This window comes from Gordonia sp. PS3, from assembly GCF_041950545.1.
In the GTDB taxonomy this organism is placed as follows: Bacteria; Actinomycetota; Actinomycetes; order Mycobacteriales; family Mycobacteriaceae; genus Gordonia; species Gordonia sihwensis.
Map to the genome: position 1 here is coordinate 1599706 of NZ_CP169524.1, position 228844 is coordinate 1828549.

General features: G+C 67.4%; 212 protein-coding genes, 1 tRNA gene, 3 rRNA genes, 3 pseudogenes, 1 riboswitch and 1 other annotated feature (2 of these 221 running past the window's edge). Of the genes and pseudogenes, 133 read left to right on the top strand and 86 right to left on the bottom strand.

Annotated features, from left to right (window positions below):
* The 5 genes from polA to ACE11G_RS07410 form a co-directional block, all read left to right on the top strand.
* On the top strand, window positions 1-397 hold the 3' end of the coding sequence (gene polA / locus ACE11G_RS07390) for a DNA polymerase I (protein ID WP_375004110.1). The gene continues 2297 nt to the left of window position 1, outside the view; only the last 397 of its 2694 coding nucleotides appear in the window; its start codon lies beyond the left edge, outside the window; its stop codon occupies window positions 395-397.
* A gap of 154 nt (window positions 398-551) precedes the next feature.
* Window positions 552-1616, top strand: a complete 1065-nt coding sequence (locus tag ACE11G_RS07395; protein ID WP_062367738.1) for an isocitrate/isopropylmalate dehydrogenase family protein — start codon at window positions 552-554, stop codon at window positions 1614-1616.
* 95 nt (window positions 1617-1711) lie between these two features.
* Window positions 1712-2614, top strand: coding sequence for an ABC transporter substrate-binding protein (locus tag ACE11G_RS07400; protein WP_045536784.1), 903 nt, complete (start codon window positions 1712-1714; stop codon window positions 2612-2614).
* Window positions 2615-2618: 4 nt separating this feature from the next.
* Complete coding sequence (locus ACE11G_RS07405; RefSeq protein WP_006895408.1) at window positions 2619-3563, top strand: amino acid ABC transporter permease; 945 nt, start codon at window positions 2619-2621, stop codon at window positions 3561-3563.
* Window positions 3564-3598: 35 nt separating this feature from the next.
* On the top strand, window positions 3599-4351 hold the full coding sequence (locus tag ACE11G_RS07410; RefSeq protein WP_006895409.1) for an amino acid ABC transporter ATP-binding protein: 753 nt from the start codon (window positions 3599-3601) through the stop codon (window positions 4349-4351).
* 9 nt (window positions 4352-4360) lie between these two features.
* On the opposite strand, the gene ACE11G_RS07415 is transcribed toward ACE11G_RS07410, so the two are convergent.
* Entirely contained in the window at window positions 4361-5269 is a 909-nt protein-coding gene (locus ACE11G_RS07415) for a VOC family protein (protein ID WP_375003988.1), read from the bottom strand.
* A gap of 128 nt (window positions 5270-5397) precedes the next feature.
* On the opposite strand from ACE11G_RS07415, the gene ACE11G_RS07420 reads away from it, so the two are divergent.
* Window positions 5398-5850, top strand: coding sequence for a MarR family winged helix-turn-helix transcriptional regulator (locus ACE11G_RS07420; RefSeq protein ID WP_375003989.1), 453 nt, complete (start codon window positions 5398-5400; stop codon window positions 5848-5850).
* Here the strand turns inward: ACE11G_RS07420 and ACE11G_RS07425 are convergent.
* The 4 genes from ACE11G_RS07425 to ACE11G_RS07440 form a co-directional block, all read right to left on the bottom strand.
* Complete coding sequence (locus ACE11G_RS07425; RefSeq protein WP_006895412.1) at window positions 5838-6131, bottom strand: DUF2277 domain-containing protein; 294 nt, start codon at window positions 6129-6131, stop codon at window positions 5838-5840. The two genes, ACE11G_RS07420 and ACE11G_RS07425, sit on opposite strands and share 13 nt — an antisense overlap.
* 9 nt (window positions 6132-6140) lie before the next feature.
* A complete protein-coding gene (locus ACE11G_RS07430; protein WP_062367741.1) occupies window positions 6141-6602 on the bottom strand; it encodes a DUF1992 domain-containing protein in 462 nt (153 codons plus the stop codon).
* Window positions 6603-6767: 165 nt separating this feature from the next.
* Window positions 6768-7583, bottom strand: a complete 816-nt coding sequence (locus ACE11G_RS07435) for a class I SAM-dependent methyltransferase (protein ID WP_006895414.1) — start codon at window positions 7581-7583, stop codon at window positions 6768-6770.
* An 83-nt stretch (window positions 7584-7666) separates the two neighbouring features.
* Window positions 7667-8197 carry a 2'-5' RNA ligase family protein gene (locus tag ACE11G_RS07440; RefSeq protein WP_006895415.1) on the bottom strand — a complete coding sequence of 177 codons (531 nt, stop codon included), beginning with the start codon at window positions 8195-8197 and terminating at the stop codon, window positions 7667-7669.
* Between the two features lie 216 nt (window positions 8198-8413).
* On the opposite strand from ACE11G_RS07440, the gene rpsA reads away from it, so the two are divergent.
* Window positions 8414-9883, top strand: coding sequence for a 30S ribosomal protein S1 (gene rpsA / locus ACE11G_RS07445; protein ID WP_006895416.1), 1470 nt, complete (start codon window positions 8414-8416; stop codon window positions 9881-9883).
* Window positions 9884-10007: 124 nt separating this feature from the next.
* A complete protein-coding gene (locus tag ACE11G_RS07450) occupies window positions 10008-10682 on the top strand; it encodes a DUF1361 domain-containing protein (protein WP_375003990.1) in 675 nt (224 codons plus the stop codon).
* A 35-nt stretch (window positions 10683-10717) separates the two neighbouring features.
* Here ACE11G_RS07450 and ACE11G_RS07455 read toward each other — a convergent pair whose 3' ends face one another.
* From ACE11G_RS07455 to ACE11G_RS07465, 3 genes are read right to left on the bottom strand one after another with little or no spacing between them, the layout of a single operon-like run.
* Window positions 10718-11665, bottom strand: coding sequence for a LysR substrate-binding domain-containing protein (locus ACE11G_RS07455; RefSeq protein ID WP_006895418.1), 948 nt, complete (start codon window positions 11663-11665; stop codon window positions 10718-10720).
* Window positions 11662-15057 (bottom strand): pyruvate carboxylase, encoded by a 3396-nt coding sequence (locus tag ACE11G_RS07460; RefSeq protein ID WP_006895419.1) that lies wholly within the window; start codon window positions 15055-15057, stop codon window positions 11662-11664. Before ACE11G_RS07460 ends, ACE11G_RS07455 begins: the two co-directional genes overlap by 4 nt.
* 11 nt (window positions 15058-15068) lie before the next feature.
* Window positions 15069-15983: an alpha/beta hydrolase gene (locus ACE11G_RS07465; RefSeq protein WP_231649987.1), complete on the bottom strand. Its 915-nt coding sequence runs from the start codon at window positions 15981-15983 to the stop codon at window positions 15069-15071.
* 168 nt (window positions 15984-16151) lie between these two features.
* On the opposite strand from ACE11G_RS07465, the gene ACE11G_RS07470 reads away from it, so the two are divergent.
* The 6 genes from ACE11G_RS07470 (at window position 16152) to ACE11G_RS07495 (ending at window position 21985) form a co-directional block, all read left to right on the top strand.
* Window positions 16152-17627 (top strand): 2-hydroxymuconic semialdehyde dehydrogenase, encoded by a 1476-nt coding sequence (locus ACE11G_RS07470; RefSeq protein WP_006895421.1) that lies wholly within the window; start codon window positions 16152-16154, stop codon window positions 17625-17627.
* 35 nt (window positions 17628-17662) lie between these two features.
* Window positions 17663-18475: a 2-keto-4-pentenoate hydratase gene (locus tag ACE11G_RS07475; protein ID WP_375003991.1), complete on the top strand. Its 813-nt coding sequence runs from the start codon at window positions 17663-17665 to the stop codon at window positions 18473-18475.
* Window positions 18472-18900 carry a RidA family protein gene (locus tag ACE11G_RS07480; RefSeq protein ID WP_006895424.1) on the top strand — a complete coding sequence of 143 codons (429 nt, stop codon included), beginning with the start codon at window positions 18472-18474 and terminating at the stop codon, window positions 18898-18900. The genes ACE11G_RS07475 and ACE11G_RS07480 overlap by 4 nt, the downstream gene beginning before the upstream one ends.
* Window positions 18901-18933: 33 nt before the next feature.
* Entirely contained in the window at window positions 18934-19455 is a 522-nt protein-coding gene (locus tag ACE11G_RS07485; RefSeq protein ID WP_006895426.1) for a 3-hydroxyanthranilate 3,4-dioxygenase, read from the top strand.
* Between the two features lies 1 nt (window position 19456).
* Window positions 19457-20449 (top strand): amidohydrolase family protein, encoded by a 993-nt coding sequence (locus ACE11G_RS07490; RefSeq protein WP_006895427.1) that lies wholly within the window; start codon window positions 19457-19459, stop codon window positions 20447-20449.
* Window positions 20450-20650: 201 nt separating this feature from the next.
* The gene (locus ACE11G_RS07495; RefSeq protein WP_006895429.1) at window positions 20651-21985 is read left to right on the top strand and encodes an MFS transporter; all 1335 of its coding nucleotides are present in this window, start codon (window positions 20651-20653) and stop codon (window positions 21983-21985) included.
* Between the two features lie 60 nt (window positions 21986-22045).
* Here ACE11G_RS07495 and ACE11G_RS07500 read toward each other — a convergent pair whose 3' ends face one another.
* Window positions 22046-22852, bottom strand: a complete 807-nt coding sequence (locus ACE11G_RS07500) for an IclR family transcriptional regulator (protein ID WP_045536798.1) — start codon at window positions 22850-22852, stop codon at window positions 22046-22048.
* Window positions 22853-22924: 72 nt separating this feature from the next.
* Here ACE11G_RS07500 and ACE11G_RS07505 point away from each other — a divergent pair, with 72 nt between their 5' ends.
* Genes ACE11G_RS07505 through dmpG form a run of 3 tightly spaced genes read left to right on the top strand, consistent with a single transcriptional unit; the run spans window position 22925 to window position 25744 of the window.
* Entirely contained in the window at window positions 22925-23764 is an 840-nt protein-coding gene (locus tag ACE11G_RS07505) for a 2-keto-4-pentenoate hydratase (protein ID WP_375003992.1), read from the top strand.
* Window positions 23757-24722 carry an acetaldehyde dehydrogenase (acetylating) gene (locus tag ACE11G_RS07510; RefSeq protein ID WP_006895433.1) on the top strand — a complete coding sequence of 322 codons (966 nt, stop codon included), beginning with the start codon at window positions 23757-23759 and terminating at the stop codon, window positions 24720-24722. Before ACE11G_RS07505 ends, ACE11G_RS07510 begins: the two co-directional genes overlap by 8 nt.
* The gene (gene dmpG / locus ACE11G_RS07515; RefSeq protein ID WP_006895434.1) at window positions 24719-25744 is read left to right on the top strand and encodes a 4-hydroxy-2-oxovalerate aldolase; all 1026 of its coding nucleotides are present in this window, start codon (window positions 24719-24721) and stop codon (window positions 25742-25744) included. Before ACE11G_RS07510 ends, dmpG begins: the two co-directional genes overlap by 4 nt.
* Before the next feature lie 139 nt (window positions 25745-25883).
* Here the strand turns inward: dmpG and coaE are convergent, their stop codons facing one another.
* Window positions 25884-26831 carry a dephospho-CoA kinase gene (gene coaE, locus ACE11G_RS07520; protein ID WP_197462943.1) on the bottom strand — a complete coding sequence of 316 codons (948 nt, stop codon included), beginning with the start codon at window positions 26829-26831 and terminating at the stop codon, window positions 25884-25886.
* A 62-nt stretch (window positions 26832-26893) separates the two neighbouring features.
* Between coaE and ACE11G_RS07525 the strand changes: the two genes are divergently transcribed.
* The gene (locus tag ACE11G_RS07525) at window positions 26894-28408 is read left to right on the top strand and encodes a PQQ-binding-like beta-propeller repeat protein (RefSeq protein WP_062367748.1); all 1515 of its coding nucleotides are present in this window, start codon (window positions 26894-26896) and stop codon (window positions 28406-28408) included.
* 53 nt (window positions 28409-28461) lie between these two features.
* On the opposite strand, the gene ACE11G_RS07530 is transcribed toward ACE11G_RS07525, so the two are convergent.
* Both ACE11G_RS07530 and ACE11G_RS07535 read right to left on the bottom strand, forming a co-directional pair.
* Entirely contained in the window at window positions 28462-29007 is a 546-nt protein-coding gene (locus ACE11G_RS07530; protein WP_006895437.1) for an SWIM zinc finger family protein, read from the bottom strand.
* The gene (locus ACE11G_RS07535; RefSeq protein ID WP_006895438.1) at window positions 29004-30695 is read right to left on the bottom strand and encodes a DEAD/DEAH box helicase; all 1692 of its coding nucleotides are present in this window, start codon (window positions 30693-30695) and stop codon (window positions 29004-29006) included. Before ACE11G_RS07535 ends, ACE11G_RS07530 begins: the two co-directional genes overlap by 4 nt.
* Window positions 30696-30852: 157 nt before the next feature.
* On the opposite strand from ACE11G_RS07535, the gene ACE11G_RS07540 reads away from it, so the two are divergent.
* Window positions 30853-31611 (top strand): TetR/AcrR family transcriptional regulator C-terminal domain-containing protein, encoded by a 759-nt coding sequence (locus tag ACE11G_RS07540; RefSeq protein ID WP_006895439.1) that lies wholly within the window; start codon window positions 30853-30855, stop codon window positions 31609-31611.
* 44 nt (window positions 31612-31655) lie between these two features.
* On the opposite strand, the gene ACE11G_RS07545 is transcribed toward ACE11G_RS07540, so the two are convergent.
* The 8 genes from ACE11G_RS07545 to ACE11G_RS07580 all read right to left on the bottom strand — a co-directional run bounded on the left by ACE11G_RS07545 (window position 31656) and on the right by ACE11G_RS07580 (window position 39797).
* Window positions 31656-32414, bottom strand: coding sequence for a hypothetical protein (locus ACE11G_RS07545; protein ID WP_006895440.1), 759 nt, complete (start codon window positions 32412-32414; stop codon window positions 31656-31658).
* A 72-nt stretch (window positions 32415-32486) separates the two neighbouring features.
* Window positions 32487-33008, bottom strand: coding sequence for a DUF402 domain-containing protein (locus ACE11G_RS07550; protein ID WP_006895441.1), 522 nt, complete (start codon window positions 33006-33008; stop codon window positions 32487-32489).
* Window positions 33009-33055: 47 nt separating this feature from the next.
* Complete coding sequence (locus ACE11G_RS07555; protein WP_375003993.1) at window positions 33056-34000, bottom strand: PucR family transcriptional regulator; 945 nt, start codon at window positions 33998-34000, stop codon at window positions 33056-33058.
* 295 nt (window positions 34001-34295) lie between these two features.
* Complete coding sequence (locus ACE11G_RS07560) at window positions 34296-35732, bottom strand: NAD(P)/FAD-dependent oxidoreductase (RefSeq protein ID WP_006895443.1); 1437 nt, start codon at window positions 35730-35732, stop codon at window positions 34296-34298.
* On the bottom strand, window positions 35732-37153 hold the full coding sequence (locus tag ACE11G_RS07565) for a DUF3556 domain-containing protein (protein WP_222111410.1): 1422 nt from the start codon (window positions 37151-37153) through the stop codon (window positions 35732-35734). Before ACE11G_RS07565 ends, ACE11G_RS07560 begins: the two co-directional genes overlap by 1 nt.
* Before the next feature lie 109 nt (window positions 37154-37262).
* Complete coding sequence (locus ACE11G_RS07570) at window positions 37263-38717, bottom strand: class I adenylate-forming enzyme family protein (RefSeq protein ID WP_278123912.1); 1455 nt, start codon at window positions 38715-38717, stop codon at window positions 37263-37265.
* Window positions 38718-38838: 121 nt separating this feature from the next.
* On the bottom strand, window positions 38839-39285 hold the full coding sequence (locus ACE11G_RS07575; protein WP_006895449.1) for a ubiquinol-cytochrome c reductase iron-sulfur subunit: 447 nt from the start codon (window positions 39283-39285) through the stop codon (window positions 38839-38841).
* A gap of 68 nt (window positions 39286-39353) precedes the next feature.
* Window positions 39354-39797 (bottom strand): VOC family protein, encoded by a 444-nt coding sequence (locus tag ACE11G_RS07580; protein WP_006895451.1) that lies wholly within the window; start codon window positions 39795-39797, stop codon window positions 39354-39356.
* A gap of 124 nt (window positions 39798-39921) precedes the next feature.
* Here ACE11G_RS07580 and uvrB point away from each other — a divergent pair, with 124 nt between their 5' ends.
* A complete protein-coding gene (gene uvrB / locus ACE11G_RS07585) occupies window positions 39922-42075 on the top strand; it encodes an excinuclease ABC subunit UvrB (RefSeq protein ID WP_039867008.1) in 2154 nt (717 codons plus the stop codon).
* A 112-nt stretch (window positions 42076-42187) separates the two neighbouring features.
* Window positions 42188-42631, top strand: a complete 444-nt coding sequence (locus ACE11G_RS07590; protein ID WP_006895453.1) for a universal stress protein — start codon at window positions 42188-42190, stop codon at window positions 42629-42631.
* A gap of 93 nt (window positions 42632-42724) precedes the next feature.
* Here the strand turns inward: ACE11G_RS07590 and ACE11G_RS07595 are convergent, their stop codons facing one another.
* The 3 genes from ACE11G_RS07595 to ACE11G_RS07605 all read right to left on the bottom strand — a co-directional run bounded on the left by ACE11G_RS07595 (window position 42725) and on the right by ACE11G_RS07605 (window position 46676).
* Window positions 42725-45049 (bottom strand): ATP-binding domain-containing protein, encoded by a 2325-nt coding sequence (locus ACE11G_RS07595; protein WP_045536807.1) that lies wholly within the window; start codon window positions 45047-45049, stop codon window positions 42725-42727.
* 67 nt (window positions 45050-45116) lie between these two features.
* The gene (locus ACE11G_RS07600) at window positions 45117-45863 is read right to left on the bottom strand and encodes a DoxX family protein (protein WP_006895455.1); all 747 of its coding nucleotides are present in this window, start codon (window positions 45861-45863) and stop codon (window positions 45117-45119) included.
* Between the two features lie 114 nt (window positions 45864-45977).
* Window positions 45978-46676 carry an MBL fold metallo-hydrolase gene (locus tag ACE11G_RS07605; protein WP_006895456.1) on the bottom strand — a complete coding sequence of 233 codons (699 nt, stop codon included), beginning with the start codon at window positions 46674-46676 and terminating at the stop codon, window positions 45978-45980.
* 106 nt (window positions 46677-46782) lie between these two features.
* Between ACE11G_RS07605 and uvrA the strand changes: the two genes are divergently transcribed.
* Together uvrA and ACE11G_RS07615 are read left to right on the top strand one after the other, a co-directional pair.
* Window positions 46783-49641 carry an excinuclease ABC subunit UvrA gene (gene uvrA / locus ACE11G_RS07610; RefSeq protein WP_006895457.1) on the top strand — a complete coding sequence of 953 codons (2859 nt, stop codon included), beginning with the start codon at window positions 46783-46785 and terminating at the stop codon, window positions 49639-49641.
* Window positions 49638-50426: a hypothetical protein gene (locus tag ACE11G_RS07615; protein ID WP_006895458.1), complete on the top strand. Its 789-nt coding sequence runs from the start codon at window positions 49638-49640 to the stop codon at window positions 50424-50426. Before uvrA ends, ACE11G_RS07615 begins: the two co-directional genes overlap by 4 nt.
* On the opposite strand, the gene ACE11G_RS07620 is transcribed toward ACE11G_RS07615, so the two are convergent.
* A complete protein-coding gene (locus ACE11G_RS07620; RefSeq protein ID WP_006895459.1) occupies window positions 50423-50713 on the bottom strand; it encodes a hypothetical protein in 291 nt (96 codons plus the stop codon). The genes ACE11G_RS07615 and ACE11G_RS07620 overlap by 4 nt on opposite strands.
* Before the next feature lie 88 nt (window positions 50714-50801).
* On the bottom strand, window positions 50802-51218 hold the full coding sequence (locus ACE11G_RS07625; protein WP_006895460.1) for a DUF1844 domain-containing protein: 417 nt from the start codon (window positions 51216-51218) through the stop codon (window positions 50802-50804).
* Between the two features lie 218 nt (window positions 51219-51436).
* On the opposite strand from ACE11G_RS07625, the gene infC reads away from it, so the two are divergent.
* The 6 genes from infC to ACE11G_RS07655 all read left to right on the top strand — a co-directional run bounded on the left by infC (window position 51437) and on the right by ACE11G_RS07655 (window position 54886).
* Complete coding sequence (gene infC, locus ACE11G_RS07630; protein WP_006895461.1) at window positions 51437-52009, top strand: translation initiation factor IF-3; 573 nt, start codon at window positions 51437-51439, stop codon at window positions 52007-52009.
* 84 nt (window positions 52010-52093) lie between these two features.
* Window positions 52094-52288 (top strand): 50S ribosomal protein L35, encoded by a 195-nt coding sequence (gene rpmI / locus ACE11G_RS07635; RefSeq protein ID WP_006895462.1) that lies wholly within the window; start codon window positions 52094-52096, stop codon window positions 52286-52288.
* 34 nt (window positions 52289-52322) lie between these two features.
* Window positions 52323-52703 (top strand): 50S ribosomal protein L20, encoded by a 381-nt coding sequence (gene rplT / locus ACE11G_RS07640; protein ID WP_006895463.1) that lies wholly within the window; start codon window positions 52323-52325, stop codon window positions 52701-52703.
* Window positions 52704-52714: 11 nt separating this feature from the next.
* On the top strand, window positions 52715-53542 hold the full coding sequence (locus tag ACE11G_RS07645; protein ID WP_039867011.1) for an RNA methyltransferase: 828 nt from the start codon (window positions 52715-52717) through the stop codon (window positions 53540-53542).
* Window positions 53543-53604: 62 nt separating this feature from the next.
* Window positions 53605-53958 (top strand): gamma-glutamylcyclotransferase family protein, encoded by a 354-nt coding sequence (locus ACE11G_RS07650; protein WP_006895465.1) that lies wholly within the window; start codon window positions 53605-53607, stop codon window positions 53956-53958.
* Window positions 53959-54031: 73 nt separating this feature from the next.
* Window positions 54032-54886, top strand: coding sequence for an ABC transporter ATP-binding protein (locus ACE11G_RS07655; RefSeq protein WP_006895466.1), 855 nt, complete (start codon window positions 54032-54034; stop codon window positions 54884-54886).
* On the opposite strand, the gene ACE11G_RS07660 is transcribed toward ACE11G_RS07655, so the two are convergent.
* Window positions 54887-57247, bottom strand: coding sequence for a protein kinase (locus ACE11G_RS07660; protein WP_375003994.1), 2361 nt, complete (start codon window positions 57245-57247; stop codon window positions 54887-54889).
* 241 nt (window positions 57248-57488) lie between these two features.
* Between ACE11G_RS07660 and pheS the strand changes: the two genes are divergently transcribed.
* The 25 genes from pheS (at window position 57489) to xerD (ending at window position 91454) form a co-directional block, all read left to right on the top strand.
* Window positions 57489-58541, top strand: a complete 1053-nt coding sequence (pheS, locus tag ACE11G_RS07665) for a phenylalanine--tRNA ligase subunit alpha (protein WP_006895468.1) — start codon at window positions 57489-57491, stop codon at window positions 58539-58541.
* 42 nt (window positions 58542-58583) lie between these two features.
* Window positions 58584-61061 carry a phenylalanine--tRNA ligase subunit beta gene (gene pheT / locus ACE11G_RS07670; RefSeq protein WP_006895469.1) on the top strand — a complete coding sequence of 826 codons (2478 nt, stop codon included), beginning with the start codon at window positions 58584-58586 and terminating at the stop codon, window positions 61059-61061.
* Window positions 61062-61112: 51 nt separating this feature from the next.
* Entirely contained in the window at window positions 61113-62150 is a 1038-nt protein-coding gene (gene argC, locus ACE11G_RS07675; protein ID WP_006895470.1) for an N-acetyl-gamma-glutamyl-phosphate reductase, read from the top strand.
* A gap of 98 nt (window positions 62151-62248) precedes the next feature.
* A complete protein-coding gene (gene argJ, locus ACE11G_RS07680; protein ID WP_231650268.1) occupies window positions 62249-63436 on the top strand; it encodes a bifunctional glutamate N-acetyltransferase/amino-acid acetyltransferase ArgJ in 1188 nt (395 codons plus the stop codon).
* A complete protein-coding gene (gene argB, locus ACE11G_RS07685; RefSeq protein WP_006895472.1) occupies window positions 63433-64353 on the top strand; it encodes an acetylglutamate kinase in 921 nt (306 codons plus the stop codon). Before argJ ends, argB begins: the two co-directional genes overlap by 4 nt.
* Window positions 64350-65540, top strand: a complete 1191-nt coding sequence (locus ACE11G_RS07690; protein ID WP_082781331.1) for an acetylornithine transaminase — start codon at window positions 64350-64352, stop codon at window positions 65538-65540. The genes argB and ACE11G_RS07690 overlap by 4 nt, the downstream gene beginning before the upstream one ends.
* Window position 65541: 1 nt before the next feature.
* Window positions 65542-66471: an ornithine carbamoyltransferase gene (gene argF, locus ACE11G_RS07695; RefSeq protein ID WP_045539029.1), complete on the top strand. Its 930-nt coding sequence runs from the start codon at window positions 65542-65544 to the stop codon at window positions 66469-66471.
* A complete protein-coding gene (locus ACE11G_RS07700; protein WP_006895475.1) occupies window positions 66471-67007 on the top strand; it encodes an arginine repressor in 537 nt (178 codons plus the stop codon). The genes argF and ACE11G_RS07700 overlap by 1 nt, the downstream gene beginning before the upstream one ends.
* A gap of 63 nt (window positions 67008-67070) precedes the next feature.
* Window positions 67071-68519: an argininosuccinate lyase gene (argH, locus tag ACE11G_RS07705; RefSeq protein ID WP_006895476.1), complete on the top strand. Its 1449-nt coding sequence runs from the start codon at window positions 67071-67073 to the stop codon at window positions 68517-68519.
* A 174-nt stretch (window positions 68520-68693) separates the two neighbouring features.
* Window positions 68694-71684, top strand: coding sequence for an AMP-binding protein (locus ACE11G_RS07710; protein ID WP_006895477.1), 2991 nt, complete (start codon window positions 68694-68696; stop codon window positions 71682-71684).
* A 69-nt stretch (window positions 71685-71753) separates the two neighbouring features.
* Window positions 71754-71972, top strand: a complete 219-nt coding sequence (locus ACE11G_RS07715; protein ID WP_039867034.1) for a Trm112 family protein — start codon at window positions 71754-71756, stop codon at window positions 71970-71972.
* Window positions 71935-73251, top strand: coding sequence for a tyrosine--tRNA ligase (gene tyrS / locus ACE11G_RS07720; RefSeq protein WP_045539027.1), 1317 nt, complete (start codon window positions 71935-71937; stop codon window positions 73249-73251). Before ACE11G_RS07715 ends, tyrS begins: the two co-directional genes overlap by 38 nt.
* A gap of 533 nt (window positions 73252-73784) precedes the next feature.
* Window positions 73785-75306, top strand: a 16S ribosomal RNA gene (locus ACE11G_RS07725).
* A gap of 458 nt (window positions 75307-75764) precedes the next feature.
* Window positions 75765-78907, top strand: a 23S ribosomal RNA gene (locus tag ACE11G_RS07730).
* 180 nt (window positions 78908-79087) lie between these two features.
* Window positions 79088-79204, top strand: a 5S ribosomal RNA gene (rrf, locus tag ACE11G_RS07735).
* Together the 16S, 23S and 5S rRNA genes form the textbook arrangement of a ribosomal RNA operon.
* A gap of 792 nt (window positions 79205-79996) precedes the next feature.
* Window positions 79997-81793 carry an HAD-IIA family hydrolase gene (locus ACE11G_RS07740; RefSeq protein ID WP_346077715.1) on the top strand — a complete coding sequence of 599 codons (1797 nt, stop codon included), beginning with the start codon at window positions 79997-79999 and terminating at the stop codon, window positions 81791-81793.
* A 12-nt stretch (window positions 81794-81805) separates the two neighbouring features.
* Window positions 81806-82066: a hypothetical protein gene (locus ACE11G_RS07745; RefSeq protein ID WP_045537983.1), complete on the top strand. Its 261-nt coding sequence runs from the start codon at window positions 81806-81808 to the stop codon at window positions 82064-82066.
* A gap of 57 nt (window positions 82067-82123) precedes the next feature.
* Window positions 82124-83041 carry a TlyA family RNA methyltransferase gene (locus ACE11G_RS07750; protein WP_346077717.1) on the top strand — a complete coding sequence of 306 codons (918 nt, stop codon included), beginning with the start codon at window positions 82124-82126 and terminating at the stop codon, window positions 83039-83041.
* Between the two features lie 14 nt (window positions 83042-83055).
* Window positions 83056-84024, top strand: coding sequence for an NAD kinase (locus ACE11G_RS07755; protein WP_006898318.1), 969 nt, complete (start codon window positions 83056-83058; stop codon window positions 84022-84024).
* A 6-nt stretch (window positions 84025-84030) separates the two neighbouring features.
* A complete protein-coding gene (gene recN, locus ACE11G_RS07760; RefSeq protein WP_045537986.1) occupies window positions 84031-85773 on the top strand; it encodes a DNA repair protein RecN in 1743 nt (580 codons plus the stop codon).
* A gap of 115 nt (window positions 85774-85888) precedes the next feature.
* Window positions 85889-87082, top strand: a complete 1194-nt coding sequence (gene steA, locus ACE11G_RS07765; protein WP_039868216.1) for a putative cytokinetic ring protein SteA — start codon at window positions 85889-85891, stop codon at window positions 87080-87082.
* Window positions 87079-88008, top strand: a complete 930-nt coding sequence (locus ACE11G_RS07770; RefSeq protein WP_006898315.1) for a copper transporter — start codon at window positions 87079-87081, stop codon at window positions 88006-88008. Before steA ends, ACE11G_RS07770 begins: the two co-directional genes overlap by 4 nt.
* A 132-nt stretch (window positions 88009-88140) precedes the next feature.
* Window positions 88141-89877, top strand: a complete 1737-nt coding sequence (locus tag ACE11G_RS07775) for a CTP synthase (RefSeq protein ID WP_006898314.1) — start codon at window positions 88141-88143, stop codon at window positions 89875-89877.
* A gap of 12 nt (window positions 89878-89889) precedes the next feature.
* Window positions 89890-90516, top strand: a complete 627-nt coding sequence (locus ACE11G_RS07780; RefSeq protein ID WP_006898313.1) for an NUDIX hydrolase — start codon at window positions 89890-89892, stop codon at window positions 90514-90516.
* Between the two features lie 11 nt (window positions 90517-90527).
* The gene (xerD, locus tag ACE11G_RS07785; RefSeq protein WP_045537988.1) at window positions 90528-91454 is read left to right on the top strand and encodes a site-specific tyrosine recombinase XerD; all 927 of its coding nucleotides are present in this window, start codon (window positions 90528-90530) and stop codon (window positions 91452-91454) included.
* 19 nt (window positions 91455-91473) lie between these two features.
* Here the strand turns inward: xerD and ACE11G_RS07790 are convergent, their stop codons facing one another.
* Window positions 91474-92373 carry an LLM class flavin-dependent oxidoreductase gene (locus tag ACE11G_RS07790; protein ID WP_375003995.1) on the bottom strand — a complete coding sequence of 300 codons (900 nt, stop codon included), beginning with the start codon at window positions 92371-92373 and terminating at the stop codon, window positions 91474-91476.
* Between the two features lie 139 nt (window positions 92374-92512).
* Here ACE11G_RS07790 and ACE11G_RS07795 point away from each other — a divergent pair, with 139 nt between their 5' ends.
* From ACE11G_RS07795 to ACE11G_RS07850, 12 genes and pseudogenes are all read left to right on the top strand, one after another.
* The gene (locus ACE11G_RS07795; RefSeq protein WP_375003996.1) at window positions 92513-93634 is read left to right on the top strand and encodes a DUF222 domain-containing protein; all 1122 of its coding nucleotides are present in this window, start codon (window positions 92513-92515) and stop codon (window positions 93632-93634) included.
* Window positions 93603-94825, top strand: a protein-coding gene (locus ACE11G_RS07800; protein WP_085948520.1) for an IS3 family transposase whose coding sequence is annotated in 2 segments (ribosomal slippage) — window positions 93603-93882 and window positions 93882-94825 — 1224 coding nt in all. Because the reading frame shifts where the segments join, the coding sequence is not laid out codon by codon here. Before ACE11G_RS07795 ends, ACE11G_RS07800 begins: the two co-directional genes overlap by 32 nt.
* Window positions 93872-94005, top strand: a sequence feature (AL1L pseudoknot). It overlaps the preceding gene by 134 nt.
* Window positions 94826-94854: 29 nt before the next feature.
* Window positions 94855-95244, top strand: a pseudogene (locus ACE11G_RS07805) (HNH endonuclease signature motif containing protein); the annotation flags it as partial.
* A 247-nt stretch (window positions 95245-95491) separates the two neighbouring features.
* On the top strand, window positions 95492-96394 hold the full coding sequence (locus ACE11G_RS07810) for a ParA family protein (protein WP_006898309.1): 903 nt from the start codon (window positions 95492-95494) through the stop codon (window positions 96392-96394).
* Entirely contained in the window at window positions 96391-97266 is an 876-nt protein-coding gene (locus tag ACE11G_RS07815; RefSeq protein ID WP_278123854.1) for a ScpA family protein, read from the top strand. The genes ACE11G_RS07810 and ACE11G_RS07815 overlap by 4 nt, the downstream gene beginning before the upstream one ends.
* Before the next feature lie 50 nt (window positions 97267-97316).
* Window positions 97317-97991, top strand: a complete 675-nt coding sequence (scpB, locus tag ACE11G_RS07820) for an SMC-Scp complex subunit ScpB (RefSeq protein WP_231650132.1) — start codon at window positions 97317-97319, stop codon at window positions 97989-97991.
* 53 nt (window positions 97992-98044) lie between these two features.
* A complete protein-coding gene (locus ACE11G_RS07825; protein ID WP_045537995.1) occupies window positions 98045-99079 on the top strand; it encodes a pseudouridine synthase in 1035 nt (344 codons plus the stop codon).
* Window positions 99080-99111: 32 nt separating this feature from the next.
* Window positions 99112-99792, top strand: coding sequence for a (d)CMP kinase (gene cmk, locus ACE11G_RS07830; protein WP_278127438.1), 681 nt, complete (start codon window positions 99112-99114; stop codon window positions 99790-99792).
* Window positions 99789-101228, top strand: a complete 1440-nt coding sequence (der, locus tag ACE11G_RS07835) for a ribosome biogenesis GTPase Der (RefSeq protein WP_006898304.1) — start codon at window positions 99789-99791, stop codon at window positions 101226-101228. Before cmk ends, der begins: the two co-directional genes overlap by 4 nt.
* A 59-nt stretch (window positions 101229-101287) precedes the next feature.
* Window positions 101288-101551: a hypothetical protein gene (locus ACE11G_RS07840; RefSeq protein ID WP_045537997.1), complete on the top strand. Its 264-nt coding sequence runs from the start codon at window positions 101288-101290 to the stop codon at window positions 101549-101551.
* A gap of 71 nt (window positions 101552-101622) precedes the next feature.
* A tRNA-Pro gene (locus ACE11G_RS07845) sits at window positions 101623-101696 on the top strand.
* A gap of 102 nt (window positions 101697-101798) precedes the next feature.
* A complete protein-coding gene (locus ACE11G_RS07850; RefSeq protein ID WP_375003997.1) occupies window positions 101799-103151 on the top strand; it encodes a HEPN domain-containing protein in 1353 nt (450 codons plus the stop codon).
* Window positions 103152-103194: 43 nt separating this feature from the next.
* Here ACE11G_RS07850 and ACE11G_RS07855 read toward each other — a convergent pair whose 3' ends face one another.
* Window positions 103195-103731 (bottom strand): hypothetical protein, encoded by a 537-nt coding sequence (locus ACE11G_RS07855; RefSeq protein ID WP_006895126.1) that lies wholly within the window; start codon window positions 103729-103731, stop codon window positions 103195-103197.
* A gap of 91 nt (window positions 103732-103822) precedes the next feature.
* Window positions 103823-104374, bottom strand: a complete 552-nt coding sequence (locus ACE11G_RS07860) for a phage major capsid protein (RefSeq protein ID WP_081598069.1) — start codon at window positions 104372-104374, stop codon at window positions 103823-103825.
* Between the two features lies 1 nt (window position 104375).
* Between ACE11G_RS07860 and ACE11G_RS07865 the strand changes: the two genes are divergently transcribed.
* The 3 genes and pseudogenes from ACE11G_RS07865 (at window position 104376) to ACE11G_RS07875 (ending at window position 106717) form a co-directional block, all read left to right on the top strand.
* A complete protein-coding gene (locus ACE11G_RS07865) occupies window positions 104376-105260 on the top strand; it encodes an AMP-binding protein (RefSeq protein ID WP_231650261.1) in 885 nt (294 codons plus the stop codon).
* Window positions 105261-105352: 92 nt separating this feature from the next.
* A complete protein-coding gene (locus ACE11G_RS07870; protein WP_045538900.1) occupies window positions 105353-106195 on the top strand; it encodes a 3-hydroxyacyl-CoA dehydrogenase family protein in 843 nt (280 codons plus the stop codon).
* A 65-nt stretch (window positions 106196-106260) separates the two neighbouring features.
* A pseudogene (locus ACE11G_RS07875) lies at window positions 106261-106717 on the top strand (nitroreductase/quinone reductase family protein).
* A 17-nt stretch (window positions 106718-106734) separates the two neighbouring features.
* Here ACE11G_RS07875 and ACE11G_RS07880 read toward each other — a convergent pair.
* The 3 genes from ACE11G_RS07880 to ACE11G_RS07890 form a co-directional block, all read right to left on the bottom strand.
* On the bottom strand, window positions 106735-107034 hold the full coding sequence (locus ACE11G_RS07880) for a hypothetical protein (RefSeq protein ID WP_375003998.1): 300 nt from the start codon (window positions 107032-107034) through the stop codon (window positions 106735-106737).
* Window positions 107031-107633, bottom strand: a complete 603-nt coding sequence (locus tag ACE11G_RS07885) for a recombinase family protein (RefSeq protein WP_006895120.1) — start codon at window positions 107631-107633, stop codon at window positions 107031-107033. The genes ACE11G_RS07880 and ACE11G_RS07885 overlap by 4 nt, the downstream gene beginning before the upstream one ends.
* A gap of 390 nt (window positions 107634-108023) precedes the next feature.
* Window positions 108024-109058, bottom strand: a complete 1035-nt coding sequence (locus ACE11G_RS07890; RefSeq protein WP_006895119.1) for an NAD-dependent epimerase/dehydratase family protein — start codon at window positions 109056-109058, stop codon at window positions 108024-108026.
* Between the two features lie 209 nt (window positions 109059-109267).
* On the opposite strand from ACE11G_RS07890, the gene ACE11G_RS07895 reads away from it, so the two are divergent.
* On the top strand, window positions 109268-111178 hold the full coding sequence (locus tag ACE11G_RS07895) for a potassium transporter Kup (protein WP_039866859.1): 1911 nt from the start codon (window positions 109268-109270) through the stop codon (window positions 111176-111178).
* Between the two features lie 19 nt (window positions 111179-111197).
* On the opposite strand, the gene ACE11G_RS07900 is transcribed toward ACE11G_RS07895, so the two are convergent.
* Entirely contained in the window at window positions 111198-111791 is a 594-nt protein-coding gene (locus ACE11G_RS07900; protein ID WP_039866858.1) for a hypothetical protein, read from the bottom strand.
* A 179-nt stretch (window positions 111792-111970) separates the two neighbouring features.
* On the opposite strand from ACE11G_RS07900, the gene ACE11G_RS07905 reads away from it, so the two are divergent.
* Window positions 111971-112408: a hypothetical protein gene (locus ACE11G_RS07905; RefSeq protein ID WP_101841566.1), complete on the top strand. Its 438-nt coding sequence runs from the start codon at window positions 111971-111973 to the stop codon at window positions 112406-112408.
* A 5-nt stretch (window positions 112409-112413) separates the two neighbouring features.
* On the opposite strand, the gene ACE11G_RS07910 is transcribed toward ACE11G_RS07905, so the two are convergent.
* A complete protein-coding gene (locus ACE11G_RS07910; RefSeq protein ID WP_278123837.1) occupies window positions 112414-113271 on the bottom strand; it encodes a DMT family transporter in 858 nt (285 codons plus the stop codon).
* Window positions 113272-113314: 43 nt separating this feature from the next.
* Between ACE11G_RS07910 and fdhD the strand changes: the two genes are divergently transcribed.
* Complete coding sequence (gene fdhD / locus ACE11G_RS07915) at window positions 113315-114151, top strand: formate dehydrogenase accessory sulfurtransferase FdhD (protein ID WP_278123836.1); 837 nt, start codon at window positions 113315-113317, stop codon at window positions 114149-114151.
* A gap of 12 nt (window positions 114152-114163) precedes the next feature.
* Here the strand turns inward: fdhD and ACE11G_RS07920 are convergent, their stop codons facing one another.
* Genes ACE11G_RS07920 through ACE11G_RS07930 form a run of 3 tightly spaced genes read right to left on the bottom strand, consistent with a single transcriptional unit; the run spans window position 114164 to window position 116653 of the window.
* Window positions 114164-114916 (bottom strand): amino acid ABC transporter ATP-binding protein, encoded by a 753-nt coding sequence (locus ACE11G_RS07920; RefSeq protein WP_375003999.1) that lies wholly within the window; start codon window positions 114914-114916, stop codon window positions 114164-114166.
* Window positions 114913-116202, bottom strand: coding sequence for an ABC transporter permease subunit (locus ACE11G_RS07925; RefSeq protein ID WP_375004000.1), 1290 nt, complete (start codon window positions 116200-116202; stop codon window positions 114913-114915). Before ACE11G_RS07925 ends, ACE11G_RS07920 begins: the two co-directional genes overlap by 4 nt.
* Before the next feature lie 25 nt (window positions 116203-116227).
* Window positions 116228-116653, bottom strand: coding sequence for an NUDIX hydrolase (locus ACE11G_RS07930; RefSeq protein WP_062367723.1), 426 nt, complete (start codon window positions 116651-116653; stop codon window positions 116228-116230).
* A 135-nt stretch (window positions 116654-116788) separates the two neighbouring features.
* Between ACE11G_RS07930 and ACE11G_RS07935 the strand changes: the two genes are divergently transcribed.
* Window positions 116789-118363 carry an ATP-dependent DNA ligase gene (locus tag ACE11G_RS07935; RefSeq protein ID WP_062367689.1) on the top strand — a complete coding sequence of 525 codons (1575 nt, stop codon included), beginning with the start codon at window positions 116789-116791 and terminating at the stop codon, window positions 118361-118363.
* A gap of 3 nt (window positions 118364-118366) precedes the next feature.
* Here ACE11G_RS07935 and ACE11G_RS07940 read toward each other — a convergent pair whose 3' ends face one another.
* Window positions 118367-118678 (bottom strand): hypothetical protein, encoded by a 312-nt coding sequence (locus tag ACE11G_RS07940; protein WP_039866854.1) that lies wholly within the window; start codon window positions 118676-118678, stop codon window positions 118367-118369.
* Window positions 118675-119448 carry a uracil-DNA glycosylase gene (locus ACE11G_RS07945; RefSeq protein WP_062367690.1) on the bottom strand — a complete coding sequence of 258 codons (774 nt, stop codon included), beginning with the start codon at window positions 119446-119448 and terminating at the stop codon, window positions 118675-118677. The genes ACE11G_RS07940 and ACE11G_RS07945 overlap by 4 nt, the downstream gene beginning before the upstream one ends.
* 44 nt (window positions 119449-119492) lie before the next feature.
* On the opposite strand from ACE11G_RS07945, the gene ACE11G_RS07950 reads away from it, so the two are divergent.
* Window positions 119493-120623, top strand: a complete 1131-nt coding sequence (locus ACE11G_RS07950; protein WP_375004001.1) for an alkaline phosphatase family protein — start codon at window positions 119493-119495, stop codon at window positions 120621-120623.
* Between the two features lie 2 nt (window positions 120624-120625).
* On the opposite strand, the gene ACE11G_RS07955 is transcribed toward ACE11G_RS07950, so the two are convergent.
* A complete protein-coding gene (locus ACE11G_RS07955) occupies window positions 120626-121159 on the bottom strand; it encodes a hypothetical protein (RefSeq protein WP_062367692.1) in 534 nt (177 codons plus the stop codon).
* Window positions 121160-121286: 127 nt separating this feature from the next.
* On the opposite strand from ACE11G_RS07955, the gene ACE11G_RS07960 reads away from it, so the two are divergent.
* The 3 genes from ACE11G_RS07960 (at window position 121287) to ACE11G_RS07970 (ending at window position 123630) form a co-directional block, all read left to right on the top strand.
* Entirely contained in the window at window positions 121287-121793 is a 507-nt protein-coding gene (locus ACE11G_RS07960) for a M15 family metallopeptidase (RefSeq protein ID WP_082781327.1), read from the top strand.
* Window positions 121794-121873: 80 nt separating this feature from the next.
* Entirely contained in the window at window positions 121874-122608 is a 735-nt protein-coding gene (locus ACE11G_RS07965) for a hypothetical protein (RefSeq protein ID WP_006895104.1), read from the top strand.
* Between the two features lie 26 nt (window positions 122609-122634).
* Window positions 122635-123630, top strand: a complete 996-nt coding sequence (locus tag ACE11G_RS07970; protein WP_006895103.1) for a glutathione S-transferase family protein — start codon at window positions 122635-122637, stop codon at window positions 123628-123630.
* Window positions 123631-123670: 40 nt separating this feature from the next.
* Here the strand turns inward: ACE11G_RS07970 and ACE11G_RS07975 are convergent, their stop codons facing one another.
* Window positions 123671-125173: an MFS transporter gene (locus tag ACE11G_RS07975; protein ID WP_375004002.1), complete on the bottom strand. Its 1503-nt coding sequence runs from the start codon at window positions 125171-125173 to the stop codon at window positions 123671-123673.
* A gap of 55 nt (window positions 125174-125228) precedes the next feature.
* Here ACE11G_RS07975 and ACE11G_RS07980 point away from each other — a divergent pair, with 55 nt between their 5' ends.
* Window positions 125229-125744, top strand: a complete 516-nt coding sequence (locus ACE11G_RS07980; RefSeq protein WP_082084014.1) for a MarR family winged helix-turn-helix transcriptional regulator — start codon at window positions 125229-125231, stop codon at window positions 125742-125744.
* Window positions 125745-125755: 11 nt separating this feature from the next.
* On the opposite strand, the gene ACE11G_RS07985 is transcribed toward ACE11G_RS07980, so the two are convergent.
* Window positions 125756-127300: a 2-isopropylmalate synthase gene (locus ACE11G_RS07985; RefSeq protein ID WP_222111441.1), complete on the bottom strand. Its 1545-nt coding sequence runs from the start codon at window positions 127298-127300 to the stop codon at window positions 125756-125758.
* 285 nt (window positions 127301-127585) lie between these two features.
* On the opposite strand from ACE11G_RS07985, the gene ACE11G_RS07990 reads away from it, so the two are divergent.
* Window positions 127586-128257 (top strand): FadR/GntR family transcriptional regulator, encoded by a 672-nt coding sequence (locus tag ACE11G_RS07990; protein WP_375004003.1) that lies wholly within the window; start codon window positions 127586-127588, stop codon window positions 128255-128257.
* Window positions 128254-129051 (top strand): ABC transporter ATP-binding protein, encoded by a 798-nt coding sequence (locus tag ACE11G_RS07995; protein ID WP_006895095.1) that lies wholly within the window; start codon window positions 128254-128256, stop codon window positions 129049-129051. Before ACE11G_RS07990 ends, ACE11G_RS07995 begins: the two co-directional genes overlap by 4 nt.
* A 9-nt stretch (window positions 129052-129060) precedes the next feature.
* Here ACE11G_RS07995 and ACE11G_RS08000 read toward each other — a convergent pair whose 3' ends face one another.
* Entirely contained in the window at window positions 129061-130080 is a 1020-nt protein-coding gene (locus ACE11G_RS08000; RefSeq protein WP_039866894.1) for a zinc-dependent alcohol dehydrogenase family protein, read from the bottom strand.
* 92 nt (window positions 130081-130172) lie between these two features.
* On the opposite strand from ACE11G_RS08000, the gene ACE11G_RS08005 reads away from it, so the two are divergent.
* Window positions 130173-131486 (top strand): MFS transporter, encoded by a 1314-nt coding sequence (locus ACE11G_RS08005; RefSeq protein ID WP_062367696.1) that lies wholly within the window; start codon window positions 130173-130175, stop codon window positions 131484-131486.
* Between the two features lie 7 nt (window positions 131487-131493).
* Here the strand turns inward: ACE11G_RS08005 and ACE11G_RS08010 are convergent, their stop codons facing one another.
* Entirely contained in the window at window positions 131494-131829 is a 336-nt protein-coding gene (locus ACE11G_RS08010) for a hypothetical protein (RefSeq protein WP_006895089.1), read from the bottom strand.
* A gap of 55 nt (window positions 131830-131884) precedes the next feature.
* Between ACE11G_RS08010 and ACE11G_RS08015 the strand changes: the two genes are divergently transcribed.
* Both ACE11G_RS08015 and ACE11G_RS08020 read left to right on the top strand, forming a co-directional pair.
* Complete coding sequence (locus ACE11G_RS08015) at window positions 131885-134290, top strand: Tex family protein (protein ID WP_375004112.1); 2406 nt, start codon at window positions 131885-131887, stop codon at window positions 134288-134290.
* A 6-nt stretch (window positions 134291-134296) separates the two neighbouring features.
* Window positions 134297-134581, top strand: a pseudogene (locus tag ACE11G_RS08020) (VOC family protein); the annotation flags it as partial.
* 43 nt (window positions 134582-134624) lie between these two features.
* Here the strand turns inward: ACE11G_RS08020 and ACE11G_RS08025 are convergent.
* Genes ACE11G_RS08025 through ACE11G_RS08040 form a run of 4 tightly spaced genes read right to left on the bottom strand, consistent with a single transcriptional unit; the run spans window position 134625 to window position 137828 of the window.
* Window positions 134625-134921 (bottom strand): DUF503 domain-containing protein, encoded by a 297-nt coding sequence (locus tag ACE11G_RS08025; protein WP_045537865.1) that lies wholly within the window; start codon window positions 134919-134921, stop codon window positions 134625-134627.
* 29 nt (window positions 134922-134950) lie between these two features.
* On the bottom strand, window positions 134951-136138 hold the full coding sequence (locus ACE11G_RS08030; protein ID WP_375004004.1) for a polysaccharide pyruvyl transferase family protein: 1188 nt from the start codon (window positions 136136-136138) through the stop codon (window positions 134951-134953).
* A gap of 7 nt (window positions 136139-136145) precedes the next feature.
* Window positions 136146-136976 carry a polyphosphate kinase 2 gene (gene ppk2, locus ACE11G_RS08035; protein WP_006895084.1) on the bottom strand — a complete coding sequence of 277 codons (831 nt, stop codon included), beginning with the start codon at window positions 136974-136976 and terminating at the stop codon, window positions 136146-136148.
* A 45-nt stretch (window positions 136977-137021) separates the two neighbouring features.
* Complete coding sequence (locus ACE11G_RS08040; RefSeq protein WP_375004005.1) at window positions 137022-137828, bottom strand: META domain-containing protein; 807 nt, start codon at window positions 137826-137828, stop codon at window positions 137022-137024.
* Between the two features lie 106 nt (window positions 137829-137934).
* On the opposite strand from ACE11G_RS08040, the gene secA2 reads away from it, so the two are divergent.
* The 9 genes from secA2 (at window position 137935) to ACE11G_RS08085 (ending at window position 148253) form a co-directional block, all read left to right on the top strand.
* Window positions 137935-140229 (top strand): accessory Sec system translocase SecA2, encoded by a 2295-nt coding sequence (gene secA2 / locus ACE11G_RS08045; protein ID WP_006895082.1) that lies wholly within the window; start codon window positions 137935-137937, stop codon window positions 140227-140229.
* Complete coding sequence (locus ACE11G_RS08050; protein WP_375004006.1) at window positions 140226-140852, top strand: CDP-alcohol phosphatidyltransferase family protein; 627 nt, start codon at window positions 140226-140228, stop codon at window positions 140850-140852. The genes secA2 and ACE11G_RS08050 overlap by 4 nt, the downstream gene beginning before the upstream one ends.
* 142 nt (window positions 140853-140994) lie before the next feature.
* Complete coding sequence (gcvH, locus tag ACE11G_RS08055) at window positions 140995-141399, top strand: glycine cleavage system protein GcvH (RefSeq protein ID WP_006895080.1); 405 nt, start codon at window positions 140995-140997, stop codon at window positions 141397-141399.
* Window positions 141400-141726: 327 nt separating this feature from the next.
* Window positions 141727-142188, top strand: coding sequence for a glycogen accumulation regulator GarA (gene garA / locus ACE11G_RS08060; RefSeq protein WP_006895079.1), 462 nt, complete (start codon window positions 141727-141729; stop codon window positions 142186-142188).
* 41 nt (window positions 142189-142229) lie between these two features.
* Window positions 142230-142907, top strand: coding sequence for a MerR family transcriptional regulator (locus ACE11G_RS08065; RefSeq protein ID WP_039866887.1), 678 nt, complete (start codon window positions 142230-142232; stop codon window positions 142905-142907).
* A gap of 46 nt (window positions 142908-142953) precedes the next feature.
* Window positions 142954-143469 (top strand): bifunctional nuclease family protein, encoded by a 516-nt coding sequence (locus tag ACE11G_RS08070; protein WP_006895077.1) that lies wholly within the window; start codon window positions 142954-142956, stop codon window positions 143467-143469.
* A 274-nt stretch (window positions 143470-143743) separates the two neighbouring features.
* Window positions 143744-144376: a MerR family transcriptional regulator gene (locus ACE11G_RS08075; protein ID WP_006895076.1), complete on the top strand. Its 633-nt coding sequence runs from the start codon at window positions 143744-143746 to the stop codon at window positions 144374-144376.
* Between the two features lie 79 nt (window positions 144377-144455).
* A riboswitch (glycine riboswitch) is annotated at window positions 144456-144556 on the top strand.
* Window positions 144557-144715: 159 nt separating this feature from the next.
* A complete protein-coding gene (gene gcvP / locus ACE11G_RS08080; RefSeq protein ID WP_375004007.1) occupies window positions 144716-147589 on the top strand; it encodes an aminomethyl-transferring glycine dehydrogenase in 2874 nt (957 codons plus the stop codon).
* Window positions 147590-147617: 28 nt separating this feature from the next.
* Complete coding sequence (locus ACE11G_RS08085) at window positions 147618-148253, top strand: dihydrofolate reductase family protein (protein WP_375004008.1); 636 nt, start codon at window positions 147618-147620, stop codon at window positions 148251-148253.
* A 22-nt stretch (window positions 148254-148275) separates the two neighbouring features.
* On the opposite strand, the gene ACE11G_RS08090 is transcribed toward ACE11G_RS08085, so the two are convergent.
* From ACE11G_RS08090 to ACE11G_RS08125, 8 genes are all read right to left on the bottom strand, one after another.
* The gene (locus tag ACE11G_RS08090; RefSeq protein WP_278127391.1) at window positions 148276-149454 is read right to left on the bottom strand and encodes a substrate-binding domain-containing protein; all 1179 of its coding nucleotides are present in this window, start codon (window positions 149452-149454) and stop codon (window positions 148276-148278) included.
* A gap of 120 nt (window positions 149455-149574) precedes the next feature.
* Window positions 149575-151740, bottom strand: coding sequence for a malate synthase G (locus ACE11G_RS08095; RefSeq protein ID WP_006895072.1), 2166 nt, complete (start codon window positions 151738-151740; stop codon window positions 149575-149577).
* A 112-nt stretch (window positions 151741-151852) separates the two neighbouring features.
* On the bottom strand, window positions 151853-152725 hold the full coding sequence (locus ACE11G_RS08100) for a hypothetical protein (protein ID WP_006895071.1): 873 nt from the start codon (window positions 152723-152725) through the stop codon (window positions 151853-151855).
* Window positions 152725-153801: a hemolysin family protein gene (locus ACE11G_RS08105; RefSeq protein WP_006895070.1), complete on the bottom strand. Its 1077-nt coding sequence runs from the start codon at window positions 153799-153801 to the stop codon at window positions 152725-152727. The genes ACE11G_RS08100 and ACE11G_RS08105 overlap by 1 nt, the downstream gene beginning before the upstream one ends.
* A complete protein-coding gene (locus ACE11G_RS08110; RefSeq protein ID WP_006895069.1) occupies window positions 153794-155182 on the bottom strand; it encodes a hemolysin family protein in 1389 nt (462 codons plus the stop codon). Before ACE11G_RS08110 ends, ACE11G_RS08105 begins: the two co-directional genes overlap by 8 nt.
* Window positions 155183-155191: 9 nt before the next feature.
* On the bottom strand, window positions 155192-156628 hold the full coding sequence (locus tag ACE11G_RS08115; RefSeq protein ID WP_006895068.1) for a GuaB1 family IMP dehydrogenase-related protein: 1437 nt from the start codon (window positions 156626-156628) through the stop codon (window positions 155192-155194).
* 35 nt (window positions 156629-156663) lie between these two features.
* The gene (locus ACE11G_RS08120) at window positions 156664-157602 is read right to left on the bottom strand and encodes a M48 family metalloprotease (RefSeq protein WP_375004009.1); all 939 of its coding nucleotides are present in this window, start codon (window positions 157600-157602) and stop codon (window positions 156664-156666) included.
* A gap of 45 nt (window positions 157603-157647) precedes the next feature.
* Window positions 157648-158040, bottom strand: coding sequence for a BlaI/MecI/CopY family transcriptional regulator (locus ACE11G_RS08125; protein WP_375004010.1), 393 nt, complete (start codon window positions 158038-158040; stop codon window positions 157648-157650).
* 288 nt (window positions 158041-158328) lie between these two features.
* Between ACE11G_RS08125 and ACE11G_RS08130 the strand changes: the two genes are divergently transcribed.
* Window positions 158329-158751: a PaaI family thioesterase gene (locus tag ACE11G_RS08130; RefSeq protein ID WP_045537875.1), complete on the top strand. Its 423-nt coding sequence runs from the start codon at window positions 158329-158331 to the stop codon at window positions 158749-158751.
* A gap of 57 nt (window positions 158752-158808) precedes the next feature.
* On the opposite strand, the gene ACE11G_RS08135 is transcribed toward ACE11G_RS08130, so the two are convergent.
* On the bottom strand, window positions 158809-160239 hold the full coding sequence (locus ACE11G_RS08135; protein WP_006895064.1) for an NAD(P)/FAD-dependent oxidoreductase: 1431 nt from the start codon (window positions 160237-160239) through the stop codon (window positions 158809-158811).
* 92 nt (window positions 160240-160331) lie between these two features.
* Window positions 160332-160952, bottom strand: a complete 621-nt coding sequence (locus ACE11G_RS08140; protein ID WP_006895062.1) for a GNAT family N-acetyltransferase — start codon at window positions 160950-160952, stop codon at window positions 160332-160334.
* A gap of 119 nt (window positions 160953-161071) precedes the next feature.
* Here ACE11G_RS08140 and ACE11G_RS08145 point away from each other — a divergent pair, with 119 nt between their 5' ends.
* Genes ACE11G_RS08145 through recD form a run of 4 tightly spaced genes read left to right on the top strand, consistent with a single transcriptional unit; the run spans window position 161072 to window position 170201 of the window.
* Window positions 161072-161503 carry a thioesterase family protein gene (locus ACE11G_RS08145; RefSeq protein ID WP_062367703.1) on the top strand — a complete coding sequence of 144 codons (432 nt, stop codon included), beginning with the start codon at window positions 161072-161074 and terminating at the stop codon, window positions 161501-161503.
* A gap of 60 nt (window positions 161504-161563) precedes the next feature.
* On the top strand, window positions 161564-164944 hold the full coding sequence (gene recC / locus ACE11G_RS08150; protein WP_375004011.1) for an exodeoxyribonuclease V subunit gamma: 3381 nt from the start codon (window positions 161564-161566) through the stop codon (window positions 164942-164944).
* On the top strand, window positions 164941-168309 hold the full coding sequence (locus ACE11G_RS08155) for a UvrD-helicase domain-containing protein (protein ID WP_375004012.1): 3369 nt from the start codon (window positions 164941-164943) through the stop codon (window positions 168307-168309). The genes recC and ACE11G_RS08155 overlap by 4 nt, the downstream gene beginning before the upstream one ends.
* Window positions 168306-170201: an exodeoxyribonuclease V subunit alpha gene (gene recD / locus ACE11G_RS08160; RefSeq protein WP_278127386.1), complete on the top strand. Its 1896-nt coding sequence runs from the start codon at window positions 168306-168308 to the stop codon at window positions 170199-170201. The genes ACE11G_RS08155 and recD overlap by 4 nt, the downstream gene beginning before the upstream one ends.
* Before the next feature lie 8 nt (window positions 170202-170209).
* Here the strand turns inward: recD and ACE11G_RS08165 are convergent, their stop codons facing one another.
* Window positions 170210-170974, bottom strand: coding sequence for a PIG-L family deacetylase (locus ACE11G_RS08165; protein ID WP_006895056.1), 765 nt, complete (start codon window positions 170972-170974; stop codon window positions 170210-170212).
* Between the two features lie 50 nt (window positions 170975-171024).
* Here ACE11G_RS08165 and htpG point away from each other — a divergent pair, with 50 nt between their 5' ends.
* Both htpG and ACE11G_RS08175 read left to right on the top strand, forming a co-directional pair.
* On the top strand, window positions 171025-172965 hold the full coding sequence (htpG, locus tag ACE11G_RS08170) for a molecular chaperone HtpG (protein WP_375004013.1): 1941 nt from the start codon (window positions 171025-171027) through the stop codon (window positions 172963-172965).
* 4 nt (window positions 172966-172969) lie between these two features.
* Window positions 172970-173440, top strand: a complete 471-nt coding sequence (locus ACE11G_RS08175) for a nitroreductase family deazaflavin-dependent oxidoreductase (RefSeq protein ID WP_006895053.1) — start codon at window positions 172970-172972, stop codon at window positions 173438-173440.
* A 127-nt stretch (window positions 173441-173567) separates the two neighbouring features.
* On the opposite strand, the gene ACE11G_RS08180 is transcribed toward ACE11G_RS08175, so the two are convergent.
* The 5 genes from ACE11G_RS08180 to ACE11G_RS08200 form a co-directional block, all read right to left on the bottom strand.
* Entirely contained in the window at window positions 173568-173711 is a 144-nt protein-coding gene (locus ACE11G_RS08180) for a hypothetical protein (RefSeq protein ID WP_156150511.1), read from the bottom strand.
* A 121-nt stretch (window positions 173712-173832) separates the two neighbouring features.
* Complete coding sequence (locus tag ACE11G_RS08185; protein ID WP_375004014.1) at window positions 173833-174867, bottom strand: LLM class F420-dependent oxidoreductase; 1035 nt, start codon at window positions 174865-174867, stop codon at window positions 173833-173835.
* 137 nt (window positions 174868-175004) lie between these two features.
* Window positions 175005-177206, bottom strand: a complete 2202-nt coding sequence (gene katG, locus ACE11G_RS08190; RefSeq protein ID WP_375004015.1) for a catalase/peroxidase HPI — start codon at window positions 177204-177206, stop codon at window positions 175005-175007.
* 38 nt (window positions 177207-177244) lie between these two features.
* Complete coding sequence (locus ACE11G_RS08195; RefSeq protein ID WP_006895049.1) at window positions 177245-177706, bottom strand: Fur family transcriptional regulator; 462 nt, start codon at window positions 177704-177706, stop codon at window positions 177245-177247.
* A 9-nt stretch (window positions 177707-177715) separates the two neighbouring features.
* Window positions 177716-178759 (bottom strand): phosphotriesterase, encoded by a 1044-nt coding sequence (locus tag ACE11G_RS08200; RefSeq protein WP_375004016.1) that lies wholly within the window; start codon window positions 178757-178759, stop codon window positions 177716-177718.
* A gap of 186 nt (window positions 178760-178945) precedes the next feature.
* On the opposite strand from ACE11G_RS08200, the gene ACE11G_RS08205 reads away from it, so the two are divergent.
* Window positions 178946-179590 (top strand): phosphatase PAP2 family protein, encoded by a 645-nt coding sequence (locus tag ACE11G_RS08205; RefSeq protein WP_375004017.1) that lies wholly within the window; start codon window positions 178946-178948, stop codon window positions 179588-179590.
* Between the two features lie 14 nt (window positions 179591-179604).
* Complete coding sequence (locus ACE11G_RS08210; RefSeq protein ID WP_375004018.1) at window positions 179605-181551, top strand: protein kinase; 1947 nt, start codon at window positions 179605-179607, stop codon at window positions 181549-181551.
* Window positions 181552-181561: 10 nt separating this feature from the next.
* On the opposite strand, the gene ACE11G_RS08215 is transcribed toward ACE11G_RS08210, so the two are convergent.
* The gene (locus tag ACE11G_RS08215) at window positions 181562-182272 is read right to left on the bottom strand and encodes a CPBP family intramembrane glutamic endopeptidase (RefSeq protein ID WP_006895045.1); all 711 of its coding nucleotides are present in this window, start codon (window positions 182270-182272) and stop codon (window positions 181562-181564) included.
* Window positions 182273-182420: 148 nt separating this feature from the next.
* Between ACE11G_RS08215 and ACE11G_RS08220 the strand changes: the two genes are divergently transcribed.
* Window positions 182421-184808 carry an excinuclease ABC subunit UvrA gene (locus ACE11G_RS08220; RefSeq protein ID WP_006895044.1) on the top strand — a complete coding sequence of 796 codons (2388 nt, stop codon included), beginning with the start codon at window positions 182421-182423 and terminating at the stop codon, window positions 184806-184808.
* A 23-nt stretch (window positions 184809-184831) separates the two neighbouring features.
* Here ACE11G_RS08220 and ACE11G_RS08225 read toward each other — a convergent pair whose 3' ends face one another.
* A complete protein-coding gene (locus ACE11G_RS08225) occupies window positions 184832-185317 on the bottom strand; it encodes a nuclear transport factor 2 family protein (protein ID WP_375004019.1) in 486 nt (161 codons plus the stop codon).
* Between the two features lie 55 nt (window positions 185318-185372).
* The gene (locus ACE11G_RS08230; RefSeq protein ID WP_375004020.1) at window positions 185373-186158 is read right to left on the bottom strand and encodes an SDR family oxidoreductase; all 786 of its coding nucleotides are present in this window, start codon (window positions 186156-186158) and stop codon (window positions 185373-185375) included.
* Window positions 186159-186271: 113 nt separating this feature from the next.
* Between ACE11G_RS08230 and ACE11G_RS08235 the strand changes: the two genes are divergently transcribed.
* On the top strand, window positions 186272-187126 hold the full coding sequence (locus tag ACE11G_RS08235; protein WP_375004021.1) for a MarR family transcriptional regulator: 855 nt from the start codon (window positions 186272-186274) through the stop codon (window positions 187124-187126).
* Window positions 187127-187138: 12 nt separating this feature from the next.
* Here ACE11G_RS08235 and ACE11G_RS08240 read toward each other — a convergent pair whose 3' ends face one another.
* Window positions 187139-187579 (bottom strand): MarR family winged helix-turn-helix transcriptional regulator, encoded by a 441-nt coding sequence (locus tag ACE11G_RS08240; protein WP_045538462.1) that lies wholly within the window; start codon window positions 187577-187579, stop codon window positions 187139-187141.
* 247 nt (window positions 187580-187826) lie between these two features.
* On the opposite strand from ACE11G_RS08240, the gene ACE11G_RS08245 reads away from it, so the two are divergent.
* Genes ACE11G_RS08245 through ACE11G_RS08265 form a run of 5 tightly spaced genes read left to right on the top strand, consistent with a single transcriptional unit; the run spans window position 187827 to window position 192266 of the window.
* Entirely contained in the window at window positions 187827-188474 is a 648-nt protein-coding gene (locus tag ACE11G_RS08245; protein WP_174302276.1) for an ABC transporter permease, read from the top strand.
* Complete coding sequence (locus tag ACE11G_RS08250) at window positions 188471-189703, top strand: ABC transporter ATP-binding protein (protein WP_375004022.1); 1233 nt, start codon at window positions 188471-188473, stop codon at window positions 189701-189703. Before ACE11G_RS08245 ends, ACE11G_RS08250 begins: the two co-directional genes overlap by 4 nt.
* Window positions 189703-190473, top strand: a complete 771-nt coding sequence (locus ACE11G_RS08255; RefSeq protein WP_006895037.1) for an ABC transporter permease — start codon at window positions 189703-189705, stop codon at window positions 190471-190473. Before ACE11G_RS08250 ends, ACE11G_RS08255 begins: the two co-directional genes overlap by 1 nt.
* Complete coding sequence (locus ACE11G_RS08260; protein WP_231650211.1) at window positions 190470-191474, top strand: glycine betaine ABC transporter substrate-binding protein; 1005 nt, start codon at window positions 190470-190472, stop codon at window positions 191472-191474. The genes ACE11G_RS08255 and ACE11G_RS08260 overlap by 4 nt, the downstream gene beginning before the upstream one ends.
* A 54-nt stretch (window positions 191475-191528) precedes the next feature.
* The gene (locus ACE11G_RS08265; RefSeq protein ID WP_375004023.1) at window positions 191529-192266 is read left to right on the top strand and encodes a 1-acyl-sn-glycerol-3-phosphate acyltransferase; all 738 of its coding nucleotides are present in this window, start codon (window positions 191529-191531) and stop codon (window positions 192264-192266) included.
* A gap of 10 nt (window positions 192267-192276) precedes the next feature.
* Here the strand turns inward: ACE11G_RS08265 and ACE11G_RS08270 are convergent, their stop codons facing one another.
* The 5 genes from ACE11G_RS08270 to ACE11G_RS08290 all read right to left on the bottom strand — a co-directional run bounded on the left by ACE11G_RS08270 (window position 192277) and on the right by ACE11G_RS08290 (window position 195910).
* Window positions 192277-192840 carry a peroxidase-related enzyme gene (locus ACE11G_RS08270; RefSeq protein WP_006895034.1) on the bottom strand — a complete coding sequence of 188 codons (564 nt, stop codon included), beginning with the start codon at window positions 192838-192840 and terminating at the stop codon, window positions 192277-192279.
* Window positions 192841-192934: 94 nt separating this feature from the next.
* Complete coding sequence (gene bluB, locus ACE11G_RS08275; protein ID WP_006895033.1) at window positions 192935-193588, bottom strand: 5,6-dimethylbenzimidazole synthase; 654 nt, start codon at window positions 193586-193588, stop codon at window positions 192935-192937.
* Window positions 193589-193668: 80 nt separating this feature from the next.
* Entirely contained in the window at window positions 193669-194178 is a 510-nt protein-coding gene (locus ACE11G_RS08280; RefSeq protein ID WP_375004024.1) for a GNAT family N-acetyltransferase, read from the bottom strand.
* On the bottom strand, window positions 194175-194921 hold the full coding sequence (locus tag ACE11G_RS08285) for a methyltransferase (RefSeq protein WP_375004025.1): 747 nt from the start codon (window positions 194919-194921) through the stop codon (window positions 194175-194177). Before ACE11G_RS08285 ends, ACE11G_RS08280 begins: the two co-directional genes overlap by 4 nt.
* Complete coding sequence (locus ACE11G_RS08290; protein WP_375004114.1) at window positions 194918-195910, bottom strand: iron-containing redox enzyme family protein; 993 nt, start codon at window positions 195908-195910, stop codon at window positions 194918-194920. The genes ACE11G_RS08285 and ACE11G_RS08290 overlap by 4 nt, the downstream gene beginning before the upstream one ends.
* A 90-nt stretch (window positions 195911-196000) precedes the next feature.
* Between ACE11G_RS08290 and ACE11G_RS08295 the strand changes: the two genes are divergently transcribed.
* A complete protein-coding gene (locus ACE11G_RS08295; protein WP_375004026.1) occupies window positions 196001-196225 on the top strand; it encodes a CDGSH iron-sulfur domain-containing protein in 225 nt (74 codons plus the stop codon).
* A gap of 22 nt (window positions 196226-196247) precedes the next feature.
* Here the strand turns inward: ACE11G_RS08295 and ACE11G_RS08300 are convergent, their stop codons facing one another.
* A complete protein-coding gene (locus ACE11G_RS08300) occupies window positions 196248-198044 on the bottom strand; it encodes an acyl-CoA dehydrogenase (protein ID WP_375004027.1) in 1797 nt (598 codons plus the stop codon).
* Window positions 198045-198202: 158 nt separating this feature from the next.
* Here ACE11G_RS08300 and ACE11G_RS08305 point away from each other — a divergent pair, with 158 nt between their 5' ends.
* Window positions 198203-198820 (top strand): TetR/AcrR family transcriptional regulator, encoded by a 618-nt coding sequence (locus tag ACE11G_RS08305; RefSeq protein WP_222111429.1) that lies wholly within the window; start codon window positions 198203-198205, stop codon window positions 198818-198820.
* 13 nt (window positions 198821-198833) lie between these two features.
* Here the strand turns inward: ACE11G_RS08305 and ACE11G_RS08310 are convergent, their stop codons facing one another.
* From ACE11G_RS08310 to speB, 3 genes are all read right to left on the bottom strand, one after another.
* Window positions 198834-199286 (bottom strand): MarR family winged helix-turn-helix transcriptional regulator, encoded by a 453-nt coding sequence (locus tag ACE11G_RS08310; protein WP_006895027.1) that lies wholly within the window; start codon window positions 199284-199286, stop codon window positions 198834-198836.
* A gap of 51 nt (window positions 199287-199337) precedes the next feature.
* The gene (locus ACE11G_RS08315; protein ID WP_199502569.1) at window positions 199338-200096 is read right to left on the bottom strand and encodes a sulfite exporter TauE/SafE family protein; all 759 of its coding nucleotides are present in this window, start codon (window positions 200094-200096) and stop codon (window positions 199338-199340) included.
* An 87-nt stretch (window positions 200097-200183) separates the two neighbouring features.
* A complete protein-coding gene (gene speB / locus ACE11G_RS08320) occupies window positions 200184-201179 on the bottom strand; it encodes an agmatinase (RefSeq protein WP_006895025.1) in 996 nt (331 codons plus the stop codon).
* A gap of 179 nt (window positions 201180-201358) precedes the next feature.
* Here speB and ACE11G_RS08325 point away from each other — a divergent pair, with 179 nt between their 5' ends.
* The 5 genes from ACE11G_RS08325 (at window position 201359) to ACE11G_RS08345 (ending at window position 206162) form a co-directional block, all read left to right on the top strand.
* Entirely contained in the window at window positions 201359-201859 is a 501-nt protein-coding gene (locus tag ACE11G_RS08325) for a hypothetical protein (RefSeq protein ID WP_006895024.1), read from the top strand.
* A gap of 65 nt (window positions 201860-201924) precedes the next feature.
* Window positions 201925-202809, top strand: coding sequence for a nitrilase-related carbon-nitrogen hydrolase (locus tag ACE11G_RS08330; protein WP_006895023.1), 885 nt, complete (start codon window positions 201925-201927; stop codon window positions 202807-202809).
* Complete coding sequence (locus ACE11G_RS08335; protein ID WP_006895022.1) at window positions 202806-204509, top strand: NAD(P)/FAD-dependent oxidoreductase; 1704 nt, start codon at window positions 202806-202808, stop codon at window positions 204507-204509. Before ACE11G_RS08330 ends, ACE11G_RS08335 begins: the two co-directional genes overlap by 4 nt.
* A 37-nt stretch (window positions 204510-204546) precedes the next feature.
* A complete protein-coding gene (locus ACE11G_RS08340; protein WP_006895021.1) occupies window positions 204547-205377 on the top strand; it encodes a class I SAM-dependent methyltransferase in 831 nt (276 codons plus the stop codon).
* A gap of 320 nt (window positions 205378-205697) precedes the next feature.
* The gene (locus ACE11G_RS08345; RefSeq protein ID WP_006895020.1) at window positions 205698-206162 is read left to right on the top strand and encodes a universal stress protein; all 465 of its coding nucleotides are present in this window, start codon (window positions 205698-205700) and stop codon (window positions 206160-206162) included.
* Here the strand turns inward: ACE11G_RS08345 and ACE11G_RS08350 are convergent.
* Complete coding sequence (locus ACE11G_RS08350) at window positions 206129-207001, bottom strand: helix-turn-helix transcriptional regulator (RefSeq protein ID WP_006895019.1); 873 nt, start codon at window positions 206999-207001, stop codon at window positions 206129-206131. The two genes, ACE11G_RS08345 and ACE11G_RS08350, sit on opposite strands and share 34 nt — an antisense overlap.
* Before the next feature lie 131 nt (window positions 207002-207132).
* Between ACE11G_RS08350 and ACE11G_RS08355 the strand changes: the two genes are divergently transcribed.
* A complete protein-coding gene (locus ACE11G_RS08355; protein ID WP_006895018.1) occupies window positions 207133-208068 on the top strand; it encodes an SDR family oxidoreductase in 936 nt (311 codons plus the stop codon).
* Window positions 208069-208633: 565 nt separating this feature from the next.
* On the top strand, window positions 208634-208999 hold the full coding sequence (locus ACE11G_RS08360; RefSeq protein WP_039866843.1) for a hypothetical protein: 366 nt from the start codon (window positions 208634-208636) through the stop codon (window positions 208997-208999).
* A gap of 589 nt (window positions 209000-209588) precedes the next feature.
* Here the strand turns inward: ACE11G_RS08360 and ACE11G_RS08365 are convergent.
* Together ACE11G_RS08365 and ACE11G_RS08370 are read right to left on the bottom strand one after the other, a co-directional pair.
* A complete protein-coding gene (locus ACE11G_RS08365) occupies window positions 209589-209885 on the bottom strand; it encodes a helix-turn-helix transcriptional regulator (protein WP_006895015.1) in 297 nt (98 codons plus the stop codon).
* Window positions 209882-210235, bottom strand: coding sequence for a type II toxin-antitoxin system RelE/ParE family toxin (locus ACE11G_RS08370; RefSeq protein WP_006895014.1), 354 nt, complete (start codon window positions 210233-210235; stop codon window positions 209882-209884). Before ACE11G_RS08370 ends, ACE11G_RS08365 begins: the two co-directional genes overlap by 4 nt.
* 815 nt (window positions 210236-211050) lie before the next feature.
* Between ACE11G_RS08370 and ACE11G_RS08375 the strand changes: the two genes are divergently transcribed.
* The 3 genes from ACE11G_RS08375 to ACE11G_RS08385 all read left to right on the top strand — a co-directional run bounded on the left by ACE11G_RS08375 (window position 211051) and on the right by ACE11G_RS08385 (window position 213996).
* Window positions 211051-212157 (top strand): tyrosine-type recombinase/integrase, encoded by a 1107-nt coding sequence (locus ACE11G_RS08375; RefSeq protein ID WP_375004115.1) that lies wholly within the window; start codon window positions 211051-211053, stop codon window positions 212155-212157.
* Entirely contained in the window at window positions 212154-212486 is a 333-nt protein-coding gene (locus tag ACE11G_RS08380; RefSeq protein WP_005203177.1) for a helix-turn-helix transcriptional regulator, read from the top strand. Before ACE11G_RS08375 ends, ACE11G_RS08380 begins: the two co-directional genes overlap by 4 nt.
* 382 nt (window positions 212487-212868) lie before the next feature.
* Complete coding sequence (locus ACE11G_RS08385) at window positions 212869-213996, top strand: hypothetical protein (RefSeq protein WP_040517705.1); 1128 nt, start codon at window positions 212869-212871, stop codon at window positions 213994-213996.
* A 48-nt stretch (window positions 213997-214044) separates the two neighbouring features.
* Here ACE11G_RS08385 and lspA read toward each other — a convergent pair whose 3' ends face one another.
* From lspA to ACE11G_RS08400, 3 genes are read right to left on the bottom strand one after another with little or no spacing between them, the layout of a single operon-like run.
* Entirely contained in the window at window positions 214045-214575 is a 531-nt protein-coding gene (lspA, locus tag ACE11G_RS08390) for a signal peptidase II (protein WP_040517706.1), read from the bottom strand.
* Window positions 214572-216572, bottom strand: coding sequence for a cation-translocating P-type ATPase (locus ACE11G_RS08395; protein ID WP_040517713.1), 2001 nt, complete (start codon window positions 216570-216572; stop codon window positions 214572-214574). The genes lspA and ACE11G_RS08395 overlap by 4 nt, the downstream gene beginning before the upstream one ends.
* Entirely contained in the window at window positions 216569-216991 is a 423-nt protein-coding gene (locus ACE11G_RS08400; protein ID WP_039855988.1) for a helix-turn-helix transcriptional regulator, read from the bottom strand. The genes ACE11G_RS08395 and ACE11G_RS08400 overlap by 4 nt, the downstream gene beginning before the upstream one ends.
* Before the next feature lie 74 nt (window positions 216992-217065).
* Between ACE11G_RS08400 and ACE11G_RS08405 the strand changes: the two genes are divergently transcribed.
* The gene (locus ACE11G_RS08405; protein ID WP_009678412.1) at window positions 217066-217668 is read left to right on the top strand and encodes a class I SAM-dependent methyltransferase; all 603 of its coding nucleotides are present in this window, start codon (window positions 217066-217068) and stop codon (window positions 217666-217668) included.
* A 337-nt stretch (window positions 217669-218005) separates the two neighbouring features.
* On the top strand, window positions 218006-218320 hold the full coding sequence (locus tag ACE11G_RS08410) for a hypothetical protein (RefSeq protein WP_008376388.1): 315 nt from the start codon (window positions 218006-218008) through the stop codon (window positions 218318-218320).
* On the opposite strand, the gene ACE11G_RS08415 is transcribed toward ACE11G_RS08410, so the two are convergent.
* On the bottom strand, window positions 218317-218670 hold the full coding sequence (locus tag ACE11G_RS08415) for an Rv2640c family ArsR-like transcriptional regulator (protein ID WP_005206748.1): 354 nt from the start codon (window positions 218668-218670) through the stop codon (window positions 218317-218319). The genes ACE11G_RS08410 and ACE11G_RS08415 overlap by 4 nt on opposite strands.
* Before the next feature lie 95 nt (window positions 218671-218765).
* On the opposite strand from ACE11G_RS08415, the gene ACE11G_RS08420 reads away from it, so the two are divergent.
* From ACE11G_RS08420 to ACE11G_RS08455, 8 genes are all read left to right on the top strand, one after another.
* Window positions 218766-219221 carry an ArsI/CadI family heavy metal resistance metalloenzyme gene (locus tag ACE11G_RS08420; RefSeq protein WP_005206749.1) on the top strand — a complete coding sequence of 152 codons (456 nt, stop codon included), beginning with the start codon at window positions 218766-218768 and terminating at the stop codon, window positions 219219-219221.
* Between the two features lie 125 nt (window positions 219222-219346).
* Window positions 219347-219721, top strand: a complete 375-nt coding sequence (locus ACE11G_RS08425; RefSeq protein ID WP_085941944.1) for a metalloregulator ArsR/SmtB family transcription factor — start codon at window positions 219347-219349, stop codon at window positions 219719-219721.
* Complete coding sequence (gene arsB / locus ACE11G_RS08430) at window positions 219718-220833, top strand: ACR3 family arsenite efflux transporter (protein ID WP_005206751.1); 1116 nt, start codon at window positions 219718-219720, stop codon at window positions 220831-220833. The genes ACE11G_RS08425 and arsB (ACE11G_RS08430) overlap by 4 nt, the downstream gene beginning before the upstream one ends.
* Entirely contained in the window at window positions 220833-221273 is a 441-nt protein-coding gene (locus ACE11G_RS08435) for a low molecular weight phosphatase family protein (RefSeq protein WP_005206752.1), read from the top strand. Before arsB (ACE11G_RS08430) ends, ACE11G_RS08435 begins: the two co-directional genes overlap by 1 nt.
* Window positions 221274-221315: 42 nt before the next feature.
* Window positions 221316-221981, top strand: coding sequence for a three-helix bundle dimerization domain-containing protein (locus ACE11G_RS08440; RefSeq protein ID WP_375004028.1), 666 nt, complete (start codon window positions 221316-221318; stop codon window positions 221979-221981).
* Window positions 221982-222085: 104 nt separating this feature from the next.
* On the top strand, window positions 222086-223507 hold the full coding sequence (locus ACE11G_RS08445; protein WP_278127361.1) for an FAD-dependent oxidoreductase: 1422 nt from the start codon (window positions 222086-222088) through the stop codon (window positions 223505-223507).
* 53 nt (window positions 223508-223560) lie between these two features.
* A complete protein-coding gene (locus ACE11G_RS08450; protein WP_375004030.1) occupies window positions 223561-224028 on the top strand; it encodes a GNAT family N-acetyltransferase in 468 nt (155 codons plus the stop codon).
* A 258-nt stretch (window positions 224029-224286) separates the two neighbouring features.
* On the top strand, window positions 224287-224871 hold the full coding sequence (locus ACE11G_RS08455) for a hypothetical protein (RefSeq protein WP_006895013.1): 585 nt from the start codon (window positions 224287-224289) through the stop codon (window positions 224869-224871).
* 30 nt (window positions 224872-224901) lie between these two features.
* Here the strand turns inward: ACE11G_RS08455 and ACE11G_RS08460 are convergent, their stop codons facing one another.
* Together ACE11G_RS08460 and ACE11G_RS08465 are read right to left on the bottom strand one after the other, a co-directional pair.
* Window positions 224902-225837 (bottom strand): FUSC family protein, encoded by a 936-nt coding sequence (locus tag ACE11G_RS08460; protein ID WP_006895011.1) that lies wholly within the window; start codon window positions 225835-225837, stop codon window positions 224902-224904.
* Window positions 225838-226151: 314 nt separating this feature from the next.
* Window positions 226152-226751, bottom strand: coding sequence for an FUSC family membrane protein (locus tag ACE11G_RS08465; protein ID WP_375004032.1), 600 nt, complete (start codon window positions 226749-226751; stop codon window positions 226152-226154).
* 242 nt (window positions 226752-226993) lie between these two features.
* On the opposite strand from ACE11G_RS08465, the gene ACE11G_RS08470 reads away from it, so the two are divergent.
* The 3 genes from ACE11G_RS08470 to arsB (ACE11G_RS08480) form a co-directional block, all read left to right on the top strand.
* A complete protein-coding gene (locus tag ACE11G_RS08470) occupies window positions 226994-227512 on the top strand; it encodes an AAA family ATPase (RefSeq protein ID WP_375004116.1) in 519 nt (172 codons plus the stop codon).
* A gap of 77 nt (window positions 227513-227589) precedes the next feature.
* On the top strand, window positions 227590-227973 hold the full coding sequence (locus tag ACE11G_RS08475) for an ArsR/SmtB family transcription factor (protein WP_375004034.1): 384 nt from the start codon (window positions 227590-227592) through the stop codon (window positions 227971-227973).
* A protein-coding gene (arsB, locus tag ACE11G_RS08480; protein WP_375004036.1) for an ACR3 family arsenite efflux transporter crosses the window boundary here: on the top strand, window positions 227970-228844 show its 5' portion. It continues 217 nt past the right edge of the window; the window shows 875 of its 1092 coding nt (coding positions 1-875); the start codon lies at window positions 227970-227972; its stop codon lies beyond the right edge, outside the window. The genes ACE11G_RS08475 and arsB (ACE11G_RS08480) overlap by 4 nt, the downstream gene beginning before the upstream one ends.

Genomic DNA, 228844 nt, shown 5'->3' on the forward strand with positions numbered 1-228844 from the left:
CCGCGACTATCTTCACCGCGTCGTCGAGGAGGCGCGCCGGAACGAGTACACGGCCACCCTGTTCGGCCGGCGCCGGTATCTGCCCGACCTCAACTCCGACAACTTCCAGCGTCGTCAGGCCGCCGAGCGGATGGCGCTCAACGCCCCCATTCAGGGCACCGCCGCCGACATCATCAAGGTGGCGATGATCAACGTGCAGAACCGGTTGCGGGCCGAGAAGCTGTCGTCGCGGATGCTGCTGCAGGTGCACGACGAACTGGTGATCGAGGTAGCCCGGGGCGAGCGGGAGACGGTGGAGGCGGTGGTCCGCGCCGAGATGGGCGGAGCGATCGAGCTCTCGGTTCCACTGGAGGTCTCGGTCGGCTACGGCCGGAGTTGGGACGACGCCGCGCACTGACCCGAACAGGGTTGTCGAGTAAGCGCAGGAGCGAAGCGACGGAGCGCATCGAGACGAACACCAGCCGCGGTGACTCCGCGACAACGTGGCGACGGTCAGCCGAAGTATGGGACCTTCTCTTACAGAGACAGTCCCGATGAACAGGAACCCGCGAATGACAGACACGCTCCGCCTCGCAGTCCTCGAGGGCGACGGAATCGGACCCGAGGTGGTGCCGGTTGCCGTGGACGTCGCGACCCGGGCCCTCGCGGCGCAGGGGCTGACGGTGGAGACCACCGCGCTGCCGTTCGGTGCCGCCGCCGTCGAGTCCGACGGCGCGCCCGTGCCCGCGAGCACGCTCGACGCGCTGGAGAAGTTCGATCTCTGGGTGGTCGGACCGCATGACAGCGCCTCGTACCCGGCCGAAGTGCGGTATCCGCCGCCGGGCGCGGTGTTGCGCAAGCAGTTCGGTCTGTACGCGAATCTACGGCCCGCCCGGGCTGTCTCCGGCGTGACGGCGACCGCGCCCGACATCGATGTCCTGGTGGTCCGGGAGAACAGCGAGGGACTGTACGCGGACCGGAACATGACGATCGGCAGCGGCGAGTTCATGCCGACGCCGGACGTCGCGCTCGCGGTGGGCGTGGTCACCCGCGCGGCGTCCGAACGCATCGCGGTCGAGGCCTTCGAAGCGGCACGGCGGCGGCGCGGGCACGTCACCGTGGTGCACAAGGCCAACGTGCTGCGACTGACGACGGGACTGTTCCGGGACGAATGCCTCGCGGTCGCCGAGCGTTACCCGGACGTCCGGGTGGACGAGCAGCACGTCGACGCGATGGCGGCGCTGCTGGTGCGTCGCCCGGCTGACTTCGATGTGATCGTCACCGAGAACCTGTTCGGCGACATCCTGTCGGACCTGGCGGCTGAACTATCCGGTTCCCTCGGCCTGGCCCCGTCGATCAACGCCTCGGACACGCGCGCCATGGCGCAGGCGGTGCACGGCGCCGCACCGGACATCGCCGGCCGCGGCATCGCCGATCCGGTCGCCATGATCGGTTCGGGCGCCATGCTGCTGCGCTGGCATGCTGCGCGTTCGGGCGACAGCCGACTGTCGGCAGCGGCCGATGCGATCGACGGCGCGGTGGCCCATGTGCTCGGTGAGGGGATCGCCACGGCCGACCTGGGCGGCGGTGCGTCGACCTCGGAGTTCGGGGCGGCGGTCGCGGCGCAGGTCGGCTGAATCTCGCCCCGGTCGGCCGCGGCGGCCGGCGAACCCGTCATACTCATAGACTCCGGGGGATCACACCGATCCCCGGTCACGACGGAGAGGTGCCGATGCGAGTGCGATCGCTGCGCGTGCGGGTGCTGGCCGGTGTGGCGGCCGCGGCGCTCGCAGTTCCCGTGCTGTCGGGCTGCGTGGTCGACGAGTCGGCGCTCGACACCAAGCCGATCACGGTGAAGGTGGAGAAGCAGCCCGAGATCGCCGCGATGCTGCCCGCGAGCATTCGAGAATCCGGAGTGCTGCGTGTGGGTACCAACCCGCCGTACCAGCCGAACGAGTTCAAGGACCGAGAAGGTCACATCATCGGATTCGACGTCGACCTGATGAACGCCGTGGCCGGCGTCCTCGGGCTGCGGGCCGAGTACAGCGAGTCCGACTTCGACAAGATCATCCCCGCGATGCAGGGCGGCACGTTCGATCTGGGGATGTCGTCGTTCACCGACTCGCTGGAGAGGCAGAAGGAGGTCGACTTCGTCGACTACTTCAGCGCCGGAATCAAATGGGCGCAGAAGGTGGGCAGGGGGATCGACCCGGACAACGCCTGCGGCCTCCGCGTCGGAGTGCAGAGCACCACGGTCGAAGACACCGATGAGGTCCCCGCCAAGAGCGCCGCATGCGAGAAGGCGGGCAAGGACCCGATCATCAAAGTCAAGTTCGAAACCCAGGATCAGGTGGTGAACGCCTTGCTCCTGGGCCAGATCGACGCGTTCTCGGCCGATTCTCCGGTGACCGCGTACGCGATCAAGAAGACCGACGGTCAGCTCGAGGAAGTGGGGCCGCTGTACGACGCGGCGCCGTACGGGTGGCCGATCGTCAAGGGCTCTGCGCTCGGACCCGCTTTGCAGGCAGCCCTGCAGTACCTCATCGACAACGGTCAGTACGAGAAGATCGCCACACATTGGGGAGTGGAAGCAGGAATGATTCAGCGATCCGAGATCAACGGAGCGAAGGGCTGAACCGATGACGGCAAGTGACATCCGGGCCGGCGACACGGCGGAGACCCCCGCACCGATCAAGGCCGTCCCCCTCCGGCATCCCGGACAGTGGATCGCCGCTGTGATCATTCTCGGGCTGGTCGGGCTCTTCGTGTACGGCGCGGCCACCAATCCCGCCTACCACTGGTCCACCTACGGCAAGTACCTGTTCGAAGAACGCATCCTGTCGGGTGTCGGATACACGCTGGCGCTGACCGTCCTCGCGATGATCATCGGGGTGATCCTCGGCGTGATCCTGGCGGTGATGCGGATGTCGCAGAACAAGGTGCTCAGTTCCGCGGCCTGGGTGTACCTGTGGGTGTTCCGTGGCACTCCGATCTTCGTTCAGCTGGTCCTGTGGGGGCTCGTCGGTTCGCTCTACAAGACCGTCCGGGTCGGCATACCCTTCGGCCCGACCGCGTTCGAAATCGACATCCAGGCCTTCAGCCTCAAGTACGTCTTCCTGATCGCCGTGATCGGGCTCGCCCTCAATGAGGCCGCGTATATGGCGGAGATCGTCCGCGCCGGCATCTCCTCCGTGGGCGAAGGACAGATGGAGGCGTCGGTGGCGCTGGGCATGTCGTGGTGGCAGACGATGCGGCGAATCGTGCTGCCACAGGCGATGCGGGTGATCATCCCGCCCACCGGCAACGAGGTCATCAGCATGCTCAAGACCACCAGCCTCGTGGCCGCGGTGCCTTTCAGCCTCGAACTGTACGGCCGCCAACGGGATATCTCGGGCGTCAACTTCCAGCCGATCCCGATGCTGCTCGTGGCGTCGACGTGGTATCTGGTCGTCACCTCGGTGCTGATGATCGGGCAGCACTTCGTTGAGAAGCACTACGAGAAGGGTGCCTCGCGCGAGCTGTCGGAGGGCCAGCTGCAGGCGCTCGCCGCCGCCAACAAGACGGTCGTGGAGGAGGGCAAGTGACGGACACCGGTGTTTCGTCCGACGGCGGCCGGCCGATGGTGCTGGCCGACCGCGTATGCAAGAACTTCGGTGCCCTTCAGGTGCTGAAGGGTGTGTCCATCGAGGTGCAACCCGGCGAGGTCGCATGTCTGATCGGCCCCTCGGGCTCGGGGAAGTCCACCTTTCTGCGGTGCGTCAATCACCTCGAGAAGGTCAACGCCGGACGTCTGGAGGTGGACGGCGAACTGATCGGTTATCGAGAGCGCGGCGGCCGACTCTACGAGCTCAGCCCGCGCGAGGCGGCCAGGCAGCGCCGCGACATCGGGATGGTGTTTCAGCATTTCAACTTGTTTCCGCACCGGACCGCGCTGGAGAACATCATCGAGGCTCCGGTCCTGGTCGGCGGGAAGTCCAAGAGCGAGGCCACCGAGCGCGCTCTGGACCTGCTGAGCCAGGTGGGCCTGCGGGCCAAAGCCGACGCCTACCCGGCCCAGCTCTCGGGCGGACAGCAGCAGCGCGTCGCCATCGCCCGCGCGCTCGCCATGGATCCGAAGCTGATGCTCTTCGACGAGCCGACTTCGGCTCTCGACCCGGAACTCGTCGGCGACGTGCTGGCGGTCATGCGGACCCTCGCCGCGGAGGGGATGACGATGGTGGTGGTCACCCACGAAATGGGCTTCGCCCGCGAGGTGGCCGACCAGTTGGTCTTCATGGACGGTGGAGTGGTGGTCGAACGCGGGGATCCCCGTGAGCTGCTGTCGAACCCGCAGCAGGCGCGAACCCAGGAGTTCCTCTCCAAGCTGCTGTAGCGGGCCCGCTCACACGGTGGCGATCGGCGTGAGGATCTCGGGCGGATCGGTCCGGGCCGCCTCGGTGAAGCGGTGGCCCCAGAAGCTCGGCTTGCGGTAGGTGCGGGCGATCCAGCTCAGGTCGTCGACCACCAGACCCCCGTAGCCGAGCTCCAGCTGAAACCCCGACGGCGTCCCGACATAGGTCGACGTCATGAGGTCGTTCGAGTGCCGGCCGAGCGTCTGCATCACCGGAACGCGATGCTTCTCGACCAGGTCGATCGCGCGGCCGAGATCGTCCATGTGCTGGTATTCCAGCATCAGGTGGTTCACGCCGATGTGGCCGGGCGCCTCCGCGAGCGCCAGCGAGTGGTGGCGGCCGTTGACGTGGTAGAACCGCACGTCGAAGTGATCCGACACTATTCGGTCGGAGAGCCGGAATCCGAGTACCCCGGAATAGAACTCGTCGGCTTCCGCGAGGTCCGGTACCTGGTAGACGATGTGTCCCAGCCCCTGATCGCCCGTCACGAACCCGCCGCGCATGGTCCGTCCCGCGCGGAACGAGTTGGGGGTGGCGCCCTTGCCCCAGGACAGTTCGTGGCGAAGTCCCCACGGGTCGGTGAACCAGGCCAGTTCGGCGACGCCGCGGTCGCGCACGACCGGTGCGTCGGCCCACTCCAGGCTCAATCCGCGGCGCGCGAGATGCTCGGCGAACGCGTGCAGATCGGTCTCGTTGGCCAAGCCCCAGCCGGTGTATCGGAGTTCGTCGGTCGCGCCGGGGTGGATGCAGATGCGGAAGTCGACGTCGTCGACAGCGAGCCGGACCGTACCGTCGGACGTTCGGCTGTGAATCATCGCGCCGACGATCTCGGGTCCGTAGGTCGCCCAGTCCGACGAGCGCGGTGAGCCGAAGCCGACGTACGAGAGTTCTTGAATCATTCGAGAGTCCTTCGCTTGGGGAACGTGTTCTCGCGTCTGAAGGTAGACCGCAATAATGAATGGGTCAACCAACAATTATGATCCATAACGAAATCGGTGAGAGTTGCCGCACTCGATAGGCTGACGGGATGACAGGTAAGGCGCCGCCAGAAGACCTTCTCGGCGATTCGCTGAGCGCACGGCTCGGCTTCCAGTTGGTGAAGGCGGCGATCGGGGTGCGCCGGGCGTATGCGGCGGAGCTGAGACGGCACGGGCTCCTGCCGCATCAACACGCGATCCTCGCGGTGCTCGTCGACGGCGAGGGGCTCTATCAGCGGCAGCTCGCCGAGGCGGTGCGCGTCGATCCGCCCGATCTCGTTCCGTACATCGACGGCTTGGTGAAGGAGGGGCTGGCCGCGCGTTCCCCGGACCCGAAGGATCGGCGTCGGCAGATCGTCACGATCACCCCTGCCGGCACCGAGCGGTTCGGTGAGGCCGACAGGGGCCTGGACGTGGTCGAGTCGGCGTTGTTCCGTCGGCTCTCGTCCTCCGATCGGAGTCGATTGCGCAAGGTATTGGCGGAGATCGATCAGGAGGACTGAATCGGTCGGCGCGCCTCGCGCGCCGCGATTCGTGCTCGTACTTCGGGACGCCGCAGCGGCGGGACGGTTCGCGGAGGCTGCCTGCGGGCCGGAAGTGCGTCGAGGAGTTCAACGGTCGCCGCGGTCACGGCGTCTACCGCCGTCTCGATCGCGTCGTGGTTGGCGTCGGTGACTTTGCGGATTCCGGAGACCTTCCGCACGTACTGCAGCGCGGCTGCCCGGATCTCTTCGTCAGTCGCTGCCGGCTCAAGGCCGCGCAGTTCGGTGATGTTGCGGCACATGAGCCCAGGCTACGCCGCGCCGCCACGTCTCGTGCCCGGAGCGGAGTCGGTCGCGATCTCAGCGTGCGTGCGAGCCTGCTCGGCTCGAGCCGCCCGGCGGGCGGCCCACGCGCCGATGGTCGCCTCGACGTCGCGCGGCATCGTGATCAGTGGCGGCCCTTCCGGGGTCTGATACCGGGCGTTGACCGCCCGGGTGTTGAAATCCTCCACCTCGCGGCGCGCGGCCCGCTCGCTGGACATCGCATCGAGTTCGGCGTCGAGTTCGGCGTCGTCCTTCCGCAATTGGAGGGACGGCGGCAGTGAGACGAGCCGCTCTCGCTTCAAGTAGCGCTTGATCCACCAATCCGGGTCGTCGTGGTCTGACAGATCGAGAGGTTCGCCGGCTCCGGGCAGATCGTCGAAGTCGCCGCGTCGAGCTTGACGCTGGGTGACCGTCAGCGGGTTGCGTGCGCGCAGTGAGTCGAAATCCATTGGTGCACGCGGGAGGGTGGTCTGGGTGGTTTCGACTCGCTCCGCTCGCTCAACCAGCGGGAGGGCCGGGTTCGCTCGTCGGCGGGAGGGTTGGGTTCGCTCGGTCGGCGGGAGACCCGAGACGGCGGACGGTCGCGCCGTCGAGACTCGACGGCTCTGCGCGCCTCATTCGGGCTTGCGGCAGACGAAGATGGCGGTGCCCGGGAAGTAGGAGCCCCGCAGCGGCGACCACTGGCCCCACTCGTCCTCGAGGTCGTCGGGCCACTCCGGCTCGACGATGTCCTCCAGCAGTAAACCCGCGGCGACGATCTCGCGAACGCGATCACCGATCGTCCGGTGGTGTTCGACGTACGTGACTTCGCCGTCGTCGCCGGTCTCCGAGTATGGGGTTCGCGAGAAGTACGACATACGAACCACGAGACCTTCGGGTCCGGGGTCGTCGAGGAACATCCAGCGAATCGGATGGTTGGTGGCGAACACCCATCGGCCGCCGGGGCGCAGCACCCGCGCGACCTCGCGCATCATGCGGGCCGAGTCGGCGACGAACGGGACGGCGCCGAACGACGAGCAGGCTTTGTCGAACGACTCGTCGGCGAAGGGGAGGTGCTCGGCGCCGGCCTGGACGAGGGGAACCGGTGCGTCGTCGCGCTGCATCGACTCCAGGCCGTGCCGCAGCATGCCGATCGACACGTCGAGACCGATCACGTTGGCGCCCTGGGTTTTCAGCCATCTCGCGCACGGCGCCGAGCCGCATCCGACCTCGAGCACGTCGCGGCCGGCGACGTCGCCGAGAAGCCGGGCCTCCGACTCCCGGTAGCGCTCGGGGCCCCAGACGAACTCGCCTCCCGGTGTGTCGCCGCCGATGAAGTGGCCGTGCTCCTCGTGGTACTCGTCGGCCTCGCCGTCCCACCATGTCCGGTTCGCTCGTTCGCTGACGGCCGAGTCGATCTCACCGAGGACGCGAGGCGGTCGGGAAGTCATGGAGATGGTCCTCTCGTGGCATGGCGTTGGCTCCGAGCCTAGTGACCGCATGCCGGTCACTGAACGCGGAGCACACGTCGACCTCAGCAGCCTCGGCCGGGAATCACCACGTCGACCTTCGCGTCGCCGTCCCACCTGCGGATGGCCGACGCCCGTCCTACGACGGTCGGCCACGACAGCAGTTGCAGCGCGGCCGCGAGCTCGTCGGCAGTCAGTCGCAGCCCGAGCGTCACGTGCGGCGTCCACTGTCCGGGCAGGCTGTGCTGCGCGAGCTCGGTGACCCGTTCGCGGGTGAGCCGGACGATCGTCGCATGGACGGTGAGCAGTTCCGACGACGGCACCACCGCGCGGGCCAGTGTGTACTTGCGGCCGGCGGCGAACACGACCGCGCCGCCGACTCGGAACTCGAAGGGCAGTCGCTGGGCCGTGGAGGCCAGGGCGGAATCGGCGGCGGGCGAGATCGCAGTGCCGGCGAGCAGGGTGCAGTGCGGCCGATTGGTCCGGGCCCGCACCCGGCCCGCGCTCGGCAATCCGGCGGCTTCGAGCGCGTCCCACTGCGCACGAACGGCGGCCTCGGTCTCGGGATCGGGCAGGATCTCGATCGAATGTGCCATCCTCGGCTCCTTCTGTGCGTGCGTCCCGGAGACAGTATTTGTGCAGGTAGGCCCGCAGTAGTACGCTTGCACACGTGTATGCGCGAAGCATGCACTCTGCGCCGACCGGAACGTCACGTCGAGGCGGTGCGCACAATCGAAGGAAACCGGGCGCAGCCTGCGAAGACTGTCCCGTTTACCGTACCTACTAGATACCTGTCCGGAGCAACTCAACATATGTCGTCCCCCACGATTTCCTCGCCGCAAGTAGCCGTCAACGACATCGGCTCGGCCGAGGACTTCCTCGCCGCTGTCGACTCGACGATCAAGTACTTCAATGACGGCGACATCGTCGAAGGCACCATTGTCAAGGTCGATCGCGACGAGGTCCTGCTCGACATCGGCTACAAGACCGAGGGCGTCATTCCCTCGCGCGAGCTGTCGATCAAGCACGACGTCGACCCCAACGAAGTCGTCACCGTCGGCGACGAGGTCGAGGCCCTCGTTCTCACCAAGGAGGACAAGGAAGGCCGCCTGATCCTGTCGAAGAAGCGTGCGCAGTACGAGCGCGCTTGGGGCACGATCGAGGAGCTCAAGGAGAAGGACGAGGCCGTCAAGGGCACCGTCATCGAGGTCGTCAAGGGCGGCCTGATCCTCGACATCGGCCTGCGCGGCTTCCTCCCGGCTTCGCTGGTGGAGATGCGTCGCGTCCGCGACCTGCAGCCGTACATCGGCAAGGAGGTCGAGGCCAAGATCATCGAGCTCGACAAGAACCGCAACAACGTCGTTCTGTCGCGCCGCGCTTGGCTGGAGCAGACCCAGTCGGAGGTCCGCAGCGAGTTCCTCAACCAGCTGCAGAAGGGCCAGGTCCGCAAGGGCGTCGTGTCCTCGATCGTCAACTTCGGTGCGTTCGTCGACCTCGGCGGCGTCGACGGTCTGGTTCACGTCTCCGAACTGTCGTGGAAGCACATCGATCACCCGTCCGAGGTCGTCACCGTCGGCGACGAGGTCACCGTCGAGGTCCTCGACGTCGACATGGACCGCGAGCGCGTGTCGCTGTCGCTGAAGGCCACCCAGGAAGACCCGTGGCGCCAGTTCGCCCGTACCCACGCGATCGGTCAGATCGTTCCGGGCAAGGTCACCAAGCTCGTGCCGTTCGGCGCCTTCGTGCGCGTCGAAGAGGGCATCGAGGGTCTGGTCCACATCTCCGAGCTGGCGGAGCGCCACGTCGAGGTTCCGGACCAGGTCGTCTCCGTCGGCGACGACGCGATGGTCAAGGTCATCGACATCGACCTGGATCGCCGCCGCATCTCGCTGTCGCTGAAGCAGGCCAACGAGGACTACACCGAGGAGTTCGACCCCTCGAAGTACGGTATGGCCGACAGCTACGACGACCAGGGGAACTACATCTTCCCCGAGGGCTTCGACGCCGAGACCAACGAGTGGCTCGAGGGCTACGACAAGCAGCGTGAGGAGTGGGAGGCCCGCTACGCGGAGGCCGAGCGCCGTCACAAGCTGCACACCGCTCAGATCGAGAAGTTCGCCGCGGCTGCCGCCGAGGCGGAGAACGCTCCGAGCGACTACTCGTCGTCGAGCTCGGCTTCGCAGTCGACCTCGTCGAGCAGCGGCCCGGCCCAGACCGGCGGATCGCTCGCCAGCGACGAGCAGCTCGCCGCACTGCGCGAGAAGCTGTCGGGCAACGCCTGATTCACGCGCGGTCGGTCGGAGTGACTGACTGAACAACACCCCGGAACCTCGGTTCCGGGGTGTTGTCGTCTGTCCGGACGAGTCGGGGCGAGCTCGGGCTCGGCCGCTCGCGTACCGTGTGGCCATGCGAGAAGAGCCGACTTCGGACACGATGTCTTTCACCTGGCGCCGGCTCGCCCTGATCGGCGCCCTGGCCGCGACGACGGCGTTGACGATCGTCGTCGGTGTGACCGATCCCCATGCGCCGCTGGTGTATCCGACCCGTTTCCTGATCTGGAACCTATTCCTCGCCTGGCTTCCGCTGCTGATCGCGTGCGCCTTCGTCATCGTGCAAAACAAGCTTGCGCTGATTCCGCTCGGACTCGCGTGGCTGGCCTTCCTGCCCAACGCGCCCTACCTGATCACCGACCTCGTGCATCTGGGCGAAGGCTACGAACTCTGGCGGCACATTCTCCAGTACGGATTCGCGGCATGGACCGGCGTGATGCTCGGCGTGGTCTCGATGCGGCTGGTGCACCGACGCATCGAAGCGGACTGGGGACGGGCCGCGGGCTGGGCCGCCGTCGCCGCATCGGTGATCCTCTGCGCCGTAGGAGTGGTCATCGGCCGATTCCAGCGCTGGAACTCCTGGGATCTCGTGACCCGGCCGGACGCCGTCGTCGCCCAGACGATGGGATGGGTGAGATCACCCTTCGCGCACGTGCAGTCGTCCGGCGTCGCCGTCGCGGTCGCTGTCTTCCTGGCCGCCGCATACCTGACGATGTGGGCCTACGAGTCGATCGGCGCCGCCGGCCACTGACGGCGGCGCCGCCGACCTGTCCGTCTCCTGCAGTCTCAACCGAGCCGTACTTCGGCGACCGTCCGCAGGTGCGCGACGAGAGCCTGGCCCGACGGGCTGAGCGGACGGTCGGCGGCGACGGTGAGTCCGACGCTGTGCCCGATGGATCCGAGGTCCACGTCGAGCGGGGTGAGGCGGGCGTCGCCGCGTCCGATGAGGCTGGGCAGCACAGCGAGCGTCTCCGTATGGTGCAGCAGCTCCCGTACCGTGAGGAAGCTCGTCGCTTCCACACGGTTCTCCGGCAACGCGGTTCCGCTGCGGGCGAACACCGCTTCGAGTTCCCCGCGCAGGGCGGTCTCGACGCCGGGGAGTACCCACGGGTAACCGCGGGTGTCGGCGAGAGAGAAGGGTCCGGCCCCCGCGAGGGGGTGGGTGGAGCCGGCGAAGACCTCCACCGACTCCTCGTACAACGGGAGACGCGTGATGGTCGATGTGCTCGGCGATGTCAGACGACCGACGATCATGTCGATGCGACCCGCCTCGAGCTCGGCGAGCAGCGCTTCCGGCGAGCCCTCTCGTACCACGACGGTGAGTCGCGGATGCTTCGCTTTCAACTGCACAATCGCCTGCGGCAGAAGCACATTCGATCCCGCGAGATGCGTCCCGACGATCACGGTTCCGCGATCGGCGTCCGCCAGCTCCACCACATGGCGACCCGCCTGGTTCAGTTGTGCGAGGATCGCCCGCGCGTGCTCGGTGAACGCCGCCCCGAAGATCGTGGGCGTGATTCCCCGCGGGCCGCGCTCATACAGCTCCACTCCCACGATCGCCTCGATGTCGCGCAGGCTTCGCGTGGCGACCGGCTGAGTGACGTGGAGTTCCGCGGCTGCGCCGATCACGCTGCCCTGCCGCGACAGCGCGTCGATCAAGACCAGGTGCCGGATCTTCAGCCGGCCGTCGAGCAGTTTCGGCAGATCGATCGACGGCCGGTCCGCCGCACTCATACCCCGGAGGTGATCGTGATCAGCAGGTCGCCGTTCTCCACCTGCGCCACCCCCGGCACCGCGATCCTGCCGACCACGCCGCCCACCGGCGTGGTGATCGCCGCCTCCATCTTCATCGCCTCGATATGGGCGATCGTGTCGCCCGCGGCCACCTCGTCGCCTTCGGACACCTCCAGGGTGACCACGCCGGCGAACGGGGCGGGCACCTGACCGGGAACCGACGGATCGGCCTTCTCGGCCCGCGGCCGTGCGTCTTCGATCGAGCGGTCGCGCACCTGGACCGGCCGCAGCTGGCCGTTGATCCAGCACATCACCGTGCGCATCCCGCGTTCGTCGGCTTCGGAGATCGACTCGAGGCCGAGAAGGAGCGTGACACCGGGTCCGAGTTCCACGACGTGTTCGGTGCCGGGAACCAGACCGTAGAAGAACTCGCGGGTGCCGATCACCGAGGTGTCGCCGAAGGTCTCGCGGTGCTCGATGAATTCCCTGGACGGACCGGGGAACAGCAGCCGTGACAGTGTGGTCCGGCGCGTCTGCGAGTCGGCTGCGAGCCCGGCGCGGTCGTCGTCGGTCAGTTCGGCGAGCGGCGGTGCCACGGCCGGCGTGTTGCCGAGCGCCCGGGTGCGGAGCGGTTCGGGCCAACCCGCGGCCGGAGTGCCCAGCTCGCCGCGGAAGAACCCGGTGACCGACTCGGGGAGGTCGACCACCGTCGGATCGGCGGCGAACTGTTCGGCACTGACGCCCGAACCGACGAGAGCGAGGGCGAGGTCGCCGACGACCTTCGACGACGGCGTCACCTTGATGAGGCGGCCGAAGGCCCGGTCGACACCGGCGTAGGCGCGTTCGATCTCCTCGAACCGGTCCGCGAGCCCCAGAGCGGTGGCCTGCGCACGCAGATTCGACAGCTGACCGCCCGGGATCTCATGGGTGTACACACGGCCGGTCGGAGCGGGGATGCCGGCCTCGAACGGGTGGTAGAGCCCGCGCATCGACTCCCAGTAGGGCTCGAGCTCGCAGACCGCGTCGAGGTCGATGCCGGTGTCGCGGTCGGTGTGGGCGGTCGCCGCGACCACCGCCGACATCGACGGTTGGCTGGTACCGCCCGACATCGGGGCCGCGGCCACATCGACCGCGTCCGCGCCGGCGTTCCACGCCGCGAGGTACGTCGCCAGCTGGCCGCCCGCGGTGTCGTGCGTGTGGACGTGAACGGGAAGGTCGAAACGCGACCGGAGGGCCGTCACGAGCGTGGTGGCGGCCGGGGCGCGCAGCAGCCCGGCCATGTCCTTGACGGCGATGATGTGCGCGCCGGCGTCGACGACGCGCTCGGCCAGCCGGAGATAGTAGTCGAGAGTGTAGAGATCCTCCGCCGGGTCCGTCAGGTCACCGGTGTAACAGAGGGCCACCTCCGCGACCGCAGTGCCGGTCGCGCGCACGGCGTCGATCGCCGGACGCATCTGGTCGACGTCGTTCAGCGCGTCGAAGATGCGGAAGATGTCGACGCCGGTGGCGGCGGCCTCGGCCACGAAGGCATCGGTCACCTCGGTGGGATAAGGGGTGTAGCCGACGGTGTTGCGTCCCCGCAACAGCATCTGCAGGCAGATGTTCGGCACCGCCTCGCGCAGTCGTGCCAGGCGGTCCCACGGATCCTCGTGCAGGAAACGCAGGGCGACGTCGTAGGTCGCACCGCCCCAGGCCTCGATCGACAGCAGTTCCGGGATACTCGAGGAGACGTGGCCGGCGACCGCGGTCAGGTCCTTGGTGCGGACGCGTGTGGCGAGCAGCGACTGGTGCGCGTCGCGGAAGGTGGTGTCGGTGATCGCCAGCGCCTTCTGCGCACGGAGATCGGCGGCGAAGCGTTCGGGGCCGAGGGTGGCGAGCCGCTGGCGGGAGCCCTCCGGCACGGATCGCTCGGATGCCGGCCGCGGCAGCTTGGAGGCCGGGTCCACGCCCGCCGGAGCCTTGCCGTTGGGGGAGTTGACCGTGATGTCGGCCAGGTAGTTCAGCATGCGTGTGCCGCGGTCGGCCGGAGCGTTGCCGTGCAGCAGCTCCGGATGCGCGGCGATGAAGCCGGTGTCGACGGCGCCGGACTGGAACGTCGGATCGTCGAGCACTGCGCGGAGGAACGGGATGTTCGTCGTCACCCCTCGGATCCGGAACTCCATCAGCGCGCGGCGGGCGCGGGCGAGCGCGATGTCGCGAGTGGACCCGCGGCAGGTGAGCTTGACCAGCATGGAGTCGAAGTAGGCGCCGACCTCCGCGCCGACCGTGGTCCCGCCGTCCAGGCGGACGCCGGCGCCGCCGGGCGACCGGTACGCCGTGATGCGTCCGGTGTCGGGCCGGAATTCGTTCGCGGGGTCCTCGGTGGTGATCCGGTACTGCATGGCGGCACCGTGCAGCGCGATCGTGTCCTGCGACAGTCCGAGACCGGCGAGGGTGGCTCCGGCGGCGAGCTGCAACTGGGTCTGGACGAGATCGACGTCGGTCACCTCTTCGGTGACGGTGTGCTCCACCTGGATGCGGGGATTCATCTCGATGAACACGTAGTCGCCGCTGGTGTCCAGGAGGAACTCGACCGTCCCGGCACAGGTGTAGCCGATGTGGCGTGCGTAGCGCACGGCGTCGGCGCACATGCGCTCGCGCAGGTCCGCGGGCAGGTCCGGAGCGGGTGCCTGCTCGATGACCTTCTGATGGCGACGCTGGACGGAGCAGTCGCGCTCATAGAGATGGACGACATCGCCGGTGGCGTCGCCGAGGACCTGGACCTCGATGTGCCGCGGCCCGCTCACCGCCTGCTCGATGTACACCGCACCGTCGCCGAACGCCGACTCCGCTTCGCGGGAGGCCTCTTCGAGCGCCGCGCGCAGGAGCGCGGGATCGTCGACGAGGCGCATGCCGCGACCACCGCCGCCCGAGACGGCCTTGACGAAGACCGGGAAGGTCATCGACTCGCCGGCGTCCAGTAGCGTCTGCACATCGGTGGAGGGTTCGGTCGACGCCAGGACCGGGAGCCCGGCGGCGCGGGCTTCGGCGATCGCTCGAGACTTGTTGCCCGTCAGCTGAAGGACTTCGGCAGTCGGACCCACGAAGGTGATCCCGGCCGCGGCGCACGCCCGTGCGAGTTCGGGGTTCTCGGAGAGGAATCCGTATCCGGGGTAGACGGCGTCGGCACCGGATTCCTTCGCGACACGGATGATCTCGTCCACATCGAGGTAGGCCCGAACGGGATGCCCGGGCTCGCCGATCCGGTACGCCTCGTCTGCCTTGAACCGGTGGGGAGAGTTCCGGTCCTCGTGCGGGTACACCGCGACGGTGGTGATGCCCAGCTCGACGGCCGCGCGGAGGGCGCGGATCGCGATCTCGCCTCGGTTGGCGACAAGGATCTTGCGGAACATGACGGGGGTCCTCATTTCGGGGTGTGGGTCGGTGCGGTCAGGGCGAAGAGACGATGCACGGCCGACGACAGTTCGGTGTCGCGATCGGCCAGGTCGACGAAGACGTCGAAGTGGTTCCGTCCGGGAACGGTCAGGAGCGGGCCGGCACTTCCGCGGGCCCAGTGCCGGTGGAAGTCCCGACTCTGCCGGCGGAAGCCGTCGGCCTCGTGCTCGGCCATGGCGATCACCGCCGGAGCGGGATCGTCGGGCAGCGGTGCGAGGGCCGGGCTGAGGTCGGCAGCGGACTGCTCGGTCAGGAAGAGCCACTCGTTCGCCTCGGCGTGGATCAGCGGCCGCAGATCATAGAGTCCGCTGATCAGCAGGCCGGCGTGCACTGCGCGATCGGGCAGCCCGAGGTCAGCCTGCCAACCGCCGATCATGGTGGTCGCGGCGAGGTGAGCACCCGCCGAACTGCCGCAGACCACGATCCTGTTGCGATCGAGGCCGTGCGCGGGTCCGTCGCGATGCACCCATGCGACGGCCGCCCTGACTTGACGGACCATTTCGGGCAGGGAGGTCGCCGGAGCCAGTCCGTAGTCGACAGCGACAGTGGCGATACCGTGGTCGGCCAGCGTGCGCGCCATGAACGCGGTGTCCAGGCGTGACAGCGAGCGCCAGTATCCGCCGTGGATCACCAGGAATACCGGACGGGGAGCGTCGGCGATCCCCCACACGTCGAGCACCTCGTCGCTGTGCTCGTCGTAGGCGACGCCGCGGGCGCCGGGCAGATCCCGGACTGCGCGCTCGGACCGCGTTCGGTAATCGTCCATCACCCTGGCGAAGGTTTCCGGGGACACGGTTCCGCGGGCGCTGTATGCGGCGGCGATCTCGGGGTCGAACAACGGGGCTCCTTCGAACGGCAACGAATCGTCTTCAGGGTCTGGCACGCAACTCATACCCGTCTAATACCGAACACGTACCCGACTATGCCATTTTTGCTATGACGACCGGCACTCCGGTCGGCGGTTGTGACCATCTCCGTTATGACTATTTCGGTATGTGAGTGATTCCGCTAGGTATTTGAACCACATGGCGATGCGGATCACAGTGGATTCATGACCGCACCCCACCCCGAATGGATTCGCAACTACGTCGACGGCGCATTCCTCGACCCCGATCCGGCGTCGGCGTTCGACGCGGTCGACCCCGCCACCGGCACCGCGTACGCCAGGGTTCACGAGGCCGGAGCCGAGATCGTCGACCGTGCCGTCGGTTCGGCGCGACGTGCGCTGGCCGCCGGCTGGGCCGACCGGCCGGTCGCAGATCGGGCCCGGATCCTCCGTCGTGCCGCCGACCTGATCGAACAGCGCTTCGACGACTTCGTCGCCGCAGAGCTCGCCGACACCGGCAAGCCGGTGACACAGGCGCGTGCCCTCGACGTCGCCCGCGCTCCGATGAACTTCCGCGCGTACGCCGACCTGGTGTCGAGCGCCGGCGAGCAGTCGTACCTGACCGACACCGCCGACGGTCGCCGAGCCCTGAACTACACGGTCCGCAAACCGCTCGGCGTGATCGCGATCATCGTCCCCTGGAACCTCCCGCTCCTGCTCCTCACCTGGAAAGTCGCACCGGCGCTCGCCTGCGGGAACGCGGTGGTGGTGAAGCCGAGCGAGGACACTCCCGCCACCGCCTCGCTGCTGGCCGAAGTGCTCGCGGAAGCCGGTCTGCCGCGCGGTGTGTACAACGTGGTCCACGGTTTCGGCGCCGATTCGGCCGGGGCGTTCCTGACCGAGCATCCCGGAATCGACGGTGTCACCTTCACCGGATCGTCGGCCACCGGCAGTCACGTCATGCGGACGGTGGCGCCGCGGGTGCGGCCGGTCTCGCTGGAGCTCGGCGGCAAGAACGCGGCGATCGTCTTCGATGACGCGGACGTCGACGAGGCGGTCAAGGGACTGAGCCGGTCGATCTTCACCAACACCGGCCAGGTGTGTCTGTGCACCGAGCGCGTATACGTTCAGCGGCGGATCTTCGACGAGGTGGTCGCCGGCCTGGCGACCGAGGCCGCCTCGCTGCGGCTGGGAGATCCGTTCGACGAGGCGACGACGACCGGCCCGCTCATCTCAGAGAAGCACCGGAGGAAGGTCCTGAGCTACTTCGACCTCGCCCGCGCGGAAGGCGCCGATGTGGTGTGCGGGGGCCGGGTCCCGGACGTGGGAGAGCACCTCGACGGGGGTTCGTGGATCGCGCCGACGCTGTGGACGGGCGTCGACAACAGCAGTCGCGTGATGCGCGAGGAGATCTTCGGCCCGGTGGCCGGTCTGGTCCCGTTCGACACCGAGGAGGAGGCGATCGCACTCGCCAACGACACCGAGTACGGGCTCGCGTCGGTTGTCTGGACCGACGATCTGCGTCGCGGTCACCGCGTCGCCGCGCGGATGAACGTCGGGCTCTCGTGGGTCAACACCTGGTACCTGCGTGATCTGCGAGCCCCGTTCGGCGGCGTCGGGCTCTCCGGCATCGGCCGCGAGGGCGGAGAATCCTCGCTGCACTTCTACACCGAACCGACCAACGTCTGCCTGCAACTGTGACCACCACACCTCCGTCCGAAGCGAAAGGACCGCATATGCACACCACCGACGACGAGGCGGCCGCGCTGGCCGGCCGTCTCGACCACGCCCAGACCGGATGTCGAGAGACCCCGAGCATCGAACGTGATCCCGCGATCGGTATCGCCTTCGACGTCGACCTCGCATATCGGGTGCAGGAAGAACTGATCGGGCTGCGAACGGCGCGCGGCGAGAGCGTGGTCGGAGTGAAACTCGGGTTCACCAGCAAGGCCAAGATGGCGCAGATGGGCGTCTCCGACGTCATCGTGGGCCGGCTCACCGACGCGATGACCGTCGCGAACGGCGGCACGGTGGACCTCGGGAAGTTCATCCACCCGAAGGCGGAGCCGGAGGTGGCGTATCTGCTCTCGCGCGATGTGCGCCTCGACGACCCGAACGAGGACATCCTCGACGCGGTCTCGGCGATCGCTCCGGCGGTGGAGGTCATCGACTCGCGTTATCTGGACTTCGCCTTCACCTACGCCGACGTGGTGGCCGACAACACCTCGGCGGCCGGATATGCGATCGGGGAGTGGTCGCCGCTGTGCGACGCGGCGGACCTCGACGTGACCCTGCGCGTCGGCGCCGACTCGGTGCACGGTTCCACCGCCGCGATCCTCGGCGATCCGGCTCAGGCCCTGCTCGCGCTCCTCGACATGTGCCGGCGGCGGCGCATTCCGCTCGAGGCCGGCCACGTGATACTCGCCGGCGCGGCGACCGCCGCGCTGCCGCTCACCGCCTCCACGCCCGACGGCACGGACGTGCAGTGCACCGTCGAAGGACTCGGAACGGTCTCCTTCACGGCAGTCGGAGAGGCGGCCCGCCGATGAGCGCCGCCGGCGCCGAGGCGCTCGTCGTCAGCGGAAAAGCCACCCCTCGAGGACGATTCCCGCACGTGAAGACGGTCGGCGATCTGATCTTCGTCTCCGGCACCAGCTCGCGCCGTCCGGACAACACGTTCGTCGGCGTCGAGGTCGACGAGATGGGCACCGCCTCCCTCGACATCGAGGCGCAGACGCGAGCGGTGATCGAGAACATCCGCGACATCCTCGCCGAGGTCGGCGCCGGACTCGACGACCTCTGTCAGGTCACGGCCTACCTCGTGTCGATGAACGATTTCGGCGCCTACAACCGCGTCTACGGCGAGTACTTCGACGAGAACGGTCCCACGCGGACCACCGTCGCGGTGCACCAGCTCCCGCATCCGCACCTGCTCATCGAGATCCAGGCGATCGCACATCGCCGGCGGCCGTGACTCGGCCACCCACTCACAACCCCAGGAGTTCCCATGACGACCATTCCGCCCGTCATCGATTTCCAGCGCTGGATCGACGACAACCGCCATCTGCTCAAGCCGCCGGTGAACAACCAGATGATGGCGCTCGGAGACGACTTCATCATTCAGGTGGTCGGCGGCCCCAACGAGCGCTACGACTACCACTACGAGCCGTACGAGGAGTGGTTCTACCAGCTCCGCGGCGACATCCACGTCAACCTGATGACCGAGGACGGGCCGCGACGGGTCGATGTCCGGGAAGGGGAGACGTGGCTGATGCCTGCGAACATTCCGCATTCGCCGCAGCGGCCCGACCCCGATTCGATCGGTCTGGTGATCGAGCGGGTCCGCAAGGAGGGCACGCTGGAGAAGTTCCAGTGGTATTGCCTGGAATGCCACACCAAGCTGCACGAGGTGGAGTTGCAGGTGCGCGACCTCGTCGAGGACATGCCTCCGGTCTTCGACTCCTTCGGTTCCGATGAGCAGGCCAGGACCTGCCGTGAATGCGGCGCCCTCCATCCGGGGAAGGGCTGAAGTGAGCGACATCATCGACGTCCACACCCACTATGTGCCGAAGGGATGGCCCGACCTGCGCGACGTCGCCGGTCCCGAAGCGCCGTGGCTGCGTGTGGAGTCCGAACGCGAGGCGATGATGATGACCGGCGACGTCGAGTTCCGCCGGATCCAGTCCGACGCGTGGGATCCGGAGGTGCGCCTGCGCGATATGGACGCGGACGGGGTGGCGACCCAGGTGGTCTCGCCGACGCCGGTGTTCTTCAATTACGCGAGGACCGGTGAACAGGCCGCGCGGATCTCCGCGGTGTTCAACGATCTCGCACTCGAGATCGTCGACGCGGCCGGCGAACGGATGATCCCGTTCTGTCAGGTGCCGCTGCAGGATCCCGATCTCGCATGCGAGGAACTCGACCGGTGCCTCGCCAACGGGCACCGCGGCGTCGAGATCGGCAACCACGTCGGCGATCGTGATCTGGACGACGAAGGCGTCGTCACCTTTCTGCAGCACTGCGCCGACCGCGACGTCCCCGTCTTCGTTCACCCCTGGGACATGGCGGGATCGCCGCGACTGGACCGCTGGATGGCGCGATGGCTGGTGGGGATGCCCGCCGAGTCGCATCTGTCGATTCTGGCGATGATCCTCGGCGGCACCTTCGACCGAGTGGACGAGCGGCTCAAGATCGCCTTCGCGCACGGCGGCGGCTCGTTCGCCTTCTGGCTCGGTCGGATGGAGAACGCCTGGCATCGGCGCCACGATGTCATCGGCACCTCCGAATATCCACCGTCGCACTATCTCGGACGGTTCTACGTCGATTCGGTGGTCTTCGACGAACGCGCGTTGCGGCTGCTGGTCGACACGATCGGGCGCGACCGGGTGCTGGTGGGCAGCGACTACCCCTATCCGCTCGGAGAGCGGCCGGTCGGCGAAGTGGTGCGAAAGAGCGAATTCCTGGATTCGACCACCCGATCGCTGATCACACACGGGAACGCCGAGCGTTTCCTGGGACTCTGAGTCTCCCCGCACCGGAGCCGGGCGGTGTCCGGCCGCCAGGTGGTGCGCCGACGGCCCGCTCCATCCCTATGCCCGCCGGGGCATCGGTACCGCGGGGAAAGGCATTTCTCACGCGCCGCCGTATGCCGTCTTCTGAATGTGACCCCGATTACTGATCGTTCGTCGGCGTCGTCACCTCACACCCATGAAAGGCCGATATCGATGTTCACCCGATCCTCCGACAAGGCACTGAGCGATCAGCAGGCGCGACGCCGGGTCGCCTCGGCGATGCTCGTCGGCACCACTCTCGAGTGGTACGACTTCTTCCTCTACGGCACAGCTGCCGCATTGATCTTCAACAAACAGTTCTTCCCGTCGTTGAGTCCCGCCGCAGGCACGCTCGCGGCCTTCAGCACGTTCGCCGTCGGCTTCGTCGCGCGTCCGCTCGGTGGCCTCGTCTTCGGTCACTTCGGCGACCGGGTCGGACGGCGGAACACGCTCATCGTCTCGCTCCTGATGATGGGTGCGGCCTCGACGCTGATCGGCGTGGTGCCCAACTACGGGTCCATCGGAGTGTGGGCGCCGGTACTGCTGGTGCTGCTTCGCGTGGTCCAGGGACTCGGTCTCGGCGGCGAGGGTGCCGGCGCCACGCTGATGTCGATGGAGCACGCGCCCGCAGGCAAGCGGAACCTCTACGCGGGTTTCCCGCAGATGGGCACTCCCGCCGGACTGGTCCTGGCGAACGTCGTCTTCCTGACCACCAATGCGGTGATGCCGTCCGGAGCCTTCGACGCGTGGGGCTGGCGGATCCCGTTCCTGCTCAGCGCGGTGCTTGTGGTGATCGGTCTGGTGATCCGCCTGCACGTCGAGGAGTCGCCCTCGTTCAGCCGGGTCGTCAGTCACCGGGCCGTCGAGCGGTTCCCGCTGCGAGAGGCGATGCGCGTGGGTGTCGGGCGGATGGCACTGACGCTCGGCGTGATGATCGCGAACTCGGCGGTGGCCTACGTGTTCATGGTCTTCACCCTCTCGTACGGCACCGAGCACCTCGATTACAGCCGTTCCTTCCTCATCGTCTGCGTCTCGGTCGCGGCCGTGATCTGGTTCGCGACCATCCCGTTCTGGACTCGGATCGCCGACCGCAGCGGCCGGCGCTCCATGTTCGTCGGAGGGTCGGTCGCGCTGCTGATCTGGTGTCTGGTCTTCCTGCCGATGCTCGGCACGGGCAGTGCGGTGATCACCGCCGCGGCGTTCCTCGGGATGGGCGTCATCGTGCCGATCACGCACAGCGTCCAGGGCGCGATCATCGCCGACACCTTCCCGGCCGCCGTCCGCTACTCGGGAACTTCGCTGATCCTGCAGGTCGGCGCGATTCTGGGCGGGGGACTGGCACCGATCATCTCTTCGGCGCTGGTCGGGGAGTCCGGTGGCGCCGCCGGCGTCACCGCGTATCTCGCCGTTGTCTGCCTGCTCAGCCTGGTGTGCGCGGTGGTTCTGTTCGCTCGGGTGCCGGAGCCGGAACCCGCTGCGGCGGCCGCCGCCGAAGGTGCGACCGTGTGACGACTCGCGACACTCCGGCGACGAGGCGGGGCGGCCGATTCGATCGGCCGCCCCGCCTCGTCAACGCAGCGTGCGTCGACGGTCGAGGGTGGACGCGATCCCGGTCGCTGCGGCGCGGACCGCGTCGGTGTGCGCCTCGGGCCGGTACCGCGTGAGCGGGCCGGTCACGCTGACCGCGGCCACCACGGTGTTGTTCGCGACGTCCAGGATCGGCGCCGCAACGCACGCAATTCCGGGAGCCGACTCCTCGTACTCGAAGGCCGCTCCGGATTCGCGGATGGCATCGAGTTGGCGCGCCAGGATGCCCGGCGCGACGATCGTTCGCGGGGTGCGGCGGGGGAGCGGTCCGGCGAGGACGCTCTGCTGCAGAGCGGGATCCGAGTGCGCCAAGAGTGCCTTGCCGATCCCCGTGCAGTGCAACGGCATCCGGCCGCCTGTGCGCGAGGGCGCGCTGGCCTGACGGTGACCGCCGATCTTCGCCACGTAGACCACCTCGTGGCCGTCGAGGACACCCAGGTGCACGGTCTCCCGGGTTCGCCCGTAGAGGTCCTGGAGGAAGGGCATCGCGATCTCCAGCAGACTGCGTTCCACCGACGCGAGCATCCCGAGTTCGAACAGGCCGCCGGACAGTCGGTACCCGTCGTCGGTCCGGTCGAGGAGCCGGACCCCGACGAGTTCACCGGCCAGCCGATGCACCGTCGCCTTGTGCAGACCGGTGCGGCGCACCAGTTCGGCGAGGCTCAGTTCGTTGTCGTCGACAGTGAAGGCCCGGAGGATGGTCACCACTTTGCCGACGACGGTGGCGCGGTCCACGGCGTGCTCGCCGTCGCCCGGATCCGACGGTTTCGAGGGCGTCGTTCTGGCCATGCGGACGACACTACCGCCTCCGTCTCGCTCAGCGAGACGACGCTCTTCTCTTCGGGCGGCACAGCGGTGAGCATGGTCACCATGACCGAGACCACCGAACGCGAGCCGGCGCAGAATCCGGTCGCCGAAGACCAGGCCGCGCAGCGGCTGCTCACCGCCCTCCAGACCAGACAGGCGTGCACTCCGGTGCGCGACCTGATCGGACCCACGGATCTGGCCGCGGCCTACCGCGTCCAGGAACGGCTGACCGCGGGCCGGGTGTCCGGCGGTGCGACGATCGTCGGCCGCAAGATCGGCCTCACCTCTGCGGCCGTTCAAGACCAGATGGGCGTCGACCAGCCCGACTTCGGCGTCCTCTTCGACGACATGGCGTACGGCGACGGCGAGGTGGTTCCGATCGACCGGCTGCTGCAGCCCAAGGCCGAGGCGGAGGTCGCTTTCGTCTTGAAGAAGGATCTCGCCGACGGTCCGCTCGACATCGAACAGATCCGCGATGCGATCGACTACGGCGTCGCCGCACTGGAGGTCTGCGACAGCCGCATCGACGGCTGGGACATCGCATTCGCCGACACGGTCGCCGACAACGCCTCCTCGGGGGTCTACGTCCTCGGCACCGACCGCAGGACGCTCGACGAGTTCCGTCCCGTCGACGTCGGCATGTCGATGCTCGTCAACGGCGAGGAGGTCTCGACCGGTGAGGGCGCGGCCTGCCTCGGAGACCCGCTCAACGCCGTCGCCTGGTTGGCCCGGGCCGCCCGCGACTTCGGCGAACCCCTGCGCGCGGGTCAGGTGATCCTGTCCGGAGCGCTCGGCCCCATGCGCCCGATTCAACCCGGAGACGAGGTGACCGTCGTGATCGACGGCCTCGGATCGGTGAAAGCCCGTTTCAGTGAAGGGAACTCCCATGAGTAAGACGTCAGGCGGCAAGACGAAGGTCGCCATCATCGGCTCCGGCAACATCGGGACCGATCTGATGATCAAGGTGCTGCGGACCGCCAAGCACCTCGAGATGGGTGCGATGGTCGGCATCGATCCCGACTCCGACGGCCTGGCCCGCGCCCAGCGCCTCGGCGTGCCCACCACGCACGAAGGCGTCGAGGGTCTCGTCGCGATGCCGAACTTCGACGAGATCGAGATCGTCTTCGACGCCACCTCGGCCAAAGCCCACGAGCACAATGCGTCGATCCTGCAGCCGCTGGGCAAGCGGTTGATCGACCTGACGCCGGCGGCCATCGGACCGTACGTGGTGCCGGCGGTGAACATCGGCGACCATCTCGATGCGCAGAACGTCAACATGGTGACCTGCGGCGGGCAGGCGACCATCCCGATCGTCGCCGCGGTGTCCCGCGTGGCGCCGGTCGCCTACGCCGAGATCGTCGCGTCCATCGCGTCCAAGTCGGCCGGACCCGGCACCCGCGCCAACATCGACGAGTTCACCGAGACCACGTCGGCGGCCATCGAGCAGGTCGGCGGGGCCCGCAACGGCAAGGCCATCATCATCCTGAACCCGGCCGAGCCGCCGCTGATCATGCGCGACACCGTGTATGCGCTGGTCGATGCGCCGGACCTGGACACTCAGGAGCGGATCCGCAATTCTGTCGAGAAGATGGTCGCGGACGTCTCCGCATACGTCCCGGGGTACCGACTGAAGCAGAAGGTGCAGATCAACCCGATCGCCGAGGGGTCGCCGGTTCAGACGCTGATGACCCAGGAGCCGGAGTCGGCTCCCACCCACCAGGTGTCGGTCTTCCTCGAAGTCGAGGGTGCCGCGCACTATCTGCCGGCCTATGCCGGGAACCTCGACATCATGACGTCCGCGGGCCTGCAGTACGCGGAGCGGATCGCAGCGCTGAAGGAGTCCAACGCATGAGCACCCCCATCTTCGTCCAGGACGTCACGCTGCGTGACGGCATGCATGCCATCCGCCATCAGATCAGCACCGACGACGTCAAGCGCATCGTCTCTGCGCTCGACGAGGCCGGCGTCGACGCCATCGAGGTGGCGCACGGCGACGGTCTGGCGGGCGGCTCGGTGAACTACGGGCCCGGTTCCAACACCGACTGGGAGTGGATCGAGGCCGCGGCGAGTGTTCTGAAGAACGCACGGCTCACCACTCTGCTGCTGCCGGGCGTGGGCACTGTCGAGGAACTGAAGCACGCATGGGATCTCGGCGTCCGGTCGGTCCGCATCGCGACGCACTGCACCGAGGCCGACGTCTCCGCACAGCACATCGCCGCGGCGCGGGAGATCGGCATGGACGTCTCGGGCTTCCTGATGCTCTCGCACATGTCGACCCCCGAGAAGCTGGCGGAGCAGGCCAAGCTGATGGAGAGCTACGGCGCGCACTGCGTGTACATCACCGATTCGGGCGGACGCCTGACGATGAACGACGTGGTCGCGCGAGTGAAGGCCTACCGGGCCGTGCTGAATCCGGAGACCGAGATCGGCATCCACGCTCACGAGAACCTCTCGCTGTCGGTCGCCAACTCGGTGGTCGCGGTCGAGAACGGCGTCTACCGCGTCGACGCCTCGCTGGCCGGCCACGGTGCCGGAGCGGGCAACTGCCCGATCGAGCCCTTCGTCGCCGTCGCGAATCTGTCGGGCTTCGAGCACCGCTGCGACCTGAACAAGCTGGAGGACGCGGCCGACGACATCGTCCGGCCACTGCAGGACCGCCCGGTCCGCGTCGACCGCGAGACGCTGACGCTCGGTTACGCCGGCGTGTACTCGTCGTTCCTGCGTCACGCCGAGGCCGCGGCCAAACGGTACGACCTCGACGTGCGCGACATCCTCACCGTGTGCGGTGAACGGCGTCTGGTCGGTGGCCAGGAGGACATGATCGTCGACATCGCCCTCACTCTGGTGGCGGAGCGCGACGGCGAGGTCGCCTAGCATCTCGCTCAATTCGACGAAGCCCGCGCGGTCACCGACTGCGCGGGCTTCGTCGTGCCGAGCGGATACCGGCCCCTGTCTGGCGTCGTCGGCGCTGATTCGACGGGCGATCGGAGTCTGACGTCCGCCACGCGAACCGCTACGCCGACGGCGCTACCGGACACACGTGCACGCGGACCGGACGCGCCGGATCGGCGCTGGCGTGCAGGCGTTCGTCCTCGGACGACGACAGCCGCGGGAACCCGCCGTCGGCGAGTGCGTCCGCGAGCGAATCCGCGGATCCGAGGTCGGCGACCGTCACCCGGATATCGATCACCGGTGGCGCCGACTGCCCGACGACGGCGGTCGGGCCGACGTGCTCGACCGCCGTCGCTCCGGCCCCGACCAGCGCCCATACGCGGTTCACGACGCGGCGTCCCAATACGGCCCACCAAGGGTCGTACTCCTGTGGCCGTGTCGGCAGCTCGGCACAGACGCGGCCGGCAACGTTGTCGCGCAACGGAATCAATCGCTCGTTCCAGACGCGCAGAGCCTGAGCCGCGAGCTCGTCCGGGGTCCCCGAGTTATCGAGCCAGATGTCGGCGACGTCTCGACGCTGGTCGTCCGTCGCCTGCGCCGCGATTCGGGACCGCGCGTCTTCGGGATCCATGCCGCGCAGGTTCACCAGGCGGTCCAGCCGGACGTCCGCATCCGCGTGCACCACGGCGACCACGTGATAGAACGGCGCCATGTTCCCTTCGACGAGGAGCGGGACGTCGTGAAGGATGATCGCGTCGGCGGGCGCCGCGTCGGTGAGCTCCTGGGTCCGCGCGCCGATCAATGGATGCGTGATCGAGTTCAGGAGCTTGCGACTGTCGTCGTCGACGAATGCACGCGCCGCGAGGGCCGGACGGTCGAGAGCGCCGTCGGCGTCGAGGATCTCCGGTCCGAAGGCGTCGACGAGCTGAGCCAGACCCGGCGTGCCGGGCTCCACCACCTCGCGGGCGATGCGGTCGGCGTCGACGTGATACGCGCCGTGTTCGATGAAGGTCTTGGCAACCGTCGATTTGCCGGCGCCGATGCCGCCGGTGAGTCCCACTCTGATCACGAGTCCCAGTGTGTCAGACCATCGGTCACCGCAACGTACGGCGTGATGGTTGAATCGGCGATATGCCGCCACTGTCGCATCGGAGTGTTCTGCCCGTCGTCGTAGTTCTCCTGATGATCGTCGAGGTGGTCGTGGTCGGCGTCGTGTTGTGGCCGCGCGGAGACGACGATCTCGAGTACGGGCCGGGACCGATTGCGCTGCAGTCCATGCCGTCGGCGCCGGGTGAACGGTGGAAGCTGACTGCGGAAGACGTCCTGGGAGCTGACGAACCCGCCGATGAACGTGCGTCGATCTCGATCAAGGCGCAGTCGGATGATGTGGTGGTGGTCGTCGGCGCTGCCGAGCCGCACGCGCGTACGACGACGTTGGCGGCGGTCGACGTGCAGTCGGGGAAGGTGCTGTGGAGTCGACGCGAGGCGGGTCACTGGGCCGACTGCGCCGTCGGAGACGGCCCGACGCTGGCATGTACGAAGAACGTCCGATTGAGCGGCGACGTCGTGGCTCGCGTCTCCTTCTTCGACCTGGCCTCGGGTGCCGAGCGCGTCGTGCAGACCGTCCGCGTCCACGGGACGCCCAGCATCGTGTCGGTCGATGACGGATTCGTCGTTGCGGTGCCCAGGGATTCAGGCGTCGGACTCCGCGAGGAGGGCCCGGTCCCCGACAGGGGTGCTGCCACCGTGGACCGGAGACCGTTGATCACGCGATTCGAGCCGACGGGGCAGCGTTCGTGGTCGGTCAACGGGTCGACCGGAGAGCGCACCGTGCGGTCGGTGATCGGCTCCAGGGTGATCGTGATGGAGTCCGACGACGGTGCCGTCTCCTTCTACCGGGCCGACACCGGCACCCTGGTCCACCGTGAACCGACGTCGATGGCCCCGAGCTGTGGCGCGCCGGACGAGGTCACCGGAATGATGGTGTGCACGTCGATCGTCGGGCAGCCGTCGAGACCGAACTACTTGCTCTATGAAGGTGGATTCGCGGTCGACCCGGCGGGCGGGAGTCCGGTGACCGTGACGTACGACGAGACCGGGCGGCGGACCGGTCGATTAATCGGGTGGCGGCTGGCCGAGGGCGCAGATTTTCCGCGCGAGCGACCGCTCGTCGACCCCGAGTCGATCCCCGTCGTCTCCGGGCGCAAGGTCGGCGTCGTCACCGCTGACACTGGCGCGCTGCGCTGGACCCGAGCGGTCACAGGCGACGGCATCGCAAAGGTCCGCGCCCTCGACGAACGACACGTGGCGGTCGGAACGAGCGAGTTCGGGCCCGGCGATGCGTACTCGGAGACCTGGCGGCTCATCGATGCCGCCACCGGCGAGTCCGGTGGAACCGTCACGTCGAACTTCGGGGCATGGCTGTTCGGGTTCGACGGTCGGCGACTGCTGTTCGCCGGCGACCCGGCTGAGCACCAGCGGCCCAATGCTCCACGACTGACGGCGTTCGACGGCGAGAACGGAAGCAGGCGGTGGACCATCGACCCGGCAGACCGGGATGCCGGTTGGCAGCAAGTCGGGCGCGTTCTCTACTCGGTCGGCTCGACCGGCTACGGACCCGGCTGGATCGCCCGCTACGCCTCCTGACCGGTGTCGCGCAATCGTGAACCGATCCGCCACGCGACCGGCGGGGCCGCGCCTCACCCGTAGAACGTCGCCGGATCCAGTGCGGACAGCGGCGTCCACGGGCCGATGCGGTCGTCCGCAGGCACCTCGCCGTCGAGAGCGTCGCCGAAGCCTCGCAGCGACAACGCCAGCCGGGGATCCTCGTCGACCAGGCGAATCGTCTCGTAGAGCAGCGCGAGGACGTGCACGCAGCGCGGTGACCGCGCGCGACACGAGCAGTCGACCACTGCGAGTTCCGGCGGTCGCGGGCCGAGTGCGGCGTGGACCTCGTCGGTCAACGCGGATGGGCCGGGTGTGGCACCGACCAGGTCAGCGACCGCACGCGCCGCGTCCCGTCCCATCGGAGCGAACTCGAGATACGCGACGGACGCCGCATCGCCTGCGACGACGGTGCCGCGGATCAGACGTCCCTCCACGTGCACGTCGTTCATCGCATTGCGCGCCATGCGCCTCGCTCTCGGCAGGGCGGGCTCCGGCCTGGTGACGTGGGTCGGCTCCGCGATCCGGAGGAAGTCCCGGCCCCAGACGGTGAATCCGAACTCTGTGCTACTGGTACTCATGCGGTCTCCTCTCGGTTCCGGCGCAGGACTTCGATCAGCCGTTCGTCGGAGAGCTCGGTGAGAACCGCGAGCGCGCCGGCGTCGGCGTCGAGGTCCAGCGCGGCCTTCTTCCGGTGCATCGTGGCGATGTGCTCCTCCAGCGTTCCGGCCGTGGTCAGCGTGGTGACGGTGACGATGCGATCCTGGCCGATCCGGTGCACCCGGTCGGTCGCCTGAGCTTCGACCGCGGGGTTCCACCATCGATCGAAGTGAACGACGTCGGCCGCGCGGGTGAGGGTGAGACCGGTGCCGGCGGCCTTGAGGCTCGCGACGAGAACGCCGCAACCCGCGCCCGACTGATACTCGTCGACGATCCGGTCGCGTTCAGTCCGCGTGAGCCCGCCGTGCAGGAAGGGAACCCGCGTTCCGAGGAGGTCGCCGAAATGAGCGGCGAGCAGTTCACCGGTCTGGCGGTACTGCGTGAACACGACGGTGGGCGAACCGTTCTCGACGTTGGTACCGACGATCTCCGCGGCGACGTCGAGCTTTCCCGAACGACCCTCCACACGACCGGTGACCGGTCCGGAAGCGATCAGACCCGGATGATTGCAGACCTGCTTGAGCCGGGTCAGGGCCGCCAGGATCGCGCCGCGTCGCGCCATCCCGGCTCCGAATCCCTCTGCCTCGGCGCGGTCGAGGATCGCGTCGTAGATCCTGCCCTGTTCCTCGGTGAGGTCGCACTGCACGTCCGTCTCGATCTTGGGTCCGAGGTTAGCGGCGACCTCGCTCTTGGTGCGTCGCAGAATGTGTCCCGAGATCGCATCGTGCAGACGGTGCTTGGCCGTGGCCGAGGCGTTCTGGATCGGCAGCGTGTAGCGGCGGCGGAAGAGCGCGCGGTTGCCGAAGGCGCTGGGCGCGACGAGGTTCAGCACCGACCAGAGTTCGTCGAGATTGTTCTCGATCGGCGTCCCGGTGAGCGCGATCCGTGCGTCGGCGGTGATCGCCCGCGCGGCGCGCGAGACCTGGGTCCGGCTGTTCTTGAGCGCCTGCGCTTCGTCGAATACGGCGGTGGCCCATCTCACTGCGGCGAGTGCGCCGGTGTGACGGCGAAGGGTGGGATACCCGGTCACGACAACGGTGCGGTCGCCGGGCGGTGGCAGTTCGCCACCGCGGAAGTCGGTGGCCTCCAGACCGGGAGTCCAGCGGCGTATCTCGCGAATCCAGTTCGTCACGAGGCCGGTGGGACACACCACCAGCGCCGGCCCGTGGCCGGCGCGGGCCAGGTGAGCGATGGTCTGCAACGTCTTGCCCAGCCCCATCTCGTCGGCGAGGATGCCGCCGCCCTCCGCGCATACCTCGGCGAGCCAGGTGACGCCCCGCAGCTGGTAGGCGCGCAGGTCCGCGGTGAGCAGGGGCCGGAGCGACTCGGCCGCGGCGAGGGTGTCGACGAAGACCGCACGAGCGTAGGCGGCCGAGGTCGCGGCGTCACCGGTCGCGTTCAGGACCGCGTGCGCGGCGGGAGGCAACTCGACGTCCGCGTCCGGGTCGGCAGCGATGCGCGACCAGGCCTGCGCCGACGGGGTCTGGCAGGCGGGCAGGTGGTCGGCGTCGACGATCCGGCAGGCGACGTTCGAGGGGACGAGGCCTGCCGTGGGCCCGTGCCCGGAGGGCAGCGGAATGCGAAGGGTATGCGTTCGCCCTGCGGACACCGAAGGCGCCCACAGGGCGAACGCATGCCGGTCGGTCAGATAGGTGGCGTGCAGGGGTACGTTCTGCCTGGTCAGAATGTCTCCTCCGAGAAACTGTGGGGATGACGTACGATGTACGGAACTGATACCGTACGCCTTACGGAGAGGATTGTCGAGGATGGCGGACGAGACCGAGAACGTGCGGCGCACCGTCGAACTGCTGTGGCGGGCACCGAGTGATGTTCAGGTCCGGCCGGGACCGCGGCAGCGCACCACCGTCGAGGCGGTGGTGCGGGCGGCGGTGGCGATCGCCGATGCGAACGGGCTGGCGCAGCTGTCGATGCGGGTGCTCGCCGCGGACGTCGGACTCAAGCCGATGGGGCTCTACACGTATGTGCCGAACCGGGAGATTCTGCTGGCTCTGATGATCGACGCGGTGGCGGTCGAAGACACCGCGATCGACACGAGCGCGACTATCGACGCAGTGCTGCGGGCGGTTGCCGATCAGTACCGTGACGAGATCCTCCGGCATCCGTGGCTGCTCGACGTCCCTGCGTGGCGCCCGGTCCCGGGACCGGGCTCCTCGCATAGATACGAGGTCCAGCTTTCCGCCGTCGCGGCGGCCGGGGCCAGGTCGGGGAAGCACTTCGGCGATGTGGAGCTGGACGCGGTGATTGCTTCGCTGCGAGCCTTCGCCATCGGCAATGCCCGCTCGCGGATCGACCAGATGGTGACGTACGCGAACTCGGGAATGACCGACGAACAGTGGTGGGAGACGGCCGGGCCATTGCTCGCCGATGCGATGCCCGAGGGGCGGTATCCGATCTCGTCCCAGGTCGGCACCGCCGTGGGCGAGGAGTTCGCCGGCCCGGGAAACGCCGACCACGCGTACGAGTTCGGCCTCACCCGACTGATCGCCGGCATCATCCGCGGATGAGTGCGGGTGCGCGATCGGTCGGATGAGGCCGGTGCCGGGACGGGCTACTTCCAGCCGTACCCGTCGCCCTGAATCTCGGCGCAGAAGCCGATCCGGCGCGCCGGATCGGTCTGCACCTCGTAGGTGAACGCCTTCTGCTTCTCGGAATCGGTGCAGTTCGGCACGTTCGCGGACTCGGCGCGCTCGGTGATCTTGTATCGGGCGGTCAGGCTCGACGAGGGCGTCGAACAGGCGACGGTCTTGAGGTCGGCGCCGATCGAGATGGTCGATTCCTCGTAGCACGTGCCCACCCGGTAGTTCGGGATCAGGCACATCACCTTGTCTGCTGCGCCGGTGCCGTATTCGTACACGTAGTAGTTGTAGTGGCCGGCTTCGCATGCCGCCTGGGAGTCCAGTTTGGCGCCGACGATGTACGAGACCGAGCTCGTGTCGGCGCAGTCGATGGCGGCGGTCGTCACATCGGTGGTCGATCCGTCCACGGTGATGCACGAACCGATGGGGCTCGAGTCGACGCTCGTCCCGCTGTCCTTGTCCTTCAGGATCGTCGCAGCTACGGCTCCGGCGATCACCACTGCGAGGAGGATGACGGCGACGATGACGACGCGTCGGATCCCGTTCTTCTTCGGCGGCGGCGGATAGCCCGGCGTGCCGGGGACGGGAGCGAACCCGCCGACGGGCGCTTGCGGCTGCGGGTAAGGCTGTCCGTACTGAGGATACGGTTGAGGCTGGGGTCCGGGCTGCGGATACGGCGCAGGTTGTCGGCCGGCCGGCTCGGGCTGGTGGGGCGGGGTCGGAGGCGTCATCGACGGCGGACTTCCTGTGAGGCAGATGAGAACCGTAGGGGAGTCTGTCACACGTTCGTCCGATACCGGCGATCAGGCTCGATCGAGCCATTCGAGTGGTGTACCCGCCTGCGCGTCGAGCCACGACTGCACATCTCCCGAGGTCGTCGCGCCGATCAGCGCCGTCGTCGCGATCCGCACGGCGTCTTCGGCCTGTGCGGTGGTCAGGAACCCGGCGGCATGCGCGTCGAACAATTCGTCCACGTCGATCAGCGCGAGCGGTTCGCCCGGAACGTCTACGAGATCCAGATACCAGTCGACCGCGTGCCAGCGGCCCGCCTCGTCGGGACCGGAGAACTCGCCGATATCGAGATACAGGCGTTGTCCCGGGCGGTGGCCGGCCACGAAGTGGAAGATGTTGGCGCGCAGTCCGAGAGACGGCAGCAGCCAGCTCTCCAGATGAGTGAAGCGCGGATGGTCGGCGGTGCGCGACATGTACAGCCCGAAGTCGGTGACGCGGTAGTCGAGCACCTCGCGCACGACGCCCTTGTTATCGGTGTTCGTCATCGCGGGGACGTCGAAGACCTCGCGCTTGGGCGGATGCAGATCGGCCATGCGCCCAGCTTGTCACAGCGACGGACGGCCGGCGGTGCGGAACGGCGTCATCGTGCGATGAGCACCATCGGGCCGAGGAACTCGCACGCGGTCAGCGCCAACCCCACGTCTAGCCGGTCGTGGTCCGGCCCGACGGTCGCCAGCGCCTTGTCGATGCGGTACTTGACGCTGTTCCGGTGGAGGCTGAGCCGTTCGGCGGTCCGCACGTGACTGTCGCCCGTCGCGAGAAAGACGGCCGGGGTTTCCCGCAGCGACGCGGCCGACGGGCTGTCTTCCGCGAGGTCGCCGAGGACTTCGCGGACCCACGGCCGGGTGTGCTCGATGTCGCGTTCCAGCATCGCCGCCAGCGCGATCCCGCGATCCCCGAAGCCGGTCACCTGGCCGGTCGGGCTGTCCGGCAGATGCGCGACGGTGAATGCGGCGCGCGACTGCTCGTGACTCCGGCAGAATCCGGCGGTCCCCGGCGCAGCGTCGCCGAACGCCATCCGCACACCCTCCGGCAGTGAGGCGGTCCGCAGGGCGGCGACGGCGTCCGTGCCGCGCGCACGGTCCGCCAGGGGCACCCACGCCCAGAGGGTGGAGGCGTCGACCGGAGCGATGAGCGCCGGTCCCGCCGACCCGATTCCGGCGAAGACTCGGCGCGCCACCCGATCGAGGTCCGCCAGTTCCAGGGACGCGCGTTCGGTGAGCCACAGGATGATCGCGCGATGCACCCGATCGAGGCGGTAGCCGGTCTCGCGTTCGAATGTGGCCGCGCCGGCTTCGGGAGCCGCGAGGAGATTGTGCACCGTCGAGGACAGAACGGTGCCCTGCGTCCCGATCCACCTGCGCCGTTCGTCCTCGTACACTTCGAACACCGCGGCGGTGATCCAGTCGATGTAGCGATACAGCACGGTCGAGACGTACTCGGTGAGCTCGACGGTCTCGGCCGCACCCAGGTGCTGGTCGGCGATGAGTCGGTAGCAGCGCTGCTGAACCAGGTTCTGGCCCATGTGGTAGGCCCGGACCAGCGCGTTCGACGGAATACGCGCTGAGCCAGACGCAGCGCGTATTCGACGGCCGCGGTCGGCGGCTGCAGATGAGCCAGCGGAATGTCGTTGGTCAGGATGTGAACGATGTTGGTCACGTTGGCGTGGACACTGGCCTCGAGCATCTCGACCAGCACCGGATCGGTGTCGAGCGGTTCGATCCCGCGCGCCAGTGCCTCGGCGACGACGTCCGAGAGTGCCAGGTGTCCGGCGCCGAGCGCTCGGCCGACCTCCGCGGCCCGGGCACGGACGATCTCGGTCACCGTCGTCGCCCGTCGCCCGCCCGTCGCAGATGCCGCAACGCCGACTCGGCCGCGTGATAGCCGCACAGACCGTGGACGCCGGGGCCGGGCGGTGTGGACTGCGAGCACAGGAACACCCCGTCCACTCCGGTCGAGTACGGATCCAACGCTGCCCTGGGACGAAACAGGAGCTGCAGGCCGTCATTGGCCCCGCCCATGATGTCGCCTTCGGCGTAATTCCGGTTGTACGCGGCCATCTGGGGGACCGTCGTGGTCTTCATGTCCACAATGGTGTCGCGGAATCCGGGCGCGAACCGCTCGATCTGCGAGATCACTTGCTGCGTCGCGTCGCCGGAGTAACCGGCCGGAACGTGCGCGTACGACCAGATCGGATTGATCCCCGCCGAACTGCGCGTCGGATCGGCGATGTATTGCTGTCCGACCAGGACGAACGGCCGGTCGGGCAGGACTCCCCGGTCACGGAGCTTCTCGGCGCGCCTGATCTCCTCGAAGGTCCCGCCCAGATGGACCGTGCCCGCACGTCCGCAGTCCTTATCGCGCCACGGGATGTCGCCGCGAATCGCGAAATCGACCTTGAACGCGGCGGCACCGACCCGGTGCCTGCGGTAAGCGCGCCGGATACGCGGCGGCATCCGATCGCCGTAGAGCCGTTCGGCCTGTGCGGGAGAGAGGTCGAGCAGCACGACATCGGCGGCGGGGATCTGATCGCGGGACGTGATGGTGACACCGGTCTCGATCGTGCCTCCGTGATCGGCCAGGGCGGCCGTGACCGCGGCGATGATGGAGCCGGAGCCGCCTTCGGCCACCGGCCAGCCGTATCGGTGCCCGCTCGCAGCGATCATCAAGCCCAGCGAGGCGGTCAGCGGTCGGTCGAAGTCGGTGTACACGTGGGCGGCGATGCCGCCGTAGAGTGCACGCCCGGCGGGGGTGCGAAACAGCCTGGCCATCACTGACACCGGGAGCAGCGCCCGCGGGCCGAAGGCCGCGAGTTCGAACGGGTGGACGGGTGCATGGGCGATCGGCCGCAGCAGATCGTGTCCGAGATCGTCGAAGTTCCTGGCGAGATCCCCGAGGACGGCGCGCCAACGGCGCCCGTCGGCGCCCAGCCCGTCCGCGGTCTCGGTGATCGACCGGAACAGCAGCGCGGTCTCACCGGAGTCGAGGGGATGGGCGCAGTCGATCTCGGGCCGGCGCCATCGTAAGCCGTAGCGGCCGAGATCGATCTCCCTCCAGAACGGCGAACCCACCCCCATCGGATGAAACGCCGAGCACAGGTCGTGGATCACACCCGGCACCAGCGACTCCGCCGAGCGAGCACCCCCGCCGACGGTGTCCGCGGCTTCGAGCACCTGGACCTTCACGCCGTTGCGTGCGAGCTGCAGCCCGGCGGCGAGCCCGTTGGGCCCGCCGCCGACGATGACCGCGGTGGACATCAGACGGTCTCCGCCGCAGGCGTATCCGTCTCCGCCGGCGTGTCCGTCTTCGCGACTGTCTCCGTCTCCGTCGAAGTGCGGGGTCCGGCTTGATGATTCACGGTCTCAGCCTGGTCGACGCTGGTATAGGCGTCAATGCCCGGATGCGGGCTCGCGAACTCGCGACGCCAGGTCACCTCCACCGGGATCGGGCCGTGCGGCAGCCACGGCTGTTCGTTCACCGCGTCGCGGACCCGCCACCGGCCGCGCTCCACGACACCGAGTGCGGCGTCGATGATCAGATAGTCCTGGGTTCCACGGTGGATGGGCTGGGACTCGGCCCACACCACGGTGAACTCGCCCGGTGCGAATCCACAGCGACGTTGCAGGGCGGCGATCATCTTGGTGTCGTGGAGATGGCCGTCACCGAAGTTGAACGCGACCAGCGAGTTGCAGGAGAACTCGGCTTCGCGCAGGTCGTAGGTGTTCATCCGGTCGTCGCCGAGATGCCGCTGCATCAGCGACAGCAGGCCGCGGCCCTGGCTGTGCATCGATCGCCAGGCGAGCATCTGGTGCATCACCACGTCGGCGACCTCGTCCGGGAACGTCGCCGTGAGCTGCGTCTTCGTGTTGAGCGAGGAGCGCACCACGTGGCGGTTGAGCTTCTCCTCGGCGCCGGGCGCGAAGGCCCAGGTGGCCTTCGAGACGCCGGCACCGACCCACACCACCACGATGAGCAGTTTGAGCGCGAGGATCATGTCGACGAAGGGCAGGAAGGCGAAGAAGGCCACCGCAGGCAGATACTGCTCTGATCGCGCCGCGATGAACGGCACCTTGTCCCGCAGCCCCAGGATCACCATCATCGCGAGGTAGGGATAGAGCACGGCCGGATCCACGAGACCGTGATTGCCCGGCACCAGAGCGTCGAGCCGGCTTCCGTGCACGGTGGGCAGGAACAGTGCCACGACGAGGTTCACGACGATCGCCGCGTAGAGCGCGACGTCGAAGAGGGTTCGGGAGTCACCCTTGGTGAAGGGAACTCTGTCCGGCCACGGTGGCAGCCGGATGGTCCGGGGCCGGAGCCAGAACAGCGCGCCGCCGGTCATCGGCTTGAAGTGCCCGGCCAGCGGTCCCCACGAGCCGCCGACGCCCAGCGTCTCGACGAGGAGTGTCCAGAGGACCAGCTTCTGATACACCACCGGCTGGTTCCACCACTCCGAGACGGCCAGCGGCGAGTGGCCCGAGCTCAGCGTGGCGATCGTGACGCCGACACCGATGTAAAGGATGAGGACTTTGGCGAGGTAGATGAGGTGAACCGCCTTCTGCGTACCGAAGCCGTACTCGGCCCAGTGCGTGCTGAGCACGCGCAGGCGGTCCAGCAGCGGTCGCCGGCGGAAGGTCGCCGGATCGACCGGCGGGAAGTCGGGTTGCGTGAGACCCATGGTTGGTCACTCCAATCGTGTAGGGAGAGAGCGGAGAGCAGGTGTTCGCCGGACAGGGGGTATCGCGCCGCGGCGTGCGCGGCGTGCGGGAAGTCGGGGTGCGAGAGCGTCAGCTGGAGACGAGCCCGCGACGGAGGGCGGGCTTGTCGATCTTGCCGACCGGGTTGCGGGGGAGTTCGGTGACGATGTGGACGGCGTCGGGGAGTTTGACCCGCGCCAGCCGCCCGGCGAGGTGCGCGGTGATCTCATGGGAGTCCACGGTGGCGCCGGGATGGCGGACGACGTAGGCGACGGGCACTTCTCCGTACAGGCTGTCCGGTGCGCCGACGACGGCGCACTCGAGGACGTCCGGGTGCGTCGCGAGCGCCGCCTCGATCTCCTTCGGATACAGGTTCTCGCCGCCGCGGATGATCATGTCCTTGATGCGGTCGACCACGGTGAGGTAGCCGTCGGCGTCGAGGCGTCCGACGTCACCGGTGTGCAGCCGCCCGTCGACGAGGACGTCAGCGGTCGCGCCGGGCCGGCCGAGGTAGCCGAGCATCACCGCCGGACCGCTGATCACGATCTCGCCCGTCTCGCCTGCGGGCAGCGCGCGGCCCTCGGCGTCCACGACGGCGATCGTCTGGCCGGGCAGGGCGGGTCCCACCGTGCCGAGCCGGCGTTCGCCGCGCAGCGGATTGCAGGCGCTGGCGCATGTGGCTTCGGTGAGTCCGTAGCCCTCGAGGATCGGGAACGCGAACCGCGACTGGACCAGCGTGAGGAGCTCTCGCGAGATCGGAGCCGCACCGCAGATCGCGACTCGGATCGAGGACATGTCGGCGTCGGCGGAGTCGGAGGAGGACGCGAGGAGCGCGTAGACGGTGGGGACACCGGAGAAGTACGTGGGCCGCAGGCGACGCACGTCGTCGAAGAACCTGCTCACGGAGAACCGTCCGGTGATGCTGACCTGAGCGCCTGCGAGGAACGGTGAGAGGACGGACACGCAGATCGCGTTCACGTGGAAGAGCGGCAGAATGAGGAGGGCGTGATCGGCGGCCGTCAGTTCCAGCAACCGCACCATCGACGTCGCCATGAAGTGCAGGTTGGCGTGGGTCAGCTGCACGCCCTTGGGGCGCCCGGTGGACCCGGATGTGTAGATCAGCAGGGCCACCGCATCACGCGGCGGGGCCGCAGGCGCGATCCACCCGGAACTCGGTTCGAGGGCGAGGTCCTCCACGTCGAGGACGGGCCGGTCGCCGACGGCACGGTCGGCGACCACGACTCTCGCGCCGGCATCGTCGAGCTGATGGGTGGACTCCTCGTCGGTGAACGCCGGATTGACCGGCGTCGCGGTCGCGCCGAGCCGCCACGCGGCGGCCATCACCACGATCAGTTCCGCACGATTCGGCAGCATCGCGGCCACGACGTCGCCCGCGACGACGCCGCGTGCGGCGAGTTGTTCTGCGCAAGCGTCGACCCGAGTCGCGAACGCCGCATACGAGTGTTCGTGGCGGTCGTCTCGAATGCACGGTGCCTCGCCTCGAACGGCATTGTCCCAGGGGAAGTACGACGCGGTCGGAGTCACGTGGGTCACCTTTCATTGATGTTGTGAGAGACAACACTAGAAAGGTGTTCGTGGGCGGGCTACGGCCTGCGAAGCCAGAATTCGCGGCGGTGATTGTGCACTGAGCACAAGGCCCGCGGCGTCACTGCCGGATGATGTTGGAACCGTCGACTCGCACCGAGACCTTGCTGAGCGGCCGGTCGGCGGGGCCGTTCGCGACGGTGCCGTCGAGGTGGAACTTACTGCCGTGGCACGGGCAGTCGATGGTGCCGTCGCTGACTCCGGAGAGGGTGCAGCCCGCATGCGTGCACGTAGCGTTGAACGCTTGGTAATCGCCCGCTCTCGGCTGGGTGATCACCACGTCACCGGCGATCACCCCACCGCCGACGGGGACGTCGGAGACGGTGGCCAGCGTGCCGGCCGGGGCTCCGGACGGCGGGGTCACGCCCGCCGGAGCGGACTCGCGCGAACCGCACGCGCTCAGCGCGACGCCGAGAGTCAGGGCTCCGGCGGTGGCACCCGCGCCCGCGACAAAGGTCCGGCGCGAGACGCCCGCGGGGCTGGTTGAGGTCGGGGTGTCAGAAGACATGGCTGGTCGGTCCCTTCGGTAGCGAGTCGATGCGGATTCATCATCGCGCAGCCCGAGTGCCGGTGCGGTCAGACGCCGCGGATGGTTCCGTCGTCGTCGACGGAGAAGGCCGGGTTCCATACGAAGTCCCACCGGAAGCCGTCCGGGTCGGCGACGCATGCGCTGGTGCCGCCCCACTCCTGAGTCGTCGGCGGGTTGATCGCTGACGCGCCGGCGGCGACGGCCGCGTCGAACATGCGCTGCACGGTGGCGGCGTCGCCGACGTTGTGTCCGAGCGACATCGGCGGGGCGAGCTCGCCGTGACCCACAGCGCCGTACTCGCCGGGCATGGAGGAGACGTTCCACAGTGCGAGCATCAAGCCGGGGCCGATCTGCAGGAACGTGATCTCGCCGGGGATCGAGTTCAGGACGCGGAAGCCGAGTCCATCGGCATAGAACGTCGTCGACCGCTCGACGTCGCGGACGCCGAGAGTGATCGCGCTGACGGGAGGTGGAACGGCGGGAACTGTCATGGCGACCTCCGAGGACCGATTGGCTGTACGGCGATTCTGCACCAGGGGTCGGACATCGACTACCCCTCCAGGGCGCCCTCGTTTCGATCCGGCCCATGTCAGACCACGCGTCTACCCTGGTGTCATGGCATTCCCAGCGGAGAAACCGGTGATCGCGCACTCGGAGTTCCGGCCGATCGGAGAGATCGAGCGTACCGACGCGAAGTTCGAGGTCGTCAGCGAATACGAGCCGGCGGGCGACCAGCCGACCGCGATCGCAGACCTGGAGCGACGGCTCAAGGCCGGTGAACGCGACATCGTCCTGCTCGGTGCCACCGGCACGGGCAAGTCGGCGACCACCGCGTGGCTCATCGAGCGCGTGCAGCGGCCCACCCTGGTAATGGCGCCCAACAAGACGCTTGCCGCTCAGCTCGCGAACGAGTTGCGAGAGATGTTGCCGCACAACGCCGTCGAGTACTTCGTCTCGTACTACGACTACTACCAGCCCGAGGCGTACATCGCGCAGACGGACACCTACATCGAGAAGGACAGCTCGATCAACGACGACGTGGAGCGGCTCCGGCACGCGGCCACGTCGAGTCTGCTGTCGCGCCGAGACGTGGTGGTGGTCGCGTCCGTGTCCTGCATCTACGGCCTGGGGACGCCGCAGTCGTACCTCGACCGCTCGGTGGAACTGTCCGTCGGCGACTCGATCGACCGCGACGCGCTGCTGCGGCTGCTGGTCGACGTCCAGTACACGCGGAACGACGTCGCGTTCACCCGTGGCGGGTTCCGCGTACGGGGCGATACCGTCGAGATCATCCCCTCGTATGAGGAGCTCGCGGTCCGGATCGAGTTCTTCGGCGACGAGGTCGACGCGCTCTATTATCTGCATCCGCTGACCGGTGAGGTGGTGCGCAAGGTCGACTCGCTGAGGATCTTTCCCGCGACCCACTACGTCGCCGGTCCGGAACGGATGGCGGTCGCGATGGCGAGCATCGAGAAGGAACTCGAGGAGCGGCTCGCCGACCTCGAGGCCAAGGGCAAGCTGCTCGAAGCGCAACGACTGCGGATGCGGACCACGTACGACCTCGAGATGATGCGTCAGGTCGGCTTCTGCTCGGGTATCGAGAACTACTCGCGCCATATCGACGGCCGCGGACCGGGGACCGCCCCGGCGACCCTGCTCGACTACTTCCCGGACGACTTCCTCCTGGTGATCGACGAGTCTCATGTGACTGTCCCGCAGATCGGCGCGATGTATGAGGGCGACATGTCCCGCAAGCGCAATCTGGTCGAATACGGGTTCCGTCTGCCGTCCGCCGTCGACAACCGTCCGCTCACGTGGGACGAGTTCGTCGACCGAGTCGGACAGACCGTGTATCTGTCCGCCACGCCGGGACCCTACGAGCTCGGCCAGTCCGGAGGCGAGTTCGTCGAGCAGGTCATCCGACCGACCGGCCTGCTCGATCCGCAGATCGTGGTGAAGCCGACCAAGGGACAGATCGACGATCTGGTGCACGAGATCCGCGAACGCACCGACCGCCAGGAACGGGTGCTGGTCACCACCCTCACCAAGAAGATGGCCGAAGACCTCACCGACTACCTGCTCGAACTCGGCATCCGGGTGCGCTACCTGCATTCGGAGGTCGACACCCTCAGGCGCGTGGAGTTGCTCAGACAGCTGCGCACCGGTGAATACGACGTGCTCGTCGGCATCAACCTGCTCCGTGAGGGCCTCGACCTTCCGGAGGTCTCGTTGGTCGCGATTCTCGACGCGGACAAGGAGGGCTTCCTACGCAGCACCACATCGCTGATCCAGACCATCGGTCGCGCCGCCCGAAACGTCTCGGGCGAGGTCCACATGTACGCCGACAAGATCACCGATTCGATGGCGAATGCGATCGAGGAGACCGACCGGCGTCGTGCCAAGCAGATCGCCTACAACGAGGAGAAGGGGGTCGACCCGCAGCCGCTGCGGAAGAAGATCGCCGACATCCTCGACCAGGTGTACGCGGAGGCCGAGGACGCGGTGGAGATCGGCGGCTCAGGACGCAACGCCAGTCGAGGGCGACGCGCGCAGGGCGAAGTGTCGAAGGTCGCAACCTCGGGGGTCATCGAGAATCGGGACACATCGGCCATGCCCCGCGCGGAACTGGCCGATCTGGTGCAACAACTCACCGAGCAGATGATGAATGCGGCCCGTGATCTGCAGTTCGAGTTGGCGGCACGCCTGCGTGACGAGATCGCAGATCTCAAGAAGGAACTGCGCGGAATGGACGCCGCAGGGATCAAGTGACGCAGATCCGCGGTGAGTCAAGGTATGTTCATGACCGGTAAGGCATTCCGAGGCCGGATGCGGAGATCGTTCACATATCGGCCCCACGTCGCTTCTGGAGGGAAAGACAGGCATGAGCGGTTACACCACAGTCGTGGTCGGCACGGACGGCTCGGAGTCGTCGATGAAGGCAGTCGAGCGTGCTGGAGCGATCGCCGGGGACGCAACCGTCGTCATCGCGTGCGCGTACTTCCCGAACGACGGGAAGGCGGCCGCCGCCGCGTCGGACACGCTGCGTGACGAGGCGTACCAGGTGATGGGATCGTCGCCGACCGAGGAGATCCTCCGCACCGCGAAGGAGCGGGCCGTCAAGGCCGGTGCCACCAAGGTGGTCCAGCGTGCGGTGCAGGGCGCCCCGGTCGACGCGCTTCTGCAGCTCGTCGTCGACGTGCAGGCGGATCTGCTGGTGGTCGGCAACAAGGGCCTGAACTCGATCGCCGGCCGCCTGCTGGGTTCGGTCCCGGCCGACGTCGCGCGCAAGGCCGCCTGCGATGTCCTGATCGTCCACACCACGTAGACCGGCACGACGCGGGGCGATTCGTATCGACCGCCACGGTCAACCGGAGCCCGGCCGAACCGCCTCACGCGGCTCGGCCGGGCTCCGTTCTCGTCATTCGTGCGGGAGGTCGTCCGGGAGGTCGGCGAGGTCGGGCGGCAGGGCGCGCGCGTGTACCACCACCAGACGCTGGGTGGCTCGGGTGAGCGCCACGTACAGGTCGTTGTATCCGCGCGGCGACTCCGCGATCAGGTCGGCGGGCTCGAGCAGGATCACGTTGTCGAACTCCAGACCCTTCGCCGCGGTGATCGCGTGCACCGTGGCCCGATCGCCGGGCGACGCGAGTGCGCGGACGTCCTCGGCGGTGCCGTCCGAGGCGATGATCGTGGTGAGGCCGGGCCAGCGGGAGCCCTCCGCGAGCGCGACTGCCGCGGCGGCGGCATCGTCGGATCGGATCGCGTATGGCTCGATCCCGTTGGAGCGCAACGACTCCGGCGGTGCTTGATCCGGATTGATCCAGTTCAGAACACGGTTGGCGTACCGCGTGATCTCCGACGGAGTGCGATAGTTGACGGTCAGTTCGTGCAATCGCCAGCGGTCGGCGACGTAGGGTTCGAAGACCTCGCGCCACGAATCGGCGCCCGCGGCATCGCCCGTCTGGGCGGTGTCGCCGATGACGGTCATCCAGCGATTGGGGATCCGCCGCATCACCATTCGCCACGCCATCGAGGAGAGTTCCTGCGCCTCGTCGACGATGACGTGCCCGAAGGTCCAGGTCCGGTCGTCGTGGGCCCGCTCGGCGGTGGTCCGGCTCGTGGTGTGCACCTGCCGTTCGGCCAGTTGCTCGGCGTCGATCAGGTCGTACGCCATCAGGATCTCGGGGTCGAGGTCGTCCTCCAGATCCTGCGGTGCCGAACCGGTCAGGATGTCGAGGGCGTCCTGGGCTTCGGCGAGCCGTTGCCGCCACTGCGCGCGTTGGACCTGTTCGGCCTCGTCGGTACGGTATCCGATCAGTTCCGCGAGTTCGTCGAGCAGCGGGACGTCGGCGGGAGAGAAGTCGGCGCCGTCGCGCAGGGGATGCGCATCGCGACGGAGTGCGTCGCGTTCCTCGTCGGTCCAACCGCGCGTCGACTTCCGCAGGAGTGCGGGGTCGTCGTAGAGCTCGCGGAGAACCCCTTGCGGTGTCAAGGCAGGCCAGAACTCGCCGAGCGCCTGGACGACGTGGGGATCGGACTCCAGCTCCCGGCGGATGTCCTCCAGATCGGCGCTGGTGAGCAGTTGGCTGCCGTCCAGCGGGTCTGCTCCCACCTGGCGGGCGTGCACCTCTGCGAGTTCGTCGAGCGCCGCCCGCAGGAAGGCGCGCTGCGCGAGATTGTGGGCCCGTCGCGTGGACCGCGCGTGCGCCCGCGCAGCCTTGACCACCTCGGCGTCGATCGGGAGCTCATAGCCGTCGAACGGGACGGTGACACCGCGGCCGGGGAGCGCCTGTTTGGCGCGGACCGCGGCGCGGAGCACGTTCAGCATCCGCTGGTCGCCTTTCAGCGCGGTTGCGGTGCGGGAGTCTCTGGCCCGCGCGCGCACATCGGGGAACAGGTCTCCGACGGTGGAGAGCAGGACTCCCGTCTCGCCGAGCGAGGGAAGAACCTGGCCGATGTACTGAAGGAAATCGGCGTTCGGCCCGATGATGAGCACACCGCTGCGCGAGAGCATGTCGCGGTAGGTGTACAGCAGGTATGCGGCGCGGTGCAGCGCTACCGCGGTCTTACCGGTGCCCGGCCCGCCCTGGACCACCGTGACGCCGCGATGCGTGGAGCGGATGATCTCGTCCTGCTCGCGTTGGATCGTCTCGACGATGTCGGTCATCTCGCCCGTGCGAGCGGCGTTGAGAGCGTCCACCAGGGCCGCCTCGTTGACGACGTTGCCGCCGAGCTCGGCGCCGTCGGAGCTCGTCTCGATGCGGCCGGATGCGAGGTACTCGTCGGACACGGATCGGACCGCACGCGACCGCGTCCGGATGTGCCTGCGGCGTTCCACGTCTTCCGGTGACGCGGGGGTCGCGAGATAGAAGGGCCGGGCCAGTGGGGCGCGCCAGTCGAGGAGCAGCGTCGTGTCCTGCTCGTCGTCGTCGAGGATTCCGATCCGGCCGATGCGCCGGACGGTGTCGGTGTCGGTGCCGTCGGTCATGTCGAGCCGACCGAAGTACAGGTTGTGTTCGGCGGCGTCGATCTTGACCAGGTCCTCCTGGTACATCCGTTCGTACGACTCGCGTTCGGAGAGCGCCTGCGGTGTGCCCGCCGACTCGCGGAGAGTCTCGCTCAGCCTGCGCTTGGCGTTGGCACGCATGCGGTCGAGCCGGCCGTACACCGCATCCAGATGGACTTGCTCCTGCGCGAGTCGCGGATCGGATGCGGTGTCGGCCGGCGTGGGGTCGGAGGGCACGGAACGGGGGTGTGGCGCTGTCACAGTCGTTCCATGTTACCGGGATCTGCCCAGAAGGGGCCGGGAGTCAGCTCGCGAGCTGGCGGCGCCACCGGCGGGCGCGGACAGCGGTCTCCTCGCCGACCCTCGTCGCGACGTCGCGTGCGTGTTCGGCGAACTCGGGTGCGCGATCGACGATCTCCTGGGTGGTGTCGGCGAGCTGCGCGCGGGCGGTGCCCGCGAGCTGTGAGGCGCGGTCCCGGATCTCGTCCACGGGCACGCGGTCTACCACTTCCTGTGCGCGTTCGGCCGCATCGTGCGCGAGCGCACTCGCGCGGTCGGTGAACCGTTCCGGTTCCACCTCGGCCGCGGCGTGCAGCGGCTTCGCAGCCCGGTCCGCCAGCTGGTGTGCCTGCACCTGCGCCTGCTCGAGCGTCCGCCGGGCGCGCCAGCCCAGGGACGGGCGTCCCTCGGTGTCGGCGGCGGCGATCAGGACTCCGCCGAGCAGTCCCACATCCTTCACGAACAACGACTGCTTCAGCGCACGCCGGGCCGGGTCCGTCTCGTTCCAGAAGTCGCTGGCCAGGACCATGGTCGGAACGATGGTTCCGGCGAGGACGGACGACGCCAGCCGCGGTGCGCGGCCGGTGGCGAGGGCGACGCCCGCGGCGATCTGTACGGCTCCGGCGACCTGAACGACGGTCTCGGCGCGAACCGTGGAATCGACCAGCGGCTCGGATGCCTGGGCGCGGCGCGACGGTGAGGTGAGCGCGTCGGCGCCGGAGGCGATGAACGCGGTGCCGAGCAGAGGTCGTGCGATCTTGCGTAACAGCATGGTCGTCCTTTCATCGGGGGACTGTGATCCGGACGCCCGGCCGGCCCGATCCTCGATGCGGTCGGCAGTGGCCGAGCGACGTCCCTCCTCCGAGGCTACCGATCCGGGCCCGGCTCACCAGCCGCGTTCGCGCCACTCGCTCAGATGCGGACGCTCGGCGCCGAGAGTGGTGTCCTTGCCGTGCCCGGGGTAGACGACGGTGTCGTCCCCGAATCGGTCGAAGAGTTTCTCGGTGACGCCGTCGAGCAGGATCTCGAAGTCGCCCGGCTGCCAGGTCTTGCCCACGCCGCCCGGGAACAGGGTGTCGCCGGTGAACAGGTGCACGCGTCCGGAGCGTTCGGTGAGGACCAGCGTGACGGATCCGGCGGTGTGGCCGCTGATGGCGATCACCTCGAGCGACAGGTCTCCGACCTCGATGGTCTCGCCGCCGGTGAGCGTGCGGTCGGGGTCGAGCGGGAGCTCGTCGGCGTCGGCCTCCCCGACGACGATCGGCACCTGAAGCACCCGATGGACCTCCTCGAGGCCCTGCCAGTGGTCGAAGTGTCCGTGCGTGGTGAGGATCTGCGTCACCTCGCCGGGGAGCGCGTCGAGCAGCGCGAGGATGGTCTCCGGATCGTTCGCCGCATCGATCAGCAGGCTCTTCCCGGTCGCGGAGTCGGTGACGATGTAGACGTTGTTGTCCATCGGTCCCACCGACATCTTGACGATCGTCGCGTTGTCGAGCGCCCGGCGCTGCGCATGCGCGCCGTGGTGATCGGGATCGGGGGACACGTTGCCCGTGTAGTCGTCGGTCAGTTCTACCTCGATGCTCATATTCCCAGGTTAACGTCCTCGGCCGTGATGCCCAGCCGGAATTGTCGGAGGGTCCGCGTACGCTTGCAGCCGGATAATTCTGCGACGTGAACGTAAGGAACTTTCTGTGGTTGATCGCCTGATCGTCCGGGGTGCACGGGAGCACAATCTGCGCGGGATCGATGTCGACCTGCCGCGCGATTCGCTGATCGTGTTCACCGGCCTGTCCGGTTCCGGGAAGTCGTCGCTTGCGTTCGACACGATCTTCGCCGAGGGGCAGCGACGCTATGTCGAGTCCCTGTCGGCGTATGCGCGGCAGTTCCTCGGGCAGATGGACAAGCCCGACGTCGACTTCATCGAGGGGCTCTCGCCCGCGGTGTCGATCGATCAGAAGTCGACCAACCGGAACCCGCGCTCGACGGTCGGCACCATCACCGAGGTCTACGACTACCTGCGCTTGCTCTACGCGCGCGCCGGTACCGCGCACTGTCCGGTGTGCGGCGAGAAGATCGCCCGCCAGACGCCGCAGCAGATCGTCGATCAGGTGCTGGCGATGGCCGAGGGCGTGCGCTTTCAGGTCCTCGCCCCCGTGGTGCGCAGCCGCAAGGGCGAGTTCGTGGATCTGTTCGCCGAACTGCAGGTCCAGGGTTTCGCGCGCGCGATGGTCGACGGAGCCGTTCACCAGCTGTCGGATCCGCCGAAGCTCAAGAAGCAGGAGAAGCACGACATCGACGTGGTGGTCGACCGCCTGGTCGTGAAGCCGTCGGCCCGCCAGCGTCTGACCGACTCGGTGGAGACGGCGCTGCGGCTGGCGGACGGCATCGTGGTGCTGGACTTCGTGGACGTCGACGAATCCGACCCGAACCGGCAGCGGCGCTTCTCGGAGCGGATGGCCTGCCCGAACTCCCACCCGATCGCGATCGACGATCTCGAGCCGCGCGCGTTCTCGTTCAACTCGCCGTTCGGCGCCTGTCCCGAGTGCGACGGTCTGGGCGTCCGCAAGGAGGTCGACGAATCGCTCGTGGTGCCGGATCCCGACCTCACCCTGCGGGAGGGTGCGATCGCCCCCTGGTCGACCGGTCATAACGCCGACTACTTCCTCCGGCTGATCGAGGGTCTGGGCGACCAGATGGGGTTCGACGTCGACACCCCGTGGGAGTCGTTGCCGCGTACCGCGCGCAGAGCACTGCTGAACGGCTCCGATCATCAGGTCCATGTGAAGTTCCGCAACCGGTATGGACGGACGCGGTCGTACTACACCGAGTTCGAGGGCGTCATGGCGTTCCTGTCGCGGCGTGCGGAGACCACCGAGTCCGAGCAGATGAAGGACCGCTACGAGGGCTATATGCGCGACGTGCCGTGCCCGGCCTGCAACGGCGCCCGGCTGCGGCCGGAGATCCTGGCGGTCACGCTCGACCACCCGGTGTACGGTCCCAAGTCGATCGCCGACGTCACGTCGCTGTCGGTCGCCGAGTGCGCCGACTACCTGAACGGTCTGGAACTCGGCGAGCGCGAGGCCGCCATCGCCGGACGGGTCCTCAAGGAAGTGCAGGCGCGCATCACATTCCTGCTCGATGTCGGCCTCGAGTACCTCTCGCTCTCGCGGGCGGCGGGTTCGCTCTCCGGCGGCGAGGCTCAGCGCATCCGCCTCGCGACGCAGATCGGAGCCGGGCTCGCGGGAGTGCTGTACGTGCTCGACGAACCGTCAATCGGTCTGCACCAGCGGGACAACCGGCGGCTGATCGACACTCTCGTCCGGCTGCGCGACCTGGGCAACACGCTGATCGTCGTCGAGCACGACGAGGACACCATCCGGGCCGCCGACTGGATCGTCGACATCGGCCCGCGTGCGGGCGAGCACGGTGGGCGAGTAGTGCACAGCGGCAGCTACCCGGACCTGCTGGCGAATCCGGAGTCGATCACCGGCGCGTATCTGTCCGGCCGCGAGGTGCTGCCGGTTCCGTCGATCCGGCGTCCGATCGACAAGAAGCGCATGCTGACCGTCGTGGGTGCCAGCGAGAACAACCTCAAGAACATCGACGTGTCGTTCCCGCTGGGGGTCCTGACCGCGGTCACCGGCGTCTCGGGGTCGGGCAAGTCGACCCTCGTGAACGACATCCTCGCCACGGTGCTCGCGAACAAGCTGAACGGCGCGCGGCAGGTTCCCGGCCATCACAAGCGGATCAAGGGACTCGACCACCTCGACAAACTGGTCCAGGTGGACCAGTCGCCGATCGGCCGCACACCGCGATCGAATCCGGCCACGTACACGGGCGTCTTCGACAAGATCCGGACGCTGTTCGCGGCGACCACCGAGGCGAAGGTGCGCGGCTACCAGCCCGGTCGGTTCTCGTTCAATGTGAAGGGCGGCCGGTGCGAGGCGTGCATGGGCGAGGGCACCATCAAGATCGAAATGAACTTCCTGCCCGACGTCTATGTGCCCTGCGAGGTGTGCCACGGCGCGCGGTACAACCGCGAGACGCTCGAGGTGCACTACAAGGGCAAGACGATCGCCGAGGTCCTCGATATGCCGATCGAGGAGGCCGCAGACTTCTTCGAGCCGGTCACCTCGATCCACCGGTATCTCAAGACGCTGGTCGACGTGGGTCTCGGGTACGTGAGGCTCGGTCAGCCCGCACCCACCCTGTCCGGAGGCGAGGCGCAGCGGGTGAAGCTGGCGGCCGAACTCCAGAAGCGGTCGACCGGCCGCACGGTGTACATCCTCGACGAGCCGACCACCGGCCTGCACTTCGAGGACATCCGCAAGCTGCTGCTGGTGATCAACGGGCTCGTCGACAAGGGCAACACGGTCATCGTCATCGAGCACAACCTCGACGTGATCAAGACCGCCGACTGGATCATCGACATGGGACCCGAGGGCGGCAGCGGCGGCGGCACCGTGGTCGCCGAGGGCACACCCGAGCAGGTGGCAGAGGTTGCCCGGAGCCACACCGGCGCCTTCATCAGGGAGTTGCTCGCGCCGTGACCTCGGCCGGCGGAGACGACTGGCTGACCACGCGATTGCGTGCGGCGGGCTGCGTGTTCGCTGAAGAGGAGGCCGCGATTCTCCGCCGCTGGGCGGACGGCGAGGCACAACTCGGCCAGTGGGCGCGGCAGCGGGCCGCAGGTGAGCCGCTGGAGCACGTCGTCGGACACGTCGATTTCGCCGGTCTGGAACTGGCCGTCGGGCCGGGAGCCTTCGTGCCACGACAGCGGTCGCGGCTGCTGGCGCGGGTAGCTGTCGACCTGCTCGGAGCCCGGCCCGCGCCGGTGTTCGTCGAGGCGTTCTGCGGAGTCGCGCCGATCGCGTCGTACGTCGCGGCCCGGTGCCGGTCCGCGCAGGTGGCCGCGACCGACGCGGATCCGGTTGCGGTCGGGTTCGCTTCCCGCAATCTCATCTCGGGCGCGGTGTACCGGGGCGCGGGGCTGTCGGGACTGCCTGCGGAGCTGCGCCGGGAGATCGACGTGATCGCGGCGGTCCCGCCGTACGTGCCGGCCCAGGCGCTGGAGCTGCTTCCGCATGAGGCCACCGATCACGAGCCGCGCTCGGCGCTGATCGGCGGGGGCGACGACGGTCTGGGGCACGCGTCGGATCTGCTGCGCGAGGCGACCGAGTGGCTGGCGCCGGGGGGCGCTGTCGCGATCGAGATGAACGCCCGACAGGCGCCCGCGGCCAATGAGACCGCTCGCGCTGTCGGCCTGCGCCCGCGGGTGGTGTCCGGCGAGGACGGGCAGACGGTGGTCGTGGTGGCGGCCGCGCCGCGGCGTTAGAGCCCCATCGACCGCCGGAGCTCCTCGAGCTTCTTCTTGGCGGCTTCTTCACGTTTCGCCATCGCGTCGTCGAGCGCTTCGGCCTCCGCCGACATCTCCGACAGCTCTTGGCTCCCGATGGCCGTCGCAGTGCGTTGCTCGATCTTGTCGCGGACATGATCGAAGGTCGGCACACCCGCCGGCGTGTATCCGGTGACGTCTTCGTACGAGGGTGCTTGTACCGGCGGCGCGGAGTCGGGCGGCACGATTTCGGCGTCGAGGGGTTCGTCGTCGCCGGAGTGAGTCATCGCTCCAGCCTACGCCGGACGCCTGCGACCCGGACGTCTGCGACCCGGACGCCTCCGACTCGGACGTCTACGACCCCGGGCGGCGTGATCAGCCCTTGACCGGTCCGGTGTACTTCTCGCCGGGCCCCTCGCCGGGAGCGTCGGGGTACGACGACGCCTCGCGGAATGCGAGTTGCAGCGCCTTGAGCCCGTCCTGGATCGGCTTGCGATGCAGGCCGAGATCAGGGGCGGCGGCGGAGACGAGGCCGGCCAGTGCGTTGATCAGCGCGCGGGCGTCGGGCAGATCCTTGAACTCCTCGTCTCCGCCCGCATCGGGGCCGATCTTCTCGGCCGCGGCGCTCATCAGCATGATCGCCGCGCGGGTGGTGACCTCGACTGCGGGAATAGTGGCGAGCTCGCGAACGTTGTCCTGGTTCGCGTCGTCTCCGCCGACACCTCCCGGGGCGACGTGGACGTTCGCGTCGTCGGAGGAGGTGTCGCCGGTCGAATAGGAGTTATCGTTCACGCCTGTTAGACTGTCACAGCATGACCGCCTCGGTTCGCGCCGGGGTAGCAAGAGGATTCTTCGAGTCCCACCGTGCGACGCTGTCCCAGACACGCAGTTTCACGGTTCCGGTCACACCATCGCCAGTCGATGAACCGAGGTCACTCGGCTCTCGGCGGGCATTATGGTGTTCTCGGCCTCGAATCTCCTCACGCTTGCCAGTCGTATTGGCCGGCCACATGGAAAACATTGATCGAGGAGGCCACATCAGCACTGAAACCCGCATCAACGAGCGCATCCGCGTCCCCGAGGTCCGTCTCGTCGGACCCGGCGGTGAGCAGGTGGGCATTGTGCGTGTTGAAGATGCGCTTCGCCTGGCTTACGAAGCCGACTTGGACCTGGTGGAGGTTGCGCCCGACGCGCGCCCGCCGGTGTGCAAGATCATGGACTACGGCAAGTTCAAGTACGAGGCGGCGCAGAAGAAGCGCGAGTCCCGCCGTAACCAGCAGATGACCGTCATCAAGGAGCAGAAGCTCCGCCCGAAGATCGACGACCACGATTACGAGACCAAGAAGGGTCACGTCATCCGGTTCCTCGAAGCGGGTTCGAAGGTGAAGGTGACGATCATGTTCCGCGGTCGCGAGCAGTCCCGCCCCGAGTTGGGCTACCGCCTGCTGCAGCGCTTGGGAGACGACGTCGCGGAGTACGGCTTCGTCGAGACCTCGGCCAAGCAGGACGGACGCAATATGACCATGGTCCTCGCCCCGCATAAGGGCGCGAAGACCAGGGCCAAGGCCCAGCAGGGATCCTGAACCCACCACACTGAAGTAGCAGTGGACCCGAACCGCCCGGATCGCTCCGGGCGGGACTCGGGTCCGCCCGAATGAAGGAAACCAATGCCGAAGAGCAAGACGCACAAGGGCACCGCGAAGCGATTCAAGGTGACCGGCAGCGGCAAGATCGTCCGTCAGAAGGCAGGCAAGCGCCACCTCCTGGAGCACAAGTCCTCGCGCGTCACGCGTCGCCTGGACGGCATCACCGTGGTGAGCGAGAACGATGCCCCGCGGATCAAGCGCCTGCTGAACCGCTGACTTTCCGCTTAAGACTTTAGAAGGACACTGACTAATGGCACGTGTGAAAAGGGCTGTCAACGCCCAGAAGAAGCGCCGCTCCGTTCTCGAGGCGTCGAAGGGCTACCGCGGACAGCGGTCGCGCCTGTACCGCAAGGCCAAGGAGCAGCAGCTCCACTCGCTGACCTACGCGTACCGGGACCGCAAGGCGCGGAAGGGTGATTTCCGCAAGCTCTGGATCACCCGCATCAACGCGGCGGCTCGTGCGAACGACATCACCTACAACCGCTTCATCCAGGGCCTCAAGCTCGCCGGCGTCGAGGTGGACCGCAAGGTGCTCGCCGACATCGCCGTCACCGACCCGGCCGCGTTCACCGGTCTGGTCGAGGTGGCTCGTGCCGCGCTGCCCGCGGACGTCAACGCTCCCGCTGCCTGATCTCCGCTGAGATCGCAGTGACGCGTTCTGGACCCGCGACGGATGTTCTCACCGAACGTTCGTCGCGGGTCGTTTCGTTGGCGAAGCTGCATCGCGCGTCGGTGCGCCGGAGCGAGGGCCGATTCCTCGTCGAGGGATTCAATGCCGTCGATGCGGCGCTGAGCACCGGCCGTGCGTTGCAGGTACTGGTGCGCGACGACGACGCCGATCGGCACGCCGATCTGGTCCACCGTGCGCTCGACGCGGGCGTTCGTGTGCAGCGCCTCTCACACCGCGCGGCGGACAAACTGTCCGAGACGTCGACGGCGCCCGGGATCTTCGCGGTGTGCGAGTTGCTGACGGCGGCGCTCGGCGACGTCCTCGCGCGCTCACCGAAGCTTCTGGTCATCGCGGTCGAGCCGCGCGAGCCGGGAAACCTCGGCACCCTGACTCGGTGTGCGGACGCCATGGGGGCCGACGCGGTGGTCCTGCTGGGGGAGTCCGTCGACCCGCACAACGGCAAGAGCGTCCGGGCGGGTGCGGGGAGTCTCTTCCACATCCCGACCGTCCGCGAACCGGATGTCGCGGGTGCACTGGCCGCCGTCGCCGCGGCGGGCATCACGACGCTGGCGACGGAGATGGACGGCGAGCTGAGCCTCGACGACGCCGACGAGGTCCTCGCCCGGCCGCACGCGTGGTTGTTCGGGAACGAGGCCCACGGACTGCCCGGGCAGGTGCTCGACGGCGCCGACCACCGCGTCCGGATTCCGCTGCGCGGGCGCGCGGAGAGCCTCAACCTCGCCGCCGCGAGCGCGATCTGCCTGTACGCCAGCTCCCGCGTGCAGAACCGCGGACGCTGATCTCCGAGGGGTCCTGGCCGGGTGAGGTTCTCCGGAAATCCTTGCGGCAGTACGATTCCGGAATGCACGTCCTCTTCAGCTACGGCACCTTGACGGATCCCGCGGTGCAGGAGGGCGTCTTCGGCGCCCGGATGCCGACGGAGCCCGACACCCTGCCGGGCTTCGAGATCGGCACGGTGACGATCACCGATCCCGAGGTCATCGCATTGAGCGGTACCGCGACCCACCTGATTCTGCGGCCGGGGGCACCCGAGGCGGAAGTGCCCGGCGCCCGGCTGGAACTCGACGACGCCGGTCTGCGTGCGGCGGACGAGTACGAGGTCGACGACTATCGTCGCGTCGAGGTGACGCTGAGCTCCGGCATCCGTGCGTGGGTGTATCTGGCACACGAGGACGCGGCAGTCTTGGAGGGATAGGCTTCACTCACCTAAGTTAGGTGAGGCTACTATCGGAGTCGATGGTGCGGAAACCTAATCGAAGGGGTGTGAGGTGTCAGTTTCTCCGGAGGTCGCCGACCGAACCGACGCCGTGATCGCAGGCTCCGCCGAACCGCGGCTGTCGGCCGAGCGGCTGTCGGTCGGATACGACGGCACGACGATCATCGACGGCCTCGACGTGACGATCCCGACCGGCCGGGTCACCACCATCGTCGGTCCCAACGGCTGTGGCAAATCGACTCTGCTGCGCACGCTCTCGCGGCTGCTGTCGCCGTCGGCGGGAGTGGTGATCCTCGACGGAAAGGACATCGCGACGCAGAAGCCGAAGCAGGTGGCGCGCACCCTCGGTCTGCTCCCGCAGAACCCGATCGCGCCCGACGGCCTCACCGTCGCCGATCTCGTCTCCCGCGGCAGGCACCCGCATCAGTCCTGGTATCGGCAGTGGTCGCGGGAGGACGAGGTCGCCGTCGCCGAGGCGATGGAACTGACCTCGACCACCGAACTGGCCGACCGCGCCGTCGACTCCCTGTCCGGCGGTCAGCGCCAGCGCGTGTGGATCGCCATGACGCTGGCGCAGCAGACCGATCTGGTGCTGCTGGACGAGCCGACCACCTACCTGGATCTGGCGCACGCCGTGGACGTCCTCGATCTGGTCGACGAACTGCGCACCGAGCACGGCAAGACGGTGGTCATGGTGCTGCACGATCTGAATCTCGCGGCCCGCTACAGCGATTCGCTCGTGGTCATGCGCTCGGGCGAGATCGTCGCCGAGGGATCGCCGAACGACGTGCTGACCCCGGAACTGCTCGCGGCGGCCTTCGGTCTCGAATCACAGATCGTCACCGATCCGATCGGCGGCACACCGATGGTGGTGCCGATCGGCCGGCGCGGCAGGCACGCCGGCTGATCATGCAGCGAGCTTCACCTCGTGCGGCGTGGTGATCTGATCCTCCGTACGCGTCGCGTCGCCCTGCTGTCCGGTCTTGTTGAGACCCCAGCAGTACTGACTCGAACCCGTGACCGCACACGTCACGCTGTAGGAGGTGACGACCTGGCGGACGTCGCTCACGCCTGACACGTGCTGGGGGCTGTACTGCTGTGAGGTGGACCCGTCACCGACCTGACCGTAGAGGTTGTTGCCCCAGCAGCTGACGTCGCCGTCCGCCACCGCGCAGAACGTTCCGATGTCGACGGAGATCCCGCTGACGCCCGTGAGACCCTCCACCTTCGCCGGTGAGCTCTTCTTGGCCTCGGAGTCCTTGCCGAGCTGCTGATTCTTGTTGCTGCCCCAGCAGTACGGAGCGCCCTCGGCGATGGCGCAGGTGTTCCAGAACGGGGTGTTGTCGATGGTGCCGCCACCGACGGACACCGCGGACACGTCTTTGAGAGAGGTGACCTTGGTGGGGGTGCTGTGATCGTCGGTGCTTCCGTCGCCCAGCTGGCCGTCCCAGTTGCGCCCCCAGCAGTACAGCTCGTCGGATGCGACGGCGCAGACCGACCCGGCCCGTGAGGACACCGCCGTGACGTTCGAGAGCCCGGCCACCTTCGTGGGAGTCTTCAGACTGTCGGTGGTCGACCCACTGCCCAGCTGCCCTCCCGAGTAGAAGCCCCAGCAGTACAGGTCGCCGTCGGAGACCGCGCACGTCGAGGAGTTGGACGTCGAGACCGTGGTCACCTTGCCCAGCCCGGGCACCTTGAAGGGGGTGGTCTTCTTGCTCATCGTTCCGGCGTCGCCGGCCTGCCAGAAGAGGTTGTCTCCCCAGCAGTACAGCGATTCGTCCGCGACCGCGCAGGTGGTGACCGCGGAGTTCGATCCCGTGGAGTCGAAGGCGCCCATCGAGACCGCGGTGACGTTCGAGAGCCCGGCCACCTTGGTCGGCGTCTTGCGTTCGGATGTGGTGCCGTCTCCCAGCTGGCCGTTGGAGTTGTCGCCCCAGCAGTAGAGGCTGCCGGAGCCGATCATGCACTCGCTGCCGTACGCCCCGGCGATCTGCGGGGTCGCGTATACCTCGGCGGCGGGCTCGTCGGACGACGGCCACCACAGAGGCGAGGTCGCGGCCACCGCGACGACGGCGACCGCGGCGACGGCGGCCACGATCCAGCCGATACGCCGCCGCTTCTTCGGCGGCTGCGGCGGTGGTCCCGCGAATCCGTAGGGGCCGGGTCCCGCCTGCTGTCCGCCGGGGAAGGGGCCGGGTCCCGAGAACTGCTGTCCCGGGTAGGGCTGGCCCGGGTAGTGCGGTGCCGCCTGGTAGGGCGCCTGTCCGGAGTACTGTGGGGCTGGCTGGGGGCCGCTGTCGCCGTACGGCACCGGCGCCTGGCCGTGATGCTGCGGTCCCGGCCACGGGGTCGGCGCGGGCGTGGGAGCCGGTGTCGGTGCGGGTGCCGGGGTGGGTCCGCTCGGACCGGGCGGCGCCACCGGCGCCACCATCGTGTGCTGTCCGGCTGCGGTCTGGCGCAGAGCCGCGTCGAGCGCGGCGGCGAAGCCGCGGCAGTCGGGGAATCGCGCTGCGGGATCCTTCGCCATCGCGCGGATCAGGACGGGGGTGAGCGCGTCGAGGTCGGGACGCACCGCGCCGAGCGGAGGAGGCGGCTGCTGCACGTGGGCCATCATCAGCGCGGTCGGGTTCTCGGCGGCGAAGGGCCGCCCGGCCAGGAGCTCATACGCGGTGCACGCGAGTGAGTACTGGTCCGACGCAGGTCCGGCGTGGGCGCCGCCGATCACCTCGGGAGCCGTGTAGGCGACAGTGCCGATGATCGAGTTCACCGCCGTCAGCTGCGGCGAATCGGCGAGCTTGGCGATGCCGAAGTCGAGAAGGACCACCCGGTGCAGGGAGCCGTCCGACGACCGGGTGACCACGATGTTCGCGGGCTTGATGTCCCGGTGCACCACTGACCGCGAATGGGCGTAGTCGAGTCCGTCTGCCACCTGCACGATCGCCTGGACCACCTCGGCGGGAGTCAGCCGCGCCGAGGCGAGATTGGGTCCGTCGATGAAACTCATCGTGAACCACGGCTGGTCGTCGGCGATCCCGTAATTGTGAATCGTGACGATCGACGGATGATCGAGTGCCGCCATCGTCCGCGCCTCATTGCTGAAACGTTGCTGGAAATCGGGGTTCGACGCCCCTCCGACGGAGATCACCTTCATCGCCTCGCGGCGGCTGAGTTGTTCGTTCTCGACGACGTAGACGTCGCCCATGCCACCCGAACCCAGCAGTTCGACCACGCGATAACCGGCGATGGTCGTTCCCGGCGCTTTCGACAACTGGCTGCCTTCCTCTGCTCGGCCCCCAACAGTGCGACCTGCTGAAATCGATGTTTTGATGACGGTAGACCATAAGCGGGCCGATACGCGCGACACCGTCTCCCGAGCGAACGACGACGTCGACGCCGGGGCGGGCCCGCGACGGCGGCCGACGGCGGCCTGAGGGGAGGGGCGCGGGTCGTTTCGACTACCCTTGACCCGAGTTCTTTCAGGCCTCTACGCAATAGGAGATGCGAGCCCGGTGGCTGACGATTCTGCTGTCAACGAATTCCCCACCAGCGCCGAGCTGGACGCGGCCGTCGCGGACGCCGTCGCCGCGTTCGACGCCGCCGGCGATCTGGAGGCGTTGGCCAAGGCCAAAGCCGCGTACTTCGGTGACCGGTCGCCCATCGCTCTCGCGCGACGGGCACTGGCCACGCTGCCGAAGGATCAGCGGTCGACGGCGGGCAAGCTCGTCAACGAGGTCCGCGGCAGGGTTCAGGCGGCACTCGACGCCCGCACCGAGACGTTGACCGCCGAACGCGACGCCGCGGTACTGGTCGCCGAGACCATCGACGTCACGCTTCCATCGGGCCGCCGCAGCCGCGGTGCCCGTCATCCGATCACGGTGATCGGCGACCAGATCGCCGACGTCTTCGTCGGCATGGGCTGGGAGATCGCCGAGGGCCCCGAGGTGGAGACCGAGCACCACAACTTCGACGCTCTCAACTTCCTGCCCGACCACCCGGCGCGCTCGATGCAGGACACGTTCTACATCGCGCCCGAGGGATCGCGGCAGGTGCTGCGCACCCACACCTCGCCGGTGCAGGTCCGCTCGATGCTCAGCCGCGAAGTGCCGATCTACGTCGCCTGCCCCGGCCGCACCTTCCGGACCGACGAACTCGATGCGACCCACACCCCGGTCTTCCACCAGATCGAAGGGCTGGCCGTCGACAAGGGCCTGACGATGGCCAACCTGCGCGGCACGCTCGAGGTGCTGGCGAAGGCGCTCTTCGGTCCCGAGACCACCACTCGGATGCGCGCCAGCTACTTCCCCTTCACCGAACCCTCCGCCGAGGTCGACGTGTGGTTCCCGGGAAAGAAGGGCGGCGCCGGATGGGTGGAGTGGGGCGGTTGCGGCATGGTGAACCCGAACGTCCTCCGGTCCAGCGGCATCGACCCGGACGTGTACACCGGTTTCGCCTTCGGAATGGGACTCGAGCGGACCCTCCAGTTCCGAAACGACCTGCCCGACATGCGCGACATGGTCGAAGGCGACGTGCGCTTCACCCTCCCGTTCGGTCCGGCCCTCTAGCAGAATCTTCGCAGCGATCACACGAAAGTAGTTGGTGAACAAGTGCGTCTCCCAAAGTCCTGGCTGACCGAGGTCCTCCGCGAAGGCTCCCCGGATTGGACCGCCTCGACCGAGGAGATCGACGCGGGTTTCGTACGCGTCGGTTTCGAGATCGAGGACATCGAGCCCTTCCCGGAGATCACCGGTCCGCTCGTCATCGGCCGTGTCGAGGCCATCGAGGAGCTCACCGAGTTCAAGAAGCCGATCCGCTTCTGCCAGGTGGCGGTCGGGGAGGAGGCGCCTCGCGACATCGTCTGCGGTGCACGCAATTTCACTGTCGGCGACCTGGTGGTCGTGGCGTTGCCCGGCGTAGTGCTGCCGGGCGACTTCGCGATCGCCACGCGCAAGACGTACGGCAAGACCTCCGACGGGATGATCTGTTCGGTCACCGAACTCGGGATCGGGAACGACCACTCCGGCATCCTGGTGCTCGCACCGGGGACCGCGGAGCCCGGTGCCGACGCCCGCGAGGTCCTCGGCCTGGCCGACACGGCGATCGAGGTCAACGTCACGCCCGACCGCGGCTACGCCTTCTCCATGCGCGGACTCGGCCGCGAGTTGGCCAGTGCTTTCGAAGTGCCCTACGTCGATCACGGTCTGGCCGGGGAGCCGCTGGCGGCCGATGTCGATCGGGAGTCATGGCCGGTCGCGATCGACGCCGACAGTGACGCCACCCGCTACACCGCCCGCGTCGTCACCGGTGTCGACGCTACGGCGTCGTCGCCGTGGTGGATCGCCAAACGACTGATGGTGGCGGGTATCCGGCCGATCTCCGCGATCGTCGATGTCACGAACTACGTGATGATCGAACTGGGTCAGCCACTGCACGCCTTCGACGCGGACAAGATCCGCGGCACGGTCAGCGTCCGCTCCGCACGAGCGGGGGAGACCCTCGAGACTCTCGACGGCGTCACGCGCAAGCTGGACCCCGAGGATGTGGTGATCGCCGACGACTCCGGCCCGATCGCCCTCGCGGGGGTGATGGGTGGAGCCGCGACCGAGGTCTCCGACGAGACCACGAACATCCTTCTGGAGTCGGCCAACTTCGACCAGGTGCGGGTGTTCCGTACGGGCAAGCGCCACAAGCTGTCGTCGGAGGCGGCGAAGCGCTACGAACGGCTCGTGGATCCGGAGATCACCGCGGTGGCCTCCGACCGGGCCGCCGCGCTGATCGCCGAACTGGCGGGCGGCCGCGTCGCCGGTCCGCTGTCGGACGTCCGTACCGCGACCGTTCCCTCCGCCGCCATCCAGATCGACCCGGGACTTCCCGATGCGACCGCCGGTGTCGAGTACCCGGCTGGGACCACCGCCGCGCGTCTGCGCGAGGTGGGATGCGTCGTCGACGGTGACTCGCCGTTGCTGGTGACCCCGCCGTCGTGGCGACCCGACCTGCGCCAGCGTGCCGACCTCGTCGAGGAGGTGCTGCGACTCGAGGGTCTCGAGGACATCCCGGCCGTGGTGCCGCGAGCCACCGGTGGTCGCGGGCTGAGCCCCGCTCAGCGCCGTCGCCGTGCCATCGGCGTCGGCCTGGCCACCGATGGGTACGTCGAAGTCCTGCCTTACCCGTTCCTTCCCGCAGACGTCTTCGATACATGGGATCTGCCCGCCGACGACGTCCGCCGCCGGACCGTCTCCGTGCTCAATCCGCTCGAGTCCGACCGGCCGGAGCTGAACACCACTCTGCTGCCCGGACTGATGGAGATGGCGGCGCGCAACATCGCCCGCGGCCGCCGTGATCTCGCGCTGTACACGATCGGTCAGGTCGTCATCGGCGGTCAGCAGGGTCCGACCGTGCCCCCGCTGGATGTGACGCGCCGGCCTACCGAGGCCGAGCAGACGGCGCTCGACGCATCCCTGCCCGACCAGCCCTTGCACGTGGCCGTCCTGCTCACCGGATTGCGCGAGCCGGCGGGTCCGCTCGGGCCGGGCCGCACCGCGGACGCCTACGACGCGTTCGAGGCGGCTCGGCAGATCGGCCGGGCCGCGGGGGTGGAGCTCGAACTCGTGGCCGACGACCATCGGCCTTGGCACCCCGGCCGCTGCGCTCGGCTCGAGGTCGACGGCGTCGTCGTCGGTCATGCCGGGGAACTGCATCCGGCGGTGCTGGAACGCACCGGTCTGCCCGCGCGGCTGTGCGCGGTGGAGATCGACGTGGACGCGCTGCCGCTGCGCCAGAACCTGCCGTCGCCGAAGGTGTCGCCGTTCCCCGCCGTGCTGCAGGATGTGAACGTCGTGGTGGCCGCGGACGTGGCCGCCCAGGACGTGCAGGATGCGCTGGTTGCCGGCGCGGGAGAACTGCTCGAATCCATCTCGCTCTTCGACGTCTACGTCGGTGCTCAAGTCGGCGAAGGCAACAAGTCCCTGACCTTCGCGCTCACCTTCCGCGCCGCCGACCGCACGCTCACCGAGGATGAGGGGACCGAGGCCAAGATGGCTGCGGTAGCGCATGCGGGCGAGGTCGTGGGCGCCCGCTTGCGCTGACGCGGAGCACGACTAGGTGAATTATTTTGCGCTGTAGTGCATAATGATTTCATGACTATCAAGGTTGCTGTCGCCGGTGCGAGCGGCTATGCGGGCGGTGAGATCCTCCGACTGCTGTGCGGGCATCCGCGCCTGGGTTCGGGTGAACTGGAGATCGGCGCACTGACGGCGGGCGGAAACGCCGGCACGCGGCTGGGTGAGCATCACCGCCACCTGTTCCCGCTCGCCGACCGCGTGCTCGAGGAGACGACGCCGGAGGTTCTGGCGGGTCACGACGTGGTCTTCCTCGGGCTGCCGCACGGACAGTCGGCTGCGATCGCCGATGCCCTGCCTCCCAGCACCCTGATCGTCGACTGCGGCGCCGACTTCCGGCTCGAGGACCCCTCGGAGTGGACGGCCTATTACGGCGGTGACCACGCGGGCACCTGGCCGTACGGCATGCCGGAACTGCCGGGCAACCGGGACGTGATCGCCGGAGCGAGCCGGATCGCGGTGCCCGGGTGCTATCCGACGGTGTCGATTCTGACTCTGCTGCCCGCGTTGGCCGCGGGCCTGGTGGAACCGGCGGTCACCATCGTCGCGATGTCGGGCACCTCGGGTGCCGGCCGGGCGCCGAAGGTGAATCTGCTGGCGTCCGAGGTGATCGGATCGGTCCGCGCTTACGGTGTCGGCGGTGTGCACCGGCACACTCCGGAGATCACGCAGGCTCTTTCGCGGGCAGCATCGCTCCCGGTGTCGGTCTCCTTCACTCCGGTGCTGGTGCCCACGTCGCGAGGCATCCTCGCGACGTGCACCGCGCGCACCGACGCGTCGATCGATGATTTCCGGTCGGCCTATGAGAAGGCATACGAGAACGAGGCCTTCGTGCATCTCCTGCCGCAGGGAGAGTTCCCCGAGACCGGGTCCGTGGTCGGAACCAACATGGTCTCGATCGGTCTGTCCGTCGACGAGCGGTCCGGCACCTTCGTCGCCGTCGGCGCCGTCGACAACCTGACCAAGGGCACCGGCGGTGCGGCCGTCCAGTCGATGAACCTGGCCCTGGGTTGGGGCGAAGGCGAGGGCCTGGCGACCGTGGGAGTGGCACCGTGACCGAAGCAGAGACAGGCTCGAACAGCGTGAAGGACCCGACCGTGACAGACACCCAGACCGTCCCCGTGCCGGACATCGATCTCCTGGTCGGCTCGCGGATGACCCGCCGCCAGGGCGTCACGGCGCCGCTGGGCTTCCGGGCGGCGGGAATCGCGGCGGGGATCAAGGCCAACGGGAAGCCCGACCTCGCGCTGGTGTTCAACGAGGGCCCCGACCTGGCGGCGTCGGCGGTGTTCACTCGCAATCAGGTCAAGGCCGCACCGGTGCTGTGGTCGCAGAAGGTGATCGAGAACCGGTCTCTGCGCGCCGTGATCCTCAATTCCGGTGGAGCGAACGCATGTACCGGGCCCGAGGGCTTTCAGGACACGCACGCCACCGCGGAAGCGGTCGCGTCGACGCTGTCGAGCTGGGGTACCGAGACCGGGCCCGTCGAGGTGGCCGTCTGCTCGACCGGCCTGATCGGCGAGCGGCTGCCGATGGACAAGGTGCTCGCCGGAGTCACCGAGATCGTGCACGAGATGGGCGGCGGACTCGAAGGCGGGACCGACGCCGCCTACGCGATCATGACCACCGACACCGTCCCGAAGCAGGTGGCCTTGCACCACACCGGCGGCTGGAACGTCGGCGGCATGGCGAAGGGTGCGGGCATGCTCGCCCCGTCGCTCGCGACCATGCTGGTGGTGCTGACCACCGACGCCAAGGTGAGCGCGGAGTCGGTCGACCTCGCGCTGCGCCGCGCCACCGCGCGCACCTTCGACCGTCTCGACGTCGACGGCTCCATCTCCACCAACGACACAGTGCTGCTGCTCTCGTCCGGCGCCAGCCAGATCGAGGTCTCCCAGGCCGAGCTCGACGCCGCGGTCTTCGCCGTGTGCGACGATCTGGCCGGTCAGCTGCAGAACGACGCCGAGGGCGTCACCAAGCGGATCGCGATCACCGTGACCGGCGCGGCGACCGAGGACGACGCGCTGGTGATCGCGCGGTCGGTGGCGCGCGACTCGCTCGTCAAGACCGCGCTCTTCGGCTCCGATCCGAACTGGGGCCGCGTCCTCGCCGCCATCGGCGCCGCGCCCGTGACCATCGATCCAGATCGGATCACGGTGTCGTTCAACGGTTCTCCGATCTGCCGCAACGGCACCGGAGTACCCGGGGCCCGCGATGTCGACCTCTCCGGCGATCGCATCGAGGTCGTCGCCGACCTCGGCCTCGGGAACGCCGAGGCGACCATTCGCACCACCGACCTGTCGCACGCTTACGTGGAAGAGAATTCGGCCTACTCGTCATGACGAACACTGACACCTCACCGCTGAGCACCGCCACACCGCTGCAGAAGGCCGGCGTCATCGCCGAATCGCTGCCCGCACTGCAGGCGCTCCACGGCAAGCGCGTCGTCGTCAAGTACGGCGGAAACGCGATGGTCGACGCCGACCTGAAGACGGCGTTCGCCGCCGACATGGTCCTCCTGCGCGCGTGCGGCATCCATCCGGTGGTGGTGCACGGCGGCGGTCCGCAGATCTCCGCGATGCTCGCACGCCTCGGTCTCGAAGGCGAGTTCCGCGGCGGCTTCCGCGTCACCACGCCCGAGGTCATGGACGTCGTCCGGATGGTCCTGTTCGGCCAGGTGGGCCGTGAACTCGTCGGCCTGATCAACGCGCACGGACCGTACGCCGTCGGCATCACCGGCGAGGACGCCCACCTGTTCACGGCGACGCGCCGGACGGTGATGGTCGACGGAGAGCCCACCGATATCGGGCTGGTCGGCGACATCGCGGCGGTCAACACCTCCGCGGTCGACGACCTGATCGCGGCCGGCCGGATCCCGGTGATCTCGACCATCGCGCCGGATGCCGACGGCCAGGTGCACAACATCAACGCCGACACCGCCGCGGGCGCCGTCGCTGCAGCGCTCGGTGCCGAGCATCTGGTGATGTTGACCGATGTGGAGGGTCTCTACACCGACTGGCCGGACCGCTCGTCGCTGGTCTCGACGATCACCGCGGGTGAGGTCGCGACACTTCTGCCCTCCCTCGACTCCGGCATGGTGCCGAAGATGGAGGCCTGCATGCGCGCCGTTCAGGAGGGGATCGGTGCCGCACACGTCATCGACGGCCGTGAAGCGCATTCCGTGCTGGCCGCCCTGCTCACCGCGTCGACGTCGGGAACCACCGTCGTCGCCGACGATCCCGATGGAGGACGGCAGTGACCGCACCCCTGCAGCAGCGGTGGTCCGCTGCGCTGATGAACAACTACGGCACCCCGCCGGTCGCGCTGGTGCGCGGCGACGGCGCGGTCGTGTACGACGCCGACGGCCGGGAGTACCTCGACCTGCTCGGCGGCATCGCGGTGAACGCGCTCGGCCATGCGAACCCGGCCATCGTCGAGGCGGTGACCGCTCAACTCTCGACTCTCGGCCACGTGTCGAATCTGTACATCTCGCAGCCGGTCGTGGAACTGGGCGAGCGGCTCTGCGCGGCCGTCGGCCACGGGGCCCGCGCCTTCCTGTGCAATTCCGGCACGGAGGCCAACGAGGCGGCCTTCAAGCTCGCCCGCAGGACCGGCAGACCGCAGATCATCGCGGCCGAGGGGGGATTTCACGGCCGCACCATGGGTGCGCTCGCGATGACCGGGCAGCCGGCCAAGCGCGCCCCCTTCGAACCGATGCCCGCCGGCGTCGACTTCGTTCCCTACGGCGATGCGCAGGCGCTCCGCGCCGCCGTGTCCGAGCGGACCGCAGCGGTGATCCTGGAGCCGATCCAAGGCGAGAACGGCGTGGTGGTCCCGCCCCCGGACTACCTCGCTCAGGCACGGGCGATCACCGCCGAGCACGGTGCGCTGCTGATGCTCGACGAGGTACAGACCGGTATCGGCCGCACGGGCTGGATGTTCGCGCACCAGCGCGCGGGAATCGTGCCCGACGTCATGACCCTCGCCAAGGGCCTGGGCGGCGGCATGCCGATCGGTGCCGTGGTGGCGACGGGGCCGGCGGCGGCGCTGTTCGAGCCCGGCCAGCACGGCACCACCTTCGGAGGCAATCCCGCGTGCGCCGCCGCCGCGCTCGCCGTCCTGCGTTACATCGACGACCACGACCTCCTCTCGCACGTCGAGCGCGTCGGGAAATCGCTCGCCGACGGCATCGAGGAGCTCGGCCATCCGCAGATCGCGGGTGTGCGCGGCGACGGTCTGCTTCTCGGCGTCGTGCTGAACTCCGGCATCTCGGCGAGCGTCGAGAAGTCCGCGCGGGCGGCCGGGTACCTGATCAACGCACCCGCGCCCGACGTGCTGCGGCTGGCGCCTCCGCTCATCCTCACCGACGAGCAGGCGGCCGGATTCGTCGCCGACCTGCCGGACATCCTCGACGCTGCGATCGACGCACAGAATGGGAATGCGTGACATGACAGAGAACACTCGGCACTTCTTGCGCGACGACGATCTGACACCCGCCGAGCAGGCGGAGGTGCTCGAGCTGGCGGCGCGGATGAAGCGCGACCGCTTCGGGTTCCGTCCGCTGGAGGGCCCTCGCGCTGTCGGAGTCATCTTCGACAAGAACTCCACGCGGACCCGGTTCTCCTTCGAAGTCGGCATCAGCCAGCTCGGCGGGCACGCCGTCGTGGTCGACGGCGCGAACACGCAGATGGGCCGTGACGAGTCGTTCGCAGACACCGGCCGGGTGCTGTCGCGGTTCGTCGACGCGATCGTGTGGCGCACCTTCGGTCAGGACCGCCTCGAGGCGGTGGCGGAGTACGCGACCGTTCCCGTCGTCAACGCTCTGTCCGACAGCTTCCACCCGTGCCAGGTGCTCGCCGATCTGCAGACGATCATCGAGCGGAAGGGTCGGGCCGCGGGCCTGACGCTGACCTACTTCGGAGACGCCGCCAACAACATGGCCCATTCCCTGATGCTCGGCGGCGTCACCGCGGGCATGCATGTCCGGGTCAGCGGACCGACGGCCTTCCAACCGGATCCGGCCGTGGTCGAAGCGGCGCGGCGGCGCGCGGCCGAGACCGGCGGCAGCGTCGAACTGATCGGTGACCCGATCGCTGCGGCGACCGGCGCCGACGTCCTCGTCACCGACACGTGGGTCTCGATGGGGCATGAGGGCGACGGGCTCGACCGGGTCGGTCCCTTCCGTCCATACCAGATCAACTCGGAGCTGCTCGGGTACGCCGCGGACGAGGCGATCGTGCTGCACTGCCTGCCCGCGCACCGGGGCGAGGAGATCACCGACGAGGTGATCGACGGTCCGGCGAGCGTCGTCTTCGACGAGGCGGAGAATCGCCTGCACGCCCAGAAGGCGTTGCTGGCCTGGTTGATGGACCGCTAGTGGACCGCGCGGACCCCGACCGAACCGCTGCCCGCCGGGCCGAGTCGGCGAGGCTCGCCGCCACGCGGGCCGGCCGGCACGCCCGGATCGTCGAGATCCTGGCGACCGAACAGATCCGGAGCCAGGGCGAACTGCAGCAGAAGCTGGCCGAGCTGGGGATCGAGGCCACCCAGGCGACGCTGTCGCGCGATCTCGACGAACTCGGCGCGGTGAAGCTGCGCGCCGCCGACGGCGGCGCGGGGGTCTATACCGTCCCCGAGGACGGCAGTCCGGTCCGCGGCGTGTCCGGCGGAACCGACCGGGTCTCGCGACTGGTGTCCGAACTGCTGGTGTCGACCGACTCGTCCGGCGACGTCGCGGTGCTCCGCACACCGCCCGGCGCCGCCGGTTATCTCGCCAGCGCGCTCGACCGCGCGCGACTGCCCGGAGTCGTCGGCACCATCGCCGGCGACGACACCATCTTCGTCCTGGCCCGACGGCCGCTCACGGGCGCCGATCTGGCCGCGCGGATCGAGGGACTGGTCTCCAGATCGTAGGCTGAGCGAACGCGCTCACCGACCACCGAACCGAAACACACCCACGCGAGGAGTACTGCCCTCATGTCGACATCCGACACCACATCGTCCGAGAACAGCCACGAGGGCACCAACGAGGGGGCTCTGTGGGGCGGCCGGTTCGCCGACGGCCCGGCCGCGGCGATGGCCGCGCTGAGCAAGTCGACGCATTTCGACTGGGCGTTGGCCCCGTACGACATCCAGGCGTCGAAGGCGCACGCCCGCGTCCTCGCGACGGCGGGTCTACTGACGGACTCGGACGCCGAGGCCATGCAGGCCGGACTCGATCGTCTGGCCGCGGACGTCGCCGCGGGCGTGTTCGTGCCCGCGGAGTCGGACGAAGACGTACACGGCGCGCTCGAACGCGGGCTGATCGAACGGGTCGGCCCCGAACTCGGTGGCAGGCTGCGCGCGGGCCGGTCCCGCAACGACCAAGTCGCGACCCTGTTCCGGATGTGGCTGCGGGCAGCGATGCGGCGGGTGGGCGCGGGCGTGCTCGACCTCGCGCAGGCGCTCGTCGACCAGGCCGCCGCCAACCCGGGTGTGGTGATGCCGGGTAAGACGCACCTGCAGGCGGCCCAGCCGGTGCTCCTCGGCCATACTCTCCTCGCGCACGCCCAGCCCCTGCTGCGCGACGTCGCGCGTCTGGTGGACGCCGATCGGCGCGTCGCCGTCTCGCCCTACGGGTCGGGTGCGCTCGCCGGCTCGTCGCTCGGGCTGAACCCGGAGGCTATCGCCGCCGACCTCGGCTTCGCCAGTGCGGCCGAGAACTCCATCGACGCGACCAGCTCCCGCGACTTCGCCGCCGAGGCGGCCTTCGTCTTCGCGATGGTCGCGGTCGACATGTCCCGCCTGGGGGAGGACGTGATCCTCTGGAGCACCCCGGAGTTCGGCTATGTGACGTTGGCCGACGCGTGGTCGACGGGCAGCTCGATCATGCCGCAGAAGAAGAATCCCGACGTCGCCGAGTTGGCACGCGGCAAGGCCGGTCGAGTGATCGGCAACCTCACCGGTCTGCTCTCCACGCTGAAGGCCCAGCCGTTGGCGTACAACCGCGACTTGCAGGAGGACAAGGAACCGGTCTTCGACTCCGTCGCGCAGCTGGAACTGCTGCTGCCGGCGATGGCGGGACTCGTCGGCACCCTGACCTTCCATCCGGACCGGATGGCCGAACTCGCGCCGGCCGGTTTCACCCTCGCGACCGATATCGCGGAATGGCTTGTCCGCCAAGGTGTTCCCTTCCGGGTCGCGCATGAGGTGGCGGGCGCCTGCGTCCGTGAGGCCGAGAGCCGCGGGGTCGGACTCGACGAACTCGACGATGAGACGATGGCCCGCATCAATCCGGCGCTGACGCCGCAGGTGCGCGAGGTGCTGACGGTCTCGGGCTCGATCGAGTCACGCAATGCCTTCGGCGGTACCGCCTCGTCGCAGGTGGAGCGCCAGATCTCGGTGGCCAACGCCACGATCGCCGACCTCCGGACGGCGCTCGCCTGACTCCGGCGCGGCGTGTCCGGGCAGGTAACCGGCATCACCGTACGCGCCGACTCGCGGGTACTTCACAGTCGGTGACGGCCGTGACGGATTCGGCGACTAGTACACTGCACGTGCTCGCACACGCCGAATCAGTCGGCGGCCGCGGCATCGGAAGTGGTGAGGGGAGTTACCGCGGTGAAGGGTCTGCCAAATGTCGCCGGCACGGTCGGACGGATCGTCGCGACCGCACAGAACGGTCTCGAAGTCATTCGGATGGGGGGCCTGGATACCGGCACCGAGCCGACACCCTACAAGGTGGTCGAGACCGAGAAGATGTACCGCCTCCGCCGGTACTTTCCAGACGACGCCGGCGACGGCTTCGCCCACATCATCCTGATCCCGCCGATGATGGTGTCGGCCAACGTCTACGACGTGACGCAGGAGAACGGCGCAGTCTCGGTTCTGTACCGGCACAAGGTGATTCCCTGGGTGGTCGACTTCGGTTCGCCCGACCACGAAGAGGGCGGGATGGAGCGCACGCTCACCGACCACGTGGTGGCGATCAGCCGGGTGATCGATCTGGTCCGGCGGGTCGTCGGCCAGGACGTTCACCTCGGCGGATACTCGCAGGGCGGCATGTTCGCCTATCAGACGGCGGCCTACCGGCGCTCAGAGGGACTTGCCAGCGTGGTCACCTTCGGCAGTCCGGTCGACGTACTGGCGGCCCTTCCGCTGGGCCTGCCCGCACAGCTCGTGGTTCCCGGTGCGGAGTTCGTCGCCGACAATGTCTTCAACCGACTGTGGATCCCGAGTTGGTTGGCACGCACCGGGTTCCAGCTGGCCGATCCGGTCAAGACGGCCCGCAGCCGGATCGACTTCCTGCGCAAACTCCACGATCGCGACGCCCTGCTGCCGCGCGAGGACCAGCGACGATTCATCGAGCAGGAGGGCTGGGTCGCGTGGTCGGGTCCGGCCGTGGCCGAACTGCTCCGCCAGTTCGTGGTTCACAACCGCATGATGTCGGGTGGCTTCGTCATCGACGGCGAAGTGGTGTCGATGACCGAGATCACCTGCCCGGTCCTCGCCTTCGTCGGTGAGACCGACGACATCGGTCAGCCACTGGCCGTGCGCGGCATCGTCCGCGCCGCGCCCGACGCCGAGGTGTACGAGACCGCCGCGCCGGTCGGGCACTTCGGTCTCGTCGTCGGATCGAACGCCGGACGTCTCACCTGGCCGACGGTCGGCGAGTGGATCCAATGGCGCGAGGGCAACGGAGAGCAGCCGGCGGCGGTGACGCCGATGAGCAGGACTCGCAGCGAGTCCGGAAGCGGGATCAGTTGGAGCAACCGGCTGACCTACGGTGTCGGACAGGTCGCCGGTGCGGGCACCGCGGTCTCCAAGGAGCTTCTCGAGGCGGTCAATTCGCTCCAGCGCACCACCCGGGCCGTGGCGACCGAGTCGGTGCGCACCGTTCCGCGGCTGTTCCGGCTCGGCCAGATCCAGCCGTCGACCCGCGTCTCGCTCGGCAAGCTGATGAGCGAGAACGCGAAGCGCACGCCCCACGACGAGGTCTTTCTGTTCGAGGACCGGGTGCTGACGCACACTCAGGTCAACGCGCGGATCGACAACGTGGTCGCCGGCCTCATCGAGTGCGGCATCCGGCCGGGGGTGCACGTCGGCCTCATGATGGACCCGCGCCCGTCCGCCCTGGTGACGATCGCCGCGCTGTCGCGACTGGGCGCCGTGGCGGTGCTGCTCTCGTCGAGCGACGCGCTGCCGGAGATGCTCACCCTGGCGGAGACGCGGATCATCGTCTCCGATCCGGTTCACCTCGACCGTGCGGCCGCCGTGTGCGACCGGGTGCTGGTGCTGGGTGGAGGCAGCAGCGACGCCCGTGCCATCGAGCGCGCTGACGGTGAGCACATCGTCGACATGGAGAAGATCGACCCGGAACGCGTCCGTATGCCGGTCTGGTACCGCCCGGACCCCGGACTGGCGGGCGACCTCGCGTTCATCCTGTTCACCGAGACGCAGGGCCGGCTCAATCGGTGGTCGGTCACCAACCATCGCTTCGCCATGTCCGCATTCGGTGCTGCCGCCGCGGCCGGACTGTCGAACCGGGACACGGTCTACTGCCTGCCGCCACTTCACCATGCCTCGGGTCTGCTGACCACGCTGGGAGCCACCGCCGCCGGGCGGTCGCGCATCGCGCTGTCCACGGGGATCGATCCCGAGCGATTCACCCGTGAAGTGCGCCGTTACGGCGTCACCGTGGTCTCGTACACCTGGAACATGCTGGCCGACATCGTCGACGCGCCGGAGTTCGATCCCGGTCAGCTCGGCAGCGTCCGCCTGTTCATGGGTTCCGGACTGTCGGCGGGGGTGTGGACTCGGTTGCGCGAGACGTTGCCGAATGCGCGGGTGCTCGAGTTCTTCGCCACCGCGGACGGATCCGCGATCCTGGCGAATGTCGACGACAGCAAGATCGGAGCGATGGGCCGTGCCCTGCCCGAGACCAACCCGGTGCGCGTCGCCGCCTACGACCCGGTGGCCGAGCGCATGGAGATCGACCGCGACACCGGCTTCGTCCGGGAAGCGGGGCCGGGCGAGGTCGGCATGCTGGTCGCGCACGCCGGCCAGCGCTTCGAGGCGGCGGGTCTGGTCCTGCGCGACGTGTTCCGCCCGCACGATCGCTGGGAGGTCGGGGGGAGTCTGTTCCAATCCGACGCCGACGGCGACCTCTGGTACATGGGATCGGCGCAGGCGGTGATCCGGAGCCGGTCGGGCCCGATCTATCCGGTGCCCATCCAACATGCGCTCTCGTTGATCCCGGACATCAAACTCGCCGCGGTGTACGCGGTCGGCGAGCCGGGCGAGCAGCTCGCCGTCGCCGCCGTCACGCTGCGCGGCGGCGCGACGTCGCTCACTCCGACCCAGATCCGCGTCGGCCTGGGCGAGCTTCCCGCGGCCGAGCGCCCGCACCTGGTGTGGGTCGCCGACTCCATCCCGCTGTCGGAGTCGTTCCGGGCCATGACCAGCCGGATCGCGGCGCGCGGTCTGCCGAAGCCCGGACCGCGGGTCTGGTATCGGGACCAGGACGGTCGCTATCGCCGCTACACGGCGTCCGCGGCCGCGACCATCGACTGGACGGCGCTCCCCGCCGGAGACGATGGTGGCGCCGAGTAGCCTGAAGGCGGTAGGCGCCGCTCGCGACAGGCGATGAGCGGCGCGATCGACGAGACGAAGTGGGAGCTGATGGCAACACGTGCCGAGGGCATCGATCCGGTGGTTCGCGACCGACTGGTGTGCCCCCAGGATCTGGGTGAATTGATCGATGCGGGCGACGAACTCTACAACCCGCGTCTGCGCGTCGCCTATGCCATCGACGCCCACGGGATCCCCGACATGCTGATCGACGACGCGCGTGCGGTCTCAGATGAGGAGCACGCCCGCTTCACCGGAAAGGAAGCGTGAACCGCCGGTGGCCGAGAACATCCTCGACGACCTGATCTGGCGCGGACTCATCGGGCAGAGTACCGACGAGGGAGCGTTGCGCGAGACCTTGGAGAAGCCGATCTCGCTGTACGCCGGCTTCGATCCGACCGCGTCCAGCCTGCACGCCGGACACCTGGTCCCGCTGCTGACTCTGCGCCGGTTCCAGCTCGCCGGTCACCGTCCCGTGGTGCTGGCGGGCGGCGCCACCGGACTCATCGGTGATCCGCGCGACGTCGGCGAGCGGACGATGAACTCCGTGGACACGGTCGCGGGGTGGGCGGACAAGATCGTCGGCCAGCTCCAGCGGTTCGTGACCATCGACGACTCCGACACAGGTGCCGTTCTGGTCAACAACAACGACTGGACCGCCCCGATGTCGACCATCGAGTTCCTGCGCGACATCGGCAAGCACTTCTCCGTCAACGTCATGCTCGCGCGTGACACGGTGAAGCGGCGCCTCGAATCCGACGGAATCAGCTACACCGAATTCAGCTACCTGCTTCTGCAGTCCAACGACTACCTGCAGCTGTACCGCAAGTACGGCTGCGTGCTCCAGATCGGCGGATCCGACCAGTGGGGCAACATCATCGGCGGCGTCGACCTGATCCGGAAGGTCGACGGTGGTACGGCCCATGCGCTGACGGTGCCGCTGGTGACCTCGGCCGACGGGAAGAAGTTCGGCAAGTCGACCGGGGGCGGCAGCGTGTGGCTCGATCCCGAGCTCACCAGTCCGTACGCCTGGTACCAGTACTTCGTGAACACGGCTGACGCCGATGTCGTGAAGTTCCTCAAGTGGTTCACCTTCCTGAGCCGGGAGGAGATCGAGGAGCTCGAGAAGCTCACGGCCGAGAAGCCATTCCTCCGCGAGGCGCAGAAGCGCCTCGCTCGAGAGCTGACGACCCTCATCCACGGTGCAGACCAGACGGCCGCCGCGGAGCTGGCGAGTCGCGCACTGTTCGGGCGCGCCGAACTCAACGAGCTCGATGAGCCCACCCTCGCCGCCGCGCTGGGGGAGACGGGCCTCGCCGAGTTCGACGCCGGTGCCACGCCCTCTATCGTCGAGCTCCTCGTCGCGTCCGGACTCGCCGACAGCAACAAGGCCGCTCGCCGGGCCGTCGACGAGGGCGGTGCCTACGTGAACAACGTCAAGGTCACCGACGCGGACTGGACGCCGGGTTCGAATGACCTGTTGTTCGGCAAGTGGCTCGTCCTGCGCCGCGGTAAGAAGACCTTCGCCGGCGCCAAGATCGGCGCTTGACCGCACAGTCGGACCGCTGACCTGGCGATTTGGGACTCAGCCTCAACGGTGTGTAACTTATTGCAGGTCAGCGCGTCGGTGCTGGCGAGCGAAATGCCCTTCCGGTCGGTGAGTTGATCTTGCCGGGGCGGTGGGGGTAGAGTAGCGGTCCTGCGCCTGGCAGACTTCCCGTTCTTCTTCGGAGAGCGAGAATGTCGCGGTTGCAGGGAAGATTCCAGTCTGGTAGGCTGGAAAGGTCGCCTCGGAGACGGGGTGGCGGATAATTGCAGATGTCTGCTGGTGTTCGGCCCTTGTTTGTGGGGGTTGGTTCTGGTGGGTGTGTGTTCTTTGAGAACTCGATAGTGTGTTTTGGATTTCTTGTGCCACTATTTTTTTGTTTTGTGGCGTGGGAGATTTTTGGACAGATTGTGCTTGCCGGCCCTTTTGGGGGGTTGGTGAGTGTTTTGGATGAATTTTTTACCATGTCAGTTTTTTGGATTTGGTCAGGTTCTGTTTTCTGGCTTTGTGTTGAAATCTTGTGGTTTCTGCATTTTTTGTTGGAGAGTTTGATCCTGGCTCAGGACGAACGCTGGCGGCGTGCTTAACACATGCAAGTCGAACGGAAAGGCCCAGCTTGCTGGGTACTCGAGTGGCGAACGGGTGAGTAACACGTGGGTGATCTGCCCTGGACTCTGGGATAAGCCTGGGAAACTGGGTCTAATACCGGATAGGACCACTGATTGCATGGTTGGTGGTGGAAAGCTTTTGCGGTTCAGGATGGGCCCGCGGCCTATCAGCTTGTTGGTGGGGTAATGGCCTACCAAGGCGACGACGGGTAGCCGACCTGAGAGGGTGATCGGCCACACTGGGACTGAGACACGGCCCAGACTCCTACGGGAGGCAGCAGTGGGGAATATTGCACAATGGGCGCAAGCCTGATGCAGCGACGCCGCGTGAGGGATGACGGCCTTCGGGTTGTAAACCTCTTTCGCTAGGGACGAAGCGTAAGTGACGGTACCTGGAGAAGAAGCACCGGCCAACTACGTGCCAGCAGCCGCGGTAATACGTAGGGTGCGAGCGTTGTCCGGAATTACTGGGCGTAAAGAGCTCGTAGGCGGTTTGTCGCGTCGTCTGTGAAATTCTGCAACTCAATTGCAGGCGTGCAGGCGATACGGGCAGACTTGAGTACTACAGGGGAGACTGGAATTCCTGGTGTAGCGGTGAAATGCGCAGATATCAGGAGGAACACCGGTGGCGAAGGCGGGTCTCTGGGTAGTAACTGACGCTGAGGAGCGAAAGCGTGGGGAGCGAACAGGATTAGATACCCTGGTAGTCCACGCCGTAAACGGTGGGTACTAGGTGTGGGGCTCATTTCACGAGTTCCGTGCCGTAGCTAACGCATTAAGTACCCCGCCTGGGGAGTACGGCCGCAAGGCTAAAACTCAAAGGAATTGACGGGGGCCCGCACAAGCGGCGGAGCATGTGGATTAATTCGATGCAACGCGAAGAACCTTACCTGGGTTTGACATACACCAGAAAGCCGTAGAGATACGGCCCCCCTTTGTGGTTGGTGTACAGGTGGTGCATGGCTGTCGTCAGCTCGTGTCGTGAGATGTTGGGTTAAGTCCCGCAACGAGCGCAACCCTTGTCCTGTATTGCCAGCGGGTTATGCCGGGGACTTGCAGGAGACTGCCGGGGTCAACTCGGAGGAAGGTGGGGATGACGTCAAGTCATCATGCCCCTTATGTCCAGGGCTTCACACATGCTACAATGGCGCGTACAGAGGGCTGCGAGACCGTGAGGTGGAGCGAATCCCTTAAAGCGCGTCTCAGTTCGGATTGGGGTCTGCAACTCGACCCCATGAAGTCGGAGTCGCTAGTAATCGCAGATCAGCAACGCTGCGGTGAATACGTTCCCGGGCCTTGTACACACCGCCCGTCACGTCATGAAAGTCGGTAACACCCGAAGCCGGTGGCCTAACCCTTGTGGAGGGAGCTGTCGAAGGTGGGATCGGCGATTGGGACGAAGTCGTAACAAGGTAGCCGTACCGGAAGGTGCGGCTGGATCACCTCCTTTCTAAGGAGCAAACAACACGTCGATGCTGGTGCCGAATGTGTATCGGGTCGGTGTTTGTTCATGGGTGAAACACAAGAATCCATCATTTGTTTGTCGGTGGCCTGCGAGATGCGGGCGGGCCGGCGGGTGGTCGACCGTGAGTGATTGCGGTTGTGGACGAAGCACACTATCGGGGTTCTGAGGGAACACGCGTTCTGCGCGGGTTGTCTTGGTGCTCACTGTTTTCCGCCCCGGAGTTTGTGGGGTGTTGGGGGTGGTGGGTGTGTGTTGTTTGAGAAGTGCATAGTGGATGCGAGCATCTAGCCCGGCGAGTTCCTTGGTGTTCTTGTTGGGTTGTGTGTTCTGCAATTTCGATTCTGGTTTGTGCGATCGCGTGTTGTGATCGTTGATTTTTGTTTGTTGTCCGCATTCGCGTCTCGGGCACTGTTGTGGTGTGTGGGGTGTGTTTGTGGGTGTTGTTGTAAGTGTTTGAGGGCGTTCGGTGGATGCCTTGGTACCAGGAGCCGATGAAGGACGTGGTAGGCCGCGATAGTCCTCGGGGAGTTGTCAAACGAGCTGTGATCCGAGGGTGTCCGAATGGGGAAACCCAGCACCAGTGATGTGGTGTTACCCACTCGTGAATGTATAGCGGGTGTGGAGGGAACGTGGGGAAGTGAAACATCTCAGTACCCACAGGAAGAGAAAACAAGTGTGATTCCGTGAGTAGTGGCGAGCGAAAGCGGAGGAGGCTAAACCATGCGTATGTGATACTCGGCAGGGGTTGTGCGTGTGGGGTTGTGGGGTGATCGTTCATCGTGCTGCCGTGCGGTGGGTCAGTGATAAATCGACATGTTAGGTGAAGTGGCCTGGAATGGTCTGCCGTAGTGGGTGAGAGTCCCGTAGCTGAAAGCGTGTTGACTGGCTTCGATTGTTCCCAAGTAGCAGCGGGCTCGTGGAATCTGCTGTGAATCTGCCGGGACCACCCGGTAAGCCTAAATACTTTCTGGTGACCGATAGCGGACTAGTACCGTGAGGGAAAGGTGAAAAGTACCCCGGGAGGGGAGTGAAATAGTACCTGAAACCGGACGCTTACAATCCGTCAGAGCCTGCGCACCTTTTGGGGTGGTGGGTGATGGCGTGCCTTTTGAAGAATGAGCCTGCGAGTTAGTGCTCAGTGGCGAGGTTAACCCGTGTGGGGTAGCCGTAGCGAAAGCGAGTCTGAATAGGGCGTGTGAGTCGCTGGGTCTAGACCCGAAGCGGAGTGATCTACCCATGGCCAGGGTGAAGCAGCTGTAAGAGGTTGTGGAGGCCCGAACCCACTTCAGTTGAAAATGGAGGGGATGAGTTGTGGGTAGGGGTGAAAGGCCAATCAAACTCCGTGATAGCTGGTTCTCCCCGAAATGCATTTAGGTGCAGCGTTGCGTGTTTCTTACTGGAGGTAGAGCTACTGGATGGCCGATGGGCCCTATCAGGTTACTGACGTCAGCCAAACTCCGAATGCCGGTAAGTGAGAGCGTGGCAGTGAGACTGCGGGGGATAAGCTTCGTAGTCGAGAGGGAAACAGCCCAGATCGCCGGCTAAGGCCCCTAAGCGTGTACTAAGTGGAAAAGGATGTGGGGTCGCTGAGACAACCAGGAGGTTGGCTTAGAAGCAGCCACCCTTGAAAGAGTGCGTAATAGCTCACTGGTCAAGTGATTCTGCGCCGACAATTTAGCGGGGCTCAAGTACACCGCCGAAGCCGCGGCACTCACACATTTCATCCATGCCTGCCTGCGGGTGGGTGTGTAGTGGTGTGGGTGGGTAGGGGAGCGTCCTGCATCCGTGGAAGCAGCGGAGTGATCCAGTTGTGGAGGGTGTGGGAGTGAGAATGCAGGCATGAGTAGCGAAAGACAAGTGAGAAACTTGTCCGCCGGATGACCAAGGGTTCCTGGGCCAGGTTAATCCGCCCAGGGTGAGTCGGGACCTAAGGCGAGGCCGACAGGCGTAGTCGATGGACAACGGGTTGATATTCCCGTACCCGTGTATCCGCGCCCAGTGATGAATCATCTGTACTAACCATCCAAAAGCTGTCGTTGATTTCTTCGGATTTCTCTGATGGTGGCTGCGTGGGACCTTGGGTGTAGTAGTCAAGCGATGGGGTGACGCAGGAAGGTAGCCGGGCCAACTGGTGGAATAGTTGGTGTAAGCCTGTAGGGTGAGACATAGGCAAATCCGTGTCTTTTTGAGCCTGAGAGGTGATGCGTAGCCGTTGTGGTGAATTCGGTGATCCTATGCTGTCGAGAAAAGCCTCTAGTGAGTTGGTACACGGCCCGTACCCCAAACCGACACAGGTGGTCAGGTAGAGAATACTAAGGCGATCGAGTGAACTGTGGTTAAGGAACTCGGCAAATTGCCCCCGTAACTTCGGGAGAAGGGGGACCACGACCGGTGATCACTTTTTCGGTGTGAGCTGGTGGTGGTCGCAGAGACCAGAGAGAAGCGACTGTTTACTAAAAACACAGGTCCGTGCGAAGTCGTAAGACGATGTATACGGACTGACGCCTGCCCGGTGCTGGAAGGTTAAGAGGACCGGTTAATCATCTTTCGGGGTGGTGAAGCTGAGAATTTAAGCCCCAGTAAACGGCGGTGGTAACTATAACCATCCTAAGGTAGCGAAATTCCTTGTCGGGTAAGTTCCGACCTGCACGAATGGCGTAACGACTTCTCTGCTGTCTCAACCACAGGCTCGGCGAAATTGCAGTACGAGTAAAGATGCTCGTTACGCGCGGCAGGACGAAAAGACCCCGGGACCTTCACTATAGCTTGGTATTGGTGTTCGGTGCGGTTTGTGTAGGATAGGTGGGAGACTGTGAAGCCGGCACGCTAGTGTGGGTGGAGTCGTTGTTGAAATACCACTCTGATCGTATTGGGCTTCTAACCTCGGACCCTGATCGGGTTCAGGGACAGTGCCTGGTGGGTAGTTTAACTGGGGCGGTTGCCTCCTAAAGTGTAACGGAGGCGCCCAAAGGTTCCCTCAGCCTGGATGGCAATCAGGTGTTGAGTGTAAGTGCACAAGGGAGCTTGACTGTGAGACGTACATGTCGAGCAGGGACGAAAGTCGGGACTAGTGATCCGGCACCGGCATGTGGAAGCGGTGTCGCTCAACGGATAAAAGGTACCCCGGGGATAACAGGCTGATCTTCCCCAAGAGTCCATATCGACGGGATGGTTTGGCACCTCGATGTCGGCTCGTCGCATCCTGGGGCTGGAGTAGGTCCCAAGGGTTGGGCTGTTCGCCCATTAAAGCGGCACGCGAGCTGGGTTTAGAACGTCGTGAGACAGTTCGGTCTCTATCCGCCGCGCGCGCGTAGAAACTTGAGGAAACCTGTCCCTAGTACGAGAGGACCGGGACGGACGAACCTCTGGTGTGCCAGTTGTTCCGCCAGGAGCACTGCTGGTTAGCTACGTTCGGAAGGGATAACCGCTGAAAGCATCTAAGCGGGAAGCCTGTTCCAAGATGAGGTTTCTCACCCACCTTCGGGTGGGGTAAGGCCCCCTACAGATGATGGGGTTGATAGGCCGGAACTGTACGCACAGTAATGTGTTCAGGTGACCGGTACTAATCGGCCGAGGACTTACCAACAACACTCACCAACAATTCTTTTCGGATTCAACGAATCACGACGGATGGGTTGTGTGAGTCGGTTTCGGTGATTGTTACACGCACACAGAATGTTTGCTCGTTCATCCACTATGTACTTCTGAAACAACACACAAACCACAACTCTGGTGAGGGATTGTGGTGTGGATGGTTTCATATTGTTACGGCGGCTATAGCGGTGGGGAAACGCCCGGTCCCATTCCGAACCCGGAAGCTAAGCCCACCTGCGCCGATGGTACTGCACTGTAATGGGTGTGGGAGAGTAGGACACCGCCGAACACAACTTGTTGAGCCCCGATCAGACACCGTCTGATCGGGGCTCAACCCATTTCCCGGGACGTGCCCCCCGGCGAGTGTTGTCTGGGGTACGGCGCGCCTGACGGACCGCGAACGCGCACTCTTCAGGCTGGTTGAGCGAGCGAAGCGAGTCGAAACCACCACACGAGGGGTGCAGGCTGGTCTCGATACGGCGTGCTCGCTACGCTCACCCGCCTACTCGACAAACCTCGAGGGGCCGTCTTTTCCAGGCCGGTCGAGCGCGCACCCCCTTCAGGCTGGTTGAGCGAGCGAAGCGAGTCGAAACCACCACACGACGGGCAGGCTGGTCTCGATACGGCGTGCTCGCTACGCTCACCCGCCCACTCGACAAACCTCGAGTCGGAGAGCGCTTCCGGCAGGCTGGTTGAGCGAGCGCTTCAGGCTGGTTGAGCGAGCGAAGCGAGTCGAAACCACCACACGAGCGGTGCAGAGTGGTCTCGATACGCCGTGCTCGCTACGCTCACCCGCCTACTCGACAAACCTCCGGGGGTCGGAGAGCGGTTCCCGCAGGCTGGTTGAGCGCGCACCCTCTTAGGCTTGTTGAGCGAGCGAAGCGAGTCGAAACCAAGCGAGAATGCAGCGGATCGTGCCCCGTCCTCGGGGCCGCACCACCGTCATGGCCATTCATCACGCTTGCTGAGCCAACGAAACTCAGCACAAACAGTGGCGCGGTGTCTCGGTACGGACCAGCGGCTGGCCATCCACTCGTTCTCAGTTAGCTTGTTCGCAGGTCGGCGAATAGATTAGACGGTTATGAGTACTACTGGTGGCGGACGGAATCCGGGCGGCCGGCGAAACGGGCGGCAGCGACGGACGGACGACCATGCGTCATCCGGACCCGGGATTCCCGACGACGTCTCGGCATCGGATCTCGATCCGGAAGTCAGGCGGGATCTGTCGGCTTTGGACAAGCTGACGGCCGACCGGGTCGCACGTCATCTGGTGATGGCGTCGTCGTTGCTGGAGGACGATCCGCAGGAGGCGCTGGCGCACGCCCGTGCCGCTCGGGCTCGGGCCGCACGGATCGCCGTCGTCCGCGAGACCGCGGGCATTGTGGCGTACTCTGCCGGGGAATGGCAGGAAGCGATCTCCGAACTGCGTGCCGCGCGAAGGATGAGCGGGAGCGATGCGCTGCTGCCGCTGATCGCCGACAGCGAACGCGGGCTGGGACAGCCCCGACGTGCGGTCGAGATCGCCGACAGCGACGAGGCACGCGATCTCAGCGCTGAGGCTGCGCTCGAGATGGCCATGGTCAAGGCCGGTGCTCTCATCGACCTGAAAGATCCCGAGTCGGCGGTGCGTGCGCTGAGTGATCAGGACCTGCGTCCAGGTCGGACCGGAACCCAGGCCGCGCGGCTGTTCTTCGCCTACGCTTCGGCCCTCGAGGCTGCTGGCCGTCGAGCCGACGCGGTGACCTGGTTCCAGAATGCGGCAGCCGCCGATATCGATGACCAGACCGACGCCGAGTTCCGGCTGATGGACCTGCTCGAGAGCACACCGGGCGTAGATACGTCGACCTCCGGCCATAGTGAACCGTCGTCGGCCTCCGTGGCTCTGGGCGATGCGTACGACGTGCTTCTGCTCGATCTCGACGGAACTCTGTACACCGGTTCCACAGCACTGCCCGGCGCGATCGAGGCCGTGGCGCAAACACACGGCACCGCGCTGTTCGTCACGAACAATGCCAGCCGTAGTCCCGAGCAGGTGCGCGATCATCTCCTCTCACTGGGGTTCGACGCGAAGTCCGAGCAAGTGGTCACCAGCGCTCAGGCCGGAGCGGACCTGGTTGCGGAGACGGTCGAGACGGGTTCGAAGGTCCTCGTCGTCGGTGCTGATGCTCTTCGCGATGAGATCAGGGCGCGCGGGCTGACTGTGGTCGACTCCGCCGACGATGAGCCGGCGGCTGTCGTCCAGGGCCACTCCCCGGAGACCGGTTGGGCGCAGCTGTCTGAGGGCGCCCTGGCGGTGCGACGTGGCGCTGCCTGGGTGGCGACCAACGTCGACTCGACCCTGCCGACCGAGCGCGGACTGATGGTCGGAAACGGATCGATGGTAGCGGCGATCGCCTCGGCGACCGGCCAGGAGCCCACCGTGGCAGGGAAGCCCGCGGCACCGATCATGCGAGGCGCACTGTCGCGCACCGACGGCAAGCGGCCCCTGATGGTCGGGGACCGGCTCGATACGGACATCGAGGGCGCGCACACCGTGGGGATCGACAGTCTGCTCGTCCTGGGCGGCGTCACGAGCGGACCCGAACTGCTCGCCGCCGAACCGCGGCAGCGGCCGACGTACATCGCGTCCGGGCTGGACGCGCTCAAGGAGCCGGCGGCGGAGTCCGCGATCGGTCCCCGTCCCGAGTGGAGCATCGAGATCAACGGCCAGCACGTCGCGGTCGCCGCGCGTTCGACGGGAACCGAGGCGAGTCTCGCCGCGGCGCTCGCGCACGCGGTGTGGACTGCCGACGTCGGTTCGTTCGATCTGCGGATCGCCGCCCAGGACGACGTGGCGGCGGAGACTCTCACCGCCCTCGGACTGACACCGCTGCGTTAGCCTGGTCTCGTCATGAGTGAGCCGAATACACCCCGCCCCGGTCCGTCACCGGCGTCGGTCGCCGCGGATCTGGCCGCACGCAATGCGCCGCCCGCAGACCCGGCAGAGCATCCGGCGCTGGCCGCTGCCGCGCAGTTGCTGGAGGAGGCGGAGATGGTTCGATCGGCCGCCGGTGACGAACTCGACCTCGGTGCGCTCGCCCGGCAGGCGGAATTGCTCACCAGCGCACACGACAGACTCGCCGCGGCGCTGGAAGACGCCGGCCGTGGCTGAACGCAACCGCATCTGCTGCCGTAGAAGGATCCGTTGCCCTAGACAGAAAGGCCGATGATGGCTGCTCGTGCACGGCTCGACGCCGAACTCGTGCGGCGCGGACTCGCCAGGTCCCGCGAGCAGGCCCGCGAGCTGATCGACGCCGGGAATGTCAAAGTCAACGGAACACCGGCCAGCAAGCCTGCGACCAATGTCGCCAGGGACACGCCGATCGTGGTGACTGAAGGGCAGACCGACGACTGGGCCTCCCGCGGGGCGCACAAGCTGCTCGGCGCCCTCGCCGCATTCGAACCGCTCGGGGTGTCCGTCGACGGTAAACGGTGTCTGGACGCAGGCGCGTCCACAGGCGGTTTCACCGACGTGCTGCTGCGACGCGGTGCTCGTGAAGTGGAAGCGGTCGACGTCGGCTACGGGCAGCTGGTGTGGAAGCTGCAGACCGACGAGCGGGTGCACGTCCACGATCGGACCAACGTCCGTCATCTCACGCCGGAAGTGATCGGCGGCCCGGTCGATCTCATCGTCGGAGACCTCTCCTTCATCTCGCTCAAGCTGGTGCTGCCTGCGCTCGCCGGCTGTCTCCGCCCCGGGGGCGACGCATTGCCGATGGTGAAGCCGCAGTTCGAGGTCGGAAAGAACCGTGTCGGAGCGGGTGGGGTGGTCCGTGACCCGCGACTGCGGGCAGAGGCGGTCGAGGACGTCGCGGCGATGGCGGCATCTCTCGGGCTCACCACTCGAGCGGTCGTGGCGAGCCCGCTTCCCGGACCGTCCGGCAATGTGGAATTCTTCCTCTGGTTGCACAAGGACGACGGCGTCGTTTCGGAGCCGAAGGTCCTGAGTGAGCAGATGTCGCACCCCGGCGATACCGTTGACTCGAAGATCGGCTCGGACGGTACCGATCACGATTGGGTGGATCAGGGTGAGGCCACGCGTGTCCGCGCTCTGATCGATCAGGCCGTCGCCGACGGTCCGCAATAGGGAGGGGGAGGGTGATGACATCATCGAGCGGGTCGCCGGACGGTACCCGGACCTTCCTGGTCGTGGCGCACACCGGCCGTGACGAGGTCACCGATACGCTCCTGACCATCGCGAAGCGCTGCGGTGACGCCGGTATCGCGGTCCGTGTCGTCGACCACGACACCCGCAGGCCGCCGCCTCCGAACGTCGAGACCCACCCGGTCGATCCGGAGATGCTGCGCGACGCCGGAGCGGATGTGGAGGTCGCTCACGCCGACTCGGTGTCGGCGCAGGGGTGTGAATTGGTGCTTGTGCTCGGCGGAGACGGCACTTTCCTGCGTGCCGCCGAACTGGCGTATCCCGCGGGCGTCCCATTGATGGGGATCAATCTCGGCCACATCGGATTCCTCGCGGAGGCGGAGGCGCACCGGATCGATGAAGTGCTCGACCTGCTGATCGCCGGCGACTACCGGGTCGTCGACCGGATGGTGCTGGACGTATCGGTGATCGACCCGGGGAGCGATGAGCCCCGTGCGCGCGACTGGGTGCTCAACGAGGTCGTCATTCAGAACACGTCGCACAACGGTGTTCTCGAACTCGTCACCGAGGTCGACGGGCGGCCGGTTGCGGCCTACGGCGCCGACGGACTGCTCGTCGCCACGCCCACCGGTTCCACTGCGTACGCGTTCTCCGCCGGCGGTCCGGTGATGTGGCCGGATCTGGAGGCGATCCTCGTGGTGCCGAGCAACGCCCACGCGCTGTTCGCCCGCCCGATGGTCACCAGTCCGCGATCGCGCGTGGCGGTGGAAGTCCACCGCGAGGGGCGCGACGGCGTCGCCTTGTGCGACGGCCGCCGGATCTTCGACGTACCCGCGGGGTCCAGGGTGGAGGTGGTGCGGGCGCAGCGTTCGCTTCGCTGGGTCCGCATCGATTCGGAGCCCTTCGCCGACCGACTCGTCACCAAGTTCTCGCTGCCGGTCACCGGCTGGCGGGGAAGGAGCTGAGACCCGTTGCTGGAAGAACTGTCGATCCGCAGTCTCGGTGTGCTCGAATCCGCGAGCGCGCAGTTCCATCCCGGATTCACCGTTCTGACCGGTGAGACGGGTGCGGGCAAGACGATGATCGTCACCAGCCTGCGGCTGCTGTCCGGAGCACGAGCGGACGCGGGACGTGTCCGGACCGGAGACGCGAAGGCGATCGTCGAAGGCCGGTTCCGCCTTCCCGAGGATCGGTCATCGGTGGCCGCAGTCCTCGACGAGACCGGTGCCGACGTCGATGACGACGACACCCTGATCGCGGCGCGGACGGTCAATGCCGATGGTCGCTCGCGCGCACATCTGGGCGGCCGCGCCGTACCCGTGGGCACGCTCGCGCAGCTGACGGGCGAACTGCTCGCGATCCACGGGCAGAACGATCAGTTGCGGTTGATCCGGCCGGAGCAGCAGCGCTCCGCGTTGGACCGGTATGCCGGTCCGGCGGCGGCCTCGACGCTCAAGAAGTACCGCGCGGCGCGCGCGGACTGGGTGGAACTGCTCGACGAACTCGACCGGCGTCGTGACAGCGCCCGAGAACTGGCCCAGGAGGCCGACCGGTTGCGGTTCGGAATCGACGAGATCGACGCCGTCGGACCCGAGCCCGGTGAGGACACCGATCTGATCGCGACGATCCGGAGGATGACCGATCTCGAGGAGATCAGGTCCACTGCGTATCAAGCACAGGAGATCGTGGCGGGTGCCGAAGGCGCGTCGGTGGTCGACGGTCTCGGCACCGTCCGCTCGCTGTTGGAGTCGGCGTCCGACGACGCCTTGCGCGATCTGCAGCCGCGAGTCGCCGAAGCACTGACGGTCGTCACCGACCTCGGCGCAGAGCTGACTTCGTTCCTCGGAGGCCTGCCGGACGACGCGGGTGACCTCGACGGCCTGCTGAACCGTCAAGCGGAACTCAAGTCGTTGACGCGCAAGTACGCCGCGGACATCGACGGCGTCCTGGCCTGGCGTGACGACGCACGTGAACGCCTGAGCGAGATCGAGGACCCCGAGGGTGCGATCGAACAACTCGAGGCTCGGGCCGCGGCCGCGCGGGACAAGGTGGCAGAACTGGCCGGCAAGCTGCACACCGTGCGGACGAAGTCGGCCAAGAGCCTCGCGAGCAAGGTCTCGGCCGAACTGGCTGGCTTGGCGATGGGCGGCAGCGCACTGGCCGTCTCGGTCTCGCTGCTGCCCGCAGACGACGACCGGCTCGCGATCGACGTCGGCGGACGGCGTGCGCACGCGGGCGGAGACGGTGCCGACCGCGTCGAATTCGGACTCGTGGCGCATAAGGGCGCGGCGCCTCTGCCGATCGCCAAATCGGCGTCGGGAGGCGAACTGTCGCGGGTGATGCTCGCGTTGGAAGTGGTTCTGGCCGAGCCGGATTCTGGCGGGGTGATGGTGTTCGACGAAGTCGACGCAGGCGTCGGCGGCGCGGCCGCCGTGCAGATCGGTGCGCGCCTCGCACGGTTGGCTCGACGCCATCAGGTGATCGTGGTGACACACCTTCCGCAAGTGGCCGCCTTTGCCGACAACCACCTCGTGATCGGCAAGTCCGGTGGTGGAAGCAAGGGCAGGCAGACCTCGACGCTGACCATGCTCGACCGCGACGAACGCATCGCGGAACTCGCCCGAATGCTCGCCGGTCTCGGGGACTCGGAGACCGGCAGGGCTCATGCGGAGGAACTCCTCGACACCGCGGAGCGGGCGCGCGCGGATTCCTGACGGGGAGCCGCCATTGTTTCGTCGCCGGAGGCGAGTGTTTCCAGTGTGACGAAAGTTGATATTGATACGGCGCGCCTCCGTGTGACTGATGTGCCTGAAGGTCACTATGGGACCCATGAGGATGCCAGCCCTGCTCTCGCGGAACACCGAAGCACTCCCCGGACTCACCGGCATCGCCCGGATCGACAAGGACGTCAAACGCCTCGTCAACCGAGTCGACCACGGTGCGGTCGTGATCCTGGACCAGGTCGACCTGGACCGGGTCACCGCTGACGCGCTGGTGGAGGCCGAGGTCGCGGCGGTGGTGAACGTCTCGCAGTCGATCACCGGCCGGTACCCGAACCTCGGTCCCGAGGTGCTCGCGGCTTCCGGCATCCCGCTGATCGACAACGTCGGCAGCGAAGTGTTCTCGCGAGTCAAGGACGGCACCAAGGTACGCCTCAACGAGGGCAAGCTGTACATCGGTGAACGCGTCATCGCTCGAGGTCAGGAACTCGGCGAACGCGAGATCGCCGACCTGATGCTCGACGCGAAGACCGGCCTCGTCGATCATCTCGAAGCCTTCTCCGGCAACACGATCGAGTTCATCCGCAGCGAGTCGCCGCTGCTGATCGACGGCGTCGGCGTGCCGAAGGTGAACGTCAAATTCGACCGCAGGCATGTCGTGATCGTGGCCGACGGCTCCGACCGCGCCGCAGACCTCAAATCGCTCAAACCCTTCATCAAGGAATACCAACCGGTGCTCGTCGGCGTCGGCGCCGGTGCGGACACCTTGATCAAGGCCGGTTACCGCCCGGCCCTCATCGTCGGGGACCCGGACGACATCCGCACCGAGACGCTCAAGTCCGGCGCCGAGGTGGTTCTGCCGGCCGACCCCGATGGCCACGCACCGGGCCTGGAGAGGATCCAGGATCTCGGCATCGGCGCCACCACCTTCCCGGCCGCCGGGTCGGCGCCGGACCTCGCGCTCCTGCTGGCCGACTACCACGGTGCCGACCTGATCGTGACCGCCGGACTCAGCGGCTCGATGAACGACTTCTTCGACCGCACGATGCGTGACCAGATCCCTTCGCGCTTCCTCACGCGACTGAAGGTCGGAGCGAAGTTGGTGGACGCGAAGGCCGTCGCCACGCTGTACCGCAGTCGGATCAGCGGAACGTTGATCGCCATGCTGATGGTCGCGGCACTGATCGCGATCATCGTGGCGGTCGTGATCACCCAGGGCGGCGGGGCAGCCGCCAGCGACTGGATGGTCGACCAGTGGCACTCGCTGACCGATTGGGTCAGCAGTGTGTGGAATACCAAATGATCTCTTTGCGCCAGCACGCCGTTTCGCTGATCGCAGTCTTCTTGGCTCTGACTCTGGGCCTGTTCCTCGGTTCCGGGTTCATCGGTGACCGAGTGAATGCCCTGACCGGCACCGATCGCGACAGAATCGGGAAGCTGCAAGACGAGCGCGATGCCCTCGACAAAGAGGTCGGGAACGACACCGCCTTCATCAAGGCGATCGGTCCCGAACTGACGAAGGGTGTTCTGAACAAGCGCGGCGTGCTCATCGTCACCGCGCCCGACGCCGCCGACGGCGATGTGGAAGCGCTGAAGGGGCTGGTCAACGGTGCGGGAGGCACGGTGACCGGCCAGATCGCGTTGACCACCGCGCTGGTCCGCGACGAGCAGGCGTCCAAGCTGCGCACCGTCGTCGACCAATCGATCCCTGCCGGCGCTCAGCTGCGCGTGGAGTACACCGATTCGGGCTCGCGGCTCGGTGATCTGCTGGGCACCGCACTTCTGACCCGGCCCGGACAGGCGCCCGCGTCGGACAGTGATCGGTCCACCGCACTTCAGACGCTTCGGCAGGCCGGGTTCCTCGAGTATCCGGACGGTGCGGTGCGGCCGGCCGACTTGGTGCTGGTCGTGACGGGCGGGGAGATGTCGTCGGACTCCGGTGCGCAGGGGCAGTTCGTCGGCAGGTTCTCCGCAGCGATGGCGGCACGCGGTTCCGGTGGCGTACTCGCCGGGCGGTCCGGTTCCGCCGAGGGCGGTTCACCGATCGGTGTGGTCCGGTCCGACCCGTCGCTGAACAATGCCGTCAGCACCGTCGACAACGTCGACCAACAGACCGGTCAGCTGACCACGGTGCTCGCTCTCGGCGATGAGACCGACGGCCGCACCGGCGCGTACGGCACCGGACCGGGTGCGACGGCGATCACGGTGGGAGCTGCTCCCTCGAAGTGACCGGAGCCGCGACACTCCCGGCGACGGTGGAGTCGGCTGCTCGTAGCGGCATTCCGCGCCGATGCTGTTAGGCTGAAGTCCCGTAGGTATTCAAGATTTCGCAGAGGCTTGAACCGCCCGACGGGAGAAAAATTGCGATCATTGCGTGACCAGCGCGCCGGAGCAAAGCACATCTTCGTGACCGGCGGTGTCGCCTCGTCACTCGGCAAAGGTCTGACGGCCTCGAGCCTCGGCCAGCTCCTGACCGCCCGCGGTATGCGGGTGACGATGCAGAAGGTCGATCCGTACCTGAACGTCGATCCGGGCACGATGAATCCGTTCCAGCACGGCGAGGTCTTCGTCACCGAGGACGGCGCCGAGACCGACCTGGACATCGGTCATTACGAGCGCTTCCTCGACCGCAATCTGTCCGGATCGGCGAATGTGACCACCGGGCAGGTGTACTCGACCGTCATCGCGAAGGAACGCCGCGGTGAGTACCTCGGCGACACCGTGCAGGTGATTCCGCATATCACGGACGAGCTGAAATCGCGGATGATGGCGATGCACGACCCCGACGCCGACGGCGAGGAGCCGGATGTCGTCATCACGGAGATCGGCGGAACCGTCGGCGACATCGAGTCGCAGCCGTTCATCGAAGCGGCTCGGCAGATCCGCCACGACCTCGGGCGCGACAACGTCTTCTTCCTGCACGTCTCCCTGGTTCCGTACCTGGCGCCCTCCGGCGAGCTGAAGACCAAGCCGACCCAGCATTCCGTGGCGGCGCTGCGGAGCATCGGCATCCAGCCCGACGCACTGATCCTGCGGTGCGATCGGCCCGTGCCGGAGGCGCTCAAGAAGAAGATCGCCCTGATGTGCGACGTCGACATCGACGGATGCATCTCGACGCCGGACGCACCGTCGATCTACGACATCCCCAAGGTGCTGCACTCGGAGCAACTCGACGCCTACGTGGTCCGTCAGCTGGGACTGCCCTTCCGCGACGTCGACTGGACCGTGTGGGGCGATCTCCTCGACCGGGTCCATTCGCCGCGCGAGACGGTGCGGATCGCGTTGGTCGGCAAGTACATCGACCTGCCGGACGCGTATCTGTCGGTCACCGAGGCGATCCGTGCCGGCGGCTTCGCCCACCACACGCGCACCGAGATCTCCTGGGTTCCGTCGGACGACTGCGAGACCTACGAGGGTGCGCACGCGGCCCTGCGGGACGTCGACGCGGTTCTGGTGCCCGGCGGGTTCGGGATCCGCGGGATCGAGGGCAAGCTGGGTGCCATCAAGTACGCGCGGGAGAACGGGATCCCGCTGCTGGGACTGTGCCTCGGTCTGCAGTGCGTCGTGATCGAGGCCGCGCGGCAGGCGGGACTGGCCGATGCCAGTTCCACCGAGTTCGATCCCGATACCCCTTCGCCGGTCATCGCGACGATGGCGGATCAGGAAGCGGCCGTGGCGGGCGATGCGGACCTCGGCGGGACGATGCGGCTGGGCGCGTACCCGGCCACGCTGATCCCGGGATCTCAGGTGGCGCGGGCGTACGGCGCCACCGAGGTGAGCGAGCGGCACCGCCACCGCTTCGAGGTCAACAATGCCTATCGGGACAAGATCGCCGAGTCCGGTCTGGTGTTCTCGGGCACGTCGCCGGACGGCAAGCTCGTCGAGTTCGTCGAATATCCGAAGGACGTCCATCCGTTCCTGGTCGCCACCCAGGCGCATCCGGAGCTCAAGAGCCGTCCCACTCGCCCGCACCCGTTGTTCAAGGCGTTCATCGAGGCCGCGTTGAAGTACAAGACCGCAGTGCGGCTGCCGGTGGAACTGGAAGGTTACGACGCGAGCGGAGTCGAGATCCTCGAGACCGTCGCAGACGGGGAATGAGGTGCTGAGCCGATGAGCGAGCCGGGATCGCACGAGTTCGTCACGCGGTCGTCGCGGACCGAGTACACCGGAGCGATCCTGGCTCTGCGCATCGACGAGGTGGAGATGCCAGGGGGCCGGACGGCCCGCCGCGAGGTGGTCGAGCACCACGGTGCCGTCGCCGTGGTGGCACGCGACGACGAAGGTCGGATCGCGATGGTGCGGCAGTATCGTCACCCGATCGGACGCCGGTTGCTGGAACTGCCCGCGGGTCTGCTCGACGGCGGACCGCAGGAATCGCCGTTGTCGGCCGCACAGCGGGAACTCGCCGAGGAGGCGGATCTGGCTGCGGACCGGTGGCGAGTGCTCGTCGACCTGGTCGTGTCTCCGGGGTTCACCGACGAGGCGTTGCGCGTCTATCTGGCGGAGAGTCTCCATCAGTTGCACGCCGCTGATCGTGAGGACGAGGAGGCGGATCTCGTCCTGGAATGGGTGCCGTTGGCCGACGCGGTGCGGATGTGCCTGTCGGGCGAGATCGTCAACGCGACGGCCGTGTCCGGAGTGCTCGCCGCGGCGGCGGCCGACGCGAGCGGTACGGAACTCCGCGCCACGGACGCACCGTGGCGAGATGAGCCGACGGCCTTCGCGGCACGCCGATAGGGCGGCGACAGATGTCCACCGCGACCGTCGACGACGCGATCGCCCGCTACCTCGACCATCTCACGGTGGAACGCGGGTCGGCGGTCAACACCGTCGCCTCCTACCGTCGCGACCTCGAACGGTATCGGTCGTTTCTCGACGGGCGCGGAATCTCCGAGATCGCCGCCATCACCGAGGAGGATGTGCGCGACTTCCTCGTCGCTCTGCGGCGCGGGGACCCTGGCAGCGGTGTTCCGGGACTGGCCGACTCGTCGGTCGCGCGGACGCTGGTGGCGGCGCGTGGCTTTCACAAATTCTGTACGGCCGAAGGGTTGGCCGGATCCGACGTCGCGCATGCGGTACGTCCGCCTAAGCCGCCGCGGCGCCTCCCGAAATCGTTGCCGGTAGACGATGTTCTCGCGATCCTCGACGCCGCGGGCTCCGGCGACGGGCCGCGCAGCCTGCGCGATCGAGCGCTCGTCGAACTGCTCTACAGCTGTGGTGCCCGGATTTCGGAGGTCACCTCGCTCGACCTCGACGACCTCGATCTGGAGCACCGCGCGGTCGTCTTGCGCGGCAAGGGCGGGAAGGAGCGGATCGTGCCGGTCGGCGGACCGGCGATCGACGCCGTGGACGCGTACCTCGTGCGCGGCCGGCCGGCGTTGGTGAAACGGGCGACGCCGGCGCTGTTCCTGAACGTCCGGGGCGGAAGACTGTCCCGGCAGAGTGCCTGGCAGGTGCTCGTCGACGCCGCGGAACGTGCCGGTGTCGACAAGGAGGTCTCGCCGCACACTCTGCGGCACAGTTTCGCCACGCATCTGCTCGACGGCGGCGCTGACGTTCGCGTGGTGCAGGAATTGCTCGGTCACTCGTCGGTGACGACGACTCAGGTGTACACGCTGGTCACGGTCAACACGATGCGCGAGGTGTATGCGACCGCGCACCCGCGGGCGCGCTGAGTACCGCCCCTCGCCACCCTCACGCCGACCGGTGCTCGGCGACCAGTTCCCGCACAGCGGGTGCCACCTGGGTGCCGATGGTCTCGATCTCGGCCGCGTCGTCCGTCGCGAAGATGAACCCGGTGATGCCGTAGTCGCGGGTGAGACCGGCGAGCTCGTCCACCCAGGATGCCGGCGGACCGCTGAGCAGATCTCCGCGAGCGTCGTTGAAGTGACCGCCGACGTTCAGGTATCGCCGGATAGCCGAGGGGTCACGGCCGGCGTCGATCGCGGCTGCGTCGATCACGGCATTCATCGAGGTCAGATCGCTGACCCCGTTCGGCAGATAGCTGAGCGACGGCAGGCAGCCGTCGCATTTGCGGCCGACGAGTCGGAGCATGCGCGGTTTGTACGCGCCGACGGTGATGCCGATCGGGTGGGCGGGCGCCGGGCCGCGTTTGGCGCCGTCCACCTGGTAGAAGTCACCGCTGAGATGAACGCCGGCGCGGGCCGAGGTGTCCCAGATCGCGCGCATCACGTCGATCGCCTCGTCCAGTGCACGACGGCTTTCTCCGGGGGTGCGACGCGGACCTCCCATCGCCGCGATCGCGTCGACGAAGCCGCCTGCACCCAGTGCGATCTCGCATCGACCGGCGGAGAGCAGATCGAGGCTCGCAGCGGCGCGGGCGAGAACAGCGGGAGGCCGCAGCGGGAGGTTGAGGACGTTTCCGGACAGAATCACGCGCTCGGTCCGCGCGGCGATGAAGCTCAGCAGGGTCCAGGTGTCGAGGAACGCCGGTTGGTACGGGTGGTCCTGGATCGTCACCATGTCGATGCCGGCGTCTTCGGCGGTCAGAGCCAGGTCGACGGCCTGCTGAGGTGCCTTTGACGTACCTGTGACGAAGACGCCGAAACGAAGGTCGAGACCGTAGTCGCTCATGGTTCGCAGACTACGACGACGAGTGCGCGAGCGCAGGCGAGCGCCGACTGTTTTGTCGGAGGTCGGCGGTAGGGTTCGAACATAGAAGCACAGCAGAAGTGTTCTCGGACACTGTGCAGGTCGAAAGGGGGTGGGTTCGATGGACACGTCAGAGGTGCTGCTCCCGGACGACCCGGCCGCCCTCGCCCGCCTGTTGGAGGCTGCGGCGACCAAGTTCGCGTCGCTGCCGCTGTCCGCGGTCCCCGAAGACACCCTGCTGGAAACCGTCGAGACATTGGAGCGTACGCATCGTCGTCTCGACGGTGTCGATGCGGCGGTGTTGGTGGAGGTCTCCGACCGGGCCGTGTATCGCAAGGTGGGGTATTTGTCGGTGCATCAGTATTTGGCGCAGGGGTTGCGGCTCGGTGACGGTGCCGCCCGGCGCCGGCGCGTCAGTGCCGCCGGGATCGGGCGGTTCACCGACCTGCAAGGACAAACCCGCGAACCGGTACTGCCGGCGACCGCGGTCGCGGTGGGCGAGGGTGCGATCGGTGCCGACCACGTCCGCGAAATCGACGCCGTCATGGACAAGATCCCCACCGCCATCGACGCCGACACCCGAGCACGCGCCGAGGCACAGCTGGCCTGGGTCGCCCGCGAGCTGAGTCCGGCCGGTGTCCGCACCGCCGGCATCCGACTGCTCGCGCACCTGGACCCGGACGGAACCGTCACCGACGAACGCGACCGCAAACGCCTGCGCGGCTTCACGATCCTGCCCCAAGATCTGCGGCTGATGAGCAAAGTCCGCGGGTATCTGACTCCGGCGTTGCGGGCGGAGATGGAGGCGGCACTGCCGTCGTGGGCGGCACCGGGAATGAACAATCCCGACGACCCGGATTCCCCGTCGGGGACCGTGGAGTCGGCGGACCCGGCCGCTCTGGCGGCCGCGGTGGAGCGTGATACTCGCACTCCGGGGCAGCGCACCCATGATGGTCTGCAGGCGCTGCTGCGCGCCTCCCGCAGTGGTGTTGGGGGTGGTCGGCGGTCGGGTGATCTGGTCGTCACTGTCACCGACCGGGAGTTGGCCGAGCGCGCCGGGGTGGCGTTGACCGCGACCGGGACTCGGGTGCCGGTCGCGGAGTTGATCGAGGTCGCCGCCGCCGCGACTCCGCATCTGGCCGTCTTCTCCGCCCGCACCGGGCTGAAGCGCCCTGGGTTCCGTTCCGAGTCTCAGCAAGGAGAATCGGAGTATGCCCAAGAAGTTCAGTCCAGAGCTGCGTGAGCGTGCCGTGCGCATGGTCTACGACCGCCAAGCCCGCGAGGGCGGCCCTCGCGCAGCATCGATCCGTGCCGTCGCGCCGCAGCTCGGTGTCGGCACAGAGACGCTGCGGATCTGGTGCAATCGCTACGGCGCCACCGAGCCGGTCGGACCGGGAGAGCCGCTCGAGGAGGAGAATCGCCGTCTCCGGCGGGAGCTCGCCGAGGCGCGACGTGCGAACGAGATCCTGAAGGCCGCCTCAGCGTTTTTCGCAGCGGAACTCGACCGCCCCACGACGAAATGATCGCGTTCGTCGACATGCATCGCGAGAAGTTCGGGGTCGAGGCCATCTGCCGCATCCTCAGTGCGACAGAATGTGGGTTCATCACCTCCCGCGGATACCGCGCTGCCAAGAACAGGCCGGCCTCCGCTCGCAGCGTTCGGGACGAGATGCTGGCGGAGGAGGTGCAGCGGATTCATCAGGCGAACTACAGCGTCTATGGGGTCCGGAAGATGTGGCACGCAATGCGCCACGCAGGATGGAACGTCGGTCGCGACCAGGTCGCGAGGCTGATGAAGATCGCCGGCCTGCAGGGCGTTCGCCGAGGTCGAAAGCCCGTCACCACCTGCTCCGCAGACGGAGATGACCAGCGCCCGGACCTCGTTGAACGGCGGTTCGTCGCGGATCGACCGCAGCAGCTTTGGGTCGCCGACATCACCTACGTCCGGATGCTCTCCGGGTTCTGCTACGTCGCATTCGTTACCGATGTCTTCAGTCGCAGAATTGTCGGCTGGGCGGTCGCGCCCACGCTCCACACGGAGTCTCTGCCATTGCTCGCACTGGAGCATGCACTGCAGTCCACCGGGGTGAGCAGGAACGAAAGCGGATTGATCCACCATTCCGACAGGGGTAGTCAATACGTTTCGCTCGCCTATTCGGACGCTCTGCTCGCCGCGGGAGTTACGGCTTCAGTAGGTACCGTCGGCGATAGCTACGATAACGCGCTGGCCGAGACAGTGAACGGCCTATACAAGGCGGAGTTGATCTACTCCAAGCGGATCTGGGAGTCAGTCAGCGAGGTTGAGCTCGCCACGATGGGCTGGGTCCACTGGTGGAACACCTCCCGGCTCCACGAAGCTCTCGGCTACCGCACCCCGGCGAACGTCGAAGCGACCTACACTCACACCACGACGACCGCGCCCGCGACCGTGTAACCACGGAACGAAACCCAGGGCGCTTCAGGCAGGCGTTGTATCTCGGACGGGGTCGCCGGCTGGCGTCGCGGGCGCAGCGGTTGATGCTCTTCGCCCGCGACCGCGGCTGCACCGCCCCCGGCTGCGACGCCCCGTTCACCCGGACGCAGGCCCATCACTTCCCCGACTGGGCCGACGGCGGCCCCACCGACATCGACCACCTCGGCGCCGCATGCGGGCGTCACAACCGCTCCGTCGGCCCCCGCCGCGGCCAGTGGCAGACGATGATCCTGATCGACGGACCCCACGCCGGCAGAGCCGCCTGGCGACCGAGCGACAACCGCACCGCCCGACGATGGCGGATCAACCAGATCCACCACGCTGAACTGCTCCCGGGCCACGAACCCCAGCCGCCGCCGTTGCCGCAACCGAGGCTGTGAATCGCACTGTCGGGACGGCTATCCCGTTCGGCCGCCGACGGGCGGTCGGCTTCAGTCTCAAGGCGAGGTTGAGGACTCGGCCGACACTCCGACGCCGCCGATTGCGGTTGCGACGTCGGGCGATCATGAACGGACCGGCCAGGTGCAGCAGGTCTGCGGAGCGCCTGCCGTGGACGTCCGTCTCGACACATTAGGATCGAGACGACCAGTTTCGCAGCGTGCACAACCGGGGAGGAGCATCGAACAGGTGAGTGCATCCAACCCCCGCGGCAAAGCACAGCAGGGTCAACTCGACGTGCCGGCGGACAAGCTCGGGCCGACGGGACGCCCCTACCGCGACATTCCGGACCCCGCGCCCCGCGAGAAGCACGGCCCGGCGGTCATCGTCGCGATGTGCAACCAGAAGGGCGGCGTCGGCAAAACCACCTCGACGATCAATCTCGGTGCCGCACTTGCCGAATGCGGTCGACGCGTACTGCTCGTCGACCTCGACCCGCAGGGGGCGCTGTCCGCCGGTCTCGGGGTGGCGCACCATGAACTCGAAGAGACGGTCCACAACCTCCTGGTCCCGCCGTACGCGGCGACCGACGACGTCCTCATGCGCACCCGCGTCGACGGACTCGATCTGCTCCCGTCGAACATCGATCTGTCGGCGGCCGAGATCCAGCTCGTCACCGAGGTCGGGCGCGAACAGGCGCTCGCCCGTGCGCTGCACCCGGTGGCCGACCGGTACGACTACATCCTCATCGACTGTCAGCCGTCGCTCGGCCTGCTCACCGTGAATGCGCTGGCGTGCGCCGACAACGTCGTGATTCCCATGGAGTGCGAGTACTTCAGCCTTCGCGGGCTCGCACTTCTCACCGACACCATCGAGAAGGTTCACGATCGACTCAATCCCAAGCTCGAACTCGGGGGCATCCTGGTCACCATGTTCGACCAGCGCACTCTGCACTCGCGGGAAGTGATGGCCCGCGTGGTCGAGGTGTTCGGCGACGCCGTGTACGACACCGTCATCAACCGAACCGTACGGTTCCCGGAGACGTCGGTCGCCGGTGAGCCGATCACGTCATGGGCGCCGAAGTCGTCGGGGGCGAAAGCGTATCGCGACCTCGCACGTGAGGTGATCGCCCGCAACGAGACTCAGGCGTGACCGGGACCGATGAGACTCTGACCCCCGTCGGCGACGGGCCCGCGACCTCCGGCCCGGAGACGGCAGACGCCGAGGCGGGCGGGCGGAGCGACGGCTTCCAGGTCCGCCTCGCCAACTTCTCCGGGCCGTTCGACCTACTGCTCAACCTGATCAGCCAGCACCGCCTCGACGTCACAGAGGTGGCGCTCCACGTGGTGACCGACGATTTCATCGCATACACCAAGGCGCTGGGCGCCGAGGCCGACCTCGAACAGACCACTGAGTTCCTGGTGATCGCCGCAACCCTGCTCGATCTCAAAGCCGCGCGGTTGCTGCCCTCCGGCGAGGTGGAGGACCCCGAAGACCTGGCGCTGCTCGAAGCCCGCGACCTCCTGTTCGCGAGGCTTCTGCAGTACCGTGCCTACAAGCAGGTCGCCGTCCTGTTCGGCGAACTGGAGGCGGCAGCGCTGCAACGGTATCCGCGCGCTGTTTCGCTGGAGGCGAGGTTCGAAGATCTCCTGCCCGAGGTGGATCTGGGAGTGAATCCGCAGCGATTCGCGGAGATCGCTGCGGCGGCCGTCGTACCGAAGCCGAAGCCGACCGTCGGGCTCGACCACCTGCACGGATCCACGGTGTCGGTGCCCGAACAGGCCAAACGGCTCACCGAACTGCTCACCGCGGCCGATGGTCAGTGGTTGACGTTCGGGGCATTGGTGGCAGAGTGCGCGAACGGACTCGAGGTGGTCGCCCGGTTCCTGGGATTGCTCGAGCTGTATCGGGAGCGCGCGGTGCAGTTCGAGCAGCCGGAGCCGCTCGGTGAGCTCAAAGTCTGTTGGACCGGCGACCGCGAAGCACAGGAGATCGACATCGAGAAGTCGGAGGACTACGGATGACGACAGAACCGGGGATGACGAGCGATCATGGGCGGACGGACGAACCCGACATGGACGCCGGCATCGACGAGGGCGATCACCTGGAAGACGACGAGTTGCGGGCCGCTCTGGAAGCGGTGCTCCTCGTCGTCGACACGCCGGCAACGGTGGACGAACTCGCGTCCGCTGTCGGTCAGGACCGCACACGCGTCCGGCAGCTGCTTCGGCGGATGAGCGCCGACCTCACCGCGGCAGGCAGCGGGATCGACCTTCGCTTCGCCGGCGACGGATGGCGCTTCTACACCCGCTCCGACTACGCGCCCTACGTCGAGAAGCTGCTGCTCGACGGCACGCGGAGCAAGCTGACGCGGGCGGCGCTCGAAACGCTCGCCGTGGTCGCCTACCGGCAACCCGTCACCCGTGCTCGCGTGAGCGCGATCCGCGGAGTCAACGTCGACGGAGTGGTGCGGACACTGCTCGCACGCGGGCTCATCAGCGAGGCCGGGACCGACGAGACGACGAACGGCACGCTGTACGTCACCACCGAGCTCTTTCTCGAGCGGCTCGGTCTCGCGTCCTTGAGTGATCTGCCCGACATCGCACCCCTGCTTCCGGGCGTCGACGTGATCGACGACCTCGGCGAGGAACTCCTCGACGATCCGCGATTCGCCAAACTGGGCGGTGGCCAGGCACAATCGAATGTTGATGTCTCGGCGCAGGCATTGGCGGAGGCCGATGAGGGCTGAGCCGCCTCGGGCCGTGACACCACCTGAAAATCAATACAGTTGAAGGACACTTCATGGCATCCGCTAGCCGAGACGGCACACCGGGAAAGCGACGAGGGAGCGGGACCAACCGCTCGTCGTCGGACAAACAGAATGCACGCGGCAAGAACGTGGCAGGCAAGAAGGGCGCTCCCTCGGGCAAGCGCGGCGCGCCGGCCAAACGCGGTGGTCCGGGACAGCAGCTGTCGAGCCGCAAGCCGCATCGCAAAGGCAGCTCCCGCGTCGACGTCGAGTCGGGCAAGATCCGCCTCAACAACTCCAAACCCGCCCGGCACCAGGTGGCTGAGGTGGAGGGCGACGGCGTCACCTACGTCTCCGACGGGATGCGACTGCAGAAGGTCCTCGCGGCGGCGGGCGTCGCCTCCCGTCGAGGCGCCGAGGAACTGATCGCCGCCGGACGTGTCGAGGTCGACGGCGAAGTGGTCGTCGAGCAGGGACTGCGGATCGACCCGAACACCGCGATCATCAAGGTCGACGGCGCCCGCGTCGTCATCGACGAGTCCAAGCAGTACCTGGCGCTGAACAAGCCCAAGGGCTGGCACTCCACGATGAGCGACGAGCACGGCCGACCCTGCATCGGTGACATCGTCGCCGAGCGTGTGATGGCCGGTCAGCGCCTCTTCCACGTCGGGCGGCTCGACGCCGACACCGAAGGACTGCTCCTGCTCACCAACGACGGCGAGCTCGCGCATCGCCTGATGCACCCGTCGTACGAGGTGCCGAAGACGTACCTGGCGACGGTGCGCGGCGAGGTCAACCGCGGTCTCGGTCGAGAGCTGCGTCGGGGAGTGGAGCTCGAGGACGGCCCGGTGAGCGTCGACTCGTTCGCGCTCCTGGAGGTGAATCAGGGCAAGTCGTTGATCCGGCTGACCCTGCACGAAGGGCGCAAGCGAGTCGTGCGTCGCCTGCTCGCCGAGGTCGGTTTCCCCGTGACACGACTGGTCCGTACCGACATCGGTCCGGTCGCGCTCGGCAAGCAGCGTCCCGGCAGCCTGCGCGTCCTCGACAACAAGGAGATCGGCGCGCTGTACAAGGCGGTGGGAATGTGACCGGCGTCAGCGAACCGAGTGCTGCTGAGCCGATGAGGGTCGTCACGATCGACGGCCCTGCGGGAACCGGCAAGTCGACGGTCTCGGGCAAGCTGGCGTCCCGTATCGGGGCCCACATGCTCGACACCGGAGCGATGTACCGTGCCGCGACGCTCGCCGTCCTGCGGGCGGGAGTTCGGCCCGACGGTGACGAGGTCGGCGACATCGTCGACGCCGCCGATATCCGGCTGACGGCCGGCGGCGACGACGCGGGGGACACCCAGGTGTTCCTCGACGGTGAAGATGTCTCCCGAGAGATCCGCACCGACGAGGTCACCGCGGCGGTGTCCGCGGTGTCGGCGAACCCGCGGGTGCGCGAGAAGCTCGTCGAACTGCAGCGCGCGCACGCCGACGACGCGTACCTGGTCGTCGAAGGACGTGACATCGGCACCGTGGTATTCCCGGACGCCGCACTCAAAGTGTTCCTGACCGCGACGCCCGAGGCCCGGGCCGAGCGGCGTCACCGGCAGAATCTCGCTGCCGGCCGCGAGAGCATTCTCTCCGAGGTCCTCGACAGCGTGAACCGTCGCGACCATCTGGATTCGACCCGAGCGGTGTCGCCGCTGCGCGCGGCCGACGACGCGGTGCTGGTCGACACCAGCGACATGACCCTTGAGCAAGTGATCGACCGGCTCGCCGAGCTGGTCGCCGAGCGGATCGGAGTCCGCCCATGAGTGACGATTTCTCCACCGAGTTCGCCGACCCCAACCTGGCCGGCGACGGCACATGGTCGGACGAGGGCGATTGGGACCTGTCCGATTTCGTGACCGACGACGCCGCGGGAGAGAGCGCCGCACTGCCGGTGGTCGCGATCGTGGGACGGCCGAACGTCGGCAAGTCGACCTTGGTGAACCGCATTCTCGGTCGTCGTGAGGCGGTCGTCGAAGACGTCCCGGGTGTCACGCGTGACCGTGTGTCGTACAAGGCCGACTGGATCGGCCGCCAGTTCATGGTCACCGACACCGGTGGGTGGGAGCCGGATGCCAAGGGGATGGGCCTGGCGATCGCCGCCCAGGCCGAGTACGCGATGCGCACGGCTGATGCGATCGTCCTCGTCGTGGACGCCACCGTCGGCGCCACTGCCACCGATGAGGCCGTCGCCCGTGTGCTGAGGCGGTCGAAGACCCCGGTGCTGCTGGCGGCGAACAAGGTCGACTCTGAGCGGATGGAAGCCGAGGCTGCATCGCTGTGGTCGCTCGGGCTGGGGGAGCCGCACACCATTTCGGCTGCTCACGGCCGCGGTACCGGAGATCTCCTGGACAAGATCCTCGAGGTTCTGCCGGAGTCGCCGCGCGAACGATTCGCCGTCGGCGGTCCGCGGCGTGTCGCGCTCGTCGGAAAGCCGAACGTCGGTAAGAGCTCGCTGCTGAACAAGTTGGCCGGTGAGGAACGCGCTGTGGTCGACAACGTCGCGGGCACCACCGTCGACCCCGTCGACGAGTTGATCGAACTGGGCGGCAAGCCCTGGCAGTTCGTCGACACCGCCGGATTGCGCCGCAAGGTGCGGAACGCCACCGGGCACGAGTACTACGCGTCGCTGCGGACCCGTGCGGCACTGGACTCGGCCGAGGTGGCTCTGCTGCTGATCGATGCCAGTCAGACGATCACCGAGCAGGACCTGCGCGTGCTGTCGATGATCGTCGACAGCGGTCGTGCGCTCGTCGTCGTGTTCAACAAGTGGGACCTCGTCGACGAGGACCGCCGCTACGAACTCGACAACGAGATCGACCGTGAGTTGGCGCGCGTTCCATGGGCACGGCGGGTGAACATCTCGGCGATGACCGGGCGGAGCGTCCAGAAGCTGGTTCCCGCGCTCGAGGGCGCGCTGGAGTCGTGGGACAAGCGCATCTCCACCGGTCAGCTCAACTCGTGGCTCAAGGAGATCATCGCCGCCACGCCGCCGCCGGTGCGCGGAGGGCGACAGCCGCGTGTCATGTTCGCCACGCAGGCCGCGACCAGACCTCCGACCTTCGTGTTGTTCACCACCGGCTTCCTGGAGGCGGGGTACCGCCGCTTCCTGGAGCGGAAACTGCGCGAGCGGTTCGGCTTCGACGGTTCGCCCGTGCGGATCAACGTCCGTGTGCGCGACAAGCGCGACCGAAAGAAGTAACTACGTGCCCACAGCGCCTGAGTACGAGTAGTGCTCGGGCGCTGTGGCACAATTCCGGCATGTTGATCATCGGAATCGTCCTCTGGGGCATGCTCATCGGTGCTGCCGCCCAACTGATCCTCGGAACCGGCCGCAAGGGGCTCAACTGGGGCATGGCTCTGGCCTCGGGCCTCATCGGCTCATTCGTGGGCGGACTCTTGATCAGCCTGATCGCCGGTGACGGTATCGAGTTCCGTCCCAGCGGCATCATCGGCTCCATCATCGGGGCTCTGATCGTCTCCGCGATCTGGATCGCGGTCGACCGTCAGCGCGCCGAAAAGTAGCCGTACGCAGGCGATTAGCAGTCTGGCCGTCGGGTGAGCTAAGGTGAATTCGCTTCGCCAGGCGGAGCAGACGGGCTGTGGCGCAGTTTGGTAGCGCACTTGACTGGGGGTCAAGTGGTCGCAGGTTCAAATCCTGTCAGCCCGACGTCGTGACCAGCACTTATGTGCTGGTCACAGTCGTGTGTGCCCTCTACGTGCCCACTCTTGCGCGTCAATCCGCAATCTTCGTCCGTGCTTTGATTACGCGGTGGACAAGAAGGTAGATGAGACTCTCGGTGGAACTATGGGTCATTTTTGGGTAGACCTGGCGACCTACAACCGAGCCGACACCTCCTGGCAAGGGCATGCCGAGCAACAGGACGACTACCTCGCCATTCGGACTATCAAACGACCCGACGAGGGACTCCCACAGCCGGGGAGTACTCCCATGCCAGACGCCGTTTATGGCGCTACTGAGGTCGGCGGGACGGTTGCCTACGACATTCGAAGTGTCCCCGAGAACAGCGTAATGGGGGGTAACAAGATCTCTGTACGCTCCTACCTCGCGCGCGGATTCGTTGTCGGTGTTGACCCGAGCGAGCTAGCCAGTGCGAAGGTTGTCTCGATCACCGCGAACTTCTATGGACTTGTCATGTGGAGCGGAGCGAAGGGCGCTCACATCGACTACGACCGGCAGCCAGACGGCCGGGTCAACACAATGACCTACACGGTTCGCCGGGTGACTCCGATCACTGCGGAGATCAGCGACCGGCGGACCCTGGAGATTGGTGTCAGTTGGGAAGCTAGCGAGCGCCAGTTCGATCAGTTCTCGGCGTCGACACCACTGACATTCACCATCACCAGATCTAGGCCCGGTACATGGTATGAACTCATTCGCCCGGTGATTGCCTTCCAGGATCTAATCAACTTGGCCTACGACGCTTTCGTCCCGTGCGTCGGCGGTTCGCTAGTCCCTCACTACCGGAAGGACGTTGAGCCGAGCAAGGGTGCGCTGTGGAGCAATTCGCTCATGGACGTTCCCGAGGGGGTAAAGCGCGCCTCGGAGAAGTCCGAGCGGCCGGCCTTCTCACTCGGGGCAATTGGTGGTGCGCCAGGCGTGCGGCGATGGCTGTTGTTGGCTGAGACGCATCCCCGCGCGGTGGGGCCGTTGACCAGCGCTCGCCGATTCGGCATGACGACGGTCGAGGTCGAGCTAATGAACATCGCCGTCGCTATCGAGTACTGGGTCGGAGCGTGCAAGAAGGAGTCGACTACGAGGCCGAAGTGGACCAAGGTCAAGAACAAGGGGTACGCCGAATTGCTGGCTATGCACGTTGGTTCAGCGTTCCGGAAGTTCGTCGGTGGTGATGAGTGCAAGTGGGCGCGTCTGTTCTGGGACCGATACACAGCTCTGAAACACGACCCATTGGTTTCGTATGACTCGTACGAGGTTTCGACCCTGATGAGGAGCGGACGGATACTCCTGATGTGTGCTCTACTCAACCGGGTAGCAGGTTCTAAAGCGCCCACGAGGTGGATCTGTCAGTCCACCCAGTTCTATCACTTGGGCGAGCGCACGCGGGACCTCATGGCGAGTAATCCGAAGCTCTTTCGGCGGTAGCGCGTTACCTCACAGGCGTGGTGATCCCGGCCGCGCATGACGGTCAGGCCACGCCGGGACAGAACTCGTGTTTCTGGCGCCGCGCGCCGGTGACGGCGTGGAGTCCGACGGGTCCGCCTCCGCTGAGTCCGGCCGATGCCGGAGTGAGGGCGGCCATGTCGGCGCCGATGCCGGTGTGCTGGCCGGCGGAGTGCCGTGGAGCTCGTGGTGGGTTCGGCCGGCGTCGGGTCGGTGCCGACGCCCCGCCCTGGCGCCGGCGGGCGGCCATGTTGGCCTCCGTGGCCTGGGCGCGGTTGGTCGGGAGTGCTCCGCCGGCTCGCTGCGCAGACGTCGCGCGCTCTCCGCTGGTGCCGTGTTGGCGGTGGAGACGGGCTAGTGAGACTTGGGGCCGGGCGGCTCGGTCGTCGGGGATCTGGCCCCCGTTGCGGAAGTTCGGAATCTGGCCGCCATCGCGGAACGGGGAGATGCCAGCGGAACTGAGATCGACGTCCCCAACGAACGGTAGGTTCTTCGCCAGCCAGGTGACTCGTGATCCGCTCCACTCCATGCCGAAGTGCGGGATATGGTCCATGATGCCCACGGCGTGAATCTCCTTGTGTTGAAACGGAACCGAGGCCCAGGCGCCGCGCGGCGGAGTGCGGAACCTGGGCCTCGGAGTCAGAGGGTCATTGTCAGGCGGCGGTGCCGACCTTGACGATGGCCTCGGGGCGGTAGACGCTCACGCCGAACCGGCCCTCGACACGGACGCGGGTCTGGTTGCGCTCGAACAGTTCGCCCGAGGTGTCCCACTCGATATCGACGGCCGCGCCCACGACGTCCACGCTCACTGCCGACGGGTCCAGGACCACGGCTGTCTTTGCCGGGAGCGCGGTGGTCAGGACCGCGCGGAGTCCCCACAGCTCACGTTCCATGAGGTCAATCGGGACGACTCGGAATGCGATGGCGTCGTCCGAGGTGGCCAGGAGTTCCACGGCCTCCCAATCGGCCGGGGAGATGAACAGGACGCTCGGCTCGTAGCCGAGGGTTTCCTGGGCCGTGATGGCCTTACGGATGGACGTCAGGGCGTTGGTGGCGAACGCCTGGATCTGCACGCCGCTGGTGTTGAGGAGTCCGGTCAGGTGGGCGCCGGTGCCGTCTCCGCCGATCACCTCGACCTCCAGGGCCTTGTCCAGGCCGTAGACGAGAACTGTACAAGACCGGCGGCGAGCTCGTGGCGCCGGCATCGTGTTCACCGTCGTTCTCGGCGGTACCGCCGTGCACGTCGACCGATGGGACCCGGACTGGGGCGTGCAGGTGATCCGGGAGGAAGGGGTGACCACCTTCTTCGGCGCACCCACGTTCCTGCAGGACATGATGCGCACCGATCTCGCCGGTGATGCGGACAACCCGCTCTCGTGCCTGGTGATCGCCGGATCGTCGGTACCGCGGAATCTGCCGGTCCAAGCCGCGGAGGCTCTCGGCGCCTACGTGGCTCCCGCCTGGGGGATGACCGAGTGCAGCATCCTCGTCTCGTGTACGCCGAAGGAGTCGGACGCCATTCTGCGCACCGACGGGTCGGTCTTCGAGGGCTCGGAGATGCGCGTGGTCGATGTCGACGGCAACGAGTGCCCGGCCGGAGTGGTCGGCGACCTCCTGATGCGGAGCCCAGGTGTGGTCTACGGCTACTTCGACCGACCCGATGCCACAACGCGAGACTATCGCCCGGGACTGTGGTTCTCGACCGGCGACCGAGCCGGCATCGACGAACACGGCTGGATCTCCCTGTCGGGACGGAGCAAGGACATCGTCATCCGGGGCGGCGAGAACGTCCCGGTGACCGACATCGAGTCGTTGATCTTCGACCACCCCGACGTGTTGAACACGGCCGTCATCGGCATTCCCGACGAACGGCTCGGTGAACGTGTCTGCGCGGTGCTCGTGATGAAGGACGGCCGGCCCGCGCGCACGCTCGCAGGGCTGTCGGAATACCTTCTCGCGCAAGGGCTCTCGAAGCACTACCTCCCCGAACGTATTGTCACGCGCGGTGAATTGCCGATCACGCCCAGCGGCAAGATTCAGAAGTTCCGACTGCGGGAATCGCTGACTGACGGAGTCGGTGGCGCGGGCTGAATCGACGCGCCATGTCATGTATCGACGACTACATCGAGGTGCTGCGGAACTCCCGCAGGCCGGACCAGACCATGCAAGAGACGGAGACGAAGATGAGCTTGCCCACCAGGGTCGGGGTGTACGGAGGCGGACGGATGGGAGCCGGGATCGCGCACGCCTTCCTGTGTTCCGGCACCGCGGTCACGGTGATCGAAGCGGACGACTCCGCCGCCGACCGCGCTCGCGATCGGATCGCTTCGAGTCTGACCAAAGCGGCGGAGAGGGGCGTGCTCGCCGATTCCGTCGACGACGTACTTCGCCGAGCCGACGTCACCACCGGCGCTGAGAACCTCGCCGAATGCGGACTGGTCATCGAGGCGGTGCCGGAGATCGTCGAGGTCAAAGCGGAGGTCCTGGCGCGCATAGAGAAGACCGCTCCGCTCGCCGTCGTGGCGACCAACACCAGTTCGCTGTCGATCGACGGTCTGGCCGATTCACTCACCTCACCGGAGAAGTTCATCGGTCTGCACTTCTTCAACCCGGTGCCGGCCAGCGACCTCGTCGAGATCGTCGTCGGCACGAAGACGTCCGAGACACTGGTCGCCGATGCTCAGCAGTGGGTGCGCGACATCGGGAAGACCGGTATCACCGTCACGGACTCGCCGGGGTTCGCTTCGTCGCGGCTCGGAGTGGCGATCGCACTCGAGGCGATGCGGATGGTGGAGGAAGGTGTCGCCTCCGCGGCGGACATCGACACGGCGATGACCCTCGGCTACAAGCATCCCACCGGACCCTTGCGCACTACGGACATCGTCGGACTCGACGTCCGTCTCGCCATCGCCGAGCATCTCGCCAAGGAGATCGGACCGAGGTTCGAGCCGCCCGCGATCCTCCGTGACAAGGTGGCAGCCGGGCATCTCGGCCGCAAGACGGGGCAGGAATTCTACGAATGGTGACCTGTTCGGTCGGTTGAGCGGTCATCCATGACTGCCGAGGGCGCTGCACGCGCCGTTCCGGCACAATGGGCCGCATGAAGCTCTCTGACACGACCGCGTCCGCCGGTGCCTGGGTTCTGGAGAACGGTCATCGCGCGTTCCTGGCGATCACCTGGCGGACGCTTCCCGAAGCGGATGCTGGGGATGCAGACTCTTGAGCTTCACACGATCGGAAGGAAGTCGGGGCAGCGCCGGTCGACGATGCTCACGGCACCGATCTACTCGGCCGATCAGATCGTGGTCGTCGCCTCGAAGGGCGGACACTCCGACCACCCCGACTGGTACAAGAACCTCGCAGCGAACCCCGACGTGGAGGTGACTGTCGACGGTACGACGACCTCATGGACCGCGCGACGGGCGAGCGCCGAGGAGAAGTCGCGGCTGTGGCCGTCGATCGTGAAGATCAACCCCGGATACGAGGGCTACCAGCGCAAGACCGATCGGGACATCCCCGTGGTCATTCTCACGCCGCGCGGCAGGTAAGACCGACGCGAGGGATGTCAGGGGGTCCCGTGGCGAAGGAATCCGTAGAGGCCGGCGCGGTAACCGCGCTGATAGCTCAGGTCGTCGTCGGGGTCGGTGCCGTTCTCGAGAACTGACGCCGCGTGGTGCCGCGCCCACGTCGACGGAAGGCTCGACAGGTAGGCGAGCGACTCGTCGAACCCCTGCTGGAAGAGGTCCGGATCGAGGCATGCGTCGAGTTCCGGATCGACGAGCGGATACGACGTCGGCAGACGCGTCACGGTGGCGTGACCGCTGAGCGGCGCGGTCGTCTGAGGGTCGGCGGAGTGAGCGGTCATCGGCGGGTTCGTCTTTCAGCGAGGGTTCGGTACAGGGTGGCTCGGCTGACTCCGAGTTCGGCGGCTATCGCGGGTACGGGATGGCCGGCGGCACGCATGCGCTCGGCGGCGGCGGCTTGGGTCTCGTCCAGCGCGCGGGGCCGGCCGACGCCGGAAGCGGCGTGGGAGCGCCGATGCGGAGACCGACGGTGTTCCGATGTCGGCTCCTCGTCGTCGAGCTCGGCGAGGGACGCCAGGACACCGACGATCATCGCTCCGGCGGGGTCTGCGGTATCGACTCCCTCGCGTAGCGACTGCAGTCCGATCCGCCGCCGAGTGAGTTCGCGCGCACTCGAGAGCACTTCGCGTGCGGTGCGGCCCAGTCGGTCGACGCCGACGACGACGGCGGTGTCTCCGGGCCTCGCGTAGTCGAGCAGCGCTGCCCAGCCGGGGCGCTCGGAGGAAGGGGTACCGGCGCCGGACCTGTCGCTGTAGATCCGCGACGGTTCTACGCCGGCATCGGTGAGCGTATCGATCTGTGCCTCGAGTCGCTGAGACCCTCCGGGCGCTCGTGCATAGCCGAGTCGGTACCCGGCGCCGACGGCCTCATCGTCTCTCATGTCTCATAATGTATCGCAAAAGTAGCGGGTCTTGGTTTTGCGACACTCCCGAATTCGAGTGGTCCGCTCAGGCTGGTCGAGCGAGCGCAGTGGGGGTGAGGTCGTTCCTGTGATGGTGGTGGTTCATTTCGACTCGCTGCGCTCGCTCAATAAGCCTGAAGATGAGGCCTGACTGGGTCGCTCGCTCAGTGAGCGCGAAGATTGGGCCTCGCGGGGTCGCTCGCAGTAAGCCTGAAGATCAGCCCGGCGGGATCGCTCGCTCACCAGACCTCGTCGCAATAATAATTTTGCGACTGTCGCATAATGGTGAGATGCGAAAACGCTGCTCGCCTCGCCCGGGTGGGGGGCGAGACGAGCAGCGCGGGAGTTCTTGGAGGGGCTGGGGCGGGGTCAGCCGACCGGGGTGGGGAGGACCGACTCGAACGCGCGGCCCGACCGGGGGCGCGCGGAACCCATCTGCTTCGAGTCGCACAGGAAGGAGACGAGGTCGGCGAGAGTGTCCGCGGACGGCCGCGGCTCGTAGCCGAGCTGTGTCCGTGCCTTGCTGATGTCGACGACGGGTTGGGCGACCAGCGCCGCGATGGACGCACGCGAGACGAGGTCGGAGCCGAACAGATGGCTGATCGGTTCGGCGATGGGGACCACCACGTTCAGCAGACGCAGCGGTACGGCGAACAGCGGGCGGAATCGCCCGCAGAGCTCTGCGACGGCGCGCATGGCCTCGAAGAGGCAGACCTGTTCACCGCCGAGCAGGTAGTTCTCGCCGGTGGCGCCGTGCGCGGCGGCGAGGGTGAGGCCCTTGGCCACGTCACGGACGTCGACAAGATCGAAGTTGCCCTCGACGAACAGGGGGACTCTGCCCTGCGCCGCGTCGCGCAACATGCCGTTGATGCGTGAGAGTCCGTGGTCGACGGGACCGTACACACCGGTCGGGTTGCAGATCACGGCGTCGAGCCCGTCCGCGATCACCTTGCGCAGTTCCTGCTCGCCCGCCCATTTCGATCGGTCGTACACCGGGAGCGCGGGATTCTCCGAGCGCGCGGAGTTCTCATCGACGATCCCGTTGTCGGTGTACTGGTCGAAGGAGTGAATCGAGCTGCAGTGGACGAAGCGTCGCACACCGGCGGCGAGCGCGGCTCGAGCGGTGGATGCAACGCCCTGTGTATTCACTCGCCAGGCGAGTTCGTCCTGCTGTTTGAGGGTGATCATCGCGACGAGGTGATACACGGTGTCGACGCCGTCGAACGCGGCGACGAGTGCGTCGTGGTCGAAGATGTCGGCGGCAGTCCAGGTCACCTGCGGGTGATCGAGGCCGTGCGCCGGCGACACCCGGTCGATGGCGACGACGTCGTGCCCGTCGGCGACGAGCTGGTTGACCAGGTTGGTTCCGACGAATCCAGCAGCTCCGGTGACGGCGACCTTCATGTGCATCCTCATTCCCGACGTGACAGACCACAGTGCCCGGTGATCTGGCGTGCCCCGTCCCAGCAGACTAGAACACGTTCTAATTCGCACGAGGCTATCTGGCCCGCTCACCGCCGCGCAAGGGTGTCGCGGATTTGTCGTCCGCGCCGGGGGTTCGCACGTGCCGTTACCGGCCCCGTCTGCGCGCGGTCCGGGGTACTGTCCGAGGAATGTCTGAACAGGCAGTGCGCGCGGTGCGACCGCTGCGAGCGGCGATGGTCGTCGGTGCACTCGGCGTGGTGTTCGGAGACCTGGGGACGAGTCCGATCTACACCGTTCAGACGGTCTTCGACCCGAGGGACCCGCACCCGATCGCGCCGACGTCCGACAACGTCTACGGCGTGGTCTCTCTGATCTTCTGGTCGGTGATGATCATCGTGACCCTCACGTATGTGCTGCTCGCCATGCGCGCGGACAACGACGGCGAAGGCGGGATTCTCGCTTTGATGACCCTCCTGAAACGGTGGGTGGAACAGATCGATCCGCGGACGTTCATCGTGCTCTCCGCACTCGGCATCCTCGGAGCCGCACTCTTCCTCGGGGACAGCATCATCACCCCCGCGATCTCGGTGCTGTCGGCCGTCGAGGGCCTCAAAGTGGTCGATCCGGAGCTGCATTCCTGGGTGGTCCCGCTGACCGCATTGATCGTCTTCGTGCTGTTCCTCGCCCAGCGGTTCGGCAGCGGCGGCGTGGGTCGCTACTTCGGGCCGGTGATGGCGGCGTGGTTCGTCGTCATCTCGGTGCTCGGAATACACGGAATCACAGCCGAACCCGGCATCCTGCGCGCACTGTCGCCGACCTACGCGGTCGGTTTCGTCGCCGGTCATTTCCACGTCGCGTTCTTCGCGCTGGCCGCGATCGTGCTCGCCGTGACCGGGGCCGAGGCGCTCTACGCCGACATGGGCCATTTCGGGCGCAGACCCATCTCCACCGCATGGATCCTGATCGTCGCGCCGGCCCTGACACTCTGCTACCTCGGTCAGGGCGCCCTGGTGCTTCACGACGTCCGCAATCTGAGCGCGCCGTTCTTCCTGCTGAGCCCGCAGTGGGGGCAGATCCCGCTCGTGATGCTGACGACGATGGCGACGGTGATCGCGGCGCAAGCGGTGATCTCCGGTGCGTTCTCCGTCGCCTCGCAGGCGGCTCGTCTCGGCTACATGCCTCGTCTACGCCTGGTGCACACCTCCGACCGCGAGTACGGGCAGGTGTACGTTCCGTGGCTCAATTGGTTCCTGATGGTCTCGGTGATCACCCTGGTGTTCGCATTCCGCAGTTCCGACGCCCTCGCCTACGCGTACGGCATGGCGGTCACCGGGACCATCGCGATCACCACGATCCTGTTCTTCGTCGTCGCACGGCACCGTTGGCGGATCCCGTGGTGGCTGCTGGCGCCCGCCGCGGCCGCACTGTTGACCGTCGACTTGCTGTTCTTCGCGGCGAACATCACCAAGTTCGTCCACGGGGCGTGGCTGCCGTTGGTCATCGCTCTCGCGGCTTTCGCGATCATGACGACGTGGCGGCGCGGTCGCCTGCTGGTAGCGGCTCGTCGATCGCTGCTCGAGGGCCCCGTCGACGAGTTCCTCCAATCGCTGCGGTCGGGGGAGCGCGAGGTCGACGTGGTGGACGGCACGGCGGTCTTCCTCAATCGCGACCCGGCCAGCGCACCGCTCGCGTTCCGGGCGAACGTCGATCACAACCGTGTCCGGCACCGGCAGGTCCTCTTCGTGTCGGTGGAGGTCGCTACCGCGCCCCGCGTCGATCCTGCGGCGCGGGTCCGCAGAATCGACCTCGGTGCCGACGACGAGGGGATCAGCGCCGTCGTCGTCCGCTTCGGGTATGCCGAGCCGCCGGACATCCCGGCGACTCTCGGTGCGATACGTGACCTTCCGGTGGGTGTGGACCCCGCGGCAGTGACGTACTTCCTGTCGACTGTGGAGTTGCGTCTGAGTGACGAACCGGGCCTGGCGGGCTGGCGCAAGCGAGTGTTTCTGGCGAGTTCGCACGTGTCGTCGGACGCGAGTGACTACTTCCGGCTTCCGCGCGAGCAACTCGTCGTGATGGGGGCACGGATCCCGGTGTGACGCAGGCGGCCTCGGCCGGTCAGCTCAGCGCGATGACCCCGCCCGTCGGCGTCGAGGTGGGGCCGCTGCCGCCGCCGATGTCGCGGGCGATCCACACACCCGGCGTGAGCTGACGGTACTCATGGAGGCTGACCGGCTCACCGAGGAAATCAGCCGAGAAGTCCGCGGCGTAGACCGGCCGACCGTCGACGCGCGAGACGGCGGGAACCACCTCGGCTCCGGCGTCGGTGCCCCAGACGTAGTTCTTGTACACCCAGGGGCGCCCGCCCCGTTCGGTGAAGGTCAATGCGTCCCCGAGGACGCTCTGGGTGCGAGTGAGGGTCTTCCCCGCCTCATGGGGCAGTGTCCGGCCCCGAAGCTGGAACACCGGGAGCAGGGAGAGCTTCTTCTTCCCGAGGGGACGAACGCCCAGCGGCGCATCGGCGAACAACCCGAGGATCTCCTCGGCGGTGCAGTGTTCCATCAGGGAGGTGACCGTTCGCGTGGCGTTCCCCGGATCGACGACGCACGTGCGCGCCGGCGCGGCCGACGCGGTGGCGGGCGAACCGAGGAGTGATCCGACGGCTGCGATGATCGCGACGATTCTGATTCTTGTCGTACGTTCAAATGACACGAGGACATTGAACAGTGCGCAAAGCGGTCGAGCAATCCGAATGTCCCGACATTTCCTCGCCGGCTGATTACTTTGGTCCCTAGATTTCTGCCGCTCTCATGCACTTACCTTGTCCTGGGGTGAAGTCTCCAGTGCGGTCGAGGGATCGGCATCACTGCAGGGAGTGAAGGTGGGTTCTTGTGGCGGTGCGGACGCGGACAGCGAAGTCGGCGCAGGTGGATCGGCGCATCGCGAGGCGCGACGACGTGCTCGTCCTGGCATTCGCCGCCGTCGCGCTGGCGGGGGTGCTCATTCACGACCGCGTCGACATGCCGGCCACGCCTCTGCTCAGCGTCACCAACATGTTTCCGACCGCGGTCTACCTCGGTCTCGGACTGCTGGGCTTCGTTCCACGAGCTCGTGCCGCGTCGAGCTGGCTGCTCTTGATCTGGGCGTGGATCCTGGTGGTCGCATCACTGATCGGCCTCATACCGCAGAGCAACGCAGTCTCAGCGCCGCAGAATCCCAACGTGCACTACGTCTTCCACATCATCTACGCAGCGTGTCAGCTGCCGCTGATCGTCGCGCTGGTGCTGCGGCTCAATCGTGACGCTTCGGCCGTCACCACATCCCGCTGAGACACTCACCGCGCGGCTGTGAGGACAACGCCCGCGCTCGCCGTGACGACGAGTGCGATGGCGACGAGCTGACGTGAGTCCAGCGACTGGTCCAGAACCACGAAGCCGGCGAGAGCGGCCACCGCGGGGCCCAGACTCGACAGCACGCCGAACACACGCGTCGACATCCGTTTGAGTGCGGTGAACTCCAGGGCGTAGGGGATCACTGAGGTCAGCACGGCCACGCCGCCGAACGCCGCGAGCAGGCCCGGGTCGTCGGCGACCGCGGGCGCCGCTTGGAACAGTCCGATCGGGACGATCACCCCAGCCGCGACCAGCATGGCCGCCGACAGGCCGTCGACGCCGTGCACCCGGGTTCCCAGTCGGGCCGAGGCCACGACGTAGACGGCCCAGCAGAGGGCGGCCATCGCCGCGAATCCTGCTCCCCGAACATCGAAGGCAGCGCCGCCGTGCACGCCGAGCATCGCTATCCCGAGCGCGGCGAGTGCGACCCACAGGGCGTCGATCAGGCGCCGGCTGCCCGCGGCGGCGACGGCCAACGGTCCCATCAGCTCGACGGTAACCGCGACGCCGAGCGGAACGCGATCGATCGCCAGATAGATGAACAGGTTCATTCCGCCCAGGCCCAGACCCAGCAGCAGCACGCCGAGCCACGTGCGCCGCGGCCAGCTCAGCACCCGTGGCCGGACGAGAAGGGCCAGGATCAGCGCGCCGCACCCGAGTCGCAGGGCGGCGGCGCCGAACGGTCCCACCCGGTCGAACAGCGAACCGACGATCGCGTTGCCGAACTGGACGCTGAACACCGCAGCGACCACCAGCGCGCTCGGCGGCACACGAGGCAGGGGATCGGGACGGGTCTGCACGGTGGGGACTCTATCGGCCGGCCCAGCGGATACCCTGGCGGAGGTGGGAAGGATTACCGCCCGATGGCCGGTGACGAAGGTGCGGATCGGACACGAGCCGCGGCGTCGTCCCGACCGACTCGCGGTGGAGGAACCACTCGAGATCCGGATCGGCGGACTGCCGCTGGCGGTGACGATGCGGACACCGGGCACCGACGTCGAACTCGCGGCGGGATTCCTCGTCTCCGAAGGGGTCATCACCCGTGCCGAGCAGTTCCGGGCCGCGATCCACTGCGGCGGGCCGGGCACCGGCGGCACGGAGAACACGTACAACGTGCTCGACATCGCACTCTCCGCGGACACCCCGCCGCCCGGACCGGCCACCGCGCGCGACTTCCTGACCACCAGCGCATGCGGAATCTGCGGCAAGACGAGCATCGACGCGGTGGAGACCTCGTCGGCGTTCGACCTGCGCGGAGACGAGACGACGGTGCGACCGTCGCTGCTCGTCGAACTGCCGGAACGTCTGCGCGCCGGACAGCGAGCCTTCGACAGCACCGGCGGACTGCACGCGGCGGCGCTGTTCGACGCCGAGTCGGGTGAGTTGCTGACCCTGCGAGAGGACGTCGGCAGGCACAACGCCGTCGACAAGGTGATCGGGTGGGCGCTGACACGAGACCGGCTGCCGCTGCGCGGAACCATTCTGCAGGTGTCGGGCCGGGCGAGCTTCGAACTGGTGCAGAAGGCGGTGATGGCCGGCATCCCGATGCTCACGGCGGTGTCGGCCCCGTCCTCGCTGGCCGCCGAACTCGCCGAGCGGTCGGGACTCACGCTCATCGGCTTTCTCCGCGGCGATTCGATGAACGTGTACACCGGCGCCGCTCGGGTGGCGCCGGCCTGACCGCTGCCGGATCTAGATCGGGTCGGTGAGACGACGCAGAAAGGCAGCTGTCCGCTCGTGCTCGGGAGCGCCGATGACCTGCTCCGGTGGACCGCGCTCCACGATCACGCCGCCGTCGACGAACAACACTTGGTCGGACACCTGGCGGGCGAACGAGATCTCATGCGTGACCACGACCATGGTCCAGTTCTGTGCCGCGAGGTCGCGGATCACCCGCAGGACCTCGCCGACCAGTTCCGGGTCGAGTGCCGACGTCGGCTCGTCGAGCAGCAGCACCTTCGGATTCATCGCGACGGCGCGCACGATCCCCACCCGCTGCTGCTGACCGCCGGACAGTTGAGCCGGGTAGTCGTCGGCCCGGTCGCCCAGGCCGACGCTGTCGAGCAACCGCCGCGCATCCGCGGTCGCGTCCGCCACCGGCCGTCGCTGCACCACCACCGGTCCCTCGATGACGTTCTCCAAGACCGTCTTGTGGGGGAACAGGTTGTGGTTCTGAAAGACGAATCCGCTCTGGCTCCGATAGCGGGCGATGTCGGACTTGGCGTAGTCGCCGGCGAAATCGATCGTCACGTCGGCCACCCGGATCACACCGGTGTCCGGTACGTCGAGCGCATTGAGCGACCGCAGAAGGGTGGTCTTGCCCGATCCGGAGGGGCCGATCACCGCGGTGACCGACCCGGAGTCGACGCTGAACTCGATGCCGCGCAGCACTTCGTTGTCACCGAAGGCCTTCGTCAGACCATCGACCTGGATGAGTGCGGTCATGTCGGGATGAACCTTCCGAGACGGGTCTCGAGGACGCCCTGCAGCATCGACAGCACGAGGCACACGATCCAGTAGTAGACCGCGGCGGTCATGTACAGGGCGAAGAACTCGAAGGTGGGCGCGGCGGCTATCTGCGCGACGCGCAGGAGCTCCGTCACCAGGATCGTGGAGGCGAGTGAGGTGTCCTTCACCAGTGAGATGAGCGTGTTCGACAGACCGGGAACCGCGATCCGCGCCGCTTGCGGGAGCACGATGCGGCGCATCGTGGTCGCGTAGTTCATGCCGATGGTCGCGGCGGCCTCGCGCTGGCCCTTGGGAACCGACATGATCGCGCTGCGGATGATCTCGGCGGCGTACCCGCCGACGTTGAGCGAGAAAGCGATCGCGGCGGCAGGCAGCGGCGGCACTTTGAATCCGAGCTCGGGCAGCGCGTAGAAGATGATGAACAGCTGGACCAACAGCGGGGTGCCCCGGATGATCGAGACGTAGATCCGCGCGAGTCGCGAGAGAATCGGGTTCTCCGCGAGCCCGGACTTCTCTGAGATCGCCGTGAGCGTGCCGTCGGCCCGCAGACGGTCGAGCGCGTGGTCGATCTTCGGTATCAGCGGACTGCCCTTGGCGGCGGCGAAGGCCTGGTCGCTCGTCTGCCCGGTCTTGGCCGAGATCTTGACCGACGAGTCGCCGGTCTCGGCGAAATACGCGTACACGGCGATGCTGTCGTTGACCGTCGCGTCGACCCGGCCCTGCCGAAGCAGTGTGATCGCCTGGGTGAAACCCTCGACGGTCTGCACCTGTGCACCCGCGTCGCGAGCGACTTGAGTCCAGTTGCTCGTCGCCGTCTGGGCGACGGTGCGGCCCCTCAGATCGTTCAACGACCGGATCGACGAGTCGTCCGCCCGTGTCACGACCACCCCTTCGCCGACGGCGTACGGGCTGGACAACGCGTACTCGGCTCGCCGCTCCGGAGTGATCGTGACCTGATTGGCGACCACGTCGAATCGATCCGCGCCGAGTGCTGCGAACAGCGAGTCCCAGGGAGCCTCCACGAACTCGGCCCGCATGCCCATCTGATGCGCGACGGTCTCGGCCACGTCGACGTCGTAGCCGGAGAGTCGACCGGTCGCGGGGTCGTGGAAGCTGAACGGCGCATAGGTGCCCTCGGTTCCCACTCGGAGCACGCCTTCGCCGCTACGCCCACCGTCGGGACCGCCGCATCCGCCCACCACTGCCACTGCCGCGATCAGCACTGCCAGTAGCAGCGCCGGGGCTCGCGGTCGGAGGCTCATAGGGGGAGTAAACCCCGCCGGCCGATCAGCTGGGACCCTTTGGCGCCACCTGGTCCGAGGGTGGGATTCCGGCGGCACGCAGATGCGCGCGGAGCCGGCCGACGAGCGGTGCACGTTCGAGTTCGTCAGCGGTCATCCATCGTGCGTCCTCGGCGTCGTCGCCCGCGCGCAGCTCGCCGCCGATCACCGTCGCGGCGAAGTCGTGGATCTCGAAGGTCTCCGCGTCGCTGTAATCGATGATCGCGCACCAGAGTTCCCTACCGATCACCGCCTCGAGGCCGGTCTCCTCCCGGACCTCACGTGCGGCCGCCTCGGCGAGGGTCTCGCCGGCCTCGACATGTCCGCCCGGTACCGACCAACGTCCCTTCTCCGGTGCGTGACCGCGTTTGACCATCAGTATTCGTCCGCCGTCGTCGACGATGACCGCGCCCGCGGCCAGCACTGGATCCATCCTCACACCGTAGATCTCCGCGTGGTCGTGCGGATATCTCCGCGTCACAGCGGGTTGCTCGTCGCAACACCGGTCCGTTGTTCTGACGGTGCGCGACACCTCCGCGGGCGGGCGCGCCCCACTATCCTCGGTGGAGTGACCGCAAGTCGACAGCAACGCACAGGACTCGACGCCGTCGTGCAGACGGCCGCGGACGTGACCGCCACGAGGTCTCGCAACGCCAAGACACAGCGGATCGCCGATCTTCTCCGAGCGCTGTCGGCCGATGAGATTCCAGCGGCCGTCGGACTGTTGCTGGGCCGCCCGCGTCAAGGCCGGCTCGGAGTCGGGCGGCGTGCCGCTCATGCCGCTCGCACCGAACCGGCGGCGACCCCGTCGCTCACCGTGAGCGATGTGGACGCGGCGTTCACGACGCTGGCGAACACGCGCGGTCCCGGTGCGGTGCGCACCCGGGCGGAGGCACTGCACGCCCTGATGTCGCGTGCGACCGCCGACGAACAGGACTATCTGATCCGGGTGCTCACCGCCGAGATGCGGACGGGTGCGCTCGAGAGCGTGGTCACCGATGCGGCCGCGATCGCGGCCGGTCTGCCGACCGCAGTGGTGCGCCGGGCGGCGATGCTCTCCGGGGACCTCGGTACCACTGTCCGTCAGGCGTGTGCGGGATCCGACCTCACCGCAGTCGGCCTCACGCCGGGAGTCCCGGTCTCGCCGATGCTCGCCTCCACGGCCGAGTCCGCGTCGGCCGCGGTCGCCGAAACGGGGGAGGCCTCCGTAGAGGCGAAACTCGACGGCGCCCGGATCCAGGTGCATCGCGTCGGCGGCGCGGTCACCGTCTACACGCGCAGTCTGGCCGACGTCACCTCCCGGGTCCCCGAACTCGCCGAACTGGTGTCCGAGTTCCCCGGCGGCGACCTGGTCCTGGACGGCGAGACACTCGCTCTCGATCCCTCGGGTGCGGCGCGGCCGTTTCAGGAGACGATGAGTCGCTTCGGCTCCGGCGGCGGCACCGCATTGTCGGCGTGGTTCTTCGATGTGCTCTACGCCCGCGGCGAGAGCCTGATCGACTCACCGCTGCGGCGTCGGCGGCGGGTGCTGGCCGAGATCGTCGGGGAGCGGATGATCCGCGGGATCGAGGTGACCGGTCCCTCCGCCTGCCACCTCGCCGAAGACTTCTTCGCCGCGGCGGTCGGCACCGGCGACGAGGGGGTCGTGGTCAAGTCGCTCGACTCGACGTACGCGGCCGGGCGCCGTGGCAGTCACTGGATCAAAGTGAAGCCCGTGCACACCTTCGATCTGGTCGTGCTCGCCGTCGAACAGGGATCGGGACGGCGGCGGGGGATGCTGTCGAACCTGCATCTGGGCGCGCGGGATCCGGCGGGGCGATTCGGTCCGCCCGGTGGATTCGTCATGGTGGGTAAGACCTTCAAGGGACTCACGGACGAGCTGCTGCGATGGCAGACCGCGCATTTTCCGACGATCGCCGTCGACACTGCGGGCCATGTCACCGCGCTGCGGCCGGAGACGGTGGTGGAGATCGCGATCGACGGCGTGCAGCGGTCATCGCGCTATCCGGGCGGGGTCGCCTTGCGGTTCGCGCGGGTGAAACGCTATCGCGTCGGGGCCGACGCCAAGCCCGCCGCCGAGGCGGACACGATCGACGCGCTGCGCGATCTGCTCGATTCGAGGGCGTCCGACGCGATGCGGTGACCGTCAGTGCGGCGTCACGACTCGGACCGGGAACAGCACGGTGCGCTCGACGACACGATCGCGCTCGGCGCTCCGGCTCGTCCGGCGCGGATCTGCGAGGTAGGCCTCCAGGGCCGCCTGATCGGGCAGACCGATCAGCTGCGTCTCGTCGGGAACGTCGGCGGTGCCGGAACCGAGCGCGCGAGCGAGAAGCACCCCGCCGTGATCGGGTAGCAGGGCGAGGACCTCGTCTTCATAGGCCGACAGATCGGCGGCGAGGCCGGGCCGGGCCCAGAGTTGACAGCACAGTTCGACGGGTTCGGGATCGGTGGTCATGTCCTCGACGTTATCGGTGCCGTCGAGCCCGGCGGCGTGGCTGCGGCCTTCGCGTCCAGCAACACGGTTTCGAGCATCTCCGGCGTCAGCCGCCCGGTGAAGGTGTTCTGCTGGCTGACGTGGAAGCATCCGAGAACGGTGAGACGCCGGCCGTTCGGATGGTCGATCACCACGCGGACGCCGTGCCCGAACCGCGGCCGTGGACGCGGCACGATCCAACCGCCCTCGGAGAGGGACGACAGCAGCGCCTGCCAGCCGAATCCGCCGAGTGCGATCGCCACCCGGACGGTCGGTGCCAGCAGTTCCAGTTCCCGCGACAGGAATGGCGCACACCGGCGACGTTCATCGGGCGTCGGCTTGTTGGCCGGCGGAGCGCAGTGCACGGGCGACGTGATCCGGGTGTCGATGAGCCGCAGGCCGTCGTCGGCGGATACCGCACGCGGCGCTGACGCGAGTCCGACGGCGTGCAGTGCGGCGAACAGGAAATCGCCGCTGCGGTCGCCGGTGAACATCCGGCCGGTGCGATTGGCGCCGTGCGCGGCCGGAGCCAGCCCGACGACGAGGATCCGTGCGTCGTCCGGTCCGAAACCGGGAACGGCGCGACCCCAGTACGTCTGGTCGCGAAAGGCCGCGCGTTTGACGGTGGCGACCTCTTCGCGCCAGGCGACGAGCCGCGGACAGGCCCGGCACTGTGCGACCAGATCGTCCAACGCGGTCAACGTGCGGGCACTGGCCGCCCGATCGGGCGCGGATTCGGGGCGCGGCGCCATGGACTCCACCGTAGTCGGGAACCGCGCCCGGCATAGTGGGAGCCATGCGTCATACCCTCGCCGACATCCTGCCCGCGGTGTCCGCCGCATTCGACGGCGCCGAGACCGAGGGGCTCGAGGTGGCCCCGGCTCGTGACATCGCCGTCCTCCTGATCGACGGACTGGGAGCCGAACTCCTGCGGCGGCACGGCGACGTGGCACCGACTCTGACGGCGCACCTGCGGACCACGTTGGCAGCCGGGTTCCCCGCGACGACGGCCTCGAGCATCTCGAGTCTGGCGATCGGAGCACCCTGTGCCACACACGGGATCATCGGATACAGTTTCGCGCTGCCCTCCGCCGCCGGACCGGAGAACTTCAACGCGCTGCGCTGGCGGACCGGCAGCGCCGAAGGGCCGGATGCGAGAACCACACATGTGCCGGAAGACGTTCAGCCCGTGGAGAGTTCGGTGCAGCGGCTGGCTCGGAGCGGTGTCGAGGTCCACTACGTGGTGCCGGGCTATCAGATGCGTTCGGGGTTGACGCGGGCGGCGTTCCGAACGGCCGGACGACTCCACCCGGCGTCAGATCTCGACTCCGTGCGCGACGGACTCCTCGATTTCGCCCGGCACACCGATCGCGGGCGCCGATTCGCCTACGCCTACTTCCCGGACCTCGACATGCACGGGCACGTCGCCGGGCCGGAGTCGGCGCAGTGGCGCGCCGTGCTCGGCGCGGTCGACGCAATGGTCGCACAGCTGATCGACGACCTGCCCCCGACGTGCACCCTGCTGATCACCGGCGATCACGGCATGATTCGTGCGGGGGCGGCCATCGACCTCGAGGCGGATCCCGAACTGCGCCGCGATGTCCGCCTGGTCTCCGGCGAAGCCCGAGTGCGGCACGTCTACTCCGACTATCCGGACGCCGTGCGTGACGTGGCCGATCGATGGACCGGGGCACTCGGCGAGCACGCCCGCATCGTCACTCGCGAGCAGGCGCTCGACGAACACTGGTTCGGTCCCACGCCTCCGGTGCCGACGATCGAGTCCCGGATCGGTGACGTTCTGGCGGTGGCGCGAGGAACGAGCGTCCTCGTCTGTCCCACCGCTGAGCCCATGGAGTCGACGATGGCCGGTCATCACGGTGCCTGGACCGACGATGAACAACTGGTGCCGCTGATCTCGAATCGGTGAGATCAGTCGGAGTAGCGGTGCGACCAGCCGATCGCGCGGAGCTCGCCGACCGGTCCGGTGACGGTGGTGATCGACTGATACTTCGGGGTGGGCGGTCGTCCGCGCGACTTGCGGGTCATCGGGACCACCAAGCCCTGAGGCGTTCCGTTTCGACTCCAGTCCTCGCTCACCAGGAATGATTCGGGAAGCCGGTCGCCGAGGAAGGCGTAGCGGGCGCTGCCGCGCTTGCCTTCGGTGGGACGATGCAACCGCTGCATGATCATCGTCCGGCTGTGCGCCCCCGGCTCGCGGATGAACCTCACGCGCTCGTACACCGGGACACCCATCGAGAACAGCGCGCCGTACGGAGCACTGGCGACGTCGTGCGGTGTGAGGGCCGAGGCGGCGGCGGGCGCCGCCGACGCCTCGGCCGGATGGACGGCTGCCGCCGCGCCGACCGCCAGGACGGCGGTGACCGCGGCGACACGGCGGCGTCCGCTGACGGGGCGGCGAGTGAAGGAACGACGATCACGGGCCTGGCGCGGCGAACCTGTCATCGGTCAACCGTCGCAGCTGCCGGGTTCGAGGGCAAGTACCCCGATACGCACGCTGATCGGCGTGTCGGCCGGTCCGTCGGAGGTCGACGTCTCGCATGCCGACCGGGTCCGTAGTAGGTTCGACCCCGTGATCCGAGTGCGAGTGACCGCTGCTGCGGCGGCCCTGGCGATCGCCGCATCCGCGGCGGTCGCGCCGGCCGCCCATGCCGATCCGGCGACGGCCCGGGCGAACTTCCTCGGCGTGTCGTTGGCCCCCGGCACCGCCGGACTCACGCCGCAGTTGGCGATCGCCTACACGCTCGCGCACCGTGAGGCGCGTGCCTCCGGGGTGGCGCTGTCGGTGACGTCCGGAAAGCGCTCGCGCGCGGAGCAGGCGGCACTGTGGCGGCAGGGCATCGCCGACTACGGCAGTGCCGCCGCCGCGCGCCGCTGGGTACTGCCGCCCGATGAGTCGACCCACGTCACGGGCGAGGCCGTCGATGTGGGACCGCGGTCGGGCGCGCGTTGGCTGCAGGCCAACGGCATCCGCTGGGGCCTGTGCCGGGTGTACGACAACGAGTGGTGGCACTTCGAACTGGCGGCGCTGCCCGGAACGGCGTGCCCGCCCAGGCTCCCCGACGCAGCGAGCCGCTGACCTGGTCTCGTCGGCCGCCGTGCCATGTGCGTGCACACGTGGACGGTTGCGGCTACGAACCTCTGGCCCAATAGGGAAGGATGAATGCCGTGTCGGAGAACCCAGACCACGAGAACGCCGTCCCTGAACCGTCCGAGGCGGGCGAACTGGACGACCGCGTCGTCGATGCCGACGCGGCCGATGTCGTCGAAGCCGTCGAATCGATGGAGGCCGCGCTCGGCGCCGGCGGGACCGACGATGGGTCCGCGGCGGACGTCGAGCCCGCATACCTGTCGTACGAGGAGTTCGGTCGACGGTTCTTCGAGCTCGCCGTCACCGAGGAACGGATCGGCAGCGCGTTCACCTCGATCGCGGGCGAGGAGTTCGAGGTCGGCCCGATCGGGTCGGGACCGGCAGGAGTGGTGAAAGTGCGGGCGATGGTGCGCGTCGCCGAACCGGAGATCGTCCGTGATCTCGGGCAGCTGATCACCTTCACGGTCAAGCTGCCGCTGCACATCGCGTTGACGGTGGATCTCAAGGTCGACCGCATCCGGTACGACGTCGACGGTCTGGTGACACTGCCGCTGACGGTCCGGTGCGCGGCGCCGCTGCAGGTGCGGATAGAGGTGGACCCACCGCGACCGCGCGACGTGTTCGTCGACGTCAGCTCGCGGAACGTCCGGGGCGAGATCATTCGCAATCTGGCTCAGGTGGACGACGAGATCCGCAGGGTCATCGCGAAGTTCGTGGAGACCGAGATCGACAAGCCGGCTATCCGCAAGGCCCGGTTCATCGACGTCGACGCCGAACTCGGTCGCGCGTTCGAAAGCATGTGACGCCTGTTCGGTGCCATGCTGGATAGATGACTGAGAACCGCCCGGGAGATCACGAGAAGTACGTCAAGGCAGATCAGCCGTACGAACGAGACACCAGGTACATCGAGACCCGGATCACGCGCGACGGCGCCGACGGCTACCCGGTGGAGGCCGGGCGCTACCGGCTCGTCGTCTCATACGCCTGTCCGTGGGCGAACCGGTCGATCATCGTGCGCCGGCTGCTCGGTCTCGAAGACGCGATTTCAATGGGTGTGTGCGGTCCGACGCACGACTGGCGGTCGTGGACCTTCGACCTCGATCCGGGCGGGGTGGATCCGGTGCTGGGCATACCGCGGCTGCAGGACGCGTACTTCCGGCGGATCCCCGGCTATGAGAAGGGCATCACCGTCCCGGCAGTCGTCGATGTCCCGAGCGGAGCGGTGGTCACCAACGACTTCCCGCAGATCACTCTCGACTTCGAGACCGAGTGGGTCGACTTCCACCGGGACGGGGCGCCCCGGCTGTACCCCGAGGACCTTCGCCGCGAGATCGACGAGGTGAACGCGGTGGTCTACCGTGACGTGAACAACGGCGTGTACCGGTGCGGCTTCGCCGGCTCACAGGAAGCCTACGACGACGCCTACGACCAACTCTTCTCCCGGCTCGACTGGCTCACCGAACGGCTGCGCACCCAGCGATACCTGGTCGGAGACACCATCACCGAGGCGGATGTGCGACTGTTCACGACGCTCGCGCGGTTCGACCCGGTGTATCACGGCCACTTCAAGTGCAATCGCGAGAAGCTCTCCGAGATGCCGGTGCTCTGGGCATACGCGCGCGATCTCTATCAGACTCCCGGCTTCGGTGACTGCACGAACTTCGACCACATCAAACGGCACTACTACCAGGTGCATCGCGACATCAACCCCTCCGGGATCGTGCCGAAGGGTCCGGATCTGTCGAACTGGGCCGAACCGCACGGCAGGGAGGCGCTCGGTGGCCGACCCTTCGGAGACGGAACACCGCCCGCCCCGCTCGGTTGAACGGGACGGGCGGTGTCGTCGAGGGGTGAACGCCAATCCCTCAGGCCACCGCCAGCTCCGCTGAGCGCGCCCGGGCGCGCGGAATCGCCAGCGTGATGAGCACACCGACGAAGGCCGCGGCCGCCCCGATGAGGAAGCACCAGCGGAAGGCGGAGTGCGTCGGAACCTGGTGACCGCCACCGAGATCGATGGTCGACGCAGCCAGAACCACCGCCATCACCGCCGACGACAGGGTGGTGCCGACCGACCTCATCAGGCCGTTGAGTCCCACCGCCGCCCCGGCCTCGGTGATCGGCACCGCGCCCATGATGAGCGTGGGCATCGCCGCGTAGCCGATGCCCACGCCGGCCGAGCCGATCACCGAAGCCACGGCGAGCTGCCAGGGAGCGTTCATCAGGAAGTACGCGGTGAGGTAGCCGACACAGAGGACCGCGCCGCCGATCGCGAGCGTGAGCTTCGGGCCGAGACGGTTGATGAGCATGCCGGAGATCGGGGCGAAGAGCATCATCATGATGCCGCCCGGAGCCATCCACAGACCGGTCTGCAAGATGGTCTGCCCGAAGCCGCCGACCGAATCCGGCACCTCGAGCATCGTCGGAACCACGATCGCCTGCGCCATCATGCCGAATCCGATGGCGATCGCCGCCAGATTCGTCAGCAGCACCGTCGGCTTGGCGGTCGTGCGCAGATCGACCAACGGATCACTGTGCCGCAACTCGAACATCGCCCACGCCAGGAGCACGACCACGCCGGCGGCGAGGAAGCCGAGGGTGGCGCCGGACGCCCAGCCCCAGTCCTTACCCTTCGAGACGGCGATGAGGACGCTGCACAGACCGGCCGCCATTCCGACTGCGCCGACTACGTCCAGTCGTCCACCGGCACTGTCGGCGACGTTCGGCACGATGACTACGACCAGGACGGTGATCAGCAATGCCAGTCCCGCCGAAGCCCAGAACAGCGCCCGCCAGTCCCAGGTCTGCGCGACCCAGGCCGACACCGGAAGTCCGATGGCGCCGCCGACGCCGAGCGTGGCGCTCATCGCGGCCACCGCCATCGAGGTCAGACGCGGCGGCGTCACCTCCCGCATCAGGCTGATGCCGACCGGGATGAAGCCCATCGACATGCCTTGGACGGCGCGTCCGATCAGCATCGGAACGAGTGTGCCGCCGATGGCGCAGATCAGCGAGCCGACGACGAGTAGCAGCGCGCTGGCGAGAATCACGCGCTGCTTGCCGTACATGTCGCCGAGGCGCCCCGCGATCGGCATAGCCACGGCGCCGCCGAGCAGCGTGGCGGTGATCACCCACGACGCGTTCGAGATGGACGTGTGCAGCAGTTGCGGTAGTTCGGGCTGAACCGGGATGATCAGCGTCTGCATCAGGGATGCGACCAGACCGCCCAGACAGAGGGTGATGACGATACCGAGTGCACCGCGGTCGCCTGCGGTTTCGTCCGACGCTGCGGCGGCAGGGGCGTCGGCCGGCGCGGGCGCGGGGTTCACATCGTCGGCGGTCGGATCCGCCGTGCCGGAGGGGGAGGACATTCAGAGGCCTTCGTTTCAGTGCGGAGCATGCGAGAACAACCTATGTAAGGTACATATGCGTCGTGCACACCCCAAACTCGGGGCTGTGTGCGGTCCAGTCGAGAACGAGGTGAGAACGGTAGACGGAGGCGAGCCCACCTGGCCGTCCCAGGTGCATCGGGACGTGGTCGAAGAACTCCTGCGGTTGCGTCGCAGACGTGACGAGGTCGACCCGAAGGCGATTCTGGACGCATCCGCGTTTCATATCCTCTGGCTGCTGTCGGACGGCCGCGCGCGGACTCTGCGTGAACTGAGCCACGATCTCGCGCTGGAGCAGTCGACGGTGAACCGGCAGGTCAACGCGGCGATCAAGCGCGGATACGTCGAGCGCTTCCCCGTCGACGGGCAGGTCAGTCGGATGCACCGGCCCACCGCGGCGGGGATGGAGGCGCTCGAACACGACGGTAGACGACGTGCCGATCGGCTCAATCGCGTCTTCGCCGATCTCGCTCCCGGCGATCCCGCGATTCTGCTCGCTCAGCTGCGGGCGTTCAACGACGCGTTCGAGCGCCAGGGTGTCGACGCGGACTGACGCAGGGCCGCTCAGTGCCTGCGGGCGGCGGCCGACGCCGCCCGATCGGCCTCGTCCTCCGACGCCCCGATGCCTGCCGACCAGCCGCAGTCGTCCCCGCGCCGCCACTCCAGAACGGTCAGGAAGCGTCCGCGTTCCGGCGCCGTGATCGCGCTCCGGTGACGGCTCAGAGGTTCGATGGCGTCCGCGCGCGCTGAGGTGCTGTCCGCGGCGCCGTCTGCGGGCATGTACTCCGCGCAGAACAGCGTCCAGAGCGTCTCCGCGTCGACTTCGCGGCCCTCGGTGTCCGTGTGCCGTTGCACGACGCGTGCGAAGTCGATCTGAAGGCGGCGTGGCAACTCGACGCCGAACTCGGCTGCCAGCAGATACGCGATACCGCCCTTGCCGGATTGCGAGTTGACCCGGATCACCTCATCGTACGTGCGGCCCAGGTCGGCCGGGTCGACCGGCAGATAGGGCACGTCCCACGGCATCTCCGATTCGGCGTGACCGGCATGGGCGGACCGGCGTCGGTGGTCGGCGAATCCCTTGGCGATGGCGTCTTGATGAGTGCCGCTGAATGCCGTGTGCACCAGGTCGCCGACGTACGGGTGGCGTGCATGGATCTCGATCTGGTTGGCCTCCTCGACGACTCGGCGGATCTCGTCGATGTCCGAGAAGTCGATCATCGGGTCGACGCCCTGTGCGTGGAGATTGAGGGCCAAGGTGGCGATGTCGACGTTGCCGGTCCGTTCGCCGTTGCCGAACAGGCATCCCTCGACGCGTTCGGCGCCGGCCAGCACCGCCAGTTCCGCGCACGCGATTCCGGTGCCGCGGTCGTTGTGCGGGTGCACCGACAGGATCACCGATTCCCGACGCTCGAGGTTCAGGTGCATGTACTCGATCTGGTCGGCGTAGACGTTCGGCGTCGCGATCTCCACGGTCGCAGGCAGATTCAGGATCACCGGACGATCAGGAGCGGCGTCCCACAGCCGCGTCATCGCGTTGCAGACGTCGAGCGCGAAATCCGGCTCGGTGAGGTTGAAGACCTCGGGGGAGAACTCGAAACGGACGTTCGGCAGGTCGCCGGCGAATTCCAACACGTCCCGGCCGCCGCCCAGAACGGTCTCGAGCAGCTCCGACCGCGACTGTCTCAACACGATGTCGCGCCAGACGGGTGCCGTGGCGGTGTACATGTGCACCACCACGGGATTGTCGATCCCGCGGATGGACTCCACGGTCCGCTCGATCAGATCCCGTCGCGCCGGAGTGAAGACGACCACCGTCACGTCGTCGGGGGCCAGATCGGTCTCCGCGATCTGCCGGACGAAATCGAAGTCGGTGGCCGACGCCGAGGGATAGCCGACTTCGATCTCCTTGTAGCCCATGGCGACGAGCAATTCGAACAGCTGGCGCTTGCGTGCCGGGTTCATGGGTTCCGGCAGTGCCTGGTTGCCGTCGCGCAGGTCTACCGGAACCCACAGCGGCGCGGACGTGAGGCGAGCCTCGGGCCACCGGCGCGTCGTCAGCGGAACCTCGACGCGACGGTACACGTCGCGGTACCGGTGCGAGGGCATCTGGGATCGCCGCTGGCGGTTCCATGAGGGTGACTGGTCGGGTATCGGCCCGGCAGGGGTGCTGATGGAGCCGAAGGCGTCGGGCCGGGACGCGGGGGATTCGGATTCGGTGAACATGGGATCTCGCTTTCGCAGAAGTCGGGTGCAGACCGGCGTCGGGGCCCACGGGGAGTCGCCGGTCTGCGGATCAGGACTCTCCGTGGCTGATGAGTCGGAGGGAAGCGAGGTTCTGCATGGCGCTAGAATCTAACACAACTCATCAGACAAGTAGAGGAGTGAGTGGTCATGCCCGCACAGGTGCGGCGAACGCCGCTGGCCGATCAGGCCGCCGAGGTACTGCTCGAGCGCATTCGCGCCGGGGAGTGGACACTGGGCCAGAAGCTTCCCGGCGAGAGCACGCTGGCGGTCCAGCTGGGGGTCGGCCGATCCACCGTGCGGGAGGCGGTGCGCCAGCTGGCAGGGCGCGGCGTCCTCTCGTCACGCCAGGGCGCCGGCGTCTTCGTCGCCGCAGTCGACGTGCCGGAGAACTGGGACGACGTCCTTCGCAGGGCGGACGTCGTCGCAGTGCTGGAGGCGCGCACCGCGATCGAGACCGAAGCCGCCGCGCTGGCGGCACGGCGCCGCACTCCGGCGCAGCTGCGCGCCATGCGTGCGGCGCTCGAGAAGCGCGAACAGAGCCGGAGCGGAATCGAGGACCGCGTCGCGGCCGATATCGACTTCCATCGGGCGGTGGTCTCCGCCGCCGGGAACCCGGTGTTGACCGCACTGTTCGACGCGATGACCCCGCGGGTGCGCGTCGCGATGGTCGACTTGCTGCGGATCCGTCGAGAGTTCGACACCGACATCGACCATCGCGCCCACGCCGACATCGTCGACGCCGTGGCGGCGAGGCGACCTGCCGACGCCGCAACCGCGGCACGCACCCATCTGGACGGACTCAAGGAGGCACTCGCGTGACACGCGCACAACAGGTTCTGCGGCTCGACGCCGTCACCTTCCGCCGCAACGGCCGGCAGATCCTGCACGGCATCGACTTCACCGTGCATGCGGGAGAGCACTGGGCGCTGCTCGGCCCGAACGGAGCGGGCAAGACCACCATCGTCGGGTTCTGCGCTGCTCAGACGCACCCGACGACGGGCACCGTCGACGTCTTGGGTAAGCGCCTCGGTCGCGTCGACACCGCCGAACTGCGCCGCCACATCGGCCACGTGAACCCGCGTCATCGGCTGCAGACCGGACTCACCGTGACCGAGGTTGTCCTCACCGGCGTCACCGGAACCATCGATCTGCCGATGCGGTGGGTGCCGTCCGCGCAGGACCGGGCCAGGGCCGCCGCCCTCATCGACGACGTCGGAATGAGCGCGCGTGCCGACTCCGATTGGCTCACGCTGTCGCAGGGCGAACGGGGACGGGCGCTGATCGCGCGCGCACTGATCAGCGATCCCGAACTCCTGCTGCTCGACGAGCCGACCACCGGCCTCGACGTCGCCGCCAGGGAACAACTCCTCGAAACGGTCGACGCACTCGCGGTGTCCGCGCCCGAGGTGGCCTCTGTGCTGGTCACCCACCACCTGGAGGAGCTGCCCGAGACCACCAGCCACGCACTCGTGATCCGCGACGGCGCGGTGGTGGCCTCCGGAACGGCGGCTCAGACGGTGACGTCGGAGGTCATCAGCCGGGCCTTCGACCATCGGATCGCCGTCGACCACACCCAGGGTCGCTGGAGCGCCCGGGCCGTGCGGGAACGCTGAACGAGCAGCTCACACGGTGAGCATCACCTTGATCGCTTCGCGCCGGTCCATCGCGCGGTAGCCCTGGGCCGCGTCCTCGAGGGGCAGTGAGAGATCGAAGACGCGGCCGGGGTCGATCTCTCGGGCCGCGATGCGGCGCATCAGATCGGGCAGATACCGGCGGACCGGTGCGGGCCCGCCGTGCAGATGCACCGCCGAGTAGAAGAGCCTGTCGCCGGGCAGTTCCACGCCGTGCGAGACGCCGACGAAGCCGACGTGGCCGCCCGGGCGGGTCGATCGGATCGCCTGCATCATCGACTCCTGGGTTCCGACGGCCTCGATCACCGAGTGCGCGCCGAGTCCACCGGTCAGTTCCTTGACCGCCGCGACGCCGTCCTTGCCGCGCTCGGCGACGATGTCGGTGGCACCGAACTGCCTGGCGAGTTCCTGGCGGTCGGCGTGTCTGCTCATCGCGATGATGCGCTCAGCTCCCATCTGCCGCGCCGATAGAACGCCGAGCAGGCCCACCGCACCGTCGCCGACGACGGCGACGGTCTTGCCCGGCCGGACCTGAGCGGCGTCCGCCGCGAACCAGCCCGTGCCCAGGACGTCGGACGCCGCGAGGTACGAGGGGATCAGGTCGTCGTCGGGCGGCGCCGGCGTCGCGACCAGCGTTCCGTCCGCCCACGGGATGCGGGCGTACTGCGCCTGGGTTCCGATCCCGCCCATCGGGTGGACGTTGACGCATCGGGACTGGTAGCCGGCCTCGCAGATCTCACAGGTGTTGTCCGAGGCCATGAACGAACCCACCACGAAGTCACCGACCTTCACGGTGCGTACCTCGGGTCCGACCTCTTCGACGTAGCCGACGTACTCGTGGCCCATCGGCGCCTCGTCGACGTCGTTGGCACCGCGATAGGGCCACAGATCGGAGCCGCAGATGCACGTGGCGGCGAGACGGATGACCGCATCGGTAGGCTGTTCGATTCGGGGATCGGGTCGATCGACGACGCTGACGTCTCCGGGCGAATGCATGATGACTGCGCGCATGCCGTCCACGGTAATGCGAACCGATCGCCCGCGCAGACGCGCGGGGACAGGGCGTACGTTGGACTGCGGAAGTCTGGAGTCCAGGAGGGTTCGTGCAGCTGAGGCAGTCGTCGACATTCGCCTCCCTCGCCGTACCGAACTTCCGGACCTATGTGACCGGCGCACTGGTCTCCAACGTCGGCACGTGGGTGCAGCGGGTGGCCCAGGACTGGCTGGTGCTGCAGCTCTCCGGCGGATCGGCGATGGCGGTCGGCATCACGACGGCGCTCCAATTCGTTCCGGCGCTCGTCCTCTCACCCTTCGGCGGTGTCCTCGCCGACCGCTTCGACAAGCGCAGACTCCTGATGTTCACGCAGAGCTGGATGGCGCTGAGCGCGCTGGTGCTCGGCGCCCTCGCGGTCTCCGGCGTGGCCCAGACCTGGCACGTGTACGTGTTCGCCGTCGTCTTCGGGATGGGTACGGCGCTGGACGCACCCGCCCGCCAGGCCTTCGTCTCGGAGATGGTCGGAACCGAACGGCTCACCAACGCGATCGGGCTCAACAGTTCGGCCTTCAACGCCGCGCGGCTCATCGGCCCGGGAGTCGCAGGGCTCATCATCGCGGCCTTCGGCAGCGGGTGGGCGATCCTCAGCAACGGCGTCAGCTATCTCGCCTTCCTGATCGCCTTGATGCTGCTGAACAGGGACGAACTGGTTCCGGCCGAACCGCTGCGCCGGGCGAAGGGCCAGGTGCGCGAGGGGGTTCGGTATGTGGCCGCGCGCGCCGATCTGCTGATCGCCCTCGGCGTGGGTTTCGCCGTCGGCACCTTCGGTCTGAACTTCCAGATGACGAACGCGCTGATGGTGCGTAACGAGTTCCACCTGGACGCCGAGATGTACGGTCTGCTCGGCACCGTCTCGGGCGCGGGATCGCTGCTCGGCGCGCTGCTGGCCGCGCGGCGGAAGTCGTCTCCCGGACTGCGGTTCGTCGTCAGCGCCGCGCTGGTCTTCGCGGTCGCCAACGTGCTGTCGGGTGCGGTGCCGACCCCGCTGCTCTACGGCCTGGTGCTGCCTCTCGTGGGACTCTCCGCGCTGTTGTCGCTCACCGCGACCAACATGTACGTGCAGATGCACGTCGACCCGCAGGTCCGCGGGCGGGTGATGGCGCTCTACATGACGGTGCTGATGGGCGGCACACCCATCGGCGCGCCGCTCCTCGGTCTGCTCGCCGAATGGTTCGGACCGCGGGCGCCGCTCATCGGCGGCGGCGTGATCCAGGTGGCGGTGATCGCCGGAGTGCTGGCGCTGGTAGCCGTGCGCGTGCAGCGCGGACGGTCGAACGGGATCTCCGGGCTGGCGCGCGACAGCCGGCTCGGAATGTTCGCCGAGGTCCCGGTCGCCGCCCCGGACCCGGAACGTGAGTGCTGAGCGGCGCTCAGTCGTCCGGAGCCTCGAGTGTGTGCGATTGCGCGCGCAGCCGCTCGAACTCGGCGAGTTTGTCGGCGCCCTCGCGGGTGGTCCGATAGCGCGACAGCACCTGCATCGCCGTCTGCGTATTGGCCATCACCCACATCATGGTGTCGAAGTCGGCTTCCAGGTCCTCGCCCGCGTCGTTGCGCCGCCGCAGATTCTCCAGTTGCGGACGCATGGTCTCCATCCATGCGATGTCGCCGGGTTCGGCTCCGCGCGGCGACGCCTCGGCTGCGTCGACTGCGGTGAAGGCCGCCTCCCACGTGAACGCGAGCTTGTCGAACGGGGTCGGTTCGGTCATGCCAGCCAGGTTATGACACGGGCGGCCAGCGGCCCGGGCACCACCCTTCGGTAGCCTGCATGCGGTGACCAACAGTGCGCCTCTCGAGTCAGTGAATGCCCGCATCGCCAAGGAGCTCTCCGTCGGCGAAGGCCAGGTCAGCGCGGCGGTGAAGCTGCTGGACGAAGGATCGACCGTCCCGTTCATCGCCCGGTACCGCAAGGAGGTCACCGGCAGTCTCGACGATGCTCAGCTGCGTCTGCTGGACGAACGACTGCGCTATCTGCGCGAGCTCGACGAGCGCCGGGCCGCCGTCATCGCGTCCATCGACGAGCAGGGGAAGCTGACCGACGAACTGCGTGCATCGCTGCTGGCCGCCGACACGAAGGCGCGCGTCGAGGACATCTACCTGCCGTATAAGCCCAAGCGCCGAACCAAGGCGCAGATCGCGCGTGAGGCCGGTCTTGAGCCGCTGGCCGAGGCGTTGCTCGCCGATCCGTCGCTGGTTCCCGCCGACGCCGCTGCCGCTTACATCGGCGAGCAGGTCGCCGATGCCGCCGCCGCTCTCGACGGCGCACGCCACATCCTGATCGAGCGCGCTTCGGAGGACGCCGAGCTCGTCGGTGCGGTCCGCGAGAAGTTCTGGGCCGACGGCTCTCTCCGGACTCAGGTCCGGCCCGGTGCCGAGACCGATGCCGCCGCGCAGAAGTTCCGCGACTACTTCGACTTCGCCGAACCGCTCGACGCGATGCCGTCCCACCGCGTGCTCGCCGTATTGCGCGGCGAGAAGGAGGAGGTCCTGAGCCTGACCTTCGACGGTGGCGACGACGAGCTGTACCAGGCGATGGTCGCAGCGACCCTGGGCGTCGACCAGTCGCATCCGGGTGCGGCCACCGACTGGCTCACCGCTACGGTTCGCTGGGCGTGGCGGACCAAGCTCATGATCACCGCGACGATCGACGCGCGGATGAAGCTCCGGAGCCGGGCCGAGGACGACGCGGTCGCCGTCTTCGCGACCAATCTCAAGGATCTGCTCCTGGCGGCTCCCGCCGGGACGCGCACCACTCTCGGCCTCGATCCCGGGTACCGGACCGGCGTGAAGGTGGCGGTGGTCGACGCGACCGGCAAGGTGGTGGACCACTGCGCGATCTTCCCGCACAAGCCGCAGCAGCAATGGGATCAGGCCAAAGCCACGCTGGCCGCGCTGATCGCGCGCCACGGGGTGGAACTGATCGCGATCGGCAACGGAACGGCCTCGCGCGAGACCGATCAGCTCGCGGGCGAGCTGCTCTCGGACATCAAGAAGTCCGGCGCCCGGCCGCCGGTCAAGGCCGTCGTGTCGGAGGCGGGCGCATCGGTGTACTCCGCGTCCGAGTACGCCTCCCAGGAGCTCCCGCAGCTCGACGTCTCGATCCGCGGCGCGGTCTCCATCGCGCGTCGCCTCCAGGATCCGCTGGCCGAGCTGGTCAAGATCGATCCCAAGTCGATCGGCGTGGGTCAGTACCAACACGACGTCTCGGCGACCAACCTCGCGCGCAGCCTCGACGCGGTCGTGGAGGATGCGGTGAACGCCGTCGGCGTCGATCTCAACACCGCGTCGGTTCCGTTGCTCTCGCGCGTCTCGGGGATCACCCCCACACTCGCCGCCGGAATCGTGGCTCACCGAGACCGGACGGGTGCGTTCCGAAGCCGGACCGGTCTGCTCGACGTCCCCCGTCTGGGGCCGAAGGCGTTCGAGCAGTGCGCCGGCTTCCTGCGCATCCGCGGCGGCGACGATCCGCTGGACGCCTCCGGCGTGCATCCGGAGGCGTACCCGGTGGTGCGCAAGATCCTCGACCGCAGCGGTCGCGAACTCACCGAGCTCATCGGTGACAGCACGACGCTGCGCACCCTCAAGCCCGCGGAGTTCGCCGACGACACGTTCGGTGTCCCCACCGTCACCGACATCCTCGCCGAACTGGAGAAGCCCGGCCGCGACCCGCGGCCGGCGTTCACCACCGCGACCTTCGCGAGCGGAGTCGAGAAGGTGTCCGATCTGCGGCCCGGCATGGTGCTCGAAGGCGTCGTCACGAATGTCGCGGCATTCGGTGCCTTCGTGGACGTGGGCGTGCACCAGGACGGACTCGTCCACGTCTCGGCGATGGCCGACCGGTACGTCTCCGACCCGCACGAGGTGGTTCGCTCGGGCCAGATCGTGAAGGTGAAAGTGCTCGAGGTGGACGTCGACCGGCAGCGGATCGGTTTGTCGCTGCGACTGAACGACGAGGTCGACGCCGGTCCGCGCGGCGGTGGTCGCAGACGCGGGGGCGGCGAGAACCGGGGCAGCGACAACCGGGGCAGCAACGACAACCGGGGCGGAAAGGGCCGCGGAGGCGGCCCGCGCGGCGCTGCCGGTCAGGGCCGGGGCGGTTCCCGGCGGGACGACCGGCCGGCCGGCGGATCGATGGCGCAGGCGCTGCGCGATGCGGGATTCGGCCGCTGACCAGCGGCGGAGGCGCTCGGCGGCGAGATCGCGGAGGAGAACGAGGGCTGGTTCGTGACGGTTGCGCTGGGGGCGGGCCGACCGATGATCGCCTTCCAGAAGGTCGCCGACCCCACCCCCGGCAAGAACCGGATCCACCTCGATCTGCGTGCCGACGACAGGACCGCGGAGGTGGAGCGTCTCATCGCCGCCGGTGCGACCCTGGTGGCGGAGCGCAGCATGGGCGACGGGTTCGCCTGGACCACGCTGGCCGATCCGGACGGCAATCAATTCTGCGTCGCATCGGACTGAACGCGACCGGGTCACCGGCCCACAGCGTCACCGGGCGGACGGTTCACAGGTCGTCGGTCGAGACCATCCGGCGACGGACCGACAGGAGTTCCACCTCGGGCCGGGCGGCGCCGAACCGTTCGACGGCGTCGAGCACCTCGGTGACGTGCGCGGCGTCGCCGCTGACCGCCGCGACCCCGATGAGGGTCCGCCGGTGGACGTCTCGATGATCCACCTCGGCCACCGAGACGTCGTACCGCCGGCGGATCTCGGCGATCAACGGCCGGATGACGGAGCGTTTGCCCTTCAACGAGTGAACGTCGCCGAGCAGGAAATCGAATTCGAGAGAACCTATCCACATAGGGTTGCCGACTCTACGGCATCTTCCGATCAGCGCAAGCCGGTTCCCGGCGGGTACAGCCGGTGCGCCAGCGCGGCCTTGCGAGACCGATTCGTGGCCACGGCGGCGGGGGAGAAGCCGCCGGCGCAGGGCCGCGGGGGAACGTCGCAGTCCGGACCGACGACGGTCCACGCCGAACCGGCCTCCGACAGCGAGGCGTGCTTGGTGCCGTAGTAGTCGGGCTTGGCGATCACCGCGACGCCCGAATCTCCGGCCGAAGCCGCGATCAGGTGCGGGTGGAAACGAGTCGACACCCACGTCCGTCCCCGGCCCGTGGGCAGCCCCGACGCCCAGACCTGCTGGAACGACAGCCGCTCGGCGCCATCGAGCCGGGCGCCCAGGCGGTTCGCGACCACCGCGTCGATGCCGGGATTGCACTCGGCGATCACCACCTCGGGGCCGGCGACAGCCCATTCGTCGAGCGTCGCCTCGATGAATCGCGCTACTGCGGTCACGCCGCGGTCACCGCGCCACGAGAAGTCGTCGGTCAGATCGCCCTGTGCGCACACCACCACGCCCGCCTCTTCCGGCGGGCCGGGTTCGGGGCGGGCCACCGTGGCCGACAGCCACGCGTCGTCGCCGGTGAACGATGCACCGCGGACCGGCCCGAGGTACTCCGCGCTGGGCGCGTCGCGAACGTCGAAGACGTCGAAGCCGTCGACGGCACCGCGGAAATCCTCGGCGTCGGGACCTGCGAAACCCGGTGTCAGACCGGCACCGCTGGCCACCGCCCGTCCGCCGGTGGACCGCGTCACCGCGGCGACGGCGGAGACCAGCGCGAGGTGATGCGGCCACAGGCCGTTGAGGAAGCCGCCGCCGACGATGTGGACGGTCCCCGCCCGCAGCAGCAGTCGGGCCCCGGGATCGTAGCCGGCGGACCGATGCAGGTCGTCGACCGGATCGGAGCGGTGGCCGTCGCCCGGTGCGAAGACCCGGCGCCACAGCGTGTCGACGAACACGGCGGCGGGATTGGCGTGCTGGAGAAGCAGCGCCGCCTGCCCGGGCCGAGGCGAATCGACCACGACCACCGCGGCCGGTCGCCGCGCCGCCAGATGCCGGAGCCAGGCCTCGGCGATGAGTTCGTCGCCGACATTGGGAAAGCCGGCGACGCTCACCAGGTACACCACCTCGCGCGCTCCGACCGGCAGCCGGGACGCGAGGAGGTTCAGGACGGACACGGCGGAATCAGGACTCCCGGTCGCCGATGAGAGCGGCCACGTGATCGGGCACGAACTTCGACAACGACCGCGGCGGCCGATGATAGTTGCCCGACTCGATCGGCTTCTTGGGCAGCTTCACCTCTGCCCGCTGGACGGGTTCGTAGTCGATGGTGGAGAGCAGGTGGGAGATCATATTGAGCCGGGCGTTGCGCTTCTGGTCGGACTCGACCACGTACCACGGACTGCTCGAGGTGTCGGTGTGCACCATCATCTCGTCCTTGGCCCGGGAGTACTCCTCCCAGCGGTACACCGACTCGAGATCCATCGGACTCAGCTTCCACTGGCGCACCGGATCGTCGCGGCGGGCGCGGAATCGGCGGAGCTGTTCCTCATTCGACACCGAGAACCAGTACTTGCGGAGGATGATCCCGTCGTCGATGAGCATCTGCTCGAAGATCGGTGTCTGCCGGAGGAACCGGGTGTGCTCTTCGGGCGTGCAGAAGCCCATCACCTTCTCGACACCGGCGCGGTTGTACCAGGAGCGGTCGAAGAGGACGATCTCACCGGGCGCGGGCAGATGTGCGACGTATCGCTGGTAGTACCACTGTCCCCGTTCCCGATCGGTGGGTGCGGGCAGCGCCGCCACCCGGCAGATCCGCGGGCTCAGGTACTCGCTGATGCGTTTGATCGCTCCGCCCTTGCCTGCGGCGTCCCGGCCCTCGAAGACCACCACCACGCGGGCTCCGGTGGCCCGCACCCACTCCTGCAGGGTCACGAGTTCGGTCTGCAGGCGGAACAGCTCGGCCTCGTAGATGTCCTTCGGCAGCTTGGGCGGCCGCCCGCTCTTCTTCGGCATAGACGCAGTGTAGGGGCCGCGGCCGCGGACCGCCGACAGGACGCGCTACGCGATGCCCGACGCCGTCAGCCGCAGCCCGACGGCACGGTTCGCCGCGTTGGTCAGCCGCATCTCGTCGCCGTCGACCTCCACGATCACCTCGTCCCGGAGCGCTGCGAGCACCGTGCGCTCGACGTCCGCGGTCTCCGGATCGCACGCCCGGCGGGTGGTCGCGATCGGCGACAGGTGGATCCGGTCTCCGTCGACGCGCGCCCGCCCGGTCATCCTGTTGCAGCCCGTGCTGCCCGCGAACGCGCCGTCGCCCGCGATCTCGAAGTACGGCTTGCTGTTCTCGAGTGCGGCAGAGGTCGAGACCGCGGCGTCGGTGACGAGCGCGCTGACCCGCCATCGGGTGCCGACGACGGGACGCTCGCGCCGTTCGGCGAGCATCACCTTCCGATCGCCGCGTTGCAGAGTGAGCGTCGTACCGTCCAGATGCCACGACAGGGGTGAGCCGAACAGGTCCGTGACCCATCGGTCGGCGCCGTCGCGTGGCGGCGGACACGCCATCATCGTGCCGACCAGATTCCCGGTCGTGAGCACGCCGCCGGTGAACGCGACGGCGCCGCCGTGCCCGTTGCATCCGGCATTCGCACTGATGGTGCCCTTGCCGAAGGCGAGCAGCAGCGGTCCTCCGCCCGGAATCTGCGGGCCCTGGACCTCCGTGGACAGATACGTCTTCCCGACCAGCTCTGCGGGGTCGGCGTCGGGCGTGGACGAACGGTCCCCGCAGCCCGCCAGAATCGACGTACCGGCGACGATCGCGCCCATAGCTGCCAGCACCCGCCAACGCGTCCGGCGTCCGATGATCATGTGCGCCACGGTAGCGCAGCGCCGCGTACGGTAGATCACGATCGACCCCGGCGTCGCGACGCGCACCGAGGTCTCTGCAGTCCGGAGTTCGAGGAACAGGAAGCACGTGGGAAGACTCACCAACGCGATGTGGCGCATGCTGGGTGCGCAGACCTCTCGCAACCAGTCGCAGTCGCTGACGATGATCGAGGAGTCCGCTGAACACGACGAGTGGGCCGCGGGGCTCGGGGACGGTGAGTTCGCGGGCGCCGCAGCCGAACTCGACATGTCGGTGGTCGGCGACCGCGCGAAGTTCCTGGCGCTGGTGCGCGAAGCCGGCGACCGCAAGCTCGACATGAAGCCCTTCGACGTGCAGTTGCAGGGTGCGCTGCGCATGCTCGAGGGCGACGTCGTCGAGATGGCGACCGGCGAGGGCAAGACCCTCGCGGGCGCCATCGCGGCGATCGGCTACGCGCTCGACGGTCATCAGGTGCACGTGGTCTCGGTCAACGACTATCTCGCCGATCGTGACGCGAAGTGGATGAAGCCGCTGTACGACGTCTTCGGGATCTCGGTCGCCTCGATCAACGAGCACTCCACCCGCGAGGAGCGGCAGGCGGCGTACGACGCCGACGTCACCTACGCCTCGGTCAACGAGATCGGGTTCGACGTCCTGCGCGACCACCTCGCGCTGCACGCGGACGAACTCGTCGCACCCGAACCCGACGTGGTGATCGTCGACGAGGCCGATTCGGTGCTGGTCGACGAGGCATTGGTTCCGCTCATCCTCGCCGGCTCGACCGACGCGGAGATCCCGAACAAGGCGATCCACGAGGTGGTGTCCCACCTCAAGTCGAAGCACTACGAACTCGACCAGGACGGTAAGAACGTCTCGCTGACCGAGGAGGGCGCCCAGTTCGTCGAGTCCACGCTCGGCGGCATCAACCTCTACGACGAGGAACATGTCTCGAGCACGTTGGTGCACGTGAACGTCGCGCTCTACGCCTACTACCTGCTCGAACGCGACGTCGATTACATCGTGCGCGACGGCGGCGTGCATCTGATCAACGCCTCCCGCGGCCGAGTGGCTCGGCTGCAGCGCTGGCCGGACGGTGTCCAGGCCGCGGTGGAGTACAAGGAGGGCCTCAACCCCACCCAGGCGGGCGAGGTGATCGACACGATCACCGTCCAGGCGCTGATCGGCCGGTACCCGCGCGTCGCGGGCATGACCGGCACGGCGATCGCGGCGGGTGAGCAGTTCCGGCAGTTCTACGATCTGCAGGTATCGCAGATTCCGCCGAACGCCCCCAACATCCGCGTCGACGAGCCCGATCGCGTCTACGACACCAAGGCGCACAAGGTGGAGGCGGTCGTCGAGTTCGTCTCCGAGATCCACGCGACCGGACAGCCGATCCTGATCGGCACGCACGACGTGGCGCAGTCGGAGGAGCTCGCGTACTTCCTGGAGCGGGCGGGAGTTCCGTCGGTGGTGCTCAATGCGAAGAACGACGCCGAAGAGGCGGCGATCATCGCCGAGGCGGGCCGTAGATCCGCCGTCACGGTCTCCACGCAGATGGCCGGCCGCGGCACCGACATCCGGCTCGGCGGCTCCAGCGGTGACGAGGCCGCCCGCGAGGAGGTGATCGAGCTCGGCGGACTCTGCGTGGTCGGCACCGGACGCTACGACACCGAGCGGCTCGACAACCAGCTGCGCGGCCGTGCGGGGCGGCAGGGCGATCCCGGCCGATCGGTCTTCTTCTCGAGCCTGGAGGATCCGCTCGTCACCAAGAACCTCACGCACCAGCGTGAGCAGCAGCCGATCTCCTCGGACGGGTCGATGGGAGCCAAGGGAGTCGAGAGCGTCGAGAACGCCCAGAAGATCGCCGAAGGCGCGATGCTGCAACTCCACAGCAACACGTGGGAGTACAACAAGCAGGTCAACGAGCAGCGCAACGCGATCGTCCGGCGGCGGATGGCGGTACTGACCACCGATCAAGCCCTGACCGACCTCAAGGAGTCCGAACCCGAGCGGTACGAGAGCCTGTCGGCGGACGTCGACGACGAGGTCCTGGCGGAGGCCGCGCGGCAGATCGTGCTGTACCACCTCGACCGCGCGTGGGCCGATCACCTCGCGTACATCGCTGACGTGCAGGCCAGCATCCACCTGCGGGCATTGGGCGCGCAGAGCCCGCTCGAGGAGTTCCACAAGCTGATCTTCGCCGAGTTCGCCAAGCTCGCCGACGAGGCGATGGAGGCGGCGCGCAAGACCTTCGTGGACGCCCGCATCACCGCCGACGGCGTCGACCTCGGCTTGGAAGGACTGCATCGCTCGACGATGACCTGGACCTACCTGGTTCACGAGAATCACTTCGCATCCGCCGGTGCGCAGGCGATTCAGGGCATCGTCGGCATCTTCCGATGACTCGGCCGCGGCCGCAGGACTCGCGCGAGGCACCGCGAGCCGAACGGAGTGACGCCGTGTGGACGGTGCCCAATGCGCTCAGCGTGCTGCGTCTGCTCCTGATCCCGGTCTTCATCTGGCTGCTGCTCGTGGAGGAGTCGGCCGCCTGGGCTTTCGCGGTGCTCTTCGTCTCGGGCCTCACCGACTGGCTCGACGGGAAGCTCGCGCGCTGGCTCGGACAGTCGTCTGAGCTCGGCGCGCTGCTCGATCCGGCGGCGGATCGCCTGTACGTGATCGTGATCCCGATCTGCTTCGGTATCCGCGACTTCGTTCCCTGGTGGCTCATCGGACTGATCGTCGGCCGCGATCTGCTGCTCTTCGCCACGGCGCCGCTGCTCAAATCGAGGGGCGTGACGGCCCTGCCGACCCTCTACGTCGGCAAGGCCGCCACCTTCGCGCTGATGAGCGCCTTCCCGTGGCTTCTCGCCGGTCAGATCGACGGTGTGGTGGGCACGGTGTGCCATCCGATCGGCTGGGCCTTCCTGATCTGGGGCGTCGGCCTGTATCTGTGGTCGCTGGTCCTGTACTGGATTCAGACCGTCGCCGTGGTGCGGACGATGCCGCCCAGGTCGGTCACAGGCTGATCACGCATCGCTCGCTCGGTCGGGCTGATGCGCGATCCGGCGGCTCGTCACGATAAAGTCATGGAGCGCCTCGCGGCCGCAACGGAGCGGCGGGCGAGGGTGAGTCCAAGTCTTCCGACAGTTCCTGAGAGAGGCCGCAAACGTGAGCGACACCAAGATCCCCGCAGAGCTGCGTTACACCGACGAGCACGAGTGGATCCGCAAGGTCGGTGACAAGACCGTCCGAGTGGGGATCACCGATTTCGCGCAGGACGCGCTCGGCGACGTGGTCTTCGTTCAGCTTCCCGAGGTGGACTCGGACGTCGAGACGGGCGAGTCGTTCGCCGAGGTCGAATCGACCAAGAGCGTCTCGGACATCTTCGGTCCGCTCGACGGTACCGTCGCCGCTGCCAACGAGGCTCTCGACGGTGCTCCCGAGCTGGTCAATTCGTCCCCGTACGAGGACGGCTGGCTGGTCGAGATCACGGTCGGCGACGACGCCGACCTGGACCAGATCCTCGCCGGTCTGCTCGACGCGGAAGGCTACCGGGCGGTTATCAGCGGCTGACCGCTGGCTGACGACCGGGCTTTCCGGAGGCGACTCGTGCCCGCACCGCGGACCGGGTCGATATGATTTCCAGTACGCCAAACGTCCCCGACCCCGGGCGGCGTTCGGACAAAGACGGTAGGTTCACTTAAGAAGGTTCCTGCCTCGCAGACGCACATCTCAACGACGAGATGGTCCGATGCATGTGTAACAGCGAGTGAGCCCAAAGGTGCGGTACCCCCGGACAATTGGAGTTCGCGCAGGTACCTCGGCTGACCTGCGGCATGCCCCACCAGGGGGCGTCGCGAGTCTTGAGTCACGGCGGGGTGCGTTGACGATGAAGGAGATGTGGTGAGCGGTAACGACAACGGCTTTGAAGCGCCCGTGGAGACGACTTCGGTCTTCCGCGAGGACTTCATCAAGGAAGTAGACGCCCCCGCGGCGTCGAACGAGCCGGCCGATACCGGTGTCGAGCGGCTGTCGCCGGGAACGGCGCTGCTGGTCGTGAAGCGGGGACCGAACGCAGGGTCGCGGTTCCTGCTCGACCAGCCGACCACGTCGGCCGGCCGTCACCCCGACAGCGACATCTTCCTCGATGACGTGACGGTGAGCCGCAGGCACGCCGAGTTCCGGAGCAACGGCGACGACTTCCAGGTGGTCGATGTGGGCAGCCTGAACGGCACCTACGTCAACCGCGAGCCGGTCGACACCGCGACCCTCACGAGCGGGGACGAAGTGCAGATCGGCAAGTTCCGTCTGGTGTTCCTGTCCGGCCCGCGCGCCGGTGAGGCAGGTGCCACGCAGTCGTGACCTCGTCTGCTGCGCGCGCGTCCGCCGCGAGCGACCGCACGATGTCGATCGGTGCTGTGCTCGCGGTGCTGCGAGAAGAGTTCCCCGACGTCACGATCTCGAAGATTCGGTTCCTCGAAACCGAGGGTCTGGTGACTCCCGATCGTGCGCCGTCCGGTTATCGCCGATTCAGCGATCAGGACTGCGAGCGGCTGCGGTTCGTGCTCACCGCTCAGCGTGATCGGTATCTGCCGTTGAAGGTGATCCGCGAGCAGCTCGACGAGATCGACGCGGCCGCCGGCGGCGCGGGCCCGCGACTGCTGTCGTCGGCGCGCAGTGCGGTGGCCCCGGCGACTGATTTCAGCTCGCGCGGCGGCCGGGTGGATCGGGAGACGCTCATCGAACGGACCGGCGTCGACTCGGCGTTCATCTCCGAACTCGTGCGCAACGGACTCCTCTCTGCGGGCCCCGGCGGCTTCTTCGACGAGGACGCCGTGCGCCTGGTGGAGGCTGCTGCGGCGCTGGCCAACTTCGGGCTCGAGACGCGCCACCTGCGTGCGTTCAAGGTCAGTGCCGACCGCGAGGCCGGGTTGGTCGCACAGATCGCCGGCCCCATCGCGAAGGGCAAGGGCACCGGTGCGCGCGACCGTGCCGAGGAACTGGTCCGTGAGATGGCGGCACTGTCGGTGACGCTGCATACGCAGTTGGTCAAGGCCGCCGTTCGCGGCGCCCTCGACTGACCGGTAGCCGCGTAACCTGTATTTCAAGAGATCAGGAGGCGAGACCATGGGTGAGATGCGTGTCGTGGGTATCCGAGTGGAGCCTCCACAGAACCAACCGGTCCTGCTGCTGCGCGAGGTGAGCGGCGCCAGGTATCTGCCGATCTGGATCGGCCAGAGCGAGGCCGCCTCCATCGCGCTGCAGCAGCGGGGCGTGGAGCCGCCCCGCCCGCTCACTCACGATCTCGTGGTCAATCTCTGTGAGGCCTTCGGCCGTTCCCTTCAGCAGGTTCGGATCGTCGACATGCAGGAGGGCACCTTCTACGCAGAGATGGTCTTCGACGGCGAGGTGGTCGTCGAGGCCCGTCCGTCGGATGCGATCGCGGTCGCCATGCGTTGCGGTGCGCCGATCATCGCCGCCGACGACGTCCTCGACGACGCCGGGATGCTGATGCCCGACGAGGACGGCGAGCCCTCCGCGGAGGCCGCGGACGGTGCGAGCGAGGACGAGGTGGAGGCGTTTCGCGAGTTCCTCGACCAGGTCTCGCCCGAGGACTTCCTCGGTCCCGAGTCGGGGTCCTGACCCTACGGGCTCGTCGCCGAACCCGATGCGACGTCGGATTCCGGGGCGGCGCGCCGCCCGACACGGTAACGAATCCGTCTCTTCGTCATCACCGTTTGTCTACACCTGAAGTTTAGGTTGAGGTTTACCGCGAGTCGCGTTGATTGCGTGCCGCGGAGTCCATAGTTTTATCCCAGCATCGTCACCGTGAGCGTTGACGAACACTTTGTCAGCGGTCGGGAGTACGCTCGATACGAGAGTTCCGCCGGCCCGAGTCTTGTGTAAGGGAGCTACCGTGGGCGATCATCCGTCAGATCTGCAGTCCGGCGACCACCCGTCCGCCGATGCGGAATCGGTGAGTGCGATGCCGGTACAAGGCGGCCTGGATGACATCGCTCCGGGATTGTTCCCCAACGACACGGTGCCCGACGAGTTGGTCGGTTACCGCGTGCCGAGCGCCTGCCAGATCGCGGGGATCACCTACCGACAGCTCGACTACTGGGCTCGCACCTCGCTCGTGGTGCCGTCGATCCGGGGCGCGGCCGGCTCGGGAAGCCAGCGTCTCTACTCCTTCAAAGACATCCTCGTTCTCAAGATCGTGAAGCGGCTGCTCGACACCGGCATCTCGCTGCAGAACATCCGAGTGGCGGTCGACCACCTTCGTAAGCGCGGCGTCGAGGACCTCGCCCGGATCACCCTGTTCTCGGACGGCACCACGGTCTACGAGTGCACCTCCGCCGAAGAGGTCGTCGACCTCCTCCAGGGCGGACAGGGCGTGTTCGGCATCGCCGTGTCGGGCGCCATGCGCGAACTCACCGGAACCATCGCGGACTTCCCGGGGGAGCGTGCCGACGACGGTGTCAGCGAACCGTCGCCCGAAGACGAGTTGGCGGCCCGTCGCAAGAACCGCACCCGGCGCACCGGATAGGCCACGTCGGCAGTCCCGCGTGACGGTCCACACGCCGGACCGTGATTCGCGCCCGACTCTTGGTACCCTGTCGGTGCGTCGCTACGCTGCGGGAGAGCGTCGTCCGGGACATCCGGGCAACCGCCGAAGGAGCAACACCTCTCCGTCAAACTCTCAGGCACCCGGGACCGTGGCTGCTGACGACGTCTCTGGAAAGTGGCGGGTGCGCGCACCCGCCCGCCCACGGTGAAAGGCATCGGTCCGCCGCTGCCGAATCTCTCAGGCGCTGCGTTCGTGCGGCATGACAGAGGGGGAGGGACCAGTCCGGCGCGGCCGGACCGAGAAGATCAAGGTGCCCTCTTGTCGACCCCCGCTTCTGTGTTCTCCCAGCGTCACCTCGGCCCCGACGCCGACGAACTGGCTGTCATCCTCGACGTCCTCGGCGTCGGATCCCTGGACGAGATCGCCGCGAAGGTGGTTCCCGCGTCGATCGCCGACGGCGCGGACACGAACGGATTCGCTCCGGGACTGGACGCCCTGCCCGCTCCGCTGACGGAGGCGCAGGCGACCGCGGCGATGCGCGAACTCGCGAATCGCAATGTGGTCGCCCGATCGATGATCGGTCTCGGTTACTACGACACACACACGCCCGGAGTCATCAAGCGCAACGTCCTGGAGAACCCGGCGTGGTACACCGCCTACACCCCGTACCAGCCGGAGATCAGCCAGGGTCGGCTCGAAGCGCTGCTCAACTTCCAGACCATGGTGTGCGATCTGACCGGCATGGAGGTGGCGAACGCCTCAATGCTGGATGAGGCGACCGCGGCCGCCGAGGCGATGACGCTGCTGCGCCGCGCCGGTAAGTCGAAGTCGAACCGCGTGGTCGTCGACTCCGACCTCTTCCCGCAGACGCGTGCGGTGATCGAGACCCGTGCGACGCCGCTAGGCATCGAGGTGGTCGAAGCCGAGCTCGATGGGTCGGCGCCGGACGCGGGGCTTCCCGAGGGCGAGTTCTTCGGAGTCATCGTGCAGACGCCCGGTGCGAGCGGCCGGATCACCGATCTCGGCCCGGTCATCGAGGCGGCGCATGCGCGAGGTGCGCTGATCGCCGCAGGCGTCGACCTGCTGGCCGCCACTCTCATCACCCCTCCGGGAGAGCTCGGCGCGGATGCGTGCTTCGGCACCACACAGCGCTTCGGTGTCCCGATGGGCTTCGGTGGACCGCACGCCGGCTACCTGGCGGTGCACACCAAACGCACTCGTCAGCTTCCGGGGCGCCTCGTCGGCGTCTCCAAGGACGCGGACGGCAACCTCGCGTACCGCCTGGCACTTCAGACCCGCGAGCAGCACATCCGACGCGAGAAGGCGACCAGCAACATCTGCACGGCGCAGGTGCTGCTCGCCATCATCGCCGCGATGTACGCCTCCTACCACGGCCCGTCCGGGCTCAAGGCGATCGCCGAGCGGGTGCACGGGCACGCCGCAGACCTCGCCGATCGCCTCGCGGGCGGTGGATTCGGTGTGGAGCACGCCTCGTTCTTCGACACCCTCACCGTGCGGGCCGACGGCAGGGCCGCGGAGATCGTCGACGCGGCCAAGTCGCGCCACGGCATCAACCTGCGGTTGATCGACGGCGACCGCGTGGGCGTCGCGTGCGATGAGACCACCACCGCCGCCGACATCGATGCCGTCCTGGACGCCTTCGGCGCCGCGGGTGCCGCGGCGACGCAGTTCAGTGCCCCGATCGCGAACCGCAGCAGCGAGTATCTGACGCATCCGGCCTTCCACCTGCACCGGACCGAGACCGCGATGCTGCGCTACCTGCGGATGCTCTCCGACAAGGACATCGCTCTCGACCGCAGCATGATCCCCCTGGGCTCGTGCACGATGAAGCTGAACGCGACCACCGAGATGGAGCCGATCACCTGGCCGGAGATCGGCGGCCTGCACCCGTTCGCCCCGCTCTCCGACAGCGAGGGCATCCGCGAGCTGATCGCTCGGCTGGAGAACTGGCTGGTGGCCGTCACCGGTTACGACCGCGTGAGCCTGCAGCCCAATGCCGGCTCGCAGGGCGAGTACGCGGGTCTGCTCGCGATTCGCCGTTACCATCTCTCGCGCGGCGACGACGCACGCGACGTCTGCCTCATCCCCTCCAGTGCTCACGGAACCAATGCGGCGTCGGCCGTCATGGCCGGGCTGCGCGTGGTGGTGGTGGCCAGCCGTGACACCGGGGACGTCGACATCGACGATCTGCGCGCGAAGATCGAGAAGCACCGCGACGAGTTGGCGGGCATCATGATCACCTACCCGTCCACCCACGGCGTGTTCGAGCACGAGGTCACCGACATCTGCGACGCGGTGCACGAGGCCGGCGGCCAGGTGTACGTGGACGGCGCCAATCTCAACGCGCTCGTCGGCCTGGCCCGGCCGGGCCGGTTCGGGGGCGACGTCTCGCATCTGAATCTGCACAAGACGTTCTGCATTCCGCACGGCGGCGGCGGCCCGGGCGTCGGACCGGTCGCGGTGCGCGAGCATCTGGCGCCGTTCCTGCCGAGCAGCCCGCTGGCCTCCGAACTTCCGCAGACCGGCGTCGCGATCTCGGCGGCGCCGTACGGTTCGGCGTCGATCCTGCCGATCACCTACGCGTACATCGCCATGATGGGTGCCCAGGGACTGCGGACCGCCACGCTGACCGCGATCGCCTCCGCCAACTACATCGCGCGTCGCCTGCGCGACCACTACCCGGTGCTCTACACCGGAGAGGGCGGCTGGGTGGCTCACGAGTGCATCCTGGACCTGCGTGAACTGACCAAGGACAGTGGAGTCTCGGTCGACGACGTCGCCAAGCGACTCGCCGACTACGGCTTCCACGCGCCCACGATGAGCTTCCCCGTCGCCGGAACCCTGATGGTGGAGCCCACCGAGAGCGAGAATCTCGCCGAACTCGACGCCTTCATCGACGCGATGATCGCCATCCGCGGCGAGATCGACAAGGTCGCCGACGGCACCTGGTCGGTCGAGGACAATCCGCTCGCCGGCGCGCCGCACACCGCCGAATGCCTGGTGGGCGAGTGGAATCACGGATACGACCGGCTCACCGCCGTGTACCCGAACGGTCTCCCGTCGTCCGGAGCGCGCGCCAAGGTGTGGCCGGCCGTCCGCCGGATCGACGGAGCCTTCGGCGACCGGAACCTCGTCTGCAGCTGCCCTCCGATCGAGGCCTTCAGCGAGTAGGCTCGCGGGCACCGACAGGAGGCTCGCGATGTCCAAAGTCCGTGTCCACAACCTCAACGTCTCGCTCGACGGTTTCAGTGCGGGCGGAACCGTCACGTACGATGCGCCGATCGGCGAGGCGGCCCGGTTGTTCGACCACTTCGACGGCCGGGTGATCTGGGGTGTGGACGCGATCGCCGAGCCGGTTCGCGCCGATCACGTGTTCACCAGTGCGTGGAGTCAGGGGATCGGCGTCGAGATAATGGGACGCCGCAAGTTCGGTCCGCAGACCGGACCGTGGGCCGACGACGGCTGGCGCGGGTGGTGGGGCGACGAGCCTCCGTTCCGCACACCCGTGGTGGTGTTGACGCATCACGAGCGCCCGCCGATCGAGTTCGCGAACGGCACCGTCTTCCACTTCGTGGACGCCCCGGCGCCGCAGGCGCTCGAGTACGCGCGCGGACTCGCCGGCGGCGATGTCCGCCTCGGTGGCGGACCCACGTCCGTCCGCGAGTTCCTGCACGCCGACCTGGTCGATTTCATGCATCTGGTCGTCGTCCCGGTGGTGATCGGTTCGGGCGTCTCGATCTGGGACGGCTGTGCCGAACTCCAGGACCGCTTCGACGTCGAGTCGGTGACCACCGGCAGCGGCCTCATACACCAGTTCTGGAATCGGAAGCGGTAGGCCCTTCGCGCCGGTCCCGCTGTTACGGCGCCGCCGCCGGGTAGACCACCTTGCTGATCGCGACCGCGGCCGCGGGCTCGGGGAGCGGCATCGGGTCGGCGATCGGGCCGAAGGTCACGGTCGGCGTCGGTGCAGGCAGCGGCCCGGCACCGCGGAAACCCGCCTTGGTCAGGATCTGCATCTGGGCCGGTTTGCGCGCGAAGGTGAAGAACTGAGAGACGGCGTCGCTGACGTGCGCCGGAACCGACTGGCCCGACAGTTTCACCACCGGATAGTCGGCCGACGGAGTCGGGCCCTTCGGCGCGACCACCGCGACCCGGGCGGTCTTGTCGTCCTTGGTGAGCATGTAGAGGTGCTGCTCGGTCACCGACACGGCGCGGACCGGCGCATCGGAGGGATCGCCGGTCCCGGCGATCGAGTCGACGGCGGCGTCGATGGAGCCGTCCCCGACTTTCGGCGGAGCCGACATGAGCTGATCGAGCGCAGCGACCACCTCGGGTGACTGCGCCTGTCGGAGAGTGAGCGGCTTCTGGGTCGGGACGGTCGCGGCCGCGACTGCTTGGGCTCCCAGTGCGGTCGCGGCCGACTGCGGGCCGGTGGGCATCGCGATGCGCATCGAGCCCCACGACGATCTGCCGTACGCGGAGAGGGAATTGGCGCGGGTCTGCGCGGGCAGGTCGGACCACCCGATGCGGCCGTCGGCGGCCTTCGCGATCTCGGGCTCCATCGCCAGCCGGACCGGCGACGACACGAGCGATTCCGGGTTGCCCTGGAGCACGTCGGGCTTCGCGGTCTGCAGGGCCGCGGACCAGATGGACGACTCGGGCACCCAGGCGGCGGGGAAATCACCGTAGGTCTGCGCGTCCCACTTCTGGGCGGTCAGACCCTCGAGAGTCGCGCGGGCGTCGGCGGGTCGCACGTCCACGGTGATGCAGTGGTCGCGGACCACCGGCTCGGTGTTGTTGTAGTCCTGCGCGATCCTCTGCAGACCCGGTGCGATCGCGGGATCGGCCAGAACGGAGATCTTCGCCGGTCCCTCGAGGCACTCACCGGCCGCCACCGGCTGTTCGTCGTCGATTCGATCGCCGAGTTGACGCCACGCCGTGACGATGCCCGCGATCAGAATGATCGCGAGGACGAATGCCAGCAGCGGTCGGCTGATGTAAGTCCGACTGCGTCCACCCGAATTGTGCTTCGCCACTGATCGTCCTTCCTCCGGCGATTCGTGTCATGCCAGGCCGATGCGCGTCCAGCGGGCCGATGCACCGAGCCCGGACCGAGAATCCGGTCCGGGCTCGGTGGTCTGCACCTTCCGTGTATATCAGGCGTTGGCTGCCTTGTACTCGCGGCGCGCGGCGTGCAGCAGCGGTTCGGTGTACCCGCTCGGCTGCGTCGCGCCCTTGAGGATCAGGTCCTTGGCGGCCTGGAAGGCGATGTTGCCGTCGAAGTTCGGTGCCATCGGACGGTAGGCGGGATCGCCGGCGTTCTGCCGGTCGACCACCGGTGCCATCCGCTCGAGCGCGGCGACGACCTCGTCCTCGGTGACGATGCCGTGACGGAGCCAGTTGGCGAGCAGCTGGCTGGAGATGCGCAGCGTTGCGCGGTCCTCCATCAGCGCGACGTCGTGGATGTCCGGCACCTTCGAGCAGCCGACGCCCTGGTCGATCCACCGGACCACGTAGCCGAGGATCGACTGCGCGTTGTTGTCGAGTTCCTCGCGCTTCTCCTCCTCGCTCCAGTCGGTGCTCTTCGCCAGCGGGATGGTCAGGATGTCGTCCACAGACGCCGGTTCGCGCTTGGCGATGTCGTCCTGACGCTCGAAGACGTCGACCTCGTGGTAGTGCAGCGCGTGCAGGGTGGCGGCGGTCGGCGACGGCACCCACGCGGTGTTGGCACCGGCGTTGGGGTGACCGATCTTCTGCTCCAGCATGTCGGCCATCAGATCCGGCATCGCCCACATGCCCTTGCCGATCTGCGCCTTGTGCTGCAGACCCGCGTGCAGACCGGTGTCGACGTTCGAGTCCTCGTACGCGTTGAACCAGGTCTGGCCCTTGATCTCGGCCTTGCGGACGAACGCGCCGGCCTCCATCGAGGTGTGGATCTCGTCGCCGGTGCGGTCGAGGAAACCGGTGTTGATGAACACCACGCGCTCGGAGGCCGCCTTGATCGACGCCTTGAGGTTCACCGACGTGCGGCGTTCCTCGTCCATGATGCCGACCTTGAGGGTGTTGCGCGGCAGGCCGAGGACGTCCTCGACGCGGCCGAACAGCTCGCTGGTGAAGGCGACCTCGTCGGGACCGTGCATCTTCGGCTTCACGATGTAGATCGAGCCGGTGCGGGAGTTCTGCAGACCTTCGGCGCTCATCCCGTGGATGCCGATCGCCGAGGTGATCAGCGCATCCATGATGCCCTCGGGGACCTCGTTGCCGTCGGCGTCGAGGATGGCGGGGTTGGTCATCAGATGGCCCACGTTGCGCACGAAGAGCAGCGAACGACCGTGCAGTTCCACCTCGCCGGTGCCGTCGGGCGCGGTGTAGACCCGGTTCGGGTTCAGCGTGCGGGTGAAGGTCTTACCGCCCTTGTTGACTTCTTCGGCCAGGTCGCCCTTGTTGAGGCCGAGCCAGTTGTGGTAGCCGAGCACCTTGTCGTCGGCGTCGACCGCGGCGACCGAGTCCTCGAAGTCCATGATCGTCGTGACGGCGGATTCGACGGCGACGTCCTTGACGCCGGCGGCGTCGGTGGCGCCGATCGGCGACTCCGGATCGATCTGGATCTCGACGTGCAGACCGTGGTGGCGCAGCAGGATGCCCGACGGCGCTGCGGCGTCGCCGGTGTAGCCGGCGAACGCGTTCGGGTCGGCGAAGGTGGTGGTGGCGTCGCCGATCGCGGCGACGACCTTGCCGTCGACGACGGTGTACGAGGTCACGTCGGCGTGGCTGCCCTGCTCCAGCGGCACGGCCTTGTCGAGGAAGGCCTTGGCGAACGCGATGACCTTGTCACCGCGGACCTTGTTGTAGGACGAACCCTTCTCGGCACCGCCGGTCTCCGGGATCGCGTCGGTGCCGTAGAGAGCGTCGTACAGCGAGCCCCAGCGCGCGTTGGACGCGTTGAGGGCGAAACGGGCGTTGAGGATCGGCACCACCAGCTGCGGTCCGGGGATGTTCGCGATCTCCTCGTCGACGTTCTCCGTGGTGATCTGGAAGTCCTCGGGCACCGGGACGAGGTAGCCGATCTCGGTCAGGAAGGCCTTGTACTCGTCGAAGTCGAAGTCCTGGTGGTCGCGGTGCCAGGCGTCGATCTTGGCCTGCAGGTCGTCGCGGACGGCGAGCAGCTCGCGGTTGCGGGGAGCGAGGTCGTTGATCACGGCCGCAGCGCCCGCCCAGAACTTCTCGGCGTCTACACCCGTGCCGGGAAGCGCTTCGTTGTTGACGAAGTCGTAGAGGACTTCGGCGACCTGCAATCCGTTGACGGTGACGCGTTCGGTCATGGCAACCTTTCCTTTGCGAGTGCGTACTGCGGGAACGTCGGCTGCGTGCCGGATGACTCCGGAAGCGGCCCGCCCACAATCATTCATGTTACAAGGGGTTACCAGCGAGTATTTATCCGAGGCCGACCGATTCGAGAAGGCTGTCGCAGGTTGTGATGAGGGCCTCACGGAGTTCCTGCCCGCGCCGCGCGATAGCCGCCTGCTCGCGGACGTACCGGGCCCGCCCCTCGGGCGTCTCGATGGCCACCGGTGCGTAGCCGTACGAGGTGAGGTCGTACGGACTGGCTCGCATGTCGAGTTCCCGCGCGTCCAGGGCCAGCTCGAAGCAGTCGGCCAGCAGGTCCGCCGGGAGCAGTGGCGTGAGGCGCAGACAGTAGCGGTACAGGTCCATCGTCGCGTGCAGGCAGCCCGGCTGCTCGTTGTCGACGGCTCCGGCTCGACTCAGGGCGGTGGCGTTGCGCCCGACCGCGTCCGCGGTGAAGAACCGGAAGGCGTCGAAGTGCGTGCACGCGAGTGTGCTCTCCTCGACCACGGCGTCGGTGCCGCGCGCGCCGAGCCGGAGCGGCAGTTCGTGACGGGTCTCGTCGGCGCGATACACCATCGCCCACTCGTGCAGGCCGAGACAACCGAGGCGCGGTGCGCGGTTCGCCGTCGCCCGCGTGATGCGGACGGTGTCGGTGAGCAGCCGGACCCGGGACTCGAGATGTTCGCGCGTCACCTCTGCGGTGCCGTCGACATCGACGCGGTAGCCACGCAGACCGGAGTAGCGGTGGGCCTGGGCCAGCCGCACACCGTAGCCGGGATGCCAGCGCAGCACCTGACCGGGGCGGGCCGAGTAGTAGGTGAACAGGAAGTCGATGACCGGGTGCTTGCGTCCTTCGTTCCGCATCCGCAGATACGGACCGATGAGGGTCTCGACGCGCTCCCGGTGGGCGTCGGCCCGGGACTGCCACTCCGGGCGCGACAGCGTCTCCTGCCGCTGCATCAGATGCGGTGCGTGGAGTCGCGGAGGTCGCCGACGAAGGCCTCCGCGAGGTCGGCGAGTGCGATGACCCCGATGATCGTGCCCGCCGTGTCGACGACCGCCCCGAGGTGGGCGCTGGTGCGGCGGAGCACGACGGTGGCTTCGTCCAGCGGTGTCGCCGAACCGATCTTCGGCAGCGGCCGGATCTGGTCCACACCGATGATCGACTCCGGGCCGACGGCCGGATCGAGGATGTCGTCGAGCACGTCCTTGATGTGCAGGTAGCCGATGAACGAGCCGTCCAACCCGCGGACGGGGAAGCGGGAGTAACCCGTCTCGCGCACCGCACGCTCGACTGAACCGAGTGTGGGACCGAGTCCGCCCGTCGATGCGTCGAGCTGAACGCGCACGCTGCGCACCGTGCTCAGCGGGATCATCAGTTCGGCCACCGTCCGTTCGACGGTCGTCAGTGCGCGGGTGAGCCGCTCGTGCTCGTCGGCGTCGAGCAGACCGAGCTCCCGGGACTCGCCGATCATGTCGGCCAGCTCGGCCTCGTTGACCGTGGTCGCCAACTCGTCCTTGGGCTCGACGCGCATCGCCCTGAGCGAGATGTTCGCCAACGCGTTGTAGAACCAGATCAGCGGCCGTGCGACGCGCATGAAGACCAGGTGCACCGGAACCACCAGCATCGCCACGGTCTCGGGGCCGGCGAGCGCGATGTTCTTCGGCACCATCTCACCCAGCAGGATGTGCAGGATCACCACGATCGCCAGACCGATCGCGAAGGCGATCGGGTGCAGCAGCTGACTCGGCACGCGCATCAGATCCAGCGGTGCGCTGATCAGATGGGCGATGGCCGGTTCGGCGACCCGACCGAGCAGGATCGAACAGATCGTGATTCCGAGCTGCGAGCCCGCGAGCATCAGCGACAGATGCTCGGAGGCCTCGATCACCGTGCGGGCACGCTTCTTTCCCGATTCCTCGAGGGCGACGAGCCGGTCCCGCCGCGCCGCGATGAGCGAGAACTCGCCGGCGACGAAGAAGGCGTTGGCGGCCAGGAGCACCACCGTCAGCAGGATTCCCCACCAGTCACCCACGGGACGCCTCCGTCCCGCCGGGCTCGGCACTGCCGTCGATGATCGTCATCCACACCTTGTCGACGCGGCGCTGATCCATCTGCACCACGGTCGCGCGCCATCGGGGTTCGGGTTCGTCGAGGAAGTTCTCGCCGGCCGACTCGCGCTGCGGAAGGTCGACGATGTCGCCGGTGCGCGGAATGCGGCCGAGGCAGAACATCACCAGTCCGCCGAGCGTCTCGTACGACCCCTCGGGTGCGCGGTAGCCGGTGCCGCTCTGCAGTTCGTCGAGCCGCAGCAGCCCGGAGCAGCGGAAGCCGTTGCCGACCGGAGTCACGTCCGACTCCTCGACGTCGTGCTCGTCGGTGACGTCGCCGAGGATCTCCTCGACGATGTCCTCCGACGTCACCAGGCCCGCGGTGCCGCCGTACTCGTCGATGACCACGCAGACCTCGAGGCCGTTCGACGAGATGCGATCCATCAGCGAGTCGCCGTCGAGGCTGTCCGGGACCCGGGTGATCGGGCGTGCCAGCGACCGCAGCGACGTGGTCGCGAGGCTCTGCGGCGGCAGGGTGAAGGCCTGCTTGATGTGGACGACGCCGACGAGGTTGTCGAGGTCGCCGCCTTCGGCGATCAGGAACCGGGAGTGGCCGGTCCGGGAAGCGGCGGCGATCAGATCGCGCACCGAGTCGTTGGGTTCGAGCGATTCGATCCGCACGCGGGGAGTCATCAGGTCCGCGGCCGTGAGATCGCCGAAACGCAGCGACCGGTCGACGAGAGTCGCGGTGTCGGGGTCGAGGGCCCCGCGCAGCGCGGAGTTGCGCACCAGCGCGGCGAGTTCGGCAGCCGACCGCGCCGACCCGAGTTCTTCGGTGGGCTCGATGCCCAGGCGCCGCACCAGTGCGTTCGCCGAGCCGTTGAGGCCGTTGATCGCCGGCCGGAAGAACGAGGAGAACATCGCGAGGGGAGTGGCGGTGGCGCGCGCGACCGCCAGCGGCTTGGTGATCGCGAGGTTCTTCGGTATCAGCTCACCGAGGACCATCGAGAGCGAGGTGGCGATGATCAGGGCCAGCGCCAGGGAGATGCCGTCGGCGACTCCGTCCGGAATCCTCATCGCCTCCAGCACGGGCGCGAACAGGGTCGCCAGCACCGGTTCGGCGATGTAACCGGTGATCAGCGTTGTGATCGTGATGCCCAGCTGGGCGCCCGACAACTGGAAGGAGAGGGATCGGTGCGCTCGGTCGACGGCTCGCGCACGGCGATCGCCGCGACGCGCGACGTCGCCCGCGATGGTGGACCGTTCGAGCGCGGTCAGCGAGAACTCTCCGGCGACGAACAGCGCCGTGCCCAGCGTCAGCGCGATGAATCCGGCCAGACTCGCGATGATGACGAATACGTTCACCGGCGCGGGTCACCAACCACCCGGGAGCGGGCGTCCCTCGGCGAAACCGGCGGCGGACTGGACGCCCAGTACCACCTTGTCGTGCAATTCCTGCAGAGTCGAGGCACCGGCGTAGGTCGCGGTGCTGCGGACTCCTGAACAGATGTGGTCGATCAAGTCCTCTACTCCGGGGCGGTCGGGGTCGATACGGATGCGCGAGGAGGAGATGCCCTCCTCGAACAGCGCTTTCCGGGCACGATCGTATGCGGCGTCGGCGGACGAACGCGCGGCGACGGCGCGTTTCGACGCCATGCCGAAGCTCACCTTGTATTCGCCTGCGGAGTCGGCGTGCAGGTCGCCCGGCGACTCGTACGTTCCGGCGAACCAGGAACCGACCATCGCATTCGATGCGCCGGCCGCCACCGCCAGCGCCACGTCCCGCGGGTGCCGGATGCCGCCGTCCGCCCACACCGCCGCACCGTGCTCGCGTGCGACGGCGGCGCATTCGGCGACCGCCGAGAACTGTGGCCGGCCGACGCCGGTCATCATCCGCGTGGTGCACATCGCGCCCGGGCCGACACCGACCTTGACGATGTCGGCGCCCGCCTCGATCAGATCGAGCGTGCCCTGTGCGGACACCACATTCCCCGCGGCCAGCCGGACGCCGAGATCGGCGCCCGCGATTGCGGCGAGCGCACTGATCATCTTCTCCTGATGTCCGTGAGCGGTATCGACGACGAGCAGGTCGGCCCCGGCCTCGACCAGTGCGCGGGCCTTGCCGACCACGTCCCCGTTGATGCCGACCGCGGCACCGATCCGGAGCCTGCCCGAGGCGTCCACGTTGGGGCGGTAGATACCGGACCGGAGCGCGCCGAGGCGGGTCAGCACGCCGGCGAGCTCGCCGGCTCCGTCGGTGAGTACGGCCAGGTCGGCGTTCGCCTCGACCAGCGCGTCGAAGACAAGCCGGGGGTCGGTCTCGGCGGGCAGGGTCACCGGCACGGGCTCGGCGACCGAGGCGACATCGGTGAAGAGGTCGATCTCGTGTCCGGGCGCCGCGCGTGGGATCAGTCCGATCGGCCGACGTCCGTCGAGGACCACCGCGTAGCCGTGCGAACGCTTCGGGATCAGTGCCTGCGCATGCGCCATCACGTCGGTCGCGCAGAGGGTGACCGGCGTCTCGGCCACCAGGTGCGCATTCTTGACGTAGGCGATGGTCCGGGCCGCGACATCGAGCGGCACGTCCTGCGGAAGCACCACCAGGCCGCCGCGTCGCGCCACGGTCTCGGCCATCCGCTTTCCGGCGATCGCCGTCATATTGGCGACCACCAGCGGGATGGTGGTGCCGGTGCCGTCGGAGGTCGACATGTCGACGTCGAACCGCGAGGCCACCGACGACCGGTTCGGAACGATGAAGACGTCGTCGTAAGTCAGGTCGTAGTGCGGTGCGTGGCCGTCCAGGAAGCGCACGGGGAACCTTTCATGTCACAGCGTCTCGGCGGTCGTCAGTGGTGGGCGATGAGGCGGCTGAGCTCGGTGAGCCAGGGGATGGCCACCGCGAGGGTCGGAACGACCAGGATGGCCGCGGCGAGCAGGTAGGCCGTCGCCGAGATGCGGCGTGCGGAGTGCATGTATGAGAGCCGCCGGACGCGGACGAGGGTGGTCGGGCCGCCGACCGCCATGGCGCCGCGAGGTGCGGTCGCGTCCGCGCAGGCCACCAGTGCGCGGCCGAGAGTGGTGGGAGTGGTGGCACGCGCGGCCTGATCGTCGGCCAGGGCCTCGGCCAGCAGTTCCACCGACCCGAGCGCGGACTTGGACCGGACGAATCGGGGGAAGGCCTCGTGCAGCGCGATGAATGCCTCAAGCACCAGATCGTGCCGGGCCCGCAGGTGTGCGCGTTCGTGTTCGATGACGGCGGTCAGCTCGCGCTCGTCGAGTCGAGCCAGCACACCTTCGCTGAGGACTACTCGCCTGCGCAGTCCGGGCAGGCAGTAGGCGAGCGGCGCGGGGACGTCGAGGATCCGGATGTCGCGCCCGGCCGCGAGCCTGCGGTCGGCGTTGTCGACCAGGTCGATGAGCGTGCGGTGCGCATTGCGTCGCGCCCGCGTGCGGATGCCGACGCGGATCACGGTGTACATCAGGCGCGCGCCGATGAGGAGGGTCAGCGCGAAGACCGCGACGTAGACCGTCCAGAGAAACCAGCCGAGCCGGTGGGTCTCTTCGATGGGATTGCTGGTCGGCGCACCGTTGGGCCCGGGCGAGAGCAGGTTGGCGGCGATCGCGAGCCCGGTGCTGAATGCCGACAGCACGGCTGCGAGGGCGATCGACTGCCACAGGGCCATCGCCGCACGCGGAGCGTAGAGCGGCCAGGTGGCGCGGGAGAGGGAAGCGGGGATCGGTCCGACCAAGGCGATCGTGAGGATGCCGAACAGCAGCGCCGTCATGGCCCTCCCCAGGTCGTCGGAGTCGGTGATCTCATGTCAGGGTAGTCAACTGTGGCTGCCGCGCGTGGCTTCCAGCTCATCGAGAGCTTCGCGCAGTGCCGCGGCTTCGTCCGAGCCGACTCGTCCGACGAACGAGACGAGGGCCGCGTGACGCGAGTCCGGGGCGTCGGCGGAACTGAGTGCGTCGACCATCAGCTTGGCCACGAGGTCCTCGCGCGGCGAGGTGGCCGTGTACTGGTGTGCGCGGTCGTCACGGATCTGGGTAACCAGACCCTTCTTGGTGAGACGCTGCAGCACGGTCATGACGGTCGTGTACGCGAGAGTGCGGCTCTTGGCCAGTTCGGCATGCACCTGACGCACGGTCTGTGGCGTCGCGGACGCCCACAGGGTGTCCATGACGGCACGCTCGAGATCGCCCAATCCATTCATCTTCTTCATCTTACGTCGACTCCCTGATTTCTCCGCTTCGTGCCGGTCATGGATCGTGTCGGTCGAGGCCGCCATCGCTCACGATTGTGTAACGCGTGAGGCGGGGAAGGAGTTCCCGTCGGCTCTGCGGCGGACCGTGTTGACACGAAACTAAGGTTAGCCTACATTCATCACCAAGGATCGCGTGAGAGTCCTGAGGGCTGCAGAGACCCCCGATCCGCGACGGTGACCCCCGTGTTCGATGAGGAGCGCGGGGGTCACTGGCGTCTCTCCTACCGGCAGTGGCAGGGTTCACGTATGGAAGAGACGTCAATTGCGATCGACCCGACCGAGGCCCGAGGCCTCGACCGACTCCTCGGCTTCACCGTGACCCACGCAGACGGCGAGGGACTGCGCGGCACGCTGGAGCTCTCCGAGATCCATCATCAGCCCTTCGGCATCACTCACGGCGGTGTGTACTGCGCACTGGCCGAGAGCGCCGCGAGCATCAGCGCCTTCTGCTGGCTGCAGGAGAGCGGACTCGGCGGGACCGCCGTCGGTGCGAACAACTCGACCGATTTCCTCCGCTCGGTGTCGAGCGGGACGCTGTCGGTGTCGACCAGCCCGATTCACCGGGGCCGCCGCCAGCAGCTCTGGCAGGTCGACATCACCGATCAGACGGGCAGGCTCGTCGCGCAGTCGCGGGTCCGCCTGCAGAACATCGAGACACCCGCGGGCTGAGAATGCCGATCGGGCCCTCTCGCCGCGGCGAGAGGGCCCGATCACGGGAACGATCGGTCAGCCGGCGGTGTCGGTCCGTTCGGGGCCGTCGCCGTCGGCGCGGGCGGCCTCGGCCAGCCGGAGCCGTTCGAGATAGGACAGTTCGGTGAGGGCGGTCCGCGCGTACACCTGCTGCTCGGTGACCGCCAGCTGAGTGCGCCCGCGGGTGTTGAAGGCGAAGAACCAGTTGATGATGGTGTTCAACCGGTTGCGGAAGCCCACCAGGTACACCAAGTGGAGTGCGAGCCAGCCGAGCCAGGCGATGTAACCCTCGCTCTCGAACTTCCACTTGGTTCCGGGGATCGGCACCTGCATCACGGCGCTGAAGCGTGAGACGGTGGCCATCGAGCCCTTGTCGAAGTAGCTGAAGGGCTTGCGCTGGTCGGGCGTCTGCCCCTTGCGGATCTCCGCGAGAATCGCGTCGGCGGCGTACCGGCCGCCCTGGATCGCGCCCTGCGCGACTCCGGGGACGCCGTCGACCGCCATCATGTCGCCCACGACGAAGACGTTGGGATGACCGGGGATCGTGAGGTCCGGTCCCACCTTCACCCGGCCCGCGCGGTCGAGTTCGGTGTCGGACTGATCGGCCAGCACCTTGCCGAGCGAACTGGCCTGCACACCGGCCGACCACACCTTGCACTGGCTCTCGATGCGCCGGGTGGTGCCGTCCTTCTCCTTGACGGTGAGACCGTCGTAATCGAGATCGGTCACCATCGCACCGAGTTGCACGTCCACGCCGAGGCGTTCGAGCCTGCGTCGCGCCTTCTCGCCGAGTTTGGGGCCGAAGGGCGGAAGAACGGCGGGCGAGGCGTCGAGAAGGATGACGTTCGCGTCGGTCGGATCGATGTTGCGGAACGCGCCGCGGAGCGTCTTGTCGCTCATCTCGGCGATCTGACCCGCCAGTTCCACACCGGTCGGGCCCGCACCGATCACGACGAAGGTCAGCAGCTTCTTCTGCTCGGCCGGATCGTTGGAGAGCTCGGCCTGCTCGAAGGCGCCGAGGATGCGGCCGCGCAGTTCCAGTGCGTGGTCGATCGTCTTCATGCCGGGTGCGTACTCGGCGAAATGATCGTTGCCGAAGTACGACTGGTCGGCCCCGGCGGCGATGATCAGGTCGTCGTAGGCGGTCTCGGTGACGCGCTCGAGCAACTGCGAGCGGACCACCTGGTTCTCGAGATCGATGTCGAACACCTCGCCCAGGAGGACCCGAGTGTTCTTCTGCTTCCGCAGCACCACCCGGGTGGCCGGGGCGATCTCGCCCTCGGCGATGATGCCGGTCGCGACCTGGTACAGCATCGGCTGGAACAGGTGATGGGTGGTCTTCGCGATCAGGGTCACGTCCACGTCGGCCTTCTTGAGGCGCTGTGCCGCGAACAGACCGCCGAAACCGGAGCCGATGATCACCACCTGTCGGCGGCGCCGCAGGCTGGTGGCTGGGCTGCTGGTCATTGAATGTCTCCTGGGTGGTGGGTTCACATGACGAGGTGAAGCGGATGCTCGGTGATGCCGGGCCCCTGACCGATCACGGTAGTCCGCGACGATCAGGCGGTCATCTCGACGGTGCCGGGGCCGCGCGCACGGTGCCGGGGTCCGGACGGTGCGACGGCTGCGGGCCGGCGGGTCCGGAGCCAATCGGCGCGGCAGATCTCGTACTCCACATCGTGACCGGTGAATCCGTCGTCGAACTGCTCGCGACGCAGGTGTTCGGCCGCCAGACGCATGCCGAGTTTCTGCATCACCCGCTGCGATCGCATGTTGTCCGGGTGAGTGCTGGCGAAGATCCGCTCGGTCCCGGTCTCGGTGAAGGCGACCGAGATCAGTGCGGACGCCGCCTCGGTCGCCAGTCCTCGGTGCCACGATTCGCGCCGCAGCCGGTAGCTGAGCTCCAGCTCCGGCACCGCCGAATGCCGGGGTGCCCGCAGCCAGACCCAACCGGTGAACAGCCGGGTTCGGCGGTCGAACGCGACCCAGAGGCCGGTTCCGCATTCGCGGAACTGCGCCTGGGATCGGGGGATGACCCAATCGGTGATCATCGCCGGCGCAGTGGCTTCGCCTCCGGTGACGAACTCCATCACCACCGGGTCGGCGTCCAGGCCGTGCAGCAGCGGTGCGTCGTGAGGTGCCACGGGGCGCAGCCGAAGTCGTCGAGTCCCGATGTCCACGTGGGGAGTGTATCGGCGACGACCGACATCGCGGCGCGACTTCGGGTCCGTCGGCGAGGCGCACCGACCGACCCGTCCCGGCGGGCCGGACTGTCGGAGGTGGGCGATAGGGTGCACGCATGCCCGACACACCGTTCGTCGTCGAGATTCAATTGCGCTGGGGCGACATGGACCCGCTCAGCCACATCAACAACGTGCAGTTCGCGCGGATCCTCGAGGAGGCTCGGGTCCGGGCCATGCACCTGTGGTTCCAGAAGGACGATCGGCGGTTCGGCTTCCTGATCGCGCGGCAGGAGATCGAGTTCGTCACTCCGCTCCTCTATCACCACGAATCGGCCAAGGTCGAGATCTGGATCTCACGGATCGGCGAGAAGTCGTTCGACTACGGCTACCGCGTCCGCGCCTGGGACGGCGAACTCGCTGCGCTCGCCGAGACCACCTGTGCCGTGGTGGATCTCGCGACCGGCCGACCCGCGCCGCTCCCGGAGGCGGTGCGTGCGGGGCTCGCCGAACACACCGGCGGGGAAGTGGAGTTCCGGCGGCGCCGCTGACACCGTCCCAGACGGCCGAGCAGTCCGGTAGCGCCAGTTGAGCAGAGGGGAGAGTCGCCAGTGCTGACCGTGCACCGCGCCGAGCAGGCGGGATGCCTCGTGGAGGCGCTCGCCGACACCCTGTCCCGGCCACTGGCCGATCCCATGCGGACCGAGATCGTCGCGGTCCCCGAGCGCGGAGTGGAACGCTGGCTCCGGCAGCAGCTGTCGCTGCGGCTCGGCACCTCGTGCGGCGGCGACGGCATCGCCGCGAACATCGCCTTCGACTCGCCGTCGTTCCTGCTGCGTCAGGTGCTCGACGGCGTGTCGGACGATCCCGAGGCCGCCGAGAGCTGGTTCGCCGATCGTCTGCGATGGCCGGTGCTGCGGGTGGTGGACGGCCACATCGACGATCCCGTGCTCCGCGTTCTCGCCACACATCTCGGGACCGGAGACGCCCGCGCCGATCGCGGACGTCGGCTCTCGACCGCGTCGACCATCGCCGCACTGTTCACCTCGTACGGATGGCAGCGGCCGACGATGATCGCCGAGTGGGCCTCCGGCTCCGACACGGACGGTGCGGGAGGAGAACTCGCCGAGCATCTGCGGTGGCAGCCGTGGCTGTGGCGGCTGGTCCGCGAGGAGGTGGGGCATCCGCATCTGGCGGAGCAACTGCCGGTCGTGGTGGACCGTCTGCGCGCCGACGCGGACGCCGTCGACCTTCCCGAACGGCTCTCGTTGTTCGGGGCCACGCGGATCCCGCAGACGCTGCGAAGCGTGCTCGCGGCGCTGTCGGAGCGGCGCGAGGTGGGCTTGTATCTTCCGCATCCCTCGCCCGAACTGTGGTCGGCGGTCCAGACCGCGGGGCCGCAGCGGAGTGGACGGCTGCGCGCCGAACGCCGACCGGTGCGCGTGCGGCACCCATTGCTGGCGAGCCTGTCCCGGGACGTGCAGGAGCTCCAGGAGGTGCTGGCGCCCGCGGTCGGCGCCACCTGCCACCATTCCGCGGAACACCGTCGTCCCGCGACACTGCTGGGTGCGCTTCAGGACGGCATCAGGCGCGACGATCCCGGGCGCCCGGCCGAGGGCGAGGGACTCGACCCCGGTGCCGACGGCAGCGTCGAGGTGCACGCCTGCCACGGTCCGCAGCGCCAGGTGGAGGTGCTTCGCGACCGGCTTCTGCACCTGTTCGACGCCGACCCGACTCTGGAACCGCGCGATGTGCTCATCATGTGTCCCGACGTGGAGGCGTACGCACCGCTGATCGGCGGGGTCTTCGGGCAGTCGAGCCGCGTCGGCGACCATCCGGCCTTCTCGCTGCGCGTGCGGCTCGCCGATCGGGGCATCCGTGCGCAGAACGCGGTGCTCGACGTGCTCGCCCGCGTCCTCGACCTCGCGGCGGGCCGGGTCCGGGCCGGCGATCTGCTCGATCTGGCCGCGACGGAGCCGGTGCGCCGCCGGTTCGGCTTCACCGACGACGATGTCGACACGATCACCGGCTGGGTCCAGCGCTCGGGTATCCGGTGGGGCGTCGACGAGACCCAGCGGCGCCGATTCGGGCTCGGCGGTTTCCCCCAGGGCACCGTGCGGACCGGGCTCGACCGCATCCTGCTGGGCGTGGTCGCCGAGGAAGCGGAGAACGAGTGGCTCGCCACCGCTCTGCCACTGTCGGGAATCGATTCGACGGACACCGATCTCGCCGGAAGATTCGCCGAGTTCGCCGAGCGCCTGACCACACTGCTCGAGACCGTGTCCGAACCCCATGCCTCCGGTCAATGGCTGCGAACGATGATCCACGCCGCCGATCTGCTGACCCACACCGACTCCGAGACCGAGTGGCAGCGGGCGCAAGCCGTCGGCATGCTCACCGATGCGCTCTCGGTTCCCGAGGGAACCCCGGAGTCCGAACTCGAGCTCGCCGACATGCGCGATCTGATGGCGCAGCTGCTCATCGCGCGTCCGACGCGATCGAACTTCTGCACCGGCGAGCTGACCGTGTGCTCGATGGTGCCGATGCGCTCGGTGCCGCATCGGGTGATCGTGGTGCTCGGCATGGACAGCGGTCAATACCCGCGGGCCGGGGCCGTCGACGGCGACGACATCCTCCAGGTCGCGCCGATGGTGGGGGAACGGAATGTGCGCGACGAAGACCGCCAGGTGTTCCTCGACGCGATCTGTGCGGCGACCGAGCACCTGCTGGTGTTCTACACCGGCGCCGATGCGCTGACCGGTGCCCGGACGCCGCCGGCGGTGGTGGTCTCCGAGCTGCTCGACGCCCTGCGCGGGGTGCTCGGGGTCAGCGTCGGCGATCCGGTTCCGGTGCTGTACCGGCACACCCTGCACGCGTTCGACGAACGGAACTTCGTCGACGACGGTTCCGGGCCCTTCAGCTACGACGCGGCCCTGCTTCCGGGCGCCCGTGCTCTGAGCGCACTCACCCGATGCCGCGAGCGGGGACCCGCGCTGCCGGTGATCGCCGATGAGAGACTCCCGCGGGCGCCGGGCGATGCCGACGTCGACCTCGACGAGCTCATCAGCTTTCTGGCCGCACCGGTGGAGGGTCATGCACGGCAGCGTCTCGGCGTGGGGCTGCCCGAACAGGCCGACGAACATCGGGACGAACTCGCCGTGGAGTTGGACGGTCTCGAACGGTGGGGCGTGGGCAACCGCTACCTCGACGCGCTGCTCAGCGGTGCGGATCCGCACGCCGCGCAGGGAGCCGAACTGCGGCGCGGCAGTCTGCCGCCCTTCGCGTTCGGAACCAGAGAGTTCGGTCCCATCCGCGACAAGGCGCAGGCGGTGGCGACTGCCGCACACGGCTATCGTGACGATTCCGCCGACGCCGTCGACGTCCGCGTGGTGCTGCCCGACGGCCGCCGGGTGTACGGGACGGTCGGAGACGTCTTCGCCGGCAGGCTGGTGCCCGTCAGCTATTCGCGGCTCGGGCCCAAGCATCGCCTCGCGGCCTGGATCCGGTTGCTGGCGATCCGGGCCGGTTCCGACCGCGACGTCGCCGAAGCCGTCGTCGTCGGCAGTGCCTCCGGTCGGTACCCGTCGGCCAAGGTGAGTCGAATCCGCACCCCTGACGACGCAGGGGACCTGCTGGCGGTGCTCGTCGCCATCCGTGACGCGGGACTGACCGCGCCGATCGGCCTGACCCTCGATGCCGCGGTGGCCGCGGCGTCGGAGTTCGGCAGGTCGGGCGACCCGGCGAAGGCCCGGCGTCGAGCCGAGTGGGCGTACAAGAAGTCGTACGGCGATCAGAACCGGTACGCCGGGCTCGTCTTCCACGGGGATCCCGACGCGGCGGTCGGATTCGAGACGATGGCCGCGGCGGTGCCGCAGCCGGAGGCGCTGTCGTCCGTGGCGGGTCTGCTGCCCGGCGACGACGCGACCGACATGTACATCCGACTCGCCGCGGCCCTGTTCGGGTCGCTCCTGGCGCACGAGGAGGATCGATGACGGCACTCGGAAGCGACACCGCCTTCGATCTCACCGGACCGCTGCCCACCGGGACGCTGGTCCTCGAGGCCAGCGCGGGCACCGGCAAGACATACGCGATCGTCGCGCTGGCCGTGCGCTACATTGCCGGCGGCGTCCCGGTGTCGGAGTTGCTCATGGCGACGTTCTCGAACGCGGCCTCCGCCGAATTGCGGGACCGGACGCATTCTCGTCTCACCGAGTGCGTCGCCGCGCTGCACGATCGGGCCACCGCACGCACGTCCGGCGACGATCTGATCGCCTTCCTGGCCGACGCGGACGCCGACGAGGTCGCACGGCGGCGTCAACGGCTCGCGGACGCCCTGTCGGACTTCGACGCCGCCACGATGGCGACCACCCACACCTTCTGCAATCGAATGCTCTCGGTCCTCGGCTTCCTCGGCGGCCGTCAGCAGCAGTTCCCGATCCTCGAGAACGTCGACGACATGGTCGCCGAGCTCGCGCGAGACGCTTACCTCGCGCGTTTCGCCGGCGACCCGGACTCGGCGCCCGGGTACGCCGAAGCCGAGCAGATCGCCGTCGCCGCGGTCCGCGATCCCGCTGCGGCACTGGCTCCCGACCGGGAGGACGAGCGGACCGAGGAATCGGACCTGCGAGTGTGGATCGCTCAGCAGGCGCGCGCACACACGGCGCTGCGCAAGCGGCTGGCCAGGGTCCGCACTTACGACGATCTGCAGCAGGCGCTGTTCGAGATCGTCACCGACGCCGAGATCGGCGATGAGGCGTGCCGCCGGATCCGCGCACAGTTCTCGGCCGTGCTCATCGACGAGTTCCAGGACACCGATCCTCAGCAGTGGGAGATCGTCAGGCGATGCTTCCACGATCACCTGCCGCTGGTGCTGGTGGGCGATCCGAAGCAGTCGATCTACGCCTTCCGCGGCGCCGAGGTGCTGAGCTACCTGAACGCGGTCGAGGCGGCAGACGAGCGGCAGCGGCTGACCATGAACTGGCGTTCGGACGCCGCGGTGGTGGACGGGCTCGGCGCGCTCTTCGAGGGCGCGACGCTCGGTCACCGACAGATCGCCTATCAGCCGGTTCGGGCGCGCCGTTCCGGATCGCGGATCCACGGCGCGCCCGCGGTCCGTATCCGCGGATTCCTGCGCGGCGACTTCACCACCACGACGCAGGACGGCACCACTCCCTTGGTCGCCGAAGTCCGCGAGCGCGTCACCGACGACGTCGCCGACGACATCGCGGGTGTGCTGGGCGGCGACGTGACCATCGACGACGGCTACGGCGCCCGGTCGGTCGAACCCGGCGACATCGCTGTTCTGCTCCGCGCCAACCGCACGATCGCACCGCTGCAGCGTGCCCTCGCCGAACGGGGCATCGCCTCCGTCGTCACCTCGGGCACCTCCATCTTCGCCACACCCGCGGCCCGATACTGGTGGTACGTCCTGTCCGCCATCGATACGCCGTCCCGCCAGCCACGCGTGCGTCTGGCCGCGCTGACGCCGATCCTCGGACTGTCGGCCCAGACGCTGGAACGGCAGGGCGACACGGGTGTCGGCGCGCTGTCGGGACGGCTGGCCGAACTCGGTCGCGTCTTCGCCGACGGCGGGTTCGCGGCGATGGCCGCACGGCTCTTCGGCGAGTTCGGCACCGCGGAGCGATTGCTCGGCGTCGACGGAGGCGAGCGTCTGCTCACCGACGTGCTGCAGATCTCCGAACTGTGCAATCGGCATGTCACCGAGTCGTCGACCGGGATCGCCACGCTGGTCGACTGGCTCGGACGACAGATCGACGAGGGTTCGCAGTGGGGACAGCAGCGTGACGCGACGCGACGGCTCGACCGCGACACCGAGGCCGTCCAGATCATGACGGTCCACGCGAGCAAGGGACTCGAGTTCCCGATCGTCTACGTGCCGTTCGGCTGGGACGGCGCCAGCCACCCGAATCCGGCCACCTTCCTGTTCCACGAAGGCGATCGCCGCTATCTCGACGTCGGAGGGAAACAGGCGCGCGGCTATGCGCGCCGCGATCGGCAGTCCCGCTCCGAAGGCGCCGGTGAGGATCTTCGACTGCTCTACGTGGCCGCGACCCGAGCCCGCAGCCAGGTGGTCCTGTGGTGGGCGCCGAGCACGACGACCGCGCGCGGGGCCCTGCACCGGCTGCTCTTCACCGCCGACGAGCGTCGACTGGCCGCACGGTCCGGCGACCTGTCGCCGATTCCGGACACCGTGCCGATCCCGGCCGGGGACACCGAGTGCGTCGGCGCTCTGCGCGGCGTCGCAGCCGGGAACCCCTCGGTCGTCGTGGAACCGGCGGGTCGCCGCGGCCGCACCGAGTGGGGCCCTCCGTCCGACGCGGGCACGCCTCCGGAACTGAGCGTGGCACGGTTCACGAGAAACATCGATCAACGGTGGCGCCGAACGTCGTATTCGGCCATCGTGGCCGCGGCGCACGCGGCATTCCACGCCGAGACGCCCGGACCAGCCTCGCCGGTTCAGGCGGGGAGCGAACCCGAGGACGTGCTGCGGCCCGACGAGCCCGACGACGCGCGGGCGGAGGCCGGTGCGGTGTCCGGAGAAGTCGTGGGCCCACCGTCGCTGATGAACGGGCTGCCCTTCGGCGCCGGATTCGGAACCCTCGTCCACGAAGTACTCGAGCATGTGGACACCGCGGAGCCGGATATGGCGGCGCACGTGCGTCAGATGTGCGTGCAGGGCGCCGCGGCACGGGGAGTCGAGATCGACGTCGATGTTCTCGCCCGCGCGCTGATCGGGGTGCTCACCACACCTCTGGGATTCGGCGATCTGTGGAGCATCGAACCCGGCGCGCGACTGGCCGAGATGGACTTCGAACTGCCGTTGTCCGATACCGCCGGCGGGTTCGGCCTCGAGGAGGTCGGAGATCTGCTCGCGCGGCATCTGCCGGGCGACGATCCGCTGGCACCGTATGCGGAAATGGTCCGGACGGTCTCCGACGAGACCTTCACCGGCTATCTCACCGGCAGCATCGACTCGGTGCTGCGGACCGCCGAGAACCGATTCGTGGTCGTCGACTACAAGACCAACCGCCTGCGTCCGGGGGATCTGGCGGTCGAGGACTTCGGTGGCGAGGCGATGGCCGAGGAGATGATGTCCGCGCACTATCCGCTGCAGGCACTGCTGTATTCGGTGGCACTCCACCGCTATCTGCGCTGGCGGCTCGCCGGCTACGACCCCGCACGGCATCTGGGTCCGGTGCAGTATCACTTCGTGCGCGGGATGGCCGGTCCGCAGACTCCGCCCGGCTGCGGCGTCTTTCAATGGGACCTGCCGCCCGCCCTGATCGTCGAGATGTCGGAGCTCCTCGCCGGCCGAACGGAAGGAGTGGGGCGATGACCGACCCGTCCGCGACCGCCGGAGCACTGTCGGACCGCTGCGCGCCGCAGCGTGTGGCCTCGGGATCGGATCTGCTCACGACGTTCAACGCGGCGGGTGTGCTGAACGCCGCCGATGTGCACGTCGCCAGGCGCGTCGCAGCGCTGTGCGGCGGACCCGTCGACGAGCAGGTGCTCCTTGCCGCAGCGCTGGCGGTCCGTGCCGTCCGGACCGGTTCCACCTGCGTCGAGCTGGACAGGATCGCCGATCTCGCGGCGGCCGGTGACGACCAGACGCCGCTGCCGTGGCCCGCACCCGACGCGCTGCGTGCGGCGCTGGCCGCGTCGCCGCTGGTGATCGGCGGCGGCACCGGCCCACTGCGACCGCTCGCCCTCGCCGAATCGGCCGACGGCCCGCTGCTGTATCTGCGCAAATTCTTCCGGCAGGAACAGAGCATCCGGCAGATCCTCGACGCACGCGCCGCGAGCCGGCCCGCGGTCGACGCAGCCGTGCTGACGGCGGCGCTCGATGCGGCGTTCGGGGCCGGCGACACGAGCGGCTACGACCGCCAGCGTGCCGCCGCGGCGCTGGCGGCCACCTCGTGGACCACCGTCCTCGCAGGCGGTCCCGGTACCGGCAAGACGTACACGGTCGCTCGCATCCTGGCCGTGATGGAGACGCTGTTCGGCGGCGACCTCCGGATCGGGCTGTGCGCGCCCACCGGACGCGCCGCGGCCCAGTTGCAGACGGCGATCGGGGAGTACCGCCGCGAACACCAGACCCTGCGGAGTGACCCCGCCGCGGTGACCGTGCATCGCCTGCTCGGATCTCGGCCGGACGGAACGTTCGTCCGCGGGGCGGGCAACCGTCTGCCTTTCGACGTCGTGGTGGTCGACGAGACCTCGATGCTCCCGGTCACGATGATGTGCCGTCTGCTCGAATCGCTGCGCGCCGACACCCGGCTCATCCTCGTCGGCGATCCGCACCAGCTGGTGTCGGTGGAGGCGGGCGCGGTTCTCGCTGACCTCGTCGACCGGGATGTGACCGCCGGGGCCGGCGCCGTGCTTCCGGACGCGTTCACGGCTGTGTGCGATCTCGCGGCGGCCGACTTCGATTCGGCGGAGACCTCCGCACTGGCGCGCGGCGTCATCACGCTGCGCCGCGGACACCGCTACGGAGACCGCATCGGCGAGGTCGCCGAAGCGGTCAACGCCGGCGACGCGGACCGGGTGATCGAGCTCATCGGCCACGGCGCGCGGTCGGAGCATCCGGTCCGGCTGATCGATCCGGATGACGCCGACGTGGTGCGGACCGAAGCCGTGGGCTGGGCACGGAGCCTGCGCGAGGCGGCGCGGAGCGGCGACGCCCGCGGCGCCGTGGTGGCACTCCGGGGGCACCGCGTGCTGTGCGCGCACCGGGACGGTCCCTACGGGGTCGCGGGCTGGTCCAGACGGGTGATCGGCTGGATCAGCGACGACCTCGGCGGTGCGGCCGGAACGGGCCGCTGGTATCCGGGCGAACCGCTGCTGGTGACCGCGAACGACCGGACGCAGGACGTCTACAACGGCGATTCCGGAGTGGTGATCGACGATGCAGGCGGGCTCGCCGCGGTCTTCGAACGCGGTCATGAGATCAAGCGGCTTCACCCGAGTCAGCTCGCCGACGCGATTCCGGTCTACGCCATGACCATTCACCGGAGTCAGGGCAGCCAGTTCGGCACGGTCACCGTGATCCTCCCGCCCCCGGACGCGGAACTGCTGACGCGGGAGTTGCTCTACACGGCGATCACCCGCGCCGAGCGCGAGGTGAACATCGTCGGCACACCGGAATCCCTGCGCGCCGCCGTCGGCCGCCGGGTGGCGCGGGCGTCAGGGCTGCGCACCGATCTCGTCGAGGTCGTGTCGCCGGCCTGAGCCGGGAGTCAGGCGAGCTCGGCTCCGCCCGGAACGAGATCGCGCCGCAGATACGACTCCCACTGCAGAAACAGTCGCTGCGGATCGCGGGGGAGTGCTCCGAAGGCCTTCATCGACGCGCTGCGCGCGATCTCCGTCTTGTGCGAGACGATCGCGCGGATCTTGCTGCCGAGGCAGTCGTCGACGTCGACGGCGAGGTCGATCCGGTCGCTGGGCGTCCCGGACACGGGAAGATGCGAGTCCTCGGTGAGGTGCGGTTTCAACGTGGTCACGGTGGTCTCGGGAATGGTGATGAAGTAGAGCGAACGGACCTGCCAGGGCTCGCCCGCGTCGGGGCGGTAGGCGCCGATCGCCGCGGCGTCGGCCGCGGCGCACGTGAGCCGGTTGGCGTGGATGTGATCGGGGTGGCCGTACATGCCGTAGGCGTCATAGGTGACGAGGATGTGCGGCTTGATCTCCCGGATGTGTGCCACCAGAGCCGCGACCTGCTCGTCGAAGGGCGCTGAGACGAACGGAGTCGCGCCGGGCGCGGACTCGGGGACGAAACTGTCGGCGTAGCCGAGCATGATGGGCTCGCGAGACAGTCCCAGTTCGCGGGCGGCGTCGAGCAACTCGCCGTGGCGCGCGGTCCCGGGCACCCACGTGCATGTCACCAGCGAGACCTCGCCGCCGCGCCGGGCGTGTCGTGCCATGGTGCCGCCGGTCCACAACGACTCGTCGTCGGGATGAGCGTGGACGAACAGAGCACGTGGAACCCCAGACACGCCCTTCACAGTACGCGCAGCCGCCCCGGTACACTCAGCGGCGCGAAATCAGCTCAACGATGAGGAGTTACGCGGTGACCTCGCAGGTGTACGAGTTCCAAGCCCAGGCACGCCAACTGCTGGATCTGATGGTTCATTCGATCTATTCGAACAAGGACAGCTTTCTTCGCGAACTGATCTCCAACGCGTCGGACGCGGTCGACAAGCTCCGCTTGGAAGGCTTGCGCGACAAGGACCTCGACGTCGACATCTCCGATCTGCACATCCGGCTGACCCCGGACGCCTCCGCTCGGACGCTGACCGTGTCCGACAACGGCATCGGCATGTCGCGCGAGGAGGTCGTCGACCTGATCGGCACCGTGGCGAAGTCGGGCACCGATGAACTGCGCCGGAAGCTCGCCGAGACCGACGCCAAGGACGCCGGGGAACTGATCGGCCAGTTCGGCATCGGCTTCTACTCGGTGTTCATGGTCGCCGATCGCGTCGAACTGGTCACGCGCAAGGCCGGCGAGACCGTCGGAACGCGCTGGGAGTCGACCGGCGACGGGACCTACACCCTCGACGAGGCCCCCGACGCTCCGCAGGGCACGTCGATCACCCTCACCCTCAAGGCCGTCGACGAGGAGAACGCGGTCCACGACTACGCCGACCAGAACGTGCTGCGCGCTCTGGTCAAGAAGTACTCCGACTTCATCTCCTGGCCGATCCGCATGCGGGTGACCAAGCAGGTGCCTGCCGCCGAGGAAGGCGGCGAGCCCACGACTGAAGAGGTCGACGAGACCCTGAACTCGCAGAAGGCGCTGTGGGCGAAGTCGCCCGGCGAGGTGTCCGAGGAGGAGTACGCCGAGTTCTACCGTCACATCTCGCACGCCTGGGACGAGCCCCTCGAGACCATCTCGCTGCACGCCGAGGGCACGTTCGAGTACCAGGCCCTGCTCTTCATCCCGTCGCAGGCGCCGTTCGATCTGTTCATGCGCGAGCGCACCAGCGGAATCCACCTGTATGTCAAGCGCGTGTTCATCATGGACGACGCCGCCGAGTTGATGCCCGAGTATCTGCGGTTCGTCCAGGGCGTGGTCGACGCCGCGGATCTGTCGCTGAACGTCTCGCGCGAGATTCTGCAGCAGGACCGTCAGATCCGCGCCATCCGGCGACGTCTGGTGAAGAAGGTCATCTCGTCGGTCCAGGAACTGCAGGACCGTCGTCCGGAGGACTACCAGACCTTCTGGAGCAATTTCGGCCGCGTCTTCAAGGAAGGTCTGATCAACGACCACGACAACGCGAAGGCGATCCTCAAGGCATCGGTGTTCGGGTCCACCCACAGTGAGACCGAGCCGACCACACTGGTCGACTACCTCTCGCGGTGCAAGCCCGATCAGGACGTGATCTACTACATGACCGGCGAGTCGCGGACGCAGATCGAGCGGTCGCCGCACCTGGAGGCCTTCCGCGCGAAGGGCATCGAGGTGCTGCTGCTGTCCGATCCGGTGGACGAGGTCTGGGTCTCCTCCGGTCTCGACTTCGAAGGCAAGCAACTGGTGTCGGTGGCCAAGGGCGTCGTCGACCTCGATGACGCCGACGCGGACGCCGACGGCGAGGAGAAGTCGAAGCGCGACGAGGAGTTCGCACCGCTGCTGTCCTGGCTCGCCGAGACGCTCGCGGACGACGTCTCGGAGGCGCGGCTGAGTTCGCGGCTGACCGAGTCGGCGGCGTGCCTGGTCGGGGACACTTTCTCGATGACCCCGCAGTTGGAGAAGCTGTATCGGGCGTCGGGCCAGCCGGTGCCCAAGTCGAAGCGGATCCTGGAGCTGAATCCGGACAACGCTCTCGTCATGGCCCTGCGGAGCAAGTTCGACGCGGACGGCGACGATCACACGGCTCTCGAACCGACCGCCAAGCTGCTGTACGCGACGGCGGTGCTCGCCGAGGGCGGAGATCTCGACGATCCGGCGGAGGTCGCGAGGCTGTTGGCCGACACGCTCACCAGAGACCTCGGCTGACCCGGTGGGGATCCTCACGCGGCTGGCGATCCTGATCGGGTCGATCTCCTGGCTGCCGCGGTACCTCCCGTGGATCGTGAAGGCGGACACCGTGCTTCAGAAGGTCTCGCGCGGGCGAGTGGATCTGCTGCGGATCGCCGGACTGCCCGGGATCACCATCACGGTGCGCGGCCGCAAGAGCGGAGTGCTGCACTCGACGCCGGTGCTCGCGGCGCCCGACGGCGAGGACTGGATCGTCGCCGGCTCGTACTTCGGGGGACCGCGGACGCCTGCGTGGGTCTACAACATCCGGGCCGCCGATTCGTTCGACGTCGAGGTTCACGGGGCGGCGACGCGGATGTCAGCGACCGAGCTCTCCGGCGTCGAGCGCGCCGCCGCGTGGGACCGGCTGCTCGGCGTGTGGCCGAACTTCACGTTGTACGAGAAGCGCACGACCCGGGTGATTCCGCTGTTCCGCCTGCACCGCGTGAGCTGACCGTCGTCGCCGGGCCGTCCGCCGGCCGTTCCTGAACGACGACTTGTTCACAACCCTCCGAAACAGCAGTGGTCCCCGACGGATTCGTTCCGTCGGGGACCACTGCTGTTTCGTGTTGTTCGGGCCGTCAGCCGACGCCGAGCACCGCGACCGGAGAGTTTCCGAGTTGCAGGCTCAGGCGCTCGTTGGCGCTCTGGTTCATCCGCGCGGCGATCCGGCGAATGTACGCGTGAAAGGTGGACGCAAAGGTCGAACCTGTGCTGTTTCGCATGGTGGAGACCTCCTTCGTTCTTTGCAGTCCATACCTTTGTAACCTCCGCGCAAGGTGAAGTCAAGCGTTATTCGGGTCGCGTTAACCTTTCGTTCACCTAATCAAGGTTGCGGTCAACGGCTCAGTCGAGCAGTGCGGCGAGGCGTTCCACCTCGGCCACGGTGCCGGGGGAGACGAGCATCGTGGTGACCCCGGCGCGCTCCCAGACAGCTATCTGTTCGCGTACGTGGGCCTCGTCGCCGACGATCGCCGAATCGTCCACGACCGCGTCCGGGATGATCGCCGCGGCCTCGTCCTTGCGGCCGGACCGGAACAGCGCGGTGACCTCGTCGACTACCTCGGCGTAGCCCATTCGGCGGTAGACCTCCGCATGGAAGTTGGTGTCCTCGCTGCCCATGCCGCCCATGTACAGCGCGAGGAAGGGCTTGATCGCGGAGTAGGCGGCGGCGACGTCGTCGGTGAGGACGATCTGCGCCACCGCGGCGATCTCGAACGTCTCGCGGGTGTGGCGGGCGCCGGGTCGGGCGAACCCCTCGTCGAGCCAGGCGTTGTACTGGTCGGCCATCCGGGGTGTGAAGAACAGCGGAAGCCAGCCGTCGGCGATCTCGGCGGCCAGGGCGATGTTCTTGGGGCCCTCCGCGCCGAGGTGGACCGGGATGTCCCGGCGCAGCGGATGCACGATCGACTTCAGGGGTTTTCCGAGGCCGGTCGCCGACTCGTCGGACAGCGGGAGCGGATAATGCGGTCCGGGACTGGTCACCGGTGCCTCCCGCGCCCACACCTGGCGCATGATGTCGACGTACTCCCTGGTGCGTGCCAGCGGCTTCGCGAATCGCTGGCCGTACCAGCCCTCGACCACCTGCGGGCCGGAGACGCCGAGACCGACGATGTGCCTGCCGCCCGAGAGGTGGTCGAGGGTCAGGGCCGCCATCGCACACGCGGTGGGCGTGCGGGCCGACAGCTGAAGCACGGACGTGCCGAGTCTGAGGCGTTCGGTGTCGCTCCCGTACCAGGCGAGGGGAGTGTAGGCGTCCGAACCCCAGGCCTCCGCCGTATAGACGGAGTCGAAGCCCGCCCGTTCGGCGGCCTGAACGAGTTCGCGGTGGTTCGTGGGCGGCTGGGCGCCCCAGTATCCGAGTTGCAGACCGAGTTTCATCCCTCGAGGCTAACGGGGCAGTCGCGGGCGAGGCCCGCCATCGGGGGGCTGAACTGAGATCCGTCGGGGCAGCGGTGCCGGAGGGCGGATCGCCCTCGGACGCCGCTGACCCGACGGATCTCGGCCCGGTCAGTCGGTCAGCGGTGCAGGTCGAACCGGTCCGCGTCCATCACCTGCGTCCACGCGGCGACGAAGTCGTCGACGAACTTGGCTTCGGCGTCGTCGGCCCCATACACCTCGGCCAGCGCCCGGAGCTGGGCGTTGGCTCCGAAGACGAGGTCGGCGCGCGTGGCCGTCCACCGCTTCTCTCCGGTGGCGAGATCGGCGCCGACGAAAGTGCCGTCGCCGGCGTCGGTCCACTCTGTCTCCATATCGAGGATGTTGACGAAGAAGTCGTTCGTCAACGTCTCGGGACGGTCGGTCAGCACCCCGTGCTGCGATCGTCCGTGATTGGCGCCGAGCACACGCAGACCGCCGACCAGCACCGCCATCTGCGGGGCGCTGAGCTGAAGCAGCTGCGCGCGGTCGACCAGCAGGTACTCCGCCGGGATCGGCGCGTCGGCGGCGAGGTAGTTGCGGAAACCGTCCCAGCGGGGCTCCATCACCTTGAACGACTCGACGTCGGTGTTCTCCTGCGTGGCGTCGGTGCGGCCGAGTGAGACCGGCACCTGAACCGTGTGGCCGGCCGCACCCGCGGCCTTCTCGATCGCCGCTGCCCCGCCGAGGACGATCACGTCCGCCACCGAGACCTGCTTGACGCCGGACCCGGCGTTGAACTCCTGGGCGATCCCCTCAAGGACGGGGAGCACTACGTCGAGCTCAGCGGGCTCATTGACGGTCCAGTGGCGCTGCGGCTCGAGACGGAGACGACCGCCGTTGGCGCCGCCGCGCTTGTCGCTGCCGCGGAACGACGCCGCAGCCGCCCACGCCGTCTTGACCAGCTGAGACACGGTCAGGCCCGAATCGAGGATCCGCTCCTTGAGCGCCTGGGCGTCGGCGTCGTCGATCTGCTCGTAGTCCGCTACGGGGACCGGGTCCTGCCAGACCAGGGTCTCCGACGGGACCTCGTCGCCGAGGTAACGGGGAAGCGGGCCCATGTCCCGGTGCGTCAACTTGAACCACGCGCGTGCGAAGGCGTCGGCGAACTCGTTCGGGTTCTCCAGGAAGCGGCGCGAGATCTTGCCGTACACCGGGTCCTCGCGCAGGGCGATGTCGGTGGTCAGCATCATGGGCTGATGCCGCTTGTCGGGATCCTGCGGGTCGGGGACGCTGGTGGAACCGGCGTTGTCCTTGGGCCGCCACTGGATGGCTCCGCCCGGACCGATGTACGTCTCCCACTCGTAGCCGAAGAGGGTCCAGAAGAAGTTGTTGTCCCAGGTGATCGGCGTGCTGTTCCACGCTCCCTCGAGCCCGGAGCTGATGGCGTCGGCACCCGAGCCGGTGCCGTAGGTGCTCTTCCAGCCCAGCCCCATGTTCTCCATCGGAGCGTCCTCGGGCAGCGGTCCGACATGGTCGGCCGGACCCGCGCCGTGCGTCTTCCCGAAAGTGTGACCGCCGGCGATCAGGGCGACCGTCTCCTCGTCGTTCATCGCCATCCGGCCGAAGGTCTCGCGGATGTCGACGGCGGCCTTGAGCGGATCCGGATTCCCGTTGGGGCCTTCGGGATTGACGTAGATGAGGCCCATCTGGACGGCGGCGAGCGGATTCTCGAGGTCGCGGTCGCCGGTGTAGCGTTCGTCGTCGAGCCAGGTGGTCTCCGGCCCCCAGTAGATCTCCTCCGGTTCCCACTTCTCGGTGCGGCCGCCGGCGAACCCGAAGGTCTTGAAGCCCATCGATTCGAGGGCCACGTTGCCGGCGAAGATGATGAGGTCGCCCCACGAGAGCGCGGAGCCGTACTTCTTCTTGATCGGCCACAGCAGTCGGCGTGCTTTGTCGAGGCCCGCGTTGTCGGGCCAACTGTTGAGGGGCGCGAACCGCTGCATGCCGTGGCCGGCGCCGCCGCGACCGTCGGCGACGCGGTATGTGCCGGCCGAATGCCAGGCCATCCGGATGAACAGCGGGCCGTAGTGGCCGTAGTCGGCCGGCCACCATGCCTTCGAATCACGCATGAGCGCCTCGATGTCGCGGCGGACCGCGGTGAGGTCGAGGGATTCGAAGGCCGAGGCGTAGTCGAAGTCGGCGCCCATCGGGTCGCCCTCGGCCGGGTTCTCGGCGAGGAGCTTGAGATTCAACTGCTTCGGCCACCAGTCACGGTTGCCGCCGCCTTCGGCAGGGGCTGCCATCGCGGCCGCGTGGACCGGACATCCTGATGCGTTCTGAACGGGCTGTGGGTCGGACACTGCGGTTCCTTTCGGTGGGTGAAACTCCGGGGTGGCGATCAGTGAGCTGAACTGTCAGGACGACCGGAGTCGCCCGGAACGTCCTCGGCGGCGAGACAGTCGGGGCAGACGCCCCAGTAGATGACCTCGGCCTCGTCGATCTGGAAGCCGTGGTCGGTGGCCGCCTGCAGACACGGGGCCTCACCGACCGCGCAGTCGACGTCGCGGACGTCTCCGCATACCCGGCAGACCAGGTGGTGATGGTTGTCCGCGATCCGCGTCTCGTAGAGCCAGACGTGTCCCGACGGCTGGATCCGCCGGATCAGGCCGGCGTCGGTCAACGCGTGGAGGACGTCGTACACCGCTTGCCGCGAGACGCCGGGCAGTTCTTCGCGAACCGTCGTCAGAACGGTCTCGGTCTCGGCATGCGGATGCGCGTCCACGGCCGCCAACACGGCCAGTCTGGGCCGGGTGACTCTCAGCCCGGATCGCCGGATGACGGTGGAGTAGTCGGTGGCCATGCCCCCACTCTACGGCTTTTCTGGACTAAATCCAGTTTTCTCGAAATCTGCCACGGTGATGACGGCGTCACTCGACACGGACGAGCCCGCCGACCTGGTCAGAAAGGCCCGAGGGACGGCGCGCATCATCGTGTCGATGACCTCGCGGCTCACGCCGGCGGCGAGAAGATCTGGAATCACGCGTCCGGTCACCTGGAAGTAGTCCCAGTCCGGCGCGGCCTCGGCCAGGCTCGCAGGTTCGAACCAGTCACTGAAGCAGAAGGCGTCCTGCGACAGCATGATCCGGTCGGAGTACCCGCGCTCGATCAGAGCGAGAAGCGTGCGCATACGGTCGGCGTACGGCAGGAGGACGTCGACGCCGAATCGATCGAGTCCGAGCAGCGAGCCGGCATCGGCCAGCCTCATGAGGTAGTCCAGATCCGTGGTGTCACCGCAATGCGACATCCGGACCCGGCTCAGATCGACGCCCTCTTCGGCCAGGACCCGCTGGGCCACCAGTCCGGATGCGGTGTGCGGGTTCGTGTGAACCACCACCGGCGCGCCTGTCTCGACAGCCGCCCGTCCCACGGCCCGCATCACGCGCTCGACGCCCGTGCTCAATCCCTCGGATTCGATCGCGCAGTAAAGGAACCCGGCCCTGATCGCGCTGCGGCCGATGCCGACTGTCAGGTCACGGACGAACCGGCGCTCGAGCGGGTCCGGCGCGTCGAAACCGAGTCCGGGTCCGGTGTAATGGAACTGAAAAGGCAGATCGTGATAGGTGTACAGGCCGGTGGCCAGCACGATGTTGAGGTCCACGCGGTCGGCTACGGCGGCGATCCGCTCCACATTGCGGCCGAGCCCGGGCACCGAGACATCCATCAGTGTGTCGATGCCCGAGGCCTTGAGTCGGGTCAGCGTGGCGACCGCCGCATCGATCTGGTCCTGCTCGTCCCAATCCGGCAGGAAGTTGACGCGATAGTCGTCGTTCACGACGAAGATGTGTTCGTGGGAGAGCACGTTGCCCAGGCGGTCCGCGTCGATCGGACCGGCCGCGGTTTCGATGCTCTCCATGGCGCCTCTCACAGAAATGGGCACCGTAGCGGCGCCCGCGATCATTGCCAACCTAGCCGCAGGAGACGCGCCTTGGCGCCGATACCGCAGAAGCCGTCCCACCGCACTGCTCATGGTTCGCAGATCGGGCCCCGACCTGCGGACTTCTCAGCGTCTGCTCAGTGAGCGGAGCCGACGATGGTCGGTATGCCGAAGCCCTCGATGACCGTCGGAGTCCTACTGCTGCTCACGACCGTCGCACTCGGTGCGGTCGTCTACGACGTCCACGGCCCGCTCGCCGCCGACCGGAGCGTGTGGGAGTGGACGCTCGGACAGCGTTCCGGAACCGCGACCGGCGTCGCCGTGTTTCTCTCCACCGTTCTCAGCCCTGTCGGAACCATCGTGCTCGGCGCGGTGGCCGCGATGGTCCTGTGGCGCCGAGACGGCGGCGTCGAGCGAGCCGCGGCCCTGCTCTCGACGGTCGTGGCCGCGGCCGCCGTCGCGGAGGTGTTCAAGATCGCGGTGCATCGGACCCGGCCTCCGGTCGCCTGGCAACTCGAGGCCCATGAGACCGCTGGGTCGTTCCCGTCCGGGCACACCACCGGCACCGCGGCGCTCGCGTTCGGGCTGGTCGCGGTCACCGCGGCGTCGACGTCCGCCGCAACCAGAGTCGTCGCGGCGTGCGGAGCGCTGGCCGTGGCGCTCGCGGCCGCCGCATCCCGGCTCTACCTCGGAATGCATTGGATCACCGATGTGACCGCAGGCATTCTGGTCGGGGCGGCCGCCGCGCTGATCGTTCCGCCGCTGGTGCACGCCGTGCTGCGGCATGCGCCGCTGCATGCGAGGTCATGACCTAGGCTGTTCCCATGTTGAGCCCGGGCCAGTACTTCGCCAACTACTTGATCGAGCGAAGACTCGGGGTCGGCGGCATGGGGGAGGTGTACCTGGTCGCACATCCGCGGCTCCCCCGGGAAGATGCGCTCAAGGTGCTGCCCGCCGAGCTGACCGGTGACCCCACCTATCGGGCCCGGTTCATCCGTGAGGCCGATCTGGCGTCCCAACTCGATCACCCGGGCATCGTGAGCGTGTACGACCGCGGTGAGTTCGAGGGGCAGCTCTGGATCGCGATGAAGTACGTCCCCGGGGCGGACGGCGACGCCCTGCTCCAGCAGTCGGGACCGCTCGACCCGGCGACGGTCTGCGAGATGATCGGCGCCGTCGCGGACGCTCTCGACTACGCGCACTCGCGGGGAATGCTGCACCGCGACGTCAAGCCCGCGAACATTCTGGTGGACGACTCGACCGCGGCGCACCGCAAGGTGTATCTCACCGACTTCGGAATCGCTCGCACCACCACCAGCGACACCGCGCTGACAGCGGCGAACCTGACGGTGGGGTCGATCCAGTACTGCTCACCGGAGCAGTTGCGCGGGGCCGCACTCGACGGACGCACCGACCAATACGCGCTCGCCTGTACCGCATTCCGGCTCCTGACCGGCCGAGCGCCGTTCCCGCTCGCGAAACCGACCGACATCATCAACGCTCATCTCCACGCTCCGGCCCCGAGCGCCACCGCGGTTCTGCCCACTCTGGCACCCGCCGTCGACCTGGTCCTCGCACGGGCGATGGACAAGGACCCCGCCCGCAGGTACCGGACGTGCCGAGAGTTCGCGGACGAATTGGACGGGGCGCTGCGCAGACCGGGCTTCACACCGCAGGCGGCGACGCCGCAGGCTCCGGCGGCGTACGCGCCGACGATGATCAATCCGGCTCCGACCCCACCGCACAGCGGGGCACAGCCCACCGCGCCCCTCGCGCCGCAGTCGCCGCCGGCGCAGCAGGGCCCGTCGCCGGCGCAGCCCTACCCGCAGCGTCCCCGAATCGGCGCCTTCGGCCCGCCCCCGGTACCGCAATCTCCGGTACCGCAGCCCCCGATACAGCAGCTCCCGGCACAACAGCCACCTCATTTCGGGCCGCCGCCCGGAGACTTCGGCCGGCAGCAGCCCTACGGTGCGCCCGGGTATCCGCCCGAGCCGCCGGACACCGGCAGGCGGAAAGCCGTGATCGTGGCGGCGATAGTGCTGGTCGTCCTCGCGGCGATCGCGGTCGCCGGATTCTTCGTCTTCCGCGGCGACGACGGTCCCGACACCGCGGCCGGGACGTCCACCGTGCCGTCCGCTCCCGAGTCGACGTCGTCGCCGGTGAGTACCTCGGCTCCCTCGACCACTGCCGGCGGGCCCGCGGTGGTCGCCGGCGTTCCGACGCTGTGCGCTGGCGGGGTCACGACGCAGTCGTCGTCCGCGTCCAGAGTCGGGACCGGACCGATCTCCATTCCGTCGAACGACCTTCCGGTCAGCGGCTGGGATCCCGACAACATCTCGCAGATCCCGTTCGCGGAGACGGCCAACGGCATCAAGGCCTCACGCCCGGTCGGCACGTCGGGGTGGATGGCGCAGATCGCCGTCGGCACGCTGCCCGCATCCTTCCGCGATCGCACGGAGCCCATCGCCAGGAAACTGGTGGAGTGTCTGTCGTCGAGTTCGGGGTACTCGGGAGTCGACGCCTCACCGGCCCGGATCGAGGACGTGCGCAACGACCGGCTCGACAACAAGATCACCGAGTACACGCTGATCCGGGCTCGCATCGACGTCCGCAATCAGCGCTCCGGTGTGCTCGGTGACGATGTCACGGTGGTCGTCGTGAACAGTTCTCCGATGACCTTCGCCTTCGGAGTGAGTCCGATCAACGATGCGACCACCAGGGCCGAAGTCGACAAGGCGATCGTGAATCTCCGCGTGCAGACCGGGAATTGATCGGCGCGAGTCAGAGCAGCTGCCAGGCCAGGGCGGCGCCGAGCGCACCCGAGGCGTTGAGAGTCCAGTGCAGGACGATCGGGGCGAGCAGATTGGCCGTTCGGAAGCGCAGCCAGCCGAGGATCCATCCGGCCGCGGAGGTCGCGACCACCGCGCCGACCACGCCGGCGACGGCGGCTCCGACGCCGGCGCCGATCGCGTCGGTGACACCGGCGTTCCCCGCCGAGAGTCCGAGCGACGAGGCGATGTGCCACAAACCGAACAGGGCCGCACCGGCGATCAGAGTGAGCCGCCGGCTCATCACTCGCCGCAACGATCCCTGCAGCACACCGCGGAACAACAGTTCCTCGGGAAGCACGGTCTGCACGGGAATCCACACAAGAGCGGCGAGCAGCGCGTCACGCGCGGACGAGTAGCGGTCGTTCAGGAAGAACGTCCGGGTCCAGGGGATGGCGACGCCGGCACCGACCACCACGACGACCGCGACCACGACGATCGCCGACCACCGGAACCCGTACTTCAGCTCCGAGGAGCTGATGCCCATCTCCGACCACGCCAGGCCCCGCATCCGCGCGAGGAGCACCACCGCGACCGCGCCCACCGGAACCGCGAGGAGCCCCGGCCAATGCCCGGCGAAATGCGCCAGGGCGTTGACCGTGATCAATGCCGCGACCACGACGCCGACGATCGCCCAGTCTCGATGGTTGCGCGCCTGGCTCACTCGGCCTCCGGTCTGACGATTCTTCGAGCATCCCCCGCCACCTGAGCTATCTGACATGCGGCAGTGTGGGAACCACCGAACAATACCTGGACCGGGCCCCTCCCGGAGCGTCCACGCGATCCGGTCCGGGTAGGGGACAATGTGCTCCATGTCTGCCGACCGCCCCACTACCGCGCCCGCCGACAGTCACGACGTCATCAGAGTCGGTGGCGCGCGGGTCAACAACCTCAAAGACGTCAGCGTCGAACTGCCGAAGCGCAGGCTCACCGCCTTCACCGGAGTCTCCGGGTCCGGAAAGAGCTCGCTCGTCTTCGGCACCATCGCAGCCGAGTCGCAACGGCTGATCAACGAGACCTACAGCGCGTTCGTCCAGGGATTCATGCCGACGCTGGCCCGCCCGGACGTCGATGTGCTCGACGGCATCACCACTGCCATCATCGTCGACCAGGAGCGGATCGGTGCGAATCCGCGGTCGACGGTCGGCACCGTCACCGACGCCAACGCGATGCTGCGGATCCTGTTCAGCAAGCTCGGCGATCCCCACGTGGGCAGCCCCAACGCGTACTCGTTCAACGTCCCGACCGTGTCGGGCGGCGGTGCGATCAAAGTCCAGCGAGGCAAGCAGACCAAGGCGGTCAGACGGTCCTTCGAGCAACTCGGAGGGATGTGCCCGCGATGCGAGGGGATGGGAACGGTCTCCGACATCGACCTGAGCGAGATCTACGACGCGGACAAGTCGCTGTCCGGCGGAGCGCTCAAGGTGCCCGGCTACAGCATGGACGGCTGGTACGGCCGCATCTTCGCGGGCAGCGGCTACTTCGACATGGACAAGCCCGTCGGCCGGTTCTCCGATCGCGAACTCGATGATCTGCTCTATCGCGAAGCCACCAAGATCAAGGTCGAGGGCATCAACCTCACCTACGAGGGCATCATCCCGAAGATCACCAAATCGATGCTGTCCAAGGACATCGACTCTGTGCAGCCGCATGTGCGGGCCTTCATCGAACGCGCGGTCACGTCCACGACCTGCCCGGAGTGCGACGGCACCCGACTGGCCGAGCACGCCCGGAACTCCCGGATCGGCGGAGTCAGCATCGCCGACGCATGCCGGATGCAGATCTCCGACCTCGCGGACTGGGTGGCGGGGCTCGACGAGCCGACGGTGGCACCGCTGATCGAGAAGCTCCATGCGGCACTCGAGTCGTTCGTCGAGATCGGCCTGGGCTACCTGTCCCTGGAACGGCCCACCGGAACACTGTCGGGCGGGGAGGCACAGCGCACCAAGATGGTCCGCCACCTCGGATCATCGCTCACCGACATCACCTACGTGTTCGACGAACCCACCGTGGGACTGCATCCGCACGACATCGCCAGGATGAACGCCCTGCTGCTGCGACTGCGCGACAAGGGGAACACCGTCCTGGTGGTGGAGCACAAACCCGAGGCCATCGTGATCGCCGACCACGTGGTCGACCTCGGGCCGGGCGCCGGATCGCTGGGCGGCGAGATCTGCTTCGAGGGCACCGTCGAGCAATTGGCGGCCTCGGACACCTTGACCGGGCGTCATCTCCACGACCGCGCGCGGCTCAAGGACAGTGTGCGGACCCCGTCGGGATTCTTGGAGATCCGAGACGCCACCACCAACAATCTGCGCCACGTGGACGTCGACATCCCGCTCGGCGTACTCGCCGTCATCACCGGTGTCGCGGGGTCGGGCAAGAGCTCCCTGATCCACGGCTCGCTGCCCGCCGACGCCGACGCGGTGTCGATCGACCAGACGGCGATCCGCGGCTCCCGGCGAAGCAACCCGGCGACCTACACCGGTCTGCTCGATGCCATCCGGAAGACCTTCGCGAAGGTCAACGGAGTCAAACCCGCTCTGTTCAGCCCCAACTCCGACGGCGCGTGCCCGAACTGCAAAGGCGCGGGTGTGATCTACACCGATCTCGCCACGATGGCCGGCGTGGCGACGCCGTGCGAAGTCTGCGAGGGGAAGCGGTTCGACGCCGCGGTGCTCGACTACCGGGTCGACGGCCGGGACATCAGCGAGGTGCTGGCGATGTCGGTGGACACGGCGTTGGAGTTCTTCGACGACGGTGACGCACGCACGCCGGCAGCCCACAAGATCCTCAAGCGTCTCTCCGACGTCGGACTGGGCTATCTGACCCTCGGCCAGCCGCTCACCACGCTCTCGGGAGGCGAGCGCCAGCGCATCAAGCTCGCGATCGCGATGACTGAGAAGGCCGGCGTCTACATCCTCGACGAACCGACGACCGGACTGCATCTGGCCGACGTCGAACAACTGCTCGGGTTACTCGACGCCCTGGTGGAGGCGGGGCGCTCGGTGATCGTGATCGAGCATCACCAGGCGGTCATGGCGCACGCCGACTGGATCGTCGACATCGGTCCGGGCGCGGGTGACGACGGCGGCCGCGTGGTCTTCGAGGGAACGCCGCGCGACCTCGTCGCATCGGCTTCCACCCTCACCGGCCGGCACCTGGCCGAGTACGTGGGCGCGGGTACCGGCGCCGGCTGAACCCGGTGTCGGAGGCTCCCGCGCTACGTCGCGGGCCGGCGGACGGCCGGTCCCTGCTCCACGTGCATCCGGGCCGCCGACAGACTGCCTCGCGCCTCGAAGGTGCGCTCGTATCCGGTGGAACTGATGCGCCAGCCGTCCGGTGTCCGCCGGTAGGCGTCGCGGTAGAACGCGGCTCCGATGATGATGACGTCGTACTCCGGAACGATGACGCGGTCCTGCAGGTACCAGCTGCCGGTGGCGGTGTCGCCGTCGATTTCGATGATCGGATGGTCGACGCGATGCTCGGTCACCATGGTCGGAGCCATGATCGTGCTCAGATGTGCGACCAGAGAGGCTCGGTCGTCGAAGGTCAGCGGCCGGCCGTTCACCTGCGATCCGTATTCGGCGTGCACGTCGTCGGTGAGCGTGTCGGCCAGCGCCGACCAGTCCTTCGTGTCGACGGCTCGCAGGTAGCGGTATTTCACGGTCTCGATGGCGCGCAGATCGTCGGCGGAGGTGATCGTCATGGGGGAGTCCTAGGGGCTGTCGGCGGGAGGTCGTCGGCCGGTGATGGGCGGGCGGTCAGAGATCGGGGAGCGGCATCACCATGTTGGGGGCGATGAGACCGCCGTCCACCTCGATGGTCTTGCCGGTCATGTACGCCGAGCCGTCGCCTGCCAGGAACACCGCAGCGGCGGCGATGTCGTCCGGCACACCCAGTCGGCGCAACGGGGTGCGGCTGACGATCTCCTCGCGGATCGCGTCGTCCTCGGCGACGTAACCGAGCGCGGGTGTGTTGATGGTGCCGGGTGCGATGGCGTTCATCCGAATGCGCGGCGACAGGTCCTGCGCGGCCATCCGGGTGTAGTGCGCGAGGGCCGCTTTAGCCGTTCCGTAGGCCAGCAGCCCGCGTCCCGGCTGAGTCGTGATGGACGAGGTGATGTTGATGATCGAACCGCCGCGGTCGTTGGACAGCATGCTCGGTACGGCCGCCAGATTGAGCGCGTGCGCCGTCCCGACGTTGAACGCGAAGGCACCGACGAGCGCTTTGACGCTGGTCTGCAGAAAGGGCTTCGGGAGGGCGCCGCCGACGTTGTTGACGACGATGTCGAGCGCACCGAACTCCCGCGTGGCGGCCTCGACCAGATCGGCGGGGTCGTCTTCGGCGACATTCGCGGGCACGGTGATCGCGCGTCGGCCCAGTCTCCGGATCCGGTCGGCGACCTGCTCGAGTTGGTCGGCACTGCGGGCAGCGATCACCAGGTCGGCGCCGGCTTCCGCGAGACCGAGCGCGATGCCGGCTCCGATGCCGCGGCCGGCACCCGTCACGATCGCTGTTCTGCCCTCGAGGGACTGGGTCTGGCTCATGGGACCGCCTTCATGAATCGAATATTCGAATAGGTGTGATTGAATATCCGTCACAAGGTAGCGGGGTATGAGCCGCAACACAAGATCGGCACGCATGCGGGGGGAGGACACACATGGCCGGATCGCCACCGACGCGCCGGGTGATCGACACCCTCGAACTCCTCGCCCGCGTCGAGCGCCCGCAGACCATCGCGGAGATCGCCGACGAGCTGGGAGTGGCCCGCGCCACGATGTCGGCGATCCTGGCCGAGCTCGACGACGCGGGGTGGGCCGAGCGCGACGCCTCTCGTGCCTATCGGCTGGGCCCGGCGGCGATGGCACTCGGCGGAGTCTCGCCTCCGGCGTTTCACCTGCCGAATCCGGACGTGGCGCAGGTCCTCGACGAACTCGTCGCGGCCACCGACTGCGGAGTGACGCTCGCGCGGATGGCGCCCGGCGCGATGACCGTCGTCGCCAAACGGCACAGCGAGGTGCGGCCGGTTCCCGGACTGGGGCTCGGCCAGTCGTTGGCGATCGTCTTTCCCGTCGGGGCCGCGGCGATGGCCTGGCGGGAGGCCGACCAGGAGGCCTGGCTGGGCGAGCGAGACCGTCCGAGACGGAGGCTCCTGCTCGAATCGGTACGTCGGCGCGGTTTCGCGGCGTACCGCCCGGAGTCGTCGGACGCGATGCTCGTCGAGGTGCTCGCCGAGTTGCTCGGCGCGGTGGGTCCGCTTCTCATCGACCCCGCGCTCCGCCACACGGCGACCCGCCGGCTCGCGCAATTGTCGTCGCGTGCGTATTCCGACGACGAACTCGACGGCGCTGACGCGCAGCCGATCAGCTATCTCGCAGCACCGGTCTTCACCGGCGACCAGGCCGAGTTCGAGTTGCAGCTGGGGGTGCTCAAATCGGCGGTGGACGGTCGCGAGCGTTGCAGGCTCGTGACCGCGCTCGTCGAGGCGGCGGACCGGATCTCGGCACTCATTTGATCCGGCGGCGGCTCAGACTTCACTCGCCGCCAGGGCGTCGCTGAGGAGTTCGAAGGCGCGCTCGACGAGTTGCCGGTCGGCCGGTTCGAGCGTCTCGAGAGCCTCGGCGATCCGCCGTACCCGGGCGTTCCGCGTCGTCGAGACCACTTCGCACCCCGATTCGGTGGGATAGAGCAGTCTGGCCCGCGCATCGAGTGGATCGGGTCGCCGCTCCACGTAGCCCATGTCCTCCAGGCCGGTGACGATCCGCGAGATGGCGGGGGTGGAGACCGACTCGATCTCGGCCAGCCGGGACAGCCGAAGGGGTGCGTGCTGGGTGATCGACCACAGGGCCGCGGCGGTTCCAGCGCTGAGACCGGAACCGGAACCGGCCACCCGCAGCACTCGATTGATCCGCACGAGCCGGTGGTGCAGCGAACGCACGTCGACGAGCTGCTCCTCGTTGTCCGACACCTGCTGCCTCCTCCGATGAACCGTTCCCACGCATGGTAGTCGGAGGCTCCCGGAGGGCTCGGGTCGCGTGTGCGGCCACCGGCGGGGTCTCGACGCCCGCAGCCGCCGCCGAAGTGTGAACGTCGCTCCTTTGCGCTCTGTCGGAATCGGTGCGCGACGCTAGGTTCTGACCTGCGATTACACCGTGACCGCGCGAACCGTCCGCCGATATGCGCTACGGTGAAAACGCTAATAGAGGGGAATTGTTCTGAACGGGATCTGGGATTTCATATCGAGCCGCAAGTCGCAGCTTGTGGTCGATTCCTACTTGCACGTCAGCGCAGTGATTCAGTGTCTACTCCTGGCGACGATCATCGGAGTGGGCGTCGGAATCGCGGTATATCGCAGCCCCGGAGGCTCGGCTATCGCAACGGCGCTCTCGAGCACCATTCTGACCATTCCGTCGTTCGCACTTCTCGGTCTGCTCATTCCGATAGTGGGCCTCGGTGTTCCGCCGACCGTCATTGCGCTGACGATGTACTCGCTTCTGCCGATCGTGCGTAACACCATCGTCGGTCTCGGCGCGGTCGACCCCGCGGTCACCGATGCCGCACGCGGCATCGGAATGAGTCGTCTCCGCGTGCTGACGCGGGTCGAGTTGCCGCTGGCATGGCCGTCGATCCTCACCGGCATGCGTGTCGCGACGCAGATGGCGATGGGAATCCTGGCGATCGCGGCCTACGCGAAGGGCCCCGGCCTGGGCAATCTCATCTTCTCCGGTCTGTCGCGCGTCGGTAGCCCCACGGCTATTCCGCAGGCGCTGACGGGCACCGTGTTGATCGTCATCCTGGCTTTGATCCTCGACGGGATCTATGTCCTGATCGGCCGATTGACAACGTCGAAAGGGATCCGTTGACCCACAGCAAAGATGACGCAGAGAATGAGATCTCCGGAGTCGAGATCGTTCTCGAGCATGTCTCGAAGATCTATCCCGGCCAGCGCGAACCTGCTGTCGAAGACGTTTCTCTGACCATTCCGGCAGGCGAGGTCGTGGTCTTCGTCGGGCCGTCCGGCAGCGGTAAGACCACGACGATGCGCATGATCAATCGGTTGATCGAGCCGACGAGCGGCCGAATCACCATCGGCGGCCGGGACGCACTGTCGATCGACGCGAACAAACTGCGACAGAGTATCGGGTACGCCATTCAGCAAGGTGGCCTCTTCCCGCACATGACGGTCGCACAGAACATCGCCGTGGTGCCCAAGCTGCTGAAATGGGATAAGAAGCGGATCGCCGACCGAGTCGACGAACTGCTCGACATGGTCGGCCTCGACGCCGACGAATTCGGCGGTCGGTATCCGCGCCAGCTCTCGGGTGGACAGCAGCAGCGCGTCGGCGTCGCGCGAGCCCTGGCCGCCGATCCTCCGGTCCTGCTCATGGACGAGCCCTTCGGCGCGGTGGACCCGATCACCCGAGGCGTCCTGCAGGACCAGTTGATGCAGTTGCAGGCGGAACTCCGCAAAACCATCGTCTTCGTGACCCACGACTTCAGTGAGGCCGTCAAACTCGGCGACAAGATCGCGGTGCTCGGCGCGCGCTCGAAGGTGCTGCAGTACGACTCGCCGGAGGCGATTCTGGCCAACCCCGCCAACGAGACCGTCGAGGGCTTCGTGGGCTCCGGTGCGTCGCTGCAGCAGCTCAACCTGCTGCGCGTGCGCGACGTGGACATCGAGCAGCGGCCGACGGCCCACGAAGGAGATTCGACCGCCGACTTCGCTGCACGGATCGGCAGTGACTGGGGAATCATCCTCGACAACCGTGACCGGCCGATCCGGTGGACCGACGGGCGGCATCTGGTCGGCGCATCGTCGATTCGCGGCGTCGGTATCCCGCTCGGTGAGACGGTCGCCACGAGCTCGACCCTCCAGGACGCGCTCGAAGCGATCCTCGCCGAACGTAACGCGTCCGCCGTGGTCACCGGTGCCCGCGGCCGCTACGTCGGTGTGGTCACCATCGAGACGCTGATCGACTCGATTCGCGCGCTGCGCGAGGAGCACGAGGGCAGTCCCGCGATCGTCGACCCGCACGCCGATGACCCAGCTGCGGACCTGACCGCGGACGCCTCGCCGGAAGGCACCAGCTGATGACCAGCGCGGAGGCGGTGTCCAAGGAGACCGGTGCCGGGAGGGCCAGCAATCTTCAGCTGTGGATTCAGCCGACGATCGCGGTGCTGCTCGCGGCGGGCGTGCTCGGTTGGGCCTTCTCCCGCGACCTGACCGCCACCCAGAAGGCGACCATCAATCCGTCGTACATCGGGCAGCTCGTCGGTGAGCATCTGGCCTTGACCGTCGCCATCGCCGCGATCGTCGTCGTGGTGGCGGTACCGCTCGCCGTGCTGGTCACGCGACGTCGATTCCGTTGGTTGGCACCGTTCTTCATCGGCGTGGCCAACATCGGGCAGGCGGCGCCGGCGATCGGTCTGCTGGTGCTCTTCTTCCTCTGGACCGCCACGACGGGCTTCTGGATCGGCGTGCTGCCGATCGCGTTCTATTCGCTGCTCCCGGTGCTGCGCAACAGCATGCTCGGTCTGCAGGAGGTCGATGCGGCGACCATCGACGCCGCCAAGGGACAGGGGATGTCGGAGCCGCGAGTGCTGGCCCAGGTGGAGCTGCCCCTGGCGGTGCCCTTCATCCTCGCCGGCCTGCGGACATCGCTGGTGCTCGCGGTCGGCACCGCGACCCTGTGCTTCCTGGTCGACGCCGGGGGACTGGGCATCCTGATCGACACCGGTTACAAGTTGCGCGACAACGTGACACTGGTCGTCGGAGCCGTGCTGGCCGTCGCGCTGGCGCTCGTCGTCGACTGGTTCGGCGCGCTCGCCGAACGGTACCTCGGACCCAAGGGGCTGCGATGACACCGCACCTGCCCGCGGCCGCACGCCGCCCACTGCGCTCGCTCGTCGCGCTGATCGCGGTGGCCGCCCTCGTCTTCGGTGCCGCGGCCTGCGGTCTGCAGTCGGGCGGTGCGCTTCCGCTGCCGGTGAAGCCGGGTTCGATCACCGTGCAGCCCGATCTCGAGGGACAGACCATCACGGTGGGCTCCAAGGACTTCACCGAGCAGGTGATCCTGGGGTACATCCTCGGCTTCTCCCTCGCCGCCGCAGGCGCCAACGTCCGCGATCTGACCAACATTCAGGGATCCAACAGCGCACGCGACGCGATGGCCGCGGGACAGGTGGACGTGACGATCGAATACACCGGTACCGGCTGGATCAACTATCTCGGCAACGAACAGCCGATCCCGGACTCCACCAAGCAGTTCGAGGCCGTCCGTGACGCGGATCTGGCGAAGAACGGCATCGTCTGGATCGACCCGGCGCCGATGGACAACACCTATGCCCTCGCGGTGAATCAAGAGAACGCCGCGAAGACCGGTGTCAAGACGCTCTCCGACTACGCCGCGCTGGTGAAGAAGGATCCCGCGGCGGCGACCACCTGCGTCGAGACCGAGTTCCGCAGCCGGCAGGACGGCTTCCCGGGTATGGCCGCCAAGTACGGGTTCGATCCGGCGCAGGTGCAGATGCAGATCCTGCAGACCGGCATCATCTACCAGGCGGTCGCCAATGGGAATTGCGTGTTCGGAGAGGTCTTCACCACCGATGGCCGGATCAAGGCACTGAACCTCAACGTGCTGGAGGACGACAAGCAGTTCTTCCCGCATTACAACGCGGCGGTCACCATGCGTTCCGATGTCAACGAACAGTTCCCGTCGATCGCGAAGGTGATGGCGCCGGTGATGGCGAAGCTGACGTCGGAGCAGATCAGCGAGCTGAATCGTCAGGTGGACGTGGACGGGCGCGAGCCGGCCGACGTCGCGCGCGACTGGCTGGTCGAGAACGGCTTCGTCAAAGTCTGACTCGACGCTGTTCCCCGTGGTTACGGAACCGTAAGTTACGGTACCGTAGCTCGCATGGACGTAACGCTCGAGAACGCCGACGAGGTGTACCGGTATTACAGCGACCACCGTCAGAGCCGGATGAAGGCGCTCGCCATGTACGGCGTGCTGGCGGCTCGACACCGTCCGCGTGTTCGCTTCGAAGACGACGCGCACGACCGTCTGCGCGCTGTTGTCCGGCGAAGCGAGGTGCCGCTGGTGATCGCCGCCAATCACGTGCGCCAGACCGATCCGTTCATCCTTGCCGCGTCCGGCTTCTTGTCGCCGCTGCGCCCGCGGATCGGGCGGATGCGTGTGCTGGCCAAAGACGAACTCTTCGACGATCCGGACCGTCGCCGCAAGATCGACGACCTCGGCGGCATCCCGGTCTTCCGCCAGAAGGACCACGGTCTCCGCGCCGCGGCCACCGCGGGCAAGCAGATGATGGACGTCTGCATCGAGCGGATGGGTCGGGGAGACTCGATCGCGATCTTCCCGGAGGGCACGTGCAACGAGGAGGATCCCCGGCTGCTTCAGAAGGTCAGCAGCGGAGTCGGCCACATCGCGAGCGGGGCACTGAAGAAGGGGAGTCGGCCGTGGTTGGTGTGCGCGGGCATCGCCTATCCGGACCAGGACCGCCCGGTGGTGGTCTTCAGCGTCCCGATCGCACTCGATGCGGTCGCTGCGGCCACTCCGGCGCAGACGACCCGGCTGGTCGCCTCCGAACTGCAGCGCGCCGTCACGGCCGCCCATGCGTCGCTGCAGATCGGGTGATGCCGGGACGTCATCGCGCTTGAGCCGAGTACTCCGGGTTGGGACGCATGTCGATGCCGCTCGCCACCCGGTTCGTCATGTTGAAGAACGCCGCGGTCGACGAGATGTCGAAGATGTCGCGATCGGTGAAGCCCACCGCGCGCAACGCCTCTCGATCGGCGGCGTCGAGTTTCGAGGGCTGCTCGGTCATCTTCTCGGCGAAGAGCAGCATCGCACGGTGACGATCGGACAGATCGGCGGCCCGGAAATTCATGACGAGCAGTTCGCCCAGTTCGGGATCGCCCGACAGTTGGCGCACGGCGGCTCCGTGCGCGGTGAGGCAGTAATAGCACTTGTTGATCGACGAGACGACGACGGCGATCATCTCGCGTTCCAGCTTCGACAGTCCCGAGTCGGCCAGCATCAGGTCGTTGTACATCGCGGTGAAGGCGCGAAGCTTGGTCTCGTCGAAGGTGTACGCCTGCAGGACGTTCGGGACCATCCCGAGCTTCTCGCGGCAGACGTCGAAGTACTTGAGCGTGTCGGCGCTCAGTTCTCCGGCGGGCAGATCGAGCGCGGTGATTCGGTCGGTCATGGGGAATTCCTCTCGCAGCACGTCCGGCCGCCGAAATGCGCGGCCCTGGCGATCGTATGACGACCGAACGAGTGATCGGTACCGATTAGGCGAGTCAGCGGATGAAGTAGCGCGTCTCCGGGTCGGTCCGGGCCTGCCAGCCCGCGCGTTCGAGTTCGGGCACCGAGTTCACCTCTTCCGGATAGCCGATGCAGAGGTAGGCGACGAATCGCCACCCGGGCGGAACGCCGAGGGCCCGGTGCACCTCGTCGGGTTCGACGATCGAGATCCAGCCGACGCCGATGCCGCGGGCGCGGGCGGCGAGCCAGAGACTGCTGATCGCCGTGACCACGGAGTAGGCGAGGGTCTCGGGCATGGTTCGACGACCGAGGCCGTGTCCCTGCTGCGGGTGGTCCTCACTGAAGACCGCGAGATGGACAGGTGCCTGATCGAGCCCGGCGAGTTTGAGCGAGGCGTACTGCTGGGCACGCTCGCCGCGGTATCCCTCCAGTGCTTCCGCATTGCACCGGGCGAAGGTGGATTTCACCACTGCCCGCAGCTCCGGCGACCGGACCTCGACCCATCGCCAGGGCTGGCTGTTGCCCACGGACGGCGCCAGTTCGGCGGCGGCCACGATCTCCTGAATCAGTCGCGGCTCGACCGGGTCGGTCCGGAAGCGTCGCACGTCGCGGCGCCAGCGGAGGAGTCGGTCGAACTCTTCGATGAACTGCTCGCCGAAACTGCCCTCGGCTTCGGGCGCGGTGGTCATCGTCTGCCTCTCGTCGGATCTCCGGGCCAATGGTATCGGCCGCACGCCGGCCGGTGATCGACCGGAGACTCCGGTCGTGGTCAGAGGCCGAAGGCCGCCGGATAGGAGATGACTCCGGAGGGGACGCGCGCCGCGGCGGTCAGCGGCAGTGCGAGGAAGCTGTCGTCGGGTACCGTGACCGGCGCCGAGATACCGAATCGGGACGCGGGAACGAAGCCGAACCGCGGGTAGTAGTCGGCATGGCCGAGGACGACGACGGTCTCGTCGCCGATCCGGCGGGCAGCGTCGAGCAGTGCTGAGATCACCGCCGTTCCGACGCCGGTGCCTTGCTGTGCCGGAACCACCGCACACGGTGCGAGGGCCAGTACCGGCGTTCCTCCGACGGTCGCCCGGGTGAGCAGGGCGTGCCCGATGATCTCGCCGTCCTGTTCCGCGACATACGACAGCCCGTCGATCCACGCCGCCGGGTCGCGACGCAGTTCGTCGACCAGATCCGCCTCGGCCGACGTCGGGAACGCGGCTGCGTTGACCGCATGGACCGCCTTCGCGTCGCCGTCGCCCTCCGGGCGCACCGACCACGCCCCGGTCATCGCGACGCTCCCCGCGGCACGGCCGACGTCGACCGCACGGCTCGTATCACCACCACGCGCTCGGTGCGTTCGCCCGGTTCGATGAAGCCCTGCGATTCCAGCCAGAGCGCGCGCTCGTGCATCACCGGACCGAAGTCGACAACGACTTCGTCGGTGACTGCCGCGTCGAAGCCCCGGTCCGCCAGTCCGGAGAGGGTGGGCGTCACACCGCAGACGTCCGACTGGACCAGCAGTGCCGCACCCGCGGGCCGAACGAGCTCGGGCAGCACGCCGATGATCGAGTCGACCACGCTCCTGCCGTTCGGTCCGGCGTTCCAGGCGTGTCCGTCGGGCATGTGCGTGGGCGCCGGGACATACGGCGGGTTGGCGACCACCAGGTCGGCGGGATCGAGCCGAGGGAGTGCGCGGACATCGGAGCGGACGACGTCGACGGTCACATCGTTCGACGCCGCGTTGACCGCGACCGCCTCGACCGATTCCCGGGTGTCGTCGACCGCCGTCACGCGGGCGCCGGCCAGAGCGGCGTAGACCGACGCGATTCCACTCCCAGCGCACAGCTCGATCACCGAGGTCACGCCCTTCGGGTGGGTCTGCATGTGGTTCACCATTCGACGGCACAGCAGCGCCGAGTCGACCGACGGCCAGTACACGCCCGTCGGCGCGGTCACGGTGGGCTGGGGCAGGGGCAGGGTCCCGAGGATCCGGCCGGCGGTGGCCTCGCCGACCGCCCATCGGCCGATCACCGGGCAGACCCCACGCGCAGCGACGACCGGCCCGCCTCCCACGCGGCCCAGATGTGCTGTGCGGCCAGCCGTTCCACCGCCAGACAGGTCAGTGCGCCGCGCAGGAGGCCGATGCGGCCGTCGGGTGTGTCGCCGAGCGCTCCGGCGACCTCGCGGACGACGAGCTGCTCGTGCACCGCATCCGCCTCGACGTGTTCGTCGAAGAACAGCCGGACCGGGCGCCCGAATCCGAGGCGGCGCAGGCCACGGCTGTACTGCCGGCTCGGCAGTGACGACGTGGTCTCCACCATGCACAGATGTCCGACGAGTTCGCGGACCCTTCCGCGGTGGAGGCCGAAATAGGAGAGTGTGTTGACGGCCGCCAGGGTGGGAGCCGGAATGCTGTCGATATATGCGGCGTATCCGGAATCCAGATCCATTCCCCGCATCAGATCGGCCCACAGAGTGGCATGCATGTAATCGAGTCGGCCGCCGCCGTATTCATCGCTCTGCACTTCGATCAGCGCAGCCTTGGGTGCGCCGCCCAGGCGCGGAATGCCCAGCGTGTGAACATCGGCTTCCCGCAGCTGGTTCAGCGATCGGTGAATCACGAGTTCACGGAATTGATCGACGGTTCCCGACCGCGCGAGAAATGCCGCCAGCGGCGGACCGTCGTCGTCCGCGCTCGCCTGGAACAACGCTTCCACGACGTCGTCGGGGTCCTCGATCGGGCCGATCAACGCGTTCAGTTCCGATTCCAGACGTTGTTCGAGTTCGCCGCGCACCTCGAGCAGTCGCAGGTCCCACTCCGCCCGATCGTCGACGCCGCGGATGCCGCGCAGGTGCAGTTCATACAGCATCGTCAGGGTGAGCTGGGCGTCTTCGTCGTCCAGCACGGGACTGCGATGTGCGGCGACCGCGGCCGAGAGGGGCTCGGCCGGACCGTCGAGATCGAGCAGCAGTTCGGCCAGTGCCGCGCTCACCGGGCCGCGGGGCGCGGGCATCGGCATGCGCGGCTGCGAACCGTTGGCGCCGTCGTCCGAGGTGAGTAGGCTCGCGCTGAGCGATGAATTCCGCACGTTCCCAGGAATTGAGGACAAATGACCTCCAACGATCAGGGCGGCGACCATCGGGACGATGACGTCACCGTCATTCCATGTCCTTCAGGGCCGCTATTGGTACGCGGGGCGATTTCGGTGATCAAGCCCGATGGTACCGCCTATTCGCCCCGCCGGCGCACGGTCGCATTCTGCCGATGCGGCCGGTCTACCATCGCCCCGATGTGCGACGGCTCGCACAAAGTGCGGACCCGCCCCGGACGGTGACCGAGGCGACGGACGGACCGATTCAGAACCAGTTCGGTTCCATGACCGCGGTGGTGTCGTCGAGAGACGCGAGCAGGGCCGTCCACGGTCCGGTCTGCGGGAGTTCGTGGGCGAAGAAGTAGCGCGTGGCCATCCTCTTGCCGTCGTAGAAGTCGCCGGACCGGTCTTCGCACGCGAGATACTGGTCGAGCCAGAGCCAGGCGACCACCACGTGACCGAAGGCCTCCAGGTACACCGAGGAGTTCGCCAGTGCCGTAGCGGGATCACCGTCCGCCCACAGGGTCCCCGTCACTTCGACCACCCGCCGCCAGGCGTCGTCGAGACCGTCGGCGAACGCCGACGCGGTGCCGCCGCGACCGCGGGCGGCGTCGATGGTCGTGCAGATACGCGCGCCGAGCAGGCTCAGCCCCCTGCCGCCCCGCATGATCACTTTGCGGCCGAGCAGGTCGAGCCCCTGAACGCCGTGCGTGCCTTCGTGGATCGGATTGAGGCGGTTGTCGCGGTAGTGCTGTTCGACGTCGTAGTCGCGGGTGTAGCCGTAACCGCCGTGCACCTGGATCGCCAGATCGTTGGCCTTCAGACACCACTGCGACGGCCAGCTCTTGGCTATCGGTGTCAGGACGTCGAGCAGCAACTCCAGGTCGGCTGCGGTCTCCGCGTCGGCGGCGGTGTCCAAGTCGTCGACGAGTTTCGCGCAGTACAGGCCCAGTGCCAGACCGCCTTCGACGTAGGCCTTCTGTGCCAGCAGCATGCGCCGGACGTCCGGGTGCTCGATGATCGGGACCGGCGGCGCGGCCGGATCTTTGGCGCCGATCGGGCGGCCCTGGGTGCGCCCGGCCGCGTAGTCGACGGCCTTGAGATATCCCACGTACCCGAGTGCGGTCGCCAGGAAGCCGACGCCGATCCGCGCCTCGTTCATCATGTGGAACATGTACGAGAGCCCGCGGTACTCCTCACCGACGAGATAGCCGACCGCGCCGGCCTCGCCGCCCGGTCGATGGGTGCCGTCACCGAGGGCCAACGCCGTGTTGACGGTGCCGCGATTGCCCATCTTGTGGTTCAGGCCGGTGAGCGTGACATCGTTGCGCTCGCCGCGGCCGCCGTCGTCGCCGGGCAGGTACTTCGGCACGATGAACAGCGAGATGCTGTGCACACCGGGCTTGCCGCCCGGCGTCTTGGCCAACACCAGGTGGACGATGTTCTCCGACAGTTCGTGATCGCCTCCAGAGATCCACATCTTCGATCCGACGACCCGGTAGGTGCCGTCCGGCCTGCGTTCGGCGCGGGTGGTGATGTCGGCCAGCGAGGATCCGGCCTGGGGTTCGGACAGGCACATGGTGCCGAACCATCGTCCTTCGAGCATGGGCCGGACGAAGGTGTCGATCTGTTGAGGCGTGCCGTACTCGGCCAGAAGTGCCGCGTTGGCCGCGGTGAGCAGCGCGTACGACGAGGTTCCGGCGTTGGCGGCCTGCAGCCAGGCCATCGAGGCCCGCGCGAGGGTGGTCGGCAACTGCATGCCGCCGACCTCGTGGTCGAACGGTCCGGCGATCAGCCCGGATTCGGCATACGCCGCCAGTGCGCGCTGGACGTCCGGGATCATCTCGACCGTGCCGTCCGGACGCATCGTCGGCTCGGAGGCGTCGGCGAGCCGGTTGTGGGGGATGAAGTACTTGTCGGCGAGGTCGGCCGTGAGGTCGAGGACGCCGTCGAAAGTCTCTCGGGAATGATCGGCGAACCGTTCGCGGGAGGTCAGGGATTCGACGTCGAGCCACTCGTAGAGTAGGAAGTCGAGGTCGCGGCGAGAGAGAGCGTGCGTCATGGGAGGGTTCCGATCGGTCGGGGGCCGGGCGACGTACGACTCGGGGCCCTGTCACTCCGGCCGGCGTCATGTACTATGCAAACGCATAGAAACTATGCATATGCATATTTCAGGACTGTGTGCGCCGTGTCAATCCCGACCGGAGACAGGAGAGTTCGATGACCGCCACCGCACCCGGTCCGGCCGACGGCGTACCGGGTTCGAAAGCCGCCGCACGGATCCGGCGGGCGGCCTGCGAGGTGTTCGCGGCGAAGGGCTACGGCCTGGCCACCACCCGTGAGATCGCTGCGAGTCTCGGCATGAGTCCCGGCGCGGTGTATCCCCACTACAAGACCAAGGAGTCGCTGCTCTTCGCGATAGCGATGGAAGGCCATCGGGCGGTTCTGGACGCGCTGCTCGCCGCGGACGATCCGGCGCGGTCGCCGACCGAACGGCTCCGGGCCGCCATCGCGTCGTTCGTGAGGTGGCATGCGGAGAACCGGGCGATCGCTCGCGTCATCCAGTACGAACTGCGGGCGCTGACCGACGATCACTTCGAACTGATCGCCGGTCTGCGACGCGCGACCACGAGAGTGTTCACCGAGATCGCCGAAGCCGGCGCCGCCTCGGGCGAGTTCTCCTTCGGTGACGTCTCGACCGTGACACTCGCCCTGACGTCCCTCGGGATCGACGTGAGCCGATGGTTTCCCGTCAGGAATCACGCCGACGCGGACGATCTCGCCGACGACTACGCGGAGGTCGCGCTACGGATCGTGGGTGCCCGGGCGGCACGGTAGTCGCGGGTGAGGCTCAGCTCAATCGGTCGCGAATCTTCTGGAAACTCGTCGCCAGGACGTTCAACTCGGCGGGACTGAGCACGTCGATCATCGTCTCGCGGACTTCGTCGACGTGCGCCGGTGCGGCGTCGACCAGCTTGGCCAGACCCGCGGGGGTCAGATGCGCCCAGGCTCCGCGGCGGTCGTCGACGCACGGGATTCGCTCCACCCACCCCTTGTCGACCAGGCGGTTCATCGCTCGGGTGACGGTGCTTCGCGACGTGGCGACAGCGTCTGCGACACCGCTCATCCGCAGTTGGCGGCCGGGCGCTTCGGAGAGGGCGACGAGCAGTGAGAAGTCGGTCAGCGACAGCTGTGCGTCCCGGACGAGCTGATGGTCGAGCGTATTCATCAACAGCCGGGTCGCGTCGAGGTAGGCGCGCCATGCCGCCTGTTCCTCGTCGGAGAGCCATCGTGGAGAGTTCATACGTCGACCTTACCGAATTAGTTGATTATGCAATTACTGGCCCTGTCGGCATCAGGCGGTCAGTGCCAGGTAGGGCGCGAGGGCGAGGAGGGCCGCCGTCAGGGCCATCTTCAGCACGCGCGTCGGCAGGGCCTGCGCGACGCGCCATCCCACCAGCACTCCCGCGAGTTCGGGAACGCCGATCAGGGCCGCGAGCGGCCAATCGATCGCCCCTTGCGCCGCGTATCCGACCGACCCGACGACCGCGATGACGATCGACTGGACCTGGGCGGCCGCGAGCGACTCCAGCACTCGGACGCCGCAGGCGATCAGCAGCGGCACGGTGAGCATCGGACCGCCGATCCCGACGATGCCGCTGAACACCGCGACGGTGAACCCGAGCAGTGCCACCACGGCGACGTGCGGATGGCGGTCGCTCGCGGCGTCGGCCCCGAGATACTCGCGCACCCAGATCGACACCGCGGCCACAGCCACCAGGACGGCTAGAACGATACCGAATACCCGTTGGGACACAAGGGAATTGACCCACACTCCGATCGGCGTGCCGATCAGCGCGGTACCGCCGAGCGCGAGTGCGGTGCGACGCGTCGCGGGTCTGCGGAGCTCGCCCGAACGCCGGTAGGCCGCCGTGCCCGCCACACCCGTCGCCACGTGTGTGACGATGGCGGTCCCCGCGACGGTCGGTGCCGCCAGACCGGTGAGCGCGAAGAGCCCGATGGTCGGGAGTACTCCGCCCGGTCCGAGCGCCGTGATCCCCACTCCGCCGACGAATCCGATGACTGCGAGCGCGATCAGGACGGGGACAGCCATTCCGGACAGAGTCAACACCTCGAGGAAGAGATCGGGCTTCGGACCACCGACAGGGTAGTGCCCGTCGAGTGGACCCGAGCGCCGGGGTCACGCGCCGCGTGCGGCCATCACGGCGAGCAGTTCGTACACGATGTGCGCGGCGGCGATTCCGGTGATCTCGGCGTGGTCGTAGGCCGGCGCGACCTCCACGACGTCGGCACCGAGCACGTCCAGACCGGCGAGCGAACGCAGGGTGGACAGCAGTTCCCGCGAGGTGAGTCCACCCGCTTCGGGCGTTCCGGTGCCCGGCGCGTGCGCGGGATCGAGGACGTCGATGTCCACGGAGACGTACACCGGACCCGCGCCGATGCGGTCGAGCAGGAGACCGGACACTGCGGCGACGCCGCCGGCTTCGTACTCGTCGGCGGCGATCACCCGGAATCCGAGCCGTGCGTCCTCGTCGAGATCTCGTGGCGAGTACAGCGGGCCGCGGGTCCCGATGTGCACGGAGCGGTCCACATCGATCAGGCCCTCCTCGCTCGCGCGGCGGAACGGTGTGCCGTGCGTGTAGGCCTCGCCGAAGTAGGTGTCCCACGTGTCCAGATGAGCGTCGAAGTGCACCACCGCCACGGGGCCGACGTCGCGCGCCACCGCCCGCAGAATCGGGAGCGCGACGGTGTGGTCGCCGCCGAGAGTGATCACCCGCAGGTCTTGCGCGCGCAGTTCCGACACCGCGGCGTCGAGCTCGGTGAGCGCTGAGGCGATGTCGAACGGATTCAGCGTGGCGTCGCCGGCGTCCACCACCTGCAGCGTGTCGAAGGGCGATACGCCCAGTCCCGGGTGGAACGGCCGGAGCAGCTTCGAGGAGGCACGGATGTGCGCCGGCCCGAACCGCGCGCCCGGCCGGTACGACGTCCCCGCGTCGAAGGGCGCTCCGAGAATCGCGATGCCGTCGCGTCTGGCCTCCGGCGGCACCTGATCGAGTCGGGGGAGTCTGGCGAAGGTCGTCGGTCCGGCGAATCTCGGAATCACCGTCGAATCCACCGGACCGATCGGCTCTCCGGCCTCCGAGTGCTCCGGACGCGAACTCGCTGAATCCGACATCGCGTCCACCTCCCGTCGCGACTGTCCAGTCCTGATCGTCCAGCCCTGATTGTCCTCTGTGTGCTCGGCATCGCGACCCGATCACCGGAAGCGCCGCGTCCCGCCTCCCGATTCTGGTGAGATGGAAGGTGGCCTCGTCCACAGAGAGATCGCCGTCGAACAGCAGCGAGGAGCCACCAGTGAACGACACGTCCAGCACCGCACCCACCGTCACCGACCGACTGCGCCGACTGCCGTTGCGGCTCGCGACCGGCGCCTTCATCCTCAACTCGGGAATCGGGAAGCTCTCCCTCGACGACGAAGCAGCCGCCGGTCTCCAAGGCATGGCGGCCAACGCGTTCCCGGCGGTCCGGCAGGTGCGGCCGGGACTGTTCGGCAAAGCGCTCGCCGTCGCTGAGATCGGCGTCGGATCGGCGCTGCTGGCGCCGTGGGTGCCGACCGCGGTGGCGGGCGCGGCGCTCACCGCGTTCAGTTCCGGCTTGCTGACGATGTACGTGCGGACGCCCGGGATGCACGAGGACGGGTCGCTGCGACCGACACAGCAGGGGATACCGGTCGCGAAGGATTCGTGGATGCTGGGTATCGGCACCAGTCTGCTCATCGACGCGGCGCTGTCGGGCGGGATGCGCACTCGCCGTACGTGCTGCCGGACCGCGGAGCCCGCGGACTCCGCCGAGTAGCCCCGCCACGGCGGCGGCCGGTTCACCACCTGTCCTCATTCACGCGGCGGCGGGGGAGGCGCACGATGCGAGCTGCACTGTTTCAGGGTCCGGCGTCGACCGGCTTGCCGGCCGCGTCGTCGGAGGTCGCCGCGGTGGCCGTCGCCGCGCAGGAGGCCGGCGCGAGCATCCTCGTCTGTTCCGAGCTGACGCTCACCGGATACCGGAGTCCCCTGGCGCCCGAGCCGCGGCCCGAGGGAACCGGGCGCGGACCGATCGGCCGGCTGATGACCGAAACCGCTCACGCATGCGACCTGGCGATCGCCTACGGGTACGCCGAGCGCGGACGCGGCGGCGAGGTGTTCGACTCGGCGGCGGTGGTGGGTCGCGACGGCACCCTGCGCGCGCACTACCGAAAGACGCACCTGTACCGGCCCGCTGTCGGGACGCCGGCCGGCTCCGCGCCCGACGACACTCCGTTCACCGCGGGCGATCGGCTGGTGGAGCAGTTCGCCTTCGGCGGGCTGACCTGCGGAATCCTCGTCTGCTACGACGTCGAGTTCCCGGAGGCCGCGCGTGCGCACGCCCTCGCGGGTACCGACTGGCTTCTGGTGCCGACAGCGCTCGCGCAGCCCGACGATCACGTGGCCACCACGCTCGTTCCGGCGCGGGCGATCGAGAATCAGATGTTCCTCACCTACGTGAACCGGGTGGGCGCGGTCTCGGATGCCGAGGGTGCCGGTGCGGCCGTCCGGTACTGCGGTCGGTCGTGCGCGATCGCACCGGACGGCGTCGAGCTGGCCCGTGCCGGCGAGGGCGCCGAACTGCTGCTGGTGGATCTGGAGCCGGAGCGTCTGGAGCGTTCGCGCCGCCATAATCACTACCTGCGCGATCGTCGCGCCGACCTGTACGGGGCGAGCGATCCGCGTCGGCGTCCCGATCCGCACGACGCCGGGAGGCGATCGCGGTGAGCATCCCGGTCGCACCGGAGGGCGGAACCCCGCTGTCGATGATCGGACCCGACTTCCCCTTCCCGTACGACCTCTTCCGTGCGCACCCCGCCGGGATCGGTGCGGTTCCCGCAGAAGCCCTCGGGACGCAGGTCGCCGTGATCGGCGGCGGGCTGTCGGGCGTCATCGTGGCGCGTGAGCTCACTCGGATGGGCCTGCGGCCGGTGCTGTACGAGCCCGACCGGATCGGCGGCCGTATGCGGTCGGCGTCGTTCGACGGTCATCCCGGAGCGGTCGCTGAGCTGGGCGCCATGCGGTTTCCACCGTCCTCCACCGCGCTGTTCGGCTATTTCGACGAAGCAGGCGTGGGCACTGTGCCGTTCCCGAATCCGTTGGCGCCGTCTACGCCGGACACGGTCATCGACCTCAAGGGCGTCACCGTTCACGGGCGATCGCTGGACGATCTGCCGCCGGTGTTCGGCCGTGTCGCCCGCGGCTGGGAGGCCGCACTCGAGGCGGGCGCCGGCCTCGGTGCGCTGCGATCGGCGATCCGGGCACGGGACGCCGCGGCCGTGGCGGCGCTGTGGCACCCGCTCGTGGAGCGCTACGACGACACCACCTTCTACCGTTTCCTCGTCGACTCCGCACAACTGCGGTCGTTCGCGGACCGAGAGTTGTTCGGTCAAGTGGGTTTCGGTACCGGCGGGTGGGACACCGACTTCTCCAATTCGATCCTCGAGGTGCTGCGGGTGGTCGCGACGGCGGCCGACGAGGACCATCGGGGCGTGGTCGGCGGGGCGCAGCAGGTGCCCGTCCGGTTGTGGTCGGCGGCGGTTCCCGGTGCCGCGCACTGGCCGGCGGGCACGTCGCCGGCGTCGTTGAACGGCGGTCGCCCGCGCCCGGCCGCGGTCGAGATGCGGCGCACGCATCCCCACCGGATCACCGTCACCGATGCCGGCGGCGGCATCGCCGACTATCCGGCGGTGGTGTACACGGCGCCACTGTGGCTGCTTCTGAGCACCGTCAAATGCGACGAGTCACTGTTCGCCGCCGAGCATTGGAGTGCCATCGAGCGGACTCACTACATGGGTTCCAGCAAAGTGTTCGTGCTGGTGGACCGGCCCTTCTGGCGTGAGCTGGATACGTCGACCGGGTATCCGCGGATGAGCATGACGCTCACCGATCGCATGCCCCGAGGCGTGTACCTGTTCGACGGTCCGCTCGCCGGGAGCGGGGAGCCGGAGTCCTCCGACGGTCCCGCGGTGATCTGCCTGTCGTACACGTGGGCCGACGACTCGCTGAAGCTGATCCCGCTCGACGCCTCCGAGCGGATGGATCTCATGCTCGACTCGTTGTCGTCGATCTATCCCGATCTCGACATCCGCAGTCATGTGATCGCGCCACCGCTCACGATCTCCTGGGAGGTGGAGCGGAACTTCATGGGTGCGTTCCGCGCGAATCTGCCCGGTCACTACCGTTATCAGGAACGGCTGTTCACGCACTTCGTCCAGGAGGGGTTCGCGCCCGGTCATCGCGGTGTCTTCCTCGCCGGCGACGACGTCGCGTGGACGGCGGGATGGGCGGAGGGCGCGGTGCAGACCGCGCTCAACGCCGTGTGGGGCGTGATGCACCACCTCGGTGGGCGGTGTGATCGTCGCAATCCCGGGCCGGGGGACAGGTTCGCCGAGTTGGCACCGATCCGCCTGCCCGATGTCACGTGACCGCGTGGCCACGCGATCGGCAGACCGGAGGAACATGATGAAGGAACCGAGTAGAACCGCACTCGCGACCGCATACGCCCGCGCCTATCACCAGGTGGCCGACAGCCCGCGGATCCTCGACGATCCCTTCGCCGTGCGTCTGATCGGAAGCTCTGGCGAGGCACTGAGCCGCGCGGCCGAGGACGGGCGACTGCCCGTCGCGGCCACCGATCGGCGGCGACGATTGTTCTTCGCGGCCCGCGCCCGATTCGCGGAGGACCGGGTCGCGGCCGCGGCAGCCCGGGGTGTCGGTCAAGTTGTCGTGCTGGGGGCGGGACTCGACACCTTCGGGTACCGCAATACGAATCCCGGCCTGCACGTCTTCGAGGTCGATCACCCGGCCACCCAGGAATGGAAGCGGGAGCGGCTCGCTGAAGCGGAGATCGACGTGCCGGCGACGACGACGCTCGTTCCGGTCGACTTCGAAACCGACGATCTCGCGGAGTCGCTGGCGTCGGCCGGGTTCCGGCGAGACGCGGCGGCGGTGTTCGTCTGGCTCGGCGTGGTCTACTACCTGACACCGGAGGCCGCGCGATCGACGCTGGAGTACGTCGCCGGCCAGACACCGTCGACGGAAGTCATTCTCGACTATCTCGAGCCGGCGACCGACGACGCACAACGCGCACGGATGCAGGCACGGGCGGAGCGGGTGGCCGCCGTGGGCGAGCCGTGGTTCAACTTCTACGACCGTGACGACCTCGGCGCGCTGCTGCGCGATCTGCGTTTCCACGACGTGGAGGATCTGTCCGCCGCCGAGCTGATCGGGACCTACACGGGCCGGACGACCGAGGCGACGAGCCCGAGTCGGATCCTCTGGGCTCGCGGGTGACAGGTACGGCGACGCACTACGCCGTCAGTGGTTTCGTACGATCGCCGGCCCGTCGACGGGTTCCCTCCATGCGCCGTGTCGCTTCGCTCCCTTGGCTTACTCGAAGTGCCTGGGTTCAGGACGATCCGTTCCCTTCGTAGAAATCGAGGTTGTCGCGGTCGTCCGACGAGCGGAGACGTCGAGGACCCGCTGGATCCAGATCAGCGGGGTAGAATGGTGGTAGCGGCAATGGATCCTGCCGAGGCGACGCCCAGAGCGTCCGCCTGAACCGCCGACCCGGCTGATGGACCCTGGGACTCCACCGAGGAGGGGAGCGACAGGTGAACATTGTCATTGGCTACGACGCCCACGCGAACAGCAAAGCGGCCGTCGTATTCGGGGCGCGGCTGGCGCGTGCTCTGCATTCGCAGATCCGCGTCGTCCATGTAGTGGATTTCGGCGACCTGCCGTTCGATCCCGACGAGCCCGACTACGAGGTCGAAACCGATCAGCACCTCGAGGAGCACCGGCGGGTGGTCGCCGAACTCCTGGGTCGTGACGCCGACGACTGGACTTACACGACCGCACGCGGAGAGACCGCCCAGGTTCTCACCAGTGAGGCGCAGTCGTGCGGGGCGACGATGATCGTCGTCGGACGCCCTCATCACGGACTCGGAGCGATGCTCGACCACAGTCTGAGCGGGGCGGTGTTCAAGGGGCTGACGAATCGCGGCAACTGCCCGGTCCTCATCGTTCCCGAGGGATGGGAGTCTCAGCCCGTGCCGGGTGAGGGACTGGCGGCTTGAGGGACGCGATCGTGCCGGCCGATGACGGCCAGCAGGGCCAGTTTGTCGTAGCTTTCGCTGCCCGGCGATGCGGTGTAGACGAGAAGTGAGTGTGTCTGAACGGGATCGTGGAGAATCTGGCAATTGAGTTCGAGCAATCCGACTTCCGGATGCAGGAGGCGTTTCACCTCGTGCGGTGCGACGCCGACTTCGTGACGCTCCCAGAGCCTGCGGAACTCCTCGCAGCGGGCCCGGAGTTCGTCGGAGACCTGTGCGGCTCGTGACTCCGGTCCCCGAACCGCCACCACGCCGCGCAGGTTGGAGACGTACATCCGCGAGTAGAAGTCGTGGTCGTCGGGAGGATAGAGCTCCCGGGACACCGGCTCGGTGAACCATCGGTATGCTGCGCTGCGTGAGAGACCGGTACGTCCACTGAGGTCTCCGACGAGTGCCGCGCTCAGCGGAGTCTGCCGCAGCGTCTCACCGAGTTCTCCGACGATCTCCGCCGGCGTGTCGGCCAGGCGATCGAAGATTCGCAGCATCCCGGGACTGATGTGATCGGTGGAAGAGCCCCGCGGCGGCGGTTGATGTCCGGCGAGCCGGAACAGGTGATCGCGCTCCGCCCGGGTGAGATGCAGGCCCAGCGCGATCGACGCGGTCATCTGCTCCGACGGCTGCGGGCCCTGCGCGCGCTCGAGCCGTGAGTAGTAGTCGGCCGACATGTGGCACAGAACGGCAACTTCCTCGCGCCGGAGGCCCGCGGTGCGCCGGCGACGTCCGCGCGGCAGGCCGACGTCCTCGGGCGCGAGGGCTTCCCGGCGCGTGCGCAGGAACTCGCCGAGTGCGTCGCGATCGGTCATGTGTTTCATTGTGGCGCGGACGTGCCGTGGTTATCCACGGATCGTCATGCCGTGGATAACGGGCTTCCCGCCGGCCAGACTCGAATCAGAGGGTGTTGGCCTCACTCGGCGGTTGAATAGGAGTCATCGGCATGGATCGCGAACGTTACGACATCGCTATCGGTGATCTCTCGGGGCGACGAGCCGTCGTCACCGGGGCGAGTGACGGAATGGGCCTCGGAATCGCCACTGAATTGGCGGGCGCGGGCGCCGAAGTGATCATGCCGGTCCGCAACCCGCGAAAAGGTGCGGCCGCCTTAGCGACGATTCGATCCCGTGTACCGGCGGCGGCTGTGTCTCTGCGGGAGCTCGAACTGTCATCGCTCGACTCCGTCGCGGCGCTCGGCGCGGCCTTGATGGAGGAGGGCGAGCCGATTCATGTGCTGATCAACAATGCGGGAGTCATGACGCCGCCGTCTCGGCAAGTGACCGCCGACGGCAACGAACTGCAATTCGGAACAAATCATCTGGGCCACTTCGCACTCGTCGGACGTCTGCTGCCGCTGCTGCGCGCGGGGTCCGCCCGCGTGACGACGCAGTCGAGCGTCGCAGCTCGCAGGGGCACCATCAACTGGGCCGATCTGAACTGGGAGCGTGGGTACGACGGAATGCGTGCCTACCGTCAGTCGAAGATCGCGTGTGCGCTGTTCGGCCTCGAACTCGATAGACGTAGTTCCGCGGCGTCATGGGGTATCACGAGCAACGTGTCGCATCCCGGTGTCGCTCCCACTGCCTTGCTCGCGGCCAGACCGGAACTCGGACGCCGGCGGGATACGCGTTCGGTGCGCATGATTCGCTGGCTCTCGGCGCACAGCCTGATCGTCGGCACTGTGGAGAGCGCCAAGCTTCCGGCGCTTATGGCGGCGACCGCACCCGACGCGGTCGGCGGCCGCTTGTACGGTCCTCAGTGGCCCGGCCGACTCGGCGGTCCGCCGGGCCGACAGAATCTGTGGAAGACGTTGCGCACCGACGACGCGGCACGACTCTGGACCGTGTCCCAAGAGATGACGGGCGTCAGGTTCGAATGACGCGGCGTTGGCACCGAGACCGTTCCGGCCGTCGCCGCAGACGAGCCCGACAGAACCGAGGGTCGGAGTTAAGGTGCTGTGATGACACCATCGTGGCCCGAACTCGTCGGACGGAACATCGGGGCTGCGATGGTGCCAGTCGCCGGGCGCATGACGAGTACGACACCGAACGACACCGACGTCCTCGATTTCTGGTCCGGTGGAGCCGGACGTTGGCGTGTGGAGCGAGACGGCGAGGTCCAGTACATCAGCGATGGCCGCCGCACGTTCTACCGTGACAGCAACGGCGCGGCAGTGGAACTCAGCGGCCGCGGTATCCGAATGCCGTGGCTGACGACTCACATAAGCCCGATCGACCTCGTGGGGCAATTCGGAGTCCTCCACCAGATGACGCGAGACGTCATCGCACTCACCACGCCGGTGCCCGTCCGCTGCGATGGGCGGCCGGCGTGGTCGACCCTGCTAGGCCGACCCGGTGCCACGGAGCGAGAGCGGCTCACGATCACGATCGACGACCGGTCGGGTTTGATTGTCGGACTGTCCTCGGGGCGAGGCTTCGCTCACCGTGACGAGCCTGTCGAGCGGTCCGGTGGACGATGGCGCATTCGCCTGGCCGTGGCCGGGCAATCCGCACGTGGAGGAAGTGATCTCCGACAGACAGCGGACGATCGATCGTTCGGCGATCCTGGAAGCGATCACGTTGGCTCTCGACCGCCGTACGGAGGTACTCGCCGCCATCGCATCGTCAACAGTGGTCGACGATGCACGGACGGCCGTCGCGGGGCTGCTGGGAACCGACGAGGTCGGAACTGACGCGGTACTGGCGATGCAGTTGCGTAAATTTACCCGGTTCGAGCGAGAAAAGATCAGAGACGAGGCGGAAAACCTCCGCGCCCTCCTCGACAACGCGAATGATGCAACCAATGGCTAGATGCCCGGAAAACGTGAAGCCCTACGACGCCCGGACCGAGCTCACGCTCTACAGAGATGAGAACATTGCCGTCTGGATGGACTCAGTGTACGTCTACCTCGACTCGTTCGAGTTCTCGGTCTCAGTGCGCAAGCGAAGGTGGCATCCGCCAACGTCGACTCCCCAGTCCGGGCGATATCCGCGTGTGGTTCGCCTGACCGTTCTATGGGAATACAAGAGCGATCATTCGTTCTCGACGGAAATCTAATTGTAGAAGATTCGAAGCACGCCATCGAGTTGTGGCCTTCCGAAGGTGCGTCTCCCGACCTCAAGTCGCGAGCCGTGAATTACCCGGTAGAGATCGAACCTGCGAGTTGGTTCGGGACCCGAGTACCAGCGGGGCCAACTATCGCCGCAACCACCATCGGCGACTTCCTGGTCGGCGAGGATGGAGGCTGGGTTCGAGCTGAACTGCACGCGGCGAGCACTTTACGGAGTCGATCGTGGCGACGACACCCGTCCGACTGGCATAGACCGCAAGTGCGAGAGGGATGATCCACCAAGCGGCCCCAGGCGGCGAGCACTTGCTGATGCATGACCGGGGGCGAGGTCAGGCGGCGTCGATGCTGACGGTGAGGCGGGCGCCGCAGGCGCGGGCGAGGCGCTCGAGAAAGTTGACGGTGGGAGTGCGGGAACCGTTCTCGACGGCGGCGACGGAGCTTTGAGTGGTGCCCATCCGTTCTGCGAGCTGGGCTTGGGTGAGTCCGGCGTCGATTCGAGCCTGGTAGGCGATTCCTGCTAGCTCCATCACGACTCCGGCGGTTTCGTATGCCTGGTCGTAGACCTCACGCTCGGCGGCGGTGAGGTCGGCGAGCGCCGCCTGCTTGTACTCGGTGTAGTTGGTCATGATTTCCCTTCCTTCTCCTGATCCCGGCGGCGCAGCACACTGCGGGCTCGCTGGACTTCTTTGCGCTCGTTGTTGCGCTGCTTGCGGAACGTCGTCAACGTGATCACGCGGCGCTCAGGCTGGATGGTGTAGGCGATTCGCTGGTTGACTTGATCACAGCGAAACCGGAGTTCCCAGAGATTCTCGTCGAGCTTGCGACTGTGCGGCATTCGGAGCATGGCACCTTCGACGGCCAGGAGGTCGAGTGCCCGGAACGCCTGTGCCCGTCCCTTCACTGTGAGCCCGTCGAGCCAACTGCGCACCTCTTCACTCAGCTCAATCTGCCACGTCGATCCCCGCTCGATTCCCACCCTCCGAGTATACCGGGAGAGATATATAGCATCAACGGAATAATCAGCAACTGGCGTGCAAGCGTTCGGGGCGAGTTCGGTGTGTATCGGGTAGCCGCCTTCGCGGGTCAATGGCGGCGTGACCGGTCGTGTGGCCTCAGCGATGCACCTTGGCAAGAACGAACCGGACGGTCCACGACGCTGCGAAGTGGTGCTCGCATCGTGGTGGAGGCGGGAGTATTGCAGCGTGTATTGCCCTCGCGCGACCCAATCCTGAGACCTACGAGCGGTCGGGTCACGAGGACGGCGCAGCGGCCCAGGTGCGGCGGCCCGCGCGTCTGGTCATCGTCACAGTGACGATAAACTATGGGACCGCGAACCATGCTTTGGCCAACTGCTTTGATCGAACTGGCCAACTAGGATTGCCGAAAGCTGAGGTTTCCAACAAGCAGACCCAGCTCAATCGGTTAAGTACTTCTCAACAATTGCCAGTTGTGTGCAAAACGCGCTGAACTGTCGTCGACTGGCGAGTTGCATATATGGACATGGAACCCGAGCCGATAAGATACATTATGTCAAGTTGAACCCTGCGTACTGCAACAGATGAATCACTGCGGCTCCCCCATGCCCGGGCGCTTCGTTCATTCTATGGCGTCGGGACCAGCGGATACGTACCGGTTAGGCCAGCCGCCTTCCGGCGAGACCCCATGAGTCGCGTGGGCAGTTGCCCGGTCTTGATCGATTTCGTTGTCGTTTTGACCTGCGGGTATTGACCTGCCGTCTCATTGGATGCATCATTGAATCATCAGATGAAACCGTTTCTGGTGGAGGTTCCGATGCGAATCGATGAGGTTGGCCGAGTACATCTGGTTGAATCTGTGCCGCTTCTGCGGCCGGAGGAGCGTGTCGTCGAGCTGATGCTCGACGGGTGGCGGAACCAGCAGCTGTCCAGGAACTTGCAGTTCTCGACAATCGATCGGCGAGTGCGCTGCGTGCAGAGGTTCATCGAGCATTCGAACGAGGAGCCGTGGAACTGGACACCGGCGATGGTTGAGGAGTTTTCCGCCGATCTTCGGTCGGTTCGTCATGTGATGCACTCGACGTTGCGCGGCTACCACGGCACACTGCGGGCATTCTGTTCCTACATCAGCAACCCTGACTACGGGTGGGACCGCGTCTGTGAGCAGCTGTTCGACGCGTACCCGGCCCAGGTTTTTTCCGCCTGGAACACCGCGAGCCACGTCCAGGAGTACGACGGGCGGGCGAGCAAGCGCCCTTACACCAAGGACGAGCTTCAAGCCTTGTTCGAGTACGCCGACGATGAGGTAGCTCGGATCGGTACGACCAGCAGGAAGGGCTGGCAGGCGGCCTACCGGGACGCCGCGATGATGAAGGTCGCCTACGCCTACGGCTTGCGGTTTAACGAGCTCACGCACCTGCAATTGGTGGACTTCGCCCGCAATCCCCACGCTCGCGAGTTCGGGAAGTTCGGCGTGTGCAAGGTCCGGTACGGGAAGGCGTTCCACGGGTCACCTCCGAAACCCCGTTCGGTGTTGACGGTGTGGCGGTGGACGCCTCCGATCATCGAGGACTGGATCGCCAACGGCCGAGGTGATCCCGACAGTCTTGATCTGTTCTCCAGCGAACGAGGTGGGCTGGTGGTGGGGTCGACTCTTCTTCGTCGTGTACGCCGCTACTGTGTTGATCTGGGTATCCCCGACGGCGTCGATCTGCATTCGTTTCGGCGGTCGTACGCCACGCATTTACTCGAGGATGGCTGGGATCCCAGGTTCGTGCAGGACCAGATGGGGCACGAACACGCCTCGACGACGGGAATCTATCAGTTCACATCTGACGAATTTCGTCGGTCGACATTGAGATCGGTGTTGGACCGGACCGTGAGAGAAGCGTTGGACAGCACGACGAAGGGAACTGCCGAATGAAACGCAAGGTCGATTACACGTGGCGGCTGGCGGAGTTGATGGCTGCGCGCGGAATGAACACGACCACGGACTTGATCCCCTTGCTCGCAGAACGGGACATCTCGTTGTCCCGTCCCCAGGTGTATCGGCTGGTCAACCAGCGACCTGAGCGGGTGTCGCTGCAGTTGATGTCGGCGTTGTGTGACATCTTCGGGTGCGGCCCCGACGCGCTTCTCACAGTCACCGCCGTCAATGCTCGCGAGCACCACCGAGCAGCCAATGCCGGCCCGAACGTCATGCGGCTGGACCGCGCTGTGCGTCCGCGGCGCGCGAACATCCTCGACGAGTAGCACCACGCAATGAGGTGAAGACAGGATGGAACCTGACGGCCTAGTCCCCTATCGGCCAGTACGCGGCCGACCGCGACAGGCGAGTGGAGCGTGGGTCTGCGACCGGTGCGGCAGATCGACCACCCGGACGCAGGCACACTGGCCCGAAGGCCGAATCTGCTTCACCTGCTGGTTCACCGCGATCCACACTCACGGAACATGCCCGGTATGCGGCGTCGAACGACTTCTACCTGGACCACCCCTGCCCGACGGCACCCCGGTGTGCGGGCCGTGCGCAGGTATCGTCGACGACTTTCGATGCAGCCGCTGCGGCGAGGAGTCCGGTCACCACCGCGGGACGATATGCGCTCGCTGCGCCGTCCGGGACGACCTACACGAGATCATGGGCGGGCCGCCGTCCGACCCAATCCTCAGCGGCCTCGTCGACGCGCTATGCGTCGCTAAGCGACCCGAGTCGACGATGATCTGGAAGCGGTCACCGAAAGTCCAGGAACTGCTCAAGGGGCTAGGAACCGGCGCCATCGCCGCCACGCACGAAGGCTTAGACACCCTACCCAGTCGGGCAGCAGAACATCTGCGGACATTGATGGAATACCACGGCCTACTGCCTCCCCGAGACCGGTGGCTGCCACGCTTCGAACAATGGATCGATGACAAGCTGATCGACCTGCCGACCGAGGTCGCCCGGCCCGCTCGCCACTTCGCGACGTGGCACCATCTGCGGCGGATTCGCGCAATCGCCGATGCCGGCGGCGATACCCAGCCATCGGTGCGATCGGCCAAACAAGAGATCACCGAGACCGTCAAGTTCCTGAGCTGGCTGAGGTCCACCTACGGACGCACGATCGAGACCTGCACGCAACACGACGTCGACCAGTGGATCGCAACAGGTCCGACAACGCGATACACGATCCGAACGTTCCTGGTCATCTGCAAACAAGACAGACTCAATACCGCCGTGCAGCTCGGCCACCGGGCTCCGAAGACGACACCATCCTTGACTCAAGCCCAGCGGATCGCCTGGATCAGCGAACTGCTCACTGGTGACAGTGAGACTCTCCCTTACAGAGTCGCTGGGGTCCTGATTCTGCTGTATGCGCAGCCGCTGAAAAGCATTGTCCGACTGCAGACATCATCGATCATCGACGGCAATCCGATGGCGATCACTTTCGGCAAGCACCCCGTCGACGTGCCCAAACCGTTCGCTCAACTCGTCCGCGACGTGCTCGCCCATCGCACGAATCTACGCACCAGTGGACACGGCAATCCCTGGTTGTTTCCCGGCACGCATGCCGGAGATCATCTCCATCCCGACACGATCATGCATCGCCTGCGCCTGATCGGCATGAGCAACCTCGGTGCCCGCAACAGCGCACTCGACGACCTCGTGCTCGAGTGCCCTCCGTCCGTCGTCGCCGACGCATTGGGCTACAGCCATCAGGTTGCGTTCCTTCACGCTGAACGCTCCGGCGAAACGTGGGCTCGGTATGCCGGTCGACGACTGCGGTGACGTCGGCCGGACCATCACGGTCCGGAGACAGCACAACATCGCACCAGCTCACTGGTCCTCAGCCGGTACCTGCCCCTCGTTCTGCGATGGTGATTCGTGTGGGTCGACAATGATGCACACGACGAGGGTGAGGGCGCCTAGGACGATGAACGTGTCGGCGAGATTGAACGTGGGCCACCAGCCGGTGTGTAGGTAGTCTGTGACTTTTCCGTCCGGTATGCGGTCGATGATGTTAGCGATCGCTCCGCCCAGGACGGCGGCAATCGCGACGCGCCAGAGCAGTCCGTGGGAGTCTGCGGTACGCCAACCGAGGACCGCGACTCCACACGTGACCGCGGCGGGAATGACCAGCAGTACCCACCCCGGAGCGGTGGCGGCAAAGGAGAAGGCCGCGCCCGAATTGAACGCTAACTGCAGGTCCACCGGCCCGGCCTCTATTCGGGTGCCGTCAAGTGCATCGACTGCCCATGCCTTGGCGGCCACGTCAACGATGACGAAGGTCAGGGCCAGCAGCAGCATCCCCAGGCGGCGGGCATATCCCGACCTACCGCCTGACACCGCCGGACCAGACGGGGTCATCGGTTCGCCCCGACTGCTACCGATGCTCCAGCGGTATCGGCCATCGTCAGGCGGTTCTTGACCCGCCCAGCACGGACGCCGTTGGCGATGACGACGATCTCACCGAGTTCGTGGACAGCGACCACCGCGGCCAACCCGAGCAACCCGAACAGTGCGAGCGGGATGAGAACGGCGATCAGACCAAGGGACAGCCCCACATTTTGCAGCATGATGGTCCGCGCCTGACGAGCATGATCGAGCGCTTGAGGCAGCACCCGCAGGTCCTCGCCCATCAGTGCCACGTCCGCGGTTTCAATCGCGACATCAGAACCCATCGCGCCCATGGCGATTCCCAAGTCAGCTGTGGCCAGTGCGGGAGCATCGTTGACCCCGTCACCGACCATTGCGATGAATCCGTCGCCGCGCAGCGTGGACACGATTCGTGCCTTGTCTTCTGGACGCAGATCCGCATGGACATCGTCGATCCCGGCGATCTGTGCAAGAGCAGTCGCCGTCGCGGCATTGTCACCGGTGAGCATCACCACGGCATTTCCAGAATCGTGCATGTGCGTGATGACCTCCCGTGCTTCGGGGCGAAGCTCATCACGTACCGCGACGACTCCGAGGAGACGTTGGTCTTCCTCGACGAGAACCGCGGTTGCACCATCAGCTTGAAAGGCCGCGACCCGGTCGGCCAGAGCACCCGCATCGATCCAACCCGGCCGCCCAAGCCGAGCGGGGCGACCCTCGACCAGACCGGTCAGACCCGCTCCTGGCACCGCCTGTACATCAGTCGCAGCCCTACTCACCCCACCGTCAGCTGCAAGGATCGCACGAGCCAGAGGATGTTCACTGTGAGCTTCCAGCGCCGCGGCAACCGCGAGCACTCGCGCCTGCTCAATCGAATGCCCAACGTCGCCGGTCACACCGGGTTCTCCCGCGACCTCGTTCGCCTGACCGCCAACAGCAACACCGACAACAACCGGCTTGTTCGCGGTGAGCGTTCCCGTCTTGTCAACAGCCACGATCCGGACCCGGCCGAGAGACTCCAACGCCGCACCACCTTTGACCAGCACACCAATCTTGCTGGCGGCGCCGATAGCAGCAACCACTGTCACCGGAACCGAGATTGCCAGCGCACAGGGTGAGGCTGCCACCAGCACCACAAGAGCTCGTTCCACCCACGTCGCCGGGTCGCCAAACACTGCGCCGATACCCGCGATCACAGCGGCCATGAGCATGATTGCCGGAACCAGCGGCTTAGCAATCCGGTCAGCTAACCGCTGCGCATCGCCTTTTCGAGACTGCTCCGCCTCGACAATCTGCACAATCTTCGCCAGCGAATTGTTCTCCGCAGTAGCGCTGACATCAACGGCCAACACACCAGTGCCGTTGATCGATCCCGCGAACACGACGTCCCCAGGATTCGCTTCAATCGGCACCGATTCGCCAGTAATCGCCGATACATCCAGCGACGATCGCCCCTCGCTTATGCGCCCATCAGTGGCGATACGCTCACCCGGCTTGATCAGGATCTGATCCCCGACACGAAGAACTGACGGCGACACCGCTGTCGGGACGCCCGCCCTCAACACCATCGCCGAATCTGGGACCAGATCCAACAACGCCCGCAGGCCCCGACGAGTACGACCAACGGCGTACTCCTCAAGGCCCTCGCTAATCGAGAACAACACCGCGAGCATCGCCGCTTCCCCGACCTCACCGAGAATCACCGCACCCACCGCAGCGATCGTCATCAGCGTTCCAACGCCGATCTTCCCCGATGCCAGCCGCCGCAGTGTCGACGGGACAAACGTCGCCGCGCCTACTAGCAGAGCACCCCACTCCAGGGTCGTACTGATCGTCCTCGGACCATCTGCCCAGCCAGTGAGATAGGCGGCCACCAACAACAATCCGGCAACCGCAGCTGCCTGAAGTTCTCGGACGTTCCACCAATGTCCAGGCGCCTGCTCATCCTCCCCGATCTCGTCGTGCCCACATCCACATGCATCACTCATCGTCGATCACCCCCCACACCGCGGATCTCCTCAACGACCGCGCCGGCAGTGGCCTCACCATCGCAGGCACTGTCCAACCCATAGTTGGGACACAGCACTACGGCACTGCCCGTCGCAGCAAGCACCGTCTCAGCCGCCGCCAGCAGGTCGAGAAGCTCCGGCCGCGCCAGACGGTAGAACACCTGCCTGCCCTCTGGCCGACCCACCACCAATCCGCAGTCCCGCAGGCACGCAACATGCGCGGACACTGTCGACTGAGCAAGACCCAACTCAGCCATCAGATCAGCCACTCGAGCCTCACCACTGCGGGCCAATCGAGCCGCGATCGCTAGCCGGGTCCCGTCAGACAAACTCCGAAACAACGCGACCGCAGGATCGAGCTCCGTCCCCACCATCACCGAACATCTATTCATCGTCATACGACGATGATAGCGTCCAGGCACGGTGGAATCGAAGCTCCCACCTCACCCGCACCCCGAAGGAGCAATCCGCGATGCCGTCGATGTCACAAGTCGAAGCACTGTTCTGCCGAAGCGCACCATGGGAGACCGCGACCAGTCGGTGGGTGCTCCCTTGGGCTCTACAAGGAGTCCAGCCCAACGGCGCCCTCCTCGAGATTGGCGGCGGCGGTGGCGCTATGGCGGCCCATATTCTGGCGGCAAGCCCAGAACCGCAGACGACAACCATTACCGTCACCGACTTCGACCCCCGAATGGTCACAGCCGCTCAAGACCGCCTCCGCGCCTTCGGTGACCGCGCGCACACCCGGGTTGCAGACGCAACTGCTTTACCATTCGCCGACGGCCAGTTCGACATGGTCGTCTCGTTCATCATGCTCCACCACGTCGTCGACTGGGAGCAAGCACTAGCCGAAGCAGTCCGAGTGCTCAAACCAGGAGGAGTCCTGGTCGGCTACGACCTCCTCAGTACCCCACCGGCCCGCATTCTCCACCGACTCGAAGGCGCACCGCACCGCTTCATCAAACCCGGCCAACTACTCCCCGAACTCAAGAAGTTGCCGCTCACAGAAACATCTGTTCAAGAAAACGTACTATTAGCCAAGTTCCGCGCAACTCGGACACCCCGACCCAGATAGAGGCAGCCCCATAACATCCCGGCCGACCATAGATTCGCTACCGATGACTACGCTCCGTTAGCACGAACGCCAACTGCTCGACAGTCGGCACTCCAGCAAGACCCGAGTCAGTGAGGTAGACGCGACACGCAAGATCATTAACCCCAGCGGCACCTTCGAACGCATCACGTCCATCAACAAGAATCGTCGGAGATCCAGCGAACGACGCCGCCTCCACCTCCGACGAAATCAGCCTGAAACGAAGGTCGATTCCAACATTCAACGCCGCCGCAGCATCCTCAACTCGACCCGCAGCTTCCCTCCAATGTGGGCATCCATCGACATACAGGACCTCAACTTGCATAGCTCGAGTTTCCCCGACTCGCCCAGAAAAGAGAGATCCGAACTGCTGACACCCGCGAACTTCGGGTTTCCCGACTCCGTCGTCGTCCGGCTGCGTACGTGGCTCGACGCGTGGACGGCGAACTTCGCCGACGCACCGAGCGACGACCAGCACACGTGGCGTCGCGGATTCGACGTCGCCGGCTGGCTTCACGAAGGCGATACACTGGCCGACCTCATCGCCGAGTCGCTCCCCGACTACACCGTCGAACGCCAGTATCGGACTTACGCAGCTAACGCCGTGCGGCGCGATGCCGATCACCCCGGCTAACAGCAGGTGTCGAGCACTCCTCTCAGTGCTTCCAGCGAGTCCGGTTCGGCGCGATGCAGGACGTTCACGCCTCGACGCTCGGAGCTGACTAGGCCCGCCTTTTTGAGTTGACCGAGGTGGTGGCTCACCGTACCCGCCGAGAGTGCGAGCGCCTCGGCGAGATCACTGGTGCTGATCGCACCTGGTCGGGCGCCCATGAGGATGGAGACCAGCTGAATTCGCGCCGGATCGGCCAGCGCCTTGAGCCGGAGAGCCAGCTCTAGGGCCGCATCCGCTTCCATTGGACCTGCGGAGATCGGTGCACAGCAGATCGGAGCACTGATGTCGACCACAGGGAGCGTCTTGGGCATGACCCCAACCTACCCATCCGTTGACATATGTCAAACTCTGGTCTAGAACTTGAGTCGCAACACTTTTGATGTATGTCGAATCCTTGGAGGATCTCATGTCACGCGTGCAACTCGCCCTCAACGTCGACGATCTCGACCAGTCGATCGCCTTCTACACCAAGCTGTTCGGCGTCGGCCCGGCGAAGGTCAAGCCGGGCTACGCCAACTTCGCCGTCACTGAGCCCGCACTGAAGTTGGTGCTGCTGGAGAATCCCGGCCAGGGCGGCAGCATCAATCACCTCGGCGTTGAGGTCGATTCCAGTGAGAAGGTGCACGCCGAGATCGCCCGATTCACCGAAGAGAAGCTGTTCACCGAAGAGGAGATCGGAGCAACCTGCTGCTTTGCCACTCAGGACAAGGTGTGGGTCACTGCTCCCGACGCCGAGCGGTGGGAGGTCTACACCGTGTTGGCCGACGCTGAGACCTTCAACGGCGAACCGGTCGCCGCCGCGGCCCCCGTCGGCGAATCTACGTCCGCGGCATGCTGCACTCCCGCGGCGAACTGCTGCTGAACGCGACCTTCTCTTAGGGCTGCCAGGCTGGTCGCCACCCGATGCCGGGGTGGCGACCAGTCCCGTTTCGAACGTGGACTGCATGCACCCTTGCAACCAGTATCGATATCTGTCAATATCGATGTATGTCGAACTCGATTCCGTTGACCGATGTCACTGTGCGGTGCTCACCGTTGGTGCGTGAGCCCCTCTCGGAGCGGCAGTCGGTTGATCTTGCTGTGGTGTTCAAAGCACTCGCCGACCCGATCCGGTTGCGACTGTTCAGCTTGATCGCCAGCCACGAGGGCGGTGAGGCGTGCGTGTGTGACATCTCCCCGGCCGTCGACGTTTCGCAACCGACGATCTCCCATCACCTGAAGGTCCTCAAGAACGCCGGTTTGCTCGAGTCTGAGCGCCGCGCGTCGTGGGTGTACTACCGCGTTATCCCCGATGTTCTGTCCTCGCTCGCCGGGATCCTGCAGTCCGGCGAGCTCGCCAGCTCGATGGAGGTTCACTCGTGACCAGCCCCACCCCGACGGCCGGGCATCAGCCGGTCGTCGGCAAGCTCTCGACTCTGGACCGGTTCCTGCCGGTGTGGATCGGCGTCGCCATGGTCGCCGGTCTGCTGCTGGGCCGGATGATCCCCGGACTGAACACCGCGTTGGAGAAGATCCAGGTCGACGGCGTTTCACTGCCTATCGCCTTGGGCCTGTTGATAATGATGTACCCGGTCCTGGCCAAGGTGCGCTACGACCGCCTCGACACCGTCACCGGCGATCGCAAACTACTGCTGGGATCGCTGCTACTGAACTGGGTGCTCGGCCCAGCGCTCATGTTCGCCCTCGCCTGGATCTTCCTGCCCGACCTACCCGAGTACCGGACCGGCCTGATCATCGTCGGCCTCGCACGGTGCATCGCCATGGTCATCATCTGGAACGACCTCGCCTGCGGCGATCGTGAGGCAGCAGCCGTCCTCGTGGCGCTCAACTCGGTGTTCCAGGTGGTGATGTTCGCCGTCCTGGGCTGGTTCTACCTCTCAATCCTGCCGGGCTGGCTGGGCCTGGAACAGACGACCATCAGCACCTCTCCGTGGCAGATCGCCAAGTCGGTGCTGATCTTCCTCGGCATCCCGCTGCTCGCCGGATACCTGTCACGCCGGATCGGCGAGAAGACCAAGGGCCGCGACTGGTACGAAGCGAAGTTCCTGCCCAAGGTCGGGCCGTGGGCACTCTACGGACTGCTGTTCACGATCGTCATCCTCTTCGCCCTGCAGGGCGAACAGATCACCTCCCGTCCCTGGGACGTCGTCCGCATCGCCGTGCCACTGTTGGTCTACTTCGCAGTGATGTGGGGCGGCGGCTACCTCCTGGGTGCGGTTATGGGCCTGGGCTACGAACGCACCACCACGCTTGCGTTCACCGCGGCAGGCAACAACTTCGAACTCGCCATCGCCGTCGCGATCGCCACCTACGGCGCGACCTCCGGCCAAGCCCTCGCCGGCGTGGTCGGTCCGTTGATCGAGGTCCCTGTGCTGGTCGGCCTGGTCTATGTCTCCCTTGCCCTACGCAAACGCTTCCCCCTCACCCCGTCCTCTACCTCCGCTTCCGCGGACTCTTCTAGGAGCATGAACTGATGCCCGACGACCTGACGATCACCGAGAACGCGGCCACGCCGAGTGTGCTGTTCGTGTGTGTGAAGAACGGCGGCAAGTCTCAGATGGCCGCCGGCCTGATGGGCAAGGCGGTCGGCGAGGCCGTCGAGGTGCACTCGGCCGGAACCAAACCCGGCACCGCGGTCAACGGGCTGTCTGCCGAGAGCCTGGCCGAGGTCGGCATCGACATCACCGGCGAGACTCCCAAGCCCATCGATCCCGAGTTGCTCGCCCGCGTCGACCTGGTGGTCACTCTCGGCCGAGAAGCCGTGGTCGATGCCCCCGCCGGGGTCAGGTTGATCAACTGGGACACTGACGAACCGTCCGAGCGCGGAATCGACGGGATCGAACGGATGCGCCTGGTCCGCGACGACATCGCTGCCCGCGTCACCGCGCTGGCAGCCGAACTCACCGCGCGCTAACGCCGGAGCTGGGTCGGTATCTACGAACCGGGGTGAAGCCTGATGAACGCCGACGCCACGACCGAATCAGCCGGGACACCAGATCTGCTGATGCCCCAAGCCCTGCTATCGCGAACCGCGGAGAGGCTCGCCGCCCAGTACCGAGGGATCGTGTCCGAACAGACCGTCGAACGGGTCGTATTCGAGTCCTACACCGCGCTGCGGCGCACCTCCCGCATCCACACTCACCTGGTGACCCTGACAGGCAGGTTCGCCGCAGAACGCCTCGCCGCCCTAGCGCAGTCCACCGGCGCAACCACCACGACCGTGCCCGAAGTGCTGTTCATCTGCGTCCACAACGCTGGCCGCTCACAGATGCCCGCCGCGCTCCTGACCCACCACGCGGCAGGACGAGTGCACGTACGTTCAGCCGGGTCTCTACCCGCGGCGGACATCAACCCGATCGTCGAGCTAGCCATGACAGAGATCGGCCTTGATCTCGCCGCCAAGTTCCCCAAGCCGCTCACCGACGATGTGGTCGCGGCCGCGGACGTCGTGATCTCCATGGGCTGCGGCGACGCCTGCCCGATCTACCCGGGCAAGCGGTACCTGGACTGGCAAGTCGCCGACCCCGACAACCACCCCATCGAGACCGTTCGTCTGATCCGCGACGACCTCAACTACCGCGTCCGCAACCTCCTCGCCGAGCTCCTACCTGCCACTACCTGACCGCCGCTGATCGGCCTGCCCGCACGCTCCCGCGACTTCTCCCAACAGCGCGGCACCCTGCTCTACCTCACATACCCGTGTCCCTTCGGAAGGAACCGACACCCATGCCTGCACGCAAGATCATCGCAATCGGCGGATCAGACGCCGGAATCTCCGCCGCACTGCGGGCTCGCGAGCTCGACCCAACCAGCGAGGTCACCGTCGTCGTCGCCGACGCCTACCCGAACTTCTCCATCTGCGGCATCCCGTACTACGTCTCCGGCGAAGTCACGCACTGGAGCAACCTCGCCCACCGCACCGCCGCCGACCTCGCCGCCACCGGCATGACCGTTCATACCGACACCCGGGCCACCGCGATCGACACCGCCGGGCACCGCCTCACCGTCACCGGGCCCGACGGCGTCTCACGAGACCTCGACTATGACGCTCTCATCGTCGGGACCGGCGCGGTCTCAGTGCGGCCACCGATCACCGGCCTCGACCAACTAGGCCCTGACGACGGCGTTCACCTCCTGCACTCGATGGGCGACACCTTCGCCGTCATGAACACCCTGACCACCACCGACCCGAAGACCGCGATCATCATCGGCGCCGGCTACATAGGCCTGGAGATGGCCGAAGGGCTCACCACCCGAGGCCTAGCCGTCACCCAGATCGAAGCCCTCCCCGAAGTCCTCCCCACCGTCGAACCAGAACTCGGCACCCTCGTCCACAACGAACTGGTCCGCAACCGAGTCGACGTACGCACCAACACCCTGGTCACCGCCATCGACCGCGCCGACAACGGCGACCTGACCGTCACCACCGCGAATGACGGCCACACCGACCACCTCACCGCCGACCTCGTGCTCGTCGTGGTCGGCGTGCGCCCCGACACCGACCTCGCCGCCGCCGCCGGTGCCAACCTCGGAATCAAGAACACCATCGCAGTCGACGAACAGATGCGCACCAACCTGCCGGACGTCTTCGCCGCCGGCGACGCCGTCCACACCCACCACCGCCAACTCGGCATCACCTGGCTCCCACTCGGAACAACCGCACACAAGCAGGGCCGCGTCGCGGGCGAAAACGCCCTCGGCGGCACCGCCCGCTACACCGGCTCCCTCGGAACCCAAGTCGTCAAAATCTTCGACCTCGTCGCCGCCCGCACCGGCCTCAAAGAAGCCGAAGCCCTCACAGCCGACCGCGGCTGGACACCAGTATCGACCACCTCGACACCCGACGACCACAAGGCCTACTACCCAGGCGCCACCCCCATCAACATCCGCATCACCGCAGACCACAAGACCGGCACACTGCTCGGAGCCCAACTCATCGGCCACCGCACCGCCGAAATCGCCAAACGGATCGACACCTACGCCACAGCCCTGCACCACGGCATGACCGTCGAAGCGCTCAGCGAACTCGACCTGTCCTACACCCCACCCCTGGGATCACCATGGGACGCCGTCCAAATCGCCGCCCACAACTGGGTACACGAACACCGCCTGCACGCCCAGCGCAGCGAACTGAACCCAAACCAGTGACCACCAGCAGCAACCCCTCCGAGCCCCACACAACACGCGCGGTCATCGCACCAATGGCGCCCGAACACGGACCCCAAGTCCTCGCGATCTACCAAGCCGGCATCGACACCGGCAACGCAACCTTCGCGACCGCCGCCCCAACCTGGCCCGACTTCGACCGCGATCACCTACCCGACCACCGATTCGTTGCCCTCGACCCCAACGGCAACGTCACCGGATGGATCGCCGCATCACCGGCATCGAGCCTGTGCGTCTACACCGGCGTCATCGAACACAGTGTGTACGTCGACCCCAACCACTCCGGCAAGGGCGTCGGCACCGCACTCCTACAAGCGCTCATCGACTCCACCGAAACCGCAGGAGTGTGGACCATCGAAACAGGAATCTTCCCCGAGAACCACGCCAGCCTCGCACTGCACCACGCCCACGGATTCCGCACCGTCGGAACACGAGAACGCATCGGCCAACACAACGGCCACTGGCGAGACGTCGTCCTCATCGAAAGCCGCAGCAACGCCTAACATCGCCGGATACGCGCAATTTCGAGCGCACCAACCACAGCAATACGCATCGAAGTGATACGCAGGGTGTCCAGTAGAATCCGGCAGCCCATACGACACGAGTCAACATCCGGCTTGGCACTTACGGGTCGGACTTCGAAGCCGAGTGGACCTCCAAGACCCTCCTGCCCATCTTCTTTCGGGAGGTCGTACGACGGCTGGTCCATTAAGCCACGCGATGCCCGCTTGCACAACGCCCATGGCGGCTACGCTGGCCGCATGCGGGTGTCCCGATTGAACGACCTCGGGCTGGTTATCGGGCCGGCACTGTTCGCACTGTCGCCGGCATTCTGGAAGGACGGACACTACGGCGCTGTCGGCGGCATGCTGATCGCAGTGTCGACCGTGCCGTGGGTGTTCGGACTCATCGGCCAGTACGACCGGGTACGCTCGCGACTTCCTCTGGCGGCCGGACTGTGGCTCCTGCTGGTGCTGATCGGCATGTTCGGGACAGTCGCGTTCGGGTTGCAGGGGTTCTTCGAGGACGTGTTCGGAGTCGACGACGCATCCGCTCTCGCGGCATTCGACGGCTACCCGGCGGCTGGTACGGTGATGTTCCTACTGGCGGGACCGACGTTCCCGCTCGCACTCCTGCTACTCGGAATGATGTTGTGGCACACGAGACTGTCGCCCCGAGCGTGTTCAGGACTGCTCGTGATCGCCGCGATCGCGTTCCCGATCGCACGGGTGTCTCGGGTTCCGACGATCGCGCTCACCGCCGATTTGGTCATGCTCGCTGCGTTCTGCGGCATCGCATGGTTCTCCTGGTCACAGCCGTCGATGACCGAGCATCGCGCTACTTAGACGAACGTCTCATGACGGACAGCGACCGGGTCAGCGTCCGTGCGGAACCAGCCCCGTGACTTCAGCGAGTCTGTCGACAATCGCACCCAGACCGTCGCCTGTACGCAGATTCTGCTGATCGACCGCGCTGGCGCGGGGGTCGCTCCCCTGTCCCGGGATCCGCCCGACGGCTCGGACGGCGTCGGCGACATCGCGTGCACCGTCGGGATTCGCCGGCGCACGGTTGGAGAGCCTGTCGGCGGCGTACCGGGCGACCTCGTCGGCCAACTGCTGCGCCGCATCGACGGCCGGTAACCAGGCCGCGGCCACGGCGTCGCTCGGCGGTGGCTCAGCCAGCGCTCGGTGGAGCCGAGCGCTCAGCTCGGTGAGTGAGGCGGCGGCCGCGCGGCGAGCACGGACAACGCCGTCGTGCCGTCGTCCGACAGGACCCGCATCGTCACGCGGAATCGGAGTTCCGGAATAGGTCAGTTCGGTCGCGATGGATCCCATCGCTTCGGCGAAGACCTGGTGCACCCACACTCTCCTGGAGTGCGGCCAGAGAAGGTAGCCGAAGACGATGACAACAGCTCCGCCGATGGCGGTCGCCGCGATGCGTTGTGCAGAGTAGTTGTCCTGTTCTGCGGGAGTGATCGCGGCGACGAGAAGAATCACCACCGGCGTGATGGCGACTGCCTGTAGAGAGTACGAGCACATCATCAGCCACGGAATGAACGCGGAGATCAGCAGGATGGCGATGCCGAAGCCGACGCCCTTCGGTACCAGCACGATGATCACGGTGGCAACGCCGGCACCGATGAGAGTCCCGATGATACGCAGGATCGCGCGCGAGAACACCGAACCGAAGTCCGGTTTCATCACGAGACAGACCGTCAGCGGCACCCAGAACCAGTGACTGAACGGGAAGTACCACTTGGCCCCGACGGCGATACCGAAGCACAGTGCCAGCCTGACCGCAGCGCGGATCACCTCGGAATCGATCGTCGCCGAGACCGGCGTGACCAGGCGACGCGGCTCTGTGCGCTGCGCTGCGGTGCGGTCAGCGCGTCCTGCAACCGGTCGATGCGCAGCGTGAGCGCCGACGCGCCGTCGGTGCGCACCGGCACCGGTGTCGAGATCGACTCGTGGCGGGTGATGCCGTCGGCAAACGCTTCGAGGCGTCGCGCAGCGGCCTCCGCGACGTCCGGGTCCTCTTCGCCGACCAGAAGAGCCTGAATCCCCTCCGCTGCGTCGAGGACGTCGTCAGTGAGCGACCACCACCTCGTGCGCCGGCGCAGCGGGAGTTACGCAAGTCGGTCACGCGCGGCATAGTAGGCGGCGTCGGTGCGGATACGTGCATCCGTGGTCTGCGCGCCCCCGACCAGCAGATCGCCGTGCCGAGCCCGGGCGAGTTCCGCCAGAGCTTCCAAGAGCGGTTGTAGCCCTTTGCGCTGCGGTCGGTCTGGGACGATCAGCGCCTCCAGCCCGAGCAGTACGGCATAGAGCGCTGCGCCGGCGAAGTACAGCCCCAGCGGCACCCACCAATTGTGAATCCCGTCGACACCGATCGCGATCGAAGAGGTGAGCAAGAATTGCATTCCGCCCACCGAGAAAGCAGGCCCGAGTCCTGCCAGCAGACCCATCAGGAGTGCGAGCATCGCCATGAGGATGGCGAGCGCGACGAGTGGCATGTCCTGCGAGTATCCGAGGATGTATCCGGCCGCCGCGATCGGTGTCGATACCGCGAGGACCGTGAAGTTCAGCCGGTAGGTTCCTTCGCGCTCGCCCGCTGCGAGAAGCAGACAGGCCAGACCGATCCACATCCCGGTGACGATGTGGTCGGTGAGCGCTCCGACGATGAACGGCACGCCGACCGCCGCTCCGGACCGGATCGCATGTCCCACGGGGAATTCCGCCGGACGAACGCGTATGGTTTCGCGCATCCAGGACCATCGAGGATCGTCGGCGAGCGAACGCATCGGGGACAGCACCGGGCCTCCTTGTGCCGAGCAGCACGGGGTGTGAACTGACTCTATCGGTGGTGTCAGACCCTTCAGTGCCATGGCGCACTCCGTTCCGTGCCAAGACGAAGTCCAAGCGAATTCAGAGCAGAGGAGATGATGTGTACCGCCGTCAATCGCGCGCAGTGGTTCTGTCGGGGTGCTCGGGTGGAGGCAAATCCACCGTGCTCGAGCATCCGGCGGCTCACGGATACCGCACAGTCGACGAGCCCGGTCGCCGAATCGTCCGGCAAGAACTCCGCACCGGCGGGCACGCCTTGCCGTGGGAGCACGCAGACCGGTTCGCGCGAGCGTGCATCGACCTCGCGCGCGTGGATCGCGAAGACGTCGTCGCCGACCGGTGGACCTTCTTCGATCGCGGGCTGGTCGACGCCGACACCGCGTTGCGTCACCACGCTGGCCGATCAGCGTGTTCGATCGAGGAGTTGCAGAACTACCACGCGCGGGTGTTCATGACACCGCCATGGCCGGAGCTGTACGCAGCCGACGACGAACGGCAGTTGGGGCTCGACGAGGCAGTCAGCGAATACGGCCGTCTACTGCGCAGGTACGACGAACTCGGTTACAGCATCACCGTTCTGCCGAAAGTGAGCGTCGCCGAGCGCGCCGAGCTGATTCTCGCTGAGCTCGGTCTGCGTGGTTGATCGGTCGGCCCGGCCGGAGCTTCCGGGGAGCGCTCACCCGACTTGCCCACAGTATCGATGGACGTCAATATCGACGTATGTCAAATCAGTCAACGGCCGCCGTCGGGACCGGAACGATGCAGCGGTGCTCCCCTCTCGTCCGCGAGCCGCTTTCCGTCGAGGACGCCGGCGAGGTGTCGTCGGTGTTCAAGGCGCTCGCCGACCCGATACGGTTGCGCCTCTTCAGCTTGATCGCCAGCCACGCCGGCGGCGAAGCGTGCGTCTGTGACATCTCCCCCGCCGTCGACGTCGCGCAGCCGACGATCTCGCATCACCTCAAGGTGCTCAAGGCGGCCGGCCTCGTGGCGTCCGAGCGCCGCGCCTCCTGGGTGTACTACCGCGTCGTCCCCGAAGCGCTGGCGACGCTCACCGCGGTCCTCTCTCCGGTGGACCAGCCCACCGGCGCCCCGTGCGCGTCATGACCGGCACCTCTACGGAACCGGTGGCCGCACGGCTCTCCAGACTCGATCGCTTTCTGCCGATCTGGATCGGGGCGGCCATGGCCGCGGGGTTGTTGCTCGGCCGCGCGGTCCCGGGGCTCGGCACGGCCATCGAGAAGATACAGATCGATGGCGTGTCCCTGCCGATCGCTGTCGGACTGCTGATCATGATGTATCCGGTGCTGGCCAAGGTCCGCTACGACCGGCTCGACACCGTGACCGGCGATCGCAAGCTCCTCGTCGCCTCGCTGCTCCTCAACTGGGTGGCCGGGCCGGCGTTGATGTTCGCCCTCGCGTGGCTGATGCTGCCCGACCTCCCCGAATACCGCACCGGCCTGATCATCGTCGGCCTGGCGCGCTGCATCGCCATGGTGATCATCTGGAACGACCTCGCGTGCGGCGACCGCGAAGCCGCCGCGGTCCTGGTGGCGATCAACTCGGTGTTCCAAGTGGTCATGTTCGCTGTGCTCGGTTGGTTCTATCTGTCGGTCTTACCCGGCTGGCTCGGACTGCCGCAGACGCGAATCGACAGCTCGCCGTGGCAGATCGCTCAATCGGTTCTGGTATTCCTCGGCATCCCGCTGGTGGCCGGCTACCTCTCTCGCCGGATCGGCGAACGCCGACGAGGTCGTCAGTGGTACGAGGAGTCCTTTCTCCCGAAGGCCGGACCGTGGGCTCTCTACGGTCTGCTGTTCACGATCGTGATCCTCTTCGCCCTCCAAGGCGACCAGATCACCTCCAAGCCGTGGGACGTCGCTCGGATCGCCCTGCCGCTGCTGGCCTACTTCGCGATCATGTGGGGCGGCGGCTACCTTCTCGGCGCGGCCATGCGACTGGGGTACGCGCGGACCAC

Excerpts from the sequence above, each read along its gene's own strand:
- ACE11G_RS07550 (WP_006895441.1), bottom strand. The coding sequence starts at position 33,008 with ATGGCCGATCTGCATCCGCCCAAGCGCGAGGTCTTCGACGTCCCCGCG.
- rpmI (WP_006895462.1), top strand. The coding sequence starts at position 52,094 with ATGCCGAAGAGCAAGACGCACAAGGGCACCGCGAAGCGATTCAAGGTG.
- ACE11G_RS08280 (WP_375004024.1), bottom strand. The coding sequence starts at position 194,178 with ATGACCGGGGCGTGGTCGGTGCGCCCGGAGGGCGACGGCGACGCGAAG.
- ACE11G_RS08220 (WP_006895044.1), top strand. The coding sequence starts at position 182,421 with ATGTCTGCCGACCGCCCCACTACCGCGCCCGCCGACAGTCACGACGTC.
- ACE11G_RS07410 (WP_006895409.1), top strand. The coding sequence starts at position 3,599 with ATGGTGCTGGCCGACCGCGTATGCAAGAACTTCGGTGCCCTTCAGGTG.
- ACE11G_RS08450 (WP_375004030.1), top strand. The coding sequence starts at position 223,561 with ATGGCGCCCGAACACGGACCCCAAGTCCTCGCGATCTACCAAGCCGGC.
- ACE11G_RS07860 (WP_081598069.1), bottom strand. The coding sequence starts at position 104,374 with ATGCCGGCGCCACGAGCTCGCCGCCGGTCTTGTACAGTTCTCGTCTAC.
- ACE11G_RS07430 (WP_062367741.1), bottom strand. The coding sequence starts at position 6,602 with ATGGATTTCGACTCACTGCGCGCACGCAACCCGCTGACGGTCACCCAG.
- ACE11G_RS07790 (WP_375003995.1), bottom strand. The coding sequence starts at position 92,373 with ATGAGCGACTACGGTCTCGACCTTCGTTTCGGCGTCTTCGTCACAGGT.
- ACE11G_RS07840 (WP_045537997.1), top strand. The coding sequence starts at position 101,288 with ATGTTGATCATCGGAATCGTCCTCTGGGGCATGCTCATCGGTGCTGCC.
- ACE11G_RS08425 (WP_085941944.1), top strand. The coding sequence starts at position 219,347 with ATGTCGAACTCGATTCCGTTGACCGATGTCACTGTGCGGTGCTCACCG.
- ACE11G_RS07990 (WP_375004003.1), top strand. The coding sequence starts at position 127,586 with ATGCCCGCACAGGTGCGGCGAACGCCGCTGGCCGATCAGGCCGCCGAG.
- ACE11G_RS08225 (WP_375004019.1), bottom strand. The coding sequence starts at position 185,317 with ATGACGATCACCTCCGCCGACGATCTGCGCGCCATCGAGACCGTGAAA.
- ACE11G_RS08180 (WP_156150511.1), bottom strand. The coding sequence starts at position 173,711 with ATGCGAAACAGCACAGGTTCGACCTTTGCGTCCACCTTTCACGCGTAC.
- rplT (WP_006895463.1), top strand. The coding sequence starts at position 52,323 with ATGGCACGTGTGAAAAGGGCTGTCAACGCCCAGAAGAAGCGCCGCTCC.
- ACE11G_RS07895 (WP_039866859.1), top strand. The coding sequence starts at position 109,268 with ATGTCTGAACAGGCAGTGCGCGCGGTGCGACCGCTGCGAGCGGCGATG.
- ACE11G_RS07970 (WP_006895103.1), top strand. The coding sequence starts at position 122,635 with ATGACTGAGAACCGCCCGGGAGATCACGAGAAGTACGTCAAGGCAGAT.
- ACE11G_RS08400 (WP_039855988.1), bottom strand. The coding sequence starts at position 216,991 with ATGACGATGAATAGATGTTCGGTGATGGTGGGGACGGAGCTCGATCCT.
- ACE11G_RS08405 (WP_009678412.1), top strand. The coding sequence starts at position 217,066 with ATGCCGTCGATGTCACAAGTCGAAGCACTGTTCTGCCGAAGCGCACCA.
- ACE11G_RS08305 (WP_222111429.1), top strand. The coding sequence starts at position 198,203 with ATGACCGCCACCGCACCCGGTCCGGCCGACGGCGTACCGGGTTCGAAA.
- ACE11G_RS07755 (WP_006898318.1), top strand. The coding sequence starts at position 83,056 with ATGACATCATCGAGCGGGTCGCCGGACGGTACCCGGACCTTCCTGGTC.
- ACE11G_RS08290 (WP_375004114.1), bottom strand. The coding sequence starts at position 195,910 with ATGCCGATGCCCGCGCCCCGCGGCCCGGTGAGCGCGGCACTGGCCGAA.
- htpG (WP_375004013.1), top strand. The coding sequence starts at position 171,025 with ATGAGGAGTTACGCGGTGACCTCGCAGGTGTACGAGTTCCAAGCCCAG.
- ACE11G_RS07920 (WP_375003999.1), bottom strand. The coding sequence starts at position 114,916 with ATGACCGCACTCATCCAGGTCGATGGTCTGACGAAGGCCTTCGGTGAC.
- infC (WP_006895461.1), top strand. The coding sequence starts at position 51,437 with ATGGAAAACATTGATCGAGGAGGCCACATCAGCACTGAAACCCGCATC.
- ACE11G_RS08380 (WP_005203177.1), top strand. The coding sequence starts at position 212,154 with ATGAAACGCAAGGTCGATTACACGTGGCGGCTGGCGGAGTTGATGGCT.
- ACE11G_RS07485 (WP_006895426.1), top strand. The coding sequence starts at position 18,934 with ATGACGACCATTCCGCCCGTCATCGATTTCCAGCGCTGGATCGACGAC.
- ACE11G_RS07555 (WP_375003993.1), bottom strand. The coding sequence starts at position 34,000 with ATGGGCCAGAACCTGGTTCAGCAGCGCTGCTACCGACTCATCGCCGAC.
- ACE11G_RS07560 (WP_006895443.1), bottom strand. The coding sequence starts at position 35,732 with ATGTCCACCGCGGTCATCGTCGGCGGCGGGCCCAACGGGCTCGCCGCC.
- ACE11G_RS08000 (WP_039866894.1), bottom strand. The coding sequence starts at position 130,080 with ATGCGCGCAGTCATCATGCATTCGCCCGGAGACGTCAGCGTCGTCGAT.
- ACE11G_RS08300 (WP_375004027.1), bottom strand. The coding sequence starts at position 198,044 with ATGACGCACGCTCTCTCTCGCCGCGACCTCGACTTCCTACTCTACGAG.
- lspA (WP_040517706.1), bottom strand. The coding sequence starts at position 214,575 with ATGACCCCGTCTGGTCCGGCGGTGTCAGGCGGTAGGTCGGGATATGCC.
- ACE11G_RS08095 (WP_006895072.1), bottom strand. The coding sequence starts at position 151,740 with ATGACCGAACGCGTCACCGTCAACGGATTGCAGGTCGCCGAAGTCCTC.
- ACE11G_RS07985 (WP_222111441.1), bottom strand. The coding sequence starts at position 127,300 with ATGCCCTCGCACCGGTACCGCGACGTGTACCGTCGCGTCGAGGTTCCG.
- ACE11G_RS07620 (WP_006895459.1), bottom strand. The coding sequence starts at position 50,713 with ATGACTCACTCCGGCGACGACGAACCCCTCGACGCCGAAATCGTGCCG.
- ACE11G_RS08435 (WP_005206752.1), top strand. The coding sequence starts at position 220,833 with ATGCCCGACGACCTGACGATCACCGAGAACGCGGCCACGCCGAGTGTG.
- ACE11G_RS08130 (WP_045537875.1), top strand. The coding sequence starts at position 158,329 with ATGGAAGAGACGTCAATTGCGATCGACCCGACCGAGGCCCGAGGCCTC.
- ACE11G_RS07605 (WP_006895456.1), bottom strand. The coding sequence starts at position 46,676 with ATGAGCATCGAGGTAGAACTGACCGACGACTACACGGGCAACGTGTCC.
- steA (WP_039868216.1), top strand. The coding sequence starts at position 85,889 with ATGAGGATGCCAGCCCTGCTCTCGCGGAACACCGAAGCACTCCCCGGA.
- speB (WP_006895025.1), bottom strand. The coding sequence starts at position 201,179 with ATGTCGGATTCAGCGAGTTCGCGTCCGGAGCACTCGGAGGCCGGAGAG.
- xerD (WP_045537988.1), top strand. The coding sequence starts at position 90,528 with ATGTCCACCGCGACCGTCGACGACGCGATCGCCCGCTACCTCGACCAT.
- ACE11G_RS08415 (WP_005206748.1), bottom strand. The coding sequence starts at position 218,670 with ATGCCCAAGACGCTCCCTGTGGTCGACATCAGTGCTCCGATCTGCTGT.
- ACE11G_RS07500 (WP_045536798.1), bottom strand. The coding sequence starts at position 22,852 with ATGGCCAGAACGACGCCCTCGAAACCGTCGGATCCGGGCGACGGCGAG.
- ACE11G_RS08455 (WP_006895013.1), top strand. The coding sequence starts at position 224,287 with ATGCGGGTGTCCCGATTGAACGACCTCGGGCTGGTTATCGGGCCGGCA.
- argB (WP_006895472.1), top strand. The coding sequence starts at position 63,433 with ATGACGAACACTGACACCTCACCGCTGAGCACCGCCACACCGCTGCAG.
- ACE11G_RS07440 (WP_006895415.1), bottom strand. The coding sequence starts at position 8,197 with ATGGCACATTCGATCGAGATCCTGCCCGATCCCGAGACCGAGGCCGCC.
- ACE11G_RS07980 (WP_082084014.1), top strand. The coding sequence starts at position 125,229 with ATGCGTCGTGCACACCCCAAACTCGGGGCTGTGTGCGGTCCAGTCGAG.
- ACE11G_RS08065 (WP_039866887.1), top strand. The coding sequence starts at position 142,230 with ATGTCGATCGGTGCTGTGCTCGCGGTGCTGCGAGAAGAGTTCCCCGAC.
- ACE11G_RS08255 (WP_006895037.1), top strand. The coding sequence starts at position 189,703 with ATGACCAGCGCGGAGGCGGTGTCCAAGGAGACCGGTGCCGGGAGGGCC.
- ACE11G_RS07475 (WP_375003991.1), top strand. The coding sequence starts at position 17,663 with ATGCACACCACCGACGACGAGGCGGCCGCGCTGGCCGGCCGTCTCGAC.
- ACE11G_RS07495 (WP_006895429.1), top strand. The coding sequence starts at position 20,651 with ATGTTCACCCGATCCTCCGACAAGGCACTGAGCGATCAGCAGGCGCGA.
- ACE11G_RS08125 (WP_375004010.1), bottom strand. The coding sequence starts at position 158,040 with ATGAAGAAGATGAATGGATTGGGCGATCTCGAGCGTGCCGTCATGGAC.
- ACE11G_RS08145 (WP_062367703.1), top strand. The coding sequence starts at position 161,072 with ATGCCCGACACACCGTTCGTCGTCGAGATTCAATTGCGCTGGGGCGAC.
- ACE11G_RS08475 (WP_375004034.1), top strand. The coding sequence starts at position 227,590 with ATGTCAAATCAGTCAACGGCCGCCGTCGGGACCGGAACGATGCAGCGG.
- ACE11G_RS08315 (WP_199502569.1), bottom strand. The coding sequence starts at position 200,096 with ATGGCTGTCCCCGTCCTGATCGCGCTCGCAGTCATCGGATTCGTCGGC.
- ACE11G_RS08365 (WP_006895015.1), bottom strand. The coding sequence starts at position 209,885 with ATGACCAACTACACCGAGTACAAGCAGGCGGCGCTCGCCGACCTCACC.
- ACE11G_RS07885 (WP_006895120.1), bottom strand. The coding sequence starts at position 107,633 with ATGAGAGACGATGAGGCCGTCGGCGCCGGGTACCGACTCGGCTATGCA.
- ACE11G_RS08420 (WP_005206749.1), top strand. The coding sequence starts at position 218,766 with ATGTCACGCGTGCAACTCGCCCTCAACGTCGACGATCTCGACCAGTCG.
- ACE11G_RS08330 (WP_006895023.1), top strand. The coding sequence starts at position 201,925 with ATGCGAGCTGCACTGTTTCAGGGTCCGGCGTCGACCGGCTTGCCGGCC.
- ACE11G_RS07435 (WP_006895414.1), bottom strand. The coding sequence starts at position 7,583 with ATGACTTCCCGACCGCCTCGCGTCCTCGGTGAGATCGACTCGGCCGTC.
- ACE11G_RS08445 (WP_278127361.1), top strand. The coding sequence starts at position 222,086 with ATGCCTGCACGCAAGATCATCGCAATCGGCGGATCAGACGCCGGAATC.
- tyrS (WP_045539027.1), top strand. The coding sequence starts at position 71,935 with ATGAGGAGCACGCCCGCTTCACCGGAAAGGAAGCGTGAACCGCCGGTG.
- ACE11G_RS07565 (WP_222111410.1), bottom strand. The coding sequence starts at position 37,153 with ATGGGTCTCACGCAACCCGACTTCCCGCCGGTCGATCCGGCGACCTTC.
- ACE11G_RS07510 (WP_006895433.1), top strand. The coding sequence starts at position 23,757 with ATGAGTAAGACGTCAGGCGGCAAGACGAAGGTCGCCATCATCGGCTCC.
- ACE11G_RS08050 (WP_375004006.1), top strand. The coding sequence starts at position 140,226 with ATGACTCGGCCGCGGCCGCAGGACTCGCGCGAGGCACCGCGAGCCGAA.
- argF (WP_045539029.1), top strand. The coding sequence starts at position 65,542 with ATGACAGAGAACACTCGGCACTTCTTGCGCGACGACGATCTGACACCC.
- recD (WP_278127386.1), top strand. The coding sequence starts at position 168,306 with ATGACCGACCCGTCCGCGACCGCCGGAGCACTGTCGGACCGCTGCGCG.
- ACE11G_RS07945 (WP_062367690.1), bottom strand. The coding sequence starts at position 119,448 with ATGGCGCCGCGCCCCGAATCCGCGCCCGATCGGGCGGCCAGTGCCCGC.
- argH (WP_006895476.1), top strand. The coding sequence starts at position 67,071 with ATGTCGACATCCGACACCACATCGTCCGAGAACAGCCACGAGGGCACC.
- ACE11G_RS07930 (WP_062367723.1), bottom strand. The coding sequence starts at position 116,653 with ATGGATCCAGTGCTGGCCGCGGGCGCGGTCATCGTCGACGACGGCGGA.
- ACE11G_RS07525 (WP_062367748.1), top strand. The coding sequence starts at position 26,894 with ATGCCGCCACTGTCGCATCGGAGTGTTCTGCCCGTCGTCGTAGTTCTC.
- uvrB (WP_039867008.1), top strand. The coding sequence starts at position 39,922 with ATGGCATTCCCAGCGGAGAAACCGGTGATCGCGCACTCGGAGTTCCGG.
- ACE11G_RS07880 (WP_375003998.1), bottom strand. The coding sequence starts at position 107,034 with ATGACCGCTCACTCCGCCGACCCTCAGACGACCGCGCCGCTCAGCGGT.
- ACE11G_RS07715 (WP_039867034.1), top strand. The coding sequence starts at position 71,754 with ATGGCAACACGTGCCGAGGGCATCGATCCGGTGGTTCGCGACCGACTG.
- ACE11G_RS08270 (WP_006895034.1), bottom strand. The coding sequence starts at position 192,840 with ATGACCGACCGAATCACCGCGCTCGATCTGCCCGCCGGAGAACTGAGC.
- ACE11G_RS08085 (WP_375004008.1), top strand. The coding sequence starts at position 147,618 with ATGTCCAAAGTCCGTGTCCACAACCTCAACGTCTCGCTCGACGGTTTC.
- bluB (WP_006895033.1), bottom strand. The coding sequence starts at position 193,588 with ATGACCACCGCGCCCGAAGCCGAGGGCAGTTTCGGCGAGCAGTTCATC.
- ACE11G_RS07795 (WP_375003996.1), top strand. The coding sequence starts at position 92,513 with ATGGACACGTCAGAGGTGCTGCTCCCGGACGACCCGGCCGCCCTCGCC.
- argC (WP_006895470.1), top strand. The coding sequence starts at position 61,113 with ATGACTATCAAGGTTGCTGTCGCCGGTGCGAGCGGCTATGCGGGCGGT.
- ACE11G_RS07650 (WP_006895465.1), top strand. The coding sequence starts at position 53,605 with ATGCACGTCCTCTTCAGCTACGGCACCTTGACGGATCCCGCGGTGCAG.
- ACE11G_RS08200 (WP_375004016.1), bottom strand. The coding sequence starts at position 178,759 with ATGGAGAGCATCGAAACCGCGGCCGGTCCGATCGACGCGGACCGCCTG.
- ACE11G_RS08340 (WP_006895021.1), top strand. The coding sequence starts at position 204,547 with ATGAAGGAACCGAGTAGAACCGCACTCGCGACCGCATACGCCCGCGCC.
- ACE11G_RS07455 (WP_006895418.1), bottom strand. The coding sequence starts at position 11,665 with ATGAGTGCGGCGGACCGGCCGTCGATCGATCTGCCGAAACTGCTCGAC.
- ACE11G_RS07580 (WP_006895451.1), bottom strand. The coding sequence starts at position 39,797 with ATGACAGTTCCCGCCGTTCCACCTCCCGTCAGCGCGATCACTCTCGGC.
- ACE11G_RS07415 (WP_375003988.1), bottom strand. The coding sequence starts at position 5,269 with ATGATTCAAGAACTCTCGTACGTCGGCTTCGGCTCACCGCGCTCGTCG.
- ACE11G_RS08185 (WP_375004014.1), bottom strand. The coding sequence starts at position 174,867 with ATGAAACTCGGTCTGCAACTCGGATACTGGGGCGCCCAGCCGCCCACG.
- ACE11G_RS08135 (WP_006895064.1), bottom strand. The coding sequence starts at position 160,239 with ATGACCAGCAGCCCAGCCACCAGCCTGCGGCGCCGCCGACAGGTGGTG.
- ACE11G_RS07405 (WP_006895408.1), top strand. The coding sequence starts at position 2,619 with ATGACGGCAAGTGACATCCGGGCCGGCGACACGGCGGAGACCCCCGCA.
- ACE11G_RS07400 (WP_045536784.1), top strand. The coding sequence starts at position 1,712 with ATGCGAGTGCGATCGCTGCGCGTGCGGGTGCTGGCCGGTGTGGCGGCC.
- ACE11G_RS08265 (WP_375004023.1), top strand. The coding sequence starts at position 191,529 with ATGGACGTAACGCTCGAGAACGCCGACGAGGTGTACCGGTATTACAGC.
- ACE11G_RS07940 (WP_039866854.1), bottom strand. The coding sequence starts at position 118,678 with ATGACCACCGATCCCGAACCCGTCGAACTGTGCTGTCAACTCTGGGCC.
- ACE11G_RS07870 (WP_045538900.1), top strand. The coding sequence starts at position 105,353 with ATGAGCTTGCCCACCAGGGTCGGGGTGTACGGAGGCGGACGGATGGGA.
- ACE11G_RS07530 (WP_006895437.1), bottom strand. The coding sequence starts at position 29,007 with ATGAGTACCAGTAGCACAGAGTTCGGATTCACCGTCTGGGGCCGGGAC.
- ACE11G_RS07740 (WP_346077715.1), top strand. The coding sequence starts at position 79,997 with ATGAGTACTACTGGTGGCGGACGGAATCCGGGCGGCCGGCGAAACGGG.
- ACE11G_RS08355 (WP_006895018.1), top strand. The coding sequence starts at position 207,133 with ATGGATCGCGAACGTTACGACATCGCTATCGGTGATCTCTCGGGGCGA.
- ACE11G_RS07460 (WP_006895419.1), bottom strand. The coding sequence starts at position 15,057 with ATGTTCCGCAAGATCCTTGTCGCCAACCGAGGCGAGATCGCGATCCGC.
- ACE11G_RS07965 (WP_006895104.1), top strand. The coding sequence starts at position 121,874 with ATGAATGCCGTGTCGGAGAACCCAGACCACGAGAACGCCGTCCCTGAA.
- ACE11G_RS07825 (WP_045537995.1), top strand. The coding sequence starts at position 98,045 with ATGGCATCCGCTAGCCGAGACGGCACACCGGGAAAGCGACGAGGGAGC.
- cmk (WP_278127438.1), top strand. The coding sequence starts at position 99,112 with ATGAGGGTCGTCACGATCGACGGCCCTGCGGGAACCGGCAAGTCGACG.
- ACE11G_RS08230 (WP_375004020.1), bottom strand. The coding sequence starts at position 186,158 with ATGAGCCAGACCCAGTCCCTCGAGGGCAGAACAGCGATCGTGACGGGT.
- ACE11G_RS08310 (WP_006895027.1), bottom strand. The coding sequence starts at position 199,286 with ATGAACTCTCCACGATGGCTCTCCGACGAGGAACAGGCGGCATGGCGC.
- scpB (WP_231650132.1), top strand. The coding sequence starts at position 97,317 with ATGGACGCCGGCATCGACGAGGGCGATCACCTGGAAGACGACGAGTTG.
- ppk2 (WP_006895084.1), bottom strand. The coding sequence starts at position 136,976 with ATGCCGAAGAAGAGCGGGCGGCCGCCCAAGCTGCCGAAGGACATCTAC.
- der (WP_006898304.1), top strand. The coding sequence starts at position 99,789 with ATGAGTGACGATTTCTCCACCGAGTTCGCCGACCCCAACCTGGCCGGC.
- dmpG (WP_006895434.1), top strand. The coding sequence starts at position 24,719 with ATGAGCACCCCCATCTTCGTCCAGGACGTCACGCTGCGTGACGGCATG.
- ACE11G_RS08295 (WP_375004026.1), top strand. The coding sequence starts at position 196,001 with ATGACCTCCAACGATCAGGGCGGCGACCATCGGGACGATGACGTCACC.
- ACE11G_RS07750 (WP_346077717.1), top strand. The coding sequence starts at position 82,124 with ATGGCTGCTCGTGCACGGCTCGACGCCGAACTCGTGCGGCGCGGACTC.
- ACE11G_RS08375 (WP_375004115.1), top strand. The coding sequence starts at position 211,051 with ATGCGAATCGATGAGGTTGGCCGAGTACATCTGGTTGAATCTGTGCCG.
- ACE11G_RS08260 (WP_231650211.1), top strand. The coding sequence starts at position 190,470 with ATGACACCGCACCTGCCCGCGGCCGCACGCCGCCCACTGCGCTCGCTC.
- ACE11G_RS07600 (WP_006895455.1), bottom strand. The coding sequence starts at position 45,863 with ATGCTGTTACGCAAGATCGCACGACCTCTGCTCGGCACCGCGTTCATC.
- ACE11G_RS07890 (WP_006895119.1), bottom strand. The coding sequence starts at position 109,058 with ATGAAGGTCGCCGTCACCGGAGCTGCTGGATTCGTCGGAACCAACCTG.
- ACE11G_RS07450 (WP_375003990.1), top strand. The coding sequence starts at position 10,008 with ATGCGAGAAGAGCCGACTTCGGACACGATGTCTTTCACCTGGCGCCGG.
- ACE11G_RS07395 (WP_062367738.1), top strand. The coding sequence starts at position 552 with ATGACAGACACGCTCCGCCTCGCAGTCCTCGAGGGCGACGGAATCGGA.
- ACE11G_RS07780 (WP_006898313.1), top strand. The coding sequence starts at position 89,890 with ATGAGCGAGCCGGGATCGCACGAGTTCGTCACGCGGTCGTCGCGGACC.
- ACE11G_RS07470 (WP_006895421.1), top strand. The coding sequence starts at position 16,152 with ATGACCGCACCCCACCCCGAATGGATTCGCAACTACGTCGACGGCGCA.
- ACE11G_RS08070 (WP_006895077.1), top strand. The coding sequence starts at position 142,954 with ATGGGTGAGATGCGTGTCGTGGGTATCCGAGTGGAGCCTCCACAGAAC.
- ACE11G_RS07745 (WP_045537983.1), top strand. The coding sequence starts at position 81,806 with ATGAGTGAGCCGAATACACCCCGCCCCGGTCCGTCACCGGCGTCGGTC.
- ACE11G_RS08440 (WP_375004028.1), top strand. The coding sequence starts at position 221,316 with ATGAACGCCGACGCCACGACCGAATCAGCCGGGACACCAGATCTGCTG.
- ACE11G_RS08195 (WP_006895049.1), bottom strand. The coding sequence starts at position 177,706 with ATGGCCACCGACTACTCCACCGTCATCCGGCGATCCGGGCTGAGAGTC.
- ACE11G_RS08350 (WP_006895019.1), bottom strand. The coding sequence starts at position 207,001 with ATGACCGATCGCGACGCACTCGGCGAGTTCCTGCGCACGCGCCGGGAA.
- ACE11G_RS08120 (WP_375004009.1), bottom strand. The coding sequence starts at position 157,602 with ATGACGGCGCTGCTGTTCGGCATCCTCACGATCGCCTTGGTCGGACCG.
- ACE11G_RS07545 (WP_006895440.1), bottom strand. The coding sequence starts at position 32,414 with ATGACGCCTCCGACCCCGCCCCACCAGCCCGAGCCGGCCGGCCGACAA.
- ACE11G_RS07975 (WP_375004002.1), bottom strand. The coding sequence starts at position 125,173 with ATGTCCTCCCCCTCCGGCACGGCGGATCCGACCGCCGACGATGTGAAC.
- ACE11G_RS07540 (WP_006895439.1), top strand. The coding sequence starts at position 30,853 with ATGGCGGACGAGACCGAGAACGTGCGGCGCACCGTCGAACTGCTGTGG.
- ACE11G_RS07955 (WP_062367692.1), bottom strand. The coding sequence starts at position 121,159 with ATGACAGGTTCGCCGCGCCAGGCCCGTGATCGTCGTTCCTTCACTCGC.
- ACE11G_RS08100 (WP_006895071.1), bottom strand. The coding sequence starts at position 152,725 with ATGCAGCGGCAGGAGACGCTGTCGCGCCCGGAGTGGCAGTCCCGGGCC.
- ACE11G_RS07420 (WP_375003989.1), top strand. The coding sequence starts at position 5,398 with ATGACAGGTAAGGCGCCGCCAGAAGACCTTCTCGGCGATTCGCTGAGC.
- ACE11G_RS07950 (WP_375004001.1), top strand. The coding sequence starts at position 119,493 with ATGCGTCATACCCTCGCCGACATCCTGCCCGCGGTGTCCGCCGCATTC.
- ACE11G_RS08395 (WP_040517713.1), bottom strand. The coding sequence starts at position 216,572 with ATGAGTGATGCATGTGGATGTGGGCACGACGAGATCGGGGAGGATGAG.
- ACE11G_RS07575 (WP_006895449.1), bottom strand. The coding sequence starts at position 39,285 with ATGTCTTCTGACACCCCGACCTCAACCAGCCCCGCGGGCGTCTCGCGC.
- ACE11G_RS07480 (WP_006895424.1), top strand. The coding sequence starts at position 18,472 with ATGAGCGCCGCCGGCGCCGAGGCGCTCGTCGTCAGCGGAAAAGCCACC.
- ACE11G_RS08210 (WP_375004018.1), top strand. The coding sequence starts at position 179,605 with ATGTTGAGCCCGGGCCAGTACTTCGCCAACTACTTGATCGAGCGAAGA.
- ACE11G_RS08235 (WP_375004021.1), top strand. The coding sequence starts at position 186,272 with ATGGCCGGATCGCCACCGACGCGCCGGGTGATCGACACCCTCGAACTC.
- ACE11G_RS07925 (WP_375004000.1), bottom strand. The coding sequence starts at position 116,202 with ATGAGCCTCCGACCGCGAGCCCCGGCGCTGCTACTGGCAGTGCTGATC.
- ACE11G_RS07425 (WP_006895412.1), bottom strand. The coding sequence starts at position 6,131 with ATGTGCCGCAACATCACCGAACTGCGCGGCCTTGAGCCGGCAGCGACT.
- ACE11G_RS07590 (WP_006895453.1), top strand. The coding sequence starts at position 42,188 with ATGAGCGGTTACACCACAGTCGTGGTCGGCACGGACGGCTCGGAGTCG.
- ACE11G_RS08205 (WP_375004017.1), top strand. The coding sequence starts at position 178,946 with ATGCCGAAGCCCTCGATGACCGTCGGAGTCCTACTGCTGCTCACGACC.
- ACE11G_RS08155 (WP_375004012.1), top strand. The coding sequence starts at position 164,941 with ATGACGGCACTCGGAAGCGACACCGCCTTCGATCTCACCGGACCGCTG.
- ACE11G_RS08385 (WP_040517705.1), top strand. The coding sequence starts at position 212,869 with ATGGGCGGGCCGCCGTCCGACCCAATCCTCAGCGGCCTCGTCGACGCG.
- ACE11G_RS08040 (WP_375004005.1), bottom strand. The coding sequence starts at position 137,828 with ATGATCATCGGACGCCGGACGCGTTGGCGGGTGCTGGCAGCTATGGGC.
- ACE11G_RS07770 (WP_006898315.1), top strand. The coding sequence starts at position 87,079 with ATGATCTCTTTGCGCCAGCACGCCGTTTCGCTGATCGCAGTCTTCTTG.
- ACE11G_RS07505 (WP_375003992.1), top strand. The coding sequence starts at position 22,925 with ATGGTCACCATGACCGAGACCACCGAACGCGAGCCGGCGCAGAATCCG.
- ACE11G_RS08010 (WP_006895089.1), bottom strand. The coding sequence starts at position 131,829 with ATGACCGAACCGACCCCGTTCGACAAGCTCGCGTTCACGTGGGAGGCG.
- ACE11G_RS08025 (WP_045537865.1), bottom strand. The coding sequence starts at position 134,921 with ATGTGGATAGGTTCTCTCGAATTCGATTTCCTGCTCGGCGACGTTCAC.
- rpsA (WP_006895416.1), top strand. The coding sequence starts at position 8,414 with ATGTCGTCCCCCACGATTTCCTCGCCGCAAGTAGCCGTCAACGACATC.
- argJ (WP_231650268.1), top strand. The coding sequence starts at position 62,249 with ATGACCCGCCGCCAGGGCGTCACGGCGCCGCTGGGCTTCCGGGCGGCG.